At 41.1% G+C, this 230,686-nt stretch carries 197 protein-coding genes, 1 tRNA gene and 3 pseudogenes (2 of these 201 cut by a window edge); 101 read left to right on the top strand and 100 right to left on the bottom strand.

All coding sequences use genetic code 11. The features are described 5' to 3' along the window. Positions 1 to 655: the 5' portion of a glycoside hydrolase family protein gene (locus NSMS1_RS24620; RefSeq protein ID WP_224095343.1), read on the bottom strand. The gene continues 29 nt to the left of window position 1, outside the view; 655 of the gene's 684 nt are visible here — the first part of the coding sequence; its start codon is at positions 653 to 655; its stop codon lies off the left edge, out of view. A 174-nt stretch (positions 656 to 829) separates the two neighbouring features. Further along, entirely contained in the window at positions 830 to 1,486 is a 657-nt protein-coding gene (locus NSMS1_RS24625) for an SDR family oxidoreductase (RefSeq protein WP_224087317.1), read from the bottom strand. A gap of 177 nt (positions 1,487 to 1,663) precedes the next feature. On the opposite strand from NSMS1_RS24625, the gene NSMS1_RS24630 reads away from it, so the two are divergent. Then, positions 1,664 to 2,302: a DUF1997 domain-containing protein gene (locus NSMS1_RS24630; protein ID WP_224087318.1), complete on the top strand. Its 639-nt coding sequence runs from the start codon at positions 1,664 to 1,666 to the stop codon at positions 2,300 to 2,302. Between the two features lie 56 nt (positions 2,303 to 2,358). On the opposite strand, the gene NSMS1_RS24635 is transcribed toward NSMS1_RS24630, so the two are convergent. Continuing rightward, a complete protein-coding gene (locus NSMS1_RS24635; RefSeq protein WP_224087319.1) occupies positions 2,359 to 2,829 on the bottom strand; it encodes a DUF4079 domain-containing protein in 471 nt (156 codons plus the stop codon). Positions 2,830 to 3,125: 296 nt separating this feature from the next. After that, positions 3,126 to 4,169, bottom strand: coding sequence for a low specificity L-threonine aldolase (locus tag NSMS1_RS24640; RefSeq protein WP_224095344.1), 1,044 nt, complete (start codon positions 4,167 to 4,169; stop codon positions 3,126 to 3,128). Positions 4,170 to 4,352: 183 nt separating this feature from the next. Here NSMS1_RS24640 and NSMS1_RS24645 point away from each other — a divergent pair, with 183 nt between their 5' ends. Beyond that, positions 4,353 to 4,691, top strand: a complete 339-nt coding sequence (locus NSMS1_RS24645; RefSeq protein ID WP_224087320.1) for a hypothetical protein — start codon at positions 4,353 to 4,355, stop codon at positions 4,689 to 4,691. A 107-nt stretch (positions 4,692 to 4,798) separates the two neighbouring features. On the opposite strand, the gene NSMS1_RS24650 is transcribed toward NSMS1_RS24645, so the two are convergent. Together NSMS1_RS24650 and thrC are read right to left on the bottom strand one after the other, a co-directional pair. Further along, positions 4,799 to 5,074, bottom strand: coding sequence for a MoaD/ThiS family protein (locus NSMS1_RS24650; protein ID WP_224087321.1), 276 nt, complete (start codon positions 5,072 to 5,074; stop codon positions 4,799 to 4,801). A gap of 94 nt (positions 5,075 to 5,168) precedes the next feature. Continuing rightward, entirely contained in the window at positions 5,169 to 6,473 is a 1,305-nt protein-coding gene (gene thrC / locus NSMS1_RS24655; protein WP_224087322.1) for a threonine synthase, read from the bottom strand. A 618-nt stretch (positions 6,474 to 7,091) separates the two neighbouring features. On the opposite strand from thrC, the gene NSMS1_RS24660 reads away from it, so the two are divergent. The 5 genes from NSMS1_RS24660 (at position 7,092) to NSMS1_RS24680 (ending at position 18,594) form a co-directional block, all read left to right on the top strand. Continuing rightward, positions 7,092 to 9,653 carry a hypothetical protein gene (locus tag NSMS1_RS24660; protein ID WP_224087323.1) on the top strand — a complete coding sequence of 854 codons (2,562 nt, stop codon included), beginning with the start codon at positions 7,092 to 7,094 and terminating at the stop codon, positions 9,651 to 9,653. Positions 9,654 to 9,660: 7 nt separating this feature from the next. Next, a complete protein-coding gene (locus NSMS1_RS24665) occupies positions 9,661 to 10,227 on the top strand; it encodes a hypothetical protein (protein WP_224095345.1) in 567 nt (188 codons plus the stop codon). Between the two features lie 570 nt (positions 10,228 to 10,797). After that, positions 10,798 to 12,333 (top strand): DUF11 domain-containing protein, encoded by a 1,536-nt coding sequence (locus tag NSMS1_RS24670; RefSeq protein ID WP_224087324.1) that lies wholly within the window; start codon positions 10,798 to 10,800, stop codon positions 12,331 to 12,333. Continuing rightward, on the top strand, positions 12,330 to 16,130 hold the full coding sequence (locus NSMS1_RS24675) for a TonB-dependent receptor (protein WP_224087325.1): 3,801 nt from the start codon (positions 12,330 to 12,332) through the stop codon (positions 16,128 to 16,130). The genes NSMS1_RS24670 and NSMS1_RS24675 overlap by 4 nt, the downstream gene beginning before the upstream one ends. Before the next feature lie 85 nt (positions 16,131 to 16,215). Further along, positions 16,216 to 18,594 carry a hypothetical protein gene (locus NSMS1_RS24680; protein WP_224087326.1) on the top strand — a complete coding sequence of 793 codons (2,379 nt, stop codon included), beginning with the start codon at positions 16,216 to 16,218 and terminating at the stop codon, positions 18,592 to 18,594. Positions 18,595 to 18,660: 66 nt separating this feature from the next. On the opposite strand, the gene NSMS1_RS24685 is transcribed toward NSMS1_RS24680, so the two are convergent. Next, entirely contained in the window at positions 18,661 to 18,921 is a 261-nt protein-coding gene (locus NSMS1_RS24685) for a MoaD/ThiS family protein (protein ID WP_224087327.1), read from the bottom strand. A 133-nt stretch (positions 18,922 to 19,054) separates the two neighbouring features. On the opposite strand from NSMS1_RS24685, the gene NSMS1_RS24690 reads away from it, so the two are divergent. Together NSMS1_RS24690 and NSMS1_RS24695 are read left to right on the top strand one after the other, a co-directional pair. Further along, positions 19,055 to 20,386 (top strand): Rieske 2Fe-2S domain-containing protein, encoded by a 1,332-nt coding sequence (locus NSMS1_RS24690; protein ID WP_224087328.1) that lies wholly within the window; start codon positions 19,055 to 19,057, stop codon positions 20,384 to 20,386. Between the two features lie 131 nt (positions 20,387 to 20,517). Next, positions 20,518 to 21,345 (top strand): class I SAM-dependent methyltransferase, encoded by an 828-nt coding sequence (locus NSMS1_RS24695; RefSeq protein ID WP_224087329.1) that lies wholly within the window; start codon positions 20,518 to 20,520, stop codon positions 21,343 to 21,345. A gap of 25 nt (positions 21,346 to 21,370) precedes the next feature. Here NSMS1_RS24695 and NSMS1_RS24700 read toward each other — a convergent pair whose 3' ends face one another. The 3 genes from NSMS1_RS24700 to NSMS1_RS24710 all read right to left on the bottom strand — a co-directional run bounded on the left by NSMS1_RS24700 (position 21,371) and on the right by NSMS1_RS24710 (position 23,582). Next, positions 21,371 to 21,994, bottom strand: coding sequence for a J domain-containing protein (locus NSMS1_RS24700; RefSeq protein ID WP_224087330.1), 624 nt, complete (start codon positions 21,992 to 21,994; stop codon positions 21,371 to 21,373). Between the two features lie 210 nt (positions 21,995 to 22,204). Beyond that, complete coding sequence (locus NSMS1_RS24705; protein WP_224087331.1) at positions 22,205 to 22,798, bottom strand: ATP-dependent Clp protease proteolytic subunit; 594 nt, start codon at positions 22,796 to 22,798, stop codon at positions 22,205 to 22,207. A 121-nt stretch (positions 22,799 to 22,919) separates the two neighbouring features. Beyond that, positions 22,920 to 23,582 (bottom strand): ATP-dependent Clp protease proteolytic subunit, encoded by a 663-nt coding sequence (locus NSMS1_RS24710; protein WP_224087332.1) that lies wholly within the window; start codon positions 23,580 to 23,582, stop codon positions 22,920 to 22,922. A 250-nt stretch (positions 23,583 to 23,832) separates the two neighbouring features. Between NSMS1_RS24710 and NSMS1_RS24715 the strand changes: the two genes are divergently transcribed. Together NSMS1_RS24715 and NSMS1_RS24720 are read left to right on the top strand one after the other, a co-directional pair. Continuing rightward, positions 23,833 to 25,086 carry a vWA domain-containing protein gene (locus NSMS1_RS24715; protein ID WP_224087333.1) on the top strand — a complete coding sequence of 418 codons (1,254 nt, stop codon included), beginning with the start codon at positions 23,833 to 23,835 and terminating at the stop codon, positions 25,084 to 25,086. Next, positions 25,083 to 26,366, top strand: a complete 1,284-nt coding sequence (locus NSMS1_RS24720) for a vWA domain-containing protein (protein ID WP_224087334.1) — start codon at positions 25,083 to 25,085, stop codon at positions 26,364 to 26,366. Before NSMS1_RS24715 ends, NSMS1_RS24720 begins: the two co-directional genes overlap by 4 nt. A 402-nt stretch (positions 26,367 to 26,768) precedes the next feature. On the opposite strand, the gene NSMS1_RS35495 is transcribed toward NSMS1_RS24720, so the two are convergent. From NSMS1_RS35495 to NSMS1_RS24735, 4 genes are all read right to left on the bottom strand, one after another. Next, positions 26,769 to 27,017, bottom strand: a complete 249-nt coding sequence (locus tag NSMS1_RS35495) for a DUF6745 domain-containing protein (RefSeq protein ID WP_411908647.1) — start codon at positions 27,015 to 27,017, stop codon at positions 26,769 to 26,771. 21 nt (positions 27,018 to 27,038) lie between these two features. After that, positions 27,039 to 27,305 carry a hypothetical protein gene (locus tag NSMS1_RS24725; RefSeq protein ID WP_224087335.1) on the bottom strand — a complete coding sequence of 89 codons (267 nt, stop codon included), beginning with the start codon at positions 27,303 to 27,305 and terminating at the stop codon, positions 27,039 to 27,041. 459 nt (positions 27,306 to 27,764) lie between these two features. Then, the gene (locus tag NSMS1_RS24730) at positions 27,765 to 28,400 is read right to left on the bottom strand and encodes a hypothetical protein (protein WP_224087336.1); all 636 of its coding nucleotides are present in this window, start codon (positions 28,398 to 28,400) and stop codon (positions 27,765 to 27,767) included. Positions 28,401 to 28,881: 481 nt separating this feature from the next. Then, positions 28,882 to 29,319 carry a VOC family protein gene (locus NSMS1_RS24735; RefSeq protein ID WP_224087337.1) on the bottom strand — a complete coding sequence of 146 codons (438 nt, stop codon included), beginning with the start codon at positions 29,317 to 29,319 and terminating at the stop codon, positions 28,882 to 28,884. Between the two features lie 124 nt (positions 29,320 to 29,443). Between NSMS1_RS24735 and NSMS1_RS24740 the strand changes: the two genes are divergently transcribed. The 4 genes from NSMS1_RS24740 to NSMS1_RS24755 all read left to right on the top strand — a co-directional run bounded on the left by NSMS1_RS24740 (position 29,444) and on the right by NSMS1_RS24755 (position 33,086). Beyond that, positions 29,444 to 30,199, top strand: a complete 756-nt coding sequence (locus tag NSMS1_RS24740) for a dienelactone hydrolase family protein (RefSeq protein ID WP_224087338.1) — start codon at positions 29,444 to 29,446, stop codon at positions 30,197 to 30,199. A 274-nt stretch (positions 30,200 to 30,473) separates the two neighbouring features. Continuing rightward, positions 30,474 to 31,358: a sulfonate ABC transporter substrate-binding protein gene (locus tag NSMS1_RS24745; RefSeq protein WP_317986534.1), complete on the top strand. Its 885-nt coding sequence runs from the start codon at positions 30,474 to 30,476 to the stop codon at positions 31,356 to 31,358. A 73-nt stretch (positions 31,359 to 31,431) separates the two neighbouring features. Next, positions 31,432 to 32,568 (top strand): FMNH2-dependent alkanesulfonate monooxygenase, encoded by a 1,137-nt coding sequence (gene ssuD, locus NSMS1_RS24750; protein ID WP_224087339.1) that lies wholly within the window; start codon positions 31,432 to 31,434, stop codon positions 32,566 to 32,568. A gap of 56 nt (positions 32,569 to 32,624) precedes the next feature. Beyond that, entirely contained in the window at positions 32,625 to 33,086 is a 462-nt protein-coding gene (locus tag NSMS1_RS24755) for a CYTH domain-containing protein (RefSeq protein ID WP_224087340.1), read from the top strand. Positions 33,087 to 33,169: 83 nt separating this feature from the next. Here NSMS1_RS24755 and NSMS1_RS24760 read toward each other — a convergent pair whose 3' ends face one another. Beyond that, a complete protein-coding gene (locus NSMS1_RS24760) occupies positions 33,170 to 33,670 on the bottom strand; it encodes a fatty acid hydroxylase (protein WP_224087341.1) in 501 nt (166 codons plus the stop codon). Between the two features lie 509 nt (positions 33,671 to 34,179). Between NSMS1_RS24760 and NSMS1_RS24765 the strand changes: the two genes are divergently transcribed. Beyond that, entirely contained in the window at positions 34,180 to 34,896 is a 717-nt protein-coding gene (locus tag NSMS1_RS24765) for a haloacid dehalogenase type II (RefSeq protein ID WP_224087342.1), read from the top strand. Here the strand turns inward: NSMS1_RS24765 and NSMS1_RS24770 are convergent. Then, positions 34,818 to 37,181 carry a bifunctional serine/threonine-protein kinase/ABC transporter substrate-binding protein gene (locus NSMS1_RS24770; protein WP_224087343.1) on the bottom strand — a complete coding sequence of 788 codons (2,364 nt, stop codon included), beginning with the start codon at positions 37,179 to 37,181 and terminating at the stop codon, positions 34,818 to 34,820. The two genes, NSMS1_RS24765 and NSMS1_RS24770, sit on opposite strands and share 79 nt — an antisense overlap. Positions 37,182 to 37,613: 432 nt before the next feature. Here NSMS1_RS24770 and NSMS1_RS24775 point away from each other — a divergent pair, with 432 nt between their 5' ends. From NSMS1_RS24775 to NSMS1_RS24790, 4 genes are all read left to right on the top strand, one after another. Then, a complete protein-coding gene (locus NSMS1_RS24775) occupies positions 37,614 to 38,927 on the top strand; it encodes a dicarboxylate/amino acid:cation symporter (protein WP_224087344.1) in 1,314 nt (437 codons plus the stop codon). A 213-nt stretch (positions 38,928 to 39,140) separates the two neighbouring features. After that, positions 39,141 to 39,782 carry a hypothetical protein gene (locus tag NSMS1_RS24780; protein ID WP_224087345.1) on the top strand — a complete coding sequence of 214 codons (642 nt, stop codon included), beginning with the start codon at positions 39,141 to 39,143 and terminating at the stop codon, positions 39,780 to 39,782. Between the two features lie 20 nt (positions 39,783 to 39,802). Beyond that, positions 39,803 to 41,551 carry a vWA domain-containing protein gene (locus NSMS1_RS24785; RefSeq protein WP_224087346.1) on the top strand — a complete coding sequence of 583 codons (1,749 nt, stop codon included), beginning with the start codon at positions 39,803 to 39,805 and terminating at the stop codon, positions 41,549 to 41,551. Positions 41,552 to 41,555: 4 nt separating this feature from the next. Beyond that, positions 41,556 to 41,897 (top strand): hypothetical protein, encoded by a 342-nt coding sequence (locus tag NSMS1_RS24790; RefSeq protein WP_224087347.1) that lies wholly within the window; start codon positions 41,556 to 41,558, stop codon positions 41,895 to 41,897. Here the strand turns inward: NSMS1_RS24790 and NSMS1_RS24795 are convergent. Continuing rightward, positions 41,894 to 43,072 (bottom strand): helix-turn-helix domain-containing protein, encoded by a 1,179-nt coding sequence (locus NSMS1_RS24795; RefSeq protein ID WP_224087348.1) that lies wholly within the window; start codon positions 43,070 to 43,072, stop codon positions 41,894 to 41,896. The two genes, NSMS1_RS24790 and NSMS1_RS24795, sit on opposite strands and share 4 nt — an antisense overlap. A 152-nt stretch (positions 43,073 to 43,224) precedes the next feature. Between NSMS1_RS24795 and NSMS1_RS24800 the strand changes: the two genes are divergently transcribed. The 3 genes from NSMS1_RS24800 (at position 43,225) to NSMS1_RS24810 (ending at position 51,677) form a co-directional block, all read left to right on the top strand. Next, on the top strand, positions 43,225 to 45,642 hold the full coding sequence (locus tag NSMS1_RS24800; protein ID WP_224087349.1) for a GH116 family glycosyl hydrolase: 2,418 nt from the start codon (positions 43,225 to 43,227) through the stop codon (positions 45,640 to 45,642). A gap of 1,106 nt (positions 45,643 to 46,748) precedes the next feature. Then, entirely contained in the window at positions 46,749 to 49,883 is a 3,135-nt protein-coding gene (locus tag NSMS1_RS24805) for a cysteine peptidase family C39 domain-containing protein (RefSeq protein WP_224087350.1), read from the top strand. Between the two features lie 1,320 nt (positions 49,884 to 51,203). Then, positions 51,204 to 51,677 (top strand): HetP family heterocyst commitment protein, encoded by a 474-nt coding sequence (locus NSMS1_RS24810; RefSeq protein ID WP_224087351.1) that lies wholly within the window; start codon positions 51,204 to 51,206, stop codon positions 51,675 to 51,677. Positions 51,678 to 51,784: 107 nt separating this feature from the next. On the opposite strand, the gene NSMS1_RS24815 is transcribed toward NSMS1_RS24810, so the two are convergent. Both NSMS1_RS24815 and NSMS1_RS24820 read right to left on the bottom strand, forming a co-directional pair. Continuing rightward, complete coding sequence (locus NSMS1_RS24815; protein WP_224087352.1) at positions 51,785 to 52,609, bottom strand: hypothetical protein; 825 nt, start codon at positions 52,607 to 52,609, stop codon at positions 51,785 to 51,787. A gap of 145 nt (positions 52,610 to 52,754) precedes the next feature. Further along, positions 52,755 to 52,886 (bottom strand): annotated as a pseudogene (locus NSMS1_RS24820) (mechanosensitive ion channel family protein); the annotation flags it as partial. A 210-nt stretch (positions 52,887 to 53,096) separates the two neighbouring features. Here NSMS1_RS24820 and NSMS1_RS24825 point away from each other — a divergent pair. The 3 genes from NSMS1_RS24825 to NSMS1_RS24835 all read left to right on the top strand — a co-directional run bounded on the left by NSMS1_RS24825 (position 53,097) and on the right by NSMS1_RS24835 (position 56,725). Then, complete coding sequence (locus NSMS1_RS24825; RefSeq protein ID WP_224087353.1) at positions 53,097 to 55,322, top strand: FdhF/YdeP family oxidoreductase; 2,226 nt, start codon at positions 53,097 to 53,099, stop codon at positions 55,320 to 55,322. 20 nt (positions 55,323 to 55,342) lie between these two features. Beyond that, the gene (locus NSMS1_RS24830; RefSeq protein WP_224087354.1) at positions 55,343 to 56,131 is read left to right on the top strand and encodes an ADP-ribosylglycohydrolase family protein; all 789 of its coding nucleotides are present in this window, start codon (positions 55,343 to 55,345) and stop codon (positions 56,129 to 56,131) included. Between the two features lie 201 nt (positions 56,132 to 56,332). Beyond that, the gene (locus NSMS1_RS24835) at positions 56,333 to 56,725 is read left to right on the top strand and encodes a hypothetical protein (RefSeq protein ID WP_224087355.1); all 393 of its coding nucleotides are present in this window, start codon (positions 56,333 to 56,335) and stop codon (positions 56,723 to 56,725) included. Between the two features lie 8 nt (positions 56,726 to 56,733). Here NSMS1_RS24835 and NSMS1_RS24840 read toward each other — a convergent pair whose 3' ends face one another. Continuing rightward, positions 56,734 to 58,125 (bottom strand): MFS transporter, encoded by a 1,392-nt coding sequence (locus NSMS1_RS24840; protein ID WP_224095346.1) that lies wholly within the window; start codon positions 58,123 to 58,125, stop codon positions 56,734 to 56,736. A 259-nt stretch (positions 58,126 to 58,384) separates the two neighbouring features. Between NSMS1_RS24840 and NSMS1_RS24845 the strand changes: the two genes are divergently transcribed. Next, positions 58,385 to 59,719 (top strand): IS701 family transposase, encoded by a 1,335-nt coding sequence (locus tag NSMS1_RS24845; RefSeq protein WP_224086148.1) that lies wholly within the window; start codon positions 58,385 to 58,387, stop codon positions 59,717 to 59,719. A 59-nt stretch (positions 59,720 to 59,778) separates the two neighbouring features. Here the strand turns inward: NSMS1_RS24845 and NSMS1_RS24850 are convergent. After that, positions 59,779 to 60,734 (bottom strand): IS630 family transposase gene (locus NSMS1_RS24850; RefSeq protein ID WP_263432530.1). Its coding sequence is split into 2 segments (ribosomal slippage): positions 59,779 to 60,392 and positions 60,392 to 60,734, totalling 957 coding nucleotides; the frame shifts between segments, so codons are not numbered across the junction. A gap of 119 nt (positions 60,735 to 60,853) precedes the next feature. Between NSMS1_RS24850 and NSMS1_RS24855 the strand changes: the two genes are divergently transcribed. The 5 genes from NSMS1_RS24855 to NSMS1_RS24875 all read left to right on the top strand — a co-directional run bounded on the left by NSMS1_RS24855 (position 60,854) and on the right by NSMS1_RS24875 (position 63,595). Beyond that, positions 60,854 to 61,030 carry a hypothetical protein gene (locus NSMS1_RS24855; RefSeq protein WP_317986535.1) on the top strand — a complete coding sequence of 59 codons (177 nt, stop codon included), beginning with the start codon at positions 60,854 to 60,856 and terminating at the stop codon, positions 61,028 to 61,030. A 68-nt stretch (positions 61,031 to 61,098) separates the two neighbouring features. Further along, a complete protein-coding gene (fdhD, locus tag NSMS1_RS24860; RefSeq protein WP_224087356.1) occupies positions 61,099 to 61,938 on the top strand; it encodes a formate dehydrogenase accessory sulfurtransferase FdhD in 840 nt (279 codons plus the stop codon). Positions 61,939 to 61,953: 15 nt separating this feature from the next. Then, positions 61,954 to 62,763 (top strand): alpha/beta fold hydrolase, encoded by an 810-nt coding sequence (locus NSMS1_RS24865; protein ID WP_224087357.1) that lies wholly within the window; start codon positions 61,954 to 61,956, stop codon positions 62,761 to 62,763. Positions 62,764 to 63,085: 322 nt separating this feature from the next. After that, positions 63,086 to 63,289: a ChaB family protein gene (locus tag NSMS1_RS24870; protein WP_224087358.1), complete on the top strand. Its 204-nt coding sequence runs from the start codon at positions 63,086 to 63,088 to the stop codon at positions 63,287 to 63,289. Between the two features lie 48 nt (positions 63,290 to 63,337). Then, complete coding sequence (locus NSMS1_RS24875; protein WP_317986536.1) at positions 63,338 to 63,595, top strand: hypothetical protein; 258 nt, start codon at positions 63,338 to 63,340, stop codon at positions 63,593 to 63,595. 25 nt (positions 63,596 to 63,620) lie between these two features. Here the strand turns inward: NSMS1_RS24875 and NSMS1_RS24880 are convergent, their stop codons facing one another. Then, the gene (locus NSMS1_RS24880) at positions 63,621 to 64,889 is read right to left on the bottom strand and encodes a CCA tRNA nucleotidyltransferase (protein WP_224087359.1); all 1,269 of its coding nucleotides are present in this window, start codon (positions 64,887 to 64,889) and stop codon (positions 63,621 to 63,623) included. Positions 64,890 to 64,975: 86 nt separating this feature from the next. Between NSMS1_RS24880 and NSMS1_RS24885 the strand changes: the two genes are divergently transcribed. Beyond that, positions 64,976 to 65,224: a Ycf34 family protein gene (locus tag NSMS1_RS24885; protein WP_011320529.1), complete on the top strand. Its 249-nt coding sequence runs from the start codon at positions 64,976 to 64,978 to the stop codon at positions 65,222 to 65,224. An 86-nt stretch (positions 65,225 to 65,310) separates the two neighbouring features. On the opposite strand, the gene NSMS1_RS24890 is transcribed toward NSMS1_RS24885, so the two are convergent. From NSMS1_RS24890 to NSMS1_RS24905, 4 genes are all read right to left on the bottom strand, one after another. Next, a complete protein-coding gene (locus NSMS1_RS24890) occupies positions 65,311 to 65,775 on the bottom strand; it encodes a DUF1772 domain-containing protein (protein WP_224087360.1) in 465 nt (154 codons plus the stop codon). After that, positions 65,762 to 66,655, bottom strand: a complete 894-nt coding sequence (locus tag NSMS1_RS24895) for an NAD-dependent epimerase/dehydratase family protein (protein ID WP_224087361.1) — start codon at positions 66,653 to 66,655, stop codon at positions 65,762 to 65,764. Before NSMS1_RS24895 ends, NSMS1_RS24890 begins: the two co-directional genes overlap by 14 nt. Positions 66,656 to 66,755: 100 nt before the next feature. Continuing rightward, positions 66,756 to 67,643: an AraC family transcriptional regulator gene (locus NSMS1_RS24900; RefSeq protein ID WP_224087362.1), complete on the bottom strand. Its 888-nt coding sequence runs from the start codon at positions 67,641 to 67,643 to the stop codon at positions 66,756 to 66,758. Between the two features lie 118 nt (positions 67,644 to 67,761). Next, complete coding sequence (locus NSMS1_RS24905; RefSeq protein WP_224087363.1) at positions 67,762 to 68,331, bottom strand: GNAT family N-acetyltransferase; 570 nt, start codon at positions 68,329 to 68,331, stop codon at positions 67,762 to 67,764. A 265-nt stretch (positions 68,332 to 68,596) separates the two neighbouring features. Between NSMS1_RS24905 and NSMS1_RS24910 the strand changes: the two genes are divergently transcribed. After that, positions 68,597 to 69,631, top strand: a complete 1,035-nt coding sequence (locus tag NSMS1_RS24910; protein ID WP_224087364.1) for an alpha/beta hydrolase — start codon at positions 68,597 to 68,599, stop codon at positions 69,629 to 69,631. A 212-nt stretch (positions 69,632 to 69,843) separates the two neighbouring features. On the opposite strand, the gene NSMS1_RS24915 is transcribed toward NSMS1_RS24910, so the two are convergent. The 3 genes from NSMS1_RS24915 to NSMS1_RS24925 form a co-directional block, all read right to left on the bottom strand. Beyond that, positions 69,844 to 70,080 (bottom strand): hypothetical protein, encoded by a 237-nt coding sequence (locus tag NSMS1_RS24915; protein WP_224087365.1) that lies wholly within the window; start codon positions 70,078 to 70,080, stop codon positions 69,844 to 69,846. Between the two features lie 129 nt (positions 70,081 to 70,209). Next, positions 70,210 to 70,455 carry a hypothetical protein gene (locus NSMS1_RS24920; RefSeq protein WP_224087366.1) on the bottom strand — a complete coding sequence of 82 codons (246 nt, stop codon included), beginning with the start codon at positions 70,453 to 70,455 and terminating at the stop codon, positions 70,210 to 70,212. Positions 70,456 to 71,022: 567 nt separating this feature from the next. Beyond that, positions 71,023 to 71,096 (bottom strand) — tRNA-Pro (locus tag NSMS1_RS24925). Positions 71,097 to 71,385: 289 nt separating this feature from the next. On the opposite strand from NSMS1_RS24925, the gene lipA reads away from it, so the two are divergent. From lipA to NSMS1_RS24945, 4 genes are all read left to right on the top strand, one after another. Further along, a complete protein-coding gene (lipA, locus tag NSMS1_RS24930) occupies positions 71,386 to 72,264 on the top strand; it encodes a lipoyl synthase (protein ID WP_224087367.1) in 879 nt (292 codons plus the stop codon). Positions 72,265 to 72,345: 81 nt separating this feature from the next. Beyond that, positions 72,346 to 73,272 (top strand): NAD(P)H-dependent glycerol-3-phosphate dehydrogenase, encoded by a 927-nt coding sequence (locus NSMS1_RS24935; protein WP_224087368.1) that lies wholly within the window; start codon positions 72,346 to 72,348, stop codon positions 73,270 to 73,272. A 572-nt stretch (positions 73,273 to 73,844) separates the two neighbouring features. Then, positions 73,845 to 75,095, top strand: coding sequence for an RNA polymerase sigma factor SigC (sigC, locus tag NSMS1_RS24940; protein WP_224087369.1), 1,251 nt, complete (start codon positions 73,845 to 73,847; stop codon positions 75,093 to 75,095). Positions 75,096 to 75,539: 444 nt separating this feature from the next. Continuing rightward, a complete protein-coding gene (locus NSMS1_RS24945) occupies positions 75,540 to 75,995 on the top strand; it encodes a Fur family transcriptional regulator (RefSeq protein WP_224087370.1) in 456 nt (151 codons plus the stop codon). Positions 75,996 to 76,250: 255 nt separating this feature from the next. Here the strand turns inward: NSMS1_RS24945 and NSMS1_RS24950 are convergent, their stop codons facing one another. Then, positions 76,251 to 77,474 carry a peptidoglycan-binding protein gene (locus tag NSMS1_RS24950; protein WP_224087371.1) on the bottom strand — a complete coding sequence of 408 codons (1,224 nt, stop codon included), beginning with the start codon at positions 77,472 to 77,474 and terminating at the stop codon, positions 76,251 to 76,253. 18 nt (positions 77,475 to 77,492) lie between these two features. Next, a complete protein-coding gene (gene cobN, locus NSMS1_RS24955; protein WP_224087372.1) occupies positions 77,493 to 81,512 on the bottom strand; it encodes a cobaltochelatase subunit CobN in 4,020 nt (1,339 codons plus the stop codon). Between the two features lie 85 nt (positions 81,513 to 81,597). Here cobN and NSMS1_RS24960 point away from each other — a divergent pair, with 85 nt between their 5' ends. Beyond that, entirely contained in the window at positions 81,598 to 83,616 is a 2,019-nt protein-coding gene (locus tag NSMS1_RS24960) for a GAF domain-containing sensor histidine kinase (RefSeq protein WP_224087373.1), read from the top strand. A gap of 128 nt (positions 83,617 to 83,744) precedes the next feature. Here NSMS1_RS24960 and NSMS1_RS24965 read toward each other — a convergent pair whose 3' ends face one another. The 3 genes from NSMS1_RS24965 to NSMS1_RS24975 form a co-directional block, all read right to left on the bottom strand. Then, on the bottom strand, positions 83,745 to 85,826 hold the full coding sequence (locus NSMS1_RS24965) for a pentapeptide repeat-containing protein (RefSeq protein ID WP_224087374.1): 2,082 nt from the start codon (positions 85,824 to 85,826) through the stop codon (positions 83,745 to 83,747). Between the two features lie 149 nt (positions 85,827 to 85,975). Beyond that, on the bottom strand, positions 85,976 to 86,686 hold the full coding sequence (locus tag NSMS1_RS24970; protein WP_224095348.1) for an undecaprenyl-diphosphate phosphatase: 711 nt from the start codon (positions 86,684 to 86,686) through the stop codon (positions 85,976 to 85,978). A gap of 113 nt (positions 86,687 to 86,799) precedes the next feature. Continuing rightward, positions 86,800 to 87,681, bottom strand: a complete 882-nt coding sequence (locus NSMS1_RS24975; protein WP_224087375.1) for a hypothetical protein — start codon at positions 87,679 to 87,681, stop codon at positions 86,800 to 86,802. On the opposite strand from NSMS1_RS24975, the gene NSMS1_RS24980 reads away from it, so the two are divergent. From NSMS1_RS24980 to NSMS1_RS24990, 3 genes are all read left to right on the top strand, one after another. Then, positions 87,680 to 87,910 (top strand): hypothetical protein, encoded by a 231-nt coding sequence (locus NSMS1_RS24980; RefSeq protein ID WP_224087376.1) that lies wholly within the window; start codon positions 87,680 to 87,682, stop codon positions 87,908 to 87,910. The genes NSMS1_RS24975 and NSMS1_RS24980 overlap by 2 nt on opposite strands. Beyond that, on the top strand, positions 87,907 to 88,398 hold the full coding sequence (locus NSMS1_RS24985; protein WP_224087377.1) for a hypothetical protein: 492 nt from the start codon (positions 87,907 to 87,909) through the stop codon (positions 88,396 to 88,398). The genes NSMS1_RS24980 and NSMS1_RS24985 overlap by 4 nt, the downstream gene beginning before the upstream one ends. 160 nt (positions 88,399 to 88,558) lie before the next feature. Further along, on the top strand, positions 88,559 to 89,896 hold the full coding sequence (locus NSMS1_RS24990) for an NAD(P)/FAD-dependent oxidoreductase (RefSeq protein ID WP_224087378.1): 1,338 nt from the start codon (positions 88,559 to 88,561) through the stop codon (positions 89,894 to 89,896). A 132-nt stretch (positions 89,897 to 90,028) separates the two neighbouring features. On the opposite strand, the gene NSMS1_RS24995 is transcribed toward NSMS1_RS24990, so the two are convergent. Then, positions 90,029 to 92,926: an amino acid permease gene (locus NSMS1_RS24995; protein WP_224087379.1), complete on the bottom strand. Its 2,898-nt coding sequence runs from the start codon at positions 92,924 to 92,926 to the stop codon at positions 90,029 to 90,031. A 155-nt stretch (positions 92,927 to 93,081) separates the two neighbouring features. On the opposite strand from NSMS1_RS24995, the gene tmk reads away from it, so the two are divergent. After that, positions 93,082 to 93,714, top strand: a complete 633-nt coding sequence (gene tmk / locus NSMS1_RS25000; RefSeq protein WP_224087380.1) for a dTMP kinase — start codon at positions 93,082 to 93,084, stop codon at positions 93,712 to 93,714. Positions 93,715 to 94,066: 352 nt separating this feature from the next. On the opposite strand, the gene NSMS1_RS25005 is transcribed toward tmk, so the two are convergent. Continuing rightward, positions 94,067 to 94,270: a hypothetical protein gene (locus tag NSMS1_RS25005; protein WP_224087381.1), complete on the bottom strand. Its 204-nt coding sequence runs from the start codon at positions 94,268 to 94,270 to the stop codon at positions 94,067 to 94,069. Positions 94,271 to 94,451: 181 nt separating this feature from the next. On the opposite strand from NSMS1_RS25005, the gene NSMS1_RS25010 reads away from it, so the two are divergent. Next, the gene (locus NSMS1_RS25010) at positions 94,452 to 95,324 is read left to right on the top strand and encodes an S-methyl-5'-thioadenosine phosphorylase (RefSeq protein ID WP_224087382.1); all 873 of its coding nucleotides are present in this window, start codon (positions 94,452 to 94,454) and stop codon (positions 95,322 to 95,324) included. Positions 95,325 to 95,522: 198 nt separating this feature from the next. Here the strand turns inward: NSMS1_RS25010 and NSMS1_RS25015 are convergent, their stop codons facing one another. From NSMS1_RS25015 to NSMS1_RS25060, 10 genes are all read right to left on the bottom strand, one after another. Then, positions 95,523 to 96,350: a hypothetical protein gene (locus NSMS1_RS25015; protein WP_224087383.1), complete on the bottom strand. Its 828-nt coding sequence runs from the start codon at positions 96,348 to 96,350 to the stop codon at positions 95,523 to 95,525. A gap of 368 nt (positions 96,351 to 96,718) precedes the next feature. After that, the gene (locus NSMS1_RS25020) at positions 96,719 to 97,615 is read right to left on the bottom strand and encodes a hypothetical protein (RefSeq protein WP_224087384.1); all 897 of its coding nucleotides are present in this window, start codon (positions 97,613 to 97,615) and stop codon (positions 96,719 to 96,721) included. 376 nt (positions 97,616 to 97,991) lie between these two features. Continuing rightward, on the bottom strand, positions 97,992 to 99,377 hold the full coding sequence (locus NSMS1_RS25025; protein WP_224087385.1) for a UDP-glucose dehydrogenase family protein: 1,386 nt from the start codon (positions 99,375 to 99,377) through the stop codon (positions 97,992 to 97,994). A gap of 123 nt (positions 99,378 to 99,500) precedes the next feature. Beyond that, positions 99,501 to 100,436: a UDP-glucuronic acid decarboxylase family protein gene (locus tag NSMS1_RS25030; RefSeq protein ID WP_067773221.1), complete on the bottom strand. Its 936-nt coding sequence runs from the start codon at positions 100,434 to 100,436 to the stop codon at positions 99,501 to 99,503. Positions 100,437 to 100,887: 451 nt separating this feature from the next. Continuing rightward, positions 100,888 to 103,029 carry a cation:proton antiporter gene (locus NSMS1_RS25035; protein ID WP_224087386.1) on the bottom strand — a complete coding sequence of 714 codons (2,142 nt, stop codon included), beginning with the start codon at positions 103,027 to 103,029 and terminating at the stop codon, positions 100,888 to 100,890. A gap of 248 nt (positions 103,030 to 103,277) precedes the next feature. Further along, the gene (locus NSMS1_RS25040; protein WP_224087387.1) at positions 103,278 to 103,934 is read right to left on the bottom strand and encodes a hypothetical protein; all 657 of its coding nucleotides are present in this window, start codon (positions 103,932 to 103,934) and stop codon (positions 103,278 to 103,280) included. 74 nt (positions 103,935 to 104,008) lie between these two features. Next, entirely contained in the window at positions 104,009 to 104,206 is a 198-nt protein-coding gene (locus tag NSMS1_RS25045; RefSeq protein WP_224087388.1) for an NAD(P)H dehydrogenase subunit NdhS, read from the bottom strand. 104 nt (positions 104,207 to 104,310) lie between these two features. Further along, the gene (rodA, locus tag NSMS1_RS25050; RefSeq protein WP_224087389.1) at positions 104,311 to 105,627 is read right to left on the bottom strand and encodes a rod shape-determining protein RodA; all 1,317 of its coding nucleotides are present in this window, start codon (positions 105,625 to 105,627) and stop codon (positions 104,311 to 104,313) included. A gap of 157 nt (positions 105,628 to 105,784) precedes the next feature. Continuing rightward, positions 105,785 to 106,855, bottom strand: coding sequence for an Mrp/NBP35 family ATP-binding protein (locus NSMS1_RS25055; protein ID WP_224087390.1), 1,071 nt, complete (start codon positions 106,853 to 106,855; stop codon positions 105,785 to 105,787). Between the two features lie 326 nt (positions 106,856 to 107,181). Beyond that, positions 107,182 to 107,706 carry an SRPBCC family protein gene (locus NSMS1_RS25060; protein ID WP_224087391.1) on the bottom strand — a complete coding sequence of 175 codons (525 nt, stop codon included), beginning with the start codon at positions 107,704 to 107,706 and terminating at the stop codon, positions 107,182 to 107,184. A gap of 534 nt (positions 107,707 to 108,240) precedes the next feature. Here NSMS1_RS25060 and hemF point away from each other — a divergent pair. Beyond that, positions 108,241 to 109,284 carry an oxygen-dependent coproporphyrinogen oxidase gene (gene hemF / locus NSMS1_RS25065; protein ID WP_224087392.1) on the top strand — a complete coding sequence of 348 codons (1,044 nt, stop codon included), beginning with the start codon at positions 108,241 to 108,243 and terminating at the stop codon, positions 109,282 to 109,284. 410 nt (positions 109,285 to 109,694) lie between these two features. After that, positions 109,695 to 110,063: an STAS domain-containing protein gene (locus NSMS1_RS25070; protein ID WP_067776129.1), complete on the top strand. Its 369-nt coding sequence runs from the start codon at positions 109,695 to 109,697 to the stop codon at positions 110,061 to 110,063. Positions 110,064 to 110,177: 114 nt separating this feature from the next. Here NSMS1_RS25070 and NSMS1_RS25075 read toward each other — a convergent pair whose 3' ends face one another. Continuing rightward, positions 110,178 to 110,774, bottom strand: a complete 597-nt coding sequence (locus NSMS1_RS25075; RefSeq protein ID WP_224087393.1) for a chromophore lyase CpcT/CpeT — start codon at positions 110,772 to 110,774, stop codon at positions 110,178 to 110,180. Positions 110,775 to 111,040: 266 nt separating this feature from the next. Here NSMS1_RS25075 and NSMS1_RS25080 point away from each other — a divergent pair, with 266 nt between their 5' ends. Beyond that, entirely contained in the window at positions 111,041 to 111,496 is a 456-nt protein-coding gene (locus tag NSMS1_RS25080; RefSeq protein WP_224087394.1) for a rhodanese-like domain-containing protein, read from the top strand. Between the two features lie 59 nt (positions 111,497 to 111,555). On the opposite strand, the gene NSMS1_RS25085 is transcribed toward NSMS1_RS25080, so the two are convergent. The 4 genes from NSMS1_RS25085 to trpB all read right to left on the bottom strand — a co-directional run bounded on the left by NSMS1_RS25085 (position 111,556) and on the right by trpB (position 115,377). Then, the gene (locus tag NSMS1_RS25085) at positions 111,556 to 112,185 is read right to left on the bottom strand and encodes a ribonuclease D (RefSeq protein ID WP_224087395.1); all 630 of its coding nucleotides are present in this window, start codon (positions 112,183 to 112,185) and stop codon (positions 111,556 to 111,558) included. An 81-nt stretch (positions 112,186 to 112,266) separates the two neighbouring features. Further along, positions 112,267 to 112,815, bottom strand: a complete 549-nt coding sequence (locus NSMS1_RS25090) for a CAP domain-containing protein (RefSeq protein WP_224087396.1) — start codon at positions 112,813 to 112,815, stop codon at positions 112,267 to 112,269. 209 nt (positions 112,816 to 113,024) lie between these two features. Then, the gene (locus NSMS1_RS35360; protein WP_317986540.1) at positions 113,025 to 113,861 is read right to left on the bottom strand and encodes a CAP domain-containing protein; all 837 of its coding nucleotides are present in this window, start codon (positions 113,859 to 113,861) and stop codon (positions 113,025 to 113,027) included. 274 nt (positions 113,862 to 114,135) lie between these two features. After that, positions 114,136 to 115,377 (bottom strand): tryptophan synthase subunit beta, encoded by a 1,242-nt coding sequence (gene trpB, locus NSMS1_RS25100; protein WP_224087397.1) that lies wholly within the window; start codon positions 115,375 to 115,377, stop codon positions 114,136 to 114,138. Positions 115,378 to 115,583: 206 nt separating this feature from the next. On the opposite strand from trpB, the gene NSMS1_RS25105 reads away from it, so the two are divergent. The 3 genes from NSMS1_RS25105 (at position 115,584) to NSMS1_RS25115 (ending at position 117,486) form a co-directional block, all read left to right on the top strand. Beyond that, positions 115,584 to 116,810, top strand: coding sequence for an RNA-guided endonuclease InsQ/TnpB family protein (locus NSMS1_RS25105; protein WP_224087398.1), 1,227 nt, complete (start codon positions 115,584 to 115,586; stop codon positions 116,808 to 116,810). 160 nt (positions 116,811 to 116,970) lie between these two features. Beyond that, positions 116,971 to 117,321: a translation initiation factor gene (locus NSMS1_RS25110; protein ID WP_224087399.1), complete on the top strand. Its 351-nt coding sequence runs from the start codon at positions 116,971 to 116,973 to the stop codon at positions 117,319 to 117,321. Between the two features lie 6 nt (positions 117,322 to 117,327). Next, on the top strand, positions 117,328 to 117,486 hold the full coding sequence (locus NSMS1_RS25115) for a YqaE/Pmp3 family membrane protein (RefSeq protein ID WP_224087400.1): 159 nt from the start codon (positions 117,328 to 117,330) through the stop codon (positions 117,484 to 117,486). A gap of 178 nt (positions 117,487 to 117,664) precedes the next feature. Here the strand turns inward: NSMS1_RS25115 and NSMS1_RS25120 are convergent, their stop codons facing one another. Then, positions 117,665 to 118,456, bottom strand: a complete 792-nt coding sequence (locus NSMS1_RS25120; RefSeq protein ID WP_224087401.1) for a fasciclin domain-containing protein — start codon at positions 118,454 to 118,456, stop codon at positions 117,665 to 117,667. 437 nt (positions 118,457 to 118,893) lie between these two features. Between NSMS1_RS25120 and NSMS1_RS25125 the strand changes: the two genes are divergently transcribed. From NSMS1_RS25125 to NSMS1_RS25135, 3 genes are all read left to right on the top strand, one after another. Beyond that, on the top strand, positions 118,894 to 119,688 hold the full coding sequence (locus tag NSMS1_RS25125) for a glutathione S-transferase family protein (RefSeq protein ID WP_224095349.1): 795 nt from the start codon (positions 118,894 to 118,896) through the stop codon (positions 119,686 to 119,688). A 112-nt stretch (positions 119,689 to 119,800) separates the two neighbouring features. Then, positions 119,801 to 121,534, top strand: a complete 1,734-nt coding sequence (locus NSMS1_RS25130; protein ID WP_224087402.1) for a helicase HerA domain-containing protein — start codon at positions 119,801 to 119,803, stop codon at positions 121,532 to 121,534. 498 nt (positions 121,535 to 122,032) lie between these two features. Continuing rightward, complete coding sequence (locus NSMS1_RS25135; protein ID WP_224087403.1) at positions 122,033 to 123,016, top strand: RNA polymerase sigma factor, RpoD/SigA family; 984 nt, start codon at positions 122,033 to 122,035, stop codon at positions 123,014 to 123,016. A 125-nt stretch (positions 123,017 to 123,141) separates the two neighbouring features. Here the strand turns inward: NSMS1_RS25135 and eis are convergent, their stop codons facing one another. The 4 genes from eis to NSMS1_RS25155 form a co-directional block, all read right to left on the bottom strand. Beyond that, complete coding sequence (gene eis / locus NSMS1_RS25140; protein ID WP_224087404.1) at positions 123,142 to 124,317, bottom strand: enhanced intracellular survival protein Eis; 1,176 nt, start codon at positions 124,315 to 124,317, stop codon at positions 123,142 to 123,144. 200 nt (positions 124,318 to 124,517) lie between these two features. Then, positions 124,518 to 124,664: a hypothetical protein gene (locus NSMS1_RS25145; RefSeq protein ID WP_224095439.1), complete on the bottom strand. Its 147-nt coding sequence runs from the start codon at positions 124,662 to 124,664 to the stop codon at positions 124,518 to 124,520. Between the two features lie 100 nt (positions 124,665 to 124,764). Next, positions 124,765 to 125,202 carry a DM13 domain-containing protein gene (locus NSMS1_RS25150; RefSeq protein WP_224087405.1) on the bottom strand — a complete coding sequence of 146 codons (438 nt, stop codon included), beginning with the start codon at positions 125,200 to 125,202 and terminating at the stop codon, positions 124,765 to 124,767. Between the two features lie 155 nt (positions 125,203 to 125,357). Further along, complete coding sequence (locus tag NSMS1_RS25155) at positions 125,358 to 126,602, bottom strand: ribulose bisphosphate carboxylase small subunit (protein ID WP_224087406.1); 1,245 nt, start codon at positions 126,600 to 126,602, stop codon at positions 125,358 to 125,360. A 374-nt stretch (positions 126,603 to 126,976) separates the two neighbouring features. On the opposite strand from NSMS1_RS25155, the gene NSMS1_RS25160 reads away from it, so the two are divergent. The 3 genes from NSMS1_RS25160 (at position 126,977) to NSMS1_RS25170 (ending at position 129,608) form a co-directional block, all read left to right on the top strand. Next, the gene (locus NSMS1_RS25160; RefSeq protein WP_224087407.1) at positions 126,977 to 127,240 is read left to right on the top strand and encodes a helix-turn-helix domain-containing protein; all 264 of its coding nucleotides are present in this window, start codon (positions 126,977 to 126,979) and stop codon (positions 127,238 to 127,240) included. Between the two features lie 641 nt (positions 127,241 to 127,881). Continuing rightward, the gene (locus NSMS1_RS25165) at positions 127,882 to 128,541 is read left to right on the top strand and encodes a DUF6391 domain-containing protein (protein ID WP_224087408.1); all 660 of its coding nucleotides are present in this window, start codon (positions 127,882 to 127,884) and stop codon (positions 128,539 to 128,541) included. Between the two features lie 65 nt (positions 128,542 to 128,606). Next, a complete protein-coding gene (locus tag NSMS1_RS25170; RefSeq protein ID WP_224087409.1) occupies positions 128,607 to 129,608 on the top strand; it encodes a glycosyltransferase in 1,002 nt (333 codons plus the stop codon). 51 nt (positions 129,609 to 129,659) lie between these two features. Here the strand turns inward: NSMS1_RS25170 and NSMS1_RS25175 are convergent, their stop codons facing one another. Then, positions 129,660 to 130,283 carry an FMN-dependent NADH-azoreductase gene (locus tag NSMS1_RS25175; protein WP_224087410.1) on the bottom strand — a complete coding sequence of 208 codons (624 nt, stop codon included), beginning with the start codon at positions 130,281 to 130,283 and terminating at the stop codon, positions 129,660 to 129,662. A 136-nt stretch (positions 130,284 to 130,419) separates the two neighbouring features. On the opposite strand from NSMS1_RS25175, the gene NSMS1_RS25180 reads away from it, so the two are divergent. Beyond that, positions 130,420 to 130,785, top strand: coding sequence for a winged helix-turn-helix transcriptional regulator (locus NSMS1_RS25180; RefSeq protein WP_224087411.1), 366 nt, complete (start codon positions 130,420 to 130,422; stop codon positions 130,783 to 130,785). On the opposite strand, the gene NSMS1_RS25185 is transcribed toward NSMS1_RS25180, so the two are convergent. The 3 genes from NSMS1_RS25185 to NSMS1_RS25195 are packed head-to-tail and all read right to left on the bottom strand — an operon-like array spanning position 130,782 to position 132,416. Then, positions 130,782 to 131,174: a salt stress protein, Slr1339 family gene (locus NSMS1_RS25185; protein ID WP_224087412.1), complete on the bottom strand. Its 393-nt coding sequence runs from the start codon at positions 131,172 to 131,174 to the stop codon at positions 130,782 to 130,784. The two genes, NSMS1_RS25180 and NSMS1_RS25185, sit on opposite strands and share 4 nt — an antisense overlap. Positions 131,175 to 131,176: 2 nt before the next feature. Further along, positions 131,177 to 131,782 (bottom strand): vWA domain-containing protein, encoded by a 606-nt coding sequence (locus tag NSMS1_RS25190; RefSeq protein ID WP_224087413.1) that lies wholly within the window; start codon positions 131,780 to 131,782, stop codon positions 131,177 to 131,179. 28 nt (positions 131,783 to 131,810) lie between these two features. Continuing rightward, positions 131,811 to 132,416, bottom strand: coding sequence for a vWA domain-containing protein (locus NSMS1_RS25195; RefSeq protein ID WP_224087414.1), 606 nt, complete (start codon positions 132,414 to 132,416; stop codon positions 131,811 to 131,813). A gap of 215 nt (positions 132,417 to 132,631) precedes the next feature. Between NSMS1_RS25195 and NSMS1_RS25200 the strand changes: the two genes are divergently transcribed. The 3 genes and pseudogenes from NSMS1_RS25200 to NSMS1_RS35500 all read left to right on the top strand — a co-directional run. Continuing rightward, complete coding sequence (locus NSMS1_RS25200) at positions 132,632 to 133,621, top strand: methyltransferase domain-containing protein (RefSeq protein ID WP_224087415.1); 990 nt, start codon at positions 132,632 to 132,634, stop codon at positions 133,619 to 133,621. Between the two features lie 241 nt (positions 133,622 to 133,862). Continuing rightward, positions 133,863 to 134,825 carry a fatty acid desaturase family protein gene (locus NSMS1_RS25205; protein ID WP_224087416.1) on the top strand — a complete coding sequence of 321 codons (963 nt, stop codon included), beginning with the start codon at positions 133,863 to 133,865 and terminating at the stop codon, positions 134,823 to 134,825. Between the two features lie 268 nt (positions 134,826 to 135,093). After that, a pseudogene (locus NSMS1_RS35500) lies at positions 135,094 to 135,264 on the top strand (leucine-rich repeat domain-containing protein); the annotation flags it as partial. Positions 135,265 to 135,320: 56 nt separating this feature from the next. On the opposite strand, the gene NSMS1_RS25215 reads toward NSMS1_RS35500, so the two are convergent. After that, the gene (locus tag NSMS1_RS25215; RefSeq protein WP_224086212.1) at positions 135,321 to 135,869 is read right to left on the bottom strand and encodes a transposase; all 549 of its coding nucleotides are present in this window, start codon (positions 135,867 to 135,869) and stop codon (positions 135,321 to 135,323) included. Between the two features lie 2 nt (positions 135,870 to 135,871). Further along, complete coding sequence (locus tag NSMS1_RS25220) at positions 135,872 to 136,168, bottom strand: transposase (protein ID WP_224086211.1); 297 nt, start codon at positions 136,166 to 136,168, stop codon at positions 135,872 to 135,874. A gap of 116 nt (positions 136,169 to 136,284) precedes the next feature. Between NSMS1_RS25220 and NSMS1_RS25225 the strand changes: the two genes are divergently transcribed. Next, positions 136,285 to 139,110: a COR domain-containing protein gene (locus NSMS1_RS25225; protein ID WP_411908697.1), complete on the top strand. Its 2,826-nt coding sequence runs from the start codon at positions 136,285 to 136,287 to the stop codon at positions 139,108 to 139,110. Between the two features lie 84 nt (positions 139,111 to 139,194). After that, the gene (locus NSMS1_RS25230) at positions 139,195 to 139,743 is read left to right on the top strand and encodes a Uma2 family endonuclease (RefSeq protein WP_224087417.1); all 549 of its coding nucleotides are present in this window, start codon (positions 139,195 to 139,197) and stop codon (positions 139,741 to 139,743) included. On the opposite strand, the gene NSMS1_RS25235 is transcribed toward NSMS1_RS25230, so the two are convergent. Continuing rightward, positions 139,736 to 139,897: a hypothetical protein gene (locus tag NSMS1_RS25235; protein ID WP_224087418.1), complete on the bottom strand. Its 162-nt coding sequence runs from the start codon at positions 139,895 to 139,897 to the stop codon at positions 139,736 to 139,738. The genes NSMS1_RS25230 and NSMS1_RS25235 overlap by 8 nt on opposite strands. Before the next feature lie 73 nt (positions 139,898 to 139,970). Between NSMS1_RS25235 and NSMS1_RS25240 the strand changes: the two genes are divergently transcribed. After that, complete coding sequence (locus NSMS1_RS25240) at positions 139,971 to 141,446, top strand: site-2 protease family protein (RefSeq protein ID WP_224087419.1); 1,476 nt, start codon at positions 139,971 to 139,973, stop codon at positions 141,444 to 141,446. 61 nt (positions 141,447 to 141,507) lie between these two features. Here the strand turns inward: NSMS1_RS25240 and NSMS1_RS25245 are convergent, their stop codons facing one another. Then, positions 141,508 to 142,380: an Rpn family recombination-promoting nuclease/putative transposase gene (locus tag NSMS1_RS25245; RefSeq protein WP_224087420.1), complete on the bottom strand. Its 873-nt coding sequence runs from the start codon at positions 142,378 to 142,380 to the stop codon at positions 141,508 to 141,510. 74 nt (positions 142,381 to 142,454) lie between these two features. Then, positions 142,455 to 143,699, bottom strand: coding sequence for a glycoside hydrolase family 10 protein (locus NSMS1_RS25250; protein WP_224087421.1), 1,245 nt, complete (start codon positions 143,697 to 143,699; stop codon positions 142,455 to 142,457). Between the two features lie 338 nt (positions 143,700 to 144,037). Between NSMS1_RS25250 and NSMS1_RS25255 the strand changes: the two genes are divergently transcribed. Further along, positions 144,038 to 144,532, top strand: coding sequence for a hypothetical protein (locus NSMS1_RS25255; protein WP_224087422.1), 495 nt, complete (start codon positions 144,038 to 144,040; stop codon positions 144,530 to 144,532). A 282-nt stretch (positions 144,533 to 144,814) separates the two neighbouring features. Here the strand turns inward: NSMS1_RS25255 and NSMS1_RS25260 are convergent, their stop codons facing one another. Further along, a complete protein-coding gene (locus tag NSMS1_RS25260; RefSeq protein WP_224087423.1) occupies positions 144,815 to 146,578 on the bottom strand; it encodes a Rieske (2Fe-2S) protein in 1,764 nt (587 codons plus the stop codon). 357 nt (positions 146,579 to 146,935) lie between these two features. On the opposite strand from NSMS1_RS25260, the gene NSMS1_RS25265 reads away from it, so the two are divergent. The 5 genes and pseudogenes from NSMS1_RS25265 to NSMS1_RS25285 form a co-directional block, all read left to right on the top strand. Continuing rightward, positions 146,936 to 147,079 carry a hypothetical protein gene (locus NSMS1_RS25265; RefSeq protein WP_224087424.1) on the top strand — a complete coding sequence of 48 codons (144 nt, stop codon included), beginning with the start codon at positions 146,936 to 146,938 and terminating at the stop codon, positions 147,077 to 147,079. A 151-nt stretch (positions 147,080 to 147,230) separates the two neighbouring features. Then, a complete protein-coding gene (locus NSMS1_RS25270; RefSeq protein WP_224087425.1) occupies positions 147,231 to 148,547 on the top strand; it encodes a tetratricopeptide repeat protein in 1,317 nt (438 codons plus the stop codon). Between the two features lie 42 nt (positions 148,548 to 148,589). Continuing rightward, positions 148,590 to 150,743 carry a peptidase domain-containing ABC transporter gene (locus tag NSMS1_RS25275; protein ID WP_224087426.1) on the top strand — a complete coding sequence of 718 codons (2,154 nt, stop codon included), beginning with the start codon at positions 148,590 to 148,592 and terminating at the stop codon, positions 150,741 to 150,743. A 41-nt stretch (positions 150,744 to 150,784) separates the two neighbouring features. Then, entirely contained in the window at positions 150,785 to 152,275 is a 1,491-nt protein-coding gene (locus NSMS1_RS25280; protein ID WP_224087427.1) for an HlyD family secretion protein, read from the top strand. 59 nt (positions 152,276 to 152,334) lie between these two features. Continuing rightward, a pseudogene (locus NSMS1_RS25285) lies at positions 152,335 to 152,633 on the top strand (magnesium transporter); the annotation flags it as partial. 46 nt (positions 152,634 to 152,679) lie between these two features. Here the strand turns inward: NSMS1_RS25285 and NSMS1_RS25290 are convergent. Both NSMS1_RS25290 and NSMS1_RS25295 read right to left on the bottom strand, forming a co-directional pair. Beyond that, a complete protein-coding gene (locus tag NSMS1_RS25290; RefSeq protein WP_224087428.1) occupies positions 152,680 to 152,937 on the bottom strand; it encodes a hypothetical protein in 258 nt (85 codons plus the stop codon). Between the two features lie 159 nt (positions 152,938 to 153,096). After that, a complete protein-coding gene (locus NSMS1_RS25295; protein WP_224087429.1) occupies positions 153,097 to 153,954 on the bottom strand; it encodes an SDR family oxidoreductase in 858 nt (285 codons plus the stop codon). A gap of 402 nt (positions 153,955 to 154,356) precedes the next feature. Here NSMS1_RS25295 and NSMS1_RS25300 point away from each other — a divergent pair, with 402 nt between their 5' ends. Next, positions 154,357 to 155,019, top strand: coding sequence for a class I SAM-dependent methyltransferase (locus NSMS1_RS25300; RefSeq protein ID WP_224087430.1), 663 nt, complete (start codon positions 154,357 to 154,359; stop codon positions 155,017 to 155,019). A gap of 283 nt (positions 155,020 to 155,302) precedes the next feature. Here the strand turns inward: NSMS1_RS25300 and atpC are convergent, their stop codons facing one another. From atpC to NSMS1_RS25320, 4 genes are all read right to left on the bottom strand, one after another. Beyond that, positions 155,303 to 155,716 (bottom strand): ATP synthase F1 subunit epsilon, encoded by a 414-nt coding sequence (gene atpC, locus NSMS1_RS25305; RefSeq protein WP_224095351.1) that lies wholly within the window; start codon positions 155,714 to 155,716, stop codon positions 155,303 to 155,305. A gap of 166 nt (positions 155,717 to 155,882) precedes the next feature. Continuing rightward, positions 155,883 to 157,331 (bottom strand): F0F1 ATP synthase subunit beta, encoded by a 1,449-nt coding sequence (gene atpD / locus NSMS1_RS25310; RefSeq protein ID WP_224087431.1) that lies wholly within the window; start codon positions 157,329 to 157,331, stop codon positions 155,883 to 155,885. Between the two features lie 313 nt (positions 157,332 to 157,644). After that, on the bottom strand, positions 157,645 to 158,613 hold the full coding sequence (holB, locus tag NSMS1_RS25315) for a DNA polymerase III subunit delta' (RefSeq protein WP_224087432.1): 969 nt from the start codon (positions 158,611 to 158,613) through the stop codon (positions 157,645 to 157,647). Between the two features lie 116 nt (positions 158,614 to 158,729). Continuing rightward, positions 158,730 to 159,401 carry a SnoaL-like polyketide cyclase gene (locus NSMS1_RS25320; RefSeq protein WP_224087433.1) on the bottom strand — a complete coding sequence of 224 codons (672 nt, stop codon included), beginning with the start codon at positions 159,399 to 159,401 and terminating at the stop codon, positions 158,730 to 158,732. 676 nt (positions 159,402 to 160,077) lie between these two features. Between NSMS1_RS25320 and NSMS1_RS25325 the strand changes: the two genes are divergently transcribed. From NSMS1_RS25325 to NSMS1_RS25335, 3 genes are all read left to right on the top strand, one after another. Further along, complete coding sequence (locus NSMS1_RS25325; RefSeq protein WP_224087434.1) at positions 160,078 to 160,974, top strand: metallophosphoesterase family protein; 897 nt, start codon at positions 160,078 to 160,080, stop codon at positions 160,972 to 160,974. A gap of 151 nt (positions 160,975 to 161,125) precedes the next feature. Beyond that, positions 161,126 to 162,304, top strand: a complete 1,179-nt coding sequence (locus tag NSMS1_RS25330; RefSeq protein ID WP_224087435.1) for a phosphoserine transaminase — start codon at positions 161,126 to 161,128, stop codon at positions 162,302 to 162,304. Positions 162,305 to 162,413: 109 nt separating this feature from the next. Continuing rightward, positions 162,414 to 163,058 carry a PAP/fibrillin family protein gene (locus tag NSMS1_RS25335; protein ID WP_224087436.1) on the top strand — a complete coding sequence of 215 codons (645 nt, stop codon included), beginning with the start codon at positions 162,414 to 162,416 and terminating at the stop codon, positions 163,056 to 163,058. Here NSMS1_RS25335 and NSMS1_RS25340 read toward each other — a convergent pair. After that, on the bottom strand, positions 163,041 to 163,340 hold the full coding sequence (locus tag NSMS1_RS25340; RefSeq protein WP_224087437.1) for a hypothetical protein: 300 nt from the start codon (positions 163,338 to 163,340) through the stop codon (positions 163,041 to 163,043). The two genes, NSMS1_RS25335 and NSMS1_RS25340, sit on opposite strands and share 18 nt — an antisense overlap. Positions 163,341 to 163,568: 228 nt before the next feature. Here NSMS1_RS25340 and NSMS1_RS25345 point away from each other — a divergent pair, with 228 nt between their 5' ends. Continuing rightward, a complete protein-coding gene (locus tag NSMS1_RS25345) occupies positions 163,569 to 163,883 on the top strand; it encodes a threonine dehydratase (protein ID WP_224087438.1) in 315 nt (104 codons plus the stop codon). A 48-nt stretch (positions 163,884 to 163,931) separates the two neighbouring features. Here the strand turns inward: NSMS1_RS25345 and NSMS1_RS25350 are convergent, their stop codons facing one another. Further along, positions 163,932 to 164,546: a Uma2 family endonuclease gene (locus tag NSMS1_RS25350; RefSeq protein ID WP_224087439.1), complete on the bottom strand. Its 615-nt coding sequence runs from the start codon at positions 164,544 to 164,546 to the stop codon at positions 163,932 to 163,934. Positions 164,547 to 164,783: 237 nt separating this feature from the next. Between NSMS1_RS25350 and NSMS1_RS25355 the strand changes: the two genes are divergently transcribed. After that, on the top strand, positions 164,784 to 165,734 hold the full coding sequence (locus NSMS1_RS25355) for a class I SAM-dependent methyltransferase (RefSeq protein ID WP_224087440.1): 951 nt from the start codon (positions 164,784 to 164,786) through the stop codon (positions 165,732 to 165,734). Positions 165,735 to 165,816: 82 nt separating this feature from the next. Here NSMS1_RS25355 and NSMS1_RS25360 read toward each other — a convergent pair whose 3' ends face one another. After that, positions 165,817 to 168,390 (bottom strand): TonB-dependent receptor domain-containing protein, encoded by a 2,574-nt coding sequence (locus NSMS1_RS25360; RefSeq protein WP_224087441.1) that lies wholly within the window; start codon positions 168,388 to 168,390, stop codon positions 165,817 to 165,819. Between the two features lie 518 nt (positions 168,391 to 168,908). Here NSMS1_RS25360 and NSMS1_RS25365 point away from each other — a divergent pair. The 10 genes from NSMS1_RS25365 (at position 168,909) to NSMS1_RS25410 (ending at position 181,772) form a co-directional block, all read left to right on the top strand. Then, positions 168,909 to 170,390 carry an aspartate aminotransferase family protein gene (locus NSMS1_RS25365; protein WP_224087442.1) on the top strand — a complete coding sequence of 494 codons (1,482 nt, stop codon included), beginning with the start codon at positions 168,909 to 168,911 and terminating at the stop codon, positions 170,388 to 170,390. Next, complete coding sequence (locus tag NSMS1_RS25370; protein WP_224087443.1) at positions 170,390 to 171,904, top strand: pyridoxal phosphate-dependent decarboxylase family protein; 1,515 nt, start codon at positions 170,390 to 170,392, stop codon at positions 171,902 to 171,904. Before NSMS1_RS25365 ends, NSMS1_RS25370 begins: the two co-directional genes overlap by 1 nt. Before the next feature lie 93 nt (positions 171,905 to 171,997). Beyond that, on the top strand, positions 171,998 to 173,830 hold the full coding sequence (locus NSMS1_RS25375; protein ID WP_224087444.1) for an IucA/IucC family protein: 1,833 nt from the start codon (positions 171,998 to 172,000) through the stop codon (positions 173,828 to 173,830). A gap of 97 nt (positions 173,831 to 173,927) precedes the next feature. Beyond that, complete coding sequence (locus NSMS1_RS25380; RefSeq protein WP_224087445.1) at positions 173,928 to 174,506, top strand: GNAT family N-acetyltransferase; 579 nt, start codon at positions 173,928 to 173,930, stop codon at positions 174,504 to 174,506. Then, on the top strand, positions 174,449 to 175,786 hold the full coding sequence (locus NSMS1_RS25385; protein WP_224087446.1) for a lysine N(6)-hydroxylase/L-ornithine N(5)-oxygenase family protein: 1,338 nt from the start codon (positions 174,449 to 174,451) through the stop codon (positions 175,784 to 175,786). Before NSMS1_RS25380 ends, NSMS1_RS25385 begins: the two co-directional genes overlap by 58 nt. Continuing rightward, on the top strand, positions 175,783 to 176,973 hold the full coding sequence (locus tag NSMS1_RS25390; protein ID WP_224087447.1) for an MFS transporter: 1,191 nt from the start codon (positions 175,783 to 175,785) through the stop codon (positions 176,971 to 176,973). The genes NSMS1_RS25385 and NSMS1_RS25390 overlap by 4 nt, the downstream gene beginning before the upstream one ends. 33 nt (positions 176,974 to 177,006) lie before the next feature. Further along, the gene (locus NSMS1_RS25395; protein ID WP_224087448.1) at positions 177,007 to 178,818 is read left to right on the top strand and encodes an IucA/IucC family protein; all 1,812 of its coding nucleotides are present in this window, start codon (positions 177,007 to 177,009) and stop codon (positions 178,816 to 178,818) included. Positions 178,819 to 179,101: 283 nt separating this feature from the next. Next, positions 179,102 to 180,056, top strand: a protein-coding gene (locus NSMS1_RS25400) for an IS630 family transposase (RefSeq protein ID WP_224087449.1) whose coding sequence is annotated in 2 segments (ribosomal slippage) — positions 179,102 to 179,445 and positions 179,444 to 180,056 — 957 coding nt in all. Because the reading frame shifts where the segments join, the coding sequence is not laid out codon by codon here. Between the two features lie 85 nt (positions 180,057 to 180,141). Beyond that, a complete protein-coding gene (locus tag NSMS1_RS25405) occupies positions 180,142 to 181,476 on the top strand; it encodes an IS701 family transposase (RefSeq protein WP_224086148.1) in 1,335 nt (444 codons plus the stop codon). 101 nt (positions 181,477 to 181,577) lie between these two features. Continuing rightward, positions 181,578 to 181,772: a chlorophyll a/b-binding protein gene (locus NSMS1_RS25410; protein ID WP_224087450.1), complete on the top strand. Its 195-nt coding sequence runs from the start codon at positions 181,578 to 181,580 to the stop codon at positions 181,770 to 181,772. 211 nt (positions 181,773 to 181,983) lie between these two features. Here NSMS1_RS25410 and NSMS1_RS25415 read toward each other — a convergent pair whose 3' ends face one another. Both NSMS1_RS25415 and NSMS1_RS25420 read right to left on the bottom strand, forming a co-directional pair. Beyond that, complete coding sequence (locus NSMS1_RS25415; RefSeq protein ID WP_224087451.1) at positions 181,984 to 182,505, bottom strand: DUF3011 domain-containing protein; 522 nt, start codon at positions 182,503 to 182,505, stop codon at positions 181,984 to 181,986. Between the two features lie 326 nt (positions 182,506 to 182,831). Further along, positions 182,832 to 187,193 (bottom strand): ATP-binding protein, encoded by a 4,362-nt coding sequence (locus NSMS1_RS25420; RefSeq protein WP_224087452.1) that lies wholly within the window; start codon positions 187,191 to 187,193, stop codon positions 182,832 to 182,834. A gap of 331 nt (positions 187,194 to 187,524) precedes the next feature. On the opposite strand from NSMS1_RS25420, the gene NSMS1_RS25425 reads away from it, so the two are divergent. Continuing rightward, on the top strand, positions 187,525 to 188,715 hold the full coding sequence (locus tag NSMS1_RS25425) for a serine/threonine protein kinase (RefSeq protein WP_224087453.1): 1,191 nt from the start codon (positions 187,525 to 187,527) through the stop codon (positions 188,713 to 188,715). Between the two features lie 149 nt (positions 188,716 to 188,864). Here the strand turns inward: NSMS1_RS25425 and msrA are convergent, their stop codons facing one another. Then, on the bottom strand, positions 188,865 to 189,533 hold the full coding sequence (gene msrA / locus NSMS1_RS25430) for a peptide-methionine (S)-S-oxide reductase MsrA (protein WP_224087454.1): 669 nt from the start codon (positions 189,531 to 189,533) through the stop codon (positions 188,865 to 188,867). Between the two features lie 311 nt (positions 189,534 to 189,844). On the opposite strand from msrA, the gene NSMS1_RS25435 reads away from it, so the two are divergent. From NSMS1_RS25435 to NSMS1_RS25445, 3 genes are all read left to right on the top strand, one after another. Next, a complete protein-coding gene (locus tag NSMS1_RS25435; protein ID WP_224087455.1) occupies positions 189,845 to 190,096 on the top strand; it encodes a UPF0175 family protein in 252 nt (83 codons plus the stop codon). Next, positions 190,089 to 190,574, top strand: a complete 486-nt coding sequence (locus tag NSMS1_RS25440) for a DUF3368 domain-containing protein (RefSeq protein WP_224087456.1) — start codon at positions 190,089 to 190,091, stop codon at positions 190,572 to 190,574. The genes NSMS1_RS25435 and NSMS1_RS25440 overlap by 8 nt, the downstream gene beginning before the upstream one ends. Before the next feature lie 229 nt (positions 190,575 to 190,803). Beyond that, positions 190,804 to 191,355 (top strand): tyrosine-type recombinase/integrase, encoded by a 552-nt coding sequence (locus tag NSMS1_RS25445; RefSeq protein WP_224087457.1) that lies wholly within the window; start codon positions 190,804 to 190,806, stop codon positions 191,353 to 191,355. 35 nt (positions 191,356 to 191,390) lie between these two features. On the opposite strand, the gene NSMS1_RS25450 is transcribed toward NSMS1_RS25445, so the two are convergent. The 3 genes from NSMS1_RS25450 to NSMS1_RS25460 all read right to left on the bottom strand — a co-directional run bounded on the left by NSMS1_RS25450 (position 191,391) and on the right by NSMS1_RS25460 (position 194,899). Beyond that, the gene (locus NSMS1_RS25450) at positions 191,391 to 191,933 is read right to left on the bottom strand and encodes a hypothetical protein (protein ID WP_224087458.1); all 543 of its coding nucleotides are present in this window, start codon (positions 191,931 to 191,933) and stop codon (positions 191,391 to 191,393) included. A gap of 33 nt (positions 191,934 to 191,966) precedes the next feature. Then, positions 191,967 to 192,443 carry a hypothetical protein gene (locus NSMS1_RS25455; protein WP_224087459.1) on the bottom strand — a complete coding sequence of 159 codons (477 nt, stop codon included), beginning with the start codon at positions 192,441 to 192,443 and terminating at the stop codon, positions 191,967 to 191,969. Positions 192,444 to 192,679: 236 nt separating this feature from the next. Beyond that, a complete protein-coding gene (locus NSMS1_RS25460; protein WP_224087460.1) occupies positions 192,680 to 194,899 on the bottom strand; it encodes a recombinase family protein in 2,220 nt (739 codons plus the stop codon). A gap of 95 nt (positions 194,900 to 194,994) precedes the next feature. Between NSMS1_RS25460 and NSMS1_RS25465 the strand changes: the two genes are divergently transcribed. From NSMS1_RS25465 to NSMS1_RS25475, 3 genes are all read left to right on the top strand, one after another. Continuing rightward, positions 194,995 to 196,383: a proton extrusion protein PcxA gene (locus NSMS1_RS25465; RefSeq protein WP_224087461.1), complete on the top strand. Its 1,389-nt coding sequence runs from the start codon at positions 194,995 to 194,997 to the stop codon at positions 196,381 to 196,383. Between the two features lie 502 nt (positions 196,384 to 196,885). Continuing rightward, entirely contained in the window at positions 196,886 to 197,335 is a 450-nt protein-coding gene (locus NSMS1_RS25470; protein ID WP_224087462.1) for a PIN domain-containing protein, read from the top strand. A gap of 346 nt (positions 197,336 to 197,681) precedes the next feature. Next, positions 197,682 to 198,029: a helix-turn-helix transcriptional regulator gene (locus NSMS1_RS25475; RefSeq protein WP_224087463.1), complete on the top strand. Its 348-nt coding sequence runs from the start codon at positions 197,682 to 197,684 to the stop codon at positions 198,027 to 198,029. A gap of 172 nt (positions 198,030 to 198,201) precedes the next feature. Here the strand turns inward: NSMS1_RS25475 and NSMS1_RS25480 are convergent, their stop codons facing one another. Further along, a complete protein-coding gene (locus NSMS1_RS25480; protein WP_224087464.1) occupies positions 198,202 to 198,879 on the bottom strand; it encodes a polysaccharide deacetylase family protein in 678 nt (225 codons plus the stop codon). A 30-nt stretch (positions 198,880 to 198,909) separates the two neighbouring features. After that, the gene (locus NSMS1_RS25485; RefSeq protein WP_224087465.1) at positions 198,910 to 200,193 is read right to left on the bottom strand and encodes a glycosyltransferase family 4 protein; all 1,284 of its coding nucleotides are present in this window, start codon (positions 200,191 to 200,193) and stop codon (positions 198,910 to 198,912) included. Between the two features lie 924 nt (positions 200,194 to 201,117). Here NSMS1_RS25485 and NSMS1_RS25490 point away from each other — a divergent pair. The 3 genes from NSMS1_RS25490 (at position 201,118) to NSMS1_RS25500 (ending at position 208,219) form a co-directional block, all read left to right on the top strand. After that, the gene (locus tag NSMS1_RS25490) at positions 201,118 to 206,517 is read left to right on the top strand and encodes an AAA family ATPase (RefSeq protein ID WP_224087466.1); all 5,400 of its coding nucleotides are present in this window, start codon (positions 201,118 to 201,120) and stop codon (positions 206,515 to 206,517) included. A gap of 732 nt (positions 206,518 to 207,249) precedes the next feature. Then, the gene (locus NSMS1_RS25495; protein ID WP_224087467.1) at positions 207,250 to 207,513 is read left to right on the top strand and encodes a hypothetical protein; all 264 of its coding nucleotides are present in this window, start codon (positions 207,250 to 207,252) and stop codon (positions 207,511 to 207,513) included. Between the two features lie 334 nt (positions 207,514 to 207,847). Further along, a complete protein-coding gene (locus tag NSMS1_RS25500; RefSeq protein ID WP_224095352.1) occupies positions 207,848 to 208,219 on the top strand; it encodes a hypothetical protein in 372 nt (123 codons plus the stop codon). 48 nt (positions 208,220 to 208,267) lie between these two features. On the opposite strand, the gene NSMS1_RS25505 is transcribed toward NSMS1_RS25500, so the two are convergent. From NSMS1_RS25505 to cysE, 7 genes are all read right to left on the bottom strand, one after another. Then, complete coding sequence (locus tag NSMS1_RS25505; protein ID WP_224087468.1) at positions 208,268 to 208,822, bottom strand: (2Fe-2S) ferredoxin domain-containing protein; 555 nt, start codon at positions 208,820 to 208,822, stop codon at positions 208,268 to 208,270. A 104-nt stretch (positions 208,823 to 208,926) separates the two neighbouring features. After that, on the bottom strand, positions 208,927 to 209,130 hold the full coding sequence (gene nifT / locus NSMS1_RS25510) for a putative nitrogen fixation protein NifT (protein ID WP_224087469.1): 204 nt from the start codon (positions 209,128 to 209,130) through the stop codon (positions 208,927 to 208,929). After that, positions 209,105 to 209,392, bottom strand: a complete 288-nt coding sequence (locus NSMS1_RS25515; protein WP_224087470.1) for a nitrogen fixation protein NifZ — start codon at positions 209,390 to 209,392, stop codon at positions 209,105 to 209,107. The genes nifT and NSMS1_RS25515 overlap by 26 nt, the downstream gene beginning before the upstream one ends. Beyond that, a complete protein-coding gene (nifV, locus tag NSMS1_RS25520) occupies positions 209,379 to 210,512 on the bottom strand; it encodes a homocitrate synthase (protein ID WP_224087471.1) in 1,134 nt (377 codons plus the stop codon). Before nifV ends, NSMS1_RS25515 begins: the two co-directional genes overlap by 14 nt. Before the next feature lie 416 nt (positions 210,513 to 210,928). Then, entirely contained in the window at positions 210,929 to 211,132 is a 204-nt protein-coding gene (locus NSMS1_RS25525) for a DUF2949 domain-containing protein (protein WP_224087472.1), read from the bottom strand. Positions 211,133 to 211,327: 195 nt separating this feature from the next. Further along, positions 211,328 to 211,567, bottom strand: a complete 240-nt coding sequence (locus tag NSMS1_RS25530; RefSeq protein ID WP_224087473.1) for an Asr1405/Asl0597 family protein — start codon at positions 211,565 to 211,567, stop codon at positions 211,328 to 211,330. Between the two features lie 2 nt (positions 211,568 to 211,569). Then, entirely contained in the window at positions 211,570 to 212,325 is a 756-nt protein-coding gene (gene cysE, locus NSMS1_RS25535) for a serine O-acetyltransferase (RefSeq protein ID WP_224087474.1), read from the bottom strand. A 482-nt stretch (positions 212,326 to 212,807) separates the two neighbouring features. Here cysE and NSMS1_RS25540 point away from each other — a divergent pair, with 482 nt between their 5' ends. Next, positions 212,808 to 213,599 (top strand): Rpn family recombination-promoting nuclease/putative transposase, encoded by a 792-nt coding sequence (locus NSMS1_RS25540; protein WP_224087475.1) that lies wholly within the window; start codon positions 212,808 to 212,810, stop codon positions 213,597 to 213,599. Continuing rightward, positions 213,592 to 213,831, top strand: coding sequence for a hypothetical protein (locus tag NSMS1_RS25545; RefSeq protein WP_224087476.1), 240 nt, complete (start codon positions 213,592 to 213,594; stop codon positions 213,829 to 213,831). Before NSMS1_RS25540 ends, NSMS1_RS25545 begins: the two co-directional genes overlap by 8 nt. 175 nt (positions 213,832 to 214,006) lie before the next feature. Here NSMS1_RS25545 and gatB read toward each other — a convergent pair whose 3' ends face one another. Then, a complete protein-coding gene (gatB, locus tag NSMS1_RS25550) occupies positions 214,007 to 215,482 on the bottom strand; it encodes an Asp-tRNA(Asn)/Glu-tRNA(Gln) amidotransferase subunit GatB (protein WP_224087477.1) in 1,476 nt (491 codons plus the stop codon). Positions 215,483 to 215,957: 475 nt separating this feature from the next. On the opposite strand from gatB, the gene NSMS1_RS25555 reads away from it, so the two are divergent. Then, positions 215,958 to 216,671, top strand: a complete 714-nt coding sequence (locus tag NSMS1_RS25555; protein ID WP_224087478.1) for an RNA ligase family protein — start codon at positions 215,958 to 215,960, stop codon at positions 216,669 to 216,671. A gap of 12 nt (positions 216,672 to 216,683) precedes the next feature. Here the strand turns inward: NSMS1_RS25555 and NSMS1_RS25560 are convergent, their stop codons facing one another. Together NSMS1_RS25560 and NSMS1_RS25565 are read right to left on the bottom strand one after the other, a co-directional pair. After that, on the bottom strand, positions 216,684 to 217,181 hold the full coding sequence (locus NSMS1_RS25560) for a molybdenum cofactor biosynthesis protein MoaE (RefSeq protein ID WP_224087479.1): 498 nt from the start codon (positions 217,179 to 217,181) through the stop codon (positions 216,684 to 216,686). 115 nt (positions 217,182 to 217,296) lie between these two features. After that, on the bottom strand, positions 217,297 to 219,189 hold the full coding sequence (locus NSMS1_RS25565) for a response regulator (protein WP_224087480.1): 1,893 nt from the start codon (positions 219,187 to 219,189) through the stop codon (positions 217,297 to 217,299). A gap of 347 nt (positions 219,190 to 219,536) precedes the next feature. Between NSMS1_RS25565 and NSMS1_RS25570 the strand changes: the two genes are divergently transcribed. Continuing rightward, positions 219,537 to 220,491, top strand: a protein-coding gene (locus tag NSMS1_RS25570; protein ID WP_263432538.1) for an IS630 family transposase whose coding sequence is annotated in 2 segments (ribosomal slippage) — positions 219,537 to 219,880 and positions 219,879 to 220,491 — 957 coding nt in all. Because the reading frame shifts where the segments join, the coding sequence is not laid out codon by codon here. A 239-nt stretch (positions 220,492 to 220,730) separates the two neighbouring features. Here NSMS1_RS25570 and NSMS1_RS25575 read toward each other — a convergent pair. From NSMS1_RS25575 to NSMS1_RS25590, 4 genes are all read right to left on the bottom strand, one after another. Next, a protein-coding gene (locus NSMS1_RS25575) for an IS630 family transposase (RefSeq protein ID WP_224085966.1) occupies positions 220,731 to 221,785 on the bottom strand; the annotation gives its coding sequence in 2 pieces (ribosomal slippage) (positions 220,731 to 221,390 and positions 221,393 to 221,785; 1,053 coding nt in all). A gap of 302 nt (positions 221,786 to 222,087) precedes the next feature. Next, positions 222,088 to 222,633: a bifunctional pyr operon transcriptional regulator/uracil phosphoribosyltransferase PyrR gene (gene pyrR / locus NSMS1_RS25580; protein WP_224087481.1), complete on the bottom strand. Its 546-nt coding sequence runs from the start codon at positions 222,631 to 222,633 to the stop codon at positions 222,088 to 222,090. Between the two features lie 69 nt (positions 222,634 to 222,702). Next, the gene (gene cbiB / locus NSMS1_RS25585) at positions 222,703 to 223,665 is read right to left on the bottom strand and encodes an adenosylcobinamide-phosphate synthase CbiB (protein ID WP_224087482.1); all 963 of its coding nucleotides are present in this window, start codon (positions 223,663 to 223,665) and stop codon (positions 222,703 to 222,705) included. A 69-nt stretch (positions 223,666 to 223,734) separates the two neighbouring features. After that, complete coding sequence (locus NSMS1_RS25590) at positions 223,735 to 224,178, bottom strand: Rrf2 family transcriptional regulator (RefSeq protein WP_224087483.1); 444 nt, start codon at positions 224,176 to 224,178, stop codon at positions 223,735 to 223,737. 385 nt (positions 224,179 to 224,563) lie between these two features. Between NSMS1_RS25590 and NSMS1_RS25595 the strand changes: the two genes are divergently transcribed. Continuing rightward, positions 224,564 to 224,977: an AbrB family transcriptional regulator gene (locus NSMS1_RS25595; RefSeq protein WP_224087484.1), complete on the top strand. Its 414-nt coding sequence runs from the start codon at positions 224,564 to 224,566 to the stop codon at positions 224,975 to 224,977. A 99-nt stretch (positions 224,978 to 225,076) separates the two neighbouring features. On the opposite strand, the gene NSMS1_RS25600 is transcribed toward NSMS1_RS25595, so the two are convergent. Beyond that, on the bottom strand, positions 225,077 to 226,948 hold the full coding sequence (locus NSMS1_RS25600) for a chloride channel protein (RefSeq protein WP_224087485.1): 1,872 nt from the start codon (positions 226,946 to 226,948) through the stop codon (positions 225,077 to 225,079). 575 nt (positions 226,949 to 227,523) lie between these two features. On the opposite strand from NSMS1_RS25600, the gene NSMS1_RS25605 reads away from it, so the two are divergent. Further along, a complete protein-coding gene (locus NSMS1_RS25605) occupies positions 227,524 to 227,886 on the top strand; it encodes a hypothetical protein (protein WP_224087486.1) in 363 nt (120 codons plus the stop codon). Between the two features lie 140 nt (positions 227,887 to 228,026). Here the strand turns inward: NSMS1_RS25605 and NSMS1_RS25610 are convergent, their stop codons facing one another. Together NSMS1_RS25610 and NSMS1_RS25615 are read right to left on the bottom strand one after the other, a co-directional pair. Continuing rightward, positions 228,027 to 229,646 carry an ArnT family glycosyltransferase gene (locus NSMS1_RS25610; protein ID WP_224087487.1) on the bottom strand — a complete coding sequence of 540 codons (1,620 nt, stop codon included), beginning with the start codon at positions 229,644 to 229,646 and terminating at the stop codon, positions 228,027 to 228,029. Between the two features lie 389 nt (positions 229,647 to 230,035). Next, positions 230,036 to 230,686 carry the 3' portion of a recombinase family protein gene (locus NSMS1_RS25615; RefSeq protein ID WP_224087488.1) on the bottom strand. 642 nt of this gene lie beyond the right edge of the window, so the window shows 651 of its 1,293 coding nt (coding positions 643–1,293); the start codon falls outside the window, past its right edge; the stop codon is at positions 230,036 to 230,038.

A 230,686-nucleotide genomic window follows, 5' to 3' on the forward strand; every position in this document is an offset into this window, starting at 1 on the left:
TAGTAGGGGTTGGGGTAACAGTTTTTGATGCGGGATTGTTAGCCGTTGTTAATTCTTCTTGTAACATTTTCTGATAAACTCTGGGTAGAGCGCTACTGATAGAATTTGTTTCTATGCCATAGCCTAAACTTGTCCAAGTGGGTGAGAGTCGCCGCAAAACATCGTTGATTTTGCCTTGGTGCAATAGTTGAGAAATATCCACACCCCAAACTTTTGAATCATTTAACCAACGATAAACAACCAAATCTTGATATTCTGGTTCAAAACTATATCTAGACCAAAACATCATTGGCGATGGTTTTGGATGGTAGCGGGGAGCAATTTGATACCAAGTGGTGTTGATAATTTGATATCTTCCAGCCGCAGTTGAGCAATTACCTGTGTTTGGCCCTGTAAGAATAGTAACACATATCTCAGGATGCTTGCTTAGGTTGTTTACCTGCTGTCCACCATACAAAAGTGAGTAAGGACGGTTCCCGTTAGCTTCACTGGCTGAGATGGTTCGCATCAAAGCACGGATGTAGGGATCACCCCCTTTCATTACCAAAGGTGGTAAATTATTGCCAAAAGTGGGATCAGAGGGCGATCGCAATTCTTCAAAAACATACCATTGAAATAAGTACACAAAGCCGAGAAGTGCGGCTATAGGGCCAATCAGCTTTTCAACGCCCTTGAGTTCAAAACCTTTCAGATTCTCACTCCTTGCAAATTCGCTCTCTAATCTAACAACAAAAATAGACTTGTCAATTTCGGTAAATGTCAGTTGACAGTTATCAGTTATCAGTTGTTTTTAACTAATGACTAATGACTATGGACTAATGACTAATAACTAACACTGCTGAAATAACTCACCAAAAGTTTTAGCACTAGCTTCTGGTTTAGCAACAATCTCGACTATTTTATTGCGTGCGCTTGGCTCAAACAAAGATTCCACACACACTTGAGCTACTTTTTGCCGGGGAATGCTACCGTCAAATAAGGTATCAGCAGTTTGCATGACGATCGCATCTGAGTTATCCTCATTCTTCAAGCCACCAGGACGGACTATCGTATAAGTAAGACCACTTTTTTGTAGATATTCTTCCGCTTGTTTTTTCCACACTAAGATTAGCCAGAACAGGTTCAATGGATGGAAAAATTGGGAGACGCACAAAGAAGTGACTAAAACAAAATTTTCAATTCCCTTGGCTTTGGCTACATCTACTAAATTCTTAGTGCCTTCAAAATCTACTTTATAAGGCCCTGTCGGGTCAAAGCTCGGTTTTGCACCAGTTGCACATAGTACCACTGTGCTATCTCCCAAAGCAGCCGTCAGGCTGGCGGGATCTAATACGTCACCTACAATCAACTCTGCATCAGGAGGTAAGATAGCTCTAGCTTTTTGCTCATCTCTCACTAAAGCACGTACAGGAATATTCCGCGCTATCAACTCTTGCACAATACGGCGACCTGTTTCACCTGTTGCCCCTGCTACAAATGCTTTCATGATTCACGCTATCCTGAATATTTAATATATGGCTGCTCAGTATATTGTAGTGATTCCATGAAGTTTATGACAGATTTATAAGATTTCGGTCAAAATAAGAGATTAGTGCTAAATCACCCACACAGTCTGGGAATTATTTAATAATAGACAAACGCCAAATTAGAGGGGAACGCATTGATGCTTTCGACAAACGGCGAATATCAATCTCTGGATATAGTAGAAAAAACTGTGCCTGTCGTTCCTAATTTCCAAGAAAATGAGGACACAGACACACCATTAATTGGTACATTAACAAAATTTTACGGTCGCTATAGCGACTCTATGGAAATGTACGCCCCAGCCGCGACTGTTGCTGAGTATCTGAATGGTCATGCTAGCTGGTTTACACGCTGTGCTGAACCGATGAAGGTGCATCCCCTGGGCGAAAATGGTTATGCTTTAACCATTGGTCGATTTGGCGCTTTTGGTTATGAAGTAGAACCCAAGATTGGTTTAGAACTTTTACCCCCAGACGAGGGAGTCTATCGTATCCGCACCATACCCATTCCCGACTATCAAGCACCAGGGTATGATGTAGACTATCACGCAGCCCTTCAGTTAAAAGAAAATTTCGCCGAAACCATCGTCACAAAAGTTGAATGGGAACTAGATTTAACAGTCTGTCTCCACTTCCCCCGATTTATCCAGCGTTTACCTAAATCTTTAATTCAGTCTACAGGCGATCGCCTACTTAACCAAATCGTCCGCCAAGTATCCCGCCGTCTTACCCGCAAAGTCCAACAAGACTTCCACCAAACTTTCGGTATTAGTCAATAGTCAACAGTCAACAGTCCAAAACTAATGACTATGGACTAATGACTAATGACTAATGACTAAGCTTGAGTAAGGATTCTTTGAACAATTTGCACGCCAGTGATAGCCTGCCAAGTAAAGAGTCCTAAAATCACGAAATTGATTAAAATATGGCTTACCCTCGCCCAATTTGCCCCTTTCTGCATATAAGGAGATAAAGCAGCAGAAAATGCAATTAAACCTGTCATACCTAGTCCAGCTAAAAGATGCGGCCCCACAAATAACTTGCCGTTATTAATATAGGTGACAGCCATCCCACCAATTGCACCTGTTACCATCAAAGCTAAAAGTATTGAGCCTATTTGGTAGTGTCTGACATTGTATCTACCTTTAATCAATTCTTTCTTTTCTTCTCCTTGCGCATTTCTGGTACGCTGTACCTGTAGCCCTAAATAAGCCGCGTAGAGTGAAAGTGCTAATAACACCCACATAATCAAGGGGTGAAAGAAATTTAACCAATATTTAACCGGGGCAGACAATTCCAAACTCATTGTGTTCTCGCCTAATGCTTAAATCTTAATAAAAATTAGCATAACTCTATAACAGGGAATAGGGAACAGGTGAGTCCACTTGCCGTATTCTCTGCGAGAAGCTATGCGTTGGCGTAAGCCTGTCGTAGACAAGGCTGTTCCCGTCACGATGGCAAAGTGGCGAACCCGGAAGGCAACAGGGAACAGATTGGAAAGCCCCTAGCGCTCAGAATTGTATGATAGTTTGAGTGGCGTAGGCCTAACCCGTTGTAGACATCGCTACACACCACCTCCACCTATATGAGAAAACTCTGCCTCTAGCATCTAGAAAAACCTGTTTTAATATCCGCAATTAATTGATCAATTCTCTCTTTGGTAGTGTTCCAAGAACACATAAAACGTATACCACCAACTCCAATGAAAGTATAAAACTGCCAATTTTTATCCTTTAAATATTGAATCACTGGCCCTGGTAATTTCACAAAAACGCCATTAGCCTCACGAGGAAACATGATTTCTGCGCCATCTATATTTAATAATTCATTTTCCAAATAGGCAGCACATTGATTAGCATGATGGGCATTTTTTAACCATGCACCAGTTTCTAACAAACCCAACCACGGCGCAGAAATAAACCGCATTTTCGATGCTAATTGTCCAGCTTGCTTACAACGATAATCAAAATCTTCTGCTAAAGCTTTCTTAAAGAAAATAATTGCTTCCCCTAATGCCATCCCATTTTTAGTACCACAAAAACACAACACATCAACACCACTTTTCCAGCTAATCTCCGCCGGACTTTTATTCATAGCTGCAACTGCATTGGCAAAACGTGCGCCGTCCATGTGAACTTTTAATTTATACTTATGGGCAACTTCTTTAATACCTAAAAGTTCTTCTATAGAATATAAAGTTCCTAATTCAGTTGCTTGGGTAATACTAATAACCTTTGGTTTGGGGTAATGAATATCAGCCCTTCTAGTAATCACAAATTCTATAGCTTCAGGTGTTAACTTACCGTTTTCTCCCTTTGCTAGTAATAGCTTAGAACCATTAGATGCAAATTCTGGTGCGCCACATTCATCAGTTTCTATATGTGCTGTTTCGTGACAAATCACACTGTGATATGACTGACAAAGTGCAGCTAGTGATAATGAATTAGCGGCTGTACCGTTGAAGGTGAAAAATACTTCACAATCAATTTCAAATAACTCTCGAAAATAATCTGCTGCTTTTTGCGTCCATTCATCATTTCCATAAGCTGGCGCACTACCTTGATTAGCTTTAATCATATAGTCCATTGCTTCTGGACAAATACCAGAGTAATTATCACTGGCAAACTGTTCTAAATTAGTACTTATCATTTTTAGATTAATTTACCTTGATTTCGAGAATATACCCTGTCGCCCTCTGTAACTCTGCGGTTAAGAATTATTTATTTAACCACAGAGGCACAAAGAACACAGAGAGAGTGGATTAGGATAAATATTAACTATTTATATTTTTAGGAAACAGTAGAAATAAAATATAGCAACAGAATAATAATGCAGTTGAATATAATTAATAACCAATTACAAATAGAATTTACATGGAAAGAACAATTACTAGCTGTGCGTTTCCAAAAACTTTGGTTAATACCTTTAGCGCATATCAAACAAGCAACGGTAGGTAAACCTCAAAGTAGCTGGAAAGAACTACGCGCACCTGGTAGCTTCATTCCTGGGATCATCAAAGCTGGAACCTATTATACTGATAGGGGGAAAGAATTTTGGTATGTAAATCGAGATACTAATTACTTAATTATTGAGTTAGAGGATGAATCTTATCAAAGAATTATCCTTACTATCGAAAACAATACTTATTGGCAACAACAGCTTACTTAACTTTAACTGATACTATTATAACTTTTTCCCCTATAATTAGGGGAAAAAGTACAGTAGCCACGTTGATTTATAAATTTAAACGGGTGAAGAACCTAAATTTTGCGGTATCAACCACCAGCAACAGCAGGAACAATACTTACTTCATCACCATCTTTCAAGGATGTAGCTGTCCCATCGAGAAAGCGGATATCTTCGCTATTGACGTACAAATTCAAAAAGCGTCGCGGCTGTCCTTTCTCATCGCACAACCGCGATTTAATACCGGGAAATGTTTTCTCTAAAGAATCTAGGAGTTCTGCAATATTGCCACCACTTGATTCTAAAGCAGCTTGATTGTTTGTGAAATTTTGCAGGGCGGTTGGAACTAAAACTTTTACGGCCATAGTTAGTTAATTATTTGTCAGTGGTCAGTTGTTAGTTGTCGATTGTCAGTTGTCAGTTGTTTATTACTAATGACTAATGACAACTGACTATTGACTAAACTAGGACTTGTTGCCATTCTAGGCGATCAAGGGTACGAGAACGTTCTAATGCACGCTCGAAACTATCGAGTTTGGCATCAATTGTCAAAGGTTCGCCAACGTAGCCTTGTACTGCTTCTTGGGTCTTCAAACCATTGCCAGTGATGTAAACTACGGTGGTTTCGTCTGGATCTATCTTGCCAGCTTCTACCAATTTTTTCAGTACAGCGACGGTTGTACCACCAGCTGTTTCCGTGAAGATGCCCTCTGTTTCTGCAAGTAGCTTGATGCCTTCGATAATTTCTGCATCAGTCACTGATTCAATATTACCGCCTGTTTTCTTGGCAATTTCAACAGCATAAACACCATCTGCTGGGTTGCCGATCGCAATTGATTTAGCAATTGTATTCGGTTTAACTGGTTTAATAAAGTCTCTGTCTTCCCTAAATGCTTCGGCGATGGGAGAACAGCCTTCAGCTTGTGCGCCACTGAAGCGAACTGACTTACCTTCTACTAAACCAACCTCGACAAACTCTTGGAAGCCTTTATAAATCTTGGTGAACAGTGAACCGGAAGCCAAAGGTGCAACTATATGATCTGGTAGTTCCCAACCTAGTTGTTCGGCAACTTCATAACCCAAAGTTTTAGAACCTTCCGAGTAGTAGGGACGCAAGTTAATATTGACAAAACCCCAACCATGTGTATTAGCTACTTCTGAACAGAGGCGGTTTACTTGGTCGTAGTTGCCTTTCACAGCCATCAGGGTAGGACTATAGATTAAGCTACCTAATACTTTCCCGGCTTCCAAGTCAGAGGGGATGAAGACGCAACAATCTAAACCAGCATGAGCGGCGATCGCAGCTGTAGAATTGGCTAAATTTCCTGTGCTAGCGCAAGAAACTGTAGTGAATCCCAACTCCCTAGCGCGAGAAAGGGCGACGGACACCACCCTATCCTTAAAGCTGAGGGTGGGCATATTCACTGCATCATTTTTAATGTAAAGCTTGTTTAGACCCAGGCGACGGGCAAGACGATGGGAACGTACCAGGGGAGTCATACCTGTTCCCACATCTATTACATTGTCAGTTGCGACGGGCAGGAAGGCACGGTAGCGCCAGATAGAGTTGGGGCCAGCTTGAATTTTTTCACGGCTAACAGATTGACGTATAGCATCGTAGTCATACTTAACTTCTAACGGCCCAAAGCAAAACTCACACACATGACTGGCTTTAAGTTCATATTCTGCGCCACATTCTTTACATTGCAATGATTTTAATGTGGCATTGCTTGCTTGGGTGAGTTTGGATATTGCCTGAGTCATAAACTAGCCTTCCCTGTTTGTCCGTCAACTGAGGTTGATAGTAACACGGGTAAAAACACTAGTCAAACATACCCGACTAAAATTATCGGGTTTAAATTTTCCTACAGAATAGGCTTTGCATTTTTTGGCTTACATTAACCTAGTAAAATTAACTATAATAATTATATTTTTACTACAACAAATAAAAAAATACCAGTAATTTACTTAAATAAAAATACTGAAAAATACTGTTTCATTAAGTTGCAATACTAGTATTTTGACCCTTTTGTTATTGATTTATTTGCATTAACTTTGCTATGTATGAGCGATAGCTCCATAACAAATAACTAATCAAACCCTTGAAAATACATATGTTTGACCTGTAACTGGTTTTATCAATCCCTGTAAATCAAATCGGTGTTCCCAAAAATACAATGTCCTTTGGCGTTAGTTGTTTTTGTCAAAAAGGTAACTTTGTAACACCGCAAATTTTAAGTCCTTTTTACTAAGGAATCTAACGATGAAAATCCTGGCTACAGGATTTTCATCGTTAGATGCAACAAGAGAGTGGAAAAACTTAGGTTTGCATTTACTCTGCTCGCAACTTATCAGGCTGTATCTATAAAGCAACTACACCAAATGAAATCTAGTCATCAAATTACCAAGGCTAAAAAGCCTAAACTTTACCGTACCTTACTAACAGCAGCATTTTTATCTAACGGTATTTTCCTATCTACTATCCCAGCCTTAGCCCAAACTGCACCCACAGCAGCAGGGACAACTATCGACAACCAAGCCACTGCTACTTACGAAGATCCTAATAATCCAAACATACCAATCAATGCTACTTCTAACAAAGTAACCGTCACCGTAGCAGAAGTAGCAGGTATCTCCGTTGTCGCTGGTACACCTGTAGATGAGAACGGTGGTACTTATCAAGCCAAGGATCTTGTATATTTCCCCTTTACCATCACTAACATAGGTAATGACCCGACAAGATTCCAAATTCCTGCCCAAGCTGGTATTACAGGGCCAGTCGAAACAAGTAAAGTTCAATACTACAACGGAACAGATTGGTCAGATGTTCCCAGTACTGGCTTCACCACAGATTCTATAGCTGTTAATGGGAAGGTGGAAGTAAGAGTAGTCGTCACGATAAATTCAGGTGTCACACCAGGGCAAACAATTAAAGTTACTTTGGGAGAAACTACACCACCTGAAACCAAAGTTAACTCTCCCCGTGCTGGCTCGGTTAATGATGCGAGAGACGTTTACACCGTAGACAACCCAGATGGTACACCTGGAGAAGTTCCTGGTGTACCCGCTAACGGCGTAGTAGAAGGTAGTGTAGCAGCTTCTATAACTATTGCTCCGAAGTTTTATTCTTTAGCTACCATCCTCAAAACTCGTGGTAGTTATAACAATGTCAATCCGCTCAACGACATTGTAGGTGATACCATCAATTACAACTTGAGTTTACAAGTTAGGTCTACTGATAACACAGGGCAAAACATTACTCCCACAGCTTTAGCAGGTACTGATGTCCCTGGTCTTTCTGGTAAAAATATCTTAGTTTCTGATGCTATTCCTTTTGGCACAGAACTAGCCACAACTCCAACTGCTCCTACTGGTTGGACTGTAGTTTATTCTACTACTCCAGTCATCACATCTGCTAATGCTGCTACTTGGACAACCACAGCACCAACTTTGTCTCAAGTCACTCGCATCGGTTTTATGAAAGCTACTGTAGATGGTGATACATCTACTTACCTTCCTGCTGCTGATGCACAGCAAATTCAATTCTCTATTCAATTAAAAGTTAGAACAGGACAGACTGCACCTCTAACTATAGCCAACATCGCGCAAGTATTTGGTAAAACACCAGAAACAAATGCCCCTGTACTGGATGAGTCGGGTGATCCAAATCCCAGCAACTTTGATGGGCCTCCAAATAACATGACACCCCCACCAACCACAGACACTAATGGGGATGGTGTGCCAGATAAGTTACCAGATATTGTGCCTGATGGTTTTATTACTGACCCGAAAACTGACCCAACTGATCTAAACAACACTGGAACAGATACTAATGGTAATAATGGTGGGGATACTAACAACCCTGGTGCAAACCCTGGTGGTGAAGCTAACGTCTTTGTTCTGAATATCGCCGCAGTATTGAATGGCCCAAATGGACAACCAGATGCAGTGGGTCTGACAAACAATAATGACGACTTTACGAACAAATCTTCCAATGTTCCCGCTAATACTGCTCCAGGTACAACATTTGATCCAAATGTAGTTAATTTCATTAACACCATTAGAAATGGTGGTACTCAAACAGACAATATCTCTTTATTACCTACACCACCAACTAATGCAGGTAATTTGCCTAACGGCACAGTTGTAACTATATCTGCTAACAATGGTGCGACCACTGCCACTTATACATACAATAACGGACTCTTTACATTTACAAATGGTACTGGTGTCGTCGGAGGCAACCCAGTTAGTGCTACTAACCCAGTGCGAATTGATAATGTAGCAGCAAATAGCACAGCAAACTATACTGTGACTGTTGACCTACCTGCTGGTACTCCACTTTCAACAGATACTAATATCCAACGCGGTTTCCCTGTACCAATTACCGCATTTATTGACACCAATGGTAATGGCTTGGCTGATGATGCAGCGACAAATATTACTATTGATCGCGTCTACACTGGCTACTTACAATTGTTAAAACAGTCACGGATCTTACAAGGAACTGGCCCAGCAGTTCAAGGTGCAGATGGTACTTTGAGTACGACACCCAAGCAACCTGCACCTGGAAATATTATTGAGTACGTGATTCAGTACAAGAACATTTCTGAGGCAGCACCTCCAGCCCCAGGTACGGGCAACGTGACTTTGAGTGCTGGTAATGTGGTGATTACTGAAGATGGCACAACATTACCGAACAACTGGGCGAAAGATAACGCACCTACAAATGGCGTAATTGAGACCAGTCATGTTCTTGGCTCGGCTCAAAGTGCAGGAGGAACAATCACGTTCTTTAGTGGCGATTCTGCTAATAATCTTCTTGGTGGTGAACAAAGTGGTACTACTGCGGCTAGTGATGTCACTAAGTATATAAATACTGTCACTAACCCAGTTACCCCTGGTCAAACAGGAACATTTATCTTCCAACGCAAGGTTAACTAATATGAAGATGAAAGATTTGTTGATTGCTGGGTTAGGTTCCAGTCTACTGCTGACAACAGTTTCGTTTACTACTTGTTTACCAGGGGTAGTTAGTTGGTGGTCATCTAATAGTGCAGTTGCTCAAAGTCCCCAAAAGCAGACCGCTTTACAGTTGCGTTTGGAAGGTGAAAAGCAAGTTTTAACGAAGGATCAGCAAGGTAAACAACAGGTAACTTGGCAAGCTTTGAAAGGGCAAGCACAGGTTAAATCAGGGGATATATTACGCTATACCTTAACTGGGGAAAATACAAGCGATCGCCCCATCAAAAACCTCACTCTCTATCAACCCATCCCCAAAGGCATGGTATATGTGCTGAAGTCTGCCAACCTCAGTAATCAAAATGCCAAAATTACCTACAGCATTGATGGCGGACGCACTTTTGTGGAAAATCCCACAATTAAAGTCACCCTTCCTGGTGGGAAAGTTGAAACTCAACCAGCCCCCGCAACTGCTTACACTCATATCCGGTTACAACTCCCCTTGGTAACGGCGAAAACTACAGTCAAAGCAACTTATGAAACTCAGGTACGCTAACTGAATATTTTTGTCACCTTTTTGGGAAATATGTATTTATTAGTCAGCCGTTTTGAATTATCGATTTTGATAACATCGGTTGGCTAATAAATGCCTAATTTGTTATCGATAAACTTGATTTTTTACATCATTTAAAAAAACTCAGGGTAAACCTCACCCTTCAACCCCCTTCACTACCGGAGGAGGGGGAGAGAAATCAAATCCTTTCTTACAAGGAGAGATTTTTTTCAATACTGTAAAAATTCAAATTTATAGATAAGTAAGTCGGTGGGAAAAAACAAAACTAAGTTAAGAAAGGTAAACAAAGCTATAACCCTCTTCCCTTCTCCGCAGTTGCTCCACTTGGGCAAAGCCCAAGACCGCACTGCTCTCTGCCTCCTGCCTCCTGCCTCCTGCCTTGCCATAGCGATAATTTTTAACACTGAGCTACTTAGTGTATCTAGATTTTTTAAGACGTAATAAATCATCCCTACAGATAGGGTTTTGATTTTTACTTGGCTGATGGAAATTTTGTAATTTAAAAATGTTTTTTTTAACAAAAATCAGGGCGTTTCTTAGGAGAAAAATTCAGTGATCCGTCCTCTTAGGAACAAGCAAATTAATTTCAGGAGTAACTGGTTTAAAAGGCTAACCACACCAGTTATTGTAGGTGGTTTTTTGCATACTACCATCACTATACCAGCAATCGCACAAAATGCTGGGATTATCGGTATTACAAACCAAGCTACTTATACATATTCTTATGAAGATGATGGCAAAAAAATTACATATGAAAGAACTACCGAGCAAATAAATGTCAATCCTAGCCCATTGGTTGACCCATTAGGAAGGATTTTAGGCTGTGGAGGTACAGTTTTACCAGACTATACAGGTTTTTCTGTAGCTGTATATGAACCTAATGCAAACGACCCCACGGGAACAGAATTAGGAAAATTAGTTTCGCTAACGCGCACAGAAGTACCTGATATTCCTAATAACAATATTCCTGGTGGTTTAGCGCCAAATACACAAAATAGTAACCCATATTTTATTACTAACAACCCACCGGGTGTATATAATTTTCTTCTTGATCCGAATCGAGGTCAAACCAATCCAGGGAAAAATTACATTTTTGTAGTCAATCCCCCCTCTGATTCCGTATATCAGCAACGGCGGATTAAGATTCAAATTCTTGATAATAGCAACATTAATAACAACAATGTTGTCAGATATGTTGCCACTTCCCTTGATGGTCAACCAATTAGAACTACAGGGGAAACAACTATAGAGGATAGGGTAGTTTTGGTTCCTAATGCTGAATTAGTGGGACTTGATTTACTAGCATTTGAATTTACTACAAATATGTGTCAGCCGAGTCAGGTGCAACTGACCAAAACAGGCGATCGCGCTGCGGCTGAACCTGGAGATACCGTTATATATCGTCTTTCAGCTAAAAATTTATCGGACGTAGCTTTAAATAATTTAGTAGTTACTGATAATTTACCCTTCGGTTTTAATTTTATTCCTAAATCTGTGCGGGGTGAATTGAATGGGCAGCCAATTACTTTTACTCCTGTTAGTAATGGGAACACCATTACTCTGCGTACTAATATCAGTCTTCCCGTAGGTCAAGTAATTAACATAGCTTATGCGGCTCAATTGACTCCTGATGCTGTACGTGGTACAGGTCGCAATAGTGCGATCGTCAATGCTCAACGCGCTGACAATGGATTTAGGACTAAAGACGGCCCAGCAACGCATTTACTGAAGATTCGCCCAGGTATAGTTGCAGATTGTGGCACAATTATCGGTCGGGTATTTGAAGATAAAAACTTTGATGGTGAACAGCAACTAGGGGAAAGGGGGATTCCCAACGCTGTGATTTTCCTCGAAGATGGGAACCGCATCACCACAGATCCCAAGGGTTTATTTTCCTTAGCCAACGTCTTACCTGGAAGCCACACCGGAGTATTAGACCTTAGTAGCGTCACTGGATACAAACTAGCTCCTAACAAGAAATTTAAGGAACGCAATAGTCAATCTCGCCTAGTGCGCTTAGAACCTGGCGGCTTAGTCAGGATGAACTTTGCCGTGACTCCCATCACAGAGGAGGTAGTGAAGCCATGAAACCTGTAAGTATTTTGAATTTGCAGTTGATGGGAGCAATGGCTGGGGCTTTGAGCTTCGTTTTATATCCGGTAATAGTTCATGCTGAGGTTCAGGAAAACCCCTCCTCTACAGATGTAAAGAAGTTAGATGCAACATCTCTACATATTTCCCCTTCCCTACTAGGGAAGGGGGTTAGGGGGTTAGGTCAAACATCTCAGTTAACCCAGCAAGAAATACCAGCCCCCTCTCCAACCCTCTCACGCCAGTTGCTACAACGGGAGGAACCCCCGCCGCAACGCACTGGCTCCCCTACAGATGTAGAGACGTTGCATACAACGTCTCTACACCCAGTAGAAAATGGAGTTCAAAGCAACGAAGTAAAAAATTTACAACTATCCACAACTGCTATCCAACCATTCCAACCAGCAACGGATACGCCCTTACCAAGAGGCTTACGCAAATTAGTTGCTCAAACAGAAGGAGGAAAAGAACAAACTTCTACTAATGCCACGGGAGTAAAAATCTTAACTCCCACTCTTGACAGTCGTTTAGATGTGCCAGCGACTAGAGTATCGGTACAATTTCCGGCTGGTAGTCAAGTAGAATTACGAGTAAATGGGGTATTGGTAGATGCTGCTTTAATTGGACGTACTGAAAATGATGCTGATACTAATTTAGTAACGCAGACATGGTATGGTGTATCTCTCAAAGAAGGTGAGAATATCCTATCTGCCCAAATCGTGGGGGGAACGGAAGCGCCTGTAACCGTGAGAATCCTAGTGCGGGGGAAGGCTAAGAAATTAACCATAGAAACCGTTGAATCTCGTGTTCCGGCTGATGGGCGTTCCACGGCGACAATTCGCGGTCAACTGTTGGATGAAAATGGCAATCCTTCTTATCAAGATGGTGTTGTCACAATTATGCCCACGGCGGGAGAATTGCTAGGACAGGACTTTAAACCGGAAGAACCAGGGTTTCAAGTAGAGGCGAAAAAAGGTGAATTTACGGCAAAATTGCGATCGCCTCTGCAAGCACAAAATGTCACTATCCGCGCGTTCACTAATAATTTAGAAGCCTTTACTCAAATACAATTTGAAACAGCCCTTCGTCCTAGTTTGGTGACTGGGGTAATCGATTTACGTTTAGGGGCTAGAGGTACAAACTATTACGATAAGTTAAGTAATTTCCTCCCACCGAACCGGGACAATAGTACCCAGGTAGATTTTAAATCAGCTATCTTTGCCACGGGTGCGATCGGTGAGTGGTTGTTTACAGGTGCATATAATAGTTCTCGTCCTCTGAACGAAGATTGTAACTGTGATAACCGTCTTTTTAGGTCGTATCAATTTAGCGAACGAAACTATCCGGTTTACGGCGATAGTTCCACAGTAGATGTTGTTACACCTTCAATAGACAGCGTATATCTGCGTTTTGAGCGTTCCACTGGTATTGCTGGTGCTGCGCCTGATTTTGCTATGTGGGGCGACTACAATACCGAAGAATTTGCCCGGACTTCTCAACAATTTACCGCCGTTACTCGTCAACTCCACGGCTTTAAAGCTAACTACAACTTCGGGAATCTGCAATTTACAGGGTTTTACGGTAATAATGTAGAAGCCTTTCAACGTGATACCATCGCGCCTGATGGTACGAGTGGGTATTATTTCCTCTCCCGGCGGTTGGTAGTTGCAGGTAGTGAAAACATCTTCATTGAGTTGGAAGAATTGAATCGCCCTGGTACAGTTCTCGAACGGAAATCACTCAGTCGCGGAGCAGACTACGAAATCGATTACGATCGCGGTACCATCTTATTCCGTGAGCCAATTTTGCGTACCGATGTAGATGGAAACGGACAAGTCCTAGTTCGTCGTATCGTTGCTACTTATCAATATGACAGCAAGAACTCAGAGAGCAACATCTATGCAGGTCGTTTGCAATACAACTTCTCCCGCACAGCCAACCAAGAGAGTTGGCTAGGTGCAACTTACCTCAGAGAAAATCAGGGCGTGCGGGATTTTGAACTATATGGCGCAGATGCGAGGTTTTCTTTTGGTTCCCAAGGCGAATTAATTGCCGAATATGCCCATTCGACGAATAATTCTGACGTGATGGGGCTGGTAAGTGGTCAAGCATACCGATTTGAAGCCCAAGGAACGATTTTCGCAGGTTTGCAAGGTCGTGCTTATTATCGCTATGCAGATACAGGCTTTGCCAATAACGCCACCATCAGTTTTACACCCGGTCAGACTCGTTATGGGGCGCAATTAATCGGGAAGGTATCGCAAACTACCAATCTGCGCTTGCAATACGACCATGAAGACAACTTTGGCATTGCACCCCAACCTCTAGATACATTTGAAGAGTTATTTTCTCCCCGTTCTGAAGCCATCCCTGGTAGTAAAGTTGATAATTCCCTGACAACGATTTCGGCGGGGATTCAACAACGGTTAGCTAAAGCCACTATAGATGTAGATTGGATTCAGCGCGATCGCCAAGACCGGATTCCCAATAATGCTTTAAATAGCACATCTAGTCAATTACGTAGTCGTTTCACATATCCCCTCACCAACAACCTGAGTTTCCAAGCCCAAAACGAACTCACCTTATCTTCCCAAAAAGACACTGTGTATCCAGACCGCACTGTCTTGGGGCTAAATTGGGCGGTTGTTCCTGGTGTAAATATCAGTCTGGCTCAACAGTATTACAGTGGTGGTCAGAATGCGGGTAACTCTATCACCAGCTTGAATATTAACGGTGAACACAAACTTGGTTCTGATACCACCCTCACAGCTCGTTATTCCATTCTTAATGGTGCTAATGAATTGACGACTCAAGGAGCTATAGGTTTAAACAATCGTTGGATGATAGTTCCTGGTTTGCGGCTGAATCTAGCTTATGAACACATTTTCGGCAGCTTCTTCAACCGCACAGCCGCAGGTCAACAATTTGCCCAACCCTTTGCTGCTGGTCAGAGTGCGTCGGCAATTGGATTTAATGGCGGCGATAGTTACAGTGTCGGTCTGGAATACTCTGATAACCCAGAATTTCAAGCCAGCGCTCGTTATGAACATCGCACCTCTGCTGGTGCTTCCAACACTGCCATTTCCGCCGCAGCTGTGGGAAAAATTTCCCCAGCACTTACAGCTTTGGTACGCTTTCAACAAGCCAATTCTGCCAATCAAAAGCTAATTGGGTTGGGTGATACGGTCAATTTGAAGGTGGGTTTGGCTTACCGTGACCCCAACAACGATAAATTTAACGCCTTGTTGCGCTATGAATACCGGGAAAATCCCGCCACTATTCCCGACACTATTTTATTAGGTAGTGGTACGGGTTCCCAAGACCATACTTTTGCTTTAGAAGCTATTTATGCGCCTAATTGGCAATGGGAATTTTACGGTAAGTATGCCTTGCGTAATAGCACTTCTTATTTAGCAAGCGATTTAGCAGGTACGAGTAAGGTGAATTTAGGACAATTACGTGCTACTTATCGCCTGGGTTATAGTTGGGACTTGGTTGGTGAGGCACGAGTAATTAGTCAGTCTAGTTATACAGAAACGGGTTTTGTCGTGGAGGCTGGTTACTATTTGAGTCCTAACCTGCGTTTAGCTGCTGGTTATGCGTTTGGCAGAGTCGATGACAGAGATTTTTCTGGGACGCGATCGGCTGGTGGCCTGTATTTGGGTTTAAGTGTCAAGCTGGATGAATTATTTGAGGGCTTTGGACGACAAAAGCCTGTCCCCCGCCAGCAACAAGCATCAACAACCTCAGCCAATAAACTCCAAAATGTAACGGTGGGGAGAGATGCACCATGACGCATTTATACATTAAGTCAATTTGCTTGCAGGAGGATGTAGTGAATCAGTTATGAGCCTATTTTTTAAGTATCTTTTAAAAGAAATGGTATTACAGAGACGTTGTGCGAGAGTTAAATCTCCCAACCGACAGCGAAAATGGCTTGGTAGCCTAGCGTTATTATTATGTACCTGGGGCTATTGGATACAGTCGGCTCAAGCTGAAGGTAGTAGGAATCTGTACCCTAGTGGAGCTACTGGTTCTAGAGCTAACTTGGAATGGCGAAACGAAAATTTTGCAAACTTAATTAAACGACGTACCCTGTTAAAAGTTTATGCCAACGCCGGAGAGTATATCTTACTAGGTTCCAGTGCTGTAAATGTAAATAGTGCTACTTTGGCAAATACTACAGGTGATATCTATGTTTATAATCCCGGCTTAGTAGGAGGTTCGGTAGGTAGTGAAACCATTCCGAGTACACCCAGTTTTAAATGTACTTCCCAACCTGGACGAGGGATAATTAATAGTAGAGCCGAGGAACTAGCAGGGCCTAAATATATTGATGGCAATGGTAATACTACGGGTAATACTAATGGATATACACCTTGTTACTATCAAGCACCAACTACAGGAATTTATGATGTCGTCATCTTTGGCCCAGATGGATTTACTGCTAGTGGTGATGGATCTGTCTCAGGTCAAATTAGCTTAAGTAATAGTAACAATTTTGACGCTACTCAAAAAACTAATGTTGCCGCTTGGGATGTTACTGTTCGTAGTAGCACTAGTCCCACAATAGACTTAACTGGACGTTTATTCTCTTACTATTTAGCATTATTTACAGGAGCTAACAATAGACCACTTTATTTCACCATCTATCCTGTTACAATTGATGGCTACAGATACAAAACGGACGTTCGCGGATTAGATCCCAACGGATTTGTAGTTTATGGAAACCAAGTGGGTTTTTTTGATAGTGATGGTACAAGCACTTTGTATCACAATATTGTGGGTACTGATGCACAAGTTTCTAACCCACAAGGCGGGACACAATTAGCGCGTCCCCAATTTCCAACTTTTTTCAATCAGCCTGCTCCCAACGCTTTAGGTTTTATTAATCGTTATGACCGCAATGGGTCTTTCCAAGGTACAGGTATCACAACTAATCCCATCGCTCCAGGTGTAAGTAATCCTAATTTTACTGGTAATCTTTCCGGTAACAACAGTAAGGTGAATACTGGTGGTAATTTTACTTTTAGTAGCAATGCTACAGGAACCTACGAAATTGTGATTAGAGGTAGCGGTAGTACAGATTTTGACCCTACCAATCCCAAAAACCGAGTTTTAAGGGGTTTTATCGACTCAACTGGTACACAAACTGTTGCTTGGGACGGTAAAGATAATAGTGGTAATTTCTTCCCCGTAGGCACAAATTACCAATTCAGAATCAGAGCTAGGGCGGGAGAATATCATTTTCCTGTATTAGATGCAGAAAATAACTTCTCTGGTGGTCCAACCATCACCCTGCTGAACCCTCCTAGTGGATATCCTACGGACTTACCAGGTTTTGGTGTAAGAACGGGTTTTTATGACGATCGCGTTTATAAAACTAAAGGTGGAACAATTGTCAATACAGGAGCAACGCAAGCTGATATTGATAATAATGCGCCCCTTTGTGGCATTAACCCACCAACTATTACATTTAGTAATCAAATTACAGGTTTTGATACCAGTTCATCAGATCGTAAGTTTGGGCAGTCGGGTAACGCAGGTAATGCCAACACTGTCTGTACAGGCTCATTTGGAGATACCAAAGGTTTAGATCAGTGGACGTTCTTCCCCAGCAGTGCTATTAACAATATTCTCAATATTCTCAGTATCCCCAGATTACTTTTAGTTAAACGTATCACCCGCATTAATACCCAAGACTTAACTAGTATTGTAGATGGTGTTAGTAATGTGCCACCTACTGCTAGTAATTATGTAGCAGCACCAAGGGATGGTGATGATAATGATACTAAATGGCCTAGTAATTACTTGCGTGGTTCAATTAATGCTGGCAACGTTAAACCAGGGGATGATATTGAATACACTATTTATTTCTTATCTAATGGAGATGGCAATGCAAGCAAAGTGCAATTCTGTGATTTAGTCCCAAGTAATGTAACTTTTATTGCCACTGCTTTTAATGGTTTAACCCCTAATGATGGAGGTACATCTGGGGCTGATCAAGGTATTGCTATGGCTGTCGGTTCTACTACACCTACAGTTTATTTTAGTAATGTAGCAGATAGCGATCGCGCTACTTTCTACCCAGCCAATGACCCAGCTACACCAAGTTTTTGTTTTGGTAGTAATACCAATGGGGCTATAGTCGTCAATATTACCCGCGACACTGTTTTACCTAGTCTACCTCCTGCTACTGGTAGCGGTACACCAGCTAATTCTTATGGGTTTGTCCGCTTTCGTGGGAAGGTGAAGTAGAGAGGAGGAGATGAGGAGAAAAAACTACTAACCACTGTCAACTGTCAACTGTCAACTGTCAACTAACTACCCCCCACTAACTGGCGGTATCAGCACTACTTCATCGCCGTCTTTTAAGGCTGTATCGGGTTCGACAAATATTAAATTAACGCCAAAGCGGGTAAGGTCGCGCCATTTGGCGAGTTCTGGGTGTTCAGTGATTAGGCGATCGCGGACTGCGCTAACTTGTGTACCATCGGGAAATTCTAGTACTATTTCTGATACTCCATAGGCTTCCTGATACGCTGCAAATAGTTTAACGGTAATAGTAATTGCAGATTTGGCCATATTTTTGTCCTCGGTTTGATTGTGCGAGGAATTTTTTAAGAACAGGGAACACACAAACATTTTTTACCAATTTGAGTGATGATCAGAATTGGCAGATAGTCAATCATTAAAATTCATCTCATTTTACGATCAAATGGAACCTGAGTTTAATTTTTTTCAGCACTGGTATCCTGTCTCTCCCATAGAAGACTTAGATTCTCAACGCCCCACCCCTGTTACTATTTTGGGAATGGCTTTAGTAATCTGGAAGCCTCCATCCTCAGAGACTTTTCGAGTATTTTTAGATCAATGTCCCCACCGTTTAGCACCTTTAAGTGAGGGTCGGGTTGATGATAAGACAGGCAATTTGATGTGTAGTTATCACGGTTGGGAATTTGACGCTGAAGGTATTTGTACTCAAATTCCTCAAGCTGAAAATGCAGAAATAATTACCAAAAATCAGAATAATTTCTGCGTAATTTCGCTGCCAGTTCGTCAAGAAAATGACTTACTTTGGGTTTGGCTTGATGCTCAATCAAAGGAATTAGCTAATCAAACACCATTACCTTTATCACCGCAAATAGACGCAAGTAAGGGTTTTGTTTGGAGTTCTTTTGTCCGTGATTTAGACTATGATTGGCAAACCTTGGTAGAAAATGTGGCTGATCCTAGCCATGTTCCTTTTGCCCATCATGGAGTGCAGGGTAATCGGGAAAAAGCAACACCAGTACCTTTAAAGATTGTGCAATCTAGTGCAAATTTGATTGAAGCGCAAGTTGACAGAAACCTCAAAAGTACAATCACCTTTGAACCTCCTTGTCGTTTGGAGTATGCAATTAGTTTTGGCAGTTCTGACAGACAGGTAGGGTTAATTACTTACTGTATTCCGGTATCTCCAGGTAAATCAAGGATTGTTGCTCAATTTAGCCGTAATTTTGCTCCAGGACTGAATCGTATTAAGCCTCGTTGGTGGGATCACATTACTAATCGAAATTATGTTCTTGATGGAGACATGATTTTACTCAAACAGCAGGAAAGTTTCCTCCAGCAAAGACAAGCACGGGAAACCTGGAAGACTGCATATAAGCTACCCACAAATGCCGATCGCCTGGTCATTGAGTTTCGCAAGTGGTTTGATCAATATTGTCACGGTCAATTACCTTGGCAAGCGGTAGGGATAAAAATTCCCGAAAACCCAACACTCAACTATAACCGTGAGGTTGCCCTAGACCGTTATACACAACACACGCAGCATTGCAGCAGTTGTCGTCAAGCATTAAAAAATATCCAGCGACTACAACTGTTCCTTTTAGGATATTTTGTCATCATTATTTCTGGTGCTGCCATTCTCCCCGACTCCTTACGAGTGAAGTTAGGTTTACCTTTAATAATTACAGCACTACTAGGATTAGGACTTTACTCTTGGCTAAAATTATGGCTTGTGCCTAAATTTCACTTTGTGGATTATATTCATGCGGAGAGATAAATAGTACTAAGTTAGCGGTAGCGGCGCGTTTAGCGCGTGCTGAGAAATTTTGAATTGATTACTCCATCATCGCCCTCAAACTAGACCTTATCTGTAGATTAAAACCCTAATGTACGTCAGAATAGGAAACAATGACATCTGACCCAACTCCTTACTCTGCATTCCAGCAGTTCGAGCGTGAGAGATTCTCTTTGATAGCTCAAGACTATGACCAAGCGATCGCTGCAACTACGTCTCAGGTAAATGACGCTCTACTAGATGCTATAAAAGTAAAATCTGGTGTGAAATTATTGGATGTCGCTTGTGGAACTGGGTGGCTTAGTGCTGCGGCAATTAAGCGCCAAGCTATAGTTACCGGATTAGACTATGCAGAAAATATGGTGGCTATTGCTAGAGAGCGGTGTCCACAAGGTAGGTTTTATCAGGGAGATGCTCTTAATCTTCCCTTCGATGCCAATGAGTTTGAGGCTATTGTCTGTAATTTAGGCATCCTTCATTTTCCTGAACCCGAACGTGCGATCGCTGAGTCTTTTCGAGTGCTAAAATCTGGCGGGTATTATGCTTTTACCTGCTGGACACCACCAACTCGCAATCCGTTCATGGCTTTGATATTGGGTGCAGTACAAAATTACGGCAACATGAATGTGGATTTACCACAAGGCCCGCCCCTATTCCGCTTTGGCGAAGCTACAGAATGCTATCATGTCTTAAGCAAGGCAGGTTTTAATCAAGTGTTCATCAACGAATTGTCTATAAACTGGACTTTTTCTCAAGCCCAAGATGTAATGCCAACCGTTGTTGTCAGTACAGCACGTCTTGGGCCGCTACTAGCCATGCAAACCCAAGAGCAGCAACGTAATATCGAGAGAGCAATTATTGAGGGAGCATCCAGGTATTCCACAGACAATGGTGTGGAAATCCCTGCTTCTGTGGTGTTGGCTGTAGGTAGCAAACCGTGAGTTTTGGCTGTTGACTATTGATTAATTAAAATATCTGCTCTAACTTTTGAAAGTCACGTTGTACTTCCTCCCATAGCGCTTTGTTATGGGGGTCTGTTTTTAAAGCTTTTTTCAGATAAACTCTGGCTTTGAGGAGTTGATTTTCATTAATCAAAGCGCGTCCCCAAATTTGATAGGCGATCGCTTGCCATTGGCGAACTTCTGCATCCTTGGGTAGACGCGCTGACAAAGCCTCTGCTAAGGCGATCGCTTGTGGAAATCTTCGCTCACGCAAAAACCGTTGCAGTTGTTCGTAAGTCTTCCACTTTAACCTTTGTTCGATTTCTGCAATATTTGGCGGTTTTGCTGCGGGTGGTTTTTCCGTAGTGACTGTAGCGGTGGGCGCTTTTTCCTTACGGGTGGTTTGTGTATTATCGCTACTAACTGTGGTGGTCTGCTGAGACTTTTGTACTGTCTCCTGTGGCGGTACGACAGTCAACAGAAATCTGTAAGCCTCAGTTAAGGCTATAAACTTATCTTGAGCTTTTTGATCACCGGGGTTGATATCAGGATGATATTGCTGCGCCAGCCGTCGGTATGACGCTTTAATATCAGCAAATGAAGCCCCCGACCTTAAACCTAATAAACGGTAGCAATCTCCGAGATCCATTTTGATCTACTTAATTTATGTAATGTCCAGCAATCAGCGATGAGCTTCTATGCTGAAATTTCTAATAATAAACAATAATCTTATAGTTTATAGTACATTTTTGACAGTTTTTTTAAATATTAGGTAATGGGTAATAGGTAATGGGTCATGGGTAATTCATAATTTATAATTTCCCCTACTCCCCACTGCCTACTCCCCACTCCCTTACCCTTACAGGCGTTCCTCAATTACACGGTCAATCAAACCGTACTCCTTAGCCTCTTGGGCGGACATGAAAAAGTCGCGATCCATGTCTTTTTCAATTTTGGCTAGGGGTTGACTTGTGTTGTTAGCGTAGATTTGGTTTAGTTGGTGGCGAATCCGCAAGATTTCTTTGGCTTCGATTTCGATGTCGGTGGCTTGTCCACGGGTTCCGCCGGAGGGTTGGTGGATCATAATCCGGGAATGGGGTAGAGCGAGGCGTTTGCCTTTTGTCCCAGCCGCCAAGAGGAAGGAACCCATTGAAGCTGCTAAACCTACACAAATTGTTACCACATCTGATTTGATGTGCTGCATTGTGTCATAAATCGCCAAGCCGGATGTTACCATCCCACCAGGGGAGTTGATATATAAATAAATGTCTTTACCTGGGTCTTCTGAATCCAGATACAACATGACGGCGATGATTTGGTTAGCAATTTCATCATCGACATCACGTCCCAAGAAAATAATTCTTTCCCGGTAGAGGCGATCGTAAATGCTAATCCAATCGGTAAATTGACCGCCTGGCATCCGGTACGGAACTTTAGGAACTCCTATAGGCATTTTGTTGACTCCGTTATAAATAGTTGGTCATGGTGCATTGGGGAGTGGGAAGATGAGGGAGTGGGGGGAGATGAGGAAGAAATTATAAACTTCTACCTTCTGCCTCCTGCCTCCTGCTTTCTTAAAGCACACTTGCTGGTAGGGGTGGGTTGGCGAGTTCTTCTTTTTCAAAGACTCTATCAATCAAGCCGTACTCCTTGGCTTGGTAAGGAGTCATGTAGAAAAGACGATCCATGTCTTTGGTGATTTTTTCTATCGGCTGTCCGGTGGTTTGAGAGATAATCTCAACCATTGACGCTTTGTTTACCAGAACTTCCTTTGCCCGAATTTGGATATCCGTTGCTTGACCTTGGGCATAGCTCTTGGGTTGGTGCAGGATAATTGAGGAGTTGGGTAAACTAGCGCGACAACCTTTTGTACCAGCACTGAGTAACATCGCTGCCATACCCATCGCTGAACCGATGCAAATGGTGTGAATTGGGGGCTTGATGTACTTCATGGTGTCGTAGATGGCGAAAGCTTCGGTTTCAAAGCCGATGGGGTCGCCACTATAACCGGATGTGCCAGTGGAGTTGATATAAATTTTAATGGGTTTTTCGGGGTCGTCGGACTGTAAATACAATAGTTGAGCAACTATCAATTCCGTAACAGCAGGAACCAGTGGCATCCCCAAATAGACTATTCGTTCCTTGAGGAGGAGGGAGGGTAAATCTGGCGGCGGTGTCCTGTAGGAGTTGTCGCCGTAGTAAGGGGCTTGAACAGCCTTGATGGGGAGGTTTTCCATAGCAACTGATCGCCTAAAATTAAGCCGTTAACTGTAATACATCCTAGCGTGATGCTTGCTCGGTTGATGTGCGGTTTTCTCGCTAATCAACACTGAGTTAGCTTCTGCCAATAAATGATCTCTAGGATATTCTGAGTATATTATCTGAAATATATAGATGAATTGGCTTTAATGAAGTTTTCCGTAGTGCTGGTGTAGCGCTTTGGAGTTATTTATGAATATGTGTATTCTCAATTAGGAAGCAGGATTTATGAAAGTTAATTTGCAGCCTGTCCTCAATGATGCCAATGTGGACGCGCAACAGTCTAGTAGTCAGCGTCAGTTGGCAATTTCAGTTTCGGCTGATGCTGAACCACAAGACCGCAGTGTACCGCTAAATTTATGTCTGATTCTCGACCATAGCGGTTCTATGAATGGACGACCGTTAGAAATTGTCAAACAGGCGGCGATACGTTTAGTTGACCGACTTAAAGTTGGCGATCGCCTGAGTGTGGTAGCCTTCGATCATCGTGCTAAGGTCTTAGTACCCAATCAAACCATTACTGACCCAGAACAAATCAAAAAACAAATTAATCGGTTGGCTGCGGATGGGGGAACGGCAATAGATGAAGGTTTGCGGTTGGGAATTGAGGAGTTAGCTAAGGGTAAGAGAGAAACGATTTCTCAAGCTTTCCTGTTAACTGATGGGGAAAATGAACACGGTGATAATAATCGCTGCTTGAAATTTGCTCAGTTGGCGGCTGGTTATAACTTAACTTTGAATACTTTGGGATTTGGCGACAACTGGAACCAAGATATTTTAGAAAGAATTGCCGATGCTGGTTTGGGAAGTTTGTCTTATATCCAGAAACCCGAACAAGCAGTGGATGAGTTTGGTCGCCTGTTCCGACGGATTCAAGCTGTAAGTTTAAATAATGCTTATTTACTGTTGTCTCTTGCGCCTAATGTCCGTTTGGCAGAACTTAAACCCATCGCCCAAGTAGCACCAGATACAATTGAGTTGCCTTTGCAGCAAGAAACAGATGGTCGGTTTGCTGTTCGCTTGGGTGATTTGATGAAGGATGTAGAAAGGGTGATTTTGGCAAATATTTATCTGGGACAGTTGCCAGAAGGTAAACAACCGATTGCCAATGTGCAAGTACGCTATGATAACCCAGTACAAGAACAGACGGGGTTATTCACTCCCAATATCCCTGTTTATGCCAATGTTGTCAGGGTGTATCAACCAGAAATTAACCCAGAGGTGCAGCAGTCGATTTTGGCTTTAGCTAAGTATCGGCAAACTCAGCTAGCAGAGGCGAAATTACAACAAGGCGATCGCGCAGGTGCGGCTACTATGTTACAAACTGCTGCTAAAACTGCCCTACAAATGGGTGATACAGGTGCGGCGACAGTTTTACAAACCTCTGCGACTCAACTCCAAGCTGGGCAAGATTTATCAGAAAGCGATCGCAAGAAAACTCGGATTGTCTCCAAAACCGTCTTGCAAGATACCACTAAATGAAAGTCCAACTGCTAACAGCCTTAAGTGATACCAATATTGATGCCACTCAATTAAACAGTCAGCGTCAATTAGCCATTTCTATTTCTGCGATTGCCGAGCAGTTTGAGCAAAATTTACCGCTCAATTTATGCTTGATTTTGGATCAAAGTGGTTCCATGCACGGTAAGCCGTTGAAAACGGTGATTGCAGCTGTAGATAAGTTAATAGATCGACTAAAGATTGGCGATCGCATCTCAGTTGTGGGTTTTGCGGGTTCTGCGACAGTCATTATCCCCAATCAAGTTGTCGAAGATCCTGAAAACATCAAAACTCAAATTAGGAAGCGATTAAAGGCTAGTGGCGGTACAGTTATTGCTGAGGGTTTGCAACAAGGAATCACAGAACTGATGAAGGGAACAAGAGGTGCTGTTTCCCAAGCATTCCTCTTAACAGATGGTCATGGTGAAAGTGGTATCAAGGTTTGGAAGTGGGAAATTGGCCCAGATGATAGTCGACGCTGTTTAGAATTTGCTAAGAAGGCGGCGAAAATTAATCTCACTATCAATACTTTGGGATTTGGTAACAGTTGGAATCAGGATTTATTGGAAAAAATTGCTGATGCTGGTGGGGGAAGTTTAGCTCACATTGAGCGTCCAGAACAAGCTGTGCATCAATTCAATCGGCTGTTTACGCGGGTGCAGTCGGTGGGGTTAACTAATGCTTACCTCATGCTGTCCCTTGCGCCTAATGTCCGGTTAGCAGAACTTCGACCCATTGCCCAAGTTGCCCCTGATATTATTGAGTTACCTGTAGAACCTGAAGCAGATGGTAGTTTTATCGTTCGCTTGGGAGACTTGATGAAAAATTGCCAAAGGGTAGTTTTGGCGAATCTTTACTTGGGAAATTTACCCGCAGGACAGCAAGTAATTGGCAATGTGCAAGTCCGCTATGATAATCCGGCTTTAGATGAAGAAGGTTCGCTGTCACAGGTTTGGCCTGTATATGCAAACGTTATGCAGGCTTATCAAGCAGATTTTGACGCGGAAGTACATAAATATATTTTGACCTTGGCTAAGTATCGCCAAACTCAACTAGCTGAGACTAAATTACAACAAGGCGATCGCACTGGTGCTGCGACAATGTTACAAACGGCTGCGAAAACGGCTTTGCAAATTGGTGATAATAATGCAGCTACGGTTTTACAAACTTCTGCAACTCGCCTCCAAGCTGGGGGAAAACTGTCGGATGCAGAGTTGAAGAAGACTAGGATTGTTGCTAAAACTGTTTTACAAAGTTTTTAGTTGACTACTGACTCAGGAATATACTTTTTAAATTTAGTAGTAATATCAAGTTGGGCTAATTACTTATAATCAGGAAGCATTCTTGAAATTGTTGAGGATGAATCCGTGCAAATACTTGTGCAAAAGAACATCATTTCGCTCATGAGTAGGACACTTGCCATCCTGCTGCGCAAAGGAGTGTTTTAAAAATTAAACCATACACTGCGTGGCCAAGTTTGCACAAAACTAGGCAGATTAAGAGTATGTTTCAGGACTTACGCACCAAGGTTATCTGTTAAGACTGGGGTCACGGGTGTAAGGGTGTAGGGGTATAGGTTTTGAACGCTTACACCCCTACACCCCTATACCCCTATACCCTTGTCCAAACCATTGATTTTTCGTTTTCATGCGTAAGTCCTGTGTTTATTCTTTAAATAAAATTGTTCCGTGATTTGCATATACACTGAAGCCATCAGCAAACTGAATAGCAAGAACTCCTTCTCCATGAAGATTATTTTGTTCATCCAATCTAATAATGCTAGGACGATTAGATATAAGGCATACATTTTCATAAGGAAATATCCAACCATAATTACTAATTAAGATTTTAAATATTTCCCAGTCTCTAGAATTATGCTCGCAACCTAATACTGAAATACAAAAGTCACACAAGCAAGCTCTACTAATTTTACTCTATGAAGAAAAACAATTATAAATTTCAGCTACAGATGGCTCAAATTCGTTTTGGGGATTAAGTATCTTATCATACCACAATACATTACTTAATATTTCCCATTCATTTCCAAGTTCTATCTCTAGTTTTTCCTCTAGTAAATCCCAAAATGGCAATAGTAATGAGTCTGTAAAAAAATTACCAAGTTTAAATGATAATTCCTTAGCTAAATAAGACAATAATTTTTCTTCTATCTGTTTTTCAATTTTAGCTTGTAATAAAATCAAACTTATATCAAATAAATCTAGTATACCTTTACCTAATGAGTTTCTTAATTCATCTGTTTTTGCTATTGCTTTTATTGCTTGATAAGGACTATGAAAAAAAAATATAATTTGGTTTATTTAATCCTATTAAAGTATAAAGATTACTAATTATATCCGTGTTTTTGTAATCTAAAAAAGACGATAATCCAATATTTAACCATTTATTTTGATATTCTGGTATAAGTTTTTCTTGTTGTATGAGTATTTTTTGAATCATAATGTTTATCAGTTTTTTGTATGTCTAAAATTAATTCTCAAATCCTCTTAAACCGAAAAAATTATTTTTTTATCTGTTAAAAAACCATTAATTCAACTTGGCACTGCTTGTCGTGGCTCACCAGTACTCACTTTACGTTTAATATTATAAATAATTTCCTAAATATATTCAAACACAGATAACAACACCAATACTTAAATTTTCTACCTACTGACAAAAGCAAATGAGTTGATAACTTGTTGATAAGCTCGGCGATAAATTACATCATGATTACCGCCAATTTTAGAGAAGGTAAGAACAATGATGCGAGAGTCTCTAGGGTTGACAAAAACAACGTTTTCACTAGCATATAAACCATCAGACTGGAATTTTATTCCCGTTTGACCAGCAATTCTCGCAGTTCTGAAATCACGGGTCTGGCTAAATTGGTTACTTTGTTTAACCCAATTCTGCAACGGCAATTTTTTAGGATTGTTGTACACTCTGACGTTAACATTGGGTGGGTATTCTGTGCCGCCTTCATAAGCTCCAGCACGAATTTTTTGGGCGTGCTGCTTAGTCCAGATATCAATCGTAGCTAAGGCTGAATCAACACTATTTGAGGGTGTAGATATATTTCTATCGATAACAAAATCTTGGGGGTAGGTAAACCGAAATTTATAGCGATCGCTCCGATAAACACCTTGGCTTTGTGCCACAGTTTTAGGTGTTGATTTTTCTAATCTCACCTCATCTTTAGTAGTTAATGAAGAAGCAACCACAGGTTTATAAGACATCGCTCCTACTACTACCAAACCCATCAATATCGGATTTACTATCAGTTTGTAATCAACTTTCATTATTCACTCCTGTAAGTTTTGGCTACATATAGGATTCCTACTTGATTTTTGAACAGATACGTAGATGAGTAGTTAGCGACAGCGTAACGCACCGAACCTGTTGCTTTGCGTGCGTTACGGCTTACGCCTAACACACCCTACATATACTGAGATTTTTTCAGAAATCAAATCGGATTCCTATAGATAGATCCAATATTTATAAGAATGTTTCCGGGAGTCGAATAGGTTGAGGTGCGATCGCCTAATTTACAGACTTCAATATAATTCAAACAAGAGCATTAAAACGCTTATAGACACGCTCCAAAGTATCTTGGTTCGGATATCATAAAGCTCATGTAATTTATTCATAAAATTCATGCTAATTTTGCAATAGTATATTTTAAAACACATCCATAACTGGCATGATGAATTAGTTCATAGTGTTGTTGTTTGTTGTGATAGGCGGAAGTTTCTTGAAAATCCGCCTACTTTATCTCTTAATTTATAGCCGTGTGGATGAGACAAGTGATGGCTCGGAAACACGGTTTAACTGTGCGTTTTCTGAGTGAGAACTGACAAACTCTGTAATTTCCAGACGATTCCCAGCCGGATCTCGTAAGAAGAAGCGCTTGAGGTTGGGAACGGGTGCATGATCGGGAAGAATTTCTACTCCATACGCTTTCAGATGTTCCTCAAAAGCATTCAAATCATCGACTTGAAAACATATATGTCTTCTAGATGCTTGGTTGTTGGAGTTGGGTTCTTCACCGAGGTGTATTTGAATTTGTCCTAAAGCATACCAAGCACCAGCTACATTTTGCGCTACTTCAGGTCTGGGAATTTCCTCTAATCCCAAAACTTGGCTGTAGAAATTCAAGGTTGCATTTCCCGCTTCCGGTGGATAGGTGACTAAAACGTGATGAACTGCTTTTAAACTCATCTTCATTCTCCCAAAGGACTTGCCTTTGCACTTTGTTTGTGAAATACTACTCTTAAAAATACGGTAAATCGATAAAGTTTTAGTATTTTTACAGAACTCATTGCATAAAGACCTTATCCCTAAAATGACAAACACAGAAATTCGCACTAACTACGTTAAGGTTCCCAATGGTGACTTACAAATCGATGCTTATCTAGCGGAACCGACAAAACAGGGAAGATTTCCGGCTGTGATTGTGATTCAAGAAATCTTTGGCGTTAACATTCACATTCGGGAAGTTGCAGAGAAATTAGCCAAAGAGGGTTATGTAGCCATAGCACCAACCCTATACCAACGCACCGCACCCGGTTTCGAGGCGGGGTACACAGGCGAAGATATCCAACGTGGTAGAGGCTATAAAGAACAGACTACAGCAGCAGAAATATTGAGTGATATTCAAGCGGCGATCGCTTATTTGAAGAATTTACCAAATGTGCAACCAGATGCGATCGGTTCTATCGGTTTCTGCTTTGGTGGACACGTTGTTTACTTAGCTGCGACTCTCTCAGACATCAAAGCGACAGCTTCTTTCTACGGTGGTGGTATCCCCAACTCCACACCAGGAGGTGGTGAACCTACCATTACTCGCACCCCTGATATTAAAGGTCAGATTTACGCCTTCTTTGGTAAAGAAGACCAAGGTATTCCTTTAGAACAGACAGAACAAATAGAGGCTGAATTAAAGAAATATCAGATACCTCACAAAGTCTTCCGCTATGACGGCGCAGGACACGGTTTTTTCTGCAACCATCGCGCCAGCTACAACGCCGAAGCTGCTGCTGATGCGTGGACACACGTTACTGAATTGTTTCAGAAAACTCTTCTACTTCAGACTGTTTGATATTTAGTCATTAGTCATTAGTCCATAGTCATTAGTTATTATCCTCTGCTCCTCACATTTTTATATCCCTAATCAAGAGTAAGTAAAATATACTCCATGTCCAGCACATTCAAATTACCAAGAATTAACTTATTTCAGCGTGTCTCCCTGTTTGTAGTACCAGGAATTTTAACACTGACAACTACTTTAATTAGTTACTACTTTAATTAGTTGCTCAGTTGATACTCCAAAAGCAGAAAATAAAACTACTGGTTTTACAACCAAAGTTGTCCGTATGGGGTATCAAAGTGCTGGAGACATAGTAAGACTAAAAGGAGTACTTGAAAAACGTCTGCAACCGTTGGGTGTTACTGTCGAATGGGCGCAATTTGCTGCCGGGACGCAACTTATGGAAGCCATGAATGTTGGTCGGGTTGATATTGGTTCTGTTGGGGAAACTCCGCCAATATTTGCCCAGGCTGCTGGTACATCATTAGTTTATGTTGCTAGTAATAAGCCTGGAACTGGTGAAGGTAGTGGTATTGTAGTTCAAAACAATTCACCTATTCGCACTTTAGCTGACCTTAAAGGGCAAAAAATAGTTTTTCAAAAAGGTTCAGCTTCCCATTACTTATTAATTAAAGCTTTGGAAGAAGCGGGTTTAAAATATAGTGATGTGCAAGCAATTAGTATGCCTCCTACAGAAGCGCGTGGTGCTTTTATTCAAGGCAAAATAGATGCTTGGGTAACATGGGACCCGCATTTAGCTTTAGCCCAAAAAATTGGTAAGGCTAGAGTTTTAAGGAATGCAAGCGGTATTGCGACTCAAGGCGGATATTACATGGCTGCACGCAAGTTTGCTACCGAAAATCCAGAGTTAGTGAAGTTAGTTCTGGAAGAAATTAATAATGTTGGTAAATGGGCTGAACAAAATCCCGAAGAAGTTGTCAAATTAACCGCACCTCATCTCAAACTGGAAAAAGACGTTTTAACAACAATGGTCAAACGCCGCACTTATGGTTTAAGACCAATTACACCAGAAATTATGGCAGGGCAACAAAGAATTGCTGATTTATTTGCTCAAGAAAAAGTAATTCCTAAACCCATTGATGTTAAAGAAGCAATGCTAACTACAGAACAATACGCAGCAATTACACCTACAACTATTAGTCAGAAATAGTTTGTAGTAAGGACTTTAGTCCCTGTTTTAATTTTGAATTGATTTTAGCCGTGTAGCATGAGGAAACAGGAAAATGGAAGTATTTTGGTATTTACCAACTCAAGGAGATGAGCGATATTTAGGTACACCAATCGGTAGGCGACAAGCTAACTATCCTTATATGCAGCAAATTGCCCAAGCTGTGGATAAGTTGGGCTTTGGTGGGATGTTGATTGGTACTGGACAAAAACAAGATACCTGGATTGTTGCTGCTTCTTTGATTCCTGTGACTCAACGCTTGCGGTTTCTCGTGGCTTTTCGTCCAGCGATTATGTCGCCTTCCTTGGCGGTGAGAATGGCGGCTACATTTGACCAACTTTCCAACGGTCGAATTATCTTAAATGTAGTGACTGGTGGCGATACTAAGGAATTAGCTAAGGATGGCGTATTTTTAGATCATGACCAGCGTTATGAATTGACTGATGAGTTTTTAACAATTTGGCGATCGCTTATGCAAGGTGAGGAGGTAACATTTACTGGTCGTCATCTCAAGGTTGCAGAGGCTAAACTGCAATTTCCACCAGTACAAAAGCCTTATCCTACCTTATATTTTGGTGGTTCTTCCGATGCGGCGTTGCAAGTTGCAGCCAAACACATTGATGTGTATTTAACCTGGGGTGAACCACCGCAACTAGTAGCCCAAAAAATCGCCAAAGTCCGCCAATTAGCAGCAGAACAAGGTAGAACTGTGCGTTTTGGGATTCGGTTACACGCTATTGTCCGCGAAACCGCTCAAAAAGCTTGGGATGCTGCCAATGAACTGATTCAATATGTAGATGATGCAACAATTGCATCAGCCTATGAAAAGTTTGCTAGGTCTGAATCAGAAGGGCAACGCCGCATGGCACAATTGCATCAAGGTAATCGCCACAACCTAGAAATTAGCCCTAATTTGTGGTCTGGTGTGGGTTTGGTGCGTGGTGGTGCGGGTACAGCTTTGGTAGGGGATGCAGACACAGTTGCAACCAGAATGCTGGAGTATGCAGATTTAGGAATTGATACCTTCGTCTTTTCTGGCTATCCCCATTTGGAAGAAGCTTATCGAGTAGCTGAACTTCTATTCCCCCGTTTACCCTTACAAGCGCCTACTGTTGCTGTACCACAACAAATCCCGACTGCATTTAATGAATTTGTGACGAAAGGCGATTTACTCAAGCCTCAGCCTGTGTAGTTGAACTTGTTTTGCTGGGGTGTTAGCATTCCCAGCAAATAGAACATATAACAGTAATGGCAAAAGAAATTGAGCGCAAATTTTTAGTCAACGGCGACAGTTGGCGACAGTTAGACGAGGGTAGCCTATACCGTCAAGGATATATTGCTTCACAAGGGGCTACTGTACGTGTTCGCATTGCAGGTAATCAAGGTTACTTAACTATTAAAGGCCCCACAGTTAACTTTTCCCGCTCTGAGTTTGAGTATTCTATTCCCCTTGCAGATGCTGAGGAAATGCTTGATACTTTGTGCGATCGCCCTTTGATTGAAAAAACTAGATACAAAATAGAATGGTCTGGTTTGGTTTGGGAAGTAGATGAGTTTGCAGGGGCTAATCAAGGTTTGATAATAGCAGAGGTTGAGCTGACTGATGAAGCACAACAAGTTGAAATACCTGATTGGATTGGCACAGAAGTTACTGGAGATGTCAGATATTACAATAGTTATTTAGTTAAGCATCCTTTTTCAGATTGGTAATGGGTAATTGGTAATTGGTAATTCAATAATATTTTTTAGGTGTGTAAGGGTTTCGCTCACTTACACCCTCACACCCTTATTTACTAGATTCGAGAGTAACGGAAACGCATTCTTAATAGTCTTAACCAGCGTAACCAAATTTGGGCAGGTTGCTCAAAGAAAGTGAAAATATCACCAAAACCCAGGCTTGTTTTTCGATGGTGTAACCAGTGTCTTTCAGGGGTGGTAATAAATAAGAGTTGGCATAATGTAGACACAAGTTTAGGAGTTTGCCAACCTAAAGCTGTTACGTGTCTCCACCATACATGAAATTGTCCTAACAATAACCCAGCAATCACACCAATGGGAGAGAAAGTCCACAAAAATACTGCCACTATTAAATAAGGTAAAGCTCCCAAAATGCCATCTAATAAAACTTGGATATTAAGAGTCAAAATAGCATAGTGGCGAAAGTTTTTCTTCCATGAGTGGTGTGTTTTTAAATGGAGGCTACCAAAAACGTGTTCGGGTACGTGATAAATAAATGTAGATAAAAAATCGCCAAGAACTAATAACAGCCAAGCAACAGCGATCGCCTCAAGCATTTGTACTCCTCAATTTCAGTTAAAATACACCACACAAAACAGTGAAGCTAATGCCGTTAACGCAGACACACGGTTTTACTCTAGTTTCTCTGTCTACGTTTGGGCTGGTTTTATTTAACAATTAAGTAATTGATAATATTGCAACTCCATGTATTTATGTCCCTAATTACATGAAAGCGCAATCCTGGAGAGCTTCTTACTAAGATTCTGCTTTTGAGCTTTTGGTATCGATACATCTAAACACCGATTGACTTGCCGTATTTTATTATAAACTCCCTATAATTTTCTTATGAAGGCATATAACATAAGCAAAGAATGAGTTAAATTTAGTAAAAATTTAGGTTAAATTTTCTTTTCTGCGCCTTACTCAGTAGTAGCATGAAATCATTGCATAATAAAAGACATTCATATCTGTATATTAGAAAAGAAGCATTGCTTCAAGATGCCTTAGAGTAAAGGTTTTCCGATGTATCTATTCAATGTGGTTGAAAATTTGTGGAGTAAGATTTGTGATTGACTTAAAGAAATATGAAGCTCTAACGTTTGATTGCTACGGCACTTTAATTAATTGGGAAGAAGGCATATTAACATCAATTAAGCCAGTATTGCAAGGTCATAATATTAATTTGGCTGAAGAAAAAATTTTAGAAATTTTCGCTGAATTTGAATCGGAGTTAGAGCAAGGAGAATACATTACTTATCGAGAAGTGTTGAAGGGAGTTGTCAGTAAATTTGGCGATCGCTTTAATTTTCAGCCAACAGATGATGAACTAAATTCCTTGGCTAATTCCCTCCAGTATTGGCAACCTTTCTCTGATACAGTAGCAGCCTTAAAATCTCTCAAACAAAAATTTAAACTAATAATCATCTCAAATGTAGATAATGACTTATTCGCCTTCTCTGCAAAACATCTACAAGTAGAATTTGATGAAGTAATCACCGCAGAGCAAGTAAAAAGTTATAAACCCTCCCTCAACAACTTTAGACAGGCAATAGAGAGAATTGGTATCCCGCAGGAGAAAATATTACACGTTGCTGCTAGTATTTATCATGACGTTGTTCCTGCCAAATCTTTAGGCATATCAACAGTGTGGGTAAACCGCCGCACAGGTAAACAAGGCTCTGGTGCAAGTTTACCTGCAACCGCTCAACCCGATTTAGAAGTACCAGATTTGCAGACATTGGTAGCACGAAAGCTTGGCATAAATACAAAACTATCGGAATGACAATCACGCTGTACTGTAACCATTGTAATTTGCCCACTGAGGCGATCGCTTCCTTGAAATCGAATTACTCCCGTTGCACCCGTAACTTGAATTTGGCTAAGTGCTTGCTGAATACCCAGCCTTGTGGGTTTCAGACTTAAAGCTTGACTTAAAACTAGTGCTGCATCATAGCTGGTAGCAGTTCGCCAAGTAATTTCTAAGTTACTAGAGAATGTCTGTATATCGATTTTCCAAAGACTTTGAGCTTGCTTAACAAAGACTGAATTAGGATCATTTATTGAATGCCAAGGAATAGCCCATGCTGTATATTTAATAACTTGTGGGGAAAGAACTTGTTCTGGCTGGAGTAAACTAGAACTGTAGAGACTATCACCTGCTACAATCCAACTTTGGTTGACATTTGATTGCATGACTTCCAAGGCATTAGGAATAGCATTATACAATCCCACTCCCGCATCAGGAATCAACACAATTGCCGTTGAGCCTTGAGTTTTGGCTTGATTAATTGCTGTCTCGGCATCAAAGCGATCGCTAGCCAGATTAAAGCTGCTTTGATGGTTAATTATCTTACCCTGAGATAATTTGGCTGCTTCTCGAAGCGCACTTGCTAAAGATTCGGCATACTCACTGCTTTGACTGTAAAAAATAGCTGCTTGACGTTGGTTTAATTCAGAAAAAATGTAAGATACTATCTTTTGAGCAGTAATGCGATCGCTAGGAACAGTACGAAAAAACCAAGGATTTTGGAGATTATGAGAAGTGCTAGTAGCAGAAATTGCCACTATTTTTGCTTGACGATAAATTGGTAAGGCTTGTTTAGTTGCTTCGCTACTGTAGTGACCTAAAACAGCTAATAAATCACAATAATTGACTAAATGCTGGGCAATTTTGCGGGCATTATTGCCGCTTCTACTATCTTCCCGATTACTATCATCAGCAATAATAATTCGTAAGGGCTGACCTTTTTGCAATGCCTGAGTTTGAGCTTGAGCGACACCCCTGAGTATTTCTATACCTATAGCAGTACGGCGTTCTAAAGGAACTGCAACAGCAATTGTATAAATTTTATTTGCTGAGAATTGTTTGCCAATTTTGGCATTATTCAAATAAATTAAAGTTTCTACATCTGCTTCCCGACGAAAAGCTTCTTCAAATAAACGCACAGCCTCCGTAAAATTTTGCTGGCGATACTGTTCAATTCCTAATTCCTTCTTTTCTGGCGGCTTGCCATCTCCCCAATAATTGCTAGGAATTAAGCTTTCTTCTCCACAACTGAGATGATCGTTGAGTATTTGGTCACAAGTCCTAGCTGTAGAGATTTCTTGGTATATCTGTTGTCCAGCCCAAAGGAGGAATACAATAGAAGTTATTGTTAGGAATAATTTTTGCCATTTAACATAGATAGGCTCCTCAATCTGAGCGATTTGATTGAGAATGGCTTGAGCAGTTTGTGGACGGTGCTGTGGGCGAAAAGCAGTCATCGCCTGAATTAGCAAAATTAGTCTTTTGGGTGTTGTTTTATCTTGGATATATCTAGGCCAATTGCGTAAATTTTCTTGGTGAGCCTGTGCTGGGTTAATCCCTGTTAACAAATAAATCAAAGTCCGACCCAACGCATAAAAATCTGATTGGACAACAGCGTGACCATTAAGTTGTTCAGTAGCAGTATAACCAATTGATTGAATAACTGTAACTGGATTGCCGTTAACAATAGTTTGGGTCAACTGCCTAGCAGTACCAAAATCAATTAACACTAGTCTGCCATCAGGACGCAGCATAATATTTCCTGGCTTAATATCCCGGTGGAAAAACTTCTGCTTATGGACAAATTGCAGAATATTAGTTATCTGCTTGAGCCAATCTAATGCTGTTTTATAAGATGTTACATATTGATTTTCATCTAACCAATTCTGTAAATTTTCTCCTGGTATTTTCTCCATGACAAAACAGCGTAATTGACAACCTGTATTTAAAACTAGCGGAAATATGACTTCCCCCACAGGTAAACCAGGGTGTCGTAAAGTTGTCAAGATTGATGCTTCTTGCTCAAATAGTCGCTCTAGCTCCGGCGAAACTTGTATGAGAGACTTGAGAACTTTAGGCTGGTTTTGGTTAACTAAATCTTCAACTTCAAATACTTCTGTATAAATACCTGGATCAGCTTGTAAAGGACATCTAATTCTGTAGCGATTCTGTAATATAAGCGGTGTTTGACATTGTTGACATACCGCACAATTATCAGGATTTCTTCGTTGTGAACAATCAGGATTTATGCAGTACGACATAAACTAAAAATGATAAGCAAATAATTATATTTTAAAAACGAAAGTTGTTAATAATAACATTATAAATCATTTCAATTCCGAATTTTGACTAATACTTTGATTTAGAGATAGAGGCTAGAGGTTAGAGAGTAATTAGCGGAAAAAGCCGATGGCAGCAGATAAACCAATCCTTATTGATGATTAGTTAATTTGTCAAGCTCAGTTTTAGATCAGTTCCCTGGTAAGCCAAAACTTGACTAGCATATGCTTACTAATTAAGCGAAATTATTAACATATCTCACTATTAAAGAGAAATCAATGAAGCGTTTTATCTCAACTGCTATGGCTAAGGTTGTGATTGCTTTTGTTGCCTATACAAAAACGCTGTAAGTACAAACTAATACTTACAAAATGCCCAAGCCTTTTGTGAATAACTATATAAAGGTAAAAATTATGAGTCAATCCCAAGGCTTTGTTTTTTCAAAGACCTTTCCATTGTCATTGCAAATTGCGATCGCGCTAATTTTAGCAGTGATTGTAGGCATTTTACTCGGTGGAGGCAACCCCAATGCCAACTTAAGCGAGTTAATTAATCATTTGATAATTCCCTGTAATTTAGTCCTGAAAGCATTGCGTGCTTTAGCCACACCATTGATTGTACTTGCTATTCTCCACGGATTTCTCACAGTCAATATTCCAGGGCGTTCGGGAAGAAAACTCACAGTTTTGCTGTTAACGAATACTCTGATGGCTATTGCTATCGGGCTATTGGTGGCTAATGTATTACAGCCTGGGCGTTGGTGGTCAATCACAGCCCAAGGTGCAGCAGTTACTCATAAAACTCTTGATCCTTGGGGGTTGCTGCAAGATATTGTGCCAAATTCAATATTACAGCCCTTAGTTGATAATAATGTAATTCAGCTAGTGTTTATTGCCTTGGCTTTTGGGGTGGTACTAAGGGCAATCAAAACTGAGCAAATTGGACAACAGAAGGAAGATTATCGTCCGATTGAGCAACTGATTACACTATTGTTTGAGACTGTGATGACGATATTGAAATGGGTAATTGCCCTAGTACCAATCGCCGTATTTGGTATCGTCGCCAAAACGATCGCTTTACAAGGCTTGAAACCATTTATATCATTAGCTGCCTTTGTGATGGCGGTATTAGTTGGGCTATTGCTGCAAGCGATTTACTATACAGCCAGGGTGAAATTTAGTTCTTGGGTAAGTCCACAAAGATTTCTGCTTGGTAGTAGCGATGCACTTTTAACAGCTTTCTCTACCGCATCATCTACAGCAGCTATGCCTGTTACCTTCCAAGTTTTGATGCAGAAAATCGGTGTGCGGGAATCTTCTGCATCGTTGGGTGCTTTGGTGGGTAGCAATTTTAACAATGATGGAACTGCATTGTATGAAGCTATGTCTGCATTATTTGTTGGGCAGTTGTTAGGACTGCATTTGAGTCTACCCCAACAATTGATGGTGGTGTTAACATCTATTTTCGCTTCTGTAGGGGCTGCGGGTATTCCCGAAGCTGGGCTTGTGACAATGACTTTGGTGTTTACTTCTGTAGGATTGCCAACTCAATATATTGCCCTACTAATTACGGTGGATTGGTTTCTTGATCGCTGTCGGACTGCAATCAATGTGATGGGAGATATAACTATTAGTTGCTTACTAGATGGTCATAAACAGCACATTGAAATGCCGAATATTTCTCAAGAGACTGCATATTTGCCAGAAGATTTATCAATTGATAATTGATAATTGACAATTGTTTTATTCAAGGTTGAAAACCTCTCATTTCAAGAAAAAAATTGACCCTGAGCGTTCGCGCAGCGTCTCGTAGAGAAGGGTCAAAAAATAAATCATACTCTCTAATCCTATCTCACTTCTAAGGAGAGGTAATCGACAACTTTCAATTGACAATTGTCAATTGTTGAACGCAGAAACCCAAAAAGAATGAGAGTTTAAAGCATGAATCGCATTATTCCTCGAAATTTAAGGAATTTGGCACAATACCAACAAACTTACTGGCTCATAGCTGGGGCAATTAGTGGATATATTGGCTTTGTGCTGATATTAGGAACGACTCCTTTAGTTATTGGTATTGGTGGTGCGATCGCTTTGGCGATGATCGCTGTTTGGTTTCGGACTGTGAACCAAGCCTTGGCTAAATCAACACACAACCTATTAGAGAGAGAAATTTTTCTAGCACATTTAAACAAGTGTCAACGCCAAATAGATAAAAGTTCTCAAACAACTTGGCAACAGTCATATCAATGGGCAAAAGCAACGCAACAATTTGCCCAGCAAATTGCACAGTTAGAGCCTACCTTAATTCCCGAATTAATCGAGGCGCTGCATACTGTACTGGATTTAACACAGCAGGTAGTTTCCGCCTTAGCCACAACTCATCAAGTTCAATCTTCTAAGTATCATTTCTTAGCCAAGCAACAGTTACAAATTAGTTGCGATCGCCTCGAAAATACACACAATCAATTGCAACATTTGCACGATCAATTCTTACTCTCCAGGGTTAACCAAAATCATAATGAACTCAATCTTCCCAAAACTTTGCAAGTGATAATTACAGAAAATAAAACAGCCATCAATTAACAATTCAAATACTGCCATTATTGACAACCATAAAACTTTTCAAAAAACTGCCAACACAATTTATTGTCTGTTTTTTGTGCGGGTTAATTAGCGTATCACTATTAACTTGTAATACCCCGACAGTAGATTCTTTTGAAAGTGCCTACCGCGTCTTACAAGAATCTTTGTTACCTCAAATATCCGTTGAACAAGCCCCGATTTTTGATGCAGTCGCTCAAAGTTACAGCATTCAAAAATTAGCAGAACCTTTACCAAATCTGGACGATTTTCCCCTCTATGCTGCCAAACCATCAACTGATAGTAATATTGCTTATATTGAAATTTTTGGTTCTGCGGAAAAATCTAATGGCGAAAAGCAAGATGAGCGTTGGTTGGTAGATGTTGCAGAAGCCTTTAACGCTAAAAAAATCACCACAACTTCGGGAAAAGTGATTCAGGTAGGAATCCGCAATATTCCCTCTGGTACTGCAACAAGGCTTTTGGCTGCTAAAAATGTACAGCCGGCTGGGTTTACACCTTCCCATCAGCTATCATTAAAACTTTTAACACAGCAAGGAATCACAACTTCCACTATTACCCCAAGATTAGTATCTGATTTTGCTGGTTTTGTTGTGGATGGAAAAGCTGATCAAGAACTAGCAAAAAACGGTGATGTCAGCTTTGAGAAACTACTGAAGGCGATTTTATCTGGCAAACTCACAGTGGGCTATCCTAATCCGTACAGTAGTGGTACATCTTTGAATTTGTTATACACGTTATTTTGGCGTAGTGCCGGACATCATCAAGACGGTAAACCTCTCATTGCCTCAGAATTACAATCACCACAGGTAAATTCAGTTTTTGATACCTTTCAGAAACAGGTGTTAATTACAACATTAACAACCCTTGACTTGAAAGAAATTTTTATTCGCGATCGCCAAAAATTGCAAGCCTTTCCCCTAGAGTATCAAAGTTTTCAAAACCTGAAGAAACTCCCTGGATTTGAAGATGTGGTATTTGTCCCCTTTGGTGTACCACATGATAGTCCTTTGGTAGGGTTTAGTTGGAATAATAGCGTGCAAAATGAAGGTTTACGGCGATTTAGTGAGTTTGCGCTTTCTTCCCCAATGCAGCAGCTAGCCAAAGAAAAAGGCTTTAACCCAGGTATTAACTTTAAAAGTAATATTCCCATTCCCGATGGTGAAGTTCTGCAAGCGGCCCAGTCTTATTGGAAACAGCGTAAAGATGGGGGACGTACAGTTAATTTAATGATGGTAATTGATACGAGTGGTTCAATGGAAGGCGATCGCCTCAAAGCCGTCAAAAACAGTCTGAAAATTGCCGCGCAGTCAATTAATTCTGGTAACTATGTCGGATTAGTTACATTTAGCGATCGCCCCAGACAAATCCTACCCCTTGCACCTTTTGATGTGCAACAACATCAACGTTTGTTAGCGGCGGCTGATTCCTTAAGCGCTGATGGGGAAACAGCGATGTACGACGGAATGATAGTCGGTTTATCACAACTAATGCAACGTCAAAAAGCCGATCCTAATGGACGATTTTATTTGTTACTGCTAACTGATGGTGAAGTAAATACAGGATTGCGCTTTATACAAGTCAGGGATGTTCTTAAATATAGTGGCGTGCGCTTCTATCCCATTGCTTACGGCGAAGTCAACAGAGGCGAATTGCAGGAAATAGCCAATTTGCGAGAAACAACAGTCAAATCCAGCGATTCGCAAAAGCTACAAACATTATTCACTGAACTATTTCAAACCAACTTGTAAACTTATGAACCGTTCTTTGTTGACAATTTTGGGCTGTGGTTGGGGATTATTTCTGGTTACGGGAGTGGCGATCGCACAAATTTACCCAAGTGCAATTTTACTAATTGATAAAAGTTATTGTCCTCCCGCACAATGGCAGAAAATAGCTCAAATCTATACACAAAAGTATGAAAATCATCAGTTGCACACAGTCATTTTATTTGATGATTTGAGCCAAGAAAAATTCTCACCCCCGCCAGACCCATCTATAATTAGCCAGTTATCCACCTACGGCCGTCCAAATTTAAAACGACAATCACAGCTACAAAAAACTTACCCAAAAGCTCAATTGTTGAGTTGTCATTAACTCAACAAAGTCTTTACAGATTTGAGAATGACTGGTTGTAAATAAAAGCGTTCTATCTCACCATCTTTCATCGTTTCTATCAATGCCCTCCGCTTTAAAGATAATAGTGCTGCTAAAATTTCCCCATTGGAAGCATGATTCGTTAGATGTAATAGTATCTCATTGCAAGTGAATCCTTGCACTTCGGTAGCTAAATCCTTCATTAACATTTGTTCCAAAGTGGAAATATGCTTTAGCCATTGCGTCACTAGGGGGATAAATTCACCAGAAACTAAAGTTCCAGAAGCTAAAAACTCTCCCACATCCCCAGCAAATAATTCATGAATAAAATTAGCGGCAATATTGAGAAACAAGGGATTACCACCATATTGATTCACCAAAGCTATCCACTGTTGAGCATCAAAGGTAAGTTGATGATGTTGCAAAAGCTCAATTGCACCTTCCATGAGTCCACCCAGAGGGAAAATCACCGCATCACTCAACAGATTTAATCGTTCTGGTTGTTCTCGGCTAGTGAGAATTACACAACTATCGTGAGACGTTTGTAAAAACTTATAGAGAAAATCTGCGTATGGTTCATATTCTGCAAGATATTGTCCTCCACGGTTGCCCCCTAAAATGACATCCCAACCATCAAAAACTATCAGCGTCTGGGGCGGTAAAATCGGTAGAGCATCTGTTGTAGGGACGTTAAGGTGAAACGAAAACCACAGAGTTTTTTGAAACCTTGCGCCTACCCACTCTGCTAGTTTTACTGCTAAAGTCGTTTTTCCTATACCCCCCATCCCTGTAATTGCAATCAGGCGTTTTCCCTTCTCAATTGCCTGGGCGAGCGTTGCTAGTTCATAACCTCGTCCAAAAAATAAAGAAATATGCGGAATCTGAGGTAAAGGTAATGGAGAAGGACGTTCAATCAAGTCTTGCCAATTACAACCCAAAACCTGACAAAACGCTTTCAATACTGTAGCGTTAATCGCATCACCGTTTAAAAAGCGTCTCCATGTCCCTAAAGATACCCCTGTGGCAAAAAATTCGGCATTTTCCCAGTTTTGCCCAGGTGCAAGAATTTGACTTGCTACCTCTAACCAACGGGGATCATCTATTGTCCAACCTTTTTCCTTACGAGCTTGTTTGATAATTTGCAACCCTGTTTGAGAAAGTTTCAGGCTAGGCATTACAGGTCAGTGGGAGAATGGATCAAATTCTTTAAGCTCAATTCTAAATCACCACGATGGGAATTGACCTTTAGCCTCCCCGATCCCCTTGAGAAAATTGACACATCGCGTTAAGCTTCCTTAGCGTAACTGCACAATTGTGACATTAGGTAATGACAAATCAATCCTCCCCGCAAATTCCCTCCTCGGCTTGGAAACGTCCTATTGGGTTAGGTTGGGATATACCTTATACTGTCCGCTACGCTAGTAATATTGATGATGGGCCTTGGCATGGGATGCCATTAGGTGGCTTTGGTGCAGGTTGTATTGGTCGGTCTTCGCGGGGAGATTTTAACCTATGGCACATTGATGGGGGTGAGCATGTTTTCCAAAATTTTCCGGCTTGCCAATTTATTGTGTTTGAGTCAAATGGCTCATCCTCCCAAGCTTATGCTTTGTCTACGCAAGCACCGGATGATGGTAGCCTGAAAAGTTGGCAATGGTATCCTGCATCGAATGGAACACAGGAAACAGGCACATATCACGCTTTGTATCCTCGTAGCTGGTTTGTGTATGAGAATGTTTTTCAGGCGGAGTTAACTTGTGAGCAGTTTTCCCCCATTTGGGCTAATAATTATCAAGAGACTAGTTACCCTGTAGCGGTGTTTGCATGGCAAGCGCATAACCCCACCAATGCACCTATCACACTCAGTATTATGCTGAGTTGGCAAAATATGGTGGGTTGGTTTACGAATGCGCTCAAATCTCCCAATGTGCGGGTGCGGGATGATGGGAGTCCAGTTTATGAATATCAGCCGCGTGTGGGGGAAAGTCAGAGGAATTACAATTATTTAGATGAAACTCCCCAACATATTGGTTGCTTTTTCGGTCGGGTGGGTATGACTGAACCTTTACAAGAAGGTGAAGGGAGTTGGTGTATTGCGACGTTGAAGCATCCCCAAGTGGAGGTGTTTCACCATACAAGATGGAATCCTGTGGGTACTGGTGAGGAGGTATGGCAGAGTTTTGCGGCGGATGGTTCTTTGCCTAATTATATAGATACCACGGCTGCGGCAGAGAATGAACAGTTGGGAGGAGCGATCGCAGTTCGTTTTACTCTCCAGCCTGGGCAAACTCTGGAAATTCCCTTTGTGCTGAGTTGGGATTTCCCGGTGACAGAATTTGCTGCTGGCATTAATTACTATCGCAGATATACAGATTTCTTTGGTAAATCTGGTGATCATGCTTGGGCGATCGCAACTCTGGCTCTAGAACAGTATAAAACTTGGCAACAACAAATTGCCAGTTGGCAAGAACCCATTCTGAATCGAGAAGATTTACCCGACTGGTTCAAAATGGCTCTATTTAATGAATTGTACGACCTCACCAGTGGGGGAACTCTCTGGAGTGCAGCCACACCAAGCGATGCCATTGGACAGTTTGCGGTGTTGGAATGTTTAGACTATCGTTGGTATGAAAGTTTGGATGTCCGGTTGTATGGTTCTTTTGGGTTGTTGCAACTCTACCCAGAATTAGAAAAATCTGTAATACGTGCTTTTGCTAGAGCAATTCCCCAAAGTGATGATACTCCCCGTGTGATTGGTTATTACTATACCATTGGGGCAGAAAGTCCGCTTGCTGTACGTAAAGCCGCAGGTGCAACACCCCATGATTTAGGCGCACCCAATGAACACGTTTGGGAGAAGACTAATTATACCAGCTATCAAGATTGTAATTTGTGGAAGGATTTAGGTTGTGATTTTGTCTTGCAAGTATACCGGGATTATCTTCTCACTGGTGCTGACGATGTGCAATTCCTAGCAGACTGCTGGGATGCAATTGTAGAAACCCTTGATTATGTGAAAAAGTTTGATTTAGATGGGGATGGGATTCCCGAAAACTCTGGTGCGCCTGATCAAACCTTTGATGACTGGCGTTTGCAAGGGGTTAGCGCCTATTGTGGAGGTTTGTGGTTGGCGGCGTTGGAGGCTGCGATCGCCATTAGCGATATTTTATTACAAAATCACCAAGATGCAGCAACCAAGGAAAACCTCCTTTCCCAAAAATCCACCTATGAAACTTGGTTAAAGCAATCCCTACCTATCTATCAGGAAAAACTTTGGAATGGTAAATATTATCGATTAGATAGTGAAAGCGGTTCCGATGTGGTGATGGCAGATCAATTGTGTGGACAATTCTACGCAAACTTACTAGAACTACCGGAGATTGTACCAAGCGATCGCGCCATTTCTGCATTACAAACTGTATATGATGCCTGCTTCCTCAAGTTCTACAACGGTCAATTTGGTGCAGCTAATGGAGTGCGTCCTGATGGTTCACCAGAAAACCCCAAAGCTACCCATCCTCTAGAAGTTTGGACAGGGATTAACTTTGGTTTAGCAGCATTTTTGGTACAGATGGGAATGAAGGATGAAGGCTTAAGATTAACGCAAGCAGTTGTAGAGCAAATCTATAATAATGGTCTACAATTCCGCACACCTGAAGCCATCACCGCCGCCGGAACTTTCCGCGCCAGTACCTACCTACGCGCTATGGCAATTTGGGCGGTGTATTTGGTAATTAGTCACTAGTTTTGTAGGGTGTGTTATCGCGCCAGCGTAACGCACCGCAAATCTGGGGCGGTGTGTTAGGACTATCGTCCATAACCCATTACTGGCGTGGCAAGGCTAAAATTTTGCAATAGATTTTGGATAAAAATGAACGCAGATAAACGCAGCGAAAAGTTCTGTAGGAGGGTTTCCCTCCGTAGGAAACTTTTCAAGATAAATGAACGCCGATAGCAAGATGATAGATTGTCCGCTAATGCACAAGTTTAGTCTGGTCACGCCACTACCATACTTAAATCTTTTATGGACAAGCTTTTTTTGACTTGTTTGTACGCAGTAGCCTGGGAGGGGTAGGGGTGGGTTACTCGCCATCGCTATGAAAATATAAAGTCTTTCTTAAATTTTCCGTGGAAATAATTAAAAAACCGACCTTTGTAATAGAGAACGTCGGTTTTTCCCAAAAAATATTTCAGCTTTTCTTGCTTAATTTATCTATATTTCCGAGATTTAATCCACCTGTGAGGGGTAATAGCTATCTTGCCAATTGTGACGTTGTGATTAAAGCCTTAACAGAAAAAATCTGTAACATGAGATACACAATAGCATTTATATTTGCTTTAGTATCTCTCTCTTGGGTGGGATTCTATTTGGTATTTAAAAATGAGTGTTAACAGTTTTTGGATTTATTTTCCGGGAGTTCAATTAACTAAAAGAAAATGTAAATAAGTTTAAACCAATTTGCAAACGACTATCTTATTCATGTTCTCTCAAACGATTACTACATTAGGAGAGTTATTAAATTTATGTTCATGAAGAACTTTTTGCAAATTACAAATTAGGTTTCCTGATTTTTTCCTAAAAATTTTGTTGTTATAAACTGAAGCTACTTTAACAACCCATAATTAGATTTTTTACCTTTAAGCGAATGTACTCATGAATGACCGACAAACCATAAATATAAAGTTCATGAATACTGGTTAAATATTTTGTGAAAATTGATAAAATTTTAAAATAAATATTTTCCTAAATCTCATCCTGAGCTAATACTTAGCAATTAGTTTAATTGCTGATATGAAATTGATTTGCCCAGGAATCAGCCAAGAGTTTACCCACAAAATAGAAATTAAACTATGAATCCCTCTTCGTCGTTAAGAGTTCAGGGAGGGCTGCAACAAGATTCTACTCAGCAGCTATCTTCCACTCCAGAAGCGGCTATCCTCAATTTGGTGAGGTTAGTTGCAGGGGATATTAGTCTAGTTTCAGAGTTTAGCCAAAGTTGGGTAGTTCGAGAGTTTGAATTAGGTGATGACCTGACAAATTATGTAGTAGATGAAGCAGATACAGATAGTAATAGTGTTATTTATTTAATTTGTCAAGGTAGAGTCCGTCTGTTAGGTTTTAATCAAAAGCTGGGGCGGGAAATTTCTACTCAATTGTTGTTGGCTGAACAAACTTTTGGGGCAGATCATTTCTTTTGTCATCAAGCATTACCATATCGAGCGATCGCAGCAAGTGAAGGTTTTGTTATCTCAATGACAATTGCTGACTTGAAACTCTGGTTACAACGCCTTCCCCAACTAAAAAATCACTTGCAGCGTTTAACCCGTGAACGACAAGCGCTGATATTCCTAAAAGGTTATACTAAGTTACACACAATCAAGAGCAAAAAGCTTAAAGAATTACTTCCTTATTTAACAGCTAAATATATTCCGGCTGGCTCATTATTATCAGCAGCAACCCCATCAGAAAAAGGGCGGTTTTGGCTGGCGAGTGGTCAAGTGCAATCTATATCAGTAGGTAGCTTCATCCCATCGGTAGGTGATAGTTGGGGATATCCTGAATCCACATTACCAGATGGAACAGCGCAAACAAATTTGCTAGTTTATCAACTATCGCCGGAAAATTGGGAAGCGGCAAGAGCAATCGCACCTAATTTCTTTACTGATGACTATCAACCACAAGAACCAGCAGCAGAAGAGGTTGATGTTGTCCCTACGGATAGTAAACCACAAATTGTTCTGCCTAAGTTAAAAACTTTGCGTTCCCCAGAAGCACCAACCATAGCCACATCTAACATTGAAGATATCGACCTTCCCCAAGGAGAAAAGCGGCAAAAAGGCAAGTTTTCCTATTCCTACCCATTCATCCAACAGCAGAGTTCTTCAGATTGTGGTGCAGCGTGTTTGGCAATGATTAGCCAATATTGGGGTAAGCGTTTAAGTCTTTATAGCTTGAGAAACTTGGCACAGGTAGATAAGACTGGCGCATCTTTGGAGGGTTTATCTGTAGCTGCCCAAACCTTGGGTTATGATGTGCTACCAGTGCGGGGAAGTTTGCATAAGCTAGAGTGGCACTATAATCCCTGGATTGCTCACTGGCAAGGCAACCATTTTGTAGTAGTGTGGCAGATAAAAGGCGATCGCGTTCTCATTTCTGACCCGGCTGTTGGGCGCAAATGGGTATCGCGGTCGCAATTTGAAAGTAGTTGGACTGGATACGCTTTACTTTTAGACCCCACAGAACGTTTTCAAGCCCTCAAGAGTGAAAAATTCTCTTTGGGTCGTTATGGACAAATATTGTGGCAATATCGCCCATTAATTAGACAAATCGTTCTCGCCTGCTTGTTGGTGCAAGCTTTTGGGTTAGCGACTCCCCTATTTACTCAGGTCATTCTTGACGAAGTAATCCCTGTCAAAAACTTGCCGAATTTGCATATATTTGCGTTCAGCTTTTTATGTTTGGGTATCTGGCGGACTGTATTAACATCACAGCATCAACATTTATTAGATTATTTTGCTAACCGCGTTGACTTAAACTTGATTGGCGGTTTTATTAACTATACATTACAGTTACCCTTACAATTTTTCGCCTCCCGCCAAGTCGAAGATATTATTAGCCGTGTACAAGAGAACCGTAAAATTCAAGTCTTCATCAGTCGCCGGGTAATTGCGGCGGCTGTAGATGTTTTGATGGTGGTGACTTACCTGGGTTTGATGACCTATTACAGTTGGCAACTCACTCTTCTAGTTCTGAGTTGGATTATTCCGGTAGTGTTCTTAACTGTAGTTGCCAGTCCCTATCTCAAGCAAGCATCAAGAGAAATCTTTCAAGAATCAGCCAGACAGCACTCTTCAATGGTAGAGATGATGACTGGGGTGGCGACGCTGAAAACTACAACCGCCGAACGTCCTTTGCAGAAGTATTGGGAGGAACGCTTCTTAAAAATGTTGAAGGCGCGGTTGCGGGGACAAAAGTTAGCCCATCGTCTCCAAGTGATGCGGAATTTAATTAATCATGTGGGTAGCACCCTAGTTTTATGGTTCGGGGCTACTTTGGTGATGGGTGGGAAAATGTCCTTGGGACAGTTTATCGCTTTCAATATGTTGACTGGGAATGTCACAAATCCAGTTTTGGCGTTAGTTGGGTTATGGGATGAGTTTCAAGAGGTATTGATTTCTGTAGAAAGACTCAATGATGTTTACGCGGCTGTCCCTGAAGGAAATTCCCAAACTACTTTATTTGTCATGCCGCCAATTCGCGGTGAGGTACGATTTGAGAATGTGTCGTTTCGTTATAACTCGTTTCAAGAACGCAACGCCTTACAAAATATCTCCTTTGGGGTAAAACCGCATCAAACTATTGGCATCATTGGTCAAAGTGGTTCTGGTAAAAGTACCTTAGCTAATTTACTCGCTGGGTTGTATCATCCTGATACGGGGAGGATTTTGATTGATGGACATGATATGTCTGGGGTGTCTCCCCAATCTTTACGGAGTCAGATAGGGTTAGTAGGGCAAGAGAGTTTTCTATTTTCAGGAACGATTTTAGAAAATATTACTTTGCACGATCAAGAATTAAGTTTAGTGCAAGCGATCGCCGCCGCTAAGTTATCAGGCGCACACGAGTTTATCCAAGCCTTACCTCTAGGTTACGATACCCAAGTGGGAGAACGGGGTTTTATGCTATCTGGCGGACAACGCCAAAAAATTGCGATCGCCCGTGCTTTGATTAGAAACCCTAGAATTTTGATATTAGATGAAGCCACTAGCGGTTTAGATGCCGAGTCAGAACGCCGCTTTCAACAAAATTTAGCCCAAATTAGCGAGGATCGCACGACTTTTATTATCTCCCATCGCCTTTCGACTGTCCGCTACGCCGATCATATTATTGTGTTAGACCAGGGGATGGTAATTGAACATGGGACTCATCAGGAACTAATGGCGATCGCGGGACTTTATCATCACTTAGCACAACTGCAACTATAAAAAAAGATAATATCATCTCCGCTTCAACACTTATCATATAGTGGAGTTTGGTAATGGGTAATTGTTTTCTCCCATTACTCATTACCTACTACCGACCCCAGCAAGCATATCGAAATAGCAACAATTATATATTTATGTACTCAACCGTACAGACTTTTTCTATCAAATCCTAATAGTGTTTCCTCTCCATTAGTAGGTATTTACAACTGTAAGCAAATACCCAAGATTTTCAGGCAATGAAGGGTATTACCCCCTAATTAGCCGAGGATTTTATATCTTATGCCCACATAGCATATTCGCTGAACTAATAATTGAGTATAGCTATACCAAAACGGCTTTTTGGTAGGGATTTTTAGGGTTAATTTCGCAAAACACTAATATTAAAAGCAATAAATGCTATTGCCTTAGCATAAAATTATCAAATATCTAAAATTTATCAGCATACTTTGCTGATTCTGTAAAAAAGATTTTGGACTTCTTTGAGAGAATTTTCCGGATATATGGTTGCAACAATATTCTCTGCGCTAGACCTGTACCCAAATTTATATCCGTATATCCTATCCCGGTAATGTTTAGCATTTATATATCAATATAAAAAAGCTTTTCTATTTTTTTGAGCTTTATTTTTTCACGGCAAATGATTGATTATCGACCTATTTAGTGGTAAATTTCCTTAGTAGGTTTAAAGCCTCAAAAGCACAGTAGGCGAGGGGTCAGACCCCTCATTACCTAGTTAAAAATGCTCAAAACCTCTAGCAGCATAGCGTATCAGTCAACATTAAAAATATTCAGTAAAATTGAGTAATAAAATTCTGATTGCGGGTGACATTCATGAAGATAGATAGTATAAATACGAATATAACTCTGAAAAGAGTATGGAGAAGTATCTATGATATACAAACAGGAAATACATATACCAATACGACAACTTCTTCTATACTTAAGTAAGGAAAGAATCAATCAAAATATCAGAGAAAAAGTTACAACAATTACTAAAAAATAACACCAAGTAAAATCCATACAAGGGTAAAAGCTTAATTTTATCTGTCATCATATTGAATGATAAGGGTTAGTGAAGAGATGAATTTAAAATATGACAATACTGATATAAATTTTAGTTCAAAAGTTACAGGTAATATTCCTCATTATTTCATCAAAAACATTTACTATTATCAAAATTAAACATGACTAAGTAGTAAATAACCAACCAAAGATAAGATGCGGCAAATAAAGTGAAACTTTCACACATTATCCTATTCCGCATAAAGGTTTAATAACTGAAACAATAACTGAAATACTTTTATCCAAGGCAAAACAACTATGAACCAAAACACCGCAGGTATCACCAACTACAACAAAGCCATCAATCCTCAACAATTTGACAAAGTAGTTGAAGCAATTCTTGCTGGTAAATATTCTTGGGCGTGTGTTTTAATGCTACGCTTTGCTGGATATAATCCTCTACATTACATTCCCTACCGCACATATAACCGCTTACTCAAGGAAAATTCAGAAGCTAGTAAAGCACAGCAACAAGAGAATGTAAAAATTAGTCAAACAGCTACTGTAGCTAGATCGAATGCAAATATGCCGTCTAGCTGCTTAAGCAAAATTAAAGACTTAGCTTATCTAGAAGTAGTTGGTAAGCAAACAACAGAAATTCAAGGTGGTAATTTAGAACGGTGGTTAACAGCACAGGTTCATGAATTTCAAGATATGCAGTTAGAACCACAAACTGTATCTAGCCAAGACCTTTCTTTCAAATTGTCTGACCTCGATTATATGCACAATTAATTGGGTAATTATACTAATTTTGGATTATTCCCCTTTTGGGGTCAATTTCCTTAGCTGCATCACCTCAAACGCCACTGATCCCATTTTGGATGTTGTGAATCATTCTCCTAATAAGGGTATACGGTATCAGCAATTAAAACAGTTTTATTACCATACTCAGCCTCCAACTGTTTTCTCACATTTTCATCCCAAGTAAAGTTATAGTCTCGTGCAATATCAGCAGCAACAAACGGACGAACTTCACCTACTACTGATATACTCTGACCTTGATTGATGGCTACGGTGGCTGGTGCTTTGAGTAAAACTACCAAATCTTGCTCCCCAAACAATTGACCTTCATTCAGCGTTAATAGAACGGGACTGTTAATATTTTTTACTTTTCCTGTGACTACAAGCTGACGACCATAATATTGTTCAGGTCTTTGATTTACTTGGGTAATTTGAGGTGCTAGTGCTAGATGTTGAGCAATAATTGCCGGCTTATTGATGTAATCTGTATAGTCTTGATCCTGGATGTTGAGATTATACTCTCGCTCAATTTCAGGAATTACTAAATTACGTACCTCACCAGTAACTTGAATTGGTGTATCTTGGTTAGGTGGTAAATCAAAAGGCTTACCTGACGCATTGATCACTACAAGAGGTTGACCAGCTAAAAATTTTTGATTGTTAATTGTAAAAGAACTTTGTCCGACTCTGGCGATCGCCTCACTTTTAATGGTCACGGCTTTACCCATAAACTCATCTGTGTTATCTGAAATCTCCGCGAGATTAGTCACAGTAGGACTTTCGCCAAATAAGTTACCACCCCTGATGAACATAGCCATGATTACTAAGAAAATTAATAGCCATGCCTGACGTAACCCATGTAGTAAAGTGGCACTGCGAGAAGTATTATTACTTTTGGCGTTATCTTGACCAAAGTTAAACATATAAAATCTCCATACAGGCTGACTTAAGAGCAGATAATGAATGATTATTCAAAAATTCTCCCGTTTTTGCGTCAGCCTTAGTGATGAATCTTTAATTGCAATTGGTAGATTTTGTCAATCACAAAACCTTTGATTTTTCCTTAATTTAAGAATTGCCATTGCCTTTACCATCTTGTGAAGAACGGGCTTGAGAAAGTAGCCTAAGTGAATCACTGATGCGGCGAGGTTTTGGTACTTCACCTCTCCCAGATGGCCAACCTTCACGTTGACGAGAGCGTAGACGCGAAGCGGCTTGTCGCTAGAAAGTCTTTAAAAACAATTTGGTCATCGATTTGAAAAGGTTCAGTCAACAGAATTAAAATCCCAGCGATCGCTCTACTGTCTAAAGAAATATTTGTTATATCGGTGGTTTTTTATCTGTGCTACTCAATTTCTACTCAAAACGGTAGTCTATAAGAAATAGTTTGCTAACGCTCACACAACATTTATGCTGCGTAAACCCAAGAAAAGATGGACTCCTCAGCACTGGGCAAGTTGGAAACCGTTTGGCATTGGTGAACAGTACCCTAACAACTATTGGGAAGTGTTTCGGGCTATGTGGTTATCCCGTGACAGGTTGCCTTATGCCTGGGAGATTTTAAATAAGGGTGTGTGTGATGGTTGTGCTTTAGGTACAACTGGCATGAAAGATTGGACGGTGGATGGTATTCATGTATGCAATGTGCGCTTGCGACTATTACGCATGAATACTATGCCAGCCTTTGATGAGCAAGTTTTGGCTGATGTTTCTCAGTTAGTCCAGCGCAAAAGCAGCGAATTACGGGACTTAGGTAGGCTACCTTACCCGATGATGCGGCGGCGGGGGGAAAAAGGTTTTAGCCGTGTAAGTTGGGATGAAGCTTTAAATGTAATTAGCGATCGCATCCGTTCCACCACACCAGACCGACTCAGTTTTTATGTTACCAGTCGCGGCACTGTCAACGAAACTTATTACGCCACCCAAAAAGCCGTCCGGGCTATAGGGACAAATAATATAGATAATGCAGCCCGTATTTGTCATTCTCCCAGCACAGCCGGGTTAAAAGCTGCCTTGGGTGCAGGGGCAACCACTTGTTCTTATAAAGACTGGATAGGTACTGATTTATTAGTATTTATCGGTTCCAACGTCGCCAATAATCAACCAGTCACCGTTAAATATCTCCACTACGCCAAGAAAGCTGGAACGAAGATTGTCGTCATTAATACCTATCGGGAACCAGGGATGGAACGCTATTGGGTTCCCTCAATTGTGGAAAGTGCTTTATTTGGTACTAAGTTTGCCGAGGACTTCTTCTTGGTCAACTTGGGCGGAGATATGGCTTTTTTGAACGGTACAATCAAACACATGATTGCTAACGGTTGGGTGGATGAATCTTTTATCAACAACTACACCTCTGGTTTTACCGAACTCAAAGCAGCGTTAGATCATCAATCTTGGGAAGAATTAGAAAGGATTTCCGGTGCATCCTGCGAGGAAATGTACGCCTTTGCCAAAATGGTAGGAGAGGCGAATAAAGCCGTGTTTGTTTGGAGTATGGGCATCACCCAACACGAATGCGGCGAAGATAATGTCAAAAGTATTATCAACCTAGCCCTGACTAAAGGCTTTGTCGGGCGGGAAGGCTGCGGTTTAATGCCTATTCGCGGTCATTCTGGGGTGCAAGGTGGGGCGGAAATGGGATGTTATGCTACGGTTTTTCCTGGTGGTAAACCCATCAACGCCCAAAATGCTGCCCAACTAAGTCAACACTGGGGGTTTCCCGTCCCAGAAACTCAGGGTTTAATTGCCCCAGAAATGATTGATGCCGCCTATCGGGGTCAATTAGAGGTATTGTTTTCTGTGGGTGGTAATTTCCTCGAAGTATTACCAGAACCAGATTATGTAGAAGGCGCATTAAAACAGATACCCTTGCGGGTACATATGGATATTGTGCTGTCGAGTCAGATGTTGGTAGAACCAGCAGATACAGTTGTACTTTTACCCGCCACTACGCGCTATGAAATTCCTGGGGGAGTCACCGAAACCAACACCGAACGCCGAGTCATTTTCAGCCCAGAAATACCAGGGCCACGTATCGGGGAAGCGCGTCCAGAATGGGAAGTTTTTCTAGAATTGGCAAGGCGAGTTAAACCAGAATTAGCCCATAAGTTAAGCTTTGCTGATACAGCCAGTATGCGCCAAGAAATTGCTCAGGTCGTCCCCATGTACGCTGGGATTCAACATTTGCAGCAAGCAGGCGACCAATTTCAGTACGGCGGTTCTCACCTGTGTTTTGGGTGGAACTTCCCTACAGCCGATGGGAAAGCCCATTTTACTGTTTTGACTCCTCCCCAAAAAGAATTACCCCCTGGTCATTTTTGGGTAGCGACTCGCCGGGGTAAACAATTTAACAGTATGGTGCAGGAAGCCAAAGATGCCATTACCGGGGCGTTACGCGAGGCTGTTTTAATGAATCCTCATGATGCGGCGAGTTTGGGTTTGAAAGATGGTGATAAAGTAATTCTGAGGAATCACTTAGGAGAGTTGGCAGGGCGAGTCTACATTGCACCTATTCAGTCAGGTAATTTGCAGGTACATTGGCCCGAAGGAAATGTACTTTTAGATAAAAGCAAGCGATCGCTTGAAGGTGTACCTGATTATAATGCGGTAGTGAGCCTGGAAAAACAAGCCTAAGACTACCAAGTAAAGATTATATGCTGGGTGCGATCGCGGGTGACATCATTGGTTCAGTCTATGAAGGATACAGTATCAAAACTAAAGACTTTCCCCTATTTAGCAGGCAGTGTCGTTTTACTGATGATACAGTGCTAACTGTGGCGGTAGCAGATGTAATTCTTAATACAGACGAATTACCTCAAAGCAGTAAATACATTGACCAATTCAAGTGGTATTATCGCCGCTATCTGTATGCAGGCTATGGGCGGAACTTTAGCAACTGGGCGAAATCTAACAGCACTCAACCATATAATAGTTTTGGCAATGGTGCAGCTATGCGAGTCAGTCCCATTGCCTTTGCTTTCCCAGATTTGCGAACTGTCTTAGAACAAGCTAAATGTAGTGCAGCCGTCACCCATAACCACCCAGAAGGCATCAAAGGCGCACAAGCAACCGCATCGGCTATCTTTCTGGCTAGAACCAGTCATGATAAAGCCGAGATAAAATCCTACATTCACAATACCTTCGGTTACAACCTAGACCAAACCTTAGACCAAATCAGACCGCATTACCAATATGATGCCACTTGTCCAGGCTCAGTACCCCAGGCAATTATCGCCTTTTTAGAATCTACCAGCTTTGAAGATGCCATTCGCAACGCCATTTCTTTGGGTGGTGATAGCGATACTATAGCTTGTATAACAGGTGCGATCGCTCAAGCATACTATGGCGGCGTACCAAAAGCGATCGCTGAACAAACCCTATCTCACTTAAATGAGCATTTATATACGATTACAGAAAAATTTATGTATAAATATTGTCTATGAGCATTGTTGATAAATATTGTTGCAAAATCTTGTATATTAAGCCGTGTTATCCAGGATTTGCCAATGATGCGATCAGCTTAGTTAGAAAAAATATCATGTCACTGTAGATCCGCAAACGCACAACGTTTACTTACCCCTTGAGCGTGTTGGCAATCAATCTGTTCTGCGAATTTTGACTGCTAAATTGAAATAGGCTTGAGTATGATCCAATTTTTGAAAACTCCCATTTTCTATCTCACGCCTTACATATTCCTTTGGTCAATACTAAATGGGCTAATTGTTGTCGGACTGTTAAAAATACTCAAAATTAACACAGCTAAAAAAACACAAATTGCAACTGCCATTACAACAGCAGTTGCATCTATTCTCTGGAATTGGAGTATTGAATTTAATCGGTCAACAATACATCTAAATGTTGATCATCCCTATCTCCGAATTTCTTGGGCGGATGCCTTAAATGGTATTTGTGTGTTTGCTTTCACAACACTTGTACTTGGTATGTTTACAGACAAAGAAGCTCCTGCCCAATTTATTACTAAAATTGCCTCAGTTGCTGCCCTGCTCACTATCTTTACCGACACATTCTTCTTTTAATTGATCCGCTATCTTCTAGGATGATGAGTATCAACCCAGTAGGGGTGAGAGTGACGCATTAATCTGTGTTGATGGGGATGGGGATGGGTATGTGGTTCGGATTCTAGTATTCCTTGGTGATGGTCATGCTGATGATGTTCATCGTGGATGTGTAAGTGTTCGTGCCAAATGTTTTCATGGACGTGTTCATTCTCATCCACTGGGGGTCTTAGGGTAAGTTGCACCACAGCCAGCAGTGCAAAACCAACAAAGCTGGCATACAGAAATTCACTTTCAGGAAATTGGCTTCCCAGCCATCCAGCTAAGGGATAGGAAATTGCCCACCATAAATGACTCCAAGCAAAGTGTGCGCCGTAAACCCGTCCTTGGGCATCACGTTGAATGCGATCGGCAATTAATGTTTGGGTGGGTAAGTTTACACAATTTTGTCCAAAACCAGCCAATAGCCACAAAATCATCAATACACTTAAAGAAGTATAATTTGCAGGCAGTAGAGACAAAGTTATCAAAACCGCGCCGAATAACACAAAAGTTATTCGGGCAAAGCGTTGACTGATTGCACCAAAAACTACTGCTGACAGCGTTGCGCCAATACCAAAAGCAGCCATTACCCAGCCGTACTGCACATTTCCTAGTTTCAGTGTCCCTTGGACATAGCCAACGGTGTTGACCAAAATCTGCGCTCCGGCAATGGATGCAACCAACTGCATAAAGAGTGCGTATCGAATGGGTGCATCACTCAGCAGGCGGGTTGTACCGTCTTTAATGTCTCGCCAAGTTCTACTACTCTTAGTTGATGGCTGTTGATTTAACTCTACTCTTAACTGACCAGGGAGAGTAAAAATTAATACTGCTGCCACAAGAAAAGTCAGAGCATCCAAAAAGAAAACCTGTCTAGCACCGATGAAAGCGGCGACGCTGCCAGCAATACCAGGGCCAAGTACACCAAGTAATTGGTAGGTGGCACTAGAAAGAGCGATCGCACCTGCATAATCATTCTCTCCAGTCACTAGAGGAATTGTAGCTTGGTAAGTCGGTGTGAAAAAAGCATTGAAGACATTAAGAGCAAATACTAACACATACACTTGCCACACTTGTGTCACAAAAGGCAACAGACTGACAATTACCATCCGTACACAATGCGTTCCTACCAGTATCGATTTGCGGTCAACGCGGTCAGCTAAAGCCCCTGCCAAGGGAGACAGCAAGACAAAGGCACTAATCCGCAACGTCAATGCCAAGGCAAGTACAACCGCGCTATGATCTCCAGCTAACTCAAAAGCCAGCAGAGCCAAACCTACCCAAGTCAGCGCATCTCCTAATAAATTAGTAGTTTGAGCAGCGTAAAGCCTCGTAAATACAGGGTTTCTCAAACTGTCAAAGAAATGAAGCCTAGTAATCATACACCGTAAGTGTTTCTTAAAGCTAATTTATCCCTATTTGATAGGGGGATATCTTTGAAATAGTTTTTATAAATTACTTTCAAGCATATCCCATTAAGGGGCATAGAATTATTACTCGTCTTGCCACTTTTGGGAAAGACTAGAATGTATAGTGTTAATTTTGATCTTGTCTCTCAGTTCTATCCCTCTTCTGTCACTTTCCGAGTATTCTAAATAAAAGGATGAAAAGAAAAAACTCTGGAAGGAAAGCAGGGCAATGGATGTAGAATTACAAATCCTGAAACATTTGGCAAGAGATGCGCAGCCAACAGTTGCGCTCGTAGATGAATATTGTGCAGAGTACAAAGACCTGTTCAAAGAAGTAAGAAATTATGAATGTTTCAAATATTTACACTTAGGCATAATTTCACCAATCAAAAGAAAATCATTACCAGAGATAGCAAAAGTAGTCAGTATAAACTCAGCCCAATCATTACATCATTTTATAGCCAATTCATACTGGTCAGTAAATGAGTTGAAGAGCCGAAGATTAAAGAAAATAAAAAGAGCATTAAATGGTCAGACAATTACGGTAGTAATAGATGAAACCGGAGACAGAAAAAAAGGTAAAAAGACAGATTATGTAGCTAGACAATATTTAGGAAGTGTGGGAAAAGTAGATAAAGGGATAGTTTCAGTTAACGCTTATGGAGTTTATGCCAACATAACTTTCCCATTAATTTTCAAAGTATTTAAACCAAAAGGAACACTAAAGGATTCAGATAAATATAAAACTAAAATAGAGTTAGCATCAGAAATAATTACAGAGTTAATGGAATTAGATTTCAATATTGAATTAGTATTGGCTGATAGTTTGTATGGTGAAAGTAGCCAATTTATTAGAAAACTGGCTGAATATGGCTTAGGTTATGTGGTATCAATCAGAAGTAATCATGGAGTCTGGCTGCCAGCAGGGCAGAGCGTTAGGGCGAATAAGTGGTGCAAATTTGAAAGAACATTTAGTAACCAAAAATCAGAAACTAGATATATTAGAGAAATAGTTTATGGTAAAAAAGGAGCCATAACTTACTGGGAAATAACAACTGATCCAGAAACTATGCCAGAAAATTCTACTTCATTTGTCATGACTAATCTTTCAGGGAACCTCAAGAAAATTTTAGGCGACTTATATGGGTTAAGAACTTGGGTAGAATATGGTTTTTGGCAGTGTAAACAGGAACTGGGCTGGACAGACTACAGATTTACAAATTTTCAACATATTGAGAAATGGTGGGAGATTATTTTTTGTGTCTACACAATGATTAGTTTAAGTTCTCCACCTTTCTTATCCTTAAATCAAGCTCCTTCTGAAACAGAAATACATGACAGTGCTTGTATTAGTTGTGTAGATTTCTCTAACCATAAACAATGGAATCATGATTCTGGATGGAAGAATACTTTAAATAATCTTCGTTTAATTGTTCAACCTCTTTTATTATTTTGGTTGATTTATCCCTGGCTAAATGTTTTTCCCAATTCCGATTTATTGCTTGGATTTAATCACCTAATTTTTACAATGAACCAATTTAAACCTTTTTTCTCTTCTGGATAATTTCAGTTATTTACTACTTGCTTATTTCGGAAAGTGACAGAAGAGGGATATAGCGTTTCTCAGTCTGGTGAAGTACAGTAACAAGAATGGGTAAACCAATTATAAATATCATTTAACGAAACTTGATTAAAAGCACTTTCAATTGCTTTTGCTAAGTCTGGATAACTTCTAGCTCCAATAGAACGTAGTAAATTTTTAATTTTTGACCAACAGTTTTCAATTGGTGAAAAATCCGGCGAATATGGTGGCAAATAAATCAATTTAGCTCCAGCAGCTTCGATTAATTTCTCAATATCTCCACCTTTATGAATTGAACAATTATCCATGATTACACAAGCGCCTTCCCACAGAAGAGGAACTAATTTTTGAGAAATATAAGCCTCAAATGTCAGCCCGTCAGATGCTCCTAAAATACTATATTGACTAATCACGCCTTTAAGAGCAATCGCTCCAATTATGGAAACATTTTTACAGCGTTTTTGAGGTCGTGACCCATGCGCTCTTTTACCTTTTTTAGAACGGGCGGAGTGTCTTATTAAAGATAGATTAGCTCCGGCTTCGTCAAGAAAGACAAGGTTTTCCTCTGGTATCCCATGAAGTTGAAGCCAGAACTGTACCCTTAATAATTGAACTCTTTCAGTTTCTTTTTCGTCAGCGTGCAATGTTTTTTTTTAAGGCTTATTTCTCTCCTCTGTAACATCCTGTCTACCGTAGATATACCAACTGTTATTCCTGTTTTTTCTTTGAGAATGAAGCGGATTTCTGATAAAGTCGAATCATTCTTAGCTTCGACTATTTCTTCCAGAATCTTAATTTGTTCTTCGTTGAGCTTTGGAGGAGTTTGTTTTGTCCTAACTTTAGGAGCGATACTTGCTGTTTCTCTATATTGCTTTAGTAATTTCTCAATAAAACCTAAACTGACACAAAATTTGTTTGCTAATTGACGTTGTGATATTCCACCTGACAAGTATGTATCAAATATTTTTTGGCGAAAGTCCAGGGAATATGGTTTCATTTTTACCCTTGAGTAGATACACTGATTTATTTTAATTACTGTACTTCATTAGACTGGTAAACGCTATAAAGATATTGCTAAAGCCAAGGAATATTGGGAAGACTACAGGAGTAGAGATGATGTCTAGAAGTAGAAGCTATCACGAAAAACTGATTCAAGACCTGAAAGATCCATTAGAAGCAGCAGCATATATCGAAGTTGTCTTAGAAGAAAACGACCCAAGGATGTTAAGTAAGGCACTGAAAAATGTAATAGAAGCTTACGGAGGAATTGTGAAGTTGAATTTTACAGCCTAAATTCATTATTGGGTGCTTTAGGGTTACGGTTAGCAATAACAGTAAAACCTTAATCATCAAAGCCATCAATGAAACTTTCTACTAAAAGCAAAATTAAAACCCCAGTTTGGGTAGTTGAGAATGGTAAAAAGCGACTACGACAAGACCATCTCACCACCGAAGAACCGTTAGAAATTCGCATAGTTTCCCCAAAGCGTACCGTAGCCGTGACTATGCGGACTCCCGGCGCTGATTTTGAACTAGCGGCAGGCTTCCTTTATAGTGAAGGGGTGATTAGTTGTAAGCAAGATATTCAACGTATTAGCTACTGTGTAGATGAATCTCTCGATGGTGAACAGCGCTACAACATCGTTAATGTAGAATTACGCTCAGGCTTAATTGCAGACTTACAACCTCTAGAACGTCATTTTTATATTAATAGCGCCTGTGGAGTCTGTGGTAAAGCCAGCATCGAAGCTTTGCGCCTGCGGAATTATCCTGTCATTTCTTCGCAGACAACGGTAACACCAGAGTTAATTTACAGCCTAACAGATCAACTCCGGGCTGCTCAAAGTTTATTTACCACTACAGGTGGTTTACACGCTGCGGCTATCTTCAACTCCCAAGGACAACTTTTAAAGTTGCAAGAAGATGTCGGTAGACATAATGCGCTAGATAAATTAATTGGTACGGCGTTGCTGAGTGACGAGTTACCCTTCAATCATCATATTCTTATGGTTAGCGGACGCTCCAGCTTTGAAATTTTGCAGAAGTCTGTAGCTGCTGGCGTACCCATTGTTTGTTCAGTTTCCGCCCCTAGTAGTTTAGCCGTATCTGTAGCTCAAGAATTTGGTATTACATTAATTGGTTTTCTACGCGGGGAAAGGTTTAATATTTACTCTGGTATGGAAAGAATTGCTAATGACTAATGACCAATAACGAATATGCCAAAGGTTCATGTAAATGGAATTGATTTGTTTTACGACATCAAAGGAAATGGAAAACCTTTGGTTTTAATTTCTGGGTTACTGTGCGACCATTCTTATTGGTCATTAATCATGCCATCCTTAACTTCCCAGTATCAAGTAATTCGTCTAGATAACCGGGGAATGGGGCGCAGTTCTGCCCCTGATAGCCCCTATACTATTAGGCAAATGGCGGATGATGTTGCTGCATTGCTTGATCATATAGGCATTGATAGGGTACACATAGGCGGTCATTCTATGGGTGGTCAAATTGCTCAAGAATTTGTCTTAGCGTACCCCCAAAAAGCCCAAAGTTTGCTACTACTTTCCTCTTTAGCCAAGGGTGACGGCTTGTTTAATAGTATCATCGCTACTTGGGGCGACCTTCTCCGTCATATAGATTTGCGCTTGTATGAACAAGTGGTATTACCTTGGATTTTCACAGATGCTTTCTACTCAATTCCGGGGATGATAGACCAGTTAATTGAATTTGCTGTACACTATCCCTTTGCACCAAAGAGTCATAGCATCTATCATCAAAGTCGAGCTATTCTAGGCTGCGATACTACAAACCGCCTGCAAAATATCCTCTGTCCTACTTTGGTTTTAGTAGGTAAGCAGGATATTCTTACCCCAGTAAAATTTTCCCAGCAATTAGCGCAAACAATACCCCATGCCGAACTGATGGTTTTAGATCATGGTGGTCATGGTTTCTTGATTGAGTCACCAAATGCTGTTGCTGCGGCTATGCTGAAGTTTTTAGATAAGTTAACACCAATTAAATTTTAGTCAAGCGATCGCCACACTTATGTCACATATTCTTCAAAATCAGCACAGATAATGGTTATTAATAAAGCACACTGTAGATTTACCAGACGGCGGATTCTTCCGCCTTTTTATTTGGCACTGAGGTTGTGACATCAGCGATAAATACATACCATCAGACACTTCTCATTATCTTAAATAATACAACAATATTACGATTTGGTATTACCCCACAAGGAGATGTAAGTATCGCTTTTCGCAGGCAATATGTGAGTTAGGATGACTAACCATACGGCTAATCTTCCCTTTGCGATGCAACTCTACTGGCTTGAAGGAAGTGAAAGTTATGCCTTACAAAGAGATTGGCGATTTACCAGATTCTATCAAAGAACACTTACCCAAACACGCGCAAGAGATTTTTCTAGCAGCATTTAATAACGCAGCTAAAGAATACGATACTGAAGAAAGCGCTTTCCGTGTTGCTTGGAGTGCGGTGAAGCGTGACTATGAAAAAGGGGATAATGGACAGTGGCACAAAAAGTCAGAATAGGTTTGATACCTATTGGTGCTTAGGCAAAAAGTAGCCAGAAAACATCGAATGTATATCAACAAACACTTTGAGCAAAAGAAGCAGACGGAAGAGGACATTTCCTCTGCTTCGTGTTCCCCAGATACGTTGAATCAAACTATATGCGGCGATTGCGCTTTTTGTGTTGAGGTAAAGGGAGCGCTTACTTGTATCCATCCTGAAGAATTAGGTGTAAACTGTGCTACTGTCATTTTCTGCAATTCATTCCAACCTGCTCAAGAAATTGATAGTCCTTGTGTGACTTTCGGTAACGATGATGCAGAATAATTAGGAGCGGATGAAAGTAAGGGTTTTAAGATGCAAGTAGCCCTCTAGCAAAAGCGATCGCATCTTCTACTGTGGCGATTTTACCTTCAATTCTGGCTACAGCAATCTGGGTGAGCAGTTCCCCCACAAGTGGCGAGGCAGGAATATTGAGTGCTATCATTAGATTTTTACCACTTACTAGCTGAGTGGGATGAGCGACCAGATCATCGGGGTTCAGGTAGCGGGTGATCAATGGTGAGTAAACGGATAGCCGATTGTCGCCGGGTATCGCCTCTACCAAAGTATCGTGTACTAAAGCTAAAACAGTAGTAGCTACAAATATCCTACCTGCTTCTTGGAACAGGAAATATTGTTCACGCAAGGTATTCGCTGTTTTTAGCTGAGAATAGAGTCTTAAGGCTGTAGTTACAGCGCGAATCTCGGCGCGGCTGTAGGTAAGTTGTTGTAGCTCAATTTCTGCCACGGTAGGATCTGGGTGGACAAGACAAGCGAGTTTGGTAATACCTAACCAAGTGGTTTTTACTGTGTCACGGACGTATTGTTTTAGTTCTACACCCAACGGAGGCCAATGTTGAGCAAGCATAGCCGCTATTTCATCAACCACTGTTAATTTACGCAAGCTTTCATCTGTGGCGTGTTTGAAAAACTGTTTGAGTAAACCATCTGCAAACGCCGTAGCTATCCAAGAATTACCGTGAGGGGTTGCTAGTAAATAACCAATCTCTACCCGGACTCGTTCGGCTGCTACTTGAGTTAGATGTGATGCTAAATCCCGAATTGTCGCTTGAGTTGCTGGTTCGATGGTAAAACCTAATTGAGCCGCTTGACGATAGGCGCGTAATAAACGTAAAGGATCATCTTCTAAATTGGCTTTGGCTACCATCCGCAATACACCTACCTGTAAATCGGCGTAACCGTTGAGGGGGTCGATGATTTCTTGGGTGTGGGGATTGTAGGCGATCGCATTAATTGTAAAATCTCTTCTATGCAGGTCAGTCTCTAAACTGTTGCCTTCCTGTTGAGCAAAGTCGGCTGTAGCATGAGGAAAAACCACCCGCGCAATTTGCCGCACTGGGTCGAGTAAGACAAAACCAGCTTTATAATGATGAGCGATCGCTCTGGCTACCTTCACCGCCTTGGATGGTATCACAAAATCTAAATCTAGATATTCACGACTTCTCCCCAGTAGCGCATCCCGCACCGCACCACCCACCATGTAAGCTGGCTGTGGTAACAACTCTAGACTGAAAGGCCAATTTTCGGGAGATAGGCTAGAAGGAACAGATCGAGACATTGTAATAAAACTCTAACCAGTAAGTGGTGCTGAACGCCTTGGCTTAAGCTAGATTATCAATAAAGGCCCCTGGAGTTGGTTCTATTATGTGTATTTGCGTAAACTGCCACTATGTAGACCGTTGTGTGACTTATAATGCCGTAGAAACACAACACCAGCAACCCCATTTGACTGAAACCCCAGATTTCGATCCAAATGAACCCTCCATTAACGTTAACATTCGCACCAAAGATGATGTGATTGAAATGGAATGGGATGTTGTTGGTTGTCTCAGCTTTAAGCGAGAAATGGGTAAATGGTCGAAGTTGCGTCCTGGTGAGTTAGTTCCAACCTGAAAATTCTGCTTATTCAACATAAAAGGTGTTTTACCGACGGTTCACGTAGCGAATCGTCGGTAATTTAAACATAATTTCTAGATTGATTAGCGCAAACTTGTAGCCGTAATCAGACAACCTACTGCCAGTGTCATTGCGATCGCTCGTGCCACAATTACACTATCCCAACGATGCTGAAGTTCTCGAATATCGCTCAAAACCTCTTTGCGTTGAGCTGCTTCGGTCATTTTAGTATTAATCGGCTTTGCCACGATTAAATACAAACTCAGTTGCACCAACAAACCAGCGATCGCAATCAAATTCAGCCAAATAGTGGTAGTCCCAATGGGAGAAACGGCTGCGGAGGCGATCGTGGCTAACAGTCCAGTTACACCAAAAATAGGCATTCGCGCATCCGCAACTTGATGTAAGCGACCCATAACATCCGCAATTGCCGCATCGCTACTTTCAGCTAATGCCCGCCGACCAATCAGCGCAAAAAATACATCCACACCGTAAACGACACCCGTACCCAGAACTGCCAAAACGGGCAGCGCATCAACGAACTGCATAAGACCCTCCCTTTAATTCATCGAACAGTAAAGAGCCTTGAGGTTGCCAGTTCAAGACCCGCCTTGCTTTTGCTGAACTAACTTGTTGATCTAGCACCAAAGCATCGGCAAAAGCACCCATGTTTTGCTGGGCATCCGTCAATACCCACGATTGCGTTTTTCCCGGCACACCCGCAGCGTGACTAGCAGCTTCTGCAATTGCCAGCAGTGGAAAAACCTGGCGGTCGTCTGCGGCAATGAAGAGTGAACCGCTTGGTGCATGGTCGAGTGCCGCCACATAGCAACGAGCCAGATCCTCGACATGAATCAACGTCCATCGGTTTTGACCATTCCCCACAAATTGCACCACACCCTGCTGAAGTCCAGATTGAACGAGCATTGCCACCAGTCCACCGCCATGACCGTAAACCAACGCAGGTCTAATCACAATAGCTCGGATATTACGCTCCTTGGCAGCCAAAACCAATGGTTCAATTTCAGCCCGCCAAGCGATCAACTGCGTGGGATTCAGTAGACTAGTTTCATCGGCGATCGCATCTCCTGTGTTGCCTAAAATCCAAGTTCCACTGGTATAAATAAACGGTTTACCAGTTCCTTCCAAGGTTGAGAGAAAGATTTCCACCGCTTGTTGATCAACGGCTGCAATCTCAGCATCGTTGGTTGCCGCCACATGAATTACAGCATCGGCTTGCTGCGCCCCATTGATCAAACTCTGTGCATCATGTAAGTCGCCCTGAATGGGTTGAATGTGATGCGATCGCAGTTTCTCTTGTGCCGTTGAACTCCGTGCTAGTCCCAATACTTCGTGATTCGCAGCTTGGAGTGCGGTGGCGATCGCGCTACCAATATAACCTGTCGCGCCTGTGAGAAAAACCTTCATTACTGTTACCTCTAGGTGAGAATATCCTTAGCTTAGAAGGGTTGCCACTAGAGCGTCTTTCGATTTCTTCCGCAGTTTTTTTCAATTCTTCCGTTTTGCCTTAAATTTGATGACGATAGGCTTTGGGCGTACAGCCCACTATGCGGCCAAAAGCAGTCGTAAAATGGCTCTGATTCTGAAAGCCGATGAGTTGAGCGACTTGCGAAATTGTCAACTCTGATTGCTTGAGTAACTGCTTTGAGCGTTCGATGCGACTGTGAAGAACATATTGATGAGGGGATTGGCCGACGGTTTGCTTAAACAAACTTGCAAAATAGTGGGGACTAAGTTGGACAAGATTTGCGATCACATCTAAGCTGAGATCCTGCTCTAAATGCTCTTCAATAAATGCCATGACATATCGCACTTGCGCTTGAGATAACCCGCCCTTGTACTCTGGAAGATTGAGTTTGCGTGTAGCGTAACGGCGGAGAAGATGAACGCAGAGTGTTGTTGTTAAGGATTCCACCATTAATTGCCCTCCCATACCGCCAAACTCTAACTCCGATTTCAGAGCTTGAACAATTTGATAAACTAACGGATCAGGGATTGCAGACTGAGGTTTCAGTTCAAAATTCTCTACATCAATTGACGATTGAACCATGCGATGAAGATGTGCAGGGTCAAGCATCACCAAGGTAAAATTGCCGGGAGTATTCCACCGGAGTTGATGGGCGACCTGTGCAGGAATAATCGCAATTTCTCCACAGCCAATTTCCTCGGTTTGGCACTTACCATCGAGCGATCGCTCTAACTGCGTTGGTTGCTGAAACTGATGCACACAGATAATATGCTGAGAGCCAATCTGCTCTGGCAGATCGAATGCAGATTGCTGATGATGCTCAACATAAATTCCGCTCCATCCAGAGGCTTGACTAGTAAGCTGTGGCGGATAAGGCAGAAGCGATAACGGATTGGTTGCTTTTTGTGAATCAATCTGTTGTGCCATTTCGACTGCTCACTGCGGTGGAGGGATCACAGCTGTATTATAGTTTTTCAAAACCGACAGGGCAATTCCTGTCCAAGTAGCCCAAAGTTGGCGCTCACAGATGAGATAACCTTTGCAACTAACCGACCATATCATCATGTTTCTGTGCGTTGCGGTCATTATCAGAGTTGAGTGGCAAGGTCATCAGGTGCTCATCATAGAACTGTCCATCTCTGGAAAAGGTTTCCGGTTCTGTACCATATATGCGGAAGCCAAATGACTGATACAGGCGAATTGCCGCTTCTTGTTGGGTAACAACAGTTAGATTGACCCTTCTGATACCTGGAGTATGCGTTGCCCAACTCAACGCTTCGTGGATGAGCGCTCTACCGCAGCCTTGGCAACGAAACGAGGGCAAGACGTAGAAACCCGCAAGATACGCACGATGCTTCTCATTGGGTGCGTCATAGCGAGAAACCCGGATGATACCAACGAGTTGTTCGTTTTGAAACGCTCCGAAGAAGCAACGGTCATCGCTCTGGGCAAGCCTCACGGCAGTTTCACAGAGATTCGGTTCGTCTTCAGGGAGCGAGCCGAAAGCGGGTGGCTGTTCCCGGAGCGCAGACAAGCGCACGAAAAGATATGCCTTGGCATCAGAGGGGGTGAGTACGCGCACACTAACTGACTTGATATCTTGCAGAGACTTCATAGTTTAGTTTTTGTTCACGAGAGCAGTATAGAAACGCCTAAAAGCTCTAGTCAGAGGTTGCCAAAAGCTTGAACTCAATATCAACAACTTCCTTCAATCCTCGGCAATAGAATATTAATCTAAACAGTGTCTCAAAAATTTTAATTGGTGATTTTGCCTAAATAATAGTGTTAATATCTCTAATTTCTTTTTATCTATCTTTTGTTGTCTATGTTTATTTTCGAGACGATAGTATGATTTTCTTACCTCAATTATAAATCTATTAATGGGAGGAAACAACCAGAAGATGATAGATATCCTTGAGAAAGTTCAGCAATCAGAGTCAGAAGTTGGACTGAGAAATGCAGCCTGTCGTTCTCTATTCTTTGTTCATCCCCACAAAACAGCAAAAGTTTGTCTATTCCTACATGGCTTTACAGCCGGGCCTTATCAATTTGAGCCACTGGGTAAAACTTTATTTAATCAAGGATACAATGTCCTCGTTCCTTTACAACCAGGTCACGGACTAGCAGGAGATTGGAATCAGCACAACCCCCCACCACTACCAACAGATATTAAAGCTTATTTAGAGTTTGTCCTTAAGTGGGTGAAGATTGCAAAAACACTCGGTGAACAAGTCGTAGTTGGGGGATTATCTTCTGGGGGAACTTTAGCAGCTTGGTTGGCGTTGCAATATCCCCAGGAAATTGACCGTGCTTTATTGTTTACGCCGTATTTAGGTAATCAAAATTTATTATTCGATCTATTGATAAAGACTTTGCCAATTTACTTTGAATGGTTTAACAAAGATGCTTCTGGTAATTTTGGTTATAAAGGTTTTCGAGTTCCCGCATTAAAGATATTTTTGGAATTGGGAGAACAGGTTTTAAAGGAAGCTCAAAATCATCCTTCTGCACCTATTTTAATGGTGTGCAGTGAGAGCGATCGCGCTGTTAGTCGCTCGAAACAGCAGAATTTTTTTACAGCAGTAGTCAAGCAACAACCTAAATCCTGGTATTACTGCTTTGATGATTCATTAGAAATCGAACACCGAATGATGACCAAGCTAGAAGATAATGATTATGAGGAATTGGTAATTACCTTAGCCAAAGCATTTATAGGTACTGATTTAACTTGGCGGCAATTTCAAGACATAGCAATCAATATAGTGCAGGGAGAAGCTTACGAAAAAATTCAGCAAGAGTTTAACCTTGATCCTCAAACTTCTCAATATCTATCTGCAATGATGACTCCACATTTTGGTTGTGATAATCTTAAATGTATCAATCCTCAAGGTGTAGGTGTAAATAGTAAACACTAGACCTATATATGTAGGAACAGTAGGGGATGTTTGGGTAAACTAATAGCGATCGCCCTTTGCCGACATTTACGTGACTGCTTACAAACAGCAGTCCCAACTGATGATATAGAAAATCAGAACTAAAACTACAAACAAGACGATGATGTCTCAGATTGGTGGTTAATTCCAGTCATTAAGCTTAATTCACGCTAAATACCAAAGCCAGGACTTGCTCAGAATGCAACAACCTGCGACCCTATGTCACAAACCTGGATGTCACGACGGGAGACAATTTGCAACTCGTGAGAGTAACGCGGACGCGGATCATTCACCAACCAGATTGGAGGAACCATCGTGGCTTCATAATAATCAATCTGATGCAAAACCCCAGGATTATTTTTGAGTTCTACCACTGTTCCCGGCAGATACTCAAATATTTCATCCCAATCAATAGCCGACTCGACATTCATCACACTCAACCTGTTTAATACCTAAATTACTTACTTGCCCATACCAGCCAGACCTTGACCTTGCATTGTTAACCTAACAAAATAATGCCTGAGCGAAATAGCTGGTGGGTATATCAACAGTGCTTTTGACTAACAATAGAACTGACTGCGATCTAGCACCACTTCACCGTAATCTGGAACCCAGGCAACCCAAGCCACTGGGGATTCCTGGCAGAGCAACTTGGCTTCCTCAAAGGCATAGTCACTGGGTGGTTGGAGCAACTTTACCCAAGTATCTCGGTTGTACGTGATGTGGCAGACGGGGTTCCAACCTGAAGTGATTTGGTTTGCCAGGGTCGAGGCGGTCAAATTAACCGAAACTGTTGGAAGGGACATAGGCTTTCTCCGTCTGTAATCCATTAAAACTTGCAAGCAGTACTCTCTCCAAATAGAACAGAGAGAGTAAAACAAATAATTTCTGTATCTATGATTACAAAATTGAAGGTAAATAGCTTAATTACCTTAAATAAGTTAACAAATCCTGACACAATAGATAACAAGTCCTGATTTATCGCTTCTGATGCTGTTCAAAATTCTGGTTATCCTGCATACTCTCTTAGCCACCGTCTGGACGGGTGGGCATTTGATGTTTGCCGTTACGGTGCAACCTCAAGCATTAAAAAACCGCGCCCCCTAGCGCGTTCATCACTTTAAAGAACACTTCACGGGCTTTGGACTTTCAGCACTCTTGCTTCAAATGATCACTGGATTGGTACTGACTTGGAGCTACTTTCCTGGCTGCCAAAATTTCCTATCGTTTGATACGTACCTATCGATTTATATCGGTATCAAGCTGCTCTTACTGCTAGGTACGCTAGCAGTAACAGTTCATGCCCAATTTTGCTTTTGAGATTCCGCAAATAGGCATTTTGGTAATTTTGACATATAATGTGCGAATGTCAATCGGGATGACTGGATTCGAACCAGCGGCCCCTTCGTCCCGAACGAAGTGCGCTACCAAGCTGCGCTACATCCCGTAAAGAAAATTGCAAATCCCTGCCATAGTAACATAAATAATAGCAAATAAGCTATTAAGTTATTAAATTACATGAAATGTTGGCGGTTGACAGCCAGAAAAAAGATATGTAGACCAAAACACATCTATGATATATAACCGTAGTCACACTCTTTAGGGAATTTTCAAAGCTTGAATGCTAGAAATGTAAGACTTTACCTCCTGCCTTCTGCCTTCTGCCATAAATGAATAGAAAAGGAATTTGCTTGCTAGGATTAGATTTGTATAACATTCAGTGGTAAAAGCGGATTGTGACTGTAAAACCAGACTGGCTACGGGTAAAAGCGCCTCAATGGGAGCGCGTTGGTAACGTTAAGGAAATTTTACGGGATTTAGCCCTAAATACAGTTTGTGAGGAAGCATCATGTCCGAATATTGGTGAATGCTTCCAAGCTGGTACGGCCACATTTCTAATTATGGGTCCAGCCTGCACCCGTGCTTGTCCTTACTGCGATATTGATTTTGAGAAAAAACCCCAAGCTCTTGACCCCACAGAACCGACGAGATTAGCGGAAGCTGTGCGGCGGATGAGACTTAATCATGTGGTTATCACTTCAGTTAACCGAGATGATTTACCAGACGGTGGTGCATCACAATTTGTCAAATGTATTCAAGAAGTTCGTGCAGTCTCGCCTCAAACTACAATTGAGGTATTAATTCCTGACTTGTGCGGTAATTGGGAAGCTTTAGAAATAATTCTCCAAGCATGGCCAGAGGTTCTAAACCACAATACAGAAACTATCCCCAGACTTTATCGACGAGTGCGGCCCCAAGGTAACTACGATCGCACTCTAGAATTATTACAGCGATCGCGTCAAATTGCCCCTTGGCTCTACACCAAATCAGGTATCATGGTGGGCTTAGGTGAAACAGACGCAGAAATTCGTCAAGTCATGCAGGACTTACGCGCCGTAGATTGCGATATCCTGACAATTGGGCAATATCTCCAACCCAGTCAAAAGCACTTGCAAGTCAATGACTTTGTTACACCAGAACAATTTGCAGCCTGGCAAGCCTACGGTGAAGAACTAGGATTTTTACAAGTCGTTTCCTCACCCTTAACCAGAAGCTCTTACCACGCCGAGCAAGTAAGACAATTAATGCAGCGTTACCCAAGAAAAAAGTGCTGAGTGCTGAGTAGGAAGTAAGGCAAGTTTTCTCTCCCCCCACTCCCCACTCCCCACTCCCCACTCCCTAATTTTTATAGATCAGTGCGAGAAACTACCATATCAATTTTAGGTGCAGGCGCTTGGGGTGCATCCCTGGCGAATTTAGCGATAGCCAATGGCCATAGGGTGCGTGTATGGTCACGACAGGGGAATGAAACACTGGCAGAAGTTACACAAGATGCGGATATCATTCTCTCTGCCATCTCTATGAAAGGGGTGAGAGAAGTTGCTTCAAAAATTCAATCTCTCCCCCTTTCATCAGAAACAATATTTGTCACCGCTACCAAAGGTTTAGAACCCCAAACTATATATACGCCTTCACAAATTTGGCAATCTTGTTTTCCTAATCATCCAGTAGTGGTTCTATCTGGGCCAAATTTATCAAAAGAAATTGACCAATCTTTACCAGCAGCCACAGTAGTAGCTAGCCGTATTACTACAGCCGCCTCTACAGTGCAGCTAGCATTCTCCTCATCTCGTTTTCGCGTCTATACAAATCCCGACCCTGTGGGTGTGGAGTTGGGAGGTACACTAAAGAATGTAATTGCGATCGCATCTGGTGTATGTGACGGTTTGCAATTAGGAACTAACGCCAAAGCCGCTTTAGTCACACGCGGACTCACAGAAATAATTCGCATTGGCAATTGTTGGGGTGCGAAAACGGAAACATTTTATGGGTTATCTGGTCTAGGAGATTTGTTAGCTACCTGTAATAGTGCCTTAAGCCGCAATTACCAAGTTGGCTATCAATTAGCTAGTGGTGAAACGTTGACACAAATTCTTGAGAAATTACCAGGAACCGCCGAAGGAGTAAACACTTGTCAGGTACTAGTCCAATTAGCTAGGCAACAAAATATAGTTATGCCCATTACCGAGCAAGTTTATCGATTACTACAAGGTGAAGTCACCCCCAGACAAGCACTTGATGAACTCATGCTGCGAGACATCAAGCCAGAATATGGTTATTAGTCATTGGTCATTAGTCCATAGTCAACTGTCAACTGTCAACTGACAGTCCCTAATTTAACTCGGCACTACTAACCCGATACCATACTTAGTCCTAAAAAATCCTGAGAAAAAAATTAGAAAATCGTCAGGAAACTACTTTTATATCCATGTAGATGTGACTATCCCGATAATAAACATTATTTTTACTGAAATATGTTTATACAAAATACTCAAGTAACAGCTAATAGCCAATCAGGTGAAAATGCTGACTAGGTAATTCGGAATTTAAAGTCTAATTTTGAAATTAAATAGCTATTGTTTCAATCAGACGTTCAGTAGCCGATTTTAGTTCGGCTGGAATGCCTGAAAAACAAACATTAGGGTTTTTTATAAAAAAAATCTTAGTGAAATCCTCAACCGTGTTAGTTCACCTAAAATCACGGGAACAATAGCAACAGTTAAACATAAATAGCTTAACCCTTCCCTACGGGACGCTACCAGCGTATGGGTTGACCTCCACTTAGAGAGGAAAACCCTCCCGGAGCGCTGACTCACCGCAATCTATTGTTACCTGGAGCCATAGAGACGATCTTATGCCAGCAACATCTTTTTATGCAGATGCCACCTACAATTCCCAAAAGTCCCGTCAGGCTTTAGACCCGGATTTCGCCATTGATGACAGTGATTTGTCAGTTGATGAGATCCAAGAGTTAGAGATAGCTGCTGCTGATCCCGCTACCTTTGGTGCTAGCGCTAACCGTCGTAGTACAGACTTAGTACGTCTATACCTTCAGGAAATTGGTCGAGTCCGTTTGTTAGGACGAGATGAAGAAGTTTCTGAAGCTCAAAAAGTCCAGCGTTACTTAAAGTTGCGGACAGTCTTAGCTAATGCAGCCAAGCAAGGGGATGCAGTAGCCTCGCCTTATCTCCATTTAATTGAGGTACAAGAGCGTTTAGCATCAGAATTAGGACATCGCCCTTCTTTGGAAAGATGGGCTGCTACAGCTGGCATACAGCTATCTGACCTCAAGCCTATGTTGTCAGAAGGGAAACGTCGCTGGGCAGAAATTGCCAAAATGACTGTAGAAGAATTGGAGAAGATGCAGTCCCAAGGTCTTCAGTCTAAAGAACACATGATTAAGGCGAATTTACGCTTAGTTGTGTCTGTTGCTAAGAAATATCAAAATCGGGGTTTAGAATTACTAGACTTAGTGCAAGAAGGTACTCTCGGCTTAGAACGAGCTGTAGAGAAATTTGATCCTACTAAGGGATATCGTTTTAGTACCTATGCTTACTGGTGGATTCGTCAGGGTATTACAAGAGCGATCGCAACTTCTAGTCGCACCATTCGTCTCCCTGTTCATATTACAGAAAAATTAAACAAAATTAAAAAAGCTCAACGCAAAATTGCTCAAGAAAAAGGTCGCACGCCTACTTTAGAAGACCTAGCGATTGAGTTAGATATGACACCCACACAAGTCCGGGAAGTTCTCTTGAGAGTACCTCGTTCTGTTTCTTTAGAAACTAAAGTCGGTAAAGATAAAGACACCGAATTGGGTGAATTATTAGAAACTGATGGAGTTACACCTGAAGAAATGTTAATGCGAGAATCTTTACAAAGAGACTTGCAACATTTATTAGCTGATTTAACCAGCCGTGAGCGCGATGTAATTTTGATGCGTTTTGGTTTAGCTGATGGTCATCCTTACTCATTAGCAGAAATTGGCCGCGCCTTAGATTTATCACGGGAGCGAGTACGCCAAATCGAATCAAAAGCCTTACAAAAGCTGCGTCAACCCAAACGTCGTAACCTCATTCGAGACTATCTGGAGTCTTTGAGCTAGTTCCATAGTCAATAGTCAATAGTCAATAGTGACAAGCCTAATACTATAGATTATTGACTTTGGACGATTTATTTGCATGTTACTAAATTAATTGCTACCACTAACAGCTACTAGTTGCTTATAAGGAATTTTTGCAATTAATTAAAATGTGTTTGTGCAAACTATCTTTTGCAAAAATAAGCATGTAAGTATTAGGATGGATATGCTATTGATGTCCACAATGCTTATGTAGCGGACAATTCAATATTCAAGATGCAAAACTCAAAACTCTCCTTTTGAGTTTTGAATTGTTTGTTGGAAGCATTATTGTTTAATTTTTGTATGTATATTTGATTAAGTTTTATTAAAGCTTTAATAATGATTCTCAATAAGCTATCTTTGTTGCAAATCACTCCAGATATTTGTTATATTCTCAACTAACGAGCTTTGTTGAGAAAAATTAGTATGACTGTCTACACAACTACTTCACTCAAGGCAGAATTAAACGAACGAGGCTGGCGTTTAACACCACAGAGGGAAGTTATATTACATATATTTCAAGAACTTCCTCAAGGTGAACATCTAAGCGCGGAAGATTTATATCACCGTTTAGAAACTGATGGCGAAGGTATTAGCCTCTCAACTATCTACCGGACTTTGAAGTTGATGGCTCGGATGGGGATTTTACGTGAGCTGGAACTAGGCGAAGGACACAAGCACTACGAAATTAACCAACCTTACCCCCATCATCATCATCACCTAATTTGTGTCAAATGTAACACAACAATTGAATTTAAAAATGATTCAATTTTAAAAATTGGTGCAAAAACTGCGCAAAAAGAAGGTTTTCATCTGCTTGACTGTCAAATGACAATTCATGCAGTGTGTCCCAAGTGCCAGCGTGCGCTGATGCCACTCTAACACCTGGGTAAATGCCAATTCAAAATTCAAAATTTAGATGTTACAGCAGAAAGCAGGAGGACAAGTTTTACTATTTCCTGCATTCAAGCTTTGAAAATGTCCTAACCTATCTACAGATATATGAAATTTTTGAATTTTGGGAAATTGGTAAAAGATAACAAGAAGAAATTCCTCGAAACCGAGGGATTTCTCGGTAGTTGTTATCGGAGGTACACAAACTGTTAAAGAATTATACTGAAAACACCGAAGCGGAGACTAAAGATTTCCGCTTCTCACATCATTGAGACTAATACCGTAAAATTCTTGAGCTTGCTTGATGGCTTTTTTTGTGTCATCAGCCATAACTCCATTGAGTTGTCCTTTATAAAAACCCCTAGCTTGTAGTCGCCTTTGAATTTCTAAGACACTGAAATCGCTCTTGGGAGTTTTACTCACTAAGCTATATAATTTTGCTCTGGTAGTGGGGCCTGCTATACCACTTACAGCTAAATAATTAGCAGCTTGAAATCTTTTTACAGCCTCTGCTGTGTAGGGGCCAAAATAACCATTTGGCTGTCCTTGTAAATAGCCGGCTCTGATTAATTGGTCTTGGAGGACTCGCACAGCTTCGCCGCGATCGCCTAGAGTAAGTGTATCTTTTGTACTTACTGGTTGCGAAGGACTTTCTCCACCAACACCAATTGGGGGTAATTTGCTGAGTGTAGCAGGGCCAACAATACCATCAGCATCTAACTTGTAAGCGGTTTGGAATTTTTTTACCGCCTCTTCAGTGATGGGGCCAAATATACCTGTAGCGTTACCGTAATAGAAACCTGCGACTCGCAAGCGTTGTTGCAATGATCTTACATCTTCTCCCTCATCACCTTTCACAAGGTAATTAGGACTACTGCGCTTACTGATAGTTGTAGCAGTTGTGGAGTTTTTTCTAGTTTGTGTGTTTGCCGCAGTTGTAGTGCTGCGTCTGGTTTGTGTTCTGGTGGTAGTTGTATTGCTGGGTCTGGTTTGCGTTCTTGCAGTAGTCGTAGTGTTTTGTCTAGTTGGCGTGCTAACAGTAGTAAATTGGGTTTGGTTAGCTACTGGAGTTGAGCGCCACTGATTTAATTTTTCTATAGTGCTGGCTCCGGCAACACCATCAACTGGCAAACCAGCCGCCTCTTGAAATCGTCGAACTGATTCTTCTGTAGTGAAATCATAAACCTGAGTTACCGGAGCTTGATAAAAGCCTGCTTGTTGCAGCTTTTGTTGGAGATTTCTGACAGAAGGCCCTTGATCTCCTCTTTCCAATGCCCAAGCGCTACTAACGCTGCTGAGAATGGATAAGATGAGCGCCAGGGGTAGCATGTGCTTCCAAGCTCTACTTGATAGTCGTCTCCAGTCTGGTGTTGCTGCTTTGTTGAATAAGTAGCTTAAAGACACCAATTCACTGGGTTCGCTGCCTTCGTAGGCGAAAGCTAGTTGCAAATACGCTAAGTTGTCCATATTTGTTGACTACACCACTTATTTTTCTTCGATGGTTGCTTCAGCTTGATGTACTAAATTACGTAAATTTTCCAGTGTTTTTGTATCTACATCCTCCCATAAACCGCGTTTATGTGCCTCTAATAATCGTTCAGCAATATCACGCAGCGCATGGGGATTTTTATCTTCAATATATGCCGAAACTACCGGATCAAGCAAGTATGCTTCCATAACACCTTGATACATATAGTCTTCTACGCACCTAGTAGTGGCATCGTAAGCAAAAAGAAAATCTACTGTTGCAGCCATCTCAAATGCACCCTTATACCCGTGGCGCATCATACCCTCAATCCACTTAGGATTAACTACACGAGATCGATACACTCTAGCAATTTCCTCACGCAGTTGGCGAACTCGTGGTTGGGATGGCAGGGAATTATCGCCAAAATAGGTTGTAGGGTTTTTCCCTTGGATAGAGCGTACAGCCGCCGTCAAACCGCCTTGAAATTGATAATAATCGTCAGAATCAAGCAAATCGTGTTCGCGGTTGTCTTGGTTGTGGAGGACGATTTGCATCTGTGCCAAGCGTTGGGTAAAAGCTTCAGGAGCAGGGAGTGGGGAGTAGGGAGTAGGGAGTGGGGGAGATGAGGAGGATTGTACTTTGTTATCTCCTGCTATGCCTCCTGCCTCCTGCCTCCTATCTACTGAAGAATAGGCGTAGCAACTCCAGTTAATGTAGGCGTTGGCTAGGTCTTGGTCGTCTTGCCAGTTTTGTGATTCGATTAAGCCTTGGAGTCCTGCGCCGTAAGCGCCTGGTTTGGAACCAAAGAGACGATAGCGCGATCGCTCAAGGGAAATTTCTGGAGTTAAGCCTTGTTGTATCCACGACTCAGTGTCCTTGAGGACTTGGGCTGCTAGGGGGTTTTGGTCTTCTGGTTCATCTAGGGCGGCGACTGCGTTAACTGCTTGCTCAAATAAATCCATTAAGTTGGGGAAAGCGTCGCGGAAGAAGCCGGAAACGCGCAGGGTGACATCTACACGAGCTCTGCCTAAGATGCTCAAAGGCAATATTTCTAAATCTACTACCCGTCGGGCTGCACCGTCCCATACTGGACGCACACCCAATAAAGCCAATGCTTCGGCTATGTCATCGCCGCCAGTCCGCATTGTTGCAGTTCCCCACACAGATAAGCCTATAGTTTTTGGATACTCGCCATTTTCCTGGGTGTAGCATTCAATTACGTTTTCTGCGGCTTTTCTGCCAATATCCCAGGCTGTTTCTGTGGGAATGGCGCGGATATCTACAGCGTAGAAGTTTTTACCAGTGGGTAAAACTTCTGGTCTTCCGCGTGTGGGTGCGCCAGATGCAGCACTAGGAATGTATCCACCATCTAAGCCGTGTAAGAGGTTGGTAATTTCTGCGTGGGTTTGTTGGAGGGAGGGGAGGAGTTTGGTGGTGATCCAGTTTAGGGTAGTGCTGAGTGAGGGGTGGGGAGTGGGGAGTGGGGAGTGGGGAGATGAGGGAGATGAGGGAGATGAGGGAGATGAGGGAGTGGGGTGGGATAATTTTGAATTGATCAGGTTTTCTACTAATTGGGCGGCGTGTTCTTCTAAGACGGTGACGGCATCGCCAACTGTGCGGCTGGGGTTTGGGGTTTTGTCGGCTAAGAGTTTTTGATCCTGTGTTGATAATTGGGTGGTGAAGTTGTCGGTGAGGGGGTCGAAGTCTAAGCCCCAAGCGTCGGCTAAGGCTCTTGTGATGCCTGGGGAGTGGCGGTTGGGGATACGGGCGATCGCTACGATTAAATCTGTTAGTTGTCGTCCTTGGGGACATTGCCCAAATATATGCAAACCGTCACGAATTTGGGCTTCTTTTAATTCGCAGAGATATCCATCTAAGGAGTTCAATATTAAAGATTCAAAGTTGATAATATCTTCTTCGCTGTGAATGCCTAAATCTTTATAAAGATTTTCTTGGATGACTAAATCACGAATGCGATCGCGGATGGCTACCAACCGGGAAGGATCTAAACTTTCTGCTTCGTAATACTCATCAATCAAATTCTCCAGCTTTTGTAAAGCTCCGTATAACTCAGCACGGGTCATTGGAGGGGTAAGATGGTCAATAATCACCGCTTGAGCGCGGCGCTTGGCTTGGGAACCCTCACCAGGATCATTAACGATAAATGGATACAGGTGGGGCATTGGGCCGAAAGCTACTTCTGGATAGCAATTCTCTGATAAAGCCAAACTTTTACCTGGGAGCCATTCTAAATTCCCATGCTTGCCGACATGAACGATCGCATCAGCACCAAAACATTCCCTTACCCAATAATAAAAGCCTAAATAAGCATGGGTAGGTTCTAAATCTGGAGCATGATAATTCAAACTGGGGTCGTTATCATAACCCCGTGATGGTTGGATGCCTATGAAGATGTTGCCTAGTTGAATGCCAGGGACGGGTATAGAGGATGAGGGAGATGAGGTAAGTAGAAATTCTCCCCCATCTCCCCCCACTTCCCCTACTCCCCCATCTCTCCCCACTCCCCAACGCTCGTTAATACCCTGTTGTACGGCTACAGGTAAGGAAGCGAAATAATTTTGATACTCTTGGGCTGATAAGTTTTGCTGTACTGGGCGTATTTCTCTGCCTTCTGGGTCGTTGGTGATACCAGATATGAGTCGTTGAATTAATTCGTCGCCGTTGGTGGGTGGGTTTTCTACTAAATAGCCTGCTTGCTGTAAAGCTTTGAGAATTTCTACACAACTTTGTGGTGTGTCTAATCCGACACCGTTAGCTAGGCGGCCGTCGCGGTTGGGGTAGTTTGCCAAAATTAGGGCGATGCGGCGCTGTTGGGGTGGCTGTGAGCGGAGGTGTACCCAGTTGGAGGCGAGTTGGGCAACAAATTCGATGCGATCGCTCACTGGTTCATACACTACTACATCTGTTTCTAAATCAGAATTGCGCGTTTGTATGGACTTAAATGATACGGCGCGGCTGATAATTCTCCCGTCTACTTCTGGTAAAGCAACATTCATGGCAATATCGCGGGGAGAAAGTCCATTTAATTGTGCTTCCCACTGTTCAGCAAACCCGCCACTAAGGATGACTTGTAACACTGGCACATCCAATTTTTCCCAAAGTTCTGTTTGGGGTGTTTCCGTTTCTAAACGCGCCAAGGAAAAGCTTGTGGTATTGAGTAAAAGGGAAATTTGCGGTGCGTCCTTGGGTTGAAAAAACTCAATTAATTCCTCTTGTACATCAGGATCGCGCAAAGAAGAAATAAACACTGGCACAGGCTGTAAATTTCTCTGCCACAAAGCGGTACATAGTGCATCAATTACCTTAGTATTTCCCGCTAAGTAGTGGGCGCGGTAGAAAAGGATGCCGACTGTGGGGAGTGAGGATGAGGGAGATGAGGGAGATGAGGGGGATGAGGAGGATGAGGGGGATGAGGTAATTGGCAATTCTTCCCCTACTTCCCCCACTCCCCCATCTCTTTCCCTTCCCCATTCCCCATAAATTCCCACGCGAGGAACTCTCTGTGGTGCTGGAGGATTATATGTAGTTGCTAGAGATATGTCGGAAATAAATTGTAAAGCGTTAACAAAGTTTTCTGTGCCGCCTTCGTTAAAATACTGCCAAATTTGGTTAACAGTAGCTATAGGCACGGTAGACTGAGAAATTAAGTCAGGATCGAGAGCATCGTCTCCTGGCATTACAATTAAGGTTATATTGTGACGTTGCACGATTTCTTGCACAACTTCTAAACCATACGCCCAATAGGAACGTCCTCCTAATAGGCGCAAAATGATTACTTGAGCATGTTCTAGAACTTGTTCACCATAAGTATCTATGCTTATTTGTTGTTGTAATAGCAACAAGTTAGCTACTCTGATTGCAGGAAATGTAGTGGGTAATTTGGGGATTGCAGCTGCCAAGGTTTGAATATCGGTATCAGCAGCCGTAATCAACACAACCGGAGCTGGGGTTTGTTCTAGGAAAATAATACCTTCTGACTGATTCCATCCTACCGATGTGGTACTTATACGATGCATAATCCTTTATTACCGCTTTAAACTGTTGGTTAGAAGATAGTCCAAATAATTTGTCAGCCTAGCCCCTCTTACCAGACTATTAAAAATGCTGAGTTCTTCTGATTTGAGCTTTTCTCGAAATTTGTCTTTGGTTGTGTTCAATCAACTTGGGGAATTGTTGCAACAGATGGCTCAATCGGTGGGAACTACCAACTTGTTGTTGACAGAAGCTTTGTTATCACGGGTGCGCGTCCCAAGAGAATGGCAAAATCAAAGGTTTACCTTGTTAGTTTCTGAGCGATTTAGTGCGCTTTTGCTGGGTAACTGGGAGCAAAAAGAAGTCGAATCTCAAGCTTGGGTTGTGGCTATGCCTTCTTCTACGAATCCCAGCGCCACAGGAAGTAGAGAAACTCAAGAAGAACTGTACTCACCCATCAACACCCCAACTTGGCTCAATGCCCCACTTACAGAACTTAATGCCAGCTTGACGTTTAATTCAGAGGCGATCGCCTCCTTTGTGTTGAAGTTGAGGGATTTGTTTGGGTATGATTCCTACACTCACCAGCATCTTGAACGCTATCGCCAAATTCTTAAACCTAATGACGCTACACTCCAAAGTCAATTTACTTTGTTGTTATTAGAACATCTCTTACCTCAACAACCGCAGGAAGCGACAGTCTCTCCCACTGTAAATAATCAACAAGAAGTGTACGCTTGTCAAGCGGTCGAAGATGCTTTGAAAAAACAAATTTCTCAAGAGCGACTGTTAAATCAAGTTAATACGCAAATTCGGAAAAGCTTAGATTTGCCAGTGATTATGGCAACAGCGATCGCCCAAGTGCGTGAGTTTTTAGAATTAGACAGGTTAGTAATATATAAATTTGAGGCTGCCAAAGTCAACGCTCAAAATTCAACACAACCTCAAACCCAAGACTGGCAAAAATATACAGGCTGCATAGTTTATGAAGTTCTGGCTACAGAGGCAATCTCATCCGTATTGCATTATCAGGAACAAAATTGCTTTGGGCGTAATTCTCCATGTTGGGAAAAGTACCGCCAAGGATTTACCTTGGTTGTAGATGATGTGGAACAAGCTTACGCTTTAGAAGAATGTTTGTTAAATTTCCTCAGAGAAAGTAGCGTTAGGGCGAAGTTAGTCGCACCTATTGTTTTTGAAGATAAGCTATGGGGTCTATTAATAGCCCATCAATGTTATAATTCCCGTCAATGGGCTGAAAGTGACAAGAACTTATTAATTTCAGTTGCCGAACAATTAGCGATCGCCATTCATCAGGCAGAATTAATGCGATCTCTGCGAGACTCTGCGCGAATCCTTACTCAAGAAAAACAAACCTTAGAACAGCGCGTCATTGAACGGACAATGGCCTTACGCGATGCTATTTTAGCGGCGGAAGCTGCCAGCCGTGTGAGGAGTGAATTTCTAGCTACTATTAGTCACGAATTACTAACACCTTTAACCTATGTAATTGGCATGTCTTCTACTTTATTACGTTGGCCGATAGGTGAGTTGAGTCAACGGCAAAGAGATTATCTGCAAACAATACATGACAGTGGCGAACATTTGTTAGATATGATTAACGATATCCTCGATTTATCTCAAATAGAAGCGGGGAAAACTGTTTTAAATATTGCGGAGTTTTCTTTAGCTAAGATAGCAGAAAATACGGTGAGTGCTTTAATAGAAAAAGCTATATCTCAACAAGTAAATTTAAAACTAGATTTACAAATAGATCCAAGACGCGATCGATTCATTGCTGATGTTACCAGAATAGAACAAATCCTCTGGAATCTATTAACTAATGCCATTAAATTTACACCAGAAGGTGGCAGTGTTACCTTAAGAATTTGGGTAGAAGATGAAACTGCTATCTTTCAAATAGAAGATACAGGTATAGGTATTCCTGAAGAACAATTACCATTATTATTTGAAAAATTTCAACAACTAGATACACCCTATCGCCGCCGCTACGAAGGTACAGGGTTAGGTTTAGCTTTAACTAAACAATTGGTAGAACTACATCGAGGACGTATTGAAGTTGAGTCAACTGTAGGGATTGGTTCAATTTTTACCGTGTGGATACCTTATCAAGAAATGGGTGAGTAGTAGCAATTAAAAATTAAAGAATTTTGGGAAGTGGGCAGGAAAAACGCACTTTAAAATAGCAACAAACAAGGGCAAGGATAAAACCTTACAAAGCTAGAAGTAATAGGCGTAACATCTGTCTATGAAATTTACCCGAAACTCAACAATTTAGAAATTAAAGGCAATAATTTACTAACAGCCTCAACTAATGTTGCAGTGGCTGGTAAACCAGTAATTGTCCCTTTCAAAACTTTGAGTGCAGTTTTTGCGGCTTTTTGCTTTGGTTCTTCTTGCGGATTTTTGCCAGCTTCTGCTAAGGCTTTTACTTGTTCTAAGGCTTCGGCTTTGTCTTCTTGAGTTAAGTCTTTTTCAGATTCTATTGCTGCTTGCAACTGCATCAATAATTCCTTGATGCCTGGGTGTTGCGGTGCTGGTGCAGGCGGTAACTGGTTAATGGTGTTTGTCACTTTGCCGCTAATTTCACCTATATTTAAGGCTTGCCCGCTTGCATTAAAATCTCCGCCAATATTCCCAATATTAATATTGCGGCTGGAATCATTACTATTAGTCATGGCTTTAGTTTCTACTTTATTATCAATTTGTACATTAATTGGCTTATTTGCTAACAAACTAATGATTTCTCTCATATCTGCACTTTGGCGACGATAACTAACTATTTCATTATCTTTAGCTTGTAATTGTGACTTGTATCTTTCCTCTACAGCTTGCAATGCTAACTGATAATTCTGCATGAAATCATTGTGAATTTTTTCTTTATCTGCACCATCAGGCACGTTAACTTTAACGACAACTACGCCATCACCCTTATTGGCAATACTTTGAATAGCTAAATCTGAGCCACCATTTTCTTCTTGAACTTTTCTGAAGGTGGCAATAAAAGCTTTCCAGTCTATACCGTTGCGGAAAATTAAATCGACAGTATTCAATAATTCTTCAAATAATTTAGTAAATTCTCCTGGTTGAAAGTTGCCACTACTGGGGCGGCGTTCTCTGTCATCTGTGCCTGGTTTGGGATTTTCTAAAAGATAGATAAAGCGACAATCGATATGATCTAATTTGGTTGTACTTTCAATATTCCAAGCTTCTATACAAGCACCTGTCATTTGAGCGCTGGTGAAATCAGTACCTACAGCTTGAGCTAGAGTTAAATTTGTCCACTCTAAACAAGCTCCTTGAAAAACGGCTCCACTAAGATCAGCACCTTTAAGATTAGCTGCTTCTAAATTTGCACCTATGAGGTTAGCACCTTGAAGATTTGCACCAACATATGATTTATTCCTCCCATGACAACTAACTAGCAAGTTGAGAATATCTCGTTTCGCTAATATTGCATCACCTATGGCAAGGTCAAGTTCTTTGGATTCATAAAAACGAGTGCGTGTTAAATTCGCTTTTCGGAAATCTGTATTTTTGAGAGTTGCACTGGTAAAGTCAGCATCAGTTAAATCAGCACCAGAAAAATTTGTGCCACCTGTAGCAGCAAAAGCGATCGCTATTGAGCTTATCCAAGCTAATTGTGGCATTCCTAATATGGCTTGCTGACTAGTATAGATGCTGATCGAAACTCCAATAGCTGAGGAAAAGGCTACTTTAACTATAATGAAATAGGGCTTATCTAAAATCAAAGGTATCAATGTCGAGATAACCCAAGCTATAAAGCCTGCACCTATGAAAATCCCAGATGAATATTTAGTTAAAATTATCACTGAAGTAAATATTATAGCCCCAATTACACCTACGGTAAATAGCCAGAGGAGATTGCCAGCAAAAGCTGCGGCTGCTTCATAATATTGAAGAACAATTAGACTAATACAACTAAATACTGCCAAAAAAACTATAGTGATTACAGCTTTATTCAATCCTAAATAAATTGTCACCAATAGAAAAATCGTCAACAATATAGGATTGATAAATAATATTAAGTATTGACCTATGATCTGCCCAGCAGGTGATAGCTGATCCCCTGCAAAAACAGCAACTACTCCTGCCGTAAATAGTGATAATGCTCCTATGAAAAATAAAATAATTAATAAGATGAAATGCAAATGATTTGGCAATCCAGCTTTAGCCAGAAAAAAAGTTGCATCTCTCAAGTTAGCATCTGTAAAATCTGCTCCTCTAATATCAGCACCCTGAAAATTAGCACTTGTTAGGTTTTGACCTTTAAATGAACGACCTTGAAGATTTTGACCCTTATATTCCAATTGCATATACAAAACACTTGCTTATTAATATTGCCAAATCTGACTTCAATGTTGTCTTTATAACAAAAGATTCTCAAAAATAACTGTCACTTGTGTCAGTTATCAGTTATCAGGTTATGTTCACTGATAACTAACACACCCAGTTCCTAGCAATATCAATTTTGTAACCAACTATTCATCACAGCAAATATTAAAAATATTCCCATTGCAAAACGGTAAAATACAAAAATCCAAGTGCTGTGTTTTTCTAAGTAGTGTAGAAGTCCCCAAATTGCCACAAAGGCGGAAATACTAGCAGAAACTAAACCTACTAATAGAGTTAACCAGCCAGATGCACCTAACCCCGCTTTGAAGAGGGTATGGAGTTCTACTGCACCTGCCAAAATTACTGCTGGTAAACCCAAAAGGAAAGAAAATCGAGCTGATGTTTCTCGTTCCAAGCCCAAAAACATCCCGGCTGTAAGGGTAGAACCGGAGCGAGAGACACCGGGAATTAAGGCAAAGGCTTGAGCAATTCCTACTAAAATACCATCCCACAGGCTTACCTTGTCAAAAGTGCGTTCGCCTCTGCGCCATTTTTCTGCGATCGCTAACAATCCAGACATGATAATGGAGGCTGCACCAATCACAACTAATCCGCGCATGGGAGAATTACAAGCATTGAGCATCGGTTTGAGGATTACGCCTGCGATAATTAGGGGTAGGGTTCCCAGCAATAAACCCAACATCAGCCTTAATGAACTAGATTGATAATCATGCCCGGTAATTGCTCTCAATGTTACTTTTAACAGTGAACAGTTATCAGTTAAATACGTTGGTAAAACACCACACCAATTAGTGGAAGGCGTAGAGTGGCGCTTCTTTATTCCTCACCATACGCCCTGGCTGACTGATAACTGATTTAATAAAGTATTGGTAATTTAACCCTTAGTTATGACATTGTTGTGGCTAATTTATGGCAATTATATAAAGTATATTTTTAACTGGTTCTCTGTCGTTGCAAGATAATCATCTCATTACCAATAACGGGGTTACGGGCTATTAACTTATCTTGAGAATCAACAATTTCTAGATGGGAAAAGTCTAATTCTTGAGAACGTTGTAGTATTTGAGATGCTATTTTATTTTGTTCGGATTCTTTGAGTGTGTACCAGTCATCATTGATTTTTACGGTTAAGCTGCTGGTACGGAAGTTGGCTTGAATTGATTTTATGATGCTAGGGGCGATCGCATCGTCTCCGCTTGGGCGTAGACTATTGGTAACTTCTGCCAGTTGATTTTCAATGGCTGCTATCAAGGTTTGTTCTGGTGTTAAAGGTATAACTGGGGTTGGTGTGGGTGTTGGTTCCGGTTCTGGTGGTGGGGTTTGCGCTTCTGGTTCTGGTAATGGAGTTGGTGTTTCTGCTTCTGGGGTGATTTCCTCTGCTGGTGAAGGTTCTGGTGTGCTTGTTTCTGGTGGAGTGCTAATTGTCGGTGTGGGTGTGGAAACTTCCTCTACTGGGGGAAGGGTGGCGACTTCTGTAGGTTTGTTGGTGAAGATATTGGTGGTTGTCCACACTAAAACTACGGCGACACTAGCAATAATCCCAGTTAAGGCTGTATCTGATAACTTGTTTGATAAATTAGATGGGATAAATGCACGGCTTTTTAGTAAAAACCTACTCCATCTTGTTTCCAATTGCTGTAAAAAGCTGGGAGTTCCTTCCGCACCAGGAGGTGGTGCTGTCTCCAATTTCTCTACTGTGGTTTCTAAAACACCTATCGTCCCTCGCAGCACACGAATAATTCCCGCCTTCCAAACAGGCTGGCTTACCCTTTGGCGGGGTTGATTGGGTTGTTCGGGACGATTGTCTTGTGACATGAAGCTTACAGGGAATGCACCAAAACCAACAAATCAAAGGCAAACAAGCTATGTAGTAGTAGCTTGTCTCTCTTTTGACCTAATGTATCATTTCATGGCTAAAGTCGATAGCGATCGCAATTCTCTAAATTGGAGAATTTGCAGCACTACTTGCAAGAGGGAAAAGATGAACAGGTTAGATTATCGAGTCCAAACTTCTGATAATGGTTTTGGGATAGCTAATCAATGAAAAATTATCTAAGTTTAATTTTGGTTTTATTACTTACTGCTTGTATACCTCTACCATCCTCAAAACCTGCTATCAAACCTACAGAAATTCAGGTCAAAACAGATTTAGCCACCTTAAAAAATCGTATTAATTTGCCTCAACATATCAGCAGTGCGCAATGGATTGTTCTCCCAGTAGGAATCGCTAACAACAATGTACCTGGGCCTACTGATACTGTCCTTTATGCTGTCTTAAAAAGTAGTAGTAATTGGTCTTCACTTCCTCAAGCAAAACCATCATCAACTGACCAAGAAATAGTTCGAGTTCCTATTCCAGTTGCTCAAAAATTATTCTCCCCTAATGTTTTAAAAAATTTCACTCAATCAGATGGTTACGTACGATTTACAGGCAAGTTGTATGATTCTAGTTTCTTTGATAGAAGTGGTTATTCAGGTATTTATGCAATTCTTATAGGTAATAGTTTACTAGTTTGCTTACAGAGTACGTAAAAGCAGATAAACTATTCACTGTTAATAATATATTTAGCAATAACTTTGGCTACTTTTAGCGTTTTTTAAATTGTTCTCATTAAACTGCAAACTCATCATAATTCTGTTACATCTTTGTTAAGAAAAGTAACAGCGCTCTTAGCACAAGGGAATATGTTTCATGGTAGTTTCAGTTGAAAATAATGCACCGCATCAAGTTGTCATAGTTGGTGGTGGATTTGGTGGACTATATACAGCAAAGACTCTGAACACAGCGAATGTAAATATTACTCTTATCGATAAACGTAACTTTCACTTATTCCAGCCGCTTTTATATCAAGTAGCAACAGGTACGCTATCACCTGGTGATATTTCCTCTCCATTGCGGGCTGTACTTAGGAAAAGTAAGAATACACAAGTATTGTTGGGAGAAGTAAAAGATATTGACCCAAAAGGGCAAAAAGTTATTCTAGATGATCAAGTAGTACATTATGATACATTAGTCGTTGCCACAGGCGCTAATCATTCCTATTTTGGTAAAGATAACTGGAAAGATATTGCTCCTGGTTTGAAAACTGTTGAAGATGCGATAGAAATACGTCGCCGGATATTTTCAGCATTTGAAGCAGCCGAAAGAACAAATGATCCCGAAATCCGCCGTTCTTTGTTAACTTTTGTAATTGTGGGAGCAGGCCCAACAGGTGTAGAATTATCTGGTGCGATCGCTGAGTTGGCATACAAAACTCTCAAAGAAGATTTCCGCAATATCGACACCTCAGAAACCAAAATTTTACTATTGCAAGGAGGCGATCGCATCCTCCCACATATTGCACCAGAGTTATCACAAGTAGCGCAAGAATCTTTGGAAAGTTTAGGTGTAATTATCCACACTAACACCAGGGTAACAAATATTGAAAATGATACTGTTACCTTCAAACAAGATGGAGAAATTAGACAAATTCCCTCAAAAACTATCTTGTGGGCCGCAGGTGTAAAAGCTTCGCCAATGGGGCAAATTTTAGCCGAACGTACAGGTGTAGAATGCGATCATGCTGGGCGTGTGATAGTAGAACCAGACTTGACTGTCAGGGACTATAAAAACATTTTTGTAGTGGGAGATTTAGGTAATTTTTCTCATCAAAATGGTAAACCTTTACCTGGTGTTGCACCTGTAGCCAAACAACAAGGAGAGTATGTAGCCAAATTGATTAAACGACGGTTGAAAAATCGTACATTGCCAGAATTTCGTTACAGTGATGTAGGTAGTTTGGCAATGATTGGGCAGAATTTAGCTGTTGTAGATTTAGGCTTCATCAAACTGCAAGGGTTTCTTGCTTGGGTATTTTGGCTATTAGTTCATATCTACTTCTTAATCGAGTTTGACACTAAAATATTAGTGGTATTTCAGTGGGCGTGGAATTATATTACTCGAAATCGTCGCTCTAGGTTAATTACTGGTCGAGAAGCTTTTGTCGATGCGAATATCGATGCGAATATCGAAGCGAAAACTGCTAATTAACAACAGCAATATTAATGCTGTTCGAGCGGACTATGAGTGTAAGATTTTTTGGAGCAATTCCTAGCGCCAGCCTGATAAATAATACAGTATTATGAAGATTACACCTAAGTTTACGCTCGATTTCTTCATCAATTAATTTGCTGTTGCTAATTCATCAATTCCCTTCTGTACTAAAGGAACTGTGATTATAAAAACTGTTCCTTTATTTGGTGCAGAAATACACTCAATTTTTCCTTGATGCTTTTCTGTAATAATTTTATAGCTAATAGATAAACCTAAACCCGTACCCTTACCTACTGGTTTAGTGGTAAAAAATGGTTCAAATAAACGCTGTTGGATCTGTTGAGGAATCCCAGAACCATTGTCAGCAATGCTAATAATTACTTCTTGATTGTCATTAATTTCGGTATGAATGCGAATTTGTGGTTTAGTCAAAAATCCATAATCCATCGTCCATAGTTCACTATGATTTACTTTTGACTGTTGACCCTCACGGGTTTGATAGTTGCTTTCCGACGCAAGGCGACAGGAACGCACTATCTCACTGTTGACTATGGACTCTTCTAAAGCATCAATTGCATTGGTCAACAGATTCATAAATACTTGATTAAGTTGCCCGGCATAGCATTCTATTAAGGGTAAATTACCATATTCCCTAATTACTTCAATTACAGGGCGATTAGCTTGGGCTTTCAGGCGATTTTGTAGAATCATCAGGGTACTATCAATACCTTCATGAATATCTACAGCTTTGATTTCGGCTTCATCTAAGCGAGAAAAGTTGCGCAAAGATAGGACAATTTCGGTGATGCGTTGTGCGCCTACCTGCATGGAATTTAACAGTTTGGGCAAGTCTTCAATGACAAAATCCAAGTCTATAGCTGTGGCTGTTTTTTCAATCTCTGGTGCTGGATGGGGATAATGTTTTTGGTAGAGTTGTAAAATTTCTAGCAAATCCTTGATGTATTGATTAGCTGGGGTGAGATTGCCATAGATAAAGTTGACTGGGTTGTTAATTTCATGGGCTATTCCTGCCACTAACTGTCCCAAACTCGACATTTTTTCACTCTGTACAAGTTGGGATGCTAATTGTTGCGCTTGTTCTCGCAATTGGGCTTCTGAACGTTGTAAGATTTCTTCTGCTTGTTTGCGTTTTGTAATGTCGTGGAGAATGACGACATATTCCCGAAAATCTTGATGGGGTCTATCAGAAACAGAGACTTCCAAGATGATAATTTGTGATTTACGACGAAGAGTTTGTTCGCTACGCTTTTCCCAATTTTGTGGATAAAAATCTAGTGCGGATAACCAATAGTTGAGATGTGACCCCAAAAGTTCTATAGGACTGATGCCAAACAAATATTCAGTAGCAGGATTTGCTTGACAAATTTTACCTTGTTCATTCACAACTACAATCCCATCCTGCGCCACAGTAAACAGGTGTTCGGCGGCTTCTCTTGCTTCAGCGATCGCCACCACTTGGGGTAAGCTAGTCCAACAGGCGATCGCTACTCCTACAAATGCCACGGTAATTAGTAAGACTACAATCAGGTTGTTATTTTCGGTATGGGCTGTTTTACTCAGTTTCACTCCCAATAACCAACCCACCATCACTGCACCGCATAACAAAACACTTAAAGTAGTGACTTGGCTAATTACTAAATCTCTAACGACTACCGCAGAACGTGATTGATATCGTTTTATCCACCAATTCAAGCGAAATGGCCCGAAACTGACATAGCGGACTACCGCATCAATCATCATCACACCAACAGGAAACACTAACCCAATCACCAAGTTACCCCAACCCCAAGCAATTCCACCTACTACCAGCACTACTATTTCTAATAGCAGAATGGCTAAAGAAATCTTGGGGAATAAAACCTCTGGGCGATCGCGTTCTAACCATAGCCCCAAATGCAATAACATAAAGGAGACAAACCAGCCAATATTGCCCACCGCCACAATACGCGCCACATCTCCCCAAATCAAATAAATAAAACAATAAACTAGGGTCAAAGTTAAAGCAGGAATAAATACACCCCGCTTAGTAACAAATGAAAATACAGGTGCAATATAGTTATCTCTAGCAAGTTGATATAAAATTCTGGGACAATTAGAAACCACCGTTGCCGAACCCAAAAGGCACGCTGCTACTAGTAAAAAGGTCACGCCTATTTGGGCAAATTTGCCCCAGAAAGGTTGAGAAGCTGCCACTAAATTTAAAAAAGCATTGTCACCCAAATTGGGGTCTGTGGCTAATCGCAGCACTACCCAAGAACCGCCCCAAAAGATAGGAGGCATCAACCAAGCGGCGATATCCAAAAAGCGCAATGTTTGCCTGGGGTGATTACTATCAGCCACAAAAGAAGAAGCTGTTTCACAACTGTAGGTGGCATAGGTAACAAAGAAAAACCACTTTGCCCAATCAACAAAACTTAAATTAGACCAACTTTGAGGGAAAAAACCCGGACTTTCTGTGGCAAAAGCCAACCAACCCAGACCTTGTACACAAAAAACTATCAGTATGCCAAAGGCAGGGATAATAAAAAATGAGTGGAGAATACTTAACGCCCTTGTGCCACTAAAAGCTAAAACAAATGGTAGCAAGGTAAAGCCAATATCTAACAATATATCTGGGCAGGTAAAACCCAACATTCCTAAATTTACTTTAATTAAATCTCTCAGTACGATGGTATTAACTGATAGGTAAGAAATCCAGTTCAACAAATAACCAATAGCAGCATAACGAGCCAGCATTGGGTATTTGTTGAGTAATTTAGTAGTATAGTTGGGTGTTCCTCCGGCAACATCGATAAAATGTACACCCAATCTTTTAACTTGATAGTTCAGCAACATTCCCACGATGACAGCCGGTATCCACACAAAAATGGCTTGTGAACCCAAAGCAGCATGAATGGCTGGTACTAAAGCAGTCCAAGAAATATGTGCTGTCAGACCAAAACCCCAAGTTTCAACAGCACTCAGGCTTCTAGTTAGGTGTGGATAAGAGGGCTGTTTTTGTAGCATCTAAGAAGATTCCGACATTATCGGTTATGTTGAACATCATTACTTAGAGTTCCCAGCTCATTGAATGAATTTAAAAGTCAACCGATTAACTTTGCATTTTGCTGTATAACATTTTGCTGGTAGCGTATTAAAATGTTGGCGAACAGAAAAACAGCATGGATGGTAAATTCATCGTATTTGAAGGGGTAGAAGGTTGCGGCAAAACTAGCCAAATGCAGCTTTGTGCAGAGTGGTTGCAGAGTTTGGGCATTTCTGTAGTTCTCACCCGTGAACCTGGGGGAACGGCGTTAGGTGTAGATTTGCGGCGGTTGTTGCTGGAAAAATCAGAGGATAAACCCATTTGTGAAGTGACAGAGTTATTATTATACGCTGCTGATAGAGCGCAACACGTAGCCCAAGAACTTAAACCACAGTTAGCACAGGGTAAGTATGTTCTATGCGATCGCTACATTGACTCTACCATTGCTTACCAAGGTTACGGGCGCGGTTTGGATATGAACTTAATTCATCAACTTAACAACATCGCTACAGGTGGGTTAATCAGTGACATCACTATTTGGCTGGATGTAGATGTGGAAGTTGGACTAGCCCGTAAACGCAAAGGAAATGTAGGATTAGACCGGATAGAACAGGAAACTATTGCTTTCCATCGTCGTGTACAAAAAGGTTATGCAGATTTAGCTGCATCTTCTCCCGCACGCATCATCAGAGTTGATGGTAGTTTGAGTAAGGAAAATGTACATCAAAAAATCCAAGAGATTTTCAACTTACATCTCAAATTGGGATAGCTTTTTTAGCGAATTGGTATGAAGCGCAAAAGCGCGGCGTTCAGCCTGTGATGAGTGCCAAGTAGTCAATAGAAAGAAATATATTCTGCCATCTTCCTATCCACAAAACTTACAAACGATTGTCACAAGCAGGTGGCATCTACGTCATATCAGACTGTTAGCTTAAAAGTACACGGCCAACATCCCCATTATGCAGGCTCTGGGAATAACTATTATGTTGACTTTTGCCCTAGCTACATTCTTGGTGAGCTTACTTACGGTATCAGGTTGGGCTGCGATCGCCTACTTGTTTCCCCAAAATCATCCCCAAGATTAAATAAAGAAGGGGCGCACAGAAGTACGTCCCTTCTTATTAATCTACTACTTTGAGTAATCCTGTTTGTAAGGCAGCAAATATGCGGTTTATTTGCTGCCGCTCTTTTTCGTCTAAATCTTCTTTAGACAGGAGCGTGGACATTAATAACTGTTGGTCACGACGCGAAATTCTGCCAATAGCAAATATACGCTCAAACACTGATTCTAAAGCGATTTGGGTTGAGGGGCTAGTAAGTTGCATATTCCTCACCAAAATTTATTTTTTAAATTTATTCTTCAGAGAATAACAATTTCTTGTAAAGTCTGACATGGGTAGGCATACCGAATCACGGATGCTCAATAGTTAAGAGTTTTATGCCTCCTGTGATACTCGCCTTTTCGGTAAAATAACTAGGCAATTCAGTCAGCAACAGGTTAAACTCATGGCTCACGCACAGATTGGGATTATTGGTGGCAGTGGTCTCTACAAAATGGAAGCCCTCAAAGATGTTGAAGAAGTACAAATTAAAACGCCCTTTGGTTCCCCCTCTGATGCGTTGATTCTAGGAACATTGGATGGAACAAGAGTAGCATTTTTAGCTAGGCATGGTCGTAATCATACGCTCTTACCTTCAGAATTGCCCTTCCGTGCTAATATCTACGCAATGAAGCAATTGGGTGTGGAGTACTTAATTTCCGCTAGTGCGGTGGGTTCTTTAAAGGAAGAAGCTAAACCACTAGATATGGTGGTTCCAGACCAATTTATTGACAGAACTAAGAACCGAGTTTCTACATTTTTTGGTGAGGGTATTGTAGCTCACATTACCTTTGGCGACCCCATCTGTAAAAATCTAGCAGGCGTTTTAGCCGATGCGATCGCATCCTTAAATTTACCAGATGTCACCCTCCACAGAGGCGGTACTTATGTTTGCATGGAAGGCCCTGCATTTTCCACCAAAGCAGAATCAAATCTTTATCGTAGCTGGGGTGCAACCATCATCGGTATGACCAATTTACCAGAAGCGAAGTTAGCCAGAGAAGCGGAAATTGCCTATGCTACCTTGGCATTAGTTACAGATTACGATTGTTGGCATCCCGACCACGATAGCGTAACTGTAGAAATGGTCATTGGTAACTTGCAGCGCAACGCTGTTAATGCCCAAAAAGTTATTCAAGAAACCGTGCGCCGTTTAAGTGCAAATCCTCCACATAGTGAGGCTCATTCTGCTTTGAAATATGCAGTTTTGACCAATTTAGAAAAAGCACCTGCGGCTACTAAGGAAAAATTAGGGTTATTTTTGCAAAAATATTTGTAATCACCGCAGCTAATACAATTTTAGATTTTGGATTTTGGATTAGTTTACTGGTGATAAAAAAATATCCAATATGTAGGGTGCGTCAGTATGAAAGACCCTAGCTATACAAAGAAAATATTCATACTGGCGCACCATGCTAACTGTTGGCTTTTGACTACAAAATTGTTGTGGGTGAAAATCTAGCCACAAGCCAGTAATTCAACTGAGGCGCAGTAAGTCACCTGCTTTTGTCGCCACAACCCAGTCATTTCCAAAACTGGTGATAGTAGTCGGTTCTCCCACACTTACATCTACAAGGTTAATTAAAGGTAACAATTTTCCTTGCGAGTCGATTAATACTACCCATCCAGTACTAGTAGTTATTGCTAAACTATCTTGATTGCAAGCGATACCTGAAGGAAAACCCAAGCCAATTTCCTGAAGATTAACTATTTCCGTCACCTTACCAGATAAACTCACTTCTAGAAGACGACCATCTTCTTGTGTTACCACGATGCGATGGGCTACGGAGGGGTGTAGGCCATCGCCTACATTCGATTCTACATCAGGATAATTTCCGACAATACCAAAACAAGAGCTTGGTAGACGGGTCAATATACTTACTTGTCCCGAAGGACTTACCCGCGCCACCAAGCCTGCTGAACCTATCACATCTGTAGAAGCTGCAACTATGTAATAAGGGTAATAATATTTGTGGACTGACACCCCAAAAGGCGCTCCAAATTCCCCAACAATTTGGGATAATTCAGCAACAAGCGAGACTTGAGCCTGCGGTGTCACACGCATTAAAAAGTGTCCCGATTCTTGCCCTGACAGCACTACAGCAAGCCCATCATTATAACTAACAATGCCAGTAGGTATACCGTAATTAAATATATTAATCCAAGGTGTAATATTTCTATCAGCATCACACCGTAATATCTCCCCCTCCACAGTTGCGATAACTATGTCTCCAGCAATAACTGTTATGCCTTGGAAAGTGAGGAGTTTTAATCCTGATACAATAGTTGATACATTAGGTTTCATTTCAAGCAGGGGTAGAACTACCAAACATATTTGTGTAAGCATCAGCAGCTTCGCCACCAAAACCACCAGCTTGTTCCTGAAAGTAAAAGATTAAAAAATATAGTTACAAATTGACAACATTAATTATGTAGTTAAATAAGAACTAGACCATAAAGCTAGTTTAACTGTTTTATTAACCTTTTACGCAGTTTTTTATTAATATAGCAACCAGTACGGTATGAAACAGCTTTTAGCTGCAATACTTTTGCTGAGATGAAAATAAAAAAGTCATAACACCATTTTTATTACTCATTCCCTCAACCAGCAGACTATGAGAAAGAATACATGATTGTAAGCTTGCACTTGCGGGCTGTGGCTGCTTTAGGAAGTTATTTATTCTCATCAGATGTTATTTCAATAGTGCGATCGCATATTTTTAAATCAAACCCTTCTTGACGACAAATAATTTGATAATAGACTACAGATTTAATAGATTGCCAAAATGGCATCAATGTTATGCCATTGATTAAATTTGAAATCATCAGGAATAATACACTGATAAACCTTTCATTTTCATTAGCCCAATCTTTATACAGCAATAGAGAAATTAGTTGTATTAAAACTCTGAATCCTATACTATAAATCATCCATCCTAAAATTTGTATAGGTAAAGTAACTACAAATGATAGGAATATAATGGCAATCATCCGCCATGTTAAACCCTTGCTTAGTTGTCTACTTCTCTTAATTGCGCCAATGAAGTTAGTATCATCTTCTATTGCTAAAGGCAAATCAGTGATGAAGAAACGCGAATAAAACCACAGAGGGCTGAAATAAATAGCTATAGCTATCGGAATAAGGATGATTGTAAATATAGTATTGCCAAAGGGATTTGCTCGATTGATTGGTTGAGATATAGCACCAAAAAACATCGCTAATACTGCATATATTATTCCCCCAATTATGGAAAGTCCAATGTAAAAAAATAAAAATTTTACTAAACATATTAAGATAACTATAATTGCAGTTATGAGAAACTGCCAAAATCTTTTTTTAATCTGACTTTTTGCAACTTCTGAGCTTTCAGGCTGATCACTAATTTCACAAAACACTAAACGGGAAATTAAACCAGCGAACGCATAAAATTTTGCCCATCCATAAATCGGGACTATTAGCCATAAATGGGCAAATAATGACAAACGAAAAAATTTTTTAAAATTTGAACGATATAGATAGCTAGCAAGGCTAACAATATTACCAATATTAAACTGCTGATTTGGAAGCATAGGAACAGTCACTCAGCGTAAATAAACAGGTTATTTTAAATAATTAGGGCTGGCTGAAAAGTTTTTTAGTGGGGGTAGGGAACAGACAACAGTTTTATCCCTATTTTTTGGAGTCAAAAAATAGGCAATGCCAGCTTAAAATATAGTAATTAGGACTTACGCAATAAGATTGTCTGTTTAGACTGGGTGTAGGGGTGTAAGGGTTTTGAACACCTACACCCCTATACCCTTTGCCCAAACCCTTGATTTTTAGTTTTCATGTGTAAGTTCTAATAATTATGAGCTTCTCCTATCCTAAAAAATAAATACCGCCTAGAACATACTAAGCGGTATAAAGAGTGATTTGACTAATCAAAATTTTTGAACAAAAATACTTCTATCTTCCAACACCTACATATTGGAATCCAGCGCGTACCATAGTTTCGGGTTCAAGGAAGTTACGACCATCGATAACCACAGCATTATTCATTAACTGAGCCATCTTCGCGTAGTCGAGGGTGCTAAACTGATTCCACTCTGTTACGAGTACCAAAGCATCACAACCATCTGCTAAACGTTCAGCATCGGTTTCTACTAATACGCCAGTAAGACCATGACGCATCCCAGTTTGGGAAATGATGGGGTCGTAGGCTTTGACTTTAGCACCTAAGCGGTTGAGTTGTTCGATTAAGTTCAATGCAGGTGCATCACGTAAGTCGTCGGTATCTGGCTTAAAGGTTAGACCCAGTAAACCGACTGTTTTACCTTTGAGGATTTTCAGGACTTGCTGCAGTTTTTCTAGCGCAATCAAGCGTTGACGTTCGTTGACGCTAACAGCAGATTTTAACAACTGGGCTTCGTATCCATAATCATCTGCTGTGTGAATTAGTGCAGCTACGTCTTTGGGGAAGCAGGAACCACCCCAACCAATACCAGCTTGTAAGAACTTATTCCCGATGCGAGAATCTAAACCAATACCTTTAGCGACTTGGGTCACATCAGCACCAACGCGATCGCAAATATTTGCGACTTCGTTGATGAAACTAATCTTGGTTGCGAGGAAAGCGTTAGCCGCATACTTAATCATTTCTGCGGAACTTAGGTCTGTAGCCAAGATGGGTACAGGGGGTAAAGATTGGTTTTCAGCAAATTTACGCTCAACAATAGGGGCGTATAATTCTTCCATCATTGCGATCGCTCTGGGGCTATTACCGCCTAAAACGATGCGATCGGGGTTGAAGGTGTCGTATACGGCTGAACCTTCACGCAGGAACTCTGGGTTACTAACTACATCAAATTGAGGTAGTTCAGGTAATCTATCTTCAACGCCACCACCTGCGGTTACGAGGGTTTTTTGGCGTTCAGCAATCCCATCAAGAACAATCATCCGTACCCAGTCACCGGAACCAATGGGTACTGTAGATTTATTAACAATTACTTTATAACCACCATTCAGGTTAGCGCCAATACCACGGGCTACAGCTTCAACATAGCGGGTGTCGCTTTCACCAGTTGGTAAGGGTGGTGTACCAACAGCAATAAATAATATTTCTCCGTGGGCTACCCCTGCTGCTAAATCTGTGGTAAACTCAATTTTCCCAGCTTGGATAGCCGACTGCATAATGTCTGAAAGACCAGGCTCAAATATAGGTGATTGCCCAGCTTTCATGAGCTTGACTTTTTCTTCGTTATTATCTACACAAATCACATGATGACCAATGTGAGCCAAACAAGCTCCTGTGACCAAGCCAACATAACCAGTACCAATTACACATACACGCATTTTGTTTAACTCCTCAGTTGGGGTGATTTTTAAAACAAAGACTTTGTTGAAATGAAACTTAATATTATTCTCAGATGACAATCTTCTAAGAACAGCATTTCAGACTACTAGGTAGCCTGTATCCTAGACGGCACTCTTAATGCGATCGCGGAAATCTTCTATCGTCAGTTTTAACCCTTCTGTTAGAGGAATAGTAGGTTCCCAATTTAACAAGGTTCTGGCTTTGGTGATATCTGGCTGGCGACGACGTGGATCATCAGCAGGCAAAGGTTCAAACTTGATCTGTGCGTCTGGATTTATCAAATTTTGCACAGCTTGCGCCAATTCAAGAATAGTGTATTCACCAGGATTTCCTAAATTCACTGGCCCTACATAGTCGCTATTCATCAAGCGAATAAAACCTTCTACTAAGTCGGATACGTAGCAGAAACTACGAGTTTGTGAACCATCTCCGTACACAGTCAAAGGTGTTCCGCGCAAGGCTTGCACAATAAAATTACTTACCACCCGCCCATCGTTTTCTAACATTCTGGGGCCGTAGGTGTTAAATATACGTACAACGCGAATATCAACTTTATTTTGTCTGTAGTAGTCAAATGCTAGGGTTTCGGCAATTCTTTTCCCTTCGTCGTAGCACGAACGAATACCAATAGGGTTGACGTTGCCTCTATACTCTTCTGTTTGGGGGTGAATCTCTGGATCACCGTAGACTTCGCTAGTAGAAGCTAAGAAAAATCTAGCTTTAACACGTTTGGCTAACCCCAACATATTCAGTGTACCCATAACGTTAGTTTTAACGGTTTTGACAGGGTTGTACTGATAATGTACTGGAGAGGCTGGGCAAGCCAAATGATAAATTTGATCTACTTCTAAGCGAATTGGTTCAGTGATGTCATGGCGGATGAGTTCAAATTGTGGATGATTCATCCATTTTTGAATATTACGCTTATCGCCTGTATAGAAATTGTCTAAGCAAATAACTTCATGGCCTTCAGGTATTAGTCTGTCAATTAGATGGGAACCAATAAACCCCGCACCGCCTGTCACCAAAATTCTCATATTTTCCCAGTTACTTACAGATATTGTTGGTCACTTGTGATTTTGTTTTCAAACAATTTAGCTCAGATATAAAAATACAGCACGTATAAAACTAATTTCGGGTTTTTAAGTACATCAATTTAAATTCTTTAAATTTTTGTAAATCTAATTCCCTTAGAAAATAACAAACATCATCGAGTATTTTGCCTGTTTTAACTAAGACTTCATCAAATCTTCAACAAAATAAAGTGTTATGACAGTAAGGTGTAAATTTGTGAGTTAAGTGCTGAGTGCTGAGTTATGAGTTCTAAGAAATTTTGAATTTTGCGGAAAGTTGCGGTGCGGTGAATCCAGCCCTGTAGGCGGGTTTCCCGCCGTAGGGGACTGGTGAACCCGGAGGGGGGTTCCCCCCGTTGAGCAAACTTTCCAAGACGAATTTTGAATTGATTACTCCCTCATCTCCCTCACTCCCCTATCCATTCACAACAGTCGCCGTATTAGACACTCCTGGCGTAATTGTTGGTGTTTGTAAGCGCTGCGGTTCTCCCAACATGACGATAGAACAAGTGAGTTGGCTGGCTAGTTGGGTTGTGACATCACTTAGGGCTAAACTGCCTGGACTGGTGCGGTTACGGATAAACGGTAAAACTACTAAGTCGTATAATCTTGCTGCTTGCAAAATGGCTTGAGCCGCATTTTCATGGGCGATAATTTGAATTTCTGGTGAATTGGGTAAGGCTAATTTTGCCACTAGCGAAGCAAGCTGCGATCGCCGTGCGGCAATTTTACTAGAACTCGTGCGGCGATCGCACACATTCAATACTGTTACCTGAGCTTGATTTGCGTCTGCTAACATCTGAGCAAATTGCACTGGTTGTAGTGTTGGTGTAATTAAATTCTCTATAGGCACTAAAATACGTTGAATTTTTTTCGGTGATTCTACCAGACGTGTTACAGCCACAGGACAATGGGAAGACCACAGTACATTATCAATTACATTGCCAAATAACCGCGCTCTTAACCCTGTGCGTTTACCCCAACCCATAACAATTAAACTGGCTTTTTGTTCCTTAGCGGCTCTACTAATTCCCAATGCAAAAGCATCATCAATGCGTAGTAAGGGTGATGCTTCGACACCTAAAGCTTGACTATGGGCTGTAGCTTTTGCTAGTAACCGCTCACTTTTTTGTAGTGTAGTTTCTAATTGGGGTGCATCCATCTGCGCCGCAGCCGTGGCGATCACTAATGGTATAATTCGCCCTTTGGCTTGACTAGCCAGCAATGCCGCCATCTCTACTAAATATTGCTGAGTATGGGGATTATAAACAGGTACAACGATAGTAAAATTACTATTGTGGATTTCTTCTACGTGTTGCTCTGGCAATGTAGTAACTGCTTCTATTACTGGAGGTGTAGTTAAAGCTACTGCTGTACGACTAGTAAGTAATGGCCCCACAGTTACAGTGAGTAACATTAAAAGAACTATACTAGTTAAAACATCCACTGATAGTAAACGTGCTTGATATGCCACAAAAGTTGCAGCTAATGTTGTACTTACCTGGGGTATAGATAGTGACCAGATAGTTAACATTTCTTGCCAACTATAGTTATAGAAAAACTTGGCTAACCAAGCTGCAATAAATTTACTAGCAATCAAGCCAACTAAAATTAAAACCGTTAATTTAAGAATAGCCAGATTATGAATTAACCCAGGCACATCAATCAGAAATCCAAGGTTAATAAAGAAAATTGGAATAAATAAAACACTACCAATAAATATTATTTTTTCTTTAACAGGCCCTTCACCGACAGCTTCATTAACCGCCAAACCTGCTAAAAATGCTCCTAAAATTCTTTCAATCCCGATAAATTGAGCTATTACAACCGCCAAAAATACAGTTAGTAAGACAAATAAAAATTTCTTGCCCTCATCGTCTCCCGAACGCCGAAAAAACTCTTTACCCAGCCAGTCAAACCCTAGTAAAATTACTATGCAATAAGTAATTAACCAACCTAGTAGGGGTAATATTTGCGAAAAATTGGATATGCCCTGTTGAAATGTTGGGATGCAAATTGCTAGTACTAATAACGAGCTAATATCTGTAAAAACTGTAGCACCAATCGTAGTTGTAACCGAGCGATTACTAATGATACCTAAACGATTGATGATGGGATAAGCCAATAAGGTATAGGAAGCCAATACGGAACCAATTAGTACTGAGGCATTCCAACTAAAGTTTAAAATCCGTCCTAGCAAAATACCCGTCAGCAATGGCACAGCAAAACTAAAAAAACCATAACCAAAAGCCCGTCTTCTTTGCCGCCGCCACAACTCCAAGTTTACTTCTAAACCTGCAACAAACATCAAATAAACTAAACCAATATTTGACAGCAGGCTAATCATCGGAGATTCCGTATTCAGCAGGTTCCAACCCGATGGGCCTAATACTAATCCAGCAAGAACTAAACCCACTATTGCGGGTAATCTCAACCTTTCAAAAAGAGTGGGAACAACTAAGAGGATTATCAGTAAAATTGCAAAGGGAACAATTGGTTCCTTGCCTAGAACCTGAGAAGTAGGTTCTAAAGCCAGAACTGATGATAAGGGTTCCATAAGTGGAATTTGGGAGGGCGACGGTAAAGCGGAGATTCCCCAGAGGTAGTCATCCAATCAATAATACATAACTCTGATAGCTACCCCGTAAAAAATGAAGAAGCCTTAACTTAAGTACTTAGGTGATGGGGGAGATGGGGGAGATGTAGCTTGCTTCTCTGACGTTCGCGTAGCGTGTCGGAGACAGACGCTGGCGCGAACCCGTAGGGTGGGAGAATAACAACTGTCAACTGTCAACTGTCAACTGACTAAGGATGAATTTGACTCAAAATAAACCTTAAGCGATCGTAGTCGTCTTTTAGCAATATGCTTAAGGTGCGGCCAGCTTTGATTAGCCATTCCCGATCTGCTTTGCGTAATTGGTAGACTTCACGAATAGCGGCTGCGGTTAATGATTCTACTGGCGCACCATTGATGGATAGTAATGTCCGTAAAAATTCTAGTTCTTGGGTAAATTCAACTATAACTTCTGGTTCACACTGATATACAGCTTGGTGAATTTGTGGCGGACGGGGTGGTAAATACTGATACATTCTGCCATTGCCATTGGCTACAGTTGATGACTGCTTAAATCCCACGATCGCAGATCGAAATTCCGTCTTCAGCATGGCAAATATCTGGGGCTGTTCCTCACGCAAATCTTGCAGCGACATACCCATCGCCACGGCTCTGTGTACGGAATCTACTGGCATTGTAGTAGCATGATATACTACTGCATAAACTTGATTCCCTGATTCCTCATCCACAGCACACACCCAACTACCAAACGGCGGCATTGAGGGAAAAGTCAAGTCGTCCGGTTCGAGACATTGTGCCAAAAATTCAGTACTAGCAGTTTCGATTACCTCGGCAATGTGGCTAGGATGGCGATCGCTTTTATCAAACTGTGGTAAAGGGAGGCGCATAATAATTAAGAGTCAACAGTCAATGGTCAACAGTCAACAGTCAAATAACTTTGGACTATTGACTATTGACTAAATTACTTTCCTTTCTTCTTCCCGGCTGTGACTTCTACAGCTTCAAGTTCTGATAGGCGGAAGGTAATAATCTTGTCCCAATTACCGCCTTCAAACAAAACAGCTACTTTGCCATCAGTTACCCGTTGTACTAGTCCTTCGTAGCGATAATAAGTATCGTTGGGATTTGTGACTTTAACAGTCGCTCCAGGTAGGATCATGATTGATTGCCTCGCTTACTTCCTATTTCTAGCTTAATACTTGTCAGGTGTCAGTTGTGAGTAGTTAGTTGTCAATTATTTTTATACTGACCATTAACTAATGACTAAAAATAATACTTTTGTCGCTGTCGAAAGTTCGCTACTGATTCTACTATTCCTAACGAAATGAAATTGGTCAGCATGGCAGAACGCCCGTAACTCATCCACGGTAGGGGAATACCTGCGACTGGTGCTAAACCTACGTTCATCCCGACATTTACGACTAACTGAAACACAATCATCGATAAAACGCCAATAGCTAACAGCGAACCAAAATTATCTTTAGCTGTTTGCGCTATGTGCAGTAGTCGCCAGCAAATTAAGCAGAAAACAAACAAGATAATTAAACACCCAGAAAAACCAAATTCTTCACCTACGGCGGAGAAAATAAAATCAGTATGTTGTTCAGGCACAAAATTTAATTGCGTCATCGGCCCTTTAAACAAACCCCAACCCCACACTTCTCCTGCACCGATCGCAATGCGTGATTGAATGAGGTGGTATCCAGAACCTAAAGGATCATGTTCGGGGTTGATAAATGCGGTTAAGCGATTTTTTTGGTATTCCTTAAGTACATGGTTCCAAGCAAAAATACCTAATTCACCGCCAAATAAATTTAGACTCAACGCGCCCAATGCGCCTAAGTTAAATCGTCTCCAAGGGAGAGTCACCCAACCTACGATACCCATCAATATCGCCCAAGCGATACCAAGAGGAGTCACAAAAATTTCCTTAAACAGAACTATTGGTGCTGCTAAAGGCCAAGAAGTGCTGAAGAGTATGGCAGCAACTATAGGCGAAATCATCAGGATTAACCAGCCAGGGTTAGCATTTGCCCAATAAAGCATTCCGATAACGATCGCACCAAAAACTAGGGATGTAGCTAAATCTGGCTGAACAAATACTAATAACCAAGGCACAGCCGTAATTGCTAGAACGCGAAAAACATCCTCAATCCTATTGGCAGTACGTTTGTGTAGTAAAGCCGCTAGAGTAATAATCATGCCAATTTTGGCAAACTCTGAAGGTTGGACATTAAACCCCGCAATTGGTAGCCAACGTTGTGCGCCTTTAGCACTCGAACCCGCAACCATTACAGCAATTAGGCTGGCATTAGTCAACGCATAAGTCACCCAATGCCATTGCAAAAGGTTCTCGTAACGACAACGAGACAGAATTAAAGCAATAACAGCACCAATCCCAGCAATTAGCCAATGCCACCACCAGTCTGTTACAGGCTGTTTCATTTCGGTGCTGAGGATCATCAGACCACCAAAAAAGCTGACTGCAACAACCAACAAAAATAGTATCCAGTCTAATTGCTGCCAAGGCTTGACCCAAGACTTCCAGCGAACTTTGGGAAGCGATCGTTTTAATAACATTGTGTGAGTTAAAAGTTAAACGATTAGATATATTGACTATTAAAACTCTATATGCTTGGATTCTAATCTAGAAATTAGATAAAAATTAAAGGTAAGGCGTGCGGAGCAGAGGAGAAAAACAACTGTCAACTGCCTTCTGCCTTCTGCCTCCTGCCTCCTATGTTAATGCTGCGACTGATACCTTCCCAGCAATTGCTAGAGCGATCGCTTTTAGGGCTTTAGCAGAGGCTGAATCTGGGTCAGCAACTACGATCGGTACACCGTTATCACCGCCAATTCTAGTGGAAATCTCCAGTGGTACACAGCCTAATAAGGGTACACCTAATTCTGCTGCTGTTTTGGAGCCGCCACCAGAACCAAAGATATCGTACTGTTTATCTGGCATATCAGGAGGGATAAAGTAGCTCATGTTTTCTACTATTCCCAAAACAGAGACGTTCATTTGCTGGAACATCTTTAAACCTTTACGAGAGTCTAACAAAGCTACGGTTTGCGGTGTAGTGACAATTACTGCCCCAGACATTGGTACAGCCTGAGTTAAGGTTAATTGGGCATCGCCTGTTCCTGGGGGCATATCCACAAGCAAGTAGTCGAGTTCGCCCCATTCAACTTGATAGAGAAACTGACGAATTACCCCATTCAACATTGGCCCCCGCCAAATTACAGGCTGATCCCGGTCGATCAAAAAGCCCATTGAGACTAATTTGACACCATGATTAAAAGCAGGTTCTAAGACTTCGCCTTTTTCTGTGGAACGCACAACAATTTGCGCCTCAGATAATCCCAGCATTGTGGGATCGTTGGGGCCGTAGATATCCGCATCCAGCAGACCAACTTTTGCCCCTGTTTGTGCGAGGGCGACGGCGACGTTTACCGCCACAGTGCTTTTACCGACACCACCTTTACCACTGGAGATGGCGATAATATTTTTTACACCAGGAACACCATTGCGATCGGGTAAGCTTTTTTGTTGAGGCATTTCTGCCGTCACCTCTACATTGACATCTGTCACCCCAGGCAGCTTTTTCACTGCTTTTTGGCAATCTTCCACAATAAATTCCCGCAACGGACAAGCAGGTGTAGTCAAAACCAAGGTGAAGCTTACTTTCCCACCGTCAATTTTGACGTTGCGAATCATATTTAGTTCTACCAGACTCTTACGCAGTTCTGGGTCTTGCACTGGTCGCAAAACTTCTAAAACAGATTGTGAATCAAGGACATCGTACATATACAATTCAAAATTCAAAATGAAGATTTAAATGCAAGCTACACATAGATGCGACCTGGTTTTTGACCAGCTGCAAAATAATTCAGCAAAAATTGCTGGGTGTTTCCTCTTGGATCGGCGTAATAAAATTTAAAATTTTTTTATTATCACCTGATAAAATCTTAACTTTCTTTAGGAACTAAAAATTAGAAAGTGGGATGAGGGAGTAATCAATTCAAAATTCAAAATTCAAAATTCAAAATTTCTTAGAACTCATAACTCAGCACACGCTAAACGCGCCGCTTCCGCTAACAGCACTCATAATTCCCCACTCCCTACTCCCTTCTCTAAAAATCAAAACAATTATCGCTTAGGCTTTTTTTCTTCCCTGCGACGGCTTGTAATGCGGCTTTTTCTACGGATTCTACTAAAGAACGTGCTACACGATCTACGTAAGGACGGAACAATGACCAAATTAGTGGTGATAACCAGCCGCTTAGGGTAACTGAATACGATAAACAGGTTCCACAGACTGTAGACTCTACTTGGTAAGTGATCCTTTCTTCTATGCCAGGAATAGCCATCACTCGAATACTTAATAATTCGTTGTGGTTAACCCGTTCCACAAAAATTCTAATGGGAATTGGTGAAAAGCGTGTAACAGCTTGATATATTAATCCGGGCTTGGGTACTAATCCGTAGGGTACGTTAGTACTTTTAAGTAATGGATGCCAAGAAACATCTGTTAAATCTACTACTTTCTGCCACAGTTCATCGACAGAGGCAGAACTAATTTCTCTATATGTTTGTGCTAGAGAAACGCAAAATCGACGGCGTTTACGGTGGACGAATTTGGATAACCACGTTCCCATTTGCCTAATCCTCCTCCCTACACACTTGCTGGTAACTCTGGAATAGTTGGCTACTGTGATTCAGATTCAACCCTAAAACGTATTCGCTCACAATTGCCCTCAGCATGATAAATCTCAATTAGGCATCAAGAACAACAATACTCTGTATTCACTGTTCACTATCTGAAGGTCTAAAGATGTCAGGGTTTAAAGAGCTAAAAATGTAAGAATTTTTAACATTTACGCTCGTACAGCCTCATACCCTTCTCTCAACCTCACGCTCAAGGTATTTGTAGATAAGACTTAGGTAAGTCCTAGTAGACTATTTCCCCAAAATGTTTCCATCAAGAAGTACAACAAAAATTTAGTCAATATACAAGCCTATACGCATTTGAGGGAAAATAACTCTAATCAGGCCCATTAATCGTGTAAACGTTTAATAATTAAAAAATTGCTTGGGCAAATTGAGCCTGTTTCTTGGCTCGTGCAGCCTACAAGTTTTTCAAGGGAAATTTGTAGCTTTTTTAGAAAAATCTAATTTAGGTTCGGGAATCTATGGTAACTAACTCGCAAACCCCAAAGGTAAAAACAAAAGTATCCCCGTCTCTACCAGCGACTGACGCTAAGGCTAGAGTCAGTCATTTTATGAAGCAGTTACAAGATGAAATTTCACAAGCCCTAACACAACTTGATGGTGTAGGTAGCTTTCACGAAGATAGTTGGGAACGTCCAGAGGGGGGTGGCGGGCGATCGCGTGTACTGCGTGATGGGGCAATATTTGAACAAGCAGGTGTAAATTTTTCGGAAGTTTGGGGTTCCCATCTGCCTCCTTCAATTTTAGCCCAGCGTCCCGAAGCTGAAGGGCATGGTTTTTATGCCACAGGTACATCCTTGGTATTACATCCACGTAACCCATACGTCCCAACTGTTCACCTCAACTACCGTTATTTTGAAGCTGGCCCAGTTTGGTGGTTTGGTGGTGGTGCTGACTTAACCCCTTACTATCCCTTTGCTGAGGATGCAGCACATTTTCATAAAACTTTTAAGCAGGCTTGTGAAGAACATCACCCAGAGTATTACCCAGTATTTAAGCGTTGGTGTGATGAGTACTTCTACCTCAAACACCGGGGCGAAACCAGGGGTATAGGTGGTCTATTTTTTGACTATCAAGACGGAAACGGTGTTTTATATCGCGGCCCTGACCCCAAAGGCGAAGCAGCTAACTACAGTAATCAAGTAGGCGAACCAGCACCACGCGATTGGGAAGATTTGTTTAGTTTTGTCCAGAGTTCTGGTAAAGCATTTCTACCAGCTTATGTTCCCATTGTTGAGCGTCGTCATGGGATAGAATATGGCGATCGCCAACGCAATTTCCAACTATATCGTCGGGGTAGGTACGTCGAATTTAACTTGGTTTACGACCGAGGTACAATTTTTGGCTTACAAACCAACGGACGCACTGAATCCATTTTGATGTCTTTACCACCTCTAGTCCGTTGGGAATACGGTTATACACCAGAACCCAATACACCAGAAGCAGAGTTATATGATACATTCCTCAAGCCCCAAGATTGGGTTAACTGGACACCAAACCAGTGATGTCAACAACTTTGATAATTGAGGTTTATCAAGTATCAGCTTTCCCCTACCTAAAGGGTAGAAACATCCCCCGGCAAGCAATAGCGAACTCAGCACTAAGAAGCCAACAATTTATGGCTTCTTTATTTCCATGAGTGTCTGTGGGTACTCACATTAATTTTGGTGAGTTAAACTACTAAATGTAAGCACCTAGTCAAAAAGGTGATGAATTTAGCTGAAGCCTGTTAATATTGAGTTTCAGCACTGACATCTAGTCCTGTAATTGGTGAGTTAAATAAATTACTGCTTTTTTCTACTCTTTTTGGTTCACAGCCAGTAAAAATTGTTGCTAAATGTCAGGCTTTAGCTCATCAATTTCAGGACTAACCCAGTTAAATTTAATTTTGAGATAAGTGCCAGGGGGAGGCATAGTGATTCAGATAGAACAAATTAGCTATACAACCCAAGACGGTAATACTGTTATTGTCTTGAAACCAGCAGGTCGTTTAGACATCACCACAGCTTGGCAATTTCGCTTGAAGTTGCAAGAGTGTATTTCTAAACTCAGCCGTCATGTAGTTGTGAATCTTGGTCAGGTAAATTTTATAGATAGTTCTGGACTCACTTCTCTAGTTGCAGGAATGCGCGATGCAGATAAAGTTAATGGTAGTTTTCGCATCTGTAACGTCCACCCAGAAGCTAAACTGGTGTTTGAAGTAACTATGATGGATACAGTATTTGAAATTTTTGAAACTGAGGAGGAAGCCTTAGAAGGTGTACCTCGGAGCATGGCCAGCTAGTAGAGTGTTGAGTGTAGAGTAGTACTAATTGGTAATTGGTAAGGCAATTACTATAAATTTCCTCAGCACGCGCTAAACGCGCCGCTACCGCTAACAACACTCAGCACTCAATACTCAATACTGTTCCCGTTTAGTGTAGCGATAGGGGCCTGTAATTGCTCCCCAAGTTGCTTTGCCTGTTTCTGGGTCAATTCCTCTATCATAGGTTTGCAATTTTGCTTCGCTAACTTCAAAACCGAGAGCAACTTGTACGGTGTTGCCTAAATAAGTAAAAGTACAGCGACTATCTGGCAAGGATTTAGCAGTAAATTGATAGCTGCTAGGCGCTAATTCTTGCTGACTAACTGAAAGAATACAGCCTGGAAGTAGTTCTAGTTGATCTGGCGTTAATGTTTTGAGTATGTCAGGGTTACTACCTGCGCCAATTAAAGCACTAGGATTTTTAGGCATATAGTACTGTACATATAACCCATCTCCCAAGTCAGGATTAGGCATTAACCGCAGAATGCGTTGACGATAAGGACGGTCTAAATTGACAATGTTGGCTTGTTCGGCAAATAGGGTAATACTATTGTCTGTAAACAAATCAACGGGTCTTTGCCATAGACGTAAGTGAACAAACCAAATCGGCTCGGCCATTGCTTGTTCCTTATTATCAAATTCTCCGGCTAGGTATTTACCTAAAGTAATTAAATCGGGTAAAAAGCTCATAAATGTGAGGCATGATGGCGAATATGCTCACAGAATATATTGACACTTATTTGATATGAAGGAAAAGTTTTTATTTCTAGGGATTGTCTAATGTAATCACAATAAAGATATGGAAATTTCTTTTTCTCGTTGTTACTATTCCTTAATATCTATGTCTTAATGAGCAAAGTTATAACTTGAAAATATTCATACCGCAGCCAGATAAGGCAAATTCATAGATTTAGTTAAATTGCTATTAATTCAATTTAGAAGTTAATAGTGAAATTATGGCTAACAATCCATTAAGTGGAATCATTCCCCAACAACCTCCCATTGAAGGGCAGTCTGATGCTCATGTACTCAAGTCTCGTTTAGAGTGGGGCGAACCAGCTTTTACAATACTGGATGTACGCGATCGCTCTACCTATAACAATGGACATATTATGGGTGCAATGACAATGCCAATCGAGGATGTAGTAGATAGAGCCGCATCTTCTTTAGAAAAAAGCCGTGATATTTATGTTTACGGTGCAAGTGATGAGCAAACTTCCGAAGCAGTAAACCTCTTACGTTCTGCTGGCTTTGTACATGTATCTGAACTCAGAGGTGGTTTAGCTGCATGGAAGGCGATCGGCGGCCCAACAGAAGGAATTGTCGAATCCAGAACCCCCGCAGGCGCAGATGACTATAACGTTGTGGATCGGTTGAAAGTTCACGGCGAAGAACAGAAGAAGGACGTTTAAGAGTCATTAGTCAATAGTCATTGGTTAATAGTCCACAGCTAATGACTATTGACTATGGACTAATGCTCAAATAAATCTTTAAATTGCAATAAGTCTAAAGAAACAATTGTTGGTAAAACTTGGAAGCATTCTTGAGCTAGTTCCCAGCGTTCTTCGCGTTTGAGCATAGCGATTAATTTTTGTTGGGCGCTGAGTAAGTAGCGCACATCATTGGCGGCGTAGCTAAGTTGCGCTTGGGTTAAATTAGCGGCGTTACCCCAGTCTGAACTTTGAGAGCTTTTATCTAGTTCTACTTGCTCTAATTCTTGTATTAAGTCCTTGAGTCCGTGGCGATTTGTGTAAGTACGAGCTAACTTACTGGCAATTTTAGTACAGAAAATAGGTTGGACATGAATCCCTAGATGATGGCGTAGGGTAGCAACGTCAAACCGAGCAAAGTGAAACACTTTTTGGACGTTTGTTGCTTCTAGGAGTTTTTTGAGATTAGGGGCTTCTGTTTGCCCTTTGGCTATGCGAATTGCTGTTACTTTGCCTTCTGGGTTGCATAGCTGAATTAAACACAGGCGATCGCGTTGGGGTAGTAGTCCCATTGTTTCCGTATCAACAGCGATCGCCTGGGATTGTAAATATTCGGCAACAGCCGCGTCACTCAGGTCGCGATCGCCTACTTGAAAGTCTTGTAATGTCATGAATCACTCAATAATATTGCAGTATCTGCCGATGAGTTACCGATACTACAATATTATTGTCTAAAAAAACCACAATTCTATCTATGGAGTACGCAAGAAAATTTGTGTGAGATAGACTTCACCTTTGGCATTTGTGGCAACGCCGATACCAGTCATATTGTAATTACCTTTAATATTTTTGAGGTGGCCAGGACTATCTATCCAACCAATAACAGCTTCGTCAGCTGGGTCATCATATCCCCGATTAAAGGCAACGTTTTCCGCCGCACTTTTGTAGCGAATAGGGATAGCGTTAACTCGTTGCTCAAAACCTTGATGGCTAAAAGGAACTCTACCTCTAGCCATGTTTTGACTATGGATTCTTGCCTGTTGGGTGATTCTGGCATTTAACGTCAACTTTGGTAGCCTCCTAGCCACCCGATACCGATTAATTCTCTCAAACACTGCTTTTTCTAAAGTAGTGGTTTGAAAGGTTGTGGAAGTTGTTGCAACCTGATGAGAAAAAATCGACAACGGTGAATTTTCAGCAGTGTTTCTTGTAGAAGTGTGACCTGGTATAAGAGGAGCCATTAATCCTCCCCCAAGGACAAGCATACTTAAAGCGATGCCAAAAGCAGGTTGTCGGGACATGAAGATTTACTTTGTGTATGTACTTATTAGACCTATACTCTAACTTCTAGTTCCTAAGTTATATAACAGGATACTTTAGTAATTTGGTCAATAGTCCATAGTCATTAGTCAATAGTCCACAGCCAACAGGAAGGGTAAAGGGGTAAAGGATTTAATTTTTCCCTTTCCCCGATTTTCTCCCTACTCCCCACTCCCCACTCCCTCAACTATTAGGAACGAATAAATATCTGAGTGAAGTACACAACTCCTTGGCCATTGACAGCAACACCAATCCCTGTCAAGTTCGTATCACTTTTAATGTTGGCTAGGTGTCCTGAGCTATTGAGCCAGCTTTGAACAGCGCGTGTAGCAGAGTCTTTGTCTTGGTTGTAAGCAACATTTTCTTTAGCATCTTTGTAAGCAATACCAGTTGCTTGAACTCGTTGCTCAAATCCTTGATGACTAAACGGAACTTTACCACTAGCCATATTTTGACTATGATTTCTTGCTTGTTGGTCAATGGCGGTATTGCGGGTTAGTGGTGGTAGGTTCTGAGACTGTCTGTATTGATTGATTTGGTTAAAAACTGACTGTTCTATAGCGGCTGTACTAGCATCAGATTGTCCACCGCCAGAATTTTGGGGGTTGCTTTGTCCACCGCCAGAATTTTGGGGGTTGCTTTGTCCACCGCCAGAATTTTGGGGGTTGCTTTGTCCACCGCCAGAATTTTGGGGGTTGCTTTGTCCACCGCCAGAATTTTGGGGGTTACTTTGTCCACCGCCAGAATTTTGGGGGTTACTTTGTCCACCGTAAGGATTTCGGGGGTAATATCGCCCACCAGATGAGTTTTGCGGATAGTATTGCCCAGGATATGCAGAAGGACGATTGTATTGTCCAGGAAAATTATATTGTGCAATCAGATGATGGTCTACGATTGGTCGCAGGTAGTCACTGGGAATAGATGAAAGTTTAGGTGCAGGAGATTGATTTTGTAGAGAAGCTGCACTTGCGCCACTGGTAAGAGCGAAAGTTCCGATCGCAACGGCGTAAATTGTCGGTCTGAACATTGTAGTTGCTGAAAGTAAATTTCCTGTTCATCTAAACAGACTGTTCTGTATTGAACAAATTGGCTATGGCTGGGTATATCTTGATTTCTACTACTATCCCTTTGAATATTCTCTGATAACTAATAAATCCTTAGCTTTTTATAAAACAGAGGGCGATCGCATAGATCGCCCTCTGCCATTAGTCTAATTTTTCGCTAAATTTTTCCCAAAATTGCCATAAATCCACCTAAATAAATTTATGTAATTTTGAGATAATCTCTTACTTTAGATAGATTTATTGTGGCATGAGAAATTTTGCTACAGTTTGCACATCTTTGTCACCGCGTCCAGAACAGTTAATGATGATGCGAGGACTACCTGTAAGTTGAGGACAAAGGGTGTCGAGGTAGGCGATCGCATGGGCTGTTTCTAGTGCTGGTATAATTCCTTCTAACCGAGACAAACTTTGGAAGGCGGCTAAAGCTTCTTCATCAGTCACGCTATAGTATTCAGCCCGACCAACATCTTTTAAATAACTGTGTTCTGGCCCTACACCGGGATAATCTAACCCTGCACTAATCGAGTGTGCTTCAATTACCTGCCCATCTTCATCTTGCAGCAGATAGCTCATTGCCCCGTGTAATACACCAACTCGTCCCTTTGTCAAGGTAGCAGCGTGTTTTTCTGTATTCACACCTTCGCCTGCGGCTTCTACCCCAATTAATCTAATCGATGGCTCATTCACAAACTCATAGAACAACCCCATCGCATTGGAACCACCGCCTACACAAGCCAAAAGAATATCGGGTAAGTCACCCCATTTTTCCCAAGCTTGGGCGCGAGTTTCTTGTCCGATTACCGCGTGGAAATCCCGTACCATCATGGGGTAAGGATGAGGCCCTGCTACGGAACCTAAAATGTAGTGAGTAGTTTCTACGTTTGTCACCCAGTCCCGAATTGCTTCAGATGTAGCATCTTTGAGGGTTCCTGTCCCAGCCGCCACCGGACGCACTTCCGCCCCCATTAGCCGCATTCTGAACACGTTCAACGCCTGACGTTCCATATCGTGAACGCCCATGTAAATCACACACTCCAACCCAAACCGAGCGCAAACTGTAGCAGTAGCTACACCATGCTGACCCGCACCTGTTTCGGCAATGATACGTTTTTTACCCATGCGCTTGGCTAATAACACTTGACCAAGTGCATTGTTAATTTTGTGAGCGCCTGTATGGTTTAAATCTTCACGCTTCAAATAAATTTGTGGCCCTGTACCGTCTGGACGAGCATAATGAGCAGTAAGACGTTCTGCAAAATACAACGGTGTGGCTCGTCCTACGTAATCACGCAATAATTGTTGTAATTCTGCTTGAAAACCAGAGTCATTGCGGTATTGCTGATAAGCTGATTCTAATTCAGCCAAAGCTGGCATCAAGGTTTCCGGCACATACTTACCCCCAAAGCGTCCAAAGCGTCCCTGAGTATCAGGAACCTGAGCATTTGAGGGAGTACTTGGAGAAAGGGGTGTGGTAGTCACGGAATGATTTTTGATGATGGGATAGACTTAAATGTTATCAGAAACTTGGTTTAAAACCCTGTCTTAGAAAGACGGCTTTATGTAGTTTGTGGTAACATAAGATAGTAGTGAATTGGTCGAGCCTTTTATGTGACGCTCGTACCTCCCTAACGCTGCGCTAGCGCAATTGCTACAAGTTGGGAAACCCGCCCAACACATTGCTCACCATGATTGTTTACGAGTTTAAAGTCAAGGGGAAACAACAGCAGTATTGCGCTATCGATGAAGCAATTCGTACCAGCCAATTCATCCAAAATAAGTGCTTACGCTACTGGATGGATAATAAAAATATTGGTAGGTATGATCTCAATAAATATTGTGCTGTACTAGCTGCTGAGTTTCCCTTTGCCTCAGAACTAAATTCAATGGCGAGACAATCTGCGGCGGAACGTTCATGGTCGGCAATAGCTCGGTTTTACGACAACTGTAAGCGCAAGGTTAAAGGTAAGAAGGGGTTTCCCACGTTTAAGAAAAACTGCCGTTCGGTTGAGTATAAATCAACAGGATGGAAGCTTTCAGAAACGAGAAAAACCATAACTTTCTGTGACAAAAAAGGTATTGGAACTCTGAAATTAAAGGGAACTTACGACCTTAACTATTACGACATCAAGCAAATTAAACGTGTTCGTCTAGTACGTCGTGCTGATGGTTACTATGCTCAATTTGCCATTGAGGTTGATATAAAAGTAGAAAGCCAACCGACCTTACAAATAGTAGGTATTGACTTAGGATTAAAATACTTCATTGCTGACAACAACGGCAATGTAGAATCATCACCCCAGTTCTACCGTAAATCAGAAAAGCAGTTAAACCGAGCAAACCGCAAAAAGTCCAAAAAGTTCAGCAAGGAAACAAAGAAGGCTAAACGACGACAATCTAACAATTACCACAAAGCTAGAAATCGATATGCTCGTAAGCATTTAAAAGTAAGTAGGCAACGAAAAGAGTATTGCAAAAAACTCGCATACTCCGTCATCCAATCTCACGATTTGGTAGCCTATGAAGATTTGAATGTCAAAGGGTTGGTACGGAATCGACATCTAGCTAAATCTATCTCTGATGCTGGTTGGTACACTTTCCGACAGTGGTTGGAATATTTTGCGCATAAATATGGGAAAGTGACTGTTGCAGTTCCTCCCCATAATACAAGTCAAAACTGTTCTAACTGTGGTGAAGTTGTGAAAAAATCTCTGTCTACAAGGACTCATGTTTGTCCACATTGCGGATATACCGAAGATAGAGACATCAATGCAGCAATCAATATTCTGAGATTAGGACTCAGTACGGTAGGGCATACCGGAACTTACGCTACAGGAGATTTGCCCTCTTGGGCGGTTGGCGCAAGCCTGTCGTCTAATGGCGAGTCTGTGAATGTAGAATCCCCACGCCTTTAGGCTGGGGAGTGTCAAAGGAAAGTCTGAGTAGCAATTCGTAATTCGTGAGGCAGTCCGATCTTGGTGGTTTCCCCAAAGAGGAACTGCCGAACCCGGAGGGTAATTCGTAATTGATGAATAACTCAAGATCCAAAACAACTGACAACGAACTAATCTAATTATGTCTTCTTCTAAGTCTAAATCTTCTGATAAGCATATCGTCTATCGTGAGTTTGGTGGTAACGAAAACTCCGCCGCTTTTGAAAGAGCAACACCTGAACTACCACCAAAACAACAAGATTTAAGAGTGCAAGCTACCCGCGCCGGACGTAAGGGTAAAACTGTGACGGTAATTACAGGGTTTCAAACTAAACCAGAAGTTTTGGCAGATTTAGTCAAACAGTTAAAAAGTCAATGCGGCTCAGGTGGTACAGTCAAAGATAATGAGATTGAAATTCAAGGTGATCATAAACAAAAAATTTTAGAGATTTTGATTAAGCTAGGTTATAAAGCTAAAATTAGTGGTGGTTAATTAGATATGGATTTAATTCGGATTTTATGTGCAATTTTTCTCCCACCTTTGGGAGTTTTTTTACAAGTTGGACTAGGTAAAGATTTTTGGATTAATATACTTTTGACTTTTTTAGGTTATATTCCTGGGATTGTTCATGCAGTTTGGGTAATTGCTAGGAAGTAATTGATAAATTTATGACTGTTTGGGCAAGATAGATAACTGAATTAACTGCGCTTACAGCCCCACCCACAAGGGGATAGGGTTTTATGCACGATCAATAAAAGCCATTCAAATTATTAACATTTGAATGGCTTTCTTGTTAAAAAATCAATTGATCAGCAGTAATTGGAATGGAAAAATACTATAAATCAGGAGGCAAAATTACTGTATCGATCGCATGGACTACTCCATTAGAGGCTTTGATATCAGCTTGTACTACTTTAGCATCGTTCACTGTGACACCTTGAGCATCTACTTTGACATTAATTGCCCCACCTTCAACACTTTTCACTTCACCTGATTTTAAATCAGACGATAATACACTACCAGGTACAACGTGATAAGTGAGTACTTTAACTAATACTTCTTTGTTTTCTGGCTGCAATAATGCTTTTAGCGCATCTGGTGGTAATTTAGCAAATGCAGCATCGGTAGGAGCAAAAACTGTCAGGTTATTATTGCCTTGGAGAGTTTCGGTTAATCCAGCCGCTTGTATTGCTTTGTTGAGAGTGGTAAACGAACTACTTGATTGCACCAATGCTAACAAACTTTTCCCTTGTGTGCTGCTGGTTCCTGCTGGGGGTGTTTGTGTTGCAGGTGTTTGGGTTCTGGGTTTTGTTGTTGGGGGAGTTACTGGCGCAGATGTAGTTCCGCCGCTACCACGGTTATAGGGAGGCTCGTTAAAGATACTTGGTCTAGGATTTGTGCGGCCTGCTGGATTTTGTGCTACTGGTTTTTTATTATTGTCTTTTGTCAGCTGGCTAACATTCGCCTGAATACCTTGACTGCGATTATAAGGAGCTTCTTGGAAAATAGAAGGATTGGGATTTAATGCTTCTCTGGCAACTGATGGTAAAGTAATGAGGAGACTTGCGCCTGCTAAACTCACTACACCTACCAAATTTGTCAGCAGCTTGCTTTGATTCACCCTCATAATTTTTGTTTGTTTTGATTTTAATTTGGTTATTTAAAGATTTATAACATTTTACAAGCAACAAAATCTAACTATAGATGTAAGATTTTTATACAAAAGTATGCTGTGTAGCTAGTTGTGTGAGTAGGTTTCCTAACTTGAGTAACGTGGTCTGTATAGGCAAAATTGCAAAATTAAGTTATATTTAACACTTAGATAATAGGATTTCTCTTCAAGTTTCTTAGGCAATTATTACTTTAAACCTTGAACAATTGCTCATTGTTAATCAATTTGAAAATAAATATAGCAATAGTTGGGGTTTGGAAAAAACTTATACCTGAATTAACCTAGTCTTATCAAACAGTGTGGTAATAAATTAATTACTTACTCAGGAAATTTACTGGAAGTAAAGTTACAATCAGTAAGTTATTCCCCTAATCAGTAACAAGGTGTATATGGTGTTAGAATTATATCAATGGGAGTTCTCCCAATACTCAGAAAAAGTGCGGCTAATACTAGATTTTAAAGGTTTAGAATACCGCAAAATTGAGGTAACTCCAGGAATTGGACAAGTAGATTTATTTCGCTTAACTGGACAGCGACAAGTACCTGTTTTGAAAGATGGTAATAAATATATTGCCGATTCAACAGCGATCGCCAAGTATTTAGACTTAGAATATCCAGACCGTCCTCTAATACCAAAAGACCCCAAACAAAGAGGTTTAACTTTATTAATAGAAGAATGGGCTGATGAGTCCATCGGTATTAAAGGTAGAAAAGCATTATTTGCAGCTATTAGTCAAGACCAAACTTTCCGCAAAGCTTTATTACCCACATCAACACCAGATGTTTTCAAAACTTTAGTGGAAGGCGTACCTGCTGATTTTCTTAGTGTTTTAGGGTTTGGTGTAGGTTATAGTCCAGATGTCGTCAGAAGTGCGATCGCAGATTTGAAACAAGACCTAGAAGCCCTTACACTACTGTTAGCAGATAGTCCCTATTTAACCGGAGACGAACCCACCCTAGCCGACTTAGCAGTAGCAGGTTTATCTATACTGTTAAAATTCCCAGAAGGCCCCTATCTAGATATACCCGCCAATCTGAGAGGTAAAGGTGTACCAGCATTAGCCGAAAATCCCGATTTTACACCCTTCTTCACCTGGCGCGATCGCCTCTACAGCCAATTCCGCAAACCCTTAATTGGTGCATCCCCAGCCGCAGGTGGTTCGCCGACTACTATTCAAATTGATTAGGTGAGGGAGTAGGGAGTAGAGAGTAGGGAGTGGTGAGGAAAACAGTCTAATGACTATGGACTGTGGACTATGGACTGTTGACTGTTGACTAATGACCAATGACTAATGACTAATGACTAATCCACAACAACCATTAGGTTCAGTAATTCAAGGTTCTCTGACTGGGGGTTTAGAAGTGCGCTTACACCCGGATATTTCCGTTGAGGATATGCGGGTGGGTAAGTTTTTGGTAGTCCAAGGGATGCGATCGCGGTTTTTCTGTATGCTGACAGATGTAGCCTTGGGTACTGCTAATACGCGCATTATTGCTAGTCCCCCCAGTTGGGAGGATACTTTTTTACGGGAAGTTTTAGCCGGGAGTGGAACCTACGGGACAATTAACCTCTCACCGATGCTAATGTTTACCCCTGAATCTAATGAGTCTTTTTCTACAACAGATGGTAAGTCTGTCAATCCTTTTGTTCCCTCCTCCACAAATTTAGCTTCTTTCCAGCCCCAAACAAGTACAACGATGGAATTACTCCCCGTAAAAACCATCCCCAGTCACTTCAGCCAAGTTTACGAAGCGAGTGAGGAAGATTTCCGTCGGGTGTTTGGTTGGGAAGACGACATCCAACGCAAAAACTTTTCTATTGGGAAACCATTAGATATGGATGTTCCCGTGTGTATCGATTTAAACCGTTTTGTGGAACGGAGTAATGGCGTATTTGGGAAATCTGGTACTGGTAAATCATTTCTTACCCGCTTACTCTTGGCTGGCGTGATTCGGAAGAACGCGGCGGTTAACCTTATATTTGATATGCACTCAGAATATGGTTGGGAAGCTGTCGCGGAAGGGAAGAATGTTAATACTGTTAAGGGACTCAAGCAACTGTTTCCGGGAAGAGTTGAGGTATATACCCTTGATCCCGAATCGACTAAGCGCCGGGGTGTACGCGACTCACAAGAACTCTACCTTAGTTATGAGCAAATCGAAGTCGAAGATATTAAATTATGTAGTCGAGATTTAGGTTTATCAGATGCAGCCTTAGATAATGCCAATATTCTGTTTAGTGAGTTCGGCAAATCTTGGATTGTCCAACTGCTGAACATGACTAACGAAGAAATCGAAATGTTCTGTGAGGAGAAGCGAGGACACAAAGGATCAATTATGGCGCTACAGCGTAAGCTATTGCGTTTAGATGGTCTTAAATATATGCGAGCCGTATGCCCCCAAAATTATATTAATAAAATCTTACAATCCTTAGAGGCTGACAAAAATGTCGTGATAGAATTTGGTTCTCAGTCGAATATGCTCTCCTATATGCTGGTGACAAACATGATTACCAGAAGGATTCATGAGCATTATGTAAGGAAAGCCGATAAGTTCCTACAAAGCAAAAATCCTAGCGATCGCCCAACGCCATTGATGATTACAATTGAGGAGGCGCACCGCTTTCTTGACCCGGCGATCGTCCAAAGTACCATCTTCGGCACAATTGCCAGGGAACTGCGTAAATATTTTGTAACGCTTTTGGTAGTTGATCAACGACCCTCCGGCATAGATAATGAAGTTATGTCTCAAATTGGGACACGCATCACCGCTTTGCTGAACGATGACAAAGATATAGACGCGATTTTTACTGGTGTATCAGGTGCTAGTGGTTTAAGGTCTGTATTAGCCAAGCTAGACTCCAAGCAACAAGCTTTAATTTTAGGTCACGCTGTACCTATGCCTGTAGTAGTCAGAACCCGTCCCTACGACTCTGTATTCTACGCCGAAATAGGCGATGCAGCCTGGGAAGAAAAACCAGATGCAGAAGTATTCGCCGCAGCCGAACTAGCTAAAGCTGATTTGGGATTTTAACTGTTAACTGTCAACTGACTAAGTAGTAAACTCATACCTTTTACAGTTCGGTTATCTCCCTACTGGCAGGCAACAGAACAGAGGATTTTCGCGTCACTATAGATATAGATAACTTTTATAAGGAACTGCAAAAATTTTATATATCAAGAGCAATTTTACACTATAATATATATCCTTCTTTGGGCTACTTTACTATCTGAAGAATTTGTCTTAATATTAAAGAGAAGTGGAACTCATACTGACTTCGGATTGACCAGTCGCCGCCAGCGATTGACACAAATAAAGAATTCTGGAAAATCAACCACTGTGCTTGTAAGAGATTAAAACATTAACTGATGGTAGGGGGAACCTATCTCAAGGTAGCGGCTTCTAGAAAATGAATACAAGAGCTTATTAAAGTTATTAGCGCCTTGAGTTCTGCTAGAGACTCATCAAATTTCCCAGTTGAATTTATTACTCAACATTAATTGTGTTTACGGAGTAGAGGACAACGCACCAATGCCTACTGTTAACACCCACACAGAAGACACAAACACCAAATTCACGGCTGATATGGTGCGAACCTATCTGCGAGAAATTGGTCGTGTGCCCCTGCTCACCCGTGAGCAAGAGATTGTTTACGGGAAGCAGGTGCAGCAAATGATGACGCTCATCGATGCAAAAGAAGATTTAAAGGCGAAATTGCAGCGTGAGCCTAGTTTACCAGAGTGGGCTGACCATGTTCAAAAGTCTGAAACAGAAGTGAAACAGACTGTACATCAAGGTAAACGCGCCAAGCAAAAGATGATTGAAGCGAACTTGCGCTTGGTTGTGGCTATTGCTAAGAAGTACCAAAAGCGCAATATGGAGTTCCTTGATTTGATTCAAGAAGGAACTCTAGGGTTAGAAAGAGGCGTAGAGAAATTTGACCCAATGAGGGGTTACAAATTCTCAACCTACGCTTACTGGTGGATTCGCCAAGCGATTACCCGTGCGATCGCTCAACAAGGCCGGACTATCAGGCTCCCTATACATATTACCGAGAAACTGAACAAAATTAAAAAAGTTCAGCGCGAATTAGCTCAAACTTTAGGACGTTCTCCCTCACCAGCAGAAATTGCCAAAGAGCTAGAACTAGAGCCAGCACAAATTCGTGAGTATCTGAACATGGCGCGTCAACCAGTTTCCTTAGATGTGAAAGTTGGTGACAACCAAGATACAGAACTGCAAGAAATGCTGGAAGATGAAGGCCCATCACCAGAGTATTACACCACCCAAGAGTTCTTGCGCCAAGACTTGAACACCTTGCTTGCAGAACTCACACCCCAACAGCGAGAAGTCTTAGCATTGCGCTTTGGCTTACTAGATGGTAATGAAATGTCCTTGGCGAAAGTCGGCGAAAGATTGAATCTCAGCCGTGAACGTGTCCGCCAATTAGAACATCAAGCACTTGCTCATCTGCGTCGCCGTCGAGCCAATGTTAAAGAATACGTTGCTAGTTAATCATCAAGACGTAGCAGTGCTACGTCTTCCCGCCTCCTGAGTTCAGGGGGCTATTTTTTGTCCGTAGTCAGAACTTTAGTTCTTAGTAAGGTAACGGAGTAAAGAAGCAGAACTTACACCCCTAATTAAAAGAAATCCATCATCCAAGGGGATTCACTAGCAAAAATTTGCGTGGCTGTTAAGAGTGCTGTTTCTGTTGCTTGGAGTTTTCCCATTAGCTGCAACTGACGGGGTGTAAATAAACCAGTGTACAAGGGTGCTAATCCTTTGATATCTAGCTGTAATTCTCCTTTGCCACCTTTGGTTACTTTCCCTTTACCATTGGTAACAGATAAGGTAAATTTACCGTTGTTGGCAGTTAACAACTCATCTTGAATTTCTAGATGCAGTTCGGCTTCTACTCCTGGCGGATATCCCCGCGCCTCTAATGCTTTGCACACATCGACAATTCGTAACATCCAACGGTCTTGATTTCTAATTGTGGCAGCTTGTTCTGGTAGCATCAATGTCAAAGCATCAGTAACAGAACTTTTCCACCTTACTTTGTCAATTTGGGAACGATGATTAGCAATAAACGACCAAAAGGTTTGTACAGCAGCATTGGAGAGGATAGACCAATCTCTAATTCTAAGAACTGAATCGTCCTTAATTCGCTCCTGACTAAAGATAATGTAACCTTGGGGTTGGTCTTGATCACCAATTAAGTAACCATAAACAATTTCTGAATTAGATGCAGGAATTAATCCTTCCCAAATAGCAGGATGTCTATCTAAGTATCCATGAGTGAATTTTGCCTGTTGTTGATATAACTCATGAAAGATAGCATAATTTTCAGAAATTACAGGTGTTAATGCTAAAGATGGTTGTCGAATTAAAATACTTTCGCTCTCAATTTCCCATACGCAACAACTACCAGCTTGTTCATAGCCTGCTTTTCTGTAGAGGCGTTGCGTAGCTGGGTAGAGAACTGAAATAGGAATTTCTCTGTCGGAGAGTTCATGGAGAGTATTTTCCATGAGAGCGATCGCAGTTCCTTCTCCGCGATATTCTGGAGCAATACCCACAGCCGCAATTCCCGCCATCGTTACAGACTGACCACCCCACCACTGACCCATCGGGATAATTGCAAGTCCACCTGCAAGTTTTTGTTCAGAATAAATAACGCGAAAGTTTTCTAAGCCAATACGTTTAACATAAGTTTCACTGTCCCCAGAGGACATGATAAAACACTGCTCAAGGATATATCCTAGCTGTTGAATATCCTCTTGAGTAGCCTTGGTGTATTGAAATCGAGGTGTCATTAGTTCCACCATCAGTAGCACGAGTTACAATCATACTACAACTATTTTGAATTACTCGCTTCGTCCGGTAAAATCACCCGATTGGGGGAAATAATATCAAGTCTGGCTGATTAATGACGATATAGTTGGTTTTTTTGGTAATAGGTAATAGGTAATGGGAAATCGGTTTTTACTATTACCAATTACCGATTACCTATTACCTACCACAAACATATGCTTTGAGGATGTTCTTGCAGATTTTTGCCTCCAGCACGCTTCGCGAACACAAATGTTCCGTCTGATTCTGGTAGCTGCGTATAGTCAGGTAGAGTTGATTCAACGCCAAATGGTGTTTGTGCCGAGGTCATGCTAACCTCCTAGATTTGGGGGTTTAATAAATAATATGGCATTTTTTATAGTCAATTTTGAAATTGTCTAGACAGCATACTTTTGACAATTTCTGTAGAATTACAAAACGGCATAGCCGAAAGTAGCATTAAATAGACGACACCATACAGCTACAGACTTAAATTCTTGCAAGTTAACACTATCAGGTAAAGCATAACGTTGAGTACCAGATGTTTTCTGTAAACGGGCAATTCTAATATAATCGCCGTCTTTGACTCCCGATGCTGGTTTTTCAGAACGGGTCAAAATTACTTGCAAATCTGGGCCTAAATCAGTTTTAAAATCTTGATTAAACTCCAGGTAGTTTTTTCCTGCTTCCTTTACCAAAGTAACTTGTCCTTGTGTGGGATGTGCGGCAGATTGGAATGCACCTGCTTTAATATTAGCACTAGCTACAGTTGTTGCGGTTGGTGTTTGAGTAACAGTCTGATTTTGATTTGTACAACCAACATTTAAAATAGCAATGCACCCAATAATAATTAAAGATTTATACTTCATAATAGCTCTCAACTTGTAATCAGTATTTTGTAAACAACCGATATCAAAATTTTTCCGGCATGTACTAACTACAAATTACAAATTACGAATTACGAATTAATTATGGTTGCCATCTCTTAAAAAAAGCGATGGTGTATTACCATCGCCTTTACCCGTTAATTTCTGCCGTCCGGTCGTTGAATTATCGTCTCTACAACGCGCCGCTTGGCTTTGGGGTCAATTCCTACTAAACGCACATATTCACCACTGTAATCAACTAAGCAAGCCTCTAGAGTAGAGATAGCATCTGATTCAGCATCAATGTGGAGAGTACCGCAACTTTGCCATGAACCAGTGCGGAAGCGTCGCTCATCTACATGTTCAAATGTGATTTTGTGACCTTGAGCTAAGATTTGCCGAATCTGTTCTTGGGTTTCTAAAGTTAAATGAGTGTTAGATCCATCATGCTTGTGATTTCCATTAGTTGATGGCTTAACTGGTATTTGAGGCGCAGGGGGTGCAGGTTGATTACTTCTTCCTCTATTCAAACGATTGTATTCATCAACCAATTGAGAGTTTTCCACTCGTTGTTGTTCAGCTAAGACAACTTTACCAGACTCGATTAAATGAGCAAGGCTGAAATCTGGCTTTTTAAACTCTGGTGGCCCTTCTACACTGTTTACTATACGCAAAGATATCCTCTCAAACCCGACTTTATGGATAAAGTCGCGGATTTGTTCGTCGTAAATGCGCGATCGCAACGCGCTAAAAAAGTCAATTGATTGATTGGGGAAAGTATCAACTAACTGCTCAATTTCCCGTGATGAAAGTCCATCGTCAGCGAAGATTCCCCCAACAATTCCCACCTTATCATCGCGGTTGGGTTCCCAATAAAATTTCTCCATCCGTCCATCCCGAATTAACGGTGCGTAGAGAGTGGAAAAATCATTACCTGTAACAATAATTGGCACACGCCGGATCGGGTTAGAATCATAACTACCCGGTAATTGCACATCAGTAGGATTATCAGCAATATTCATCAGCGTGGCATTCACCAACTGAGTATTTACAGTATATTGAGTGCCTTCATCAAAGCGGCCTGCACCTGCATCTAAATCGTTGATCATCAGCACACACATTTTGCCGCGCACTTTGATCAGTTCTGCTGTTTCCCGATAACGCAGCCGAATCAACCGTGCTGGATCTCCTGCATCGGGACTTTCCAATTCCCCACCAGAGATGAGTGTAACTTCAATACCCATCTTTTCAAAAGCTAACTCACATTGAAAGGTTTTTCCCTCACCTTTACGTCCATGAATCCCTAAAATTAGAGGAACTCGCACACCAGGAATATTTAAAAAGTTTTTGGTGATGTGAACAGCCAGTTTATCCAAAAAGCGAGGCGCAATATAATAACCCATAAAATTCTTAGTTTATGACTGGTGATGCTTCAATAAATAATGCTAAGTTTTTTTGGTGTCTATTGGTTACTTATCTTTTGATAGATATCCCAAATTCTAGTACAACGGTTGTGTTGAAATAGGTTGCAAAAGCGAACACAAGAGTTAACTTAAGAACTGACTTAAATAATAAATATTATTTAAGTAATAACTACTAAAGATAGGTTATTATTAATACTAATTGCTAGAGATTGGCAAAATTATCATTTCTTCATGAGAGAAAAAAATATTGTCAATTGTATTACAGCTAACACTTGAAATCCCTACAAACAAAAGAATCTTCTAGAATTAAGAAGGATGATAAGTACATATACCAAGGGAGGAAAGGATAACTCATGGCTGGTGGCGAGTCTCAGACCCCTGTTACTCTGTCAGACAGAGAACTGCAAATTATCGACTTAGTGGCCGCTGGCTTAACTAACCAAGAGATTGCAGCAAAATTGGAAATTAGCAAACGTACAGTTGATAACCACATCAGCAACATTCTCGACAAGACGCGAACGGAAAACCGAGTAGCACTTGTGAGATGGGCTTTACAGTGGGGTAAAGTCTGCTTGAATGACGTTAACTGTTGTACTCTACCGAACCAGAACGACTAACAAAGTCAATGGCGCGTGGCAAACGCCATTGAGTGCATCTAGCACCGCGATTTAACGTTATCTGGGATTACAGAGCATTTTGACGGTTTACTAATTGTTTTCTCCTCACGCATCTTTTTTGTGAACCTCTAGCGCAAATCTGGCAAACGTCAAAATCAAGCAGCACGCAATAATTGGTTATTAGTTATCGTGCGCGGCTATTTTCCCCCGTTGCTAATTGGAGGGGTGTAATATCAATTCAAAATTCGTCTTGGAAAGTTTCCTACGGCGGGAAACCCCTCCGGGTGACGCTCCTTCGCCGCTAACGCTGCGCTAACGGCAGTCCACCCGGCGGCAGAGTCGGACGTGTGGCTGCACTCACCGCCTACAGAACTTTCCGCAAAATTCAAAATTAAGAAATCCTGATTCCTCAAGGGTTTCAGGGTTTCGTTTTGGATTAATGAAGATTGGAAGATTAGTGCAAGGGTTGAGATACTTAATCCTTCACAACCTTACACTCCTTCTAGAAACAACGGGTTGTTTTAACTTATGTCAATAGAGCTTGAAAAATCATCAACAAAAATTAGCAACAATCACTGGAATCAAGCGTTACATTTGAAAGAAATCTATGTTGCTCCCTAAGCTGATGGAGCAGTGTTCTTATGGATACTTCTGCTTCTATTCAAAGTAGTTCCTTTCCTTTCGACTTTCTCAATTTCGATTTGACACCAGCCCAACCAACACAGGATGCTGATTTACTCAAACAGCTTTCTTTTGTGCCAGGGTTGAGAGAAATTCTTATGTTGCGGCAAGTTCATGCCCTCGAACACGCCACAGTTTGGGTGTTGAGCGAAACAAGAAACACTCAAACGCCGATAAGTAGACCAAGCGCTGTTCAGGTGGATAACGAACAATTAGGCGGCTTGTCTACAGACCAAGGTTTCTACCTTTACGGCGAAGTGAATATTAGCAATTTGCGGCGTGCTGTCACCCTTGCTTTGCACCGCCTAACAAATGGGGAATGGGATTTAGCCGTCCATCCTCGTTGCGGTACGAATTTATCAGTGGCTATGCTCTTGACGGCTGGGTTAGCGGTGGGTATACATTTGATGCTACCATTCCGCCCCATTGAACAATTGATTGGCTTAGGTTTAGCTGCTACCACCGCCTCAGAACTTGCGCCAGATTTAGGTTTAATTGCACAGCGATACATCACCACTGCAATTCCCTTTAACTTGGCTGTAGAAAACATTACTCTTTGCCGCGATGCTTGGGGTCGCCAAGCGCATTTTGTTAAAGTAAATTGGCAGGATAGTTATTAGTCGGTTATCAATTATCAGGTTATTTTCACTGTCAATTGTCAATTGTCAACTGTCCCCATTCACTCATGCGAAAACTTTACTTCTTACTCCCCGGAACTGATGGCAAATTTGCTTGTGGTGGTCTTTGGGCAGAGTTGAAAACATTTAAGTTAGCTCAACAGGTTTGTCAGGCTGATGTAGTTACTTATCGTCAAAGAGAGACAGGTAAGTTATTTCTAGATGACTTATTGAAAGAGCAAAATTTAGATGATGTAATTTTTGTTGTCAGTTGGGGATTTGATATAGCTAAATTAGCTGCCAAACTTAAGCCATATAATGTGGTTTATCATGCCCACAGTGCAGGTTATAAATTTAATTTACCTGCAAGTATTCCTATAATTACTGTCAGTCGTAATACTCTGGGATACTGGGGACAGAAATCACCTAACTCTCTAATTTTTTACTTACCTAACGAAATTAGTTATGAATTTAAAAATTTACATATAGAACGAGATATAGATGTTTTAGTTCAAGCGAGGAAATCTTCAGAATATTTATTAAAGCAACTAATTCCTGCTTTACAGGAAAAGTGTAAGGTTCAGTTAGTCACTTCTTATGTGGAAGATTTACCTGGATTATTTAATCGTGCTAAGGTTTATCTATATGACTCTGCCGAATATTGGGCGCAACAAAATGTAAGTGAAGGCTTTGGTTTACAGCCAATGGAAGCGCTGGCTTGTGGCTGTCAAGTTTTCTCTAGTGTTAATGGTGGGCTATCAGATTATTTAGATCCTGGTTTTAATTGTTATAAAATTGCTGCTTATTCTCAACAATATGATGTACAGCGTATTTTGAAAGTGATAGATGCTTCTATATCACCAACTTTATCAGAAGATTTCTTTGCTGAGTATAGAGTTGAAAATATTATTAAACGATTACAAGTAATTGTAGAGGAATTAAACGATTTTTTTGACCATAAAAAGCAGCAAGTAAGCAATATTCCGAGTTTGACAAGAGGGCGTTTAGTAAAACTATTTGCTCGGAGAATATATAATAAGTTTCAGAAGAAATACTTTCGTGATTTGTAGTAAGGGCTGAAGCTCTAAGAAAAGGACTAAAGTCCTTACTACAAACTAATACTACCAATTAGCTACAGCTTGAGCGATCGCATCTTTAGCACCTGCTAAAGATTTTTCCCTGGTATCATCACCTAGATTTAGGCTATCAGCATGGATAAATGTTACATCAGTTAAGCCAATGAAACCTAAGATAGCCCGGAGATAGGATTCTTGAAAGTCGTAGGCTGCATAGGGAGTTCCAGGCGGATATGTACCACCACGGGATGTAATTACTAATACTTTTTTACTGCTGTCTACCAAACCTTGGTAGCCATTTGCACTAACGGCAAAGGTTTTGCCCACGCGAACTATTTGGTCGATGTAAGCTTTCAACGTAGAGGGTATATTTAAGTTATACATCGGCACGCCAAAAACTAGGCGATCTGCGGCGAGAAGTTCATCAATCAGCGTATCGGATAGCTTAATGGCTGCTTGCAACTCTGGTGTATGTGTATCGGGTGATGAGAAAGCCGCAGCAATCCAAGGTTCATCTACGTGGGGAACAGGGTGATGACCTAAATCGCGGTAAGTTACATTATCACCGGAATGGGTATCTTTCCAAGATGTGATGAACTCATAAGAGAGAGCGCGGGAAATAGAGCGATCGCCACGGGGGCTAGAATCAATGTGGAGGATATTTGCCATAAACAAATTATTTACCGCTATATAAGTAACGTAATCAAGGTCAAATTCAAAATTACTTGCTGAATTGACTTTAAACTATGTAAAGTTGAGATGAAAAGTACGCACTTAAAAGTAAGCTAGTTACTAATTAGAAACTATGAAAGCTGAAGCAGAAAAAGATGAAAGGCTGACTTGTGAAGTGGAAACCACTTTAAAAGTAATTGGCGGACGCTGGAAAGTGCTGATTATTAGAGAATTATTGTCTGGTGTAAAACGGTTTGGGGAATTGCAGCGAGCCTTACCTGGAATTACACAAAAAATGCTGACTCAACAACTACGAGAAATGGAAGAAGATGGGATTATACACCGACAAGTCTATGCACAAATCCCCCCAAAGGTAGAATATTCTTTAACACCTTTGGGGGTAAGTTTACAGCCTATTCTTCATGCCATGCACGAATGGGCGGTTAAGCATTATTATCAAACAAATATTAACCAAAAAAGTCAAGTTGAACCTATTTAGTTAGTTTGTAAATATTCGATTGCTGCTTCTAATTTAGAAGGGTAACTTTCAGCAAATCTTTCAAACCAAAGCCCTTCAGGAGAAAAGGGATCTAATTTTTCTAACCAATCTTTTGCTTGCTGTTTTAAAGCCTCTTTTTGTTTGGCTTTTATTTGCTCTTGTCGCAGTCTTTCTTGTTCTAGTTCTTGCTGTTTTTTCAATTCAAGCTCTGTATCTTGAGCAGCAAAATCCGCCTGAACTTCTGACAACAAATTATCTATTAAAGATAATGACTTGGGTTCAGGTGGGCTAAGTGATTGAAAAATATTTTGTTTTGGTATTTGCTGTTGTGTTTGTTCGTTCTCAGATTCAGCTTTGATTTGAGATAACAGCTTGTCTAGAGCGTCCATAGCTAATCATTAATGGCATTAAGTAGCACTTCCGAAAGACTTAAATCTTCCATATCTTCCATTGTAATAGTGTCACAGATATCAAACTTCGCACCTGCGCCTTGCAAGTCATCGTCTAAAGCTTTGAGGAAGCGGGTAGCTTGAGCATCTGTGCCAACTTGAATGAAAGAAATGGCTAATTCTTCATCTTTATCTAAGCGGCGAGAAACTTCGATAATGAGCCTCATTACCGCTTTGCGATCGTCTGGCTCACCATCAGTAACTACTAGAATTGTCTCACCACTGGGCTTATTTTTACCAGCAGCTTTGCGTTGAAAATAATCATCTGTTGCGTGTTTTAACACAGCTGCTAAATCGGTAGTTCCAGAAGGATCATTTTCCTGAAAAATCTGAGTAACTTTAGCTGATGTGACATTTTCATAGCGTTTGAATCTGCCAGAAAAAACATATACAGTAATGCCATCTGGATCAAATTGTTCGCACTTGCTAGCTAAAGCTAAGGTAGATTCTTGTGCAGTTACCCATCTATTACGTCCACCCTTTTGATCAGGGGTAGCCATACTGCCACTCTTATCAATGATAAGGGTATAATCACGATTTTCTAACATGATATTAATTCAACCAATAACTAAATAATTAATCACTAATTGCATTCATTAGTACATCTGCAAGACTCATTTCCTCCAAATCATCCAATGTGACAGTATCGCAGATATCAAATTTAGCACCAACACTTTGTAACTGGTCGTCTAAGGCTTTGAGGAACTTGGTAGCTTGAGCATCTGAACCAACTTGAATGATAGAAATAGCCAATTCTTCATCTCGTTCCATCTGGCGAGTTGCATGAATGATGGTTTCAAATACCGCTTTGCGATCGTCTGGTTCGCCATCAGTTATGACTAAAATTGTTTCACCATTGGGTTTAGTCTTCCCCGCCGCTTTGCGTTGAAAGTAATTATTCAAAGCATCTTGCAAGACACCTGCTAAGTTTGTTGTCCCAGCCGGGTCATTTTCTAAAAATATCTGGGCGACTTTAGCTGAGGTAACATCGTCATAACGTTTAAATCTGCCAGAAAATAAATATACAGTAATCCCATCTGGGTCAAACTGTTCAGCTTTTCTAGCTAAAGCCAAGGTTGACTCTTGGGCTATTTCCCATCTGCTTCTACCACCAACTTGATCGGGAGTAGACATACTACCGCTTTTGTCGATGATTAGAGTGTAGTCGCGATCGCTCATCATAATTTTCCTTAAATCACTACCCTGTGGTTCTAGTCTAGTTCACAGGTCTTATGTCTACGCAAAGTTTTTAAGCTTTTGTATCAATCTTGCTATTTAGGTGTTTTTAAATAACAGGGCTGTAATGTTGATAGGAGTATGAAGATGTTCTTCAGACACTGAAGCTTGCAGTTGAGCGATGGGATAAAATTGTAAAGAAATGTTAATAGTTCACTCCTATGAATTGGTTTTTGTCCGTGCTAGGACTTTTCACTGCACTACTGATACTCCTACTGGCGTTATATTTAATAACTGCTAGGCGTTATCAATCATCTAAGTCCGTAGCCAATTCCTATGACCAGTGGACTGAAGACGGTATTTTAGAGTTCTATTGGGGTGAACACATCCACTTAGGTCATTATGGTTCACCACCGCAAAAAAAGGATTTCCTCGCAGCTAAATCGGATTTTGTGCATGAAATGGTGCGTTGGGGCGGCTTAGATAAATTACCCCCAGGAACCACCGTCTTAGATGTTGGCTGTGGAATTGGCGGTAGTAGCCGTATATTGGCAAGGGATTATGGGTTTGCCGTCACAGGTATTACAATTAGTCCCCAACAAGTCCAACGCGCCCAGCAGTTAACGCCTGATGGACTAAACGCGCAGTTTCTTGTAGATGATGCAATGGCGCTGTCTTTCCCAGATGCTAGTTTTGATGTAGTTTGGTCAATTGAAGCTGGCCCACACATGCCAGATAAAGCCATCTTTGCCAAAGAATTGATGCGGGTGCTAAAACCCGGTGGCATCATGGTTTTAGCCGATTGGAACCAAAGAGACGATCGCCAAAAACCGCTCAATTTTTGGGAGAAGCCCGTCATGCAGCAATTACTAGACCAGTGGTCGCATCCCGCTTTTTCCAGTATCGAAGGTTTTTCCGAGCTTTTGGTAGAGACTGGCTTAGTAGAAGGGGAAGTAATAACAGCAGACTGGACACAACAAACCCTTCCTTCTTGGCTAGATTCCATCTGGCAAGGAATAGTTAGACCACAGGGATTAATACTTTTTGGTCTAGCTGGTTTCATTAAATCTTTGCGAGAAGTTCCCACCTTGCTACTGATGAGGCTGGCATTTGGTACGGGACTGTGCCGTTTTGGGATGTTCCGCGCTGTACGAAATAATTCTCAGCCGCAATCAACACAAGACGTTACTTTTAACACGGCTCAAGTTTAATCAGGCACAGAATAACTGAACTACTCTCAGGAGACATCATAGCCATGTCTCCTATTTGTTAGGTGATTTTCCTCACCTGCGGAACGATGCAATATTTTTATTTATGTTGGGTGGGGCGATCGCCAAAAGTAAATGTAATTCTATTTACCACAGAAATACCTATTATTACGGATGAAGTTGGATATACAATATGGACAATTCATCCTTTCATAATGCAACGCCAATTATCTACTAGTAAATTATGTCTAATGGTGAAATTGCTCAATTAGAATCCTCAAATCCTCAAGCTGCTAAACATCAAAAGCCTCATCAGATTCTTTCTCCCCAAGATATAAAAGTATTAAACACTCGTTCAAACTCCAAAGGGCTAGTTCAACTAGCTCTGCATCTAACTATCATGGCGTGCAGTGGTTATCTGTGGGGGACAAACTGGGGTAATTGGGCGTTAGCGATTCCATCCTTGGTAATCTATGGCTTTAGTATTGCTGCCATGTTTGCACCTATGCACGAATGCGTTCATAGAACTGCCTTCGCTGCTCATCCTTTAAATAATGCTGTTGCTTGGTTTGCAGGTTTATTGTCTTTTTACAATAGCGCCTTCTTTCGTTACTATCACAAATGGCATCACCTATATACTCGTGTTCCTGATAAAGACCCAGAGTTAACCGACCCCAAACCCAGCAACTTTGCCAAATACTTATTAATCATTAGCGGTTTACCCTGGTGGTTAGGAAAAATTTCTGGACATTTTCAGATAGCATTCGGTCAAATAGAAAACTTTCCCTTTATCCCAGAATCAGCACGTACTCAAGTTATTCGCTCCACTCGGCTGCAATTGGCAGTTTATGCAGGTATGATTGCTGTCTCCATTGCATTAGGTCAGCCTTTATTTATTATTTATTGGCTCATACCATTGATGATTGGTCAACCAATTCTGCGTTTTATTCTGTTAGCAGAACATAGAGGTTGCACTCTTGATGCAAATCTGCTGACAAATACGCGCACAACAATAACTCTCTGGCCTGTGCGCTTTTTTATGTGGAATATGTCTTTTCATGCAGAGCATCATTTATATCCATCAATTCCTTTCCACGCGCTGGGTGATGCTCACAAGCTGTTGAGTCAGCACTTTGCTCACATTGAGCCAGGGTATATAAAAGTCAACAGCGATATTGTGATTAAATCGGGACAATCGGCAATATGACAAAATTGCCGTAGGCTAAAATCTAATGAAATTAATATTTCAAGGCTGTTAGCCTTGGCGTTGGTCGTTGTTTGTGGGAATTTTTGGCTGAGATTTTATGACTAAAGCACCTATATAGGCTGTTACCTAGAACGAGTTTGGCTATTACTGCGATTTTGGGAATTAGGGAAAGGATTTAGTTATGGTAAAAGATGAAGCTTACCGGGAAGCAGAGCAGCGCATTGAAAAGGCACAGGAAGAAGGAGCAGTTAAACTCGATCTCAGCATTATGGGACTTACTGAAGTGCCAGAGGCGATCGCATCCCTGAGTGGCTTGCAACAGCTTTACCTCTCTAGAAATAAACTGACAGCATTGCCAGAGGCGATCGCATCCCTCACAGGGTTACAACGGCTTAACCTCTCCTCTAACAAACTGACCAAACTACCAGAGGCGATCGCATCCCTGACCCAATTACAAGACCTTAACCTCACCTATAGAACCCATTTGATATCTTTTCAGGCGGTATCTGCGACAGCTAGCCGTTTGAGCATTAGCCGAATAAAACATAGCTTGAGCTTGGCATTGGAACGTTCGAGTGTGCGGTCGAAATTTTTGACTAAACTTTTACATCTCTCCACCCAAGCATTCGATCTTTCAATGACCCATCTGGCAGCAACAGGCACAAATCCAGATAGTCCTTTCGTCTGTTTCTGTGCTTTTGATGGTTTGGCTGAAAGTTCAAATTGAATTTTAGTCATAATCTCTGGGTAAATCTGTTCCAAGGCTTGTGTCAATTGATCAGGATGATAGCCGTTATCTACCAGAATAGTCGTCATGGGTTGCTCCACAGGTTTAGATTTGAAGTAATCAATGTTTTTCGAGAGCATTTCAATTAACCCTTGGTCATCAGATACATTAGCTTTGGTGCAGTGGGTAAAGAAAGGGAAGCCTAAGATATCCACTGCCAAATGTCTTTTGATGCCATTAGTGCATTTGTAAAAGCAAAACCCTTTCGACTCAACACTGGCATTACAAGTATTTTTCACCGCTTGTGAGTCAATCATGATTAGAGTCGTCCACTGCGGTTTTTTTTTACTTGTTCCCGCACCTGCTGATGCAACTCAGTCATGATTTTCGTCAGGATGTCCCCTTCACACCACTGCTGGTAATACCAGAATACTGTTGAATATGGCGGCATATCTCTAGGTAAGTCAGCCCAATTACAACCATTCTTCAGTTGATAAAGTATACCGTTAAGGATTTGCCGCTTTGTCCACACAGGGGGTCTGGTTTTCTTCTTCGTCGGCAATAATGGCTCAATTATTTCCCACTCTTTGTCTGTCAAATCGCTTGAATAACCCATTTTCAATCCTGATCTGCTTCCATGCACCTAATTTCTGTTGATTCTACTCAATCACCAAAAAGATATCAAATGGGTTCTATAACAAACTGACCGAACTGCCAGAGGCGATCGCATCCCTGAGTGGCTTACAAAGGCTTGACCTCAGTAAAAACCAACTGACAGAATTGCCGGAGTGGCTGGGGCATCTTACAAAGTTGAAAGAACTTCATGTTTGGGGCAATCCACTGACTACCCTTCCAGCCCAAATTTCTGAACTGCTCGACTTGGAAACTTTTAGTTTTAATAGTTCAGAGATAACCGAACTGCCAGCAACAGTTTTCCAACTGAAATCACTAAAGTGGCTTGATATCAGTGGTTACGAAAATCTAGCTGTGTTGTCTAAAGCAATTGAAAATCTAAGTAAACTAGAGAACTTGCATCTAACAAGTAGTAAAGTCACAAATATTCCAGAAGAAGTAGGTTCACTAATCAATTTAAAAACTCTGGATCTTTCCAATAACAATTTAACTGACATCCCAACGTCTCTGGCGCAACTGGAATATGTGGAGCAACTCGAACTCAATGGTAATCCCCTGAACCCTGACCTCGCTGCTGCCTACAATCAAGGCTTTGAAGCTGTCAGACAATACCTGCGGGCAAAAGCAGAGGCTCAAGTAACGCTGAATGAAGCTAAACTTATTTTAATTGGCGAGGGTGAAGTAGGTAAAAGTTGTCTATTAGGAGCATTGCGGGGGGATAAATGGGTAGATGGTCGTCCTACAACTCACGGGATTGAGATTAAGCCTGTAATTGTCACCGATCCTGACACTGGCACAGAAATCACTTTGAATGGTTGGGATTTTGGCGGTCAACGGGTTTATCGACCAACGCACCAGTTGTTTTTCAGTGCGCCAGCCGTGTATCTAGTAGTGTGGAAGCCACGGGAAGGCCCCCAGCAGGGCTTTGTCAAAGAGTGGATTACGCTGATCAAAAATCGAGAACCGGATGCAAAGGTATTAGTTGTAGCAACACACGGCGGCCCCGGACAGCGACAACCAGACATCGACAGACAAGAAATTCTAGCTCAATTCGGCAGCGATACGGTGCTTGATTTCTTCTATGTAGACAGCAAACTCAAGGACAATACAACAGATTGCACTGGATTAGCACAATTAAAAGATGCGATCGCTCGTGTCGCCGCATCTCTTCCTGAAATGGGGCGTTCCGTTCCCGCAAAGTGGCAACAGGTAAGAGAAACTTTGCAGATAAGCGATAAACCCTATTTGCTCTATAAAGATGTTATTGCTATCTGCGCTGAACATGGAATTGATGAAAAGCAGGCAGAACTGTTTCTTCGCATCTCCCATACACTAGGGCATTTTATTCATTATCATTACGACCCTACACTGCGCGATATCGTCATTCTCAAACCCGATTGGTTAGCAAAAGCGATCAGCTTCGTGCTAGATGATAAAATGACACGCGATCGCAACGGTTTAGTAGAATTTGAACATCTCAGCGAGTTGTGGAGTAATCCCCCGTTTGAGGGTGAGGAAGGCTACCCCAAACAATTGCATCCTATTTTTCTGCGGTTGATGGAACGCTTTGACCTGTCTTACAAAGTTGTGTTTGATCCGGCAGAACCTAGCACTACTAGCCTAATTGCTCAACTAGTTCCCGACCAACGCCCCGAACTACCCAACTGGGGAGAGCAACCAGAACCCGGAGACAGACAACAGGTGCAAATCTGCCGCATTGTAGACAGTCGGGGACAGTTTGAAGTGGCAGAAGGCTTGTTTTATCAGTTAATTGTCCGGTTACACAAATACTCACTGGGGCGGAAGAATTACGCAGACAGCATTCACTGGCAACGGGGCTTGATGCTTGACAATGACTACAATGGTCGGGCATTGCTAGAGTATGTTGGCACTGATGTAAAAATTACAGTACGGGCAGCTTACCCTGAACGATTCTTGTCTTATCTCACCGAAGATATTAAATGGTTAGTAGAAAATTTCTGGGAAGGGTTGCGTTGTAATGTGATGGTTCCCTGCATAGCATCTTGTGGCATGAATACGCCTGGAAATGGACTGTTTGAGGTACAAAAACTAATTGACAGCAAAAAGAAAAACCGTCATGATTACCCGTGTCCGGTTTCAGGTTGTGGTGAATGGCAAAACATAGATCAATTGCTAAATAACGCTCCAATATCTCAACCCCCATCCCAAGCAATTGGCATTGAGCAGGTACAGAGCATTTTGAAAGAGGAATTAAAAGTCATCCGTAGAGATTTGGTGATTTTGGATCGTCGAGATGAAGAACGCTTTCAGAAATTGTCTCAGGAACAGCGCACCATTTTAAGCCAAGTTGATCAGGAGTTTGCTGCACTTATGCAAATGCTCACCGATGAAGCCAAAGATGGGCCGCGCCTGTTCAGCTTTAAGCCTGTTGACCCGAAATTTTTTGACCGTCCCAAATGGATGAGTGCTAAGTTTCAACTCACCCTCTGGTGCGAACACGCTCGTCAACCACTTCCAGCCTTAAATCCCCACGACCAAAAAAAGGGAGTCTACGAAATAGAGTTACGGCGTGAGTGGTTTACCAAAGCTGTCCCCTTTCTCAAACTGTTGACGGGAACCCTGAGTCTAGTTTTACCTGTTGCTGGTTCTGCAACCAAGTTGATGCTTGATGACACCACCTACAAAGGCATTGAAGAACAACTCGACCTCGGACAGAAAGCGATCGAGTCTACCTTGAAGGGAGGCGATATGGCTTTGGCTGGTGACTTCAAGAGTGATTCTCGATTTTTGGAAGGTGACGCAATTCGCGCCCAAGGTTCGATTTTGCGAGAATTACACGCTCTTTTGAAAGAGAAAGACCCTAGTTTTGGTGGACTGGTGCGGGTGCAGAACAAACGCCGCGAATTTCTTTGGGTTCATCCTCAGTTTGTGGATGAGTATTAAGCCACTGCAAGGCTTGTAGGGAGGTTAGTTATACTGCCTTTAAGATGGGAAAAGATAGCGCATCATTGGGAGGAAGCGATCGCCATGAGTGTGATTGTAGCTAAGTGGACGATTGACGAATATCACCGGATGATTGAGGCTGGCATTTTGTGCGATCGCCAGGTTGAATTGCTTCAAGGAGATATTGTAGAAATGTCTCCCGAAAGAGAAGCCCACGCTTATTGTAGTCATGAAGCAGGTGAATATCTAACGGATTTGTTAAGTCAACGCGCTAAAATTCGTCAAGCCAAGCCTATCACCCTACCCAACGACTCAGAACCCGAACCAGATATTGCGATCGTCCAACGTTTAGGACGCGAATACCGAGCGCATCATCCATATCCAGAAAATATTTTTTGGGTAATTGAGTATGCTAACTCCAGCTTAGAGAAAGATTTAGAGAAGAAAAGCAAAATTTACGCCCAAGCAGGCATCTTAGAGTATTGGGTTGTAAATCTCAAAAAGTTAAACTTGGTGGTATTCCGAGACATTTTAGATGGAGAATACGCCACAAAACAAACTTTAACCACTGGCAAAATTCGACTGCTTGCATTTCCAGATATTTTTGTGTCAGTGGAAAGAATTATTAATTAGTCATTAGTCCATAGTCAACAGTCCATAGTCCATAGTTATTCTCCCCCATCTTCTCCCACTCCTGGTTGGTGAGCGCAGTCGTTCGCGGAGCGTGGCGTTTAGCCACACCACATCTCCCACAAATTCCCCCTTGAGCGATGTGGGTATACTCCATCCTCGTTATAGATTAATAATGTATCTATAACACCGGACTACGGGCTTAGTCTTTCACAGTGAAGGGTTTGGAAATGTTTGCTCTGTCAGAGACTTCTATACTAGGAATAATTGTACTTGTAGCTTTCACCATTTTGGGTTGGGGCTTTTATCGCGCCAGACCTTTTGGTAAACTGGGAATCTTAGCTTGGTTGCAGTCGGTGGTTTTGATGGCTCCCTGGCTGTTGTTTTTTGGTTTGTTCGCTGCCGGGATTTATATCAACATTGTCGGGATATTGTTCTTGGTTGTAGGTTCTGCTGGATTGTACATCTACTTGGGTAGACAGTTACGGGCTGCTGGACAAGACGCTATCCTCAAGCAACGGGCTACGGAAAGGCTGGCTGCTGAATCTTCACCACTGCCAGAAGTGACGCAACCAGTAGGGGTAGTTGTGGAAATCATGCCAATCCCCGCAGAAGACTTAAATGTGATTAAAGGCATTTTTGGGATTGATACATTTTTTGCCACAGAAACGATCGCCTACCAAGAAGGTGCTATCTTCAAAGGTAATCTGCGCGGCGAATCACAAGAGGCTCATCGTCGTTTGAGTAAGAGTTTACAAGAGAAGTTGGGTGAGAAATATCGTCTATTTCTGGTAGAAGACACAGATGGTAAACCTGTGGTTATTGTCTTACCAAGCACTAATGATCCGCGTCCCACGACTTTGCCACAGAAGGCCTTTGCCGCTATCCTGGGTATAGCAACTATCGGCACTAGCTTAGAAACTGCCGGATTACTACTGAATTTTGATTTATTTAGTAGTCCAGAACGTTTGCCAACTGCTTTACCTATAGGCTTAGGCATATTTGCAACTTTAGTGGCTCACGAAATTGGGCATTGGTTTATTGCCCGTCGTCATCAAGTCCGCCTTAGCTGGCCTTTCTTTTTACCAGCTGTGCAGATTGGTTCTTTTGGCGCAATTACTCGCTTTGAGTCACTGTTACCCAATCGCTCAGTATTATTCGATATTGCCGTGGCAGGGCCAATAGCTGGGGGAGTAGTTTCTCTACTGATGCTAATTGCTGGCTTGCTGCTATCTCACCCAGGCAGTTTATTTCAATTACCCAATCAGTTTTTCCAAGGTTCAATTTTGGTGGGTAGCTTGGCGCGGGTTGTCCTTGGTTCGGCGTTGCAATCTCCCTTAGTCAACGTCCACCCGTTAGTAATCATTGGTTGGTTAGGTTTGGTCATTACAGCTTTAAACTTAATGCCTGCTGGTTCTCTAGATGGTGGACGGATAGTTCAGGCAATCTACGGTCGCAAAACCGCAGGACGAGCAACATTTGCTACCTTAGTTGTCCTAGCTTTGGTGTCTCTGGGTAATAATTTGGCGATGTATTGGGCAATTGTAATTTTGTTCTTACAACGAGATTTAGAACGCCCCAGCTTGAATGAAATCAGCGAACCCGATGATGCTAGGGCTGCTTTGGGTTTATTGGTTTTATTCTTGATGATCACCATCCTTTTACCCCTGACTCCCGGCTTGGCTGGGCGGTTAGGTATTGGTTAGTTATCAGTTATCAGTTATCAGTTATCAATTTTTGGACTGATAACTGTTGACTGTTGACTGATTAAATTGCTTCTAGCCAAGCTTGAAAATCAGCTAAATCCGTAAAATCTAATATCGCTTCGCTTAAATCTTCAAGAACAGGTAGAGGTAGACTGGAAATTTGCGATCGCATTTCCTCCGATATTTCTCCAAACCGCTTTCTTAGCAACCGAATCACTAAATTAGCAGCCTCTTGCTGTCTTCCTTCTTCTCGTCCTTCTTCCCGTCCTTCTTCTCGTCCTTCCTCTTTGATTTCGCGGTAAACTCTCGTTTCTTTGAGTGTAATACCCAACATTTCTTCTACCTCTGTTTTACTTAACTGTTCAAACTTGTACACCATAATAGTTGTGATCATCTCTATTATGGCTCGGCTTGATGCTTGAGATACTTCCTGCTGAGTTCTGGTTAATAAATACCTAGCTTCTTGTGGTGCTTGCGCTTCATCTATTGTAGTTAATACCATCAATGCTAACCATAGAGGTAATTGGCGAATATCTCCTAACTCATCTAAATACACTCGATGAACTTGGTCGCTATTAAGTAATGCACGATAAGGATGAATATTACTCTGTTCAGTTTGGCGTGAAGGATAAATAATTACTGTTTCCCAATCGTTAAATCTGGGACGGTTGCGGTAGAAATATAGCCAGGATTCAGCAAATACCCTTTCATAAAGCTGTTCGTCTTTCTGGAATTGCACCTCACAAAAATATACAACACCAGGGCTTTCGCTTTCTGGTGGTAAAAATACCCCGTCAATTTCAAATTTGGGTTCTTTAACAGCTACCGAATCAAATTTATAAGCATTTGCATTGGTTGGGCGGTTGGCCAATAGTTCAAATATTAGAGTAGGGCTTTGTTGAAAGAGTTTGTAAAATATCGAGTCTCGGCGCATGAAAGAATTCGACTATTTTTTGTTGATTATAAATAGCGATCGCCGCAAAACATTCTGTGGCGAATCGCTTTTAATTAAGGTTTCCAACCTGTGATGAGGTTGGGATATTTAGCTGGTTGGGCGAATGTTTGCCGGAAGGCGGCTTGACGTTGTGATAATGTTTCTTGGCTGAGGTTCCACAAGCTTTCGTAGAAGAAGAAGGAAACACCAGCAAAGTTGCGATCGCGGACTTTCTGCACTTGGGTTTGAATCTGCTGCATGGGTACAGAACGATTTTTCAACCCAGACAAAATACCGATACTTACAGGAATGTGTGCTTTAGCTGCTTTGACTTCTGGATACTCCAATTCTTGGACAAAGACGTTTAAATCGTCGCGGTAAATTTGCAATACCAATTCTTCAATCAGTCCCATCCTTTCCCATTTTTGCCAGTCTGCAAGAGAGTATTGGTAGGAGAAACGCTGAGGATTAGGTGCAACGGAAACTAAGCAATTTCTTTTCGTAGCTTTAATTGCTTTAAATACCCTTTGCATGAAGTTGGTGATTTTACTTGCTCGCCAACGTACCCATTCTGAATCACTGGGGTTTGTCGATGGTGCTTGACCACGGTGTTCTTTTTTGTATAAAGCTACTGTGTAGGCATCATAGCCCAGTTCTGAAGGTAAGCCGAAATGATCATCGAATTGAATACCATCGATGTCATAGTTGCGCACAATCTCCAATATTAAATCTTGGATGAATTGTTGAACCTCTGGGCGGAAGGGATTTAACCATACTCGGTCATGTATACCTTCCTTGACTATGCGGCTACCATTGCTAAGATTAGTGAGCCATTGGGGGCGATTTTTGGCTAGGAGAGAATCAGCAGGAGCCATAAAGCCAAATTCAAACCAAGGAATCACTGTTAATCCTTGTTTATGTCCCTCCGTGACGATTTCTTTGAGCATATCTCGCCCTTGTAATCCTGGGGTGGGGTCGAGAGAGCGTCCAATGACTTTGGCGGCAACTTTGCTAGGGTAAAGTGTATATCCCCAATTCCACACAGCCGGATATACAGTATTAAAGTTGAGTTCATCTAGGCGTTGTAAAGATTGTTTGAGGCGATCGCGCTCAAACAGCACATCACTATCAATATTTGTTAACCACACTCCTCTTAACTCAGATGGTGTATTAGGAGTTATTTGAGCGTTTAATGGCAACGATAACATCACTGTAGCCACGCAACTCAAAACCAGCATTACAGCAAAGAAAATTTGCTTTTTAATCAAAAAAATCTTGGCAATTAAAGATTCAGCACACCACTTTACAAAAACCTGCATAAACTGTTCCACAAATCTGCAAAGAAAACATGAAGCATGACTGTAATAGTTAAGCAGAAGTTGCGCCTTTTTGTTAGGCTTTAGTGGTTGTATTGTGTTACATGACTTGCCGTAACTGCAAAAAGCAATGTAGTTGCCATCAACGAATTTTAGAACTTAACCAAGAAATTTATATCTAATGGCTTATTGTGAAGTTTTCACTTATAGTGCAAAAATAGTGTATCTTTATAATTATTCTAAGTAATAATAACTAAAACTACTTAAAATATAATTAACAATATATTAAGTAACTTAGCGACAATGTTAAGCAACTTTAAAAACCGCAAACAGGGTTAACAATGAACAGCTTAAATAACCCGCAACACCTACTAACAGACATTACAGCAGCCACTAAGAGATTAGAAAGGGCGATAATGTTATCTGATGGTGAGTTTTCACTGATATTAGCTTGTTCAAACTCTGTTAAAAAGCAGCAAATACTTAATTGCTTAAAAACATCTTCATTAAACAATATTCAACAAATTACTCTCTCCCCAACAGACGAGACATTATACACAACTATTAAAAGTGTCTTGGGAACGGCTCAACCTGAAGCTTTGATGATTCTGGGTTTAGAATCTGTAGAGGCAATTAATCAACTGATCCTTAGTACAAATATGATGCGGGATGAGTTTCGCAAGAGTTTCCATTTTCCCGTAGTGTTGTGGCTCAATGATGAAATCCTGCAAAAATTAATCTGGTTAGCACCTGATTTAAAAAATTGGGCAGCGAATACCATTCGATTCGATGTTACTCAAAAACAGTTAATTGAGGCCACAGCCCTGAGTGTGTAATCTCCACCTGAGAGATGTTTTCCGTAGAGAATTGCGTGATTTGGAGCAAACTCAACTGCGATCGCTAAGATTTAGTCATTAGTTTTGAAAGTGGAAACTGGCACAGTAACAGTTAACAAAGTTACCCCACAACTTGAGGAAACTTTTAAAAATGCCAATAATAAACTTGAGAATATTAATCATCAAAAACAATAGATGGAAATGCAGCATTGACAAAAAAAGCCTCCAATTGGAGGCTTTAATAAATTCAACAAAAAATGATTTTAGTGCGTACATTTGTACTTAAGACTCCTCAAATAAGCGATCGCCCTGATGCAGACGTTCAGCAATTTGATAAGTTTGTGCTTGAGAGCGCATTGTGGGAGAGTGAGCAGCTAAATAGCGAGAAGCAGCAACTAAGATGTGAATCGCTGCCGGAGTTTGCCCTAACAAAGAATACTGTCGAAAAGCGGCTTCGATTTCTTGAATTACATGAAAATCACGATTTTCTCGTAACATCATTTTTCCCAGCATTGCCATCAGTTTTTGAGGACTACCATTGCTATATAAATACTTAGCCACTAATTGCCCTGTTTGGTTTACTTGTTGTTGGCTATTGAGTAAATCTGGTAGTTGCTTGAGTAATTCTTCAGGATTTGCTACTAAATCTTTAGGTTCTGGAAGTCTTGCTGGTGGTACATTTAAAAAACGATTTAAGTATACACTCATAGCCGCATCAAACACACCTCTAAGCAATTCTACTGTTGGTACTCTTCGTAAGCCTTGATGCACAGCATTAGCAAATGTAAATGAATGGTGTGCCGAATCCCAATCTCCAAAGTCATTATTAATGTGGAAACGCGCTATTCGTAATGCTGCTGTATAAGTAACTACACTAGCTAATTCTTCTTCAGTACAACCTGCTGCCAGGGCTGCTAGAAGTGAGTCTGCGATCGCCTGTGGGTCTTCTCCCAATAAAATTGGTACTAGTTCATCGCTATTTGACCAAGTACCCCCCTGAGATTTACCTAAATTTAAGACAGTGGGCAATTGTTTAAAAGCCGAGTTCAAGATGCCAACTAAATCTACAGGGTAGAGCCAGGAATTAGATTCCTCCATGCGAGAAGCATTAGCTAAACCCGAAACTAGACTAGGCAAAATAGATGCGGCTGATTCCCAGCCTACAACATCAAGTGCTTCTAAAGCTTTGTTAATAAAATCTAGTGTATGCCCAACATCAAGATATCGATGATCAGTAGCAGCACAAAAGAGCATATCAGCGATTTGTACTGAAGTTGCTCCTGAACTAATCGCAGATACTAAGCATCTTTGTGCTGCTTCGGTATCCCTTACCTGAATAAATTGGCGAAACCAACTTTTGAAGGTAGCAAAATCAACTGTAGAGTTGGGTAATGGGTGAACGACAAACTCTGGTGGCGCACCAGCACTATCGTTGGCTACGGCAGAAAGTCCGTGAAATACAGCACGGGGTTTGTCTTCAATATCTAGATAGGGTAACAGATTCATCATGCAGGTATGGATAGTCAGACCAGTACCCCAACCAGCTTTGTTATAGCGAGTCCCAAATTCTAGCCCTGTCAAAAATGGTTCTGCCGGATTAATTCCTATATCTAAAAGTGCGAGCGTTGATTTAGCGATAACTAAAGAAATATTCTGCTCTAATCCATCTTGGAGACGTTGACGTTGGTGAGTATAAGGATCAGATGGAGAAGCTAAATTCACCCAGACCTCATCATCACGGATTTCTACAGGAAAACAGGGAACATCATCAGCCCACGAATCGAATGTACCACCACTAGCTAGGTCAAAGCGAGCATAATGCCAAGGGCAAGTAACAATACCATCTTTGCAAGTGCTTCCTTGTAAGGGAAAACCCATGTGAGGGCAACGATTATCAATTGCATAAACCTTATCATTATAGTAAAAAAGAGCAAGTGTCTGCTTCTTTTTGTGGACTACTAAACTGCCTGCGGCTTTGACTTCGGCTAATTGAGTAACATAGATATAGTTATCTGTTTTAGTTGTATTTTCAAATATTTGAGTCATTTTTATAGATTATTTTAGGATTACAGAATTGGTGCTATGGCAGATTAAGCCACTAGCAAAATGCGAGAGAAACACATTTCTCGTAATTTACCGAAACGCTTATTGGCAAAAGGTTTTAAACGTGTTTCTTGAAAGTATAGCAAAGTTTATCTCAAAAAAAGGTACACAAGAGGGTAATATTCATCGGCGAAGAAATTAACTATTGTAGTTATAGGTTGAGGCGAGTAACTAGTAGTAAAGCTGAAAGTCTTCAGATGTTGTTAAACCAATTCTGCTTACTTTCCAAATTGCTTTATCTAGTTTCTCTACTCAATTCTATCAAGTTCATTTTTTGATTAACAAACAAAGGAGTCTATCATGTCTAAGAAAAATACTGTTACCAACGGCCAAGAAAAAGAAGTTCGTCAACAACAGAACAAACCTGCAATTACCGAACTTTCTTTTGAAGCTATGGAAACCATCTCTGGTGGTGCAGGTAAAGTCAAATGGGGTCTTGCCTAAAAAAGACCAACTACTAGCTTCTACTAATTGCTAGTAAAGAAAGCTAGTGCAATAGGGGGTGAGATGAAAACTTATCCTGTTGCACTAGCTTTTATATAAAAGGTAACACATATACAACTTAAATAAAGCTATAATTTTTAGGAGAAAATAAATGTTATCGATAGAAAGTTCCCCAAAAGCTTGGTTGCATCAAATCTATTTAAATTTAGGCAATTTTGCAGCAGGTTCTCCCCACCATTATAAAGTTGAATTTAGCTACAATCATTTAATAGAGCAGACTTCAGTTCCCTATCAAGTGCAAGTAAGCCTTCCAGAATCTTTCCGAGAATTTCTCATCCGCGAATCTGGACTACACCAATATCAAGTTAAAAATCCTCTAGCATTAGCTCCTGAATTGCGGACACAAAGATGGCAAAACTTGTGTGAGCATTTAACTAATTATTCAGAATTATCTAAGTCTACCCAAGTTAAGGTTATTAAACTACTCAGTAGTTTGTGTTTTCATCAAGCTGTTTTAGAGTATGTACCACCCATATCAGCAGTTGAGATAGCAAATGATTGTGATAGTGCATCTCTGGCTTTATTGCGTGCTATGTCTGACTTCATCTTACATAGCGATCGCTACTTACCCTATAATTTCAAAGATTTAGAAACTATTGCCCAAAATGCGCCATTAGGACATCTCACTAGAATTACAGCTGGACTACAAATTTTAGTGGAGTTAGCTAAAACCTTCAAAGATTTAGAAGGTGCAAGGTATTGGCGTTCAATTGTTAGTAAAGAAATTGAGTCAACTCGACCATCACTAGATGCCTTTACTGCTGGACTTTTAATGAGTGTCTACTATCGTGCTGCTGTCTTTGTCCCACTTTTGGAAAAGGATCAAGATACAGTTATTGCTGAGATGGATCTTTGCCAATCTTATGCTGAAAGTTTGATTCCTGAAAACCAAGAACAACAGATTATTGCTTACGAGAATCTCAGCATTATCGGGGAAAGCCGCACTAAGGAAGCACTTTGGTTACGTGATTTCGATTTAGCTGAAGAACGCGCTCGCAAACTGATCGAGCGAGATATTTTAGATCCAAGATATCGTTTGGAGTTAGGAGAAGTTCTCTTGAAACGAGGACGAGTTGACGAAGCGGCTCAAGCCTATCGCAGTGCTACTCGTTTGGGCCCTCCGGGTACAGCCGTAGGTTGGTTTATGGCTGGACAATGCTACCAGTCTTTGGGAGAATTACAGGTAGCTTATGATTGTTACCTTACATGTTTGCATTATGATCCTTTAGCTATTTCTGCTGTTAAACGTTTGTACCAAATTACATCTCATTTAGAAGATGAAGAAGTTTCTAGTTGGTGTCAATTGCGTTTGTCACAATTGGAACAAGAAAAACACAACATGGCAGCTAAAGGAAGTAATCTTCCTACTTATATTCCAGCAGTTTCTACACCGATGCAACCTGTTTAGTTTCTAAGTGTTATTTTCCGCAATTGAATTGTCAGCAAGCGTATGAAATATCCCAATGTACTGCAACATAACGAAGAAGACTGTGGGGCAGCTTGTTTGGCTTCGATCGCCAAGTATTACGGACGTACATTTACTCTCAACCGCATTCGTGAAGCAGCTGGAACTTATCGCTCCGGTACAACTTTACTCGGTTTAAAACAAGGAGCAGAGGCACTAGGATTTACCAATGTTAGAGGTGTTAAAGTTACTCTCAATGTAATTGATGAGCGCAGTATTCCCCTACCTTGTATTATTCATTGGAAAGGTTTTCACTGGGTTGTCTTATACGGAAAAAAGGGTAAGAAATACCTAATTGGCGATCCGGCGATCGATGGACTTCAATACATCGAGAAACATTGGTTAGAGCAAGCTTGGCAGGATGGCATTTGTCTCGTTCTTGAACCCGATCCCGTTAAATTTCTGGCTCAAGAGGATGAAAGTGATAAGATAGGTGGATTATCGCAGTTTGTCAAGCATATTTGGCATGAACGTCCCCTATTTTTCCAGATATTAATTCTTAATTTAGTAGTAGGATTAATTGCCTTAGCTGCTCCTTTACTTCTGCAAATTTTAACGGATGATGTACTACTAAGAGGAGATAATCAGTTACTAACTCGCCTTATTATTGCCATTCTGACAATAAATTTAGTTGGTAGTAGTTTAGATTGGTTACAAGCCAGTTTTATCTCTCACTTCGCTCAAAGATTAGAATTAAAACTAATTTTGCAGTTTGCCCAACAAATTTTACGTTTACCCCTAAGTTATTACGAATCCCGTAGGAGTGGAGAAGTTACTAGCCGCTTAAGGGATATTCAATTGATCAATCAACTAGTTTCGCAAGTTTTGATCAATTTACCTGGTCAGTTATTTGTGGCTATAGTTTCTTTAGCCTTGATGCTTTATTACAATATAAAACTGACTTTAATAGCATCTGTACTCTCATTTTTGATGCTTTCATCAACATTGGTATTCCTCCCAGTACTACGGCAAAAAACTAGAAATTTACTCAGTAAGGAAACTGAAAATCAAGGTATTTTAGTAGAAACTTTTAAAGGAGCAATTACTCTTAAAACTCTCGCAGCTGCACCTCAGTTATGGGAAGAATTTAAATTTCGGTTTAGTCGCTTGGCGAAAGTCTCTTTTTCAACTATTCAAATTAGTATTACTAACAATACTTTTTCTCGATTAGTAGAGCGAATAGGCGGAATTGTCTTTCTTGGGTTTGGTAGTAGCTTGGTAATTAATCAAGAGTTAACTACTGGACAATTACTCGCACTTTATAGCCTGTATCGTAATATTACGATACTACTAATTAATTTGGTAGTTTTTACTGATGAATTTGTCCGTGTTGATGCAGCAGCACAAAGAATCAATGAAGTAATTGAACATTCATCTGAAACTGATAAAGATAACCATAAACCTTATGTTACTTTTTCTGGAGACGATACAATTAATTGCACAAATATTAATTTTAATTATACGGGACGCATAACGCTTTTAGAAGATTTTAGTCTGACTATACCAGGAGGCAAAGTTATTGCTCTCATTGGTCAATCTGGTTGCGGCAAAAGTACCCTCACCAAATTAATGGCAGGTTTATATCCTTTGCAATCAGGCAAGATTCGGATCGGTGATTACAATATAGAAGATATTTCTTTAGATTGCCTACGTCAGCAAGTTGTTTTAGTTCCTCAAGACCCCCATTTTTGGAGTCGCAGTATTATTGATAATTTTAATTTAATCGATCCTAAAATTACTTTTGAAGAAATTGTCACTGCTTGTAAGCTGGCAGAAGCCGATGAATTTATTAGCGATTTACCAAGCCGTTATCAAACAATTTTAGGAGAATTTGGAGCTAACCTTTCAGGAGGACAACGACAAAGATTAACTATTGCTAGAGCTATTGCCAAAAAACCACCAGTTTTAATTTTAGATGAATCTACAAGTGCGCTTGATCCTGTTAGTGAAACAAAAATATTAGACAACATATTACAATATCGTCAAGGTAAAACAACAATTTTAATTAGCCATCGTCCGCGAGTTATTCAGCGTGCTGATTGGATCGTTTTTCTAGATAAAGGGCGCTTAAAGATTCAAGGAACTCTCGAAGAATTATCTCAACAACCAGGTGATCATTTAAATTTTATTATTGCTTAATCTTTAAACTGCTTGGAACTTACTATAAGGAGTTTTATATTTTGAACACTTCTCAAGAAGATTTTTTATTTTTAGGCGAAGAACAAGAATTATTACCATCGCTCAATCGTTGGATGAACTGGGGCGGATTGTTGATTGTGGGAACAGTGGCAGCGACAATTATTGTATCCTCAGTCTTCAAATATAATGTTAGCGTTCAAGCCCCAGCTACTATTCGTCCTGATGGAGAATTGCGAGTTGTTCAGCCAGGAATTGAAGGACAGATCAAAGAAATTTTTGTGAAACCAAATCAAGAAGTAAAAGCAGGAGACATTCTTGTATCTTTGGATGATACTCGCTTACAAATTCAAAAAAGCCAGTTAGAAACTCGCCTGCAACAATCTAAATTGCAATTGTCGCAAATTAACGCGCAAATTCGCGCTCAAGATGCTCGGATTTTAGCAGAAACAGAAAGAAGCGATCGCGCTATTGTTTCTGCTAAAGCTGAACTGAATCGTTCTCGACGAGAATATCGAGATAAACAAATTACCAGCCAAGCGGATGTAGAAGAAGCACAAGCTAAGGTTAGAAGTGCCAGAGAAAAGTTGCAACAGACCCAAGCGGAGTTAAAAGCAATCGAGGCTAATTCACGAGCGCTACAAGCTTCGTTTAACTCAGCAGTAGTTAAGCGTGATCGCTATAAAATCGTAGCTGAACAAGGTGCTTTACCTCTAGATCAATTAGAAGAAGCTCAACTCGCGGTTAATCAGCAAACAGAAGCGCTAGAAGCTCAAAAAGCTACTACTCAGGCTCATCAAAAACTAATTGAACAGCATAAACAAGACTTAGCAGCCGCCATTGCTAACTTGCAGAGAGTGCAAGCCTTCCTGAAACCCGACCCCGCAGAAGTCACAGTCGCCAATGAAAAAGTTTTCCAAGAGAAAGCGACTATTAGTTCACTCTTAGCAAATCTGACAAAAGAGCGAGATGCACTGATTGAACAGCAAATTAACTTACAAAAACAGACAAAAAGTGATCTTCAAGAACTACAAAAAGTGGCTTTTGACTTACAACATACTTTCATTAAAGCCCCTATCGATGGCATTATTTTAAAAATCAATCTTCGCAATCCAGGTCAAACAGTCGCAAACAACACAGAAATCGCTCAGATTTCTCCTAGCAAGACCCCATTAATTATTAAAGCTTTAGTCACGGCTCAGGATGTTAATAAGGTGAAAAGCGGGCAAAAAGCACTGTTGAAAGTTTCGGCCTGTCCTTATCCAGATTATGGTACACTCAAAAGCCAAGTTAAGCAAATTTCTCCTGACTCTGCATCTGTTGAAAGCTACAATGAAACTTCTCCAACAACAGCAAACAAAAGCGATCGCACTGTTTATGAAGTCACAATTGCACCAGAAAGTATGGCTTTAAAGCAAGGATTAAATCAGTGCTTTATCCAATCAGGAATGGAAGGAAAAGTTGAGATTATTTCTGGACAAGAAACAATTCTGCAATCTCTGTTAAGAAAAGCGAGATTACAGACAGATTTATAGTTATGGTTGAAAATCTATTGAGCTTGGTGGAAAAACTCAGACCTTTGGGGGCGTAGTTTTCTAAGGTAGTGATTTGCGGGATGAATATAGAAGAAATACGATCGCTCGGCCCTTTGCAAGTCGTCGGTAGGAAAGCGATCGCAGGTGCGTTGTTAGGGGGAATTTTAGGGACTACCGCTACTATCTGGGCTTATTTTCTCCAGGTCGATTTGAAGTAGCGATCGCTGTTGGTGCGAGTTTAATAGCTATTTCGCTTTTTGCTCCTGCCTTAATGTCAGCACCATTTATCACTACAACCGTTGACGTACTTGGAGTTTTAATTTACTTCAACTTGGCACGGGTAATTTTAAGGTTGTAAAATGTTGACTGTTGACTGTTGACTAATGACTAATAACCAATGACATTTACAATTCTGTAGCCGTATCAGGAGCAACAATTTCACCAGTTCCCAATTCCAGTATCATGTCTTGGTCGGTGATTAATTCGTTCAATTCTTTAACTTGTAAATTCATTTCCTCACACGCTTTTCTTAGTTCTCGTGCGAATTTATTTAAGTCATCGCCATAGCCACATTGATAAGCCGCAGTTTCTATTCCCTGTTTGGCATTTGCCCTCGCACAATCTACTAATTCTGTGCCATGTAATGGTTTTAGGGATGCCATAAGCCGTTTTTTTTCTTAAATGTTCTTTATTATATATAGCAATTGTTCAGTATTAGATCATCTCTCTGTTGGCAGACAAAAAAGGGGAGTTAGGAGAGGGAAAGAGGTTTTTTACTGAAAAATCAGCAAATTTTAACAACTTTCCCTTCCCCTTCATTTTTAAGCGTTAACGACTTCACCACCGTTAGGATGTAAAACTTGACCAGACATATAAGAGGAGTCATCAGAAGCTAAAAATACATAGCTTGGCGCTACTTCTTCTGGTTGTCCTGCTCGTTGCATTGGTACTTGTTTACCAAAGCTTTCTACTTTTTCTTCAGGGAATGTAGAGGGAATTAAAGGTGTCCAAATAGGACCGGGTGCAACAGCATTAACTCTAATGCCCTTGCTAACTAAATTTTGTGATAAGGAACGGGTGAAAGCAACAATTGCCCCTTTTGTTGCAGAGTAATCGAGCAATTGAGGACTGCCTTTATAGGCTGTAACTGATGTAGTATTTATAATTGCACTACCTTGTTTTAAGTGTTTGAGTGCAGCTTTGGTTAAATAAAACATCGAAAAAATGTTAGTGCGGAATGTCCGTTCTAACTGTTCAGCCGTAATATCTTCGATACTTTCTTGGGGATGTTGTTCAGCCGCATTATTGATGAGAATATCCAATTTCCCAAACTCATTGACAGTTTGTTGGATAGCACGCTGACAAAAAGCTTCATCTGTGATGTCTCCAGCGATCGCTACAGCACGCCGTCCATATTCTTCTACTGAATGTTTAGTTTCTTCTGCATCGCCGTGTTCGCTGAGATAAACAAACGCTACATCTGCACCTTCTTTGGCAAATGCGATCGCCACAGCACGACCAATTCCACTATCACCACCAGTAATTAAAGCAACTTTATCTTTTAATTTACCGCTACCCTGATATTTCTCATCATCAGCTTTGGGTTTTGGCTGCATTTTCGATTCTGTACCAGGTGGCTGTTGTTTCTGTGGTGGTTGTAATGTTTGATTCTCTGGCATATCTTTTTCTCGGTAATATTTTAGCAATTTATTATTAGAGATTAAAAAATTAATTGACTTTTTTAATCCCCACAATTAGACCTTGGATCGACAACCAACCCAAGGTCTAATTGTGCTTTTGCTCTCACTTGCAAATAGCAAGTTTACGCATTTTCACCCCGGATATTAGCCAAACATATTCACTGCTGGCTATTTTATGTAACTAACAATATTGCTCCTCACACCCAACACACAAGGATTAATTCGACTACGGAAAACAAGTACACAACTCTCTTTTGATGTAGGATTGCTCCTATTCATCTGCCTTAAAATTAACTATTATGTAATTAATATTTATCGGTCTTTAGGGGGAAACCAAACTAAGTTATTATCAATCCACAGGGTGAAAAAATTAGAAATATTATGACAACTCGCACTCTGGGCATCCCAGAAAACTTATATGACTATTTACTATCCATTTCTTTACGGGAACCAGAGATATTAACTCAATTACGCCACCAAACAGCCCAGCACCCTGTAGGAAGAATGCAGATAGCGCCAGAACAAGGACAATTTATGGCGTTGTTGGTGCAGTTAATTGGGGCAAAGAAAACCTTAGAAGTGGGAGTATTTACAGGCTACAGTGCGTTGATAGTTGCCCTAGCTTTACCTGCTGAGGGGAAGGTGGTAGCTTGTGATATTAGTGCAGAGTTTACCAGCATTGCCCAACATTATTGGCAACAAGCCAAAGTAGCCCACAAAATTGAATTACATCTCGCCCCAGCTTTGGAAACTTTAGACAAATTACTCGCAGTCGGGGAAGCGGAAACCTTTGACTTTGCCTTTATTGATGCGGATAAGAGCAACTACGATAATTATTATGAGCGATCGCTGCAATTAATCCGTCCAGGCGGTCTTATTGCCATTGATAATGTTCTTTGGTCTGGTAGAGTCGCCGACCCCCAAGTACAAGATAATCGGACAAAGAAAATCCGCGCCTTCAACGAAAAGTTACTACAAGACCAGCGCATCGGTTTAAGCCTCGTTCCTATTGGTGATGGCTTAACTTTGGCAAGGAAGAATTAATATTTAAGTAATATGAAAGGTGAGCAAAATTAAATTGCCCACCTTGCAAAACTTAGTATGTATGATTTTCTGTCAATTCTTCAAAATTCGTTAAAAATAAGAAGTTCAAAATTGAAAACCTTACAACATATAGCTTGGTTAATTTTGAATTTTGAATTTTGCGGAAAGTTGCGGTGCGGTGAATCCAGCCCTGTAGGCGGGTTTCCCGCCGTAGGGGACTGGTGAACCCGGAGGGGGGTTCCCCCCGTTGAGCAAACTTTCCAAGACGAATTTTGAATTGATTCTATACCATACCGCCAGCAGCTTGAAAACGAGCGCGAGCGCGTTTAAAGGCTTGATTGGCTTGGATTTGGGCTTGGCGATCGCCTTGTGGTACTTGATTCAGCTTTGTTTGCGCTTGGCTGTATGCAGTACGTGCTTCTTCTAGGTTGATCGCGTCGCCGCGTTCTGCACCATTTACGAGGATAGTGACTTCATTTTCCTCAACTTCGGCAAAACCACCCAATAGGGCGATCGCTTGCCAGTTTTGGCTTTTGCTGGCGCGTACTCGTAGTACACCTGTATCCAGCGCAGTTAACAGTGGAGCGTGTCCACTCAGGATACCTAGCTGACCGGTAGTGCTGGGTAAAACCACTTCATCAGCTTCCGCATCCCACACTGTTTTATCTGGGGAAATTACACGGACAGTTAGGGTCATAAGTTGTAAATTGTCAAGAGTCAACAGTCCATAGTCCATAGTCCATAGTCAACAGTCAACAGTCATGTAGCTTTGGACTCTCCGGGTACGCCAGTCCCCTGCGGCGGGAAACCCGCCTACAGGGCTGGACTCACTAATGACTATTGACTAATGACTATTGACTAATTTAGCCTTTGATTTTTTCAGCTTTAGCGATCGCTTCGTTGATGTCGCCTACCAAGTAGAAGGCTTGCTCTGGCAGATCATCTAATTCACCAGAGAGAATCTTCTGGAACCCTTTGATGGTGTCTTCTAACTTCACGTACTTACCAGGAGAACCTGTGAATACTTCAGCTACGAAGAAGGGTTGAGACAAGAAACGCTCAATCTTACGGGCGCGTGCTACTGTTAGACGGTCTTCTTCAGACAATTCGTCTAAACCCAAGATAGCGATGATGTCTTGTAATTCTTTGTAGCGTTGCAAGGTTGATTGGACAGCACGAGCAGTATTGTAGTGTTCGTCACCAACGATGTTGGGCTGCAACATTGTAGAAGTGGAACCCAGAGGATCTACCGCAGGATAAATACCTTTAGATGCCAAACCGCGAGATAGTACTGTTGTACCATCTAAGTGAGCAAAGGTGGTAGCAGGTGCGGGGTCTGTTAAGTCGTCCGCAGGTACGTATACTGCTTGAATTGAGGTAATAGAACCTTCGGTTGTGGAGGTAATGCGTTCTTGCAGTTCACCTACGTCAGTACCCAATGTAGGCTGATATCCTACCGCAGAAGGCATCCGACCCAACAGCGCGGATACTTCAGAACCTGCTTGTACGAAGCGGAAGATGTTGTCAATAAATAACAGTACGTCTTGCTTGTTGACATCGCGGAAGTATTCAGCCATTGTCAAACCAGACAAACCTACCCGCATTCTTGCTCCGGGTGGTTCGTTCATCTGACCGTACACTAGCGCAATCTTCGATTCATTGAGGTTCTCGTTGTTGATTACCCCAGATTCAATCATTTCGTTGTAGAGGTCATTCCCTTCACGGGTACGCTCTCCCACACCAGCGAACACAGACACGCCACCGTGTTGGGTAGCGATGTTGTTGATCAACTCCATCATGATTACGGTCTTGCCTACGCCTGCACCGCCGAACAGACCAATTTTACCGCCGCGTCTGTAGGGGGTTAAGAGGTCAACAACCTTAATCCCTGTCTCGAACACAGAAGGCTTGGTTTCTAAGTCTGTGAGTTTAGGGGCTGAACGGTGGATGGGTAGAGTTTCTTCGTTATTAACTGGCCCTCTGTTGTCTACAGGTTCGCCAAGAACGTTGAAAATCCGACCGAGAGTTGCTTTACCAACTGGTACGCTGATAGGAGCGCCTGTATCAACAACTTCCAAACCACGGACTAAGCCATCGGTGGAACTCATAGCTACGGCGCGGATTTGGTTGTCGCCCAAAAGTTGCTGTACTTCGACAGTCAGGTTGATGTCTTGTCCTGCTTCGTTAGTACCTTTGATGGTCAGAGCGTTGTAGATTTGCGGTAACTTACCGCCGGGGAATTTAACGTCTACAACCGGGCCGATGATTTGGGTAATGTAACCGATGTTTGTTTTTTCTGCGGTGGTGACCATGCTGCGCCTAGTGATTGAAGCTATATTTCAGATAAGGTCGTAGAAGACATAAGTTTATGCAATGTCATCTTTAACTGTAGCATCGGAGGGGGACAGAGTTCCGTTAGTAATTCCTTAAAAAAGTTGTTTGAGGACTTGATTCCCACCAGCTTGAGTCAATGACCAACTGTTTATCATAAGTTGATTCTGAGGCGATCGCGCCAAAATTGTTGATTAATCGAGCAGCAATAAATCAAGGGCTGATTCTTGTGGGGTGGGGAAATATGAGGAACGGCAAGATGCTAATCCCTCAACAACATCTACAGCTACGCCTTTAATTGTTTGGATTGAACTGTTGATGTACAGATAATAAGGTACATTCCCAAACAAGGCGCGGTTGGGCGTAGACAAGCAAATATTTACGGGCTTTTTCTAACTGACTAACTACTCTTGGTTGATACTGCTTTTTCCAGTAGGATTGCTGTAAATAATCAACTAACCATAATTGCGCTTCCGTATCTAAATCTTTGTCGATTTGCTTGGCTAATTCCAAAGCATGACGTTGAGATTTAGGTGCTGTGGTTAAGTCTTGTAGTAACTCTGGGGGGATGGCTTGTAATTGTGCGTAAGAGGCGATCGCACTCCCCGGACTGCCAGATGCTAAACTCAACACTGCCGGATGTTGTAAAATTTCCTGATGCCCTGTTTGTGTTAATACCTGAGTTAAAGACGTTGTATCTAAGCGATGAAAAGGTATACGCTGACAACGGGACACCAAAGTCGGCAATACAGACTCAGGGGAAGGCACAATCAAAATTATCGTAGCTTTCCCTGGTTCTTCTAAAGTTTTTAACAAAGCATTGGCGGCTGGTTCCGCCATTGTTTGCGCTTCCTCCAGCACTACCACATTTCTTGGTGCTTCCAAAGGCGGACGACCGAGAAATTCTGAGATTTCTCGAATTTGTTCTAAGCGAATTAGAGGCGGTGCTTTGCGCTTAACATTTTTTTCGGCAGCTTGGGCGGCTGTGAGTCTTTGCCCTTGATATTGGTAAGTAGGCTGTACCCACAACAAATCAGGATGATTACCTTGACGCAAACGCTGCTGCAAAGATGGAAGTTGCTGCATTTCTACAAAGCTAGAAAATAGCAACTCCACAAAACACCGCGCCGCTAAACTCCGTCCTACACCATCCGCCCCCGCAAATAAATAAGCTGGGGCGACTCGGTTTTGTTTAACAGCTTGAGTTAGTAATTCTACCGCTTGCTGTTGTCCTACCAGTGGTGCAAAAGGGTTGTGAGTCATTATTTAATTGTAATCATCTTTGTTGACGGTTAATAGTCAACACGAAAATACGTAAAAGTTAGGCGATTTTCTCAACCAATAGAATAATCACCTAACTTTTAATTACGAATTACGAATTACGAATTATTCTGTCCGTGAAAAGGACAACCTGTAGCTAATTTGTTCAAAAAAGAACCACTATCAAAAAAGTGTTCTAATGACAAGATTTTTAAATCATCATTAACACGGGCAACACTCATACCTACAATTTCTACAGTCTCTCCTGTGGGTGCGTGTTCTTTGTAGGAACCGCTAAAAGTTCCCCAATGCCGCCACTTAAATGTGACGTTTGGCGGCCCTGCTAATACTTCTATGAGTTCCCATAAGAAGCCGTTAGGAAAAGCATTATGAAACAGATGTGCTGATGACTCAAAATCTTCCTCTGAAGCTTTATATTGTTCTGAGTCACCTAGAAATAAATTGTAAGTTCCTGCATCCGCTACATCCTGAGCAGTATAAGCAGAACCACCATTAGTAGTCATGCGAAATTTATCTGCTACTATAGATACCCACTGCTGAGGATTGGTTTTGAAAGAAGCTTCCATTTCAAAGGCTCTGACTAAGTTCTGCACTATAGCTTCTAAAGAACCTTCGATGTGATTAGACTTACTTTGTTGCTTAAGATATTGATTTGTGCGCGAATAATCTGGTGGTTCTTGATATCGCCATTCCACGTTGGAGTCGTGAGCAATGACAGTATCTCTATCTTGTATCCAAATAGGTTGGCTGGTAGATGATTCTGAACTCATATGCTGTAATTACCTACTAGATTTTGAGCAAAACACAGTTGAGAAATTAATGTTTTGCAATTAGCGGACTATTGGGGAACTAGGTTGAGTTTTGATTTTTTCTAATCGTTTTCTTTGCTCCATTTCAGAATTAACCATGATAATTTGTGGCTAGTTTAATTTATTAAGCAAACCAACCTTATATTATTGATAATTCTGAATTATATGCAGCAAAATTTTGAAGCATTCAACTCTTTTAGTAGTTGTCTATCTCCACGATAGAAAATATCACATATAGAAACTAATATCAAATATTTTTTGAGAGCCATCAAAATTAGAAGGAAATGCTTTATTAACTAGGGTTGATAACAAATAATTTGTATATATAGGCTTTAGGCGATCGCTCAATTCTCTAGTAGACTTGCAAGAGTAAGAGTCCCATACAATACTGTTCTCAGAGTATCAACCAGAAAAGGCACATCGTAAGGAATCCGGTTGTACTATTGGACTATACTGATTAATCAGTGTTTGCTCTTAGACAGGTTTATTCTAAGTATTTTTTGTATTCTTATCATCAATCAAATCGGCTTCCTATATCAATATCAAACCACCTTATACAGCCAATGCTATGTTAAAACAGGCTAGATTACTCAAACGGTTTTAACAGCAGTTTTAAACTCAGTAATTTGGTAGATTTATGAATTTCAAACGCCGCCAATTTTTATTTTTAAGTAGCTTCAGCGCCTTTGGTGTAGGATTATTAACTTGGAAGTTAGCTCACCAAAATGATTCAAGTGCTGATTTTGCTGTAGCAGCACCACCCAAAAAAGATTTACTCTTACGCTTTGTGTCGGTGGCTGATACAGGAACAGGTGCAAGAGGACAGTATGCTGTAGCTAGGGCCATGACAAATTACTACCAGCAAAATCCCTATGATTTGGTAGTTCTAGCTGGTGATAATATTTATAATAACGGCGAAATTGAGAAAATAAATGCTGTGTTTGAGCGTCCCTATCAAGATTTGCTCAAACAAAAGGTGAAATTTCAAGCTTGTTTAGGTAATCATGATATCCGCACTGATAACGGTGATCCACAAGTCCGCTATCCTGGTTTTAATATGAATGGTAGGCGATACTATACATTTCGCCGCCAAGGTATACAATTTTTCGCTTTAGATACTAACAATAATGCCGATTGGCAAAATCAACTAACTTGGTTAGAAAAAGAATTAAGTAGTAGTAACGCTTCGTGGAAAGTAGTATTTGGACATCACCCCATTTATTCATCGGGGGTGTACGGAACTAATCAAGCTTTCGTTAAAACCTTCACACCACTGTTTAAAAAATATGGAGTCCAACTTTATATTAATGGACACGAACATAGTTACGAACGCACTCGCCCTATCGATGGCACAACCTATTTAATTTGCGGTGCTGGCGCAGGTAATCGTCCTGTAGGGCGATCGCAATGGACAGAGTATTCCACCAGTGATTTAAGCTTCGCCGCCTATGAAGTTTACCCCGATAGGATAGAAGTAAATGCGATCAACACTAATAATCGCATTTTTGACAAAGGAGTGATTAGCAGGGCTTAAGGATTGGGGGGAGACAAGGAAGCAGAGGAAAACTACCAAGCACTGTCAACTGTCAACTGTCAATTGTCAACTGACCAATGACTAATGACTAGTGACTATTAACTAATGTAGTATCTACATTACTACTTACAACAAGCTTCCTCCTGCAACAATGTCAGAGCATCTTACGCTTCCCACAACTAAACCTCATATTCCGCATTTTTCCTCTGGCCCCTGTGCAAAGCGCCCTGGTTGGTCTGCGTCTAGTCTGGAAAACGCCTGTGTGGGTCGTTCCCACAGGTCTGAAGATGGTAAGGCTAGATTAGCAGACGTTATTGAACGTTCTAAAAAAATTCTCGGTTTACCTGCTGATTATCGTTTAGGTATTGTGCCGGCTTCCGATACTGGCGCTGTAGAAATGGCCTTATGGTCACTACTAGGACAAAGACCTTTAGATATCTTGGCTTGGGAAAGTTTCGGTCAAGAATGGGTTAAGGATGTGGTAGATGAATTAAAGTTACCCGATGTCCGCCTGTTGAAAGCACCCTATGGCGGCTTACCCAATTTAGATGAAGTTAATTTTGACCATGATGTCGTGTTTTTATGGAATGGCACAACTTCGGGTGTCAGGGTTCCCAACGGTGACTGGATTAAAGACGATCGCCAAGGTTTAACTATTTGCGATGCGACATCTGCGGTGTTTGCAATGGATATCCCTTGGGAAAAAATCGATGTGCTGACTTACTCCTGGCAGAAAGTATTAGGTGGAGAAGCCCAGCATGGTGTGATTGTTCTCTCACCCCGCGCGGTGGAAAGACTGGAAACTTATCAACCAGCTTGGCCTATACCGAAGATTTTCCGCCTCTCCCAAAAAGGTAAACTCATTGAAGGCATTTTTAAGGCAGATACCATCAATACACCATCGATGTTGTGTGTAGAAGATGCTTTAGATGCTTTGATTTGGGCTGAAGGTATTGGCGGTTTGCCTGGGTTGATTAGTCGCAGTGAAGCTAACTTAGCTGCGATCGCCAAATGGGTTGAACAAAGCAAGTGGGCTGATTTCCTAGCTGAAAAACCAGAAACTCGCTCTTGTACTTCAATTTGCTTAAAAATTGTCGATGCTGCTTTCTCTAGCCTGAGTGCAGAAGACCAAGGTAAATTTGCGAAGAAACTAGCAAAACTTCTAGAAAAACAGCAAGTAGCCTATGATATCGCACCCTATCGTGCTGCACCCCCTGGACTGCGGATTTGGGGCGGCGCTACTGTAGAAACCTCCAATATTGAAGCCTTACTTCCTTGGTTGGATTGGGCATACGCTACTGTGAAAGCTGAGTTTGCACCTGTAGCTTAGGATAATTGGTCATTTACTAGGATTTAAGCATAAGGTTTCTATTAAGAGTGGGTGTAAGGGTTCTTGAACACCTACACCCCCATACCCTAGAAAGGAGTATATTAAACCCTTGAGTAATAGACTTTTGTTAAAGGAACAATTACAAGCAAAAATTGGGGAGATACAATCTAAAAGTCCTGGCTCTCCTGTTACCAATGTGAAGCTAGACAAAGCGATCGCCAAAGAAATTGAACAGTTAACAACTCAATTAGAACGCTGTAATCCTAATCCTAGTCCTCTGTTATATGCTACTTCTTTACTAGAGGGAGCTTGGCAATTACAATACTCCACTGCTAGAGAAATCCGTTCTTTAGACTCCCTACCATTAGGATTAAAGATAGGTAAAGTGTTTCAAGTTATCGATGTTGGCAATAAATTATTCTTTAATTTAGCGTATGTCCAGCATTCTCTGGGGCTGGCATCAGGATTTGTGAAAGTAACAGCTAGGTTTGAACCAGCCATAGAAGATTCATCGCCTGTACCTAACAAACGTATCAATGTCTACTTTGAAAAACGCTACCTATCAATTGAAAAAATTGTTGGCATTGATACCCCCAGACTCAATCCATTTAAGGTTGTACCAGCTAACAATCCTCAAGGTAGAGTGGCCATCCTTGATATTACCTACCTAGACGAAACCCTGAGAATTGGCCGTGGGGGTGATGAAAGTTTGTTTATCCTCAGTAAATCAGACGAATTACAACAGTTGGCGTAGCTGTTCGACTATATGCTCTTCGAGTTCTTGTTTTTCTCGGTTACTAGCAGAACGTTGGTAGTTCTTCCCTGTTTGTTGAATAAATTTTCGTTTCTCAGCTGGGGAAGATTTGCCAGAAAAATTCTTTTGTAGTTCTTCCCAAGTTTGCAGTGCTACAGCTTCACCAAGTTGGACAAGTGCCGCAGGTAGTAATTTTTTGGCCTCAAGGCGAACATCTTCCTCAGTTTCCAAGGAGGATAAATCTACATGGCTTAAATCAAGGTCAATGGGAAATTTACTCATTTAACTCAACTATTAGAACTGACTATTGGCTATTCTTGTGTTGAATGCTCCTATATTAAACTCTATTAAAGGTAATATTGGTTAATTTATCAATCTCTGCAATAAGTTAGAGCCAAAAGTAACTTTGTTCATACTTACCGTAGGTGTTGGCTAAAAAGTTTTGACACATTTACACATCATCAGATGATTGAGTCAGAATAGGAATAAGCAATCATGGAGGGTGTTGCTATGTCTCGACTGACTCAAATTCTTCGGAACTTTTACATTCGGCTGGAAGCCTTGTTTGGTGTTTTCTTCAAAGGCTTGTTTGGTTTCATAGGCAAGATATTTAGCTTTTTTGCTGGGTTGTTTGGATTGACTCAGCCTGATTATTTTTTGGGAACAGATGAGGCGCAAAGTACCAAAAAAGCTTCGCTCCAAGAACCTGTTGCCAATGTTAAAAATGCTACGCCTGAAACTTTTGTTACTTCCCGTCGTCGTCCTAATTCCAAAAAAATTGACGACTATTATATGAATATGGCGCGAGAAGTGAATAAGAGTTAAGGGTTTGTTGACAGTTGACGGTTAACTGTTAACTGTCAACATAATTCTTTATCGACCAGCAGCAAATATTTGTTCGGCAGTTAGATTCAGATTGGGAAAAGTTGGGGAAATAATTTGTTCTTCTCCCCGAAACTGAGTTCCTTGATAAACGCCATCGACTAACTGATAAATGGTCATCACAGGTTCTTTAGATGAGCCAATATAACGTTTACCCCCCAGTCCTAAGTAATCTGCAATCCAATACTCTCCAATTCCCAATGCCTCGTAATCTTCTACTTTACGAGCATAGTCATTTTGCCAATTCGTACTCACAACTTCAACTACTAACTTGACAGAGTTACCCAATGTGATTACTGGCTCAGTTTGCCATAAAGGTTCATTGACCAAAGCTGTCTGATCAAGAATCACAACATCGGGTCTAAAAGCGGAATTTAAACCTAGTGGTTTAATTAGACATTTCATGGGAATAAACCAGGGCAAATCTAGTAGCTCAATTGCTACATTCAGCTTACGGTTAATTAGGCCAGCCACCTGTTCATGGAGTCCAGTAGGTTCCAAGTCAATTAGTTCTCCATCAATTAATTCATAGCGTACATCGTCCAGATAGCTAGCAATGAATGCTTCAAAGCTAATAGAACCCGTATTAGTAGTAGCTAATATCATAGAATTTATGGTTTTCTGGAGAATGAATGCCAAATACCAGGGAGATATATTATAAGATTTTATTTTTTAACGCAGTCTACAATTATTATATTCCTGCTCTTGTTGGGTGAGCGCGATCGCCTTACAACTAGTCATTACTCTGTCTGTCAGCAGTGAGCAAAAATTTTTCTTACCCAATATCTACAACAAATCTACAATAAGGATAATCGCAGTTATCGCCTCATTATTTTCAAACGGATGAACAACAAGAGCAAGCCAGATTGGGCTGGTGAAAGTCTACTCTCCAATTTCGTCAATTTGTTAATTCAAACTAAACCCATTTACGGGGTGATGAAACAGCAAGCCAGAAAGGTTCTCATCAACACGGCTGAAAAAAACGGTGTCCCTTGGCGTAAGAACTATGAAGCACTCCAAGCATCACCCGCAAAAAAAATGCTGGCGGCTGTGACTAACCCTCATGTAATCTATCCTGACTACTACAAAGTACCATTCCACGCATACGCGGAAGGTAACTTGTGCTGGGATGCGGCTTTTGAAACTGAGTCGGCTACTTACGCGATGGCGTTGCGGGTATGGCCGCAAGAAAACATGACTTGGGAAGCCGCCCATGCTAGGTTACGTGGTACTTTTCATGATGCTTTGGCGACTTATGGGCCTAAGCAAGCCAAGGATATTTTAGATATTGGCTGTTCGGTTGGTATCTCTACCCTAGCGTTGCATCGTTACTACCAACGCCAGGAAAGATATCCAGTCCGTACTGTGGGTTTGGATTTGTCGCCTTATATGCTGGCGGTGGCTAGGACTAGAGATGTTAATAGTGAAATATCCGAGTGGATTCATGCTAGGGCAGAAAATACCGGTTTACCAGCTCAATCTTTTGATTTGGTGACTCTGCAATTTGTTACTCATGAACTACCAGGCTACGTTAGCAAGGAAATTTTTGCTGAAGCCAAGCGGTTATTACGTCCTGGTGGTTATATCGCCATCGTTGATAATAACCCGCGATCGCCTGTCATCCAAAATCTACCCCCCGTTCTCTACACCCTCATGAAAAGCACTGAGCCTTGGAGTGATGATTACTACGATTTTGATATTGAAGCCGCCCTACAACAAGTAGGTTTTATGCCCCCAATTACAGTCCCCAGCGACCCACGCCATCGGACAATTATTGCTAGGAAGCCTGTGTAGACAATTGACAATGGACAATTGACAGTGAACTTAAGCTGCCAACTGTCAACTGTCAACTGTCAACTGTCAACTGTCAACTGCTTCACCAATCAATAGAATACCTAATACTCAAAGTCCTCCCCCTAGCGGCTGCGTAGGCGCTATCGTTGGCTTGCAGTTGTGAAACTACGGGGAAATATTCAGTATTCAAGAGGTTTTCTAATCCTACTTGTAATGTTCCTGAGCCTAGTTTGAGGCTGCTAATGTAGTCTAGTGTGAAGTAACTCTCTACTGGTCTTCTACCAAAGGCGGTGGTGTTAGTAGAAAAGACTTCACGATTACCGGAAAATAAAGCTTGTAAACGGTTTCGCCATCCGGGTAAAGTTTCATTTTCTACATAAGCTGTAATTTTCAATGGTGGAATCCTAAACCCATCCAACGGTTCGTACTCGCTATCGTTGTTACTATCAATTTCTCCACCAATTAAAGTGAATGTTCCGCCAATTTGCCATGTGGGACTGGGTTGTGCATCTACGGCGGCTTCTAGTCCGTAGATTCTTTCTGGGGCGCGAATTACGGTTCCTGGCGCGGTGAAGGTTGTACCTAAATCCGACTCGTTATAAAAGGCTGAGAGGGATGCTTGCACAGAATCCCATTGTCCGCGTATCCCGATTTCATAGTTGTCTACTTTTTGGGGTTCGGGATTGAGGGATTCTACAGAGAAGCCTGGACGAGCGTTACGCAGTGCTAAACCTATATCAGATAAGGAGAAGCCTTGAGCAAAGTTAGCAAATACGCTCAGTTGGGGATTGATGGCGTATACTGCACCGACGTTGAATAGGGTGGCGTTAAAGTTCAAATCACCACCGGGAATAATCACGTTGGGATTGGCTAGGGTGGTGAAATCATCGACGCTGACATCAGCATTTTCGTAGCGAACACCACCATTTAACACGAAGCGATCGCTAATTTCCCAATTCAGTTGAGCAAATATTCCCAAACTCCTCAATTCTAAAGGCGGAGTCCAAGAGCGATCGCCACTTTTACGAAAAACTAATCCCCCACTGGAGACAAACACAGCTTGATCAAATACAGATACGGGTTGGGATGTGTTTTCGTTGGAGTAATCTACACCCCATAGTAGTTTGGCTGCACCTTGGTTAAATAAGGGGGTTTCAATCTGCAAACGTCCGCCATACTTTTCTGATTCGACTCTTGATTGAATAATTTCGTTACCCAAAGTCGGAAAGGTACGTGCATCGAAGGGAAAGAAGCGTGTGAGGTAATCGCGGTAATATACCTGGGCTTGTACTTTACTGTTGAATAGGCTGTTGTGGGTATATTGTAAGTTGATGAATGTGTTCTGATTTTTTGGTTCTTCATCTAAACTCAACCCCTCCAAAGCCCGCGCTTTTTGTCTACCAGGGATAGTATTGACGGTGGGATCACTGGCTACATCTGGATCTTGCTTTTCGTCGAAGTGGTTTAGGGTGAGTTGGAGACGTTGATTTGTATCTATATCAAGACCGAATTTACCAAATATATTGAAGCTAGAGGCATCGGAAAAGCCACCTTGGGCATTAGGATCAGAGGGAATGCGATCGCCATCTGCATCGAAGAATCCACCAGTTTTCGCTAAGGCAAAGTTAAAGGTAAAGTCAACATTTCCCTGTCTAGCTGAGAGGAAATGTTGCAGGTTAGTACTAAAACTCTCCTCTTGTAGTTCACCTAAAGCCGCACTCACACCAACTTCTGTCCGTGAAGTCAATTTTTCTTCAGTGGGTCGGCGTGTGATGATGTTAATTACACCCCCAGTTGCACCATCCCCATAAATCGCACTAGGGCCGCGTACTACTTCAATGCGTTCAATTGCCGCCGAGTCAATGGTTCGCAAATCCCGCGACGCGTTGCGTGTAGTTGATTGGGGAACGCCATCTATTAATACTTGGGGGTTCCTCCCGCGTAGAGTTAGACCAAAATTACTCGAACTTTGTGTTGGCGGTGCTAACCCAGGAACGGTTTTACCTAAAATTTCTATTAGGTTGCGGGAAGTGCTAGTTTGTTGTTCAATTTGTTCACGGTCAATTACGGTGATGGAACGGGGGACGTTTTGTAGCGGTGTTTCTGTACGTGTTGCTGTCACCACTAGTTCGATAGGTTCTTCCGTTACTGCTGGGGTTTGAGGAGTTGGTGGTTCTGCGACTACTTCGGTTGTGGTGAACCCTAAAATTAAACTCGTATCGCTATCAAATAACTCATATTTAGGCAGACTTTTCTCCCCCGTTACTGTTACTCGGATTGTATTGTCGTTTTGATTGACAACGGTGACACTCTTAACACCTGTAGCTGGGTTTTCTTGGCTGAATGTATTTCCACCAGACAAATTGAGTTGAGCGTTGGGGATATCCGCAATGAAGGTATTATCTTGATTTTGCGTTGATAGCTGTAACTTTTCAGCGGCGGTAGTGTCTAATATCACCTCTACACCTTGTGCTGTAGGAACCACCCTCACGCCAGTTACTTGAATTAATGTCTCAGTGTTAGGTGCTGGTGATTGTGTCAGTAAGCGTTTATTTGGTTGTGTTGGTGATGCTTCCTGACTTTTGACAGGATAGTTATTCAATGACCAAACAGAGCCGGTAAGTAACAGAAGAAAGAGGAGTTTGCCGAGTTTCATGTTCACTTCACACCTAAAAGTTGCGTATGGATTATGGTTAATGACACTATCCACCGCAGATTATTATTGATTTGCATTCGCAATAGTCTTGGATTCTATAAAAATATATCTATTCTGGCAGTTACACAAGTAGTTTATTGCTTTATTTTTTCAAGAAGCTATGATTTAGCTGCTACCTATAAAGAGGTTGGAAGCTGAGAAAGCTTACTAGACAAATAATTCCAAGATTTTAGTCTGGTTCTATATTTTGTCAAAAAATTATTGCTTATTTTTATTATTAACAACGCACATATACATTTGTAAGCGCGTTACGCTCCCAAGTTAGATTTGAGTGATGGCGCAGTAAGCTTTGGATAAGAAAACTTGATAAATAGAAAATTTCTTAATTTTTTATCAAGTTATTAGTAGACTTTTGCATTAGGTTTCATTTATGATGCTCATCAAGTAGAAGATAGATGCAAATAATTCTCAAATAATTTATTTCGGCTTATCGGTTCAAAGCCAAAAGGATTTTTACAATGCAACTCAATCACAATGGCGTACATTCTGAAGGCCACTCTTTCGTGCTGTCGCAGAGATGTCCATCGCAGGATAGTGTAGAGTCTGATTCCCCTGGTAATCGTGTGCTTTCTGTACCTGGCCCGGCATCAAGTTACTATTTAGAGCGCCAGCAAGCACGAGAGTCTAACGCCAGAAGCTATCCGCGACGGATTCGGATTGCAATTAGCGAGGCTCAAGAGATTTACATCAAAGATGCAGACGGCAATGTATATTTTGATTGTCTAGCGGGTGCAGGCACTTTAGCGTTAGGACACAATCACCCAGTGGTGATAGAAGCTATGCGAAAGGTGTTGGATACGGGTTTACCTTTGCATACTCTAGATTTGACTACCCCAGTTAAAGATAAGTTTGTGGAAGAACTGTTTGCCAGTTTACCTGCGGAATTTGCCCAAAATGCCAGGATTCAATTTTGCGGCCCTTCGGGAGCGGATGCGGTAGAAGCGGCGATAAAATTGGTGAAAACTGCTACGGGTAGGCGCAGTGTATTGTCCTTTCATGGCGGATATCATGGGATGACACACGGTGCGTTGAGTTTAACTGGTAATCTCAATCCCAAACAAGCGGTGACAGGGTTAATGGCAGATGTCCACTTTTTGCCTTATCCCTATCATTATCGTTGTCCCTTTGGGTTGGGTGGGGAGGCTGGACACGTTATCAGTAGCCGTTATATAGAGTCGATTTTGGATGATCCTGAAAGTGGGATTGTGAAGGCGGCGGCGATGATTTTGGAGGTGGTGCAAGGGGAAGGTGGGGTAATTCCTGCACCTGATGATTGGTTGCGGGAGATACGCCGGATAACACGCGATCGCCAAATTCCCTTAATTGTCGATGAGATTCAAACAGGCTTAGGCAGAACTGGTAAACTCTACGCCTTCGAGCATTCTGGGATTGTACCGGATGTATTGTTACTTTCCAAAGCTATCGGTGGTAGTTTACCTTTATCGGTGGTTTTGTATAACAAAGAACTCGATAAATGGAGTCCAGGCGCTCATGCGGGGACGTTCCGGGGTAATCAAATGGCGATGGCGGCGGGAACGGCGACTATACAGTATATCTTGGAAAATTCTCTGACTGAACACGCGGCGACGATGGGCGATCGCTTATTGAAGCATCTGCACCAAATTCAGTGCGAAACTTACTGTATTGGCGAGGTGCGGGGACGCGGTTTGATGGTGGGTGTGGAAATTATTAATCCCCAAGCACCAGCTGATCGGCGTGGTAAGTATCCTGCACTTCCCCAGTTAGCTAGTTGTATCCAAGCTGAGTGTTTGCGGCGGGGTTTGATTGTGGAATTAGGGGGTAGATTTGGTAGTGTTGTGCGCTTTTTACCGCCTTTAATTGTGACTGCGACGCAGATTGATAGTATTAGTGAGATTTTTGCGGCGGCGTTACAGGCGGCGGAGAAGCAGGTTTTATCGGTTCTATCGCAGGTGGGTTAATGGTTGTTATCTCACAAAGAAGCAAGTTTTGTTTTGTTGAGGATGAGGGGTTGTTTCGAGAGGCGATCGCAACTTCTGTGGAGTTGTTGATTGATTGCTTTATGAATCAAGAAAAACCTTACAGTGGTAGGAGTCCGCAGCAATTAACTAGAACTATTGCAGAGATTTCTGTGTGTCCTGAAGATGGTGTGGATTTGCATCAGGTTTTGGCGGAGGTGGGGGAGAATATCATCAAACATTCTGTGGTGGTGACTCATCCTACTTGTATTGCACACCTGCATTGTCCGCCACTATTACCAGCTTTGGCGGCTGAGGTGTTGATTAGTGGGACTAATCAATCTCTGGACTCTTGGGATCAAAGTCCGGCTGCAACTGTGTTGGAACAGCAGGTAGTAGATTGGTTGTGTGCAAGTTTCGGTTATAATACTGATGGTGATGGTATATTTACCAGTGGTGGCACGCAATCGAATTTTATGGGGTTGCTGCTGGCGCGAGATGCTTATGCACATCATCAGTTAAACTGGTCTGTGCAGCAACAAGGATTACCGCCACAAGCCAAAAGTTTTCGTATCCTCTGTTCTCAAGCGGCGCATTTTACTATTAGCCAAGCTGCTTCCTTATTAGGTTTGGGACAGCAAGCGGTGGTGATGGTAGAAACTGACGCTGATTATCGCCTATGTCCTACGGCGGTGGAACGGAAGTTAGCAGAATTGCAACACCAAGATTTATTACCTATTGCCCTAGTTGCTACTGTCGGGACTACAGATTTTGGTAGTATTGACCCATTACCAGAATTAGCCGCCTGTGCTGAAAAATATGGGTTGTGGCTACATGTGGATGCGGCTTTTGGTGGCGCGTTGGTGATGAGCGATCGCCATCAAGATAAACTAGATGGTATTGCCTTGGCTGACTCAATTACAGTCGATTTCCATAAACTGTTTTACCAGCCAATCAGTTGTGGTGCTTTCCTAGTTAAACAGCGTCAAAACTTTGATTTAATCAAACTACACGCCGACTATCTCAACCCTGAAACCAACAAAACTGCAAGTATTCCCGATTTAGTCACCAAATCAGTGCAGACAACTAAGCGATTTGATGGGCTTAAATTGTTTGTTTCTCTCCGCACTCTAGGGAGAAAACAGTTTGCACAGATGATTGATACCACGATTGAACTAGCCAAGGAAACCGCCAGTTTAATCAAAGCTAACCCTGTGTTGGAATTAGCAAATCACCCCACAATTAACGCTGTTGTGTTTCGCTATGTACCCCAACATACACCAGCACATCTAGATAGTACAACTTGGGCAAATCAAATCAATAGCCATATCCGTATGAGCTTACTACAACAAGGGATTGCAGTTATCGCACAGACCAAAATTGGTCAACTCATCTACCTAAAATTTACCTTACTTAATCCCCGAACTGCGATCGCGGATATTCAAGAAGTTCTCAACGCTATTACGACAATTGGTGAAAAGTATTTATTTCACTCAGAGGAAAAAGAGGTTAGTTAACAAACCATCTCACAAAAAAATAGGAGAGAGGGAGAGCGAAAACTCCCCCCACTCCCAACGTCAAATAAGTTTCACTCAAACGATACACCAGATATGACACCAGATACAATTGCCAAACCTACAACAACGGTTCTGGCGCAACATCGTACTGACAAACAAATAGCAGAACAAGCAACCATCCACAGCTTCTTGAATTGCTACCTACGGGAAACCAACACAGGCGAAATCATCACCACCGCTACAAAAGACCAAGATATTTTAGAAGTCTGTCAACGTACAAATACAAACTCGCTCATCTGTTGTCAGTTAAAGCATCAACATCTGAGGTTATTAATTGGTTTACGATATTACTCGCCTACAGGTAGACATTTATTCGCTTTTCCTATTTATTACCAACCAGGTACGGGTAGTCTACTAGAGTTAGATTACGTTACCTTAGCCACATTAATCACGAAAGAATTAGCTTTAGGAAGTGGTAGTAATAGCCATCAAGATGAACTAATTTTGCGAGTCATTCAAAGCTGCAATTCCATCGAAAACTTTGTTCAACATAGGCGACAAGATACAGAACAACTATATACTTTTCAAAGTAACTTTATTACAACCGAACAAGCCTTAGTTTTTGGACATCATTTACATCCCACACCCAAAAGTCGCCAAGGTTTTGCTGACCATGAATTGCCAATCTATTCGCCAGAAATAAAAGGCAGTTTTTCCCTATATTACTTTCGTGTTCATCAATCAATAGTACTAGAAGGTTCGCGCCTATCACAAACAGCAACAGCAATAATTAAATATGAGTTAATTGCCGACTCTTATGTTGACAATCAGTTCAAAAATGATTACTGTGGTGAAGATGATTATTCATTGTTACCCATACATCCCTGGCAAGCAAGCTATCTACTTCAGCAGCCACAAATTCAACAATTAATTCAACAAGGAACCATACAAGATTTAGGTTTGATTGGACGAGCTTATCAACCTACATCTTCAATTCGTACCGTCTATCATCCAGAGGCGGTATTTATGTTGAAGTTATCGCTAAATGTGAAAATTACTAACTCTGTTCGGACTAATTTATATAAGGAATTAGAACGGAGTTTAGAAGTACATCAAATTCTAGCAGGTGAAATTGGTCAACAACTATATCAGCGTTTCCCTGATTTTCAAATCATTACCGATCCTGCTTATATCACTGTAAAAATTGATGGTGTTGCTGTTGATGGTTTCTCGACAATTCTTAGAGACAATCCATTTTTCAATAATCCATATACAGATGCGACTTGTTTAGTAGCTTTGTGTCAGGACTCAATTTCAGGTGATGGCTCACGGTTAGCACAGATTATTCAGCAACTAGCACAACAAGAAAAATGTTCCACTAATGCAGTAAGTGTAGATTGGTTTAAACGTTATCTTCGTATTTATTTAGAACCAATTCTCTGGTTATATTTCACCTACGGTATAGGGTTGGAAGCGCATCAACAAAATACGGTGTTGCAGTTAAAAGATGGATATCCTGAGAAATTATTCTACCGGGATAATCAAGGATATTACTATCGTCGTTCTTGTCATGTGTTGTTAGATAATATTCTGCCGGGTATTAGTCAAAACAGTGAGACGATTTGTGATGATGATGTGATTGATGAACGGCTGACTTACTATTTGTTCTTTAACAACTTGTTCGGGTTGATTAATGCTTTTGGTGTGGCTGGACTGGTAGATGAGGAATTACTGCTGGAGGAAGTACGCAACACTATCAGCAAGTATTCAGAACATTCGTTAATTAAAAACTTAGTTTCTCAACCTCAACTGCGTTGTAAAGCTAATCTTCTTACTCGTTTTCACAATATGGATGAGCTTGTGGGTTCTGTAGCTACGCAGTCTGTTTATGTTGCTGTTGATAATCCTTTGTATAGGTTGATATAAACGCAGAGAGAAGTTGCGTTCCCCCTGTTGAGTAAACTTCTCTTAACGGAGACGCTATGCGAACAGTGGGAACGCGGAGGTTTACGCGGAGAGTTTTATGTCGTTTAGCACGATTACTTACAGTTACGAGAAATTGGATTATACAATCAACAAAACTATTGCTTTCCGTCTGGTAGATTTAGAGAAAGATTTAACTCTGATTCATAGCTGGATGAATCAAACTCATGTAATTCCTTTTTGGAATTTGGCATTTGATTTGGAACGAATGCGGCAACATTTACAAACAGCTTTAGCAGATAAGCACCAAAGTTTATATCTCGGCTGTTTGGATAATCACCCCATGAGTTATTGGGAATCTTACTGGACAATTGATGATATTGTCGCTCGTCATTATCCAGCAGAATCTACGGATCAAGGTATTCATCTTTTGATTGGAGAGCCAGCATTTTTAGGTAAGGGATATGCTTTACCTTTGTTACGTGCTATGACGTTTTTCCAATTTCAAAATGCTGCCACGCAAAAGATTATTGCTGAACCAGATATCCGTAATAAAAAGATGATTCATGTTTTTGAAAGATGTGGCTTTCAGTTTCAGAAAGAAATTGAATTGCCTGATAAATGTGGAGCTTTAATGTTCTGCGATCGCCAACTATTTTTCCAGAGGTGGACAGCATGACCAATTGCGTTTATGATATTATTGGTATTGGTCTTGGCCCGTTTAATTTAGGTTTGGCTGCACTGTTAGAACCTGTTACAGAAGTTAAGTCTTTATTCCTAGAACAGAAACCTAAATTTCAATGGCATCCAGGGTTATTGCTGGAAGGTACAACAATTCAAGTCCCATTTTTAGCTGACTTGGTAACAATGGCTGAACCTAGTAGTAAATACAGCTTTCTTAGTTACCTCAAAGCTAAATCTCGTCTCTATCATTTTTACTTTTGGGAGGAGTTTCATATTCCCAGAAGAGAGTATAATGATTACTGTCAATGGGTAGCCAATCAATTATCTAATTGTTACTTTGGACAACAAGTAACTAACATTTCCTGGGATGAGGAAGCGCAAGAATTTCTAGTTTCTGGTAACAAATTTACCTACCGTTGCCTCAATTTAGCTTTAGGCGTTGGTTCTGTTCCCTACATACCGCCTTTTTTCCGTAATGTAGCCTCAGAAAATATCTTTCACTCAGCCGAATTTATCCACCAAAAAGCCAACTGTAGTCAAGCAAAATCAATTACAGTCATCGGTTCAGGACAAAGTGCAGCCGAGGTTTTCTATGAACTTCTGCAAGCACAAGAAAACTGTAGTTATCGTCTAGAATGGCATACCCGTTCGTCTGGCTTTTTCCCAATGGAGTATTCTAAATTGGGATTAGAACATTTTTCACCAGACTACATCCATTATTTCTACCACCTGCAACCAGAACAGCGCGATAAACTCTTAACTAAACAAGGCTTACTGTACAAGGGAATTAGCTTTCACACCATCGCCAAAATATATGACTTGCTTTACGAGCGTTCCGTCGCCGATAATTACCCTAACGTCAGGTTACTGTCTGGGGTAGAGGTTAAAGAAGTAGAACACACTGACAAAGGTTATCGCCTTACCTATCGCCATTCTCATCAAGATCAACCATTTATTCACGAGTGCGATCGCATTATTTTAGCTACTGGCTACCATCACGCCATCCCTAATTTTATTGCAGATATCCGCGATTTAATCCAGTGGGATGAAAAAGGACGCTACAAGGTAAATTTTGACTATCACCTTTTCCTCACCCAAGACATCCCCAACCGTATTTTCGTTCAAAACGCTGAGTTACACACCCACGGTATAGGTGCGCCAGATTTGGGTTTAGGCTGTTATCGTAACTCTGTAATTATTAACTCTTTGACAGGACGCGACGTTTACCCCACACAACAGCGTAATGTCTTCCAGCAGTTTGGTATAGTTTCATGAAGCATCGGCTACCCCTCATCTCAATGGCACTATTTTTATGTGTGTTCTTAAGTATTTTCAATGAGGTATTACTGTCACCTTTTTATCCACAGTTTTTTCGTAAAGTTTTCGGTGTGAGTGATTTAGCCTACACGGGTTACTACATATTTATTTGTCGGTTAACTGTGGTACTGGCTGCGCCTGTGTGGGGTATGTTATCACGGCGCTTTGAAGTCAAACACTTACTATATGCTGGTCAATTGGGTACGGCTGTGATGACTGCCTTAATGGGTACAAGCACTAGTGCAGAGCAGTTTTTAACATATACAATATTGCTCCTGCTGTGCAAAAGCAGCTATCTGTTAGTGTATCCCTTAATTATCCAACTGGGTGGGGAAGAAAAACGAGCTGCGATCGCCGGCACATATCAAGCTGTGTTTCATGGTGCAATTATCATCGCCACTATCATTGGTGCGTGGATGGTCAACATAGACACACCTCTAATTTTATTCTACGGTATTGCCGCAGCCGATATTGTACAACTTGCCATCTGTGCTTATATGCTGCGTGGTGTATCTACCCAACGCGATGAACAACAAGCAGAGAATCAACTAGCATCAGCCAACCAACTAGGTTCTGTCCTTACCATCGGTATAGTCATCCTCACCTTTCAACTGGCGAATAACTTAGTCCGTCCCTACTTTACAGAGTATGTTACTGCTGCACCATTAAACGTCAACCTGCTCACCAGCAGTTTGTTATTTCTGATACCTAGTGTAATGGCGATCGCTGCCTTACCTTATATCCGTCAAGCCTGTCGTCCCGAACGTCTCAACACCATCTACTTAGGAGGTTTGAGCCTGTTAATCATCAGCTTAGGCTTACAAGGTATTCCCCTCAACCTCCCCTTACTCATCTTGGCGCGGATAGTTTACGGCTTCTTCCTCGCCGTTACTCAAGCCACCTTAGAACTGCAACTATTCAACCGAAGTACAGCCAAACACCTCCACTTCAACTACAGCCTAGTTACCGCCTTTGCCAACATCGGACATCTAGGCGCACCCCTCCTCGCCTCTTGGCTAGTCAACACCCAAAACCTAGCATCCCCTTTCATCGCTGCCACAATCATTTGCTGCTTAAACCTTCTATTCTTTCGCTATGTGCCGAAGGCAGGAGGTAGGAGGCAGGAGGCAAAAAGTGTTTCTTAATTACGAATTGCTATTAAACACTCAACAAAAAAAATGCAAAATCTAACTCAAATTCTCCAACCCCAACGCTGGCAAACAGTCTCTCAAAAACTCCTCGCCAAAATGCTTTCTGAGTTTATGTATGAAGAAATTATCAAACCGGAAGTTATAGAACAAACATCAGAATACACCCTCTACCACCTCCCTCTCCCAGAAGGCGTTGCCTACAACTTCCAAGCCAAAAAACGCCTATTCGATAGTTATTGTGTCATTCCCTCATCCATACAAAGACGAGAAGTTGGAGAAACAGCACCAGCCTTTAACCCCCTGCAATTCGTCCTCGATATTCACACAGTTGTCGGGATGACACCAGAAACTACAGCTCATTTAATCAAAGAACTGAGTAACACCTTACTCGCCGACACCCACATCCAAGCCAAAAAAGAAAGCCAAAATATCGACTTACTCAACTTAGACTACCCCTCATTAGAAGGGGAAATGGAAGGACATCCTTGGATAACCTTCAATAAAGGACGCATCGGTTTCGGCTATGATGATTACCTCCTCCACGCACCCGAAAGTAAAAACCCAGTTTCCCTATTTTGGATTGCGGTAAGTGGGAAACGCGCACAATTTAACGCCATCCCAGGATTAGATTACATTACCCTCATCCAAGAGGAGTTAGGCGCAGAAAATCTCACTCAATTTACAGCCGTCTTACAAACACGCAATCTCAACCCCGCCGATTACTACTTCCTTCCCGTTCATGATTGGCAGTGGAAAAATATCATTACACTGTTGTTTGTGGAAGAAATAGCCACAGGTGCAATTATCCCTCTAGGCTACAGCCAGGATAAATATTTACCTCAACAATCGATTCGCACCTTTGCTAATATCAGCCATCCACAAAAAAGATATGTCAAGTTACCCTTGAGTATTTTGAATACTTTAGTTTATCGTGGTTTACCTGGGGAAAGAACTGTGATTGCACCCCTTGTCACGGAGTGGGTGAAGTCAATTTGCGATCGCGATTCTTTCCTCAAAGATGAATGTCGCTTGATTCTTCCCGGTGAAATTGCCACTATTAACTACGATCACCCTTACTACAGCCAACTCTCAGGCGCACCGTATCAATATAAGGAAATGTTGGGTTGCTTGTGGCGGGAAAGCGTTCTTGCTTACACTGAACCAGAGGAACAACCGATTACTTTAGCCTCTCTATTACACATTGATGGTAACGGTAAACCCTTTGTTTCTCAACTCGTGGAGCATTCTGGACTAAGTTTGAATGAGTGGCTATCAAAATTATTCAGCACAATTTTACCCCCACTCCTTCACTATCTCTACCGTTACGGTGTGGTGTTCTCTCCTCACGGTGAAAATACAATTTTGGTGCTGAAAGATTATGTACCCCATCGCTTGGCGATGAAGGATTTTGTCGATGATGTCAATATCAGTCGTCATCCCTTACCAGAATTGGAGAATTTAACGCCACCGCTAAAAGCCATCTTGTTGAGTGAACCACCAGAAGGATTATGCCAATTTATCTTTGCTGGTTTATTTATCTGTCACCATCGTTACCTGTCTGATTTATTGGCAGACTACCACAACTACCCAGAACATACCTTTTGGACAAAGGTGAGAGAGACAATCTTAAATTATCAAAGTCGTTTCCCCGAAATGCAGGACAGATTTGAGTTATTTAACCTGCTTGCACCCCAATTTACCAAGCTGTGCTTAAACCGCAATCGCTTAATTACCTATGGTTACGCTGATGATGGCGATCGCCCCCATGCCGCAGCTTTTGGTAAAGTAAATAATGCTTTACATACTGTAGCCCAGATGATAACAACTCAATTAGCGTAGTCTGTGCTGTAGTGAATAGGGTGGGCAATGCCCACCCTACTTATGTAGGATTTAACCCTATAATTAGGAATAAAATTTTCTTTCTGATGTCTAATTAAATTATTAGTATAAATTGAGATTAGGATTATATAATAGCTAATTTTTTATCTTTTTTGTCTCCATATTTACTTCTCTAGGTTTACTTAATATTTGACACTATAGACAGATAATCTTAAATATAGCGTTTACCAGTCTAATGAAGTACAGTAATTAAAATAAATCAGTGTATCTACTCAAGGGTAAAATGAAAACATATTCCCTCGACTTTCGCCAAAAAATATTTGATACATATAAGACAGGTGGAATATCACAACGTCAATTAGCAAACAAATTTTGTGTCAGTTTAGGTTTTATTGAGAAATTACTAAAGCAATATAGAGAAACAGCAAGCATCGCTCCTAAAGTTAGGACAAAACAAACTCCTACAAAGCTCAACGAAAAACAAATGAAGATTCTGGAAGAAATAGTTGAAGCTAAGAATGATGCCACCTTGGAAGAAATCCGTTTCATTCTCAAAGAAAAAACAGGTATAACAGTTGGTATATCTACGGTAGACAGGATGTTAAAGAGGATAGAAATCAGCCTTAAAAAAAACATTACACGCCTCCGAGAAAGAGACCCAAAGAGTTCAATTATTAAGAGTACAGTTCTGGCTTCAAATTCATGGGATACCAGCAGAAAACCTTGTTTTTCTTGACGAAGCCGGAGCTAATCTATCTTTCATAAGACACTCAGCTCGTTCTAAAAAACGCAAAAGAGCGCATGGATCACGACCTCAAAAATGCTGTAAAAATGTCTCCATAATTGGAGCGATTGCTCTCAAAGGCGTGATTAGTCAATATAGTATTTTAGGAGCATCTGACGGGCTGAAATTTGAGGCTTATATTTCTCAAAAATTAGTTCCTCTTCTGTGGGAAGGCGCTTGTGTAATCATGGATAATTGTTCAATTCATAAAGGTGGAGATATTGAGAAATTAATCGAAGCTGCTGGCGCTAAATTGATTTACTTACCACCATATTCCCCGGATTTTTCACCAATTGAAAACTGTTGGTCAAAAATTAAAAATTTACTCCGTTCTATTGGGGCTAGAAGCTATCCAGACTTAGCAAAAGCAATTGAAACTGCTTTTACTCAAGTCTCATTAACTGATATTTATAATTGGTTTACCCATTCTTGTTACTGTACTTCACCAGACTGAGAAACGCTATAACCCTCTTCTGTCACTTTCCGAGTATTCTAAATAAAAGGATGAAAAGAAAAAACTCTGGAAGGAAAGCAGGGCAATGGATGTAGAATTACAAATCCTGAAACATTTGGCAAGAGATGCGCAGCCAACAGTTGCGCTCGTAGATGAATATTGTGCAGAGTACAAAGACCTGTTCAAAGAAGTAAGAAATTATGAATGTTTCAAATATTTACACTTAGGCATAATTTCACCAATCAAAAGAAAATCATTACCAGAGATAGCAAAAGTAGTCAGTATAAACTCAGCCCAATCATTACATCATTTTATAGCCAATTCATACTGGTCAGTAAATGAGTTGAAGAGCCGAAGATTAAAGAAAATAAAAAGAGCATTAAATGGTCAGACAATTACGGTAGTAATAGATGAAACCGGAGACAGAAAAAAAGGTAAAAAGACAGATTATGTAGCTAGACAATATTTAGGAAGTGTGGGAAAAGTAGATAAAGGGATAGTTTCAGTTAACGCTTATGGAGTTTATGCCAACATAACTTTCCCATTAATTTTCAAAGTATTTAAACCAAAAGGAACACTAAAGGATTCAGATAAATATAAAACTAAAATAGAGTTAGCATCAGAAATAATTACAGAGTTAATGGAATTAGATTTCAATATTGAATTAGTATTGGCTGATAGTTTGTATGGTGAAAGTAGCCAATTTATTAGAAAACTGGCTGAATATGGCTTAGGTTATGTGGTATCAATCAGAAGTAATCATGGAGTCTGGCTGCCAGCAGGGCAGAGCGTTAGGGCGAATAAGTGGTGCAAATTTGAAAGAACATTTAGTAACCAAAAATCAGAAACTAGATATATTAGAGAAATAGTTTATGGTAAAAAAGGAGCCATAACTTACTGGGAAATAACAACTGATCCAGAAACTATGCCAGAAAATTCTACTTCATTTGTCATGACTAATCTTTCAGGGAACCTCAAGAAAATTTTAGGCGACTTATATGGGTTAAGAACTTGGGTAGAATATGGTTTTTGGCAGTGTAAACAGGAACTGGGCTGGACAGACTACAGATTTACAAATTTTCAACATATTGAGAAATGGTGGGAGATTATTTTTTGTGTCTACACAATGATTAGTTTAAGTTCTCCACCTTTCTTATCCTTAAATCAAGCTCCTTCTGAAACAGAAATACATGACAGTGCTTGTATTAGTTGTGTAGATTTCTCTAACCATAAACAATGGAATCATGATTCTGGATGGAAGAATACTTTAAATAATCTTCGTTTAATTGTTCAACCTCTTTTATTATTTTGGTTGATTTATCCCTGGCTAAATGTTTTTCCCAATTCCGATTTATTGCTTGGATTTAATCACCTAATTTTTACAATGAACCAATTTAAACCTTTTTTCTCTTCTGGATAATTTCAGTTATTTACTACTTGCTTATTTCGGAAAGTGACAGAAGAGGGATATTTAAGTAAATACTATGAGAAACGTAATTATATTATTTAGGAATTTTCACAATGACACTTTACCCTAGTGATAAGACTGAAACTGCATACAATGGCAAAGACCGTAATGCTGGTGATTTGGGATTTACTCCTCAAGCTGAACTTTGGAATGGGCGTTTTGCGATGATTGGCTTTCTTGCTTATTTATTTTGGGATTTGAATGGTTACAGTGTAGTGAGAGATGTACTGCATCTAGTTTCTTATTAATGCCTGCTAAAAGTGAAGTTGATTGCTCAAGTAGGAAACTGGTTAGCCAGCCTTTTGTTGCCAAGATAGTAGTGAGATTTTATCTAAATCTATCTGGCAACTGTTAGAACCTTTAAACAATTGTTCAAGGAATTTTTTTATCAGTAAAAGATCCTAATTAACTAGGTATTTCATTAATAGCAGTGAAGAAATACCCAGTTAATTATTTGTCTTATCTATTGTACCTATCGTCTTGGTAATATCTGTCGTCTATGTCATTTCTACCATTCCTGTTATATATGTCATATCTATTGTTGCGGTAATACCTATCATCTCTGTCGTTGCGATAATATCTATCGTCTCTGTCATTGCGATAATATCTATCGTCTCTGTCATTGCGATAATATCTATCGTCTCTGTCATTGCGATAATATCTATCATCTCTGTCGTTACGATAATATCTACCGTTTCGGTTATTTCTGCCATTCCCAACTACAAACTCAGCACGGCAACCATTTCTCACCCAAATTCGATTGCCTCTAGAACCCCAATTTCCTTGACAACTAGCATCGGATAACTGTCTAACCAGTCTCACTCTACCGGGAGGTACGGCACAGGTGTTTGTCCGATTATCATAGCTCGAACAACTGATAATTTCTTGGGCTGAAGCAGGGGCTGTAACACCAAAAAGCGTACCTAAACTAACACTTGCAGTTACAAAGGTAGCTGCAATTATAGAAAAACGCATAGCCATAATTAAATATTTGATTTCTTCAAGAATTACTACGAAACCTAATAGTAATTCTAACAAAATAGATTTGAAGGAAATTTGTAAATTAGATTAAATTAAATATTCTTTGCATTCTCAACAGTATTAATATCTATTTCATCACTTTAGTTATCTGACATCTTGCACTTTCTTAATAAACTGATGGCGATGCACTGCCCAACGCCACTTGCTTTATGTCGGGAAACCCGCCCAACGCAGTGGCTCCCCTACGTATATTTCAAAAATCAAGTATGGATCATATAGTAAGTATTAGTTACGTAGGCACAAGCCTAGCCGTAGGCTATTACGAATTATGAATTACGAATTATTGTCATCCTCACGATCGCCTTAATTAAATTATCAGGGTCTACTGGTTTAGAAATATGCTTTTGAAAACCAGCTTTGAGGGCTTGCTTTTCGTTCATTTCTCCAGCATAGGCTGTGAGGGCGATCGCGGGTATCTTGCCGCCTTGCTCTGGTGGTAAGGTTCTTACTTGCCGCATTAACATATAACCATCCATGTCAGGCATCCCAATGTCGCTGACTAAGACATCTGGCGGCGATTTGGTTAATATTGTTAATGCTTCAAGGGCGGAAGTAGCTGTGATGACGTTTGCGCCTGCTTGTTCCAAGACAAAAGCCACAAAATCTCGTGTATCGGTATCATCATCTACTACTAAAACTTGAATACCATCTAGCCCCACAGATGCTTCTAAGGACGGCGAATCTTGATTGACATTTGGCTGAGTCGGCATCAGTGGTAAATTGAGGGTGAATGTCGCACCCATACCTTCGCCTTCGCTCTCAGCTTGAATTTTACCGCCATGTAGTTCAACTAGGTGACGTACAATTGCCAAACCTAAGCCTAAACCGCCAAACTTGCGAGTAGTGGCGCTATCGGCTTGGCGGAAATAATCAAATACATAAGGGAGAAAATCAGGGGAAATACCTTTGCCTGTATCCCTTACGGTGATTTGGGCTTGATTGCCGACCTTTGTTAAACCTACCTCAACTAAACCACCAGTCGGTGTAAATTTAACAGCGTTAGAGAGCAAGTTCCACATCACTTGCTGTAAACGGGTTGAGTCGCCAGCAACCAATCCGACTTCATCGTCAAGATTGACTTCTAGGCGAATAGAGTTAGCGTCGGCGGCAAGTCGCACGGTTTCCATTGCCGCTTTAATCACCGATGCTGGATTAACTGGACTGATTGTCAGCCTAATTTTCCCTCGTAAAATCCGCGAGATATCCAACAGGTCTTCAATCAACTCGACTTGCAACTTGGCATTACGCTCAATGATGGTTACAGCTTGTTTAGCTTTGGCTGCATCTAACTTGCCGCCTTGCAGTAATCTTGCCCAACCGAGAATCGGGTTAAGAGGCGATCGCAATTCGTGGGACAGTACCGCTAAAAATTCATCTTTAATGCGGTTGGCTGCTTGGGCTTCTTCCCTTAATTTTTCTGCGGCGGCCCGTGCTTGCTGTTCGGCTTCGTATAAACGGGCATTTTCCACGGCAACTGAGGCCATTTGTGCTAATTGCACCAAAATTGCTTCATCTGCGGCGGTAAATTCATCTGCGTATTTGTCAGAAAGCTGAATTAAGCCAATGTTTTGTCCGTTCCGTCCCACCAAGGGCGCAGCCAGCCAACCCCGCATCGGTGGATGATTCTTTACTTCTTTGCCAAAACCTTGCCAATGGGGATGCGCCTCTAGTTCGGCTTGAGTCATCCGCATGGGGCGATTAAGACTACACATATAAGCATATATACCAGATCCATCTGGCTTTTCATCGTAATTGCGCCACTGAGCATACTTATCAGATAAGTAGATGGCTGAAATTGCCTGCGCCCAGTTCTGGTCAATCGTCATACTGGTAACAGACTGGTGAGAACCGATGATAGATGCTGCCTGATTTGTCATCACCTGCAAAACTTGTTCTACAGAAAGGGCAGAATTGATGGTGAGGGCAGCTGTAGTTAATCCTTGCAATTGGTTAACGTAGTGGCGTTCACGGGCAAGTAGTTGTTCGTGTTCTAGTTCGGCTTGTTTACGCTCGGTGATATCAGCAGCAAAAACCGTCAGTCCATCGGGCGAAGGATAAACCCGGTGTTCGTACCAACAATTCCAGGTAGGATAAAAATATTCAAATTGGACTGGTATTTGTTCATGCAGCGCCCGATGAAATTGAATATAAACATCAGTATCAACGGTATCTACGAACAAGTCCCAAATGCTGTGATTGAGAATCTGCTCACGCTCCATCCTCAGCATCTCGCACAGGCGATCGTTAACGTAGGTATATCGCCAGTCGCGGTCAAGGACATAGAACCCATCATTAATGCTTGACAAGATAGTCTCAACACGCTGCTTTGCCGTTTGGGATTCCAATCGCAACTTCTGCTCCTGCTGCATCGCATCTCGGCGCAATTGGGACAACTTCAAAGTTGCCTCAACCCTTGCCAACAATTCCCGCGCCGAAAACGGCTTGATGAGATAATCATCGGCTCCAGCTGCTAATCCTTCAACTTTGGCTTCTTCTCCGGCTCTAGCAGAAAGCAAAATGATGGGAATTTCCCTGGTACGATTGTCACTGCGCAAAGCACTCAGTAGACCAAAGCCGTCCATTCGCGGCATCATCACATCGGTCAGCACCAAATCTGGTAGATGATGAACAATTACATCTAACGCTGCCATCCCGTCAGTTGCAGTTTCTACTACATAATACCTACTCAATAATCGGCGCACATATTCCCGCATATCTGCATTGTCATCTACCAGCAGAATCCGAGATGGGGAAGTTGGGGAAGTTGCGAAAGCTGGGGAGGAATAAATCATCAATTCTCCCTCTGCTCCTTCTCTCCCCCTGCTCTCTTGTGGCAACCATCGTAAAGCTTCCTCAATATAAGGAGCCGCACCCAAGGCTGTGGAAACTTGGGTGCGTGTTGCTTGGATTCTATCGGCTGGTAGGTGGGATGTGCCTGTAGGCATGGTGATGGTAAAGGTTGTACCTTGCCCCTCAATACTGGCAACCTGCACCTGACCACCATGTAGCCGCACCAATTCCTGAACTAATGCCAGCCCAATTCCTGAACCTTCTTGAGTTCTACCCCGCGCTCCCTCGACGCGGTGAAATCGCTCAAACAATTGGGGTAATTCTGCTTGAGGAATACCAATCCCCGTATCACTGACTGTTAATTCTACTTGCTGTTGTGCCTGTTGGAGAGTAATGGCGATCGCACCTGTAAAGGTGAACTTGAAGGCATTCGAGAGCAGATTGAGAACAATCTTCTCCCACATCTGGCGATCAACATACACGGGTTCTGCCAATGGTTGGCAGTTGATGATATACTCCAACCCTGCCTGCTCAATTGCCGAACGGAAGATACTAGCTAACTCAGCAGTGAAGGCGGCTAAGTCTGTCGGTTCATAAACTGCTTGCACCCGTCCTGCTTCTATCCGCGAAAAATCTAGGAGGGTATTGACCAACTTTAACAAGCGTAAACCGTTACGATGAATCAGGCTTAACTCTTGCTGTCGCTCTGCTGGCAAGTCATCTGCTGCTAGGAGTTCTTCCAACGGACTCAACATTAAAGTCAAGGGAGTCCGAAACTCGTGGGAAACATTACTAAAAAAGGTGGTTTTGGCGTGGTCTAGTTCTGCCAAAGCTTCGGCGCGTTTGCGTTCTTCCTCGTATGCCTGCGCATTGGCAATACTGGCAGCAATTTGTGCTGATACTAAATTCAGGAATCCTTGGTAGTTATCATCAAATAGCCGGAATGGGTTTAAAGCTGTCACTAATACCCCAGCTTTGCCTGTGCGCCCTGAAGGTGCGATCGCTACTACAGCCGCTTGTTGGGGTGGTCTATTCCAGGCTCCTGTGGGCAAATCACCAAATTGTCTTAAATCAGAAATTACATAAGTTTGATGATTTGTCAATACATCGGTCAAGTGCCATGAATCATTTGCCAAAGCAATAGTTTCGGGAACTTCTAGGTGTCCTCGCTCAATTCCGCAGGTTCCCGCCAATGTCACACACTGCCGCTCCGAGTCAACCAAATAAATCATGGCAAACGGCAGGTCGTAGGGGTTGGTTGCTAGACAGCTAGTGCTGAAAATACAGGCTTGCTCAAATGTGCGTGCGTCTGCTGTTTTGGCTGCCAGTTCCTTTAACAGTGCTAACTGTCGTTCCCCAATAATCCGGGGTGTCTCCTCTGTATTGGCACAGATAATGCCGCCAGTGCTACCATCATCATTCGGCACGGGGCTATAGGAAAAGGTGTAGTACGTTTCCTCCGGGTAGCCATTGCGCTCCATAATTAGCAATAGAGCTTCGTCATAGGTTCCCTGATTTTGAGAAATGGCTGTTTCTGCACGCGGCCCTACTTGATGCCAAATTTCTCGCCAAACGATCGCCGCAGGCTGTCCTAACGCTTCTGGATGTTTACCACCGAGAATGGCTCTATAAGCATCGTTGTATAAATTGATTAATTCGTCACCCCACCAGACAAACATAGCTTGGCGAGATGTCAACATAATCCGCACAGCCGTTTTCAAGCTCTGTGACCATGTTTCTACAGCACCGAGCGGCGTTTGTGACCAATTGTGCGATCGCATCAGCGCCGCCATCTCACTATCGCCAATAAAGAGATTTTCGTAAATCTTAGAGTTCATCTCGTGGATCACGGTGACAGTTCCCGAATCAAGATGCGAAGGATCGAATGATCCACAGCTATAGTTTGCTAATCCCAACTATTACAACGTAGCCGATATTTGAGATAAATACTACAAAATTTTGCCAAAAATCAACTTATTTTCCTAAGTAAGTAGCAATTCATCTATCTTGAGGATTAACTTTTATAAACACGGTAGAAGGCATATCGATTCAAAATTAAGAAATACTAACTCCTTAGTAGCTACTTTCCACTGCCGACTCCCTTATTTTTTGACTATCCTAAATATATTAGGGGAATTACTTTTACGTAAATTGATAGCAGGTGTCTAGATGCTGCAACTAGAACAAATATTGCACGACCGTTATCAAGTCCAAAGTCAACTAGGTAACAATGGCATACGCCAAACTTGGCTGGCTAAAGATTTACAAGCTGCTGATCCTGAACATTCGCTAGTTGTGGTTAAGCTCCTGGCTTTTGGTGGTAGTGTCCAGTGGGATGACCTCAAACTTTTTGAGCGGGAAGTACAAATTCTCAAGCACCTTAATCATCCCCGCATTCCTCAATATATTGATTATTTCTGTATTGATGACCGCTCATTGTGGTTTGGTTTGGTACAGGAATATATTCCAGGGGCATCACTCAAAGAAAAATTGGCTGATGGTAAACGATTTACGGAAAAGCAAGCGAAGAAAATTGCGGCTGAGTTGTTAAAAATTCTTATATATTTACATGAGTTAAACCCAGGTGTTTTACATCGAGATATTAAACCCAGCAATTTAATTTGGGGTGAGGATGAGCATATTTATTTAGTCGATTTTGGTGCAGTTCAAGACAAAGCTGCTAAAGAAGGCGTAACCTTTACCGTTGTCGGTACTTACGGCTATGCACCGATGGAACAATACGGTGGTCGTGCTGTTCCCGCATCAGATTTATATGCACTGGGAGCAACTTTAATTCATCTGTTAACTAATATTCCTCCGGCTGAATTACCCCAGCAAGATTTACGCCTACAATTTACCAATCTTGTGAATCTCAGCCCTGGTTTTATGGGATGGTTACAAAAACTTACAGAACCAGCACCAGAAAAACGTTTTACTAATGCGCGTCAAGCCTTAGATACCCTCAAATCTGGTTTAGTTAAATCAACCAAAGATCAGCGTCTAGTTCCAGCAAAAAAATTCATTAATAATTCCGGTTGTGGCATCAATAATATTCATGAAGAAGTGCCGGAAGAAATTTTGGGATGGAACTGGGGCGCATTTTTACTACCTTGGGTATGGTTATGGACTAATCAAGTTTGGGTAGGCTTATTTTGTTTTATACCTCAAGTTGGTTGGATTACAACGATCGCCTTGGGAGCAAAAGGTAACGAATGGGCTTGGAAAAGTAGACGCTGGCGCAGTATCGAACATTTCCAAGCCCATCAAAGAGGCTGGGCGATCGCCGGCATTTTAATCGGCGCACCCGTTAGTATTATGTTGTGGGCAGGTGCGCTTGTATTCCTCAAATCAATTTTGTAGGAGTGCTGAGTAGGGAGTGGTGAGTGATGATTGCTGTTAGCGGTAGCGGCGCGTTTAGCGCGTGATGAGTGATGAGTGCTGAGTTGAGAGTGAAGAAAGTTTTATCTCCCCCCACTCCCCCCACTCCCCCACTCCCTCATCCCCAACTTCTACCCATTCACCGAAGACTCAAACACACCCACAGGACAAGAAACATTCGTCCCACCTAAACCGCAATAACCATTGGGATTTTTAGCTAGGTATTGTTGATGATAGGCTTCGGCGTAGTAGAACTCAGGCGCATCAATAATTTCTGTGGTAATTTGCCCATAGCCTGCGTCGCTCAGAGCTTGCTGATAAGCATCGCGTGAAGCTTGGGCTACCTGTTTTTGCTCGTCGGAGTAGACATAAATACCAGAACGGTATTGAGTACCTACGTCATTCCCTTGGCGCATTCCTTGGGTGGGGTTGTGGCTTTCCCAAAAAACTTTGAGTAATTGGGTGTAACTAATGACTTTGGGGTCAAATACCACCAATACAACTTCATTGTGACCTGTCAACCCTGAACATACTTCTTCATAGGAGGGGTTGGGTGTCAAACCAGCAGCATAACCAACGGCTGTAGTATAGACTCCTGGCTGTTGCCAAAACTTCCGTTCTGCACCCCAAAAACAGCCCAAACCAAATACCGCTTTTTCTAGTCCTTCGGGGAAAGGTGGTTTTAATGGGTTGTTGTTGACATAGTGGTGAGCCGGTACTGGCATTGTTTGCGCCCTTCCTGGTAAAGCTTTCTCAGGGGTGGGCATTTCTAGTTTTTTACCAAATCCAAATAGTGCCATTGATGGTAAGTGTGAGTTTTTATATACATCTTTAATGTACTGAAAATTTCCCGTATTCTGCGATCGCAAGAAAAATCTGTTTGAGAAATATAACCGCAGTCCAGCAAGAGTCTAAAAAGAATCACAGCGACCATCTTAGAAAGATTATATTGGGGGAAATGGAGTGCGTAGCAATCCTCCACGCAAGCCAATTCCGAAAAAAAAGTTCCCTTTGGTTGAAGGAGAAAAAGACTTATAGCAGTGTCTAAAGCAATGGTTGATATCATTAATTAATGCCGCTTCAACAGCCAAAGCCATTTAGGACATAAACTATGTCGTCAGTGACCATTAACCTGCCAGAAGACGTGTTTAGCGCCCGTCGCCTAAGTCCAGAAGAATTTGTGCAAGATATGCGTCTTGCTGCTGCTATCTACTGGTATCAGAAGCAGGAAATATCAATGGAGAAAGCCGCCAGTGTTGCCGGGTTAAACCGCCGAGACTTTCTGTCCGTCCTCGCCCGTGAACAAGTAGATGTCTTTGCTGTTGACATAGATGATTTGCAACGCGAGTTAAACCGTGGCTGAACTGCCTGCTATCAACACATCACCACTAATTTTTTTGACCAAGGGCGGTGAGGTAGATTTGTTACGCCTCATTAGCCCATCAATTATTGTTCCATCGGCTGTGGCCACAGAAATTAGAGAGTATGGGGAAACGGACGTAACAGCAGTTGCGCTCAACAATACCGATTGGTTGGTTGTACAAGAAACACCACCAGTCCCCAATGTGATTCTCAGTTGGGATTTAGGGCTAGGTGAATCAGCCGTATTGACATGGGGGTACACAAATCCAGGCACAGAGGTAATTCTGGATGATTTAGCCGCCCGTCGTTGTGCTGCCACCTTGGGTATTCCTGTACGGGGAACATTAGGTATTGTGATTACTGCCAAACAAAGAGGGGTAATTCCGGCGGCACGTCCGGTTCTAGAACAATTGCGCCTGTGTGGAATGTATTTATCTGACCGCGTTATCAATCAAGCATTAACATTGGTAGGGGAATAGATGCGTCTGCTCCCAAGCCAGGGGCAGACCATACCTGATGGTGGTACGAGTGCAGACTCCATAAGCAGGTTTTATAGTTCAATGAAAGAATGAGGCTTGTAGCGGTTGTGAATGATAAGTTTAATTTTTAGGCTTGTTATCGCGTTGCGGACGCTTACGTTGATACAATACTTTGGGGTTTTGATTACACGTTTTCAGCATTTGGTGTAATGCCCAGAAGGTGTGAAAAATGAAGGTAGACGGCAACGGACAAGGCAAAATATTAAGCCAAGACGAACTAAGGCGATTGTTCAGCGAGGGATTTCTTACCCCACGCGATCGCGCACTGTTTGGCATCTGCCTGTTTACTGGTTGTCGCGTATCAGAAGCGTTGGCTCTCAACATGACTGATATCAAATCAGGAACCATCACTTTCCGAAAATGTACCACGAAAGGCAAGTACAAAACACGGATTGTAGATATTCCACCACCGCTATCAGCAATATTGGCTGATTACCAACCATTAGGGGCGGTAATGTTTCCCGGCAAGCGTGGTGTAACTGAGCGTCTGACCCGATTCATGGCAGACAAGATTTTACGCTCTGCCTGCTCCCGCATCGGGGTAGAAGGAGTCAGCACCCATTCGTTTAGGCGAACTGCCCTCACGCAGATGTCGAGCGCGGGGATACCTTTGAGAATTATTCAAGAAATCTCAGGCCACGGCGACCTGGGAACGTTGCAGCGTTATCTGGAGGTTACGCCAGAGCAGAAGCGAAAGGCTGTTTCTGTGATTGGGTTTTAGATTCTTCGCTACTTTAGATCCAGATGGTATCGCTATTAATCAAAAGAATAACCTATAAAGAAAATCTCACTGGGTTGATTTTGGGTGTAGACGATTATATATCTAGCTGTACCTCTATTAATAGAGTGCCAAAAAGCATTTGCTGCATCAATATTTGTGTCGCCCAAAATGACAGATTCAATCATTTTATGGGTAGGTTGCTCAGTGCCGAATAAAGCAAGGAGTTCTGCTGAAGGGAGCGGAAAAGCGGTGTTAAATATTTCTCCAATTATTTCCTGATTTTCTCCTCCGCGTAACGCTGTTTTAAACTCATCTCTTGAAAGTGGACATGGTGTATCAGAAACTCGAAGAATATCAAGGATTGAACGTGTTCCATCAACATCAGAGGCTTCTAATGCTGCTTCGATTGATGGATGTTGCGCTCCAGGAGATGGGGAACTTTCCGTGATGGGAAAATCGAGCAATGGTATTGCAGGATTATAACGACCTGCCTGAAACTCACGTTTTCGTAACATATCCAATGCTAAGTTAAGATCCGTTTGATAATCGGTATAGTACCAGTAAGGTTCTGCGCCCATAAAACTTCTCAAAAATTTAGGATATCAGTTCTATTACTCACACGCCTGGTTTTGTGAAGAGTATTCTTCATAAATTCTTAGAGCAGCTTCTAGATATTGATCTAGTAAATGATGATCTGATATATCAGGTAATACTAATTCAACAGCCGCAGTAGTTTCCATTATTCCAAGATGTTCTTCTTCATTTTTAAAAGCTTCGATAGACCACCACAGTCGAGCTATAGCGGTTTGTATTTCTTCCCTTTCAGGCAAATACCATATTTCTCGACCAATTTCATAACACTGTAAAGGAGTTAGAACATTTTGCTCTGACATTGCTTGCTGAATATATTTATTAAGGAGGAAGAGTTTGTCTGATTTCATCTCTGATGAATATATTTTTAAACATTCTATTGCCCATTTGATTGCCAAACTATAGTGATATTTTTGTAGTTCTCGTACAATTGGATAAAACCAAAGCATTGTTTTTTGCGCTATGGTTTGTTTGACATTTTCTATTATTTGTTTCATAACTGTAACTATAAGCCGCGACAGCGCAAGAAAGGTGCGCGGTCGCTCCTGCTGAAAGACTTATGGTGTAAGCTATATTGGCTAAAAAATCAATTTTTTTCTTAGTTTTTTATTAACTAAATTATTATTGATAGCAGTATATAAAGATGGGATAGTAGTACCACTGAAGTCGATATCGATAAAAAGGGAAAAGATGAAGAAGCAGAGGAGAAAAACAACTGTCAACTGTGAACTTCCTAACCCACAGCATTTAAACTCTCAGTGTCCAACTCCATCGATACAGCAGCATGGACTAAGGGTAACAAAGGCCCCAGTTGTTCTTGTCCATTGACGGCTAAATCGCTATGACAAAGATAAATCCTCTGGGATACGCGAGATAGCAAGTCAGATAAAATTCTTTGAAGTCTGGTTTGTTCTGCTGATTTCTCATCCTCTGCTGTCCAAGGCTGTCCCAACCTATCTTGTAGAAAAAACGGCGCACCAAACAAGGTTGCTGCACCACCCTTAGCCCACAGAGGCGAACCAGCATCAAGCCAAAAATGCCACTCGTGAAATCTTCTACTAGCGCGATATTGGAAAATAGTTGCTAGGGTGACAGCTTTTCTCACTGAGCCGATGGCACGTAGGGGGTAAGGGTTAGCTGTGATAGTACCCCGGCGCAGTAGTTGAATAAATTCGGCGATAGTATTGTTAACTATTGACTGTTGACTGTTGACTGTTGACTGTTGACTGAGAAATTCTTCTCCTGCTCCCCTACTTTGCCTTAACCTCGTATCAATCTCCCAGTAATGTTGTGCTGTTTCTAATAGTTCTCGCAGGGCGGCTAGTTGGTCATAGGGGAGGTTGCTCCCATTCCACAAAAAGCGCTGTATTGCTCTATCTAAAAGGGAGATGGGGCTGGGGATGAGGCGGAGTTCTTGTTGCGATCGCTGTTCTTCTAACCATTGTAATATTTCACCATAGGCTGTGGTGGCAGCGTAACCAATGCGATCCCAGCGTTCAAAGCTGGTGACAGGTAGCAAGTTGGGGTGGTCAGGATGGGGAACGAAGCAGTAATCAGCAATTAATCCGGCTCTTACTGGGTCTATATTGGTAGGGAGTGGAGCAGGGGTTTCTGGGGGTTCTGGTTTGCGGCTGAGGACTACTAGCATCTCCGCTACTGCATCCCTGTCTACCAAGCGTCCCAAACCTGGGTAGACTAGCGCCATCATGGTGAGTAATGCTCTGATGACTGGGGAGCTAATCAGAGGGCGTTGGTCGTTGAGGGATTCAACGGGGATATTTTGCTTAGTAAGAATTTCTATGATTGTATAACGGGCGATCGCATCTAAACCTGGGGCAATAATTGCTACCTGTTCTGGTTGTGCATCTCCCGATTTGATGGCGTTGGCAATGACTTCGGCGGTTTGGCGTAATAGTTGAGCGCGGGATGTGGTTTGAATTGACTTGACCATCGGCGGTAAACCAGACAAAAACATGGGTTCGGTGAGTGATTCCACCATTGGCCCAACTAGCCTATCAGCTAAAGATGCTGTTACACCTGTCAAGGTTTCAACTCGACAGCGTTTTGCTAAACCTGCCATGTATTCGGGGTCGGCTCCTAATCCCAGCCGCACCCCCCCATCAGGATTGTAACTAAAGGCGGCGATCGCTCCTTGGTCTAACAGATGCTCGAATAAGTTCCGTACTACACCCGGATATTCATCCACATCATCAGCTATCACCGCTTGATATCTTTTAGCTAGGTGTTGCTGGTAATTCTCATGATTTAGTAGGTGTTGCCCGTAAAGTTCAGTAATAATACCATAGGTCAAAAATCCCCGCTCTAAACACCAATTACGCCAATCTAGTAATAAAGATGCTAAGAATTGGGCTTCTAAATCGACGTTATTATCTTCTAGTCCTGTTTGCAAAACCTCAGCAATATTTTCGCAGGGTGTACCACTATATGCGGCTAACTGCATCAAGTCTAAAATACGCCTGACTAAGCGATACTCATTTACTCCTGCACGGCGTAGGATTTCTGTATCTAACTGCGATCGCCAGAGTTTTGTTGCTAGTTCTTGTTCACTTTCTGGACGCAATCTTACAGGAAATTGTGCCTTTATCTTCAGCAATTGAGTCAGTAATGGCCAAAATAAAACTATATCATCTTGAAAAAAACCTAATGGAGTTTTTACCCTAACTGGGTATTTTCCTTGAGTTATAGTAACAATTATATCACCCAGTTCTCTGCGATTATCATCATTCGCCGCTAAAACTAATACTCCGGGTTTAGCTTGTTGAATATCTAAAGATAAAGATGCGGAAGTGCTTGCTTTTAATTTTGCTTTTTTAGTATAAAATAATTCATGAACTCCCCGACCAGTATTTACCCAAGAACAGAATTGTTCTACCAAACGAGTGGTCTTACCACTGCGGCTACCCCCAACAATCCAAATAGAATGAGAAACCACAAAATATCTCCTCGATAGATTTGTTAGTATATTTATTGCGTTAATTTAAAATTATCAAACCTCACTCATTCAATAATTAAGAGTCAACAACTAAAATGAGGAATACAATTTTCGACGAAAAAGTTTACCCCTATCTGTTATCACTTTATCGATGGTATTTACGCACTCCAGAACGTTCTCTAGAAGAAGCATACAAAGCTGCATTAAATATTAGAGCTTTAGAAAATGAACATTTTAATGGTAACAAAATAGACCTGGATTCTCCCATCTACAGTAGCAGTGTGATGGATTATTTTGCTGCTGATTTAGCCCAACAATTGAAGATAGCTAGAATGCGGCTAACTGAGTTTCGCTTCAGTCGTTGGTTCTCGAATGAGTCTAATCAAAAAGCAGCCCGTAAAGTGGGTATAGAGTATCCTACTCCGGTTGCTGTTTTAGAAAAATTAAAATTTATTGATGACATAATTTCCAAATATACCATCCCTGATGATGAACTTGCCCCATCTGAAGTTACAAGCTCACCAATTACAACAACTAACTCAGCGCCAATTAATGATAAATCACTTACCTATCCTGTAAATAGAAATGAAATTGATAAACATAATTTAGTTGAGCGTACTTACACCCCAACATCACCCCCACAAATAGTTAGGAGAACAGACCAGAAAAAAAGACCAAAAGGTAAAGCAGATACAACAGGTGTTTTGCCGCGTTCTATCTTAAGTACTATTGGACGATTGCAAATTGAATTAGATCCCAATGCCGAAAAAGATGTTGTGAATAATTTTCGGCAAGCTCAAAGAAGAAGTATTATATCAATTAGATTTATTCTTTTACTAATTATAGTACCTCTTTTAACCCATCAGTTAGCAAAAGCTTTAATTGTTGGGCCAATTTTTCAACAGTTTCAAACTGCGGAAGTAGAGCAGGTATTTTTAAATTCTGAGATGGAGGAAGAAGCCTTATCAACGTTGCATAGATTTGAAGAAAGACTCAAATTTGAAAGCTTAATTAGTAATGCACCGGTTCTTTCTGCTGAAGCTATAGAAACTGAAGTGAGAAAAAAGGCTGAAGAAATTGCTACAGAGTTCCGCAGGGAAAGCTCAAATGCAATTAAAAATGTTTTTGCTGATATCTTTTCTGTGGGTGCATTTATCTGGCTGCTAGTTGTGAGTAAGCCTGCTATTACGGTACTCAAAGAATTTTTTGATAATGTAGTCTATGGCTTAAGTGATAGTGCCAAAGCATTTATCATTATTTTGTTTACTGATGTATTCGTCGGATTTCACTCTCCTCATGGTTGGGAAGTGATTTTAGAAGGTTTATCTCGTCACTGGGGACTACCAGCTAATAGAGATTTTATCTTTCTATTCATTGCTACTTTCCCCGTAATTTTGGATACTATTTTTAAATACTGGATCTTCCGTTATCTCAACCGTATATCGCCTTCCGCCGTTGCTACCTATCGCAATATGAATGAGTAAAAATCTGCTAGTTGTGGAGTTTACTTGGAGTAGGTAATAAATTTAATGCCATTTTGGAACTACTAACAATTCTCTCTCGTCATCTCTTTTTAACTGTGAGTCGATTGTTAGTTTTCTGTATGTCTGATGAGAATATACTACTCCAGCTTTGAGTCTGTTAGCCTTTCTCCCTGACAGGTGCATAATATCGAAGGGAGAAAAACTATAAATACTATAGATGAGACTTGACAGAACAGAACACGACGTTTCACATCCTGGAAACGCCGTAGTTCCTCAGTTCTATCAACCGGAGAGTAACATCTGCGGTACTTTAGCCTGTCTCATTTTTTATTTGTGATCGCTACGGAAACTAGTATTTTGCAGCTTGTATTAAAGAAATGGGTTTATTTTAGGAATAACTTTTCATTTCTCTGAATAACAACAAAATAACTGATTGTCTTGTCAGATAAATAACTCTACTTGTTTTTGATATTGATTGCTGACCTTACATGAGAAGAGAAAAATGTACAAAATCTTATTTGATACGGATTTAATATTAGATGCTGTAATGAATCGTACTGAATTTGTTGGCGATGTCAAAGCACTATTAGATAAATCACACCATTCTATTCGCTTATACTTAACAGATGTTGGTTTACAAAAAGTTTCTACTTATACCTACTGTTTAAAAAATCGTCATATTTCTGAGATTGTAGTTAAATGGTTGCAAGAACATCTAGAAATTTGTACTCTTGACGAAGGTGTACTACAACAATCACGTTATTTATTTCTCAATGATTTTGAATCGGCCGTTGAGTTGGCTTGCTTGAGCCATTACCAATTAGATGCGATAGTTACTCATAAACCAGAAAATTTTATTACAGTTAGTCATCAGTCTTGTATCTGGTCTTTTGTTGATTTGTGGTTACGTATCGATTTAGAAAGTCAATTACAAGCTCCCACCTTTAAGTAGAATGATGTAATTATTGGTAGTCGGATAAGGCACAAGGTAGGAAATGAGAGGATTTGAGTTTATTTCACATTTCTTAATATAATTTGAATTATCTTACTTATTTACTTAGTTCAGAGATAAAATAATCTAAGAACATTTATAAGATTTACTGTATAAAATGCAAATGATAACTGATGAATGTGATGTAATTTTGGAAATTAAGACAAAATTCATAATTAAATTAAGATATTTTAATAATTTGGTGTTTAGAAAAACAGAGGAGTCTAATTTTTTTTGTAATTTGATAATGGAGGTTTTCTTTGGTGCTAGGATCTAGCACTATAGGTTAAGTTAAAGTGCTGTAGCTGTGAAAAAAAAGCCAAAACCAAGAATCGCATTATTGCGGGAAAAAGCAGGATTAACTCAGTTGGAACTGTCTCGTCTTGTTGGTGTGACTGAAAGCACTATTCAAAACTGGGAAAGTGGCCGGACTGGAACAGACCATATTGAAAGAATTATTAGGTTTTGTAAAGCCTTGAATTGTCAAGTAGAAGACCTGATTGAGTATAAAGATGAATTAACAGAGGAATTTGTCACTAAACCAACTTCTCTAAATGACATTCATCATCTGTTAGGAACTGAAGAGGCGACCTCAACCAGCCGTTTTGAGGCTGGATACTCTCAACATCCAAAAGCACCAGAAATCAGTTTCTAGCGTTGAAACTTATAAGTGTCATAGCTGACCAATACTAAGCTTCTGCCTAGTAATGGTTAGTCGTTAATATTTAGGAATAGAGTTAGTACACTTAAAGCTTAAGCGTGGGGTGGGAAATACCCACCCTACTATGATATGGAAAAAATCTTATAGAAATTTCATGCACGCGAGTTTACAAAGTTTCTAATTGTCGCCAAAAAACATCAACAGTTATAAATTGGTAGCCTTGTTCTAGCAGATGTGGGATCAATAGTTGAATTGTTGCGGCTACTTCTTGTCCACCACAAGCACCATCATGTAGCACAATTAATGAGCCGTTCTGCACTTGCTTGAGAACTCGCTGTACTACTTCTTTGACTCCGGGTCTGACCCAATCTTCAGGAACAACACTCCACATGACTGGACGATATTTCCACTGCTGCAATAGGTTTAAGGTTTTGGGTGTAAATAACCCGTTGGGTGGTCTGACATCACGCACTTTTTCCGCCGGGAGATCACAAGCATCATAGATAGCAGCCTGGGTTTTTTCTAGACTGTCTTTGAGTTCGATGGGCGATAGCATGGGAAAGGAGCGATGGTCGTAACCGTGTAAGCCTATCCAATGACCGCGATCGCAGATTGCTTTGGCAATACTAGGGTTACGGTTAACACAAGCACCCAACCAAAAAAAACTAGCAGTGATGTTGTAGCGATCTAGAACTGCTAATAATTCTGGGGTGTATTGCGGATGGGGGCCATCATCAAAAGTTAAAGCGATCGCTTTGGTAGTAGGTTCTCCATTCCAAAGACAACTAGGGAAACTTGGCTGAAGAATCCGATGAATAATGGGGAACAGAGGCGCAAACTGCATTTGACTATTCCCTAACCTTAACTATAGAGCTTATATCTTAACAGATTCTTGCTGACTCAATTTTGCCACAGGAGCCAGCTTGAGCCTTTTCTTACCCAATAACTCAAAAAATAAGTCTTCATACTGCTCAATTGCTTGCTCAAAAGAAAAATAGGCCTCTGCAAATTTTCTTCCTTGATTGCCTAATTTTGCGGCTAGTATAGGATTTTTATACATCTCCAACACTGCTGCTGCTAAAGCTTCTGGTGATTCCGGCTCTACAATTATCCCGCCGCCACTTTCTTGGATAACTTTGGCGGCTGTCCCAGATGCTGGTACTGAACCTATAATCGGACGACCTGAAGCTAATGCGAGTGGTATCTTGGAGGGCATGTTAAAAGCAATCACATTGCTTTTCTGGACTACTAAGCTGACATCAGCAGTAGCCAAAGTTTGTGGTAATTGTTCTCTAGGCTGTAACGGCAAGAGTAAAACATTATCAGCCCCACAAGATAGACAATATTTTTGTAATCTAGACAAGGCTGTTGATTCACCAATAATCACAAAGCTAATATCTGGAATGTGACGCAGATAGGCGGCTGCGGCGATGACAGTCTCTAAACCTTGTGTGAGTGCGATGTTCCCAGAGTACATCACCACGAATTTATTATCTAGTTGGTGGGCTGTTCTCCAGGCATTTTTCTTAGCTAAGGGACGAATAAAATTTACATTCACCCAATTAGGAATACAAGTAATTTTTTTAGCACTTACCCCTTTACCGATTAAATTATCACGGAAGCCATCAGCAATCACACTAATCTTAGTAGCATGTTTATAAGCAAACTTTTCTATAATTTCGCAAAAGCGAATCATTAATTTATTGGTCATCAGCCCGACGCGCACGGCTGCTTCCGGTAAGATATCTTGTACATTTAACACTACAGGACACTGATAAATCCAACCAAGTAAGGTGGCTGGGAGTGAAACTAGAAGTGGGGGTACGGTTAACAAAATTAAGTCTGGTTTTTTACCGTTAAAGGCTTGGGGTAAGCTAGTAAAAATAAAACTTAACTCTAGTAATAATCTATCTATCAGGTTGGGTTTAGATTTAATTCGTAGGTAACTGCGCTGAATTGTCACGCCATTTTTTTGCTCTGTAACATACCATTTACCCTTATACTCATCGTAAATTTCCCTTTGGGGGTAGTTAGGCATTCCTGTAATCACGCGCACCTGATGCCCTCTCTCTGCTAAACCCTCCGCCAGTTCAGTCATTAAAGGTGCAATGCCAATTGGCTCTGGATAGTAGTTATAAGAGTAGATGAGAATGTGCATGATTTATTTAGTAATTTTTGTAAAGTAAGCTCGAAGTTATCTGGTATATTTGCGTTTTTAGTTAAAAATATAAATTTTATTAATGATTCTTATGCTTTAGTACTATAGTGCTTATCGATGAGTATTTAATTTTTAGCAAATTAACCTGGTAGTAACACATATTTTTCTAAGCATTGATGCGAGTATATAATCTTCTAAACTTCTGGTTTTACGTAGATACTTTTTTAGTACATAAGATCATTTTTACTTAGTATAAACAGTGCATTTAATTGTCTAAGTCGAATTGTAACTTTACTAACTAAGTTTTTTCACGGTTTTCTTTGGTATTCATCAAATCTTTAAATTGTTAGTAAAATTTGATTTGAATCTTAATACTGTTTTGAGGTCAAATATTGTTTATTTTATGGAAATCACTTTTCATCATAAAAATATTCAAATTCCGCAATAGAAAGCGCTTTGCTACAAAAATTTACGAAATATTCATTTAGCAACATACTCTTGTGCATATTAAGAACATATGAAAGGTAAGTTTTTTCTAATTTAGTAATCATTACCTGTAAGGGCAATTCCCGAAAATAATTTACCAGAATACCGTATTAACGCCAGTGATATAGTATTAATTTACTGTTTGTTAATCCTAAGTATGCTTGATCGCTTATGTGCCTGTGCAAACCCTTGATTTTTCGCGTCCGTACATCTGTATGTGATGTATAGTTGCATGAAGTTTTTAACTCAGTATGAATTTTATAGGGTACGTATCCTACAAAACTTTTCCACAGGAGCGTAAAGTATCTAAAGCCTATTATGCTTCTGGCTTCTGATTTCTAGATTGTGCTGTAGCATTCGGTTAATCTCTGTTCACTTGCAAGGTTAGCAACTTATACTGAATAGACCCTAATAATACAGCAAACACTTGAGTAATTTATGATCACACTGGAAGGGTATAAAGTCCTGACAGAACTGCACGCCAGCCCCAATTCTCAGATTTATCGAGGATATAGAGAGTTAGATCAACAACCAGTAGTATTGAAAGTTCTGAGGCAAGAATACCCACCTCCAGAAGCGATCGCCCGGTTTAAACTGGAATATGAACTCACGTGCCGCTTTCAAGTACCGGGAATCATTCAAGCCTACGACTTGAAAAAATATCAAAACACCTTAGTATTAGTTTTAGAGGATTTTGGCGGCTACTCCCTGCGTGAGTTACTCAATCAAGCGCCTCTATCGCTAGAGAACTTTTTACAATTGGCTATACAAATAACTACAGCTTTAGCAGAAATTCATCAGCAACAAATTATTCATAAAGACATTAATCCTAGCAATATTCTCCTTAATCCCCAGACTCAACAAACAAAAATCATTGACTTTGGAATTGCTACTAGGTTGTCGCGGGAAAATCCCACTTTGCGAAATGCAAATGTTTTAGAAGGGAGTTTGGCTTATATTTCTCCCGAACAAACAGGGAGGATGAACCGTTCTCTTGATTATCGCACAGACTTTTACTCTTTGGGAGTTACTTTCTACGAACTGTTAACTCACCAATTACCTTTTATTAGTGATGATCCTGTAGAAATGGTTCACAGCCATATTGCCAAACAACCGATTTCGCCTCACCAACTCAATCCCCAAATTCCACCAGTAGTTTCGGAAATTGTGATGAAGTTGCTGGCCAAAACTGCCGAAGCACGGTATCAAAGTGCTTTTGGGTTAAGGGCAGATTTACAGCAATGCCTGGAGATGTTAAATACTACAGGGCAAGTTCCCTTATTTGCACTAGGGCAGCAAGATCACTCTGGTAGATTTCAAATTCCGCAAAAATTGTACGGACGAGAAGTAGAAGTAGCAAAATTGCTGGCAGCTTTTGACCGAGCTAGTCAAGGACAGAGCGAAGTGATGCTGATCGCAGGTTATTCTGGAATCGGTAAATCAGCCTTAGTGCAAGAAATTTATAAACCAATTACCCAGCAACGGGGATATTTTATTTCTGGGAAGTTTGACCAATTGCAACGTAATATCCCTTACAGTTCCTTAATTCAAGCATTTCAAGCATTAATTCGCCAACTGCTAACTACAAGTGAAGCCGAAATTACTACTTGGCGGGAAAAATTATTAAATGCTCTTGGTGTCAATGGCCAAGTAATTATCGATGTGATTGCAGAGGTGGAACTGATTATTGGGACTCAGCCGCCTGTTGTAAAACTATCACCAAAGGAAGCGCAAACTCGGTTTAATTTAGTTTTGCAAAACTTTATTAAGGTATTTACCCAAAAAGAACATCCTTTAGTAATGTTCTTGGATGATTTGCAATGGGCAGATAGTGCATCTTTGCAGTTAATTGAGTTGTTAGTTAGTCAAGCAGACAGTCAATATCTATTGCTAATTGGTGCTTATCGTGATCACGAAGTAGATAAAAGCCATCCACTACGGGCAACGATCGCCTCCTTAGAACAAGCAGGGGTAGCTATTCATGAACTAATTTTAACACCCTTAGAATTGCCCCAAATTCAACAACTATTGAATGATACCCTCAACAATAGCGATTTAGCACAAATTACGACTTTAGCAGAACTACTTGAGCAGAAAACTCATGGCAATCCCTTCTTCATGAATGAGTTTTTGAAGTCGCTGTATACAGAAGGATTGCTAGAGTTTAATTTCAGCCAACGCCAATGGCAATGGCAACTGGCAAAAATCCAGGCAACTCCGATCACCGATAATGTAGTCGAGTTGATGGCTGGGAAAATTCAAAAGTTGCCAGCACTAACCCAAGAAGCTTTAAAATTGGCAGCTTGTATTGGTAATTCCTTTGATTTGCATACTTTGGCGATCGCTAGTGCTAAATCCCTTCCAGATGTCGCCGCCCAACTTTGGGAAGCTTTGCAAACAGGATTAATCTTCCCCCAAGGTTATGACTACCAACTCTTACAAGTTGCCGATCAAGAAGTCGCCGCCAACTTAACAAAGTTGGATGTGTTCTACAAATTCCTGCACGATCGCGTCCAACAAGCAGCTTACTCACTGATTCCCAGCGACGAAAAACAGGCACTACACTTGCGGGTGGGGCAACTGTTACTACAAAGCATTACTCCCCAGAAGCAAGAGGAAAAGATTTTTGATATTGTTAACCAACTGAATTTCGGTATCGCTCTGATTACAGATACTCAACAGCGACAGGAACTCGCTCAGTTGAACTTAACGGCTGGCAACAAAGCCAAAGCCTCAGCCGCATATCAGCCAGCCTTAGATTATCTGACAATGGGGATTAACTGCCTAAGCCCTAACTGTTGGCAGGAACAGTATGATCTAGCTTTGGCACTGCACACAGCCGCCGCCGAAGCTGCATATTTGAGTGGCAACTTTGAGCGCATGGATGCACTTACAGAAGAAGTACTGCAAAACACCCGCAAGACAATCGATCAGGTACAGGTTTATGCGATCAAAATTCAAGCAGCGATCGCCCGTGATCAATTGTTGGCAGCTTCTCAACTCGGTCTGCAAGTATTGAAACTTCTGGGTATTACCTTACCCTACAACCCAGGCAAACCGCAAATTATGCTGGGATTGTTAAAAACTAAACTCGCTTTGGTAGGTAAACCAATCTCCACCTTAGCTGAGTTGCCAGAACTTACCCATCCCTCAAAATTAGCAGCAATTCGCATCTTGGCTAGTATCGCCTCTGCTACCTACCTAGCAGCCCCGAATGTGTTTCCTTTGACCGTCTTTAAACAGGTGGAAATATCCGCTAAATACGGCAACGCGGCGGAATCAGCCTTTGCTTACGCTACCTATGGCTTGATTCTTTGTGGTGTTGTGGGAGATTTAGCTGGGGGATATAAATTTGGTGAGTTAGCTTTGCAAGTACTAGACCGTTTTCATGGTCAACACCTACAAGCAAGAACTTTATTTGTAGTTAATTCCTTTGTGCGCCACTGGCAAGAACCACTGCAAAATACTATTGCTTCACTCCACGCTGCATTTCAAGTTGGGCGTAATACGGGCGATACTGAGTACGCCGCATTTTGTGCCAATACATGCACTATGCACTCCTATTTTAGTGGTCAAAATCTAGCTGAATTAGATGAATGTTTAGCTATTTACGTAGAGGCAATTCAGCAATTTAAGAAACAACCTATTGTTACTCTTGTGCAACTTTATCGCCAAGCAGTTGCTAATTTACAGGGAAAAAATGCTAATCCTGGTGAGTTGGTGGGGGAATTTTATGATGCCACAGTTATGTTACCCCAGCATATCGAAAGTAATTACCGTACTGCTATTTTTTATGATTATACTAATCACATCACACTAAATTATTGGTTTGAAGAATATGCCACAGCCGTTAAGAATGCTGATTTGGCAATTCCTTATTTAGATGCGGTTGTGGCTTTATATATTGTGGGATGGTTCTACTTTTATGACTCGTTAGCACGACTCGCTTTAGTCCCAGTTGCTAGTGCCACCGAACGTCAAAAATTACTCCAGCAAGTGGCAGCAAACCAGAAAAAATTGCAAGTATGGGCAAAGTTTTCTCCAGATAACTATACCCATAAATTAGCTTTAGTTAAAGCAGAATGGCATCGGGTACATGGAGAATCTAGTGAAGCGATCGCAGCTTATGACCAAGCCATTGCCTTAGCCCAATCACACCAGTATATTAATGAAGCGGCTCTTGCCAACGAATTGACTGCTAAATTTTACTTATCTGCACAATTTTACTTGGCTGAAAACAAATTTAAGATTGCCCAAGTTTATATGCAGGAAGCCCGCTATCTTTATTTACAGTGGGGAGCGACAGCTAAGGTAAAAGATTTAGAAGCCAAGTATCCGCAAATGTTTACACACGCCCCAGAAAAAGCTAGTAAATCTTTAACAACTACTACTTCTAATCAAACCACTCGTACTAGTAGCAGTAGCTCAGAATCATTGGATTTGCTAACAGTTATCAAAGCTTCGCAAACTCTTTCTGAAGATATTCGCCTAGATAGACTTTTAGCTAATTTAATGCGGATTTTAATGGAAAATGCCGGAGCGCAACGGGGGTTTTTGTTATTGGAAAGTAAAGGCAAATTTCTCATTGAAGCTCAAGGAATTGTTGGTGAAAATCGGATTCAGGTTTTAGAATCACTCAGTATTGAAGATAACCAAACTCTTTCGACGGCGATCGTTAACTATGTGATTCGGACTAAAACTAATGTAGTCCTCAACGATGCCGTCTACGAAGTTCTAGAGATTGGGGAATTTATTAAAGACCCTTACATTCGCCAATACCAACCGCGCTCAATTCTCTGCACTCCCTTAATTAACCAAGGTAAGTTGGCTGGGATTGTCTATTTAGAAAATAACTTGACAACAGGAGCATTTACCCCTGATCGCTTGGAATTACTCAATCTGCTTTCCGCACAAGCCGCGATTTCTATTGAAAATGCTCGGTTGTATACCGATTTAGCCGCACTCAACCAAAACCTGAGCAGCCTGAACAAAGCTTATGAACGCTTCGTTCCGCGTCAATTTCTCCAATTCCTGAATAAGCAAAGCATTGTAGATGTGGAATTAGGCGATCAGGTGCAACGGGAAATGTCGGTTTTATTTACCGATATTCGCGCCTTCACCACCCTTTCAGAAAGCATGACTCCCGCCGAAAATTTCCAATTTATCAACGATTATCTCAGCCGCATGGAGCCGATCATACTCCAACACAATGGCTTTATCGACAAATATATTGGTGATGCCATCATGGCATTGTTTGCTGGTGATGCCGATGATGCAGTACAGGCGGGAATTGCCATGTTGCAAACCTTAACAACTTACAATGCAGAACGCCAAGCCGAGGGTTACTTACCAATTGAAATTGGCATTGGTATTAATACTGGTTCGCTCATTTTGGGGACAGTCGGTGGGTTGAATCGCATGGATAGTACAGTGATTAGTGATGCAGTTAATCTTGCATCGCGCATTGAAGGATTGACCAAAACATTCAACGCTCCATTGTTAATTACCGACCAAACTTTTCAGCGCTTAAAACAGCGCGATCGCTATGGTATTCGTGTAGTAGGTCAGGTGAAGGTGAAAGGTAAGACAAATGCTGTAACTGTTCATGAAGTGTTCGCCGCCGACTCCCCTGAAATTGGTGCAGGCAAAGCAGCTACCTTAGAGTTATTTGCCTCAGCCTTAGCCTATTATGAACAACAAGAATTTGCCGCCGCCGCCGAGTATTTTCTCGATTGCTTGCAGCAAAACCCGTGGGATCAAGTCGCGCAGAAGTATCTTGAGTCCTGTCAAGCAGGAAAAGAAACAGCATCAATTTTTACCGATGCTGTTAAATTCTAGAAAAATGAGTGTCTGAATTTCATTAATGAGTTTTGAAATTTCGTTCATGAGTGTTTGAGACTCGCCAGCGAGTATTTGAGACTCACCGATGAGTATTTGAGACTCACCAGCGAGTGTTTGAGACTCACCGATGAGTATTTGAGACTCGCCAGCGAGTATTTGAGACTCACCGATGAGTGTTTAAGACTGGCCAGCGAGTATTTGAAACTCACCGATGAGTGTTTGAGACTCGTCAGCGAGTATTTGAGACTCGTCAGCGAGTATTTGAGACTCGCCAGTGAGTGTTGAAACTCCGTTTATGAGTAAGTAGGTGGTTGCAATTAAATATAAGATAGAGTCAGTTCAAAAAACAGGTAGTATCAGATGCCATCTCCATTAAGAATGGATATGCTCTTGAGAGTTTTATATTTAATTGCACCTAGCTACTTAAACGTGGTTCAAATAACGAAATTTTGTTCTTATGTAAAAAATCAAAGATTAAAATTGGAGTTTTTAACTAACGGAAAAACCCCATTTCAGCCAAGTTTGTAAAATACCTATACCTGTCAGGATGAGGGAGTGGGGGGAGATGTAGCTTGCTTCTCGTAGAGTGGGAGAGAATAATTCACTTATGCCTCCTGACAACTGTCAACTGTCAACTGTCAAAGAGAAGTTAACTCTGCAATTTGCCTTTTTAGTACATGTGTACTATAATGTAGATGTAGCGTCGAGAAAGCCCTGTGCCGCGCAATTATGCTTAAACATTACATTCTCAACTTAAATCCAACTGCCAAGCACGAATGGGATCGTTGCATTCTACGTGATCCACTAACTGCAAAGCGTCCAGATATTGCCAAATTAGTAGCTGAAGCAGTTGGCGCTGATACAGGCAGTTATCTGATTAGTGTGAATATCGAAATCCAAGTCTTAGAACAGGCGGCTGTACCTCAAAGTGAACAACTTTCACTACAATTTCCAGAAGTATCTGTATCAACGCCAATCAGAGAAGCAGCATAGTCCAGTAAACGAGATTAACTCTGTGTCTCTGTGGTTAATTTTCCACCATCGAGACACAGAGAGCATAGTAATAATCTTTCCAGCTAATTACGGGAAATACCCACCACCAAAAATGAGAAGAGGAAGTGGAAGGTAGAGGGAAAAATCGCTTGTATTATATCCCTTTTCTTGTGCAATGTCAGTAAATTTTCACTATAATAGATATATAACGAAGGCTAAAACCAAGTAACTAATTTGACTACTCGCAACAGTAATTTATGAGCGGGACGAAGCATAGGAAGTAATGCTTGTATCCGCTAGTTCTTGTCATCGAATTGAGAGGAAGATTGTTTTGATGATGCAATTAAATCATTATCCATCAGCGATCGCTCAAGCTGCCCAAAGAGTGAACGAAGTAGACTCGCAGTTAATGGCTGTACAGCAACAAATTAACCGCTTTGAAGGTAATGCAGATCGTGTCGCCGCCTTTGAGATGGACTTGAAAAATGATGCCCAACGCCGGGCGCGTCGTTTTGAAGTCCTTTTGGTGAACCAAGAATATCAAAAGGCGATGGACACACTCATCCAATTAACGGCAGAAAAAGCAAATGCGATCGCACACTTAGAATATCTGCGTAACCAGTTTAGCGTGGCTAAACTAGAAGCCAGATTGAAAATTGCCCAACAACTCACAGATTATGAATCCAGAGAATTAGTTGGGTTGTAGTCAGTTGAAAGTTATCAGTTATTTCCAGTGTTAACTGTTGACTATGAACTATTGACTACAGGGATGTTCAGCCGTTAAATAACTTTCTAACAGAGATGCGATCGCCTCTGGATGAACTTTCTTGTATTTCTTTTTACCCAGCATGAGAACACAGTTAGGGGCGCTGCTACAGCGTTTTTGACAGTCGGTGTGTTCTATTTCTACTTTGTCACGTAAACCGCGATCGCACAAAGTTTTTTCTAATTCTGATAATAAACCTTTACCACCACGTTTCACACAACCAGCTTTTTGACACACCATAATTTTAGCTGGTGGTGCTAATGGTATTTGGTTAATTGTATCGCTGGCTATGACTTGATAAGCTTTGAGTTTAATTGTACCTGTATGTTTGTTTAACTTACAGACACCATAAATATTGATTGCTTCACCTATTTCTAAAGAAGAAGCCAGAGAACCGCGTAATTTTTTTGGTAGTTTAACTAACACATCTCCAGAGGGAACTGCCAAACTTAAATATTTAACCTTTCTGGGTTTCTTGCCAACAAAACCGAGAAAATTTCCCTCAAGATTAAACTCTGATAACGTCAAAAATTTATCACCCATTTTACTTCTTCATATAAGGTTGACAGTAAAATACTCTGTGTCTCCGTGGCTCTGTGGTTGAAAATTCTTAACCACAAAGACACGGAGGCACAGAGAAGAAATGACTACTCCAGTCTTTTTGCTTCCAAAGTTTTGGGCAAATTAGCTACATCTGGTATTTCCTTAAACTCTAATTCCCAACCATTAGCTAAAGTCAGAACCTTTCCTTCAGCACCATCTGTTTGTTTAACTACTAGTTCTTCTAAATCTTTTTTAGGAACGTAGACTGTTAAGTTACCGGCATCATTCACTCGTAACATCACTTTCATGGTTTTCCTCAGCAGATTCTATTTCTTTTGCTTTACAACCGACAATGATTCCCTTATCCAAAAAATGCACGGCATAAATATAGGAACTTTGTAAAAATGTACCTATACTAGCTACGTAACCTATATCTCCTTTTTTGGCTAAAATCTCCCCGATTTCTCTGCCGGGAAATGTGCCATCGTTCTTAATTTGTTTGCGGAGTCTGACTTTTTCTCCTATTTCATAAGCGGGTTCTGAATCTAATTCGTATTCATCGCGCTGCATGAGAATACCTCTGTTCTTTTACCAAGTTCAACAGTTCTTCTATAGTCAAACTGCGTTTTTTCTTAACTGACTGTTGGCGTACTGCATCTAAAACAGCTTGGGTTTCTTCTGGGTTCAAGAAAATTCCGTGCTGTTCTAATAAGTTAGAAACTAAATGTCTTCCTGAATGTTTACCTAGCACTAAACGGCGTTCCCAACCAACTTCTTCAGGTGCAAATGGTTCATAGGTATCAGGATTTTGCAGTACACCATGTGCATGAATACCTGATTCGTGAGCAAAGGTATTTTCACCAACGATCGCCTTCCAAGGTGGTACATTAGCACCAGAAGCAGTGGCTACTAGTTGCGATAGTTCCAACAAACGGGGTGTGTCAATACCCATATCTACGCCATAGATGCGTTTGATAGCCATCACAACTTCTTCTAAGGCGGCGTTACCAGCTCGCTCACCCAAACCAATCACGGTAGTATTGACAGAAGCAGCACCAGCTTTAATCCCTGCTAAGGCGTTAGCTGTGGCCATGCCAAAATCGTTGTGTGTGTGAACTTCTACAGGAATGCTTAAAGCTGAGACGAGTAGCTTTACTTTTCCGTAGGTGGTGAAAGGATCAAGAACTCCTACTGTGTCGCAGAAACGAAACCGGGATGCACCCCATTCTTGAGCGTATAATGCGACATCCAATAAGAAGTTTTCATCAGCTCTGGAGGAATCTTCTCCCCCTACTGCTACCCAAAGACCTTGATCAACGGCAAAGCTGATACAATCTTTGAGTCTTTGCAGACTTACTCGCCATTGTCCGTGGAATTTCGCGGCGATTTGAATACCGGAAACGGGGATGGCGATATGCACGCGCTTCATTCCACAAGCGATGGAAGCTTTGATATCTGACATAACGGCGCGGTTCCAAGCCAGGAGGTTGGCGTTTAAACCCAAGTTAGAAATTGCACATATGGCACGCATTTCTTCCTCACCCATCGCTGGAATGCCAATTTCTAATTCAGGTACACCGATGGTATCGAGAAATTTAGCGATCGCAACTTTCTCTTCCAAGGTAAAAGCAACACCTGCGGCTTGCTCACCATCACGTAATGTAGTGTCATTAATTAGAACTTTATTCATCTCAAACGTCCCTCTTAGAAATTTTCTTAATATTCTTTTTTGGTCGAGAGTTAATGATTCTGTAATTCCTGGTAATAATAAACGCCCGTCGCCACTCTTGAAATAAGAATGGTAAATGCTATATACTCTCGTGTTTAATAATTCATCTTCATCATTTCTAAATATTAGCTAAACAATAACAATATATCTGTATGACATCGAACCAAAATCATGTATCTTTTAAGAATAATTTTGTAAAAAATACGCGAATTTTTACAATTAATATATTTTCGATGTCAATATTAACAACTGAAGCAAATATCTAATCTATTAAGCGTCAATTCAGGAATTATATAAATTTATCTAGTTATAAATAAATACTATTTTTTGCCAAAATTAAATGCTGTTTAAATTACTTATTTATAAAAAATTATCAACTAGCTCTCGTTATATAACCAATCTAAAATTTGTTCTAGTTGCTCCAAGTCTACTAAGCCGTATTGCCAGAGGAGCATCGGTAAAGGCCCGTTGTCGAACTCCTGGTGTTTCAGGGCCACAGCCATGTCTTTATCAGATAACTCAAGTTTTTTATGTAAAAAAGCTAGTAATTCTATATTTTTGTTTCTAGTGTTTGTCATCATATATTGTAATTGCACATTTAGATAAATTTAGAAGTAATAAAGCAGCAAGTTTTTGATAAACCTACTTTCAATAATCAAGAGTTTCAGGACAATAATTTGATGTATATTCAGGAAAATCATGATTGCATCACAATTTAGTCCTGAGACTCTATTGATTAAATATTTAGAATAGATGAAGAAAATCTTTGACTTTTGCTAGTGATGGTTGCAATACCAGCAACGCTCTAGCCAGTCTATTAATTCTTGACGGGAACCTAGAAATTGCATTACCGTACTGCGGACTAAAATTGCAGTCAGCCAACTATTTACTTGCACCCTTAATGAACCATCTGCATGACAGGAACAGGGGATCATTAACTCTTGCAATCGGTGATAAATCTGCCAGCGATCGCACAACGGTATCTGCAACACTTGAGAACTCCAAGGTGGTAACATAATTACTTATCTTTCGTCAACAGTTCTTGTTCCTTTGATTGATCTATCAGCGTTTTTTGCAGTTTTTGTTCAAGTTGTTCAATGCGTGACAGCAAAGAACGAATTACATCTGCTTCTAGGTCAGGTAACTTTCCGTGTTCCAGAGGAGAAAGATTGGTTTTGGCTTTGTGGGTAATAATGCGTCCAGGAACGCCGACAACAGTGCAATCGTGGGGAACATCACGCAAGACAACTGAACCAGCGCCAATACGCACGCGATCGCCAATTGTGATATTTCCCAAAACCTTCGCACCCGAACCCACTACCACATGACTACCCACCGTAGGATGACGCTTCCCGCTTTCCTTCCCAGTACCGCCCAGAGTCACACCCTGATAAATTAGGGCATAATCTCCCACAATCGCCGTTTCACCGATGACAACGCCCATCCCGTGGTCGATAAACACACCTTTACCAATCACCGCACCCGGATGAATTTCAATTCCGGTGAGGAACCTCGCCAAGTGCGAAATCAGGCGCGGGAAGAAAGCCACACCCCGACGGTGTAACCAATGGGCGAAACGGTGTAAACAAATAGCGTGAAGACCTGGGTAACAGAAGATAACTTCCAACCAATTACGTGCAGCCGGGTCGCGTTCAAAAATAATCAAAAAATCACTCAATAATGGCTCCAAAAAAACGCCAGAGAGTAGATTTTTCAGCAGGGATATATGTGTCGAATCCGGGGGATTCTCGATATCATCTAAGGACTGTTGCATCGGTACTATCTGGTTAAAAGAGCCTTGTGCTTTTTCTGCTTATATCAGATTGCTCCACAGCAGACAGTACATTAAATGCCGATTGGATTTATTGGATTAATTAAGTTTGTACTCAAGCACTACAAACCGTAACCCAGTTAAATTTAAAATCTCTCTTGGGGTATAGGTACTAGTATTGTAGGGACGAGGTTCTAGTATTTTTCACTCAGGGGTTCAGAATTTTTGTACTCGCTACAACTAACTTAATATGTTAGATATTGATACGATTTGAGCCATATACATTGCAATATATTAAGCTGTACTCAACTCCCTGGATTATCAAGTAGACAGGACTATAAATTAAATTTCTGTATCTCCAATCACTATAACTATTTTATGATTTTGACACCTAAAAAACCAAATTCTTCATTTTATTTTAGCTTTCTTTTCTGTATGCACATATACTAAATAATAATAGCCTTACAAAGCCACAAAATTTCTGCGTGAAAACAGACAGCATATTTTACCGCCTATTTCAAGAGTTCCCCAGTATATTCTTTGAACTAATTGGTAAACCACCCGAAACAGCAAATACCTATCAATTTTCTTCAGTTGAAGTGAAACAAACAGCTTTTAGAATTGATGGTGTATTTCTACCTACTCAAGACGAAGAAAACCCAATTTATTTTGTTGAAGTCCAATTTCAACCAGACTCAGACATTTACTTACGCCTAGTTTCAGAAACACTTTTGTATCTGCGGCAAAATAAACCTAAATACACTTGGCGAGGTGTAGTTCTTTATCCTAATAGAAGTATTGATACAGGAGATACAAAAGATTGCCATGAATTTTTTACTAGTCAACGTCTAACACGAATTTACCTGGATGAATTAGGCGATACTACATCACTCCCTATAGGTATTGCTACCATCAAATTAGTAATTGCAGATGAAGATACAGCCATAGATAAGGCTAGGGAATTAATCAACCGCACTAAGCAAGCAGGAGATTTGCAATTCCCACAAAAACAATTACTAGAATTGATAGAGACAATTCTAATTTATAAATTACCTAATGTAAGTCGAGAGGAGATAGAAGCAATGTTTGGCTTAAGTGAGTTGAAGCAAACGCGAGTTTACCAAGAGGCTAAACAAGAAGGTAGCGTTGAGGCAAAATTAAAAGCTGTACCTAAACTGTTGGCACTGGGTTTATCCGTCGAACAGATAGCACAAGCTTTAGATTTGAATGTTGCACAAGTCCACCAAGTAGCACAGCAAGCAAGTCCAAATGAATAATATAAATCCACAGGAGGTAGAGGTGATGTTTGAGTTGAGTGCTTTAAAGAAAACGCGATTTTATCAAGAAGCTAAGGAAGAAGGCGTTCAAGAAGGCAGACAAGAAGCTAAATTTGAAGCTATGCCTAAAATGTTGGAATTGGGTTTATCTGTCCAACAGATAGCACAAGCTTTAGATTTGGATGTTGCACAAGTCCAGCAAGTAGCACAGCAAGCACGTCCAAATGAATAAGGACTACACTTCCAGTTTTGGGATAAGAAATAAGGAGAGCCACTTGCGTAACTCTCCTGGTTATTAGGGTGCATATAATACATCTATGATAGCCACTCGCTGGTGATTATCGACACCCATTTTTTTGTAATTTATGTAAAAATATTGTGAAAATATGACTGAGTAAAGGCTGGTATTAGCCGTTCAGTTTCTTTTCTACCAATTCGTTTGTCAGTTTGGGGTCAGCACGCTTATCTGTCTTTTTCAGCACTTGCCCAACGAAAAAGCCCTTAAGGTTGGTGTTACCGTTGCGATATTTTTCCAGTTCTTTGGGGTTAGCGGCTATCACCTCATCAACAATGGGTTCTAAAACGCTGCGATCGCTAATTAGTTCTTGTCCGGCAAAAGCTTTCTCAGGAGATAACCCTGTGAGTAACTCTGGTAACTTTTGTTTAGCTTGGGCGTTACTAATCTTACCAGATTCAATCCGTGTAATTACATCTGCTAGATTAACAGGTGTTAAACCGATTTCGGTGATGCTGAGTTTTTGTTTGTTGAGGTAGGCGGCGATATCTTGGGTAATCCAATTTGCTGCTGCTTTCGGATTTGCACCAGATGCGATCGCCGCTTCAAAATATTGGGATACAATCACATCTTCTGTCAGCACTCTGGTATCGTAAGCTGACAGTCCCAATTCGTTTTCGTAACGGTGGCGCTTTTGCGCTGGTAGTTCTGGTAATTCGCTGCGCCATTGATTGAGTTGTGCATCCGTCACCTCAATGGGTGCTAAATCTGGTTCGGGGAAGTAGCGGTAATCGCTAGAACCTTCTTTAGTCCGCATACTAATTGTGCGTTGTGAACCTTCTTCCCACAGCCGCGTTTCTTGAATGATGCGTTCGCCTGACTCTATGGCTTCTATTTGCCGTTCAATTTCGTACTCAATCGCTTTTTGAATGGCGCTGAAGGAGTTCATGTTTTTAATTTCTACCTTCGTGCCGAACTTTTCTTGTCCTACAGGACGCACAGATATGTTGACATCACAACGCAGAGAACCTTCCTGCATATTACCATCACTCACACCGAGATAGCGTAAAACCCGGCGTAATTCTTGGGCATATTCGGCGGCTTCTTGTCCAGAACGGATATCTGGTTCGGAAACAATTTCTACCAATGGCACACCTGCACGGTTGTAGTCTACCAAGGAATAGGTAGAGCCAGAGATGCGATCGCTCCCCGCATGGACTAATTTACCTGCGTCTTCTTCCATGTGCAAGCGTGTAATCCCAATACGCTTGCGCTTGGGATTACCATCAACATCTACTAATTCAATCTCCAACCAACCATGTTCAGCTATGGGTAAGTCATATTGAGAAATTTGGTAATTTTTGGGTAAATCTGGATAAAAATACTGTTTACGGTCAAATTTACTATATTTAGCAATTTGGCAATTCAGGGCCAAACCTGCTTTAACAGCGTATTCTAGAACTTTTTCGTTGAGTACAGGTAAAACTCCAGGTAAACCCATGCACACAGGGTCAATGTTAGTATTAGGATCAGCCCCAAATGCCGTTGAGCTACTTGAGAAAATTTTGGTATTCGTACTGAGCTGACAATGGGTTTCTAGACCGATAATCGCTTCGTACTCTGTTTTTACGGTCGTAGCAGAAGTCATAGAATCAATAGTTCAAGCAATTTACACGTAGACTACTATTTTAGCTTCGCATTGACAATTTCTCTGCTTTGGGTTGGATACCAAATCAGGATACATTATCTTAATTCTCAATGCTTAACTAACTTGGGGAGTAAATATAGTTGCTTGCGATCGCAATTATCACTCGACTTAGCAAGAGCAACAGTACAGCTATTAACGCAGATATAAGTAGAAGGACTAAATTAAACCTAACTTGAGATTAGCGGGTTTCGACTACGCTCAACCCTCGTCTTCTCTGGAATCGAGCATTGAGCGTAGTCGAAATGCGTCTTCTAAATAATTATGTCCACCTACTTAATTTGGTTGTTCAATATAGCAGTTCGGAAAAGGTTATTTTGAGTTTATACTACAATTGTAGTATAAAAATAATATTGAATAACGTAACATGAGTAACAATTTTTCATTGCGAAGTTGTGATTTAAGTAAGCTCAACTCCATGACTAAATATCCAAGTATTTCCACTTATCATGCGTTGGGTGATAAAGGGAAATTGCTTGATGAGTGTGTCAAGTTTGAGGGAGAAGTGATTTTGACCGAGAAAGTAGACGGTACTAACTCTCGTATTATCATGTTACCCGATGGAAATTATGTTTTAGGTAGTAGGGAAGAATTGCTCTTTGCTAAAGGCGATCTCATTGGTAATCCTGCCTTGGGCATTGTAGAGGCTCTCAAAGGTGTTGCAGATTTACTGCCCCACTCAGGGCAAAATATGATTGTTGCTTATCTTGAATTGTATGGTGGGAAAGTCACTGCTGCCAGCAAGCAATATACAGGACAAAAAAGTATTGGTTGGCGACTATTTGATGTATCAGTGTTCACAGATATTTCCATGCTGTTTACTAAGTCTGTACAAGAATTAGCAGCATGGCGAGACAATGGTGGACAGACATTTCTCAATGAAGATCAACTCAAAAAAGCATCTATTGATTATGGGTTAGAATTAACACCAAGATTAGCAACAGTTGAGGCATTACCCACAACTATTGAGGCAACGTATGAGTTACTCAAGGAGATGTTACCAAAAACCAAAGTAGCTCTAGATGAGAGTGCTGGTGGTCGCTCCGAGGGTATTGTTGCCAGAACTTTTTCTAGAAGTGCGATCGCTAAAATTCGTTTTGAGGATTACGAACGTCACAATAAACGTCGTTAGCCACACCCATTCTTAGCAATTTTCTCCTGATTGTTCACAAGCACCAATACTCACCCAGGTACTAGAACCATCTTGCCAATGTTCTTTTTTCCAAATAGGTGCGTTGTGCTTGAGGGTATCTATAGCATAGCGACAAGCTTCAAATGCCTCACCGCGATGTGGACAACCAATGGCTACCAGAACACTGATTTCCCCCACCTGCAAATGTCCCACTCGATGGTGAATTACTACTCGATTTACTCCAGTCCATAAGGAGCGAATATCAGCCGCTATTTGATAGAATACCCGCATTGCCATCGGTTCATACGCTTGATATTCTAAAGAAACTACAGGTTTTCCGTCAGTTTGGTTCCGTACCATGCCACTCATCACTACAACCGCACCATTAGCACCATCATCGGCTTTAGCATAAATCTCTTCTAGAGATAAAGGTGCAAAAGTAATAGCGAAACTATCTTCAATTCTTGGCTTAATTACTGTAGTAGGCGTAGATGACAAAACTGATTCCATAATTAATTAGTATAATATTTTACTAATAAAACTTATATAAGTAATTAGGTAATGATTAATAAGTAATTAGATTTTTTATTACTAATTACCAATCACCTAACCCTACAAATATTAATTAAATTGTACCTTTAACTGTACGGATTATTTCTAATAATTGGCTGGCTGTGTATGGCTTGGGTAAAAATGCTTGGATACCCATATTATAGGCTGTATTGACTTTATCATGGGTAGCCAAACCACTCACAGCAATAATTTTGACATCTGGATTCATCTTTTGTAATGTCCGAATGGTGGTTAATCCATCCATGTAAGGCATTACCATATCAGTTAGTACCAGTGATATTTCGTCTCGGTGTTCGGCGTATAAGGCGATCGCTTCAATACCATCACTAGCGGTAATAGCTTTATAATTATGAGCCTCTAGAGATGTTTTTGTAATAACTCTTATGGCATCTTCATCATCTACAACTAAAATTAACTCGCCATTTCCTGAAGCTAGTTCCAGTTCGATTTCGTCTAAAACTTCTTTGGCATCTTGAGCGGGTATATATACTTTAAATTGACTACCCTTTCCCTCTTCACTATATACGTTAATAAAACCCCCGTGGCTTTTAATAATACCTAGTACTGTAGAAAGCCCTAGCCCTGTACCTTTACCCAGTTCTTTAGTAGTAAAAAATGGCTCAAATATCCGATCTAATATGTCTCGGCTAATACCTGTGCCTGTATCGGTGATCGTCACTACCACATACGCACCGACTTTAGCATCTAAGTTCATTTTGGCGTAATTCTCATCAATTGAGAGATTTTCCGCAGTGATTGTTAAACTACCACCTTTGGGCATAGCATCACGAGCATTCACACACAAGTTCATCAAGACCTGATGCAATTGGGTAGCATCACCAGAAACAGTCCAAAGGTTTTGAGAAATTTGGGCTACAACTTCAATTGATTTAGGAAAAGTTTCTTTGATAACTTGTTGAATTTCTCCAATTAAGTGCTTTAACTGTAATAAAGTTCGTTCACCCTCAAGACCGCGAGTAAAAGATAATACTTGCCTAACTAAATTTGCTCCTCTTTTCGCGTTGGTAGTTAATATCGGTAGCAGTCTTTGCAAACGTTCATCTTTAATTTGCGATTCTAAAAGTTGTGCTGTCATTAAAATCGGAGCTAGAACATTGTTGAGATCATGAGCAATACCACTCGCTAGTGTGCCGATACTCTCTAATCTTTGGGCGCGGAGAAACTGCGCTTCTAGTTGCTTTTTTTGTGTGATTTCAGTATTAACAATGAGTATACATTGAGGCTTATCAGCAAACTCATGTACTAATGTCCAACTACTTTCGACAATAATTTCTTTGCCAGATTTTGTAATTTGAGATAACTCTCCTTTCCAATAACCCTCTTGCTGCAAAGTCGCCAATGCTTGTTGTAATAATGATAATTCTTTCTCTTGCCACAGCTTGCGGGTCTTTGTACCAATTGCTTCTATTTTTTTGCAACCGTATAACCGTTCTGCTGCTTGGTTCCAAAATAAAATTTGCCCATCTAAATCTTGAACAAAAATAGCATCATTAGCAATATCCAGGAGTTCTGCTTGTTGGCGGATTTTTTTTTCTGTTTGTTTGCGCTCAATGGCGTAACGGATAGAACGTTCTAGCAGAGGTGCATTCAGTTGTTTTTTTTCTAGATAGTCTGCGGCTCCAGCTTTCATCGCTTCTAAGTCTACTTCCCAATCTCCTTGACCTGTTAGCAGAATTATGGGAGATAAGCAGCCAGCAGCTATTGCTTCGCGTAACAGTTCTAACCCACTGTGTACACCTAAACGATAGTCTACTAAATATATGTCATGCCGACGTTGAGCGATCGCACTTTTTGCCGCTTCGTAATTGTCCACCCATTCCAGTTCGCACTCAGCTACCCGAAATTCGCTGAACCAATTACGAGTTAAAACGTAATCATTTTCGCCATCATCAACTAAAAGCACTCTGATTGGACTGTTGTCCATTGCTGCCTCCTGCGGCTTCTAGTGGCAGTTCTCATTCAGACCAGGATTTTTTGTTGTCTTCTAGCCTGCAAATAAGGAGCCAATTAAGGAATTTGCTCCCCAATTGTTTGCGTGATATGTATCTTCACTCCTTTCGGATGCAATCAGGAAAATCAGTGTAGTTTTTGGCAGATATCCATCAACCATAATGTCATTTTCATCACTATGAGTTACAAAAATTGAAAATTATTATCAATAATACACTATTTGTATTTATTTCCTTATAATTTTTATTGCTGATATAGCGTTTACCAGTCTAATGAAGTACAGTTATTAAAATAAATCAGTGTATCTACTCAAGGGTAAAAATGAAACCATATTCCCTAGACTTTCGCCAAAAAATATTGGATACATATAAAACAGGTGGAATATCACAACGTCAATTAGCAAACAAATTTTGTGTAAGTTTAGGTTTTATTGAGAAATTACTAAAGCAATATAGAGAAACAGCAAGTATCGCTCCTAAAGTGAGGACAAAACAAACTCCTCCAAAGCTCAACGAAGAACAAATTAAGATTCTGGAAGAAATAGTTGAAGCTAAGAATGATGCCACCTTAAAAGAAATTAGCTTAATTCTCAAAGAAAAAACAGGAATAACAATTAGTATATCTACGGTAGACAGGATGTTACAGAGGATAGAAATCAGCCTAAAAAAAAACATTGCACGCCTCTGAAAAAGAGACTGAAAGAGTACAATTATTAAGAGTACAGTTCTGGCTTAAACTTCATGAGATACCGGCGGAAAACCTTGTCTTTATTGATGAAGCAGGAGCTAATCTATCTTTAATAAGACACTCCGCCCGTTCTAAAAAAGGTAAAAGAGCGCATAGTTCACGACCTCAAAAACGTTGTAAAAATGTATCCATAATTGGAGCGATTGCTCTCAAAGGCGTGATTAGTCAATATAGCATTTTAGGAGCATCTGATGGGCTAACATTTGAGGCTTACATTTCTCAAAAATTAGTTCCAAAACTGTGGGAAGGCGCTTATGTAATTATGGATAATTGTTCAATTCATAAAGGTAGAGATATTGAGGAATTAATCGAATCTGCTGGAGCTAAATTGATTTATTTACCACCATATTCTCCTGATTTCTCACCCATTGAAAACTGTTGGTCAAAAATTAAAAATATACTACGTTCTATTGGAGCTAAAAGTTATCCAGACTTAGCAAAAGCAATTGAAAGTGCTTTTAACCAAGTCTCGTTAAATGATATTTATAATTGGTTTACCCATTCTTGTTACTGTACTTCACCAGAGTGAGAAACGCTATAATTAAATGATGAATTTAGTAAACTTCATCCACATAGTTTTATAATAAAGCTTATTTTATAGTAAGTAAGTAATCTATCTCTAGAAATAAAATTACACAATTTTTATTAAAAAACAATGTAAAATAGGAACTACAGCCATTTTTACTAGTAGTTACTTTAATAAGTTATCAATTATATTGAAACTAATAAGTAAGTCGTGGAGAAAATTTATAAGTATGTAACAAAGAATTAAGCAGAAGAATAAGAGTTAAATTTTACACGTTGCGTACTGTAGTTTCCCTTTTCTCCTCTATTTTGAACTCCATCAATGACAGCATAGGCAAGGTCTAATTCATCCTCAAAACTTTGAGAAGCTAGTTCATTTTTTTTCAGGTGTTGCCACTCCAATTCAATTGGATTCATCTCTGAGCAATATTTAGGTAAAAAGAAGATGTACAAACCCATCTCTTCCCACTTTGTCCATAATTGCTGAACTTCTTTGCACCGATGTATCGGGCCGTTGTCCTGAACGATGACTCTGATACGACCTGCTTTTTGGGCTTCAAGTGCTTCAAGCTCCATCATTTGAATATAGGATTTGCGTGAAACGCCACCAATCACTAGACCGTACACAAAACTAATTAGGGGTTGAAGAAACCCAATAATACTTAACCTTCGACCCCGACGCTTACTCTGCTCCAGGCGTTTTTGCTGACCTCGGAAGTAGTAACTGTAACTGGGTTCACTCCAGGCACAAAACCCTGATTCATCCATATACTTTAAATCGATTTCTCCAGCAGCAGCAGATAATTCCAACATCTCTAAGTCTGCCTGTTTGATTTGCTGCAATACTTTGTCTTGCTTTCCTTTGTGGCTTTTTCTAGTTCGCTTCCAAATGACCCCCTTTTTTTGAGTACCTGCCTTAACCAGTCAGGACTCAATTTCACGGAGCGTTCTTGCTCTAATTTTTGGGCTAATTGAACACTATTATATGTACGTGGTTCTTGCTCCAAGCATTTTTCTAAGAACGCCATGTCAGCTTCTGCCCACCTTGATTTTCCTCCCCGCCCTGCTTTCTCCCACAGTCCTTCTAGACCTTGTTTTTCCCATCTATGCAAAACTTCTCTTACTGTTTGGGCAGTCCAGTCAAAGTGATCTGCTATCTTCTCTACGTACCAACCATGTGCGCTTAATCTGATCACTTCGGCTCGGTCTTTCACTTTCTGGGGTACATCTGCCGTTCTCAGGTTGAACAAAATTTTATCTTGCTTAGGAGTCAGAAATACCCTTAAACGGCTGCCCATATCCCTGTTACCTTGGTAGACACATTTATGTATTTACTTATCTTTACACACTTTGGTTTTTTCACCTTGTTCTACTTAAAATAAATGATGCTATTAAAAGTCAAATAACTACTTATTTGCTTGATATTAGTTTATTATATAAATATATATAGATTTAACCTGGGGATTTTTCTAAGCATAAAATATTACCCCTAGCCTACATTAAAAAGAGGAGCTAGAGGAATTGATAAGTATTAAATACAACACTAAAAAGTTTTCAGACACCCTCACTTTTTACTAATTTGGCTGTTTTTGAGACTGCACTAATAATCAATTAGCTCCACTGCATCTCTACCATCCCAGTCTTGTAAGTAAACCTTAACTACTTCTTCTTTTGCTGTAGGTAACTGCTTACCAACAAAATCTGGATGAATAGGGACTTCCCGATGACCCCGATCAACCAAGACGGCTAAACGAATTAACTCTGGTCTCCCATACTCATTAACAGCATTCAAAGCTGCCCGAATTGTTCGCCCTTTGAATATGACATCATCTACTAAAACAACTGTTTTGCCTGTCAAGTCAAATGTAATGTTAGTTTTGGCAGGAGTTCGTAAACCTATTTGGTCAAGGTCATCTCGATAAAAAGTGATATCTAAAGCACCTACCGCTACATTAACACCTTCAAGGGTTTCAATCTGACGCGCTAACATTTCCGCCAATGGCACGCCTCTAGTATAAATACCCAGCAGTACCAATTGAGATAAATCTCTTGTTCTTTCGATAATTTGAGATGCCAACCGCGTTAAGGTACGACGGAGGTCTTCTGCGGAAAGGATTTCAACAACTTTAGCAGGTGGCGTAGTCATAGAGTGATTGGGGCAGTTGACAATTGACAATTGACAGTTGACAGTTAACTGATGACTGATAACTGATATTTAGAGTAGCAGCAGTAGTGCGATCGCCACCCCTAGCCAGAGTAAAAAGCAATATCTAGTTAGTTGTAATGCTGTTTGAATGTGACTTGAGGTGATGGGAGAAAGGCGATCGCCCAAGAGAGGTTTTTCCTTGGCTACACCACGATACCAATTTGTACCCCCCATCTGTACACCCAAAATTGCTGCATAGGCGCACTCACTCCAGCCAGAGTTAGGGCTGGGATCTTTTACTGCATCCCGGCGACAAATGCGCCACACATCTCCAGGTTTGCCCGATAATATTCCTAAAGTTATGACTGTGAGACGGCAAGGCAACCAAGTTAAGTAATCTTCTAGCCGCGCACTGAACCATCCTAAATATGTATAGGGTGCTTCTTTATAACCTACCATTGAATCCAAAGTACTGCTAGCTTTATAAGCCAAAGCCAAAGGAACTGCCCCAACATAGGGAATGCACGTACCAATTAAGGCGTAAAATAATGGAGCCATCACTCCATCAGTGGCATTTTCCGTAACTGTTTCTAAAACTGCTCGTAAAATTTCTGATTCTGGAAGGTTATCTGTATCTCTCCCAACATAGTTATTCAAAGTTTGTCTAGCTGCTACTAAATCTCCTGTTAACAAAGGTTGTAAAACATCAATAGCAGCGTTGCGTAAACTTCTCAAAGCAAAACAGCTGGCTAACATCATACTTTCTACAACAATAGCCAAAACAGGATTGAGCCATCTTGTAACTTGAATAATTAACCAACCTATCCCACCACTACCAATAATCAAAACTGTTGCTAAAACAATTCCAGCTAGCCGTTGTGTTAGAGATTTTTGACATATTTGGAGAAAAAATTTGCTCAACCGTGAAATCACCCAGCCCATAAATTGCACGGGATGAGGCCAACCCCAAGGATCACCTATTAAGTAATCTAGAAATGCAGCAATGATTAATATATAGATGTTATTTGTCATTGGTCATTGGTTATTGGTCAACAGTCAACCTTTACTCATAACTATGGACTATGGACTAATGACTAATAACTAAACTACAAAATTCGCTTCTTCTCCCAAGGAAGCTTGCCAGCTACGAGCATCGTAATACAAATCTGCCAGAGTAATACTGTCTAAAGCTTCTTTTAGTTTCTGGTTGAGTCTTTGCCAAAGACTAAAAGTTACCCAATCTTCTGTTTGTCCTGGGGTGGGGGTATGGTTGGGTAAATTAGTTAGGTTTTCACCAACTGCCTCTAAAATTTGCCCTATAGATATTTTTCCTGGTTCTCGTGCTAGTTGATAGCCACCAACGCTACCCCGAATTGATTTTACTAGTCCAGCACGGCGCATTTCTATTAGTAATTTCTCCAGATAGGGGGCAGGAATATCTTGACGTTTAGCGATCGCTTTTACAGATGCAGGGCCATAACTTGGCTGTAAACTCAAGTCCAGCAAAGCTTTGACACTATAATGTCCTCTAGTTGTTAGTTTCATTAGTTATTAGTCCATAGTCAATAGTCCATAGTTTTATAGGTAAGAAGATTTGACTGTTGACTGTTGACTGTTGACTATGGATCAGTTTTACTTATCATTTTTCTCCTCAATGATCAAGCTGTCTTAGTAGACAAGTTTTTCCTTTGGTTTAGAAAACTTAAATAAATATAGTTTAGCAGTGTTTCATTAACTATATATAGTTATTAAGATTATCAAAATTAAATTGTGTGGTAAATATTGGTAATCAGGTAACACTTTAGCCGATGATGTAATATACTTGGCTAGGGCTGAGATAAAAACTAAAGGATACTGTTCCTATTAGCTCAAGGTCAGCTAAAATAAAATCGATTCAACTACTTAAACCACTGATTTCTGCCATAAGTTGATGCCTAAACAGAAAAAGATTGAACCCCTAGTCGGTGAAGAACTGCTCAAAAAAGTTAAAGAACTTGAGAGCCTGAGCAAAGAAGAAAAAGCTAAACAGTGTGGCTACTATACCGTTACCAAAAATGGTATAGAGCGTGTCAATATGATGAAATTCTTAAATGCCCTAATTGATGCAGAGGGCATTCAGTTAGACACCTCTCCTAACGCCAATGGTCGTGGAGGAAGAAGTGCTAGCTATAGAATTAGTGTGCAGTCGAACGGTAATTTATTGATTGGTTCGGCTTACACAACACAGATGAACCTCAAACCAGGAGACCAGTTCGTTATTACTTTAGGGAAAAAACACATTCGTCTTCGCCAAGTAGATGAAGAAGAAAAAGAAGCTTTAGACCTGGCTGAGGCTACAGCATAATTGGTTAGTCAATAGTCAATAGTCAACAGTCAATAGGTAACAGCAGTTCATAATTTACTTATGACTATGGGCTATGGACTATGGACTAATGACTAATGACTAATTAACTAACTGAGAAAGTGTTTGACGTGTAACGGCTAAACTGCATGTTAATGCAATTTGCTCCCTATCTAGCAAGCCGAGAATCTGGTCATGGTTGTCTCGTGCTACTACGGGTAACTGATACAAGCCTCTAACTTCCATGCGGTCTACAGCTTCAGATAAAGGTTCATCTGGCCAAGCATAGAGGATTTCTTTTGTACAGACATCAATGATAGTTTGACTGGTTAAATTACCAGGAATTTCGCTAGAGAGATTCGGGTAGTTTTGCCATAGAGAAAGATTACGATTGAGGTCTTCTAGAGAGAGAATCCCGACTAGTTTTTCTGCATCATCTATAACTAAAGCACTGCGAGTGCGATCGCCTAACATTTCCTTAGCAGCTTCTACAATGTCCATAGTTGCAGGTAGCTTTTTGGGGCAAGCAAGCATCGCATCCTCTACTAAAACTTGCTGCAAAATTTCTAATTTTTGGTCTTTCGGAATAGAAAGACCAATTTGCTGTAGGTTGGTATTAGAGTTAGTCACGGGTTTCATCCTTTCTACTAACCAAACACTTAAACCCACGGCTGCCATTAGAGGTAAAACGATGCGATAGTCGCGGGTGAGTTCAAACAGCATTAAAATTGAAGTTAACGGCGCTCTGACACTCCCAGCTAATACAGCTGCCATCCCCACCATTGCGTAAGCCGGAGGTGCTGCCATATATTCACTAATTCCTGGGGCGATGAGCATGAGAATTTTGGCATAAGCTGAACCTAAAGAAGCACCCAAAAACATCGCTGGCGCAAATAAACCCCCCACAAAACCGCTACCAGAACTAATTGCTGTCATCAGCAGTTTGAGAACTAATAATATTAGAAGTAAATCTAGAGAAAATTTCACATCTTGCAGCATTGCTTGCACAGTGCCATATCCAATACCCAAAATTTGTGGGAATTGTAAAGCAACTATACCGATAATTACACCACCGATAATAGGGTGAATTGGTTGGGGAATTTTCCCTAAAAAGTTAAACCCAGGAACTTCACCAGCAAAACAAGCTTTTGCCCAGTTAATTGATTGTTTATAAGCCAGAGAAACTACACTTGCACTTAACCCCAAACCCAGGTAAAGAGGTAATTCTAGAGGGCTACGGACTTGGTAAACAGGTAAAGCAAAAGCAGGTTGTGCGCCTAAACCGATTTGGGCGATTAAAGCTGCTACTACCGCCGCTAACAGCACTACACTAACAGCCGAAGTCGCAAAAGATGTTGCCCCCATTACTACTTCTAAAGCAAAAAACACCCCAGCGATCGGTGCGTTAAATCCTGCCGCCAAACCAGCCGCCGCACCCGCACCCAAAAGTAAACGCTGCCGATCTTGGGAGACTTGTAATATTAAGGACAATAACATCCCAAAATTAGCGCCAATTTCCACACTCGGCCCCTCTGGTCCTAAAGAAGCACCGCTACCCAAAGAAACAGAAGCGGCTAACATTTTGGTGACAGGGCGTAATTGCCCCTTAATTTCTCCTCCCTCGGAAGCGGCAATGAGAGAAGATAGCCCAGGGCCAAAGTCTTGAGTGCGCCAACGCATCAAGCCTACTATCAAGCCCCCTAACGTGGGAACCAGCGCTAACGTCCAAGCCCCCCAAACACCAATCGCACCCATCAAATTTTCTAGCATGAGGTGGTGAATTAACTCAATCAAATAGTGAAAAGTCACCACCCCCATACCAGTGCCACCGCCAATGAGTACGGCTAAAAACAATACTGTAGTTTCTGGGGAAAGTTGAAAACGGTTAACTAGATGTGTAAGACGGGCGGAAGGTGTAGGGAAAACAGGTGGTTCCGTTACCTTCCTCAACTCGGTGGGAGGCAGTAGAGTCATTGAAAGGGGGGGTAAATGTAAGAAAAAATGTAAATTTTTATTTGTTATTTCTCATTGTGAGACATTATTTATCAACCAGACAAGTAAATTTAGTAAACCAAATTTACAATCTGTAGCCAAAAAAATTTTGCTATACCAAATTTTTCTAGCGATAATGGTTAAATGAGAGAAAGTTGATCAGCAATGGACAAGGTTAAGGATAGAAGTGCAATATTTTTATTTAGCGCAGGCTAAACGCCTTGCCACTGCAAACAGTACTTAGTACTCTAAGAGGGCTTAACGCCCTACTCGGCTAACACAATTTTTTCAGTCACTAATTTTTTGCTGTTAATGGCAAGAGTATAGTATCTAAGCATTGACTCAATAGGCTACAAATCAACAATAAACAAGAGACATCTTTGCTTAAATCTAGCTATACTCGTGGTGTTGCAACCATTAAGTCATCCTTGGTAGAAGTACATCTGTATGATGAAAAGTAACTTTTAGCCTACAGTGGCATATCTACTAAGTATTACTGGGGAAGTGAATATGGGTATCCTTAATAGAGCGAGTAAATGGACTAGCGGACGAGGTAGATGAATACACACACCTTTGATAATTATTATGTTACTTGCCCCATTTGCCAAAAGTATGCTAAGGCAAAACAGATTAAAAGTTATATAGGTTTATATACTTGTCCTTATTGTCAAGAACGATTAGTAGTGTGTCAAAGCGGACATTACGTTCGTGATCCTTTTACATTGAACCAGATAATGATCTGTTCATCACTGCGTCGTCAAAGCAGCCCTATATCTAGAATTATAAGAGATTTTATCCTTTTTAAACGTCCTTTGTTAGCTTTAATAGTTGGCAGTGCTATTTTCTTCGGCATGATATCTGTCACGCAACAAAAGACAAGTTATAATCAGCAGCCACCGGGGACGGAGGAGGTTAGGTAGGGGAGAGGGGGGAAATGAGGGAGAGGAGGGAGATGAGGGAGAGAAGCTTACTCAGCACTTTCCTCACTCAGCACGCGCTAAAAGCGCCGCTACCGCTAACAGCACTCAGCACTCTCTACTCATCACTCTCTTCACTCCTTTTACAACCGATTAGTTTCTTTGGTAATTAATACCCAGTCTTCTGCTTTGGCGAGTGGTTTGATGGAGTCTAATTGCAGGCGTTTTAAGTCGGCGGTGTTGATGAGTAAGTATGGCTGTCTGTCGTAGCGCCAACGATATTGCAATTCTTGAGTGGAAACGGGAATGATATGGCGATCGCTATAAAAGTCCAATGAGGGGCGATGATAGGGAAATGATGTGTAAACTTGCTTTACGGGTGGGTTTACTTGCTGTATCATCCCAGCTACGGGTTTGACTGGGTAGGCTTGCCAGATTTCCCAAACCCAATAGTTAGATTTCATCAACAATAACAACGAAATATAACTTCCCCAAAACAATATCTTGAGGAATTGTCCATCGCCTCGTTCTGCTAAAATTGCGCCCATAATCATCGTTAACGCTATGGCGGCAAAAATTAATTGTAAGTCTGTTTTTGAGGCTATACCCCAACTAAAGTGAATGCTGAGAGCGGAAGCAACTACAGCCAGCATTGATAACCCGGCTACCCAACCACGGGGATAAGATGATAGTAAAGGTAAGTTTTCTATCTCTGCTAATTGTGCGCCGAAAGCTAAGGCAAGGCTGGGGTAAATGGGAAAGATATAGCAAGCGAGTTTAGCACTCATTAAAGAAATCAGAATTAGGTAAACTCCACTCCATACAAGTATGAGCCTTGCCCAGCTAAGATTACGATTTTCCCATAGTAACTTGGCAGTTTGGGGTAAGAAGATTAACCAAGGCCAAGTCCACTTGAAGAGTTCGAGGAGATAAAACCAAGGTGGTTGAGTATCCTTGCTGCTAAGTATGCCGATTTGTTCTTGAAATGGAATGAGTAAACCGTTGTAAGCAAAATCAGCACCGTAATGTAGTAGTTGTGCGCCATACCAACCAGTTACAGGCAATAATCCAATGGCGATCGCTATCCATAGATAATAACTATTAAGTAATCTTGGTGTATCCCAAAATAAAAATACTAAGACAACTACACCTAACAACAAACCTGATAATCCTTGAGTCAGGCAAATCAACCCCAAACTCAAACCAATACCCAGACAGTAGCGTAAATCTCGCCGCGATCGCAACACACACAGCATCATCACCAACAAGAAACTCACCACCGCCCCATCTAACATTGCCAACCGTCCATAACGGACTACGGGAAGCATTGTTAGATAGATTAAGGCACTATAAATTGCTGCCCAGCGTTGCCTAAATAATTCTCTACCAAGACAATACAGTAATGGTACGGAAAAAGCAGTTAAAATTGCTCCTGGTAAACGTGTCGTCCATTCATTCACACCCCCTAAAGAGTAAGCCCAGGCAATGAGGATGTGCATCAGAGGCGGTGTGTGATAATAAGCTTCCCCTCTTAGGGTAGGATAAAGCCAACGTAGAGAATCAAAAGATTCTCGCGCTATCTCCTTAGCAATTTGGGCGACAGTTCCCTCATTCCAATCTTGTAGGGGTAATCCTCCTAGATTAACGCTAAACAGTAGTAATGCTGCAATCAGCAACACCACTAGCCATAAGCCATCAATCCATTTGTCAACTGCACGGTGCTGTCTTTCTAGATGACCCCAAATAAAGCTTCCTTCCTGCATATTCTATGATAATCATTTTACTTGCTGGTTTGATTACATAGAGATTAAAGTGAATCTCTAATGTTGCCACCCAGTAACAACTTGTTTACTGTGTTGTACTTGTCAGTTATTCTTGGTTTTGTTTCATACCTTTGCTACTGACAACAGATTACAGACCACTAACTAAACCTCTATCCTCTTAGGGGATGAGATTTCTATTCCATAATTACTAAGTTCCCAGGTTAGCTTAATTTTCTCTTTCCAGCGATAATTTTTTAGGGAAATTTTCTAAAATTTGCTGCAATTTTTTCAATAATTGTAGCTAGATAAATAATGATACAAACTTTTGGTAAAGATAGAAACTAAAAGAAGGGAGCAGGGGAGAATAACTATGGACTAATGACTAATGACTAAAAAATAAAAACTACTTGTAAATCCCAACGTTGATCTTGACGTATAATTTCAATCTGCTTAATAAATTCTCGAAAGTAAAATCTGCGTTCGGATTCTGATAAATCTAACCAAAATTGAGGAAGAGAAACTGCCTGTGCAACAGATAATAAATTGACTGGCGGAAGCGTTGCTAATTTTGCTTGTAGTGTAGAAATTTCTGTACGGAGTTTGTAAGTTCTTAACTTGGCTGTTTGGGTATCTAAAACACCAGTTTCTACTAAATTTGGTATCTGTTGTAGTATCTGTTGCTGATGGGCGATCGCTTCTTTTAAACTATTCTTAACTGTATCTAATTGGGGAAAATTTATCCCTGCTACTGCCAAAGGTAAATCGTTGCAAACCTTGGCAATTGTACATTCTAAAATTTCTTGATAAGCAATAGCTTTACACTTAGGACTTTGCGGACAGTTAATCGGACGTAAGTAAAGATACTCTTTATCTTGATGACGTTGAGTAACACGGGTAACTGTCATGTGTGACTGACACTGCTGACAAACCACTAAACCAGCTAAGGAACGTGGCGCACTGGCGCTGCGAGAGGGTAAGCGGCTATTACGGCGTAAGAGTCTATCAACTTGGGCAGCTTCTTCTCTAGAAATGATGGGAGT

This window comes from Nostoc sp. MS1 (genome assembly GCF_019976755.1).
GTDB lineage: Bacteria > Cyanobacteriota > Cyanobacteriia > Cyanobacteriales > Nostocaceae > Trichormus.

Bases quoted from the DNA above. Each gene is read 5' to 3' on its own strand.
- NSMS1_RS24625 (WP_224087317.1), bottom strand. From the start codon at position 1,486: ATGAAAGCATTTGTAGCAGGGGCAACAGGTGAAACAGGTCGCCGTATT.
- NSMS1_RS24630 (WP_224087318.1), top strand. From the start codon at position 1,664: ATGCTTTCGACAAACGGCGAATATCAATCTCTGGATATAGTAGAAAAA.
- NSMS1_RS24635 (WP_224087319.1), bottom strand. From the start codon at position 2,829: ATGAGTTTGGAATTGTCTGCCCCGGTTAAATATTGGTTAAATTTCTTT.
- NSMS1_RS24645 (WP_224087320.1), top strand. From the start codon at position 4,353: ATGCAGTTGAATATAATTAATAACCAATTACAAATAGAATTTACATGG.
- NSMS1_RS24650 (WP_224087321.1), bottom strand. From the start codon at position 5,074: ATGGCCGTAAAAGTTTTAGTTCCAACCGCCCTGCAAAATTTCACAAAC.
- thrC (WP_224087322.1), bottom strand. From the start codon at position 6,473: ATGACTCAGGCAATATCCAAACTCACCCAAGCAAGCAATGCCACATTA.
- NSMS1_RS24660 (WP_224087323.1), top strand. From the start codon at position 7,092: ATGAAATCTAGTCATCAAATTACCAAGGCTAAAAAGCCTAAACTTTAC.
- NSMS1_RS24665 (WP_224095345.1), top strand. From the start codon at position 9,661: ATGAAAGATTTGTTGATTGCTGGGTTAGGTTCCAGTCTACTGCTGACA.
- NSMS1_RS24675 (WP_224087325.1), top strand. From the start codon at position 12,330: ATGAAACCTGTAAGTATTTTGAATTTGCAGTTGATGGGAGCAATGGCT.
- NSMS1_RS24680 (WP_224087326.1), top strand. From the start codon at position 16,216: ATGGTATTACAGAGACGTTGTGCGAGAGTTAAATCTCCCAACCGACAG.
- NSMS1_RS24685 (WP_224087327.1), bottom strand. From the start codon at position 18,921: ATGGCCAAATCTGCAATTACTATTACCGTTAAACTATTTGCAGCGTAT.
- NSMS1_RS24690 (WP_224087328.1), top strand. From the start codon at position 19,055: ATGGAACCTGAGTTTAATTTTTTTCAGCACTGGTATCCTGTCTCTCCC.
- NSMS1_RS24695 (WP_224087329.1), top strand. From the start codon at position 20,518: ATGACATCTGACCCAACTCCTTACTCTGCATTCCAGCAGTTCGAGCGT.
- NSMS1_RS24700 (WP_224087330.1), bottom strand. From the start codon at position 21,994: ATGGATCTCGGAGATTGCTACCGTTTATTAGGTTTAAGGTCGGGGGCT.
- NSMS1_RS24705 (WP_224087331.1), bottom strand. From the start codon at position 22,798: ATGCCTATAGGAGTTCCTAAAGTTCCGTACCGGATGCCAGGCGGTCAA.
- NSMS1_RS24710 (WP_224087332.1), bottom strand. From the start codon at position 23,582: ATGGAAAACCTCCCCATCAAGGCTGTTCAAGCCCCTTACTACGGCGAC.
- NSMS1_RS24715 (WP_224087333.1), top strand. From the start codon at position 23,833: ATGAAAGTTAATTTGCAGCCTGTCCTCAATGATGCCAATGTGGACGCG.
- NSMS1_RS24720 (WP_224087334.1), top strand. From the start codon at position 25,083: ATGAAAGTCCAACTGCTAACAGCCTTAAGTGATACCAATATTGATGCC.
- NSMS1_RS24730 (WP_224087336.1), bottom strand. From the start codon at position 28,400: ATGAAAGTTGATTACAAACTGATAGTAAATCCGATATTGATGGGTTTG.
- NSMS1_RS24735 (WP_224087337.1), bottom strand. From the start codon at position 29,319: ATGAGTTTAAAAGCAGTTCATCACGTTTTAGTCACCTATCCACCGGAA.
- NSMS1_RS24740 (WP_224087338.1), top strand. From the start codon at position 29,444: ATGACAAACACAGAAATTCGCACTAACTACGTTAAGGTTCCCAATGGT.
- NSMS1_RS24745 (WP_317986534.1), top strand. From the start codon at position 30,474: ATGGGGTATCAAAGTGCTGGAGACATAGTAAGACTAAAAGGAGTACTT.
- ssuD (WP_224087339.1), top strand. From the start codon at position 31,432: ATGGAAGTATTTTGGTATTTACCAACTCAAGGAGATGAGCGATATTTA.
- NSMS1_RS24755 (WP_224087340.1), top strand. From the start codon at position 32,625: ATGGCAAAAGAAATTGAGCGCAAATTTTTAGTCAACGGCGACAGTTGG.
- NSMS1_RS24760 (WP_224087341.1), bottom strand. From the start codon at position 33,670: ATGCTTGAGGCGATCGCTGTTGCTTGGCTGTTATTAGTTCTTGGCGAT.
- NSMS1_RS24770 (WP_224087343.1), bottom strand. From the start codon at position 37,181: ATGTCGTACTGCATAAATCCTGATTGTTCACAACGAAGAAATCCTGAT.
- NSMS1_RS24775 (WP_224087344.1), top strand. From the start codon at position 37,614: ATGAGTCAATCCCAAGGCTTTGTTTTTTCAAAGACCTTTCCATTGTCA.
- NSMS1_RS24780 (WP_224087345.1), top strand. From the start codon at position 39,141: ATGAATCGCATTATTCCTCGAAATTTAAGGAATTTGGCACAATACCAA.
- NSMS1_RS24790 (WP_224087347.1), top strand. From the start codon at position 41,556: ATGAACCGTTCTTTGTTGACAATTTTGGGCTGTGGTTGGGGATTATTT.
- NSMS1_RS24795 (WP_224087348.1), bottom strand. From the start codon at position 43,072: ATGCCTAGCCTGAAACTTTCTCAAACAGGGTTGCAAATTATCAAACAA.
- NSMS1_RS24800 (WP_224087349.1), top strand. From the start codon at position 43,225: ATGACAAATCAATCCTCCCCGCAAATTCCCTCCTCGGCTTGGAAACGT.
- NSMS1_RS24805 (WP_224087350.1), top strand. From the start codon at position 46,749: ATGAATCCCTCTTCGTCGTTAAGAGTTCAGGGAGGGCTGCAACAAGAT.
- NSMS1_RS24810 (WP_224087351.1), top strand. From the start codon at position 51,204: ATGAACCAAAACACCGCAGGTATCACCAACTACAACAAAGCCATCAAT.
- NSMS1_RS24815 (WP_224087352.1), bottom strand. From the start codon at position 52,609: ATGTTTAACTTTGGTCAAGATAACGCCAAAAGTAATAATACTTCTCGC.
- NSMS1_RS24825 (WP_224087353.1), top strand. From the start codon at position 53,097: ATGCTGCGTAAACCCAAGAAAAGATGGACTCCTCAGCACTGGGCAAGT.
- NSMS1_RS24830 (WP_224087354.1), top strand. From the start codon at position 55,343: ATGCTGGGTGCGATCGCGGGTGACATCATTGGTTCAGTCTATGAAGGA.
- NSMS1_RS24835 (WP_224087355.1), top strand. From the start codon at position 56,333: ATGATCCAATTTTTGAAAACTCCCATTTTCTATCTCACGCCTTACATA.
- NSMS1_RS24845 (WP_224086148.1), top strand. From the start codon at position 58,385: ATGGATGTAGAATTACAAATCCTGAAACATTTGGCAAGAGATGCGCAG.
- NSMS1_RS24855 (WP_317986535.1), top strand. From the start codon at position 60,854: ATGTCTAGAAGTAGAAGCTATCACGAAAAACTGATTCAAGACCTGAAA.
- fdhD (WP_224087356.1), top strand. From the start codon at position 61,099: ATGAAACTTTCTACTAAAAGCAAAATTAAAACCCCAGTTTGGGTAGTT.
- NSMS1_RS24865 (WP_224087357.1), top strand. From the start codon at position 61,954: ATGCCAAAGGTTCATGTAAATGGAATTGATTTGTTTTACGACATCAAA.
- NSMS1_RS24870 (WP_224087358.1), top strand. From the start codon at position 63,086: ATGCCTTACAAAGAGATTGGCGATTTACCAGATTCTATCAAAGAACAC.
- NSMS1_RS24875 (WP_317986536.1), top strand. From the start codon at position 63,338: ATGTATATCAACAAACACTTTGAGCAAAAGAAGCAGACGGAAGAGGAC.
- NSMS1_RS24880 (WP_224087359.1), bottom strand. From the start codon at position 64,889: ATGTCTCGATCTGTTCCTTCTAGCCTATCTCCCGAAAATTGGCCTTTC.
- NSMS1_RS24885 (WP_011320529.1), top strand. From the start codon at position 64,976: ATGTGTATTTGCGTAAACTGCCACTATGTAGACCGTTGTGTGACTTAT.
- NSMS1_RS24890 (WP_224087360.1), bottom strand. From the start codon at position 65,775: ATGCAGTTCGTTGATGCGCTGCCCGTTTTGGCAGTTCTGGGTACGGGT.
- NSMS1_RS24895 (WP_224087361.1), bottom strand. From the start codon at position 66,655: ATGAAGGTTTTTCTCACAGGCGCGACAGGTTATATTGGTAGCGCGATC.
- NSMS1_RS24900 (WP_224087362.1), bottom strand. From the start codon at position 67,643: ATGGCACAACAGATTGATTCACAAAAAGCAACCAATCCGTTATCGCTT.
- NSMS1_RS24905 (WP_224087363.1), bottom strand. From the start codon at position 68,331: ATGAAGTCTCTGCAAGATATCAAGTCAGTTAGTGTGCGCGTACTCACC.
- NSMS1_RS24910 (WP_224087364.1), top strand. From the start codon at position 68,597: ATGGGAGGAAACAACCAGAAGATGATAGATATCCTTGAGAAAGTTCAG.
- NSMS1_RS24915 (WP_224087365.1), bottom strand. From the start codon at position 70,080: ATGAATGTCGAGTCGGCTATTGATTGGGATGAAATATTTGAGTATCTG.
- NSMS1_RS24920 (WP_224087366.1), bottom strand. From the start codon at position 70,455: ATGTCCCTTCCAACAGTTTCGGTTAATTTGACCGCCTCGACCCTGGCA.
- sigC (WP_224087369.1), top strand. From the start codon at position 73,845: ATGCCAGCAACATCTTTTTATGCAGATGCCACCTACAATTCCCAAAAG.
- NSMS1_RS24945 (WP_224087370.1), top strand. From the start codon at position 75,540: ATGACTGTCTACACAACTACTTCACTCAAGGCAGAATTAAACGAACGA.
- NSMS1_RS24950 (WP_224087371.1), bottom strand. From the start codon at position 77,474: ATGGACAACTTAGCGTATTTGCAACTAGCTTTCGCCTACGAAGGCAGC.
- cobN (WP_224087372.1), bottom strand. From the start codon at position 81,512: ATGCATCGTATAAGTACCACATCGGTAGGATGGAATCAGTCAGAAGGT.
- NSMS1_RS24960 (WP_224087373.1), top strand. From the start codon at position 81,598: ATGCTGAGTTCTTCTGATTTGAGCTTTTCTCGAAATTTGTCTTTGGTT.
- NSMS1_RS24965 (WP_224087374.1), bottom strand. From the start codon at position 85,826: ATGCAATTGGAATATAAGGGTCAAAATCTTCAAGGTCGTTCATTTAAA.
- NSMS1_RS24980 (WP_224087376.1), top strand. From the start codon at position 87,680: ATGAAGCTTACAGGGAATGCACCAAAACCAACAAATCAAAGGCAAACA.
- NSMS1_RS24975 (WP_224087375.1), bottom strand. From the start codon at position 87,681: ATGTCACAAGACAATCGTCCCGAACAACCCAATCAACCCCGCCAAAGG.
- NSMS1_RS24985 (WP_224087377.1), top strand. From the start codon at position 87,907: ATGAAAAATTATCTAAGTTTAATTTTGGTTTTATTACTTACTGCTTGT.
- NSMS1_RS24990 (WP_224087378.1), top strand. From the start codon at position 88,559: ATGGTAGTTTCAGTTGAAAATAATGCACCGCATCAAGTTGTCATAGTT.
- NSMS1_RS24995 (WP_224087379.1), bottom strand. From the start codon at position 92,926: ATGCTACAAAAACAGCCCTCTTATCCACACCTAACTAGAAGCCTGAGT.
- tmk (WP_224087380.1), top strand. From the start codon at position 93,082: ATGGATGGTAAATTCATCGTATTTGAAGGGGTAGAAGGTTGCGGCAAA.
- NSMS1_RS25005 (WP_224087381.1), bottom strand. From the start codon at position 94,270: ATGCAACTTACTAGCCCCTCAACCCAAATCGCTTTAGAATCAGTGTTT.
- NSMS1_RS25010 (WP_224087382.1), top strand. From the start codon at position 94,452: ATGGCTCACGCACAGATTGGGATTATTGGTGGCAGTGGTCTCTACAAA.
- NSMS1_RS25015 (WP_224087383.1), bottom strand. From the start codon at position 96,350: ATGAAACCTAATGTATCAACTATTGTATCAGGATTAAAACTCCTCACT.
- NSMS1_RS25020 (WP_224087384.1), bottom strand. From the start codon at position 97,615: ATGCTTCCAAATCAGCAGTTTAATATTGGTAATATTGTTAGCCTTGCT.
- NSMS1_RS25025 (WP_224087385.1), bottom strand. From the start codon at position 99,377: ATGCGTGTATGTGTAATTGGTACTGGTTATGTTGGCTTGGTCACAGGA.
- NSMS1_RS25030 (WP_067773221.1), bottom strand. From the start codon at position 100,436: ATGAGAATTTTGGTGACAGGCGGTGCGGGGTTTATTGGTTCCCATCTA.
- NSMS1_RS25035 (WP_224087386.1), bottom strand. From the start codon at position 103,029: ATGGAACCCTTATCATCAGTTCTGGCTTTAGAACCTACTTCTCAGGTT.
- NSMS1_RS25040 (WP_224087387.1), bottom strand. From the start codon at position 103,934: ATGCGCCTCCCTTTACCACAGTTTGATAAAAGCGATCGCCATCCTAGC.
- NSMS1_RS25045 (WP_224087388.1), bottom strand. From the start codon at position 104,206: ATGATCCTACCTGGAGCGACTGTTAAAGTCACAAATCCCAACGATACT.
- rodA (WP_224087389.1), bottom strand. From the start codon at position 105,627: ATGTTATTAAAACGATCGCTTCCCAAAGTTCGCTGGAAGTCTTGGGTC.
- NSMS1_RS25055 (WP_224087390.1), bottom strand. From the start codon at position 106,855: ATGTACGATGTCCTTGATTCACAATCTGTTTTAGAAGTTTTGCGACCA.
- NSMS1_RS25060 (WP_224087391.1), bottom strand. From the start codon at position 107,706: ATGGGAACGTGGTTATCCAAATTCGTCCACCGTAAACGCCGTCGATTT.
- hemF (WP_224087392.1), top strand. From the start codon at position 108,241: ATGGTAACTAACTCGCAAACCCCAAAGGTAAAAACAAAAGTATCCCCG.
- NSMS1_RS25075 (WP_224087393.1), bottom strand. From the start codon at position 110,774: ATGAGCTTTTTACCCGATTTAATTACTTTAGGTAAATACCTAGCCGGA.
- NSMS1_RS25080 (WP_224087394.1), top strand. From the start codon at position 111,041: ATGGCTAACAATCCATTAAGTGGAATCATTCCCCAACAACCTCCCATT.
- NSMS1_RS25085 (WP_224087395.1), bottom strand. From the start codon at position 112,185: ATGACATTACAAGACTTTCAAGTAGGCGATCGCGACCTGAGTGACGCG.
- NSMS1_RS25090 (WP_224087396.1), bottom strand. From the start codon at position 112,815: ATGTCCCGACAACCTGCTTTTGGCATCGCTTTAAGTATGCTTGTCCTT.
- NSMS1_RS35360 (WP_317986540.1), bottom strand. From the start codon at position 113,861: ATGTTCAGACCGACAATTTACGCCGTTGCGATCGGAACTTTCGCTCTT.
- NSMS1_RS25105 (WP_224087398.1), top strand. From the start codon at position 115,584: ATGATTGTTTACGAGTTTAAAGTCAAGGGGAAACAACAGCAGTATTGC.
- NSMS1_RS25110 (WP_224087399.1), top strand. From the start codon at position 116,971: ATGTCTTCTTCTAAGTCTAAATCTTCTGATAAGCATATCGTCTATCGT.
- NSMS1_RS25115 (WP_224087400.1), top strand. From the start codon at position 117,328: ATGGATTTAATTCGGATTTTATGTGCAATTTTTCTCCCACCTTTGGGA.
- NSMS1_RS25120 (WP_224087401.1), bottom strand. From the start codon at position 118,456: ATGAGGGTGAATCAAAGCAAGCTGCTGACAAATTTGGTAGGTGTAGTG.
- NSMS1_RS25130 (WP_224087402.1), top strand. From the start codon at position 119,801: ATGACTAATCCACAACAACCATTAGGTTCAGTAATTCAAGGTTCTCTG.
- NSMS1_RS25135 (WP_224087403.1), top strand. From the start codon at position 122,033: ATGCCTACTGTTAACACCCACACAGAAGACACAAACACCAAATTCACG.
- eis (WP_224087404.1), bottom strand. From the start codon at position 124,317: ATGACACCTCGATTTCAATACACCAAGGCTACTCAAGAGGATATTCAA.
- NSMS1_RS25145 (WP_224095439.1), bottom strand. From the start codon at position 124,664: ATGACCTCGGCACAAACACCATTTGGCGTTGAATCAACTCTACCTGAC.
- NSMS1_RS25150 (WP_224087405.1), bottom strand. From the start codon at position 125,202: ATGAAGTATAAATCTTTAATTATTATTGGGTGCATTGCTATTTTAAAT.
- NSMS1_RS25155 (WP_224087406.1), bottom strand. From the start codon at position 126,602: ATGGGTTATTATATTGCGCCTCGCTTTTTGGATAAACTGGCTGTTCAC.
- NSMS1_RS25160 (WP_224087407.1), top strand. From the start codon at position 126,977: ATGGCTGGTGGCGAGTCTCAGACCCCTGTTACTCTGTCAGACAGAGAA.
- NSMS1_RS25165 (WP_224087408.1), top strand. From the start codon at position 127,882: ATGGATACTTCTGCTTCTATTCAAAGTAGTTCCTTTCCTTTCGACTTT.
- NSMS1_RS25170 (WP_224087409.1), top strand. From the start codon at position 128,607: ATGCGAAAACTTTACTTCTTACTCCCCGGAACTGATGGCAAATTTGCT.
- NSMS1_RS25175 (WP_224087410.1), bottom strand. From the start codon at position 130,283: ATGGCAAATATCCTCCACATTGATTCTAGCCCCCGTGGCGATCGCTCT.
- NSMS1_RS25180 (WP_224087411.1), top strand. From the start codon at position 130,420: ATGAAAGCTGAAGCAGAAAAAGATGAAAGGCTGACTTGTGAAGTGGAA.
- NSMS1_RS25185 (WP_224087412.1), bottom strand. From the start codon at position 131,174: ATGGACGCTCTAGACAAGCTGTTATCTCAAATCAAAGCTGAATCTGAG.
- NSMS1_RS25190 (WP_224087413.1), bottom strand. From the start codon at position 131,782: ATGTTAGAAAATCGTGATTATACCCTTATCATTGATAAGAGTGGCAGT.
- NSMS1_RS25195 (WP_224087414.1), bottom strand. From the start codon at position 132,416: ATGATGAGCGATCGCGACTACACTCTAATCATCGACAAAAGCGGTAGT.
- NSMS1_RS25200 (WP_224087415.1), top strand. From the start codon at position 132,632: ATGAATTGGTTTTTGTCCGTGCTAGGACTTTTCACTGCACTACTGATA.
- NSMS1_RS25205 (WP_224087416.1), top strand. From the start codon at position 133,863: ATGTCTAATGGTGAAATTGCTCAATTAGAATCCTCAAATCCTCAAGCT.
- NSMS1_RS25215 (WP_224086212.1), bottom strand. From the start codon at position 135,869: ATGATTGACTCACAAGCGGTGAAAAATACTTGTAATGCCAGTGTTGAG.
- NSMS1_RS25220 (WP_224086211.1), bottom strand. From the start codon at position 136,168: ATGGGTTATTCAAGCGATTTGACAGACAAAGAGTGGGAAATAATTGAG.
- NSMS1_RS25230 (WP_224087417.1), top strand. From the start codon at position 139,195: ATGAGTGTGATTGTAGCTAAGTGGACGATTGACGAATATCACCGGATG.
- NSMS1_RS25235 (WP_224087418.1), bottom strand. From the start codon at position 139,897: ATGGAGTATACCCACATCGCTCAAGGGGGAATTTGTGGGAGATGTGGT.
- NSMS1_RS25240 (WP_224087419.1), top strand. From the start codon at position 139,971: ATGTTTGCTCTGTCAGAGACTTCTATACTAGGAATAATTGTACTTGTA.
- NSMS1_RS25245 (WP_224087420.1), bottom strand. From the start codon at position 142,380: ATGCGCCGAGACTCGATATTTTACAAACTCTTTCAACAAAGCCCTACT.
- NSMS1_RS25250 (WP_224087421.1), bottom strand. From the start codon at position 143,699: ATGCAGGTTTTTGTAAAGTGGTGTGCTGAATCTTTAATTGCCAAGATT.
- NSMS1_RS25255 (WP_224087422.1), top strand. From the start codon at position 144,038: ATGAACAGCTTAAATAACCCGCAACACCTACTAACAGACATTACAGCA.
- NSMS1_RS25260 (WP_224087423.1), bottom strand. From the start codon at position 146,578: ATGACTCAAATATTTGAAAATACAACTAAAACAGATAACTATATCTAT.
- NSMS1_RS25265 (WP_224087424.1), top strand. From the start codon at position 146,936: ATGTCTAAGAAAAATACTGTTACCAACGGCCAAGAAAAAGAAGTTCGT.
- NSMS1_RS25270 (WP_224087425.1), top strand. From the start codon at position 147,231: ATGTTATCGATAGAAAGTTCCCCAAAAGCTTGGTTGCATCAAATCTAT.
- NSMS1_RS25275 (WP_224087426.1), top strand. From the start codon at position 148,590: ATGAAATATCCCAATGTACTGCAACATAACGAAGAAGACTGTGGGGCA.
- NSMS1_RS25290 (WP_224087428.1), bottom strand. From the start codon at position 152,937: ATGGCATCCCTAAAACCATTACATGGCACAGAATTAGTAGATTGTGCG.
- NSMS1_RS25295 (WP_224087429.1), bottom strand. From the start codon at position 153,954: ATGCCAGAGAATCAAACATTACAACCACCACAGAAACAACAGCCACCT.
- NSMS1_RS25300 (WP_224087430.1), top strand. From the start codon at position 154,357: ATGACAACTCGCACTCTGGGCATCCCAGAAAACTTATATGACTATTTA.
- atpC (WP_224095351.1), bottom strand. From the start codon at position 155,716: ATGACCCTAACTGTCCGTGTAATTTCCCCAGATAAAACAGTGTGGGAT.
- atpD (WP_224087431.1), bottom strand. From the start codon at position 157,331: ATGGTCACCACCGCAGAAAAAACAAACATCGGTTACATTACCCAAATC.
- holB (WP_224087432.1), bottom strand. From the start codon at position 158,613: ATGACTCACAACCCTTTTGCACCACTGGTAGGACAACAGCAAGCGGTA.
- NSMS1_RS25320 (WP_224087433.1), bottom strand. From the start codon at position 159,401: ATGAGTTCAGAATCATCTACCAGCCAACCTATTTGGATACAAGATAGA.
- NSMS1_RS25325 (WP_224087434.1), top strand. From the start codon at position 160,078: ATGAATTTCAAACGCCGCCAATTTTTATTTTTAAGTAGCTTCAGCGCC.
- NSMS1_RS25330 (WP_224087435.1), top strand. From the start codon at position 161,126: ATGTCAGAGCATCTTACGCTTCCCACAACTAAACCTCATATTCCGCAT.
- NSMS1_RS25340 (WP_224087437.1), bottom strand. From the start codon at position 163,340: ATGAGTAAATTTCCCATTGACCTTGATTTAAGCCATGTAGATTTATCC.
- NSMS1_RS25345 (WP_224087438.1), top strand. From the start codon at position 163,569: ATGTCTCGACTGACTCAAATTCTTCGGAACTTTTACATTCGGCTGGAA.
- NSMS1_RS25350 (WP_224087439.1), bottom strand. From the start codon at position 164,546: ATGATATTAGCTACTACTAATACGGGTTCTATTAGCTTTGAAGCATTC.
- NSMS1_RS25355 (WP_224087440.1), top strand. From the start codon at position 164,784: ATGAACAACAAGAGCAAGCCAGATTGGGCTGGTGAAAGTCTACTCTCC.
- NSMS1_RS25360 (WP_224087441.1), bottom strand. From the start codon at position 168,390: ATGAAACTCGGCAAACTCCTCTTTCTTCTGTTACTTACCGGCTCTGTT.
- NSMS1_RS25365 (WP_224087442.1), top strand. From the start codon at position 168,909: ATGCAACTCAATCACAATGGCGTACATTCTGAAGGCCACTCTTTCGTG.
- NSMS1_RS25370 (WP_224087443.1), top strand. From the start codon at position 170,390: ATGGTTGTTATCTCACAAAGAAGCAAGTTTTGTTTTGTTGAGGATGAG.
- NSMS1_RS25375 (WP_224087444.1), top strand. From the start codon at position 171,998: ATGACACCAGATACAATTGCCAAACCTACAACAACGGTTCTGGCGCAA.
- NSMS1_RS25380 (WP_224087445.1), top strand. From the start codon at position 173,928: ATGTCGTTTAGCACGATTACTTACAGTTACGAGAAATTGGATTATACA.
- NSMS1_RS25385 (WP_224087446.1), top strand. From the start codon at position 174,449: ATGTGGAGCTTTAATGTTCTGCGATCGCCAACTATTTTTCCAGAGGTG.
- NSMS1_RS25390 (WP_224087447.1), top strand. From the start codon at position 175,783: ATGAAGCATCGGCTACCCCTCATCTCAATGGCACTATTTTTATGTGTG.
- NSMS1_RS25395 (WP_224087448.1), top strand. From the start codon at position 177,007: ATGCAAAATCTAACTCAAATTCTCCAACCCCAACGCTGGCAAACAGTC.
- NSMS1_RS25405 (WP_224086148.1), top strand. From the start codon at position 180,142: ATGGATGTAGAATTACAAATCCTGAAACATTTGGCAAGAGATGCGCAG.
- NSMS1_RS25410 (WP_224087450.1), top strand. From the start codon at position 181,578: ATGACACTTTACCCTAGTGATAAGACTGAAACTGCATACAATGGCAAA.
- NSMS1_RS25415 (WP_224087451.1), bottom strand. From the start codon at position 182,505: ATGGCTATGCGTTTTTCTATAATTGCAGCTACCTTTGTAACTGCAAGT.
- NSMS1_RS25420 (WP_224087452.1), bottom strand. From the start codon at position 187,193: ATGAACTCTAAGATTTACGAAAATCTCTTTATTGGCGATAGTGAGATG.
- NSMS1_RS25425 (WP_224087453.1), top strand. From the start codon at position 187,525: ATGCTGCAACTAGAACAAATATTGCACGACCGTTATCAAGTCCAAAGT.
- msrA (WP_224087454.1), bottom strand. From the start codon at position 189,533: ATGGCACTATTTGGATTTGGTAAAAAACTAGAAATGCCCACCCCTGAG.
- NSMS1_RS25435 (WP_224087455.1), top strand. From the start codon at position 189,845: ATGTCGTCAGTGACCATTAACCTGCCAGAAGACGTGTTTAGCGCCCGT.
- NSMS1_RS25445 (WP_224087457.1), top strand. From the start codon at position 190,804: ATGAAGGTAGACGGCAACGGACAAGGCAAAATATTAAGCCAAGACGAA.
- NSMS1_RS25450 (WP_224087458.1), bottom strand. From the start codon at position 191,933: ATGGGCGCAGAACCTTACTGGTACTATACCGATTATCAAACGGATCTT.
- NSMS1_RS25455 (WP_224087459.1), bottom strand. From the start codon at position 192,443: ATGAAACAAATAATAGAAAATGTCAAACAAACCATAGCGCAAAAAACA.
- NSMS1_RS25465 (WP_224087461.1), top strand. From the start codon at position 194,995: ATGAGGAATACAATTTTCGACGAAAAAGTTTACCCCTATCTGTTATCA.
- NSMS1_RS25470 (WP_224087462.1), top strand. From the start codon at position 196,886: ATGTACAAAATCTTATTTGATACGGATTTAATATTAGATGCTGTAATG.
- NSMS1_RS25480 (WP_224087464.1), bottom strand. From the start codon at position 198,879: ATGCAGTTTGCGCCTCTGTTCCCCATTATTCATCGGATTCTTCAGCCA.
- NSMS1_RS25485 (WP_224087465.1), bottom strand. From the start codon at position 200,193: ATGCACATTCTCATCTACTCTTATAACTACTATCCAGAGCCAATTGGC.
- NSMS1_RS25490 (WP_224087466.1), top strand. From the start codon at position 201,118: ATGATCACACTGGAAGGGTATAAAGTCCTGACAGAACTGCACGCCAGC.
- NSMS1_RS25495 (WP_224087467.1), top strand. From the start codon at position 207,250: ATGCTTAAACATTACATTCTCAACTTAAATCCAACTGCCAAGCACGAA.
- NSMS1_RS25500 (WP_224095352.1), top strand. From the start codon at position 207,848: ATGATGCAATTAAATCATTATCCATCAGCGATCGCTCAAGCTGCCCAA.
- NSMS1_RS25505 (WP_224087468.1), bottom strand. From the start codon at position 208,822: ATGGGTGATAAATTTTTGACGTTATCAGAGTTTAATCTTGAGGGAAAT.
- nifT (WP_224087469.1), bottom strand. From the start codon at position 209,130: ATGAAAGTGATGTTACGAGTGAATGATGCCGGTAACTTAACAGTCTAC.
- NSMS1_RS25515 (WP_224087470.1), bottom strand. From the start codon at position 209,392: ATGCAGCGCGATGAATACGAATTAGATTCAGAACCCGCTTATGAAATA.
- nifV (WP_224087471.1), bottom strand. From the start codon at position 210,512: ATGAATAAAGTTCTAATTAATGACACTACATTACGTGATGGTGAGCAA.
- NSMS1_RS25525 (WP_224087472.1), bottom strand. From the start codon at position 211,132: ATGATGACAAACACTAGAAACAAAAATATAGAATTACTAGCTTTTTTA.
- NSMS1_RS25530 (WP_224087473.1), bottom strand. From the start codon at position 211,567: ATGTTACCACCTTGGAGTTCTCAAGTGTTGCAGATACCGTTGTGCGAT.
- cysE (WP_224087474.1), bottom strand. From the start codon at position 212,325: ATGCAACAGTCCTTAGATGATATCGAGAATCCCCCGGATTCGACACAT.
- NSMS1_RS25545 (WP_224087476.1), top strand. From the start codon at position 213,592: ATGAATAATATAAATCCACAGGAGGTAGAGGTGATGTTTGAGTTGAGT.
- gatB (WP_224087477.1), bottom strand. From the start codon at position 215,482: ATGACTTCTGCTACGACCGTAAAAACAGAGTACGAAGCGATTATCGGT.
- NSMS1_RS25555 (WP_224087478.1), top strand. From the start codon at position 215,958: ATGACTAAATATCCAAGTATTTCCACTTATCATGCGTTGGGTGATAAA.
- NSMS1_RS25560 (WP_224087479.1), bottom strand. From the start codon at position 217,181: ATGGAATCAGTTTTGTCATCTACGCCTACTACAGTAATTAAGCCAAGA.
- NSMS1_RS25565 (WP_224087480.1), bottom strand. From the start codon at position 219,189: ATGGACAACAGTCCAATCAGAGTGCTTTTAGTTGATGATGGCGAAAAT.
- pyrR (WP_224087481.1), bottom strand. From the start codon at position 222,633: ATGACTACGCCACCTGCTAAAGTTGTTGAAATCCTTTCCGCAGAAGAC.
- cbiB (WP_224087482.1), bottom strand. From the start codon at position 223,665: ATGACAAATAACATCTATATATTAATCATTGCTGCATTTCTAGATTAC.
- NSMS1_RS25590 (WP_224087483.1), bottom strand. From the start codon at position 224,178: ATGAAACTAACAACTAGAGGACATTATAGTGTCAAAGCTTTGCTGGAC.
- NSMS1_RS25595 (WP_224087484.1), top strand. From the start codon at position 224,564: ATGCCTAAACAGAAAAAGATTGAACCCCTAGTCGGTGAAGAACTGCTC.
- NSMS1_RS25600 (WP_224087485.1), bottom strand. From the start codon at position 226,948: ATGACTCTACTGCCTCCCACCGAGTTGAGGAAGGTAACGGAACCACCT.
- NSMS1_RS25605 (WP_224087486.1), top strand. From the start codon at position 227,524: ATGAATACACACACCTTTGATAATTATTATGTTACTTGCCCCATTTGC.
- NSMS1_RS25610 (WP_224087487.1), bottom strand. From the start codon at position 229,646: ATGCAGGAAGGAAGCTTTATTTGGGGTCATCTAGAAAGACAGCACCGT.